234 protein-coding genes, 5 tRNA genes and 2 pseudogenes (1 of these 241 cut by a window edge) are annotated in these 223,450 nt (G+C 66.2%); 120 read left to right on the forward strand and 121 right to left on the reverse strand.

The genetic code is table 11. The features are described 5' to 3' along the window. The 7 genes and pseudogenes from MUN73_RS17990 to MUN73_RS18015 all read left to right on the forward strand — a co-directional run. Positions 1–119, forward strand: a pseudogene (locus MUN73_RS17990) (integrase core domain-containing protein); the annotation flags it as partial. 91 nt (positions 120–210) lie between these two features. Then, entirely contained in the window at positions 211–2,007 is a 1,797-nt protein-coding gene (locus MUN73_RS17995; RefSeq protein ID WP_250141895.1) for an ABC transporter substrate-binding protein, read from the forward strand. 66 nt (positions 2,008–2,073) lie between these two features. After that, the gene (locus tag MUN73_RS18000; protein WP_250141896.1) at positions 2,074–3,099 is read left to right on the forward strand and encodes an ABC transporter permease; all 1,026 of its coding nucleotides are present in this window, start codon (positions 2,074–2,076) and stop codon (positions 3,097–3,099) included. Further along, positions 3,099–4,139 carry an ABC transporter permease gene (locus MUN73_RS18005; RefSeq protein WP_250141897.1) on the forward strand — a complete coding sequence of 347 codons (1,041 nt, stop codon included), beginning with the start codon at positions 3,099–3,101 and terminating at the stop codon, positions 4,137–4,139. The genes MUN73_RS18000 and MUN73_RS18005 overlap by 1 nt, the downstream gene beginning before the upstream one ends. Then, entirely contained in the window at positions 4,136–5,194 is a 1,059-nt protein-coding gene (locus MUN73_RS22715) for an ABC transporter ATP-binding protein (protein WP_321575774.1), read from the forward strand. Before MUN73_RS18005 ends, MUN73_RS22715 begins: the two co-directional genes overlap by 4 nt. Continuing rightward, a complete protein-coding gene (locus MUN73_RS22720; RefSeq protein WP_321575775.1) occupies positions 5,191–6,276 on the forward strand; it encodes an ABC transporter ATP-binding protein in 1,086 nt (361 codons plus the stop codon). The genes MUN73_RS22715 and MUN73_RS22720 overlap by 4 nt, the downstream gene beginning before the upstream one ends. Positions 6,277–6,658: 382 nt before the next feature. Then, positions 6,659–9,028 (forward strand): glycosyl hydrolase, encoded by a 2,370-nt coding sequence (locus tag MUN73_RS18015; protein WP_250141898.1) that lies wholly within the window; start codon positions 6,659–6,661, stop codon positions 9,026–9,028. 149 nt (positions 9,029–9,177) lie between these two features. On the opposite strand, the gene MUN73_RS18020 is transcribed toward MUN73_RS18015, so the two are convergent. The 4 genes from MUN73_RS18020 to MUN73_RS18035 form a co-directional block, all read right to left on the reverse strand. Next, a complete protein-coding gene (locus MUN73_RS18020) occupies positions 9,178–9,417 on the reverse strand; it encodes a hypothetical protein (RefSeq protein WP_250141899.1) in 240 nt (79 codons plus the stop codon). A 180-nt stretch (positions 9,418–9,597) separates the two neighbouring features. Then, positions 9,598–10,740 carry a TrmB family transcriptional regulator gene (locus MUN73_RS18025; RefSeq protein WP_250141900.1) on the reverse strand — a complete coding sequence of 381 codons (1,143 nt, stop codon included), beginning with the start codon at positions 10,738–10,740 and terminating at the stop codon, positions 9,598–9,600. Positions 10,741–12,085: 1,345 nt separating this feature from the next. Continuing rightward, positions 12,086–12,159: transfer RNA gene (locus MUN73_RS18030), tRNA-Ile, on the reverse strand. Between the two features lie 68 nt (positions 12,160–12,227). Next, positions 12,228–12,839 (reverse strand): FxsA family protein, encoded by a 612-nt coding sequence (locus MUN73_RS18035; RefSeq protein WP_250141901.1) that lies wholly within the window; start codon positions 12,837–12,839, stop codon positions 12,228–12,230. 350 nt (positions 12,840–13,189) lie between these two features. Here MUN73_RS18035 and MUN73_RS18040 point away from each other — a divergent pair, with 350 nt between their 5' ends. The 3 genes from MUN73_RS18040 to MUN73_RS18050 all read left to right on the forward strand — a co-directional run bounded on the left by MUN73_RS18040 (position 13,190) and on the right by MUN73_RS18050 (position 16,852). Next, positions 13,190–14,836, forward strand: coding sequence for a DUF255 domain-containing protein (locus MUN73_RS18040; protein ID WP_250141902.1), 1,647 nt, complete (start codon positions 13,190–13,192; stop codon positions 14,834–14,836). Positions 14,837–14,918: 82 nt separating this feature from the next. Then, entirely contained in the window at positions 14,919–15,722 is an 804-nt protein-coding gene (locus MUN73_RS18045) for a TrmB family transcriptional regulator (RefSeq protein WP_250141903.1), read from the forward strand. Positions 15,723–15,988: 266 nt separating this feature from the next. Beyond that, positions 15,989–16,852: a PGF-CTERM sorting domain-containing protein gene (locus tag MUN73_RS18050; RefSeq protein WP_250141904.1), complete on the forward strand. Its 864-nt coding sequence runs from the start codon at positions 15,989–15,991 to the stop codon at positions 16,850–16,852. Between the two features lie 24 nt (positions 16,853–16,876). Here the strand turns inward: MUN73_RS18050 and mptA are convergent, their stop codons facing one another. Further along, positions 16,877–17,809, reverse strand: coding sequence for a GTP cyclohydrolase MptA (mptA, locus tag MUN73_RS18055; RefSeq protein WP_250141905.1), 933 nt, complete (start codon positions 17,807–17,809; stop codon positions 16,877–16,879). A 327-nt stretch (positions 17,810–18,136) separates the two neighbouring features. Between mptA and MUN73_RS18060 the strand changes: the two genes are divergently transcribed. From MUN73_RS18060 to MUN73_RS18075, 4 genes are all read left to right on the forward strand, one after another. Beyond that, entirely contained in the window at positions 18,137–19,057 is a 921-nt protein-coding gene (locus MUN73_RS18060) for a nucleotidyltransferase domain-containing protein (RefSeq protein WP_250141906.1), read from the forward strand. A 705-nt stretch (positions 19,058–19,762) separates the two neighbouring features. Next, positions 19,763–20,497: a DNA-directed RNA polymerase subunit epsilon gene (locus tag MUN73_RS18065; protein WP_250141907.1), complete on the forward strand. Its 735-nt coding sequence runs from the start codon at positions 19,763–19,765 to the stop codon at positions 20,495–20,497. Between the two features lie 98 nt (positions 20,498–20,595). Then, a complete protein-coding gene (locus MUN73_RS18070) occupies positions 20,596–21,147 on the forward strand; it encodes a cysteine hydrolase family protein (protein ID WP_250141908.1) in 552 nt (183 codons plus the stop codon). A 108-nt stretch (positions 21,148–21,255) separates the two neighbouring features. Then, complete coding sequence (locus MUN73_RS18075) at positions 21,256–21,891, forward strand: DsbA family oxidoreductase (RefSeq protein WP_250141909.1); 636 nt, start codon at positions 21,256–21,258, stop codon at positions 21,889–21,891. A gap of 50 nt (positions 21,892–21,941) precedes the next feature. Here MUN73_RS18075 and MUN73_RS18080 read toward each other — a convergent pair whose 3' ends face one another. Beyond that, complete coding sequence (locus MUN73_RS18080; protein ID WP_250141910.1) at positions 21,942–22,772, reverse strand: NAD(+)/NADH kinase; 831 nt, start codon at positions 22,770–22,772, stop codon at positions 21,942–21,944. A gap of 246 nt (positions 22,773–23,018) precedes the next feature. Between MUN73_RS18080 and MUN73_RS18085 the strand changes: the two genes are divergently transcribed. The 8 genes from MUN73_RS18085 to MUN73_RS18115 all read left to right on the forward strand — a co-directional run bounded on the left by MUN73_RS18085 (position 23,019) and on the right by MUN73_RS18115 (position 29,150). Beyond that, entirely contained in the window at positions 23,019–24,191 is a 1,173-nt protein-coding gene (locus tag MUN73_RS18085) for a KaiC domain-containing protein (protein ID WP_250141911.1), read from the forward strand. A gap of 207 nt (positions 24,192–24,398) precedes the next feature. Continuing rightward, on the forward strand, positions 24,399–24,638 hold the full coding sequence (locus MUN73_RS18090; protein WP_250141912.1) for an amphi-Trp domain-containing protein: 240 nt from the start codon (positions 24,399–24,401) through the stop codon (positions 24,636–24,638). Positions 24,639–24,642: 4 nt separating this feature from the next. After that, entirely contained in the window at positions 24,643–25,005 is a 363-nt protein-coding gene (locus MUN73_RS18095; RefSeq protein WP_250141913.1) for a hypothetical protein, read from the forward strand. Between the two features lie 181 nt (positions 25,006–25,186). Then, positions 25,187–25,615: a universal stress protein gene (locus tag MUN73_RS18100; protein ID WP_250141914.1), complete on the forward strand. Its 429-nt coding sequence runs from the start codon at positions 25,187–25,189 to the stop codon at positions 25,613–25,615. Positions 25,616–25,711: 96 nt separating this feature from the next. After that, the gene (locus tag MUN73_RS18105) at positions 25,712–27,178 is read left to right on the forward strand and encodes a hypothetical protein (protein WP_250141915.1); all 1,467 of its coding nucleotides are present in this window, start codon (positions 25,712–25,714) and stop codon (positions 27,176–27,178) included. A 263-nt stretch (positions 27,179–27,441) separates the two neighbouring features. Then, positions 27,442–27,512, forward strand: a tRNA-Gly gene (locus tag MUN73_RS18110). Between the two features lie 203 nt (positions 27,513–27,715). Then, complete coding sequence (locus tag MUN73_RS22815; RefSeq protein ID WP_425492736.1) at positions 27,716–27,919, forward strand: homing endonuclease associated repeat-containing protein; 204 nt, start codon at positions 27,716–27,718, stop codon at positions 27,917–27,919. A gap of 436 nt (positions 27,920–28,355) precedes the next feature. Further along, the gene (locus MUN73_RS18115) at positions 28,356–29,150 is read left to right on the forward strand and encodes an NAD+ synthase (protein WP_250141916.1); all 795 of its coding nucleotides are present in this window, start codon (positions 28,356–28,358) and stop codon (positions 29,148–29,150) included. A 15-nt stretch (positions 29,151–29,165) separates the two neighbouring features. Here the strand turns inward: MUN73_RS18115 and MUN73_RS18120 are convergent, their stop codons facing one another. Together MUN73_RS18120 and MUN73_RS18125 are read right to left on the reverse strand one after the other, a co-directional pair. Beyond that, positions 29,166–29,693, reverse strand: a complete 528-nt coding sequence (locus MUN73_RS18120) for a GNAT family N-acetyltransferase (RefSeq protein WP_250141917.1) — start codon at positions 29,691–29,693, stop codon at positions 29,166–29,168. A 691-nt stretch (positions 29,694–30,384) separates the two neighbouring features. Beyond that, a complete protein-coding gene (locus MUN73_RS18125; RefSeq protein WP_250141918.1) occupies positions 30,385–31,095 on the reverse strand; it encodes an enoyl-CoA hydratase/isomerase family protein in 711 nt (236 codons plus the stop codon). 61 nt (positions 31,096–31,156) lie between these two features. On the opposite strand from MUN73_RS18125, the gene MUN73_RS18130 reads away from it, so the two are divergent. The 4 genes from MUN73_RS18130 to MUN73_RS18145 all read left to right on the forward strand — a co-directional run bounded on the left by MUN73_RS18130 (position 31,157) and on the right by MUN73_RS18145 (position 35,307). Next, positions 31,157–31,960 (forward strand): DUF7114 family protein, encoded by an 804-nt coding sequence (locus MUN73_RS18130; protein ID WP_250141919.1) that lies wholly within the window; start codon positions 31,157–31,159, stop codon positions 31,958–31,960. A 77-nt stretch (positions 31,961–32,037) separates the two neighbouring features. Next, positions 32,038–32,109: transfer RNA gene (locus MUN73_RS18135), tRNA-Thr, on the forward strand. 486 nt (positions 32,110–32,595) lie between these two features. Next, positions 32,596–33,489 carry a serine hydrolase domain-containing protein gene (locus MUN73_RS18140; RefSeq protein WP_265339311.1) on the forward strand — a complete coding sequence of 298 codons (894 nt, stop codon included), beginning with the start codon at positions 32,596–32,598 and terminating at the stop codon, positions 33,487–33,489. Positions 33,490–33,969: 480 nt separating this feature from the next. After that, positions 33,970–35,307 carry an RNase J family beta-CASP ribonuclease gene (locus MUN73_RS18145; protein ID WP_250141921.1) on the forward strand — a complete coding sequence of 446 codons (1,338 nt, stop codon included), beginning with the start codon at positions 33,970–33,972 and terminating at the stop codon, positions 35,305–35,307. A 172-nt stretch (positions 35,308–35,479) separates the two neighbouring features. Here the strand turns inward: MUN73_RS18145 and MUN73_RS18150 are convergent. From MUN73_RS18150 to MUN73_RS18165, 4 genes and pseudogenes are all read right to left on the reverse strand, one after another. Next, a tRNA-Met gene (locus MUN73_RS18150) sits at positions 35,480–35,554 on the reverse strand. A 128-nt stretch (positions 35,555–35,682) separates the two neighbouring features. Then, the gene (locus MUN73_RS18155; RefSeq protein ID WP_250141922.1) at positions 35,683–37,578 is read right to left on the reverse strand and encodes a beta-CASP ribonuclease aCPSF1; all 1,896 of its coding nucleotides are present in this window, start codon (positions 37,576–37,578) and stop codon (positions 35,683–35,685) included. A 203-nt stretch (positions 37,579–37,781) separates the two neighbouring features. Beyond that, positions 37,782–38,374, reverse strand: a pseudogene (locus MUN73_RS18160) (nicotinate phosphoribosyltransferase); the annotation flags it as partial. A gap of 347 nt (positions 38,375–38,721) precedes the next feature. Continuing rightward, positions 38,722–39,096: an ABC transporter permease gene (locus MUN73_RS18165; protein WP_250141923.1), complete on the reverse strand. Its 375-nt coding sequence runs from the start codon at positions 39,094–39,096 to the stop codon at positions 38,722–38,724. 132 nt (positions 39,097–39,228) lie between these two features. On the opposite strand from MUN73_RS18165, the gene MUN73_RS18170 reads away from it, so the two are divergent. Continuing rightward, positions 39,229–40,095, forward strand: a complete 867-nt coding sequence (locus tag MUN73_RS18170) for a hypothetical protein (RefSeq protein WP_250141924.1) — start codon at positions 39,229–39,231, stop codon at positions 40,093–40,095. A gap of 102 nt (positions 40,096–40,197) precedes the next feature. Here the strand turns inward: MUN73_RS18170 and MUN73_RS18175 are convergent, their stop codons facing one another. Together MUN73_RS18175 and MUN73_RS18180 are read right to left on the reverse strand one after the other, a co-directional pair. Next, the gene (locus MUN73_RS18175; protein ID WP_250141925.1) at positions 40,198–40,989 is read right to left on the reverse strand and encodes a 2-oxo acid dehydrogenase subunit E2; all 792 of its coding nucleotides are present in this window, start codon (positions 40,987–40,989) and stop codon (positions 40,198–40,200) included. A 256-nt stretch (positions 40,990–41,245) separates the two neighbouring features. Beyond that, positions 41,246–42,115 (reverse strand): CPBP family intramembrane glutamic endopeptidase, encoded by an 870-nt coding sequence (locus tag MUN73_RS18180; protein WP_250141926.1) that lies wholly within the window; start codon positions 42,113–42,115, stop codon positions 41,246–41,248. An 811-nt stretch (positions 42,116–42,926) separates the two neighbouring features. Here MUN73_RS18180 and MUN73_RS18185 point away from each other — a divergent pair. The 4 genes from MUN73_RS18185 (at position 42,927) to MUN73_RS18200 (ending at position 46,957) form a co-directional block, all read left to right on the forward strand. Continuing rightward, a complete protein-coding gene (locus tag MUN73_RS18185) occupies positions 42,927–43,748 on the forward strand; it encodes a helix-turn-helix transcriptional regulator (RefSeq protein ID WP_250141927.1) in 822 nt (273 codons plus the stop codon). Between the two features lie 211 nt (positions 43,749–43,959). Beyond that, entirely contained in the window at positions 43,960–44,565 is a 606-nt protein-coding gene (locus MUN73_RS18190; protein ID WP_250141928.1) for an OsmC family protein, read from the forward strand. Positions 44,566–44,926: 361 nt separating this feature from the next. Then, positions 44,927–46,165: a trans-sulfuration enzyme family protein gene (locus MUN73_RS18195; protein WP_250141929.1), complete on the forward strand. Its 1,239-nt coding sequence runs from the start codon at positions 44,927–44,929 to the stop codon at positions 46,163–46,165. A gap of 99 nt (positions 46,166–46,264) precedes the next feature. Then, positions 46,265–46,957 carry a LiaF transmembrane domain-containing protein gene (locus MUN73_RS18200; protein ID WP_250141930.1) on the forward strand — a complete coding sequence of 231 codons (693 nt, stop codon included), beginning with the start codon at positions 46,265–46,267 and terminating at the stop codon, positions 46,955–46,957. 46 nt (positions 46,958–47,003) lie between these two features. On the opposite strand, the gene MUN73_RS18205 is transcribed toward MUN73_RS18200, so the two are convergent. Then, entirely contained in the window at positions 47,004–48,401 is a 1,398-nt protein-coding gene (locus MUN73_RS18205) for a cytochrome P450 (RefSeq protein WP_250141931.1), read from the reverse strand. A gap of 139 nt (positions 48,402–48,540) precedes the next feature. On the opposite strand from MUN73_RS18205, the gene MUN73_RS18210 reads away from it, so the two are divergent. After that, positions 48,541–49,209 carry a helix-turn-helix domain-containing protein gene (locus tag MUN73_RS18210; RefSeq protein ID WP_250141932.1) on the forward strand — a complete coding sequence of 223 codons (669 nt, stop codon included), beginning with the start codon at positions 48,541–48,543 and terminating at the stop codon, positions 49,207–49,209. Positions 49,210–49,271: 62 nt separating this feature from the next. On the opposite strand, the gene MUN73_RS18215 is transcribed toward MUN73_RS18210, so the two are convergent. Next, positions 49,272–49,778: a hypothetical protein gene (locus tag MUN73_RS18215; protein ID WP_250141933.1), complete on the reverse strand. Its 507-nt coding sequence runs from the start codon at positions 49,776–49,778 to the stop codon at positions 49,272–49,274. Between the two features lie 233 nt (positions 49,779–50,011). On the opposite strand from MUN73_RS18215, the gene MUN73_RS18220 reads away from it, so the two are divergent. Further along, positions 50,012–50,722: a class I SAM-dependent methyltransferase gene (locus MUN73_RS18220; protein WP_250141934.1), complete on the forward strand. Its 711-nt coding sequence runs from the start codon at positions 50,012–50,014 to the stop codon at positions 50,720–50,722. Between the two features lie 44 nt (positions 50,723–50,766). On the opposite strand, the gene MUN73_RS18225 is transcribed toward MUN73_RS18220, so the two are convergent. The 3 genes from MUN73_RS18225 to MUN73_RS18235 form a co-directional block, all read right to left on the reverse strand. Beyond that, positions 50,767–51,006: a PRC-barrel domain containing protein gene (locus MUN73_RS18225; protein WP_250141935.1), complete on the reverse strand. Its 240-nt coding sequence runs from the start codon at positions 51,004–51,006 to the stop codon at positions 50,767–50,769. Between the two features lie 80 nt (positions 51,007–51,086). Further along, positions 51,087–54,764, reverse strand: coding sequence for an Eco57I restriction-modification methylase domain-containing protein (locus MUN73_RS18230; protein WP_250141936.1), 3,678 nt, complete (start codon positions 54,762–54,764; stop codon positions 51,087–51,089). 101 nt (positions 54,765–54,865) lie between these two features. Continuing rightward, positions 54,866–55,159 (reverse strand): DUF7521 family protein, encoded by a 294-nt coding sequence (locus MUN73_RS18235; RefSeq protein WP_250141937.1) that lies wholly within the window; start codon positions 55,157–55,159, stop codon positions 54,866–54,868. A gap of 139 nt (positions 55,160–55,298) precedes the next feature. Here MUN73_RS18235 and MUN73_RS18240 point away from each other — a divergent pair, with 139 nt between their 5' ends. Continuing rightward, positions 55,299–55,532 carry a CDGSH iron-sulfur domain-containing protein gene (locus MUN73_RS18240; protein WP_250141938.1) on the forward strand — a complete coding sequence of 78 codons (234 nt, stop codon included), beginning with the start codon at positions 55,299–55,301 and terminating at the stop codon, positions 55,530–55,532. 34 nt (positions 55,533–55,566) lie between these two features. On the opposite strand, the gene MUN73_RS18245 is transcribed toward MUN73_RS18240, so the two are convergent. Genes MUN73_RS18245 through MUN73_RS18255 form a run of 3 tightly spaced genes read right to left on the reverse strand, consistent with a single transcriptional unit; the run spans position 55,567 to position 59,172 of the window. Next, positions 55,567–58,095: a heavy metal translocating P-type ATPase gene (locus MUN73_RS18245; protein WP_250141939.1), complete on the reverse strand. Its 2,529-nt coding sequence runs from the start codon at positions 58,093–58,095 to the stop codon at positions 55,567–55,569. 15 nt (positions 58,096–58,110) lie between these two features. Next, positions 58,111–58,959, reverse strand: a complete 849-nt coding sequence (locus MUN73_RS18250) for a sulfite exporter TauE/SafE family protein (protein WP_250141940.1) — start codon at positions 58,957–58,959, stop codon at positions 58,111–58,113. A 6-nt stretch (positions 58,960–58,965) separates the two neighbouring features. Further along, entirely contained in the window at positions 58,966–59,172 is a 207-nt protein-coding gene (locus tag MUN73_RS18255; protein WP_250141941.1) for a DUF8131 family protein, read from the reverse strand. A 99-nt stretch (positions 59,173–59,271) separates the two neighbouring features. Here MUN73_RS18255 and MUN73_RS18260 point away from each other — a divergent pair, with 99 nt between their 5' ends. Genes MUN73_RS18260 through MUN73_RS18275 form a run of 4 tightly spaced genes read left to right on the forward strand, consistent with a single transcriptional unit; the run spans position 59,272 to position 62,288 of the window. After that, positions 59,272–59,478: a signal peptidase complex subunit 2 gene (locus MUN73_RS18260; RefSeq protein WP_250141942.1), complete on the forward strand. Its 207-nt coding sequence runs from the start codon at positions 59,272–59,274 to the stop codon at positions 59,476–59,478. Beyond that, positions 59,475–60,278, forward strand: coding sequence for a cupredoxin domain-containing protein (locus MUN73_RS18265; protein ID WP_250141943.1), 804 nt, complete (start codon positions 59,475–59,477; stop codon positions 60,276–60,278). Before MUN73_RS18260 ends, MUN73_RS18265 begins: the two co-directional genes overlap by 4 nt. Next, on the forward strand, positions 60,271–62,058 hold the full coding sequence (locus tag MUN73_RS18270; protein ID WP_250141944.1) for a b(o/a)3-type cytochrome-c oxidase subunit 1: 1,788 nt from the start codon (positions 60,271–60,273) through the stop codon (positions 62,056–62,058). The genes MUN73_RS18265 and MUN73_RS18270 overlap by 8 nt, the downstream gene beginning before the upstream one ends. Then, on the forward strand, positions 62,058–62,288 hold the full coding sequence (locus tag MUN73_RS18275; protein ID WP_250141945.1) for a CbaC protein: 231 nt from the start codon (positions 62,058–62,060) through the stop codon (positions 62,286–62,288). The genes MUN73_RS18270 and MUN73_RS18275 overlap by 1 nt, the downstream gene beginning before the upstream one ends. Here MUN73_RS18275 and MUN73_RS18280 read toward each other — a convergent pair whose 3' ends face one another. The 3 genes from MUN73_RS18280 to MUN73_RS18290 all read right to left on the reverse strand — a co-directional run bounded on the left by MUN73_RS18280 (position 62,289) and on the right by MUN73_RS18290 (position 64,932). Beyond that, positions 62,289–62,711, reverse strand: coding sequence for a DUF8059 family membrane protein (locus MUN73_RS18280; RefSeq protein WP_250141946.1), 423 nt, complete (start codon positions 62,709–62,711; stop codon positions 62,289–62,291). Between the two features lie 238 nt (positions 62,712–62,949). Next, complete coding sequence (locus MUN73_RS18285) at positions 62,950–63,261, reverse strand: DUF7091 family protein (RefSeq protein WP_250141947.1); 312 nt, start codon at positions 63,259–63,261, stop codon at positions 62,950–62,952. Positions 63,262–63,333: 72 nt separating this feature from the next. Continuing rightward, on the reverse strand, positions 63,334–64,932 hold the full coding sequence (locus tag MUN73_RS18290) for an amidohydrolase (RefSeq protein ID WP_250141948.1): 1,599 nt from the start codon (positions 64,930–64,932) through the stop codon (positions 63,334–63,336). 182 nt (positions 64,933–65,114) lie between these two features. Between MUN73_RS18290 and MUN73_RS18295 the strand changes: the two genes are divergently transcribed. Beyond that, a complete protein-coding gene (locus MUN73_RS18295) occupies positions 65,115–65,309 on the forward strand; it encodes a hypothetical protein (protein WP_250141949.1) in 195 nt (64 codons plus the stop codon). A gap of 192 nt (positions 65,310–65,501) precedes the next feature. Beyond that, a complete protein-coding gene (gene hmgA, locus MUN73_RS18300) occupies positions 65,502–66,728 on the forward strand; it encodes a hydroxymethylglutaryl-CoA reductase (NADPH) (RefSeq protein WP_250141950.1) in 1,227 nt (408 codons plus the stop codon). Positions 66,729–66,739: 11 nt separating this feature from the next. Here the strand turns inward: hmgA and MUN73_RS18305 are convergent, their stop codons facing one another. Together MUN73_RS18305 and MUN73_RS18310 are read right to left on the reverse strand one after the other, a co-directional pair. Beyond that, positions 66,740–67,096: a hypothetical protein gene (locus MUN73_RS18305; RefSeq protein ID WP_250141951.1), complete on the reverse strand. Its 357-nt coding sequence runs from the start codon at positions 67,094–67,096 to the stop codon at positions 66,740–66,742. Between the two features lie 82 nt (positions 67,097–67,178). Then, positions 67,179–67,703: a DUF5817 domain-containing protein gene (locus MUN73_RS18310; RefSeq protein ID WP_250141952.1), complete on the reverse strand. Its 525-nt coding sequence runs from the start codon at positions 67,701–67,703 to the stop codon at positions 67,179–67,181. Between the two features lie 86 nt (positions 67,704–67,789). Here MUN73_RS18310 and MUN73_RS18315 point away from each other — a divergent pair, with 86 nt between their 5' ends. Both MUN73_RS18315 and MUN73_RS18320 read left to right on the forward strand, forming a co-directional pair. Next, a complete protein-coding gene (locus MUN73_RS18315; RefSeq protein WP_250141953.1) occupies positions 67,790–68,614 on the forward strand; it encodes a hypothetical protein in 825 nt (274 codons plus the stop codon). A gap of 58 nt (positions 68,615–68,672) precedes the next feature. Then, on the forward strand, positions 68,673–69,026 hold the full coding sequence (locus tag MUN73_RS18320; protein WP_250141954.1) for a cupin domain-containing protein: 354 nt from the start codon (positions 68,673–68,675) through the stop codon (positions 69,024–69,026). A 136-nt stretch (positions 69,027–69,162) separates the two neighbouring features. On the opposite strand, the gene MUN73_RS18325 is transcribed toward MUN73_RS18320, so the two are convergent. The 5 genes from MUN73_RS18325 to MUN73_RS18345 form a co-directional block, all read right to left on the reverse strand. Next, positions 69,163–69,558 (reverse strand): ArsR/SmtB family transcription factor, encoded by a 396-nt coding sequence (locus MUN73_RS18325; RefSeq protein ID WP_250141955.1) that lies wholly within the window; start codon positions 69,556–69,558, stop codon positions 69,163–69,165. 121 nt (positions 69,559–69,679) lie between these two features. Beyond that, the gene (locus MUN73_RS18330; protein ID WP_250141956.1) at positions 69,680–70,111 is read right to left on the reverse strand and encodes a GNAT family N-acetyltransferase; all 432 of its coding nucleotides are present in this window, start codon (positions 70,109–70,111) and stop codon (positions 69,680–69,682) included. Between the two features lie 36 nt (positions 70,112–70,147). Beyond that, positions 70,148–70,666 carry a hypothetical protein gene (locus MUN73_RS18335; protein ID WP_250141957.1) on the reverse strand — a complete coding sequence of 173 codons (519 nt, stop codon included), beginning with the start codon at positions 70,664–70,666 and terminating at the stop codon, positions 70,148–70,150. Between the two features lie 164 nt (positions 70,667–70,830). Further along, on the reverse strand, positions 70,831–72,108 hold the full coding sequence (icd, locus tag MUN73_RS18340) for an isocitrate dehydrogenase (NADP(+)) (protein ID WP_250141958.1): 1,278 nt from the start codon (positions 72,106–72,108) through the stop codon (positions 70,831–70,833). A 309-nt stretch (positions 72,109–72,417) separates the two neighbouring features. Then, entirely contained in the window at positions 72,418–72,696 is a 279-nt protein-coding gene (locus MUN73_RS18345) for a hypothetical protein (RefSeq protein WP_250141959.1), read from the reverse strand. Between the two features lie 116 nt (positions 72,697–72,812). Here MUN73_RS18345 and MUN73_RS18350 point away from each other — a divergent pair, with 116 nt between their 5' ends. From MUN73_RS18350 to map, 3 genes are all read left to right on the forward strand, one after another. Further along, positions 72,813–73,760, forward strand: coding sequence for an isoaspartyl peptidase/L-asparaginase (locus MUN73_RS18350; protein ID WP_250141960.1), 948 nt, complete (start codon positions 72,813–72,815; stop codon positions 73,758–73,760). Between the two features lie 295 nt (positions 73,761–74,055). Continuing rightward, entirely contained in the window at positions 74,056–74,181 is a 126-nt protein-coding gene (locus MUN73_RS22635) for a hypothetical protein (RefSeq protein ID WP_265339306.1), read from the forward strand. Positions 74,182–74,238: 57 nt separating this feature from the next. Beyond that, positions 74,239–75,135 carry a type II methionyl aminopeptidase gene (gene map / locus MUN73_RS18355; protein WP_250141961.1) on the forward strand — a complete coding sequence of 299 codons (897 nt, stop codon included), beginning with the start codon at positions 74,239–74,241 and terminating at the stop codon, positions 75,133–75,135. Positions 75,136–75,230: 95 nt separating this feature from the next. Here map and MUN73_RS18360 read toward each other — a convergent pair whose 3' ends face one another. Next, positions 75,231–75,431 carry a DUF7835 family putative zinc beta-ribbon protein gene (locus MUN73_RS18360; RefSeq protein ID WP_250141962.1) on the reverse strand — a complete coding sequence of 67 codons (201 nt, stop codon included), beginning with the start codon at positions 75,429–75,431 and terminating at the stop codon, positions 75,231–75,233. Positions 75,432–75,811: 380 nt separating this feature from the next. Here MUN73_RS18360 and MUN73_RS18365 point away from each other — a divergent pair, with 380 nt between their 5' ends. The 4 genes from MUN73_RS18365 to MUN73_RS18380 all read left to right on the forward strand — a co-directional run bounded on the left by MUN73_RS18365 (position 75,812) and on the right by MUN73_RS18380 (position 78,080). Continuing rightward, entirely contained in the window at positions 75,812–76,351 is a 540-nt protein-coding gene (locus MUN73_RS18365) for an HIT family protein (protein WP_250141963.1), read from the forward strand. A gap of 54 nt (positions 76,352–76,405) precedes the next feature. Further along, a complete protein-coding gene (locus tag MUN73_RS18370; protein WP_250141964.1) occupies positions 76,406–77,173 on the forward strand; it encodes an NAD-dependent protein deacylase in 768 nt (255 codons plus the stop codon). Between the two features lie 99 nt (positions 77,174–77,272). Beyond that, positions 77,273–77,506: an Lrp/AsnC family transcriptional regulator gene (locus tag MUN73_RS18375; protein ID WP_250141965.1), complete on the forward strand. Its 234-nt coding sequence runs from the start codon at positions 77,273–77,275 to the stop codon at positions 77,504–77,506. 166 nt (positions 77,507–77,672) lie between these two features. Further along, positions 77,673–78,080, forward strand: a complete 408-nt coding sequence (locus MUN73_RS18380) for a cupin domain-containing protein (protein ID WP_250141966.1) — start codon at positions 77,673–77,675, stop codon at positions 78,078–78,080. 35 nt (positions 78,081–78,115) lie between these two features. Here the strand turns inward: MUN73_RS18380 and MUN73_RS18385 are convergent, their stop codons facing one another. Then, a complete protein-coding gene (locus MUN73_RS18385; protein WP_250141967.1) occupies positions 78,116–78,352 on the reverse strand; it encodes a glutaredoxin family protein in 237 nt (78 codons plus the stop codon). A 148-nt stretch (positions 78,353–78,500) separates the two neighbouring features. On the opposite strand from MUN73_RS18385, the gene MUN73_RS18390 reads away from it, so the two are divergent. Beyond that, on the forward strand, positions 78,501–78,980 hold the full coding sequence (locus tag MUN73_RS18390) for a redoxin domain-containing protein (RefSeq protein WP_250141968.1): 480 nt from the start codon (positions 78,501–78,503) through the stop codon (positions 78,978–78,980). A 111-nt stretch (positions 78,981–79,091) separates the two neighbouring features. Here MUN73_RS18390 and MUN73_RS18395 read toward each other — a convergent pair whose 3' ends face one another. From MUN73_RS18395 to MUN73_RS18450, 13 genes are all read right to left on the reverse strand, one after another. After that, positions 79,092–79,460: a winged helix-turn-helix domain-containing protein gene (locus MUN73_RS18395; protein WP_250141969.1), complete on the reverse strand. Its 369-nt coding sequence runs from the start codon at positions 79,458–79,460 to the stop codon at positions 79,092–79,094. Positions 79,461–79,555: 95 nt separating this feature from the next. Continuing rightward, the gene (locus tag MUN73_RS22820; protein ID WP_425492737.1) at positions 79,556–79,921 is read right to left on the reverse strand and encodes a TrkA C-terminal domain-containing protein; all 366 of its coding nucleotides are present in this window, start codon (positions 79,919–79,921) and stop codon (positions 79,556–79,558) included. Next, a complete protein-coding gene (locus MUN73_RS18400; protein WP_250141970.1) occupies positions 79,891–80,166 on the reverse strand; it encodes a hypothetical protein in 276 nt (91 codons plus the stop codon). The genes MUN73_RS22820 and MUN73_RS18400 overlap by 31 nt, the downstream gene beginning before the upstream one ends. A gap of 200 nt (positions 80,167–80,366) precedes the next feature. Continuing rightward, positions 80,367–81,218 (reverse strand): hypothetical protein, encoded by an 852-nt coding sequence (locus tag MUN73_RS18405; protein WP_250141971.1) that lies wholly within the window; start codon positions 81,216–81,218, stop codon positions 80,367–80,369. Between the two features lie 2 nt (positions 81,219–81,220). Beyond that, complete coding sequence (locus tag MUN73_RS18410) at positions 81,221–81,796, reverse strand: hypothetical protein (RefSeq protein WP_250141972.1); 576 nt, start codon at positions 81,794–81,796, stop codon at positions 81,221–81,223. A gap of 57 nt (positions 81,797–81,853) precedes the next feature. Next, entirely contained in the window at positions 81,854–83,311 is a 1,458-nt protein-coding gene (locus MUN73_RS18415) for a hypothetical protein (RefSeq protein WP_250141973.1), read from the reverse strand. A gap of 159 nt (positions 83,312–83,470) precedes the next feature. Beyond that, positions 83,471–84,199: an ABC transporter ATP-binding protein gene (locus tag MUN73_RS18420; RefSeq protein ID WP_250141974.1), complete on the reverse strand. Its 729-nt coding sequence runs from the start codon at positions 84,197–84,199 to the stop codon at positions 83,471–83,473. A 232-nt stretch (positions 84,200–84,431) separates the two neighbouring features. Next, the gene (locus MUN73_RS18425) at positions 84,432–85,220 is read right to left on the reverse strand and encodes a hypothetical protein (RefSeq protein ID WP_250141975.1); all 789 of its coding nucleotides are present in this window, start codon (positions 85,218–85,220) and stop codon (positions 84,432–84,434) included. A 274-nt stretch (positions 85,221–85,494) separates the two neighbouring features. Next, positions 85,495–86,751 (reverse strand): tRNA (N(6)-L-threonylcarbamoyladenosine(37)-C(2))-methylthiotransferase, encoded by a 1,257-nt coding sequence (locus MUN73_RS18430; protein WP_250142141.1) that lies wholly within the window; start codon positions 86,749–86,751, stop codon positions 85,495–85,497. Positions 86,752–86,936: 185 nt separating this feature from the next. Continuing rightward, entirely contained in the window at positions 86,937–87,128 is a 192-nt protein-coding gene (locus MUN73_RS18435) for a CbaC protein (RefSeq protein WP_250141976.1), read from the reverse strand. A 15-nt stretch (positions 87,129–87,143) separates the two neighbouring features. Continuing rightward, positions 87,144–88,892, reverse strand: coding sequence for a b(o/a)3-type cytochrome-c oxidase subunit 1 (locus MUN73_RS18440; RefSeq protein ID WP_250141977.1), 1,749 nt, complete (start codon positions 88,890–88,892; stop codon positions 87,144–87,146). Then, entirely contained in the window at positions 88,885–89,772 is an 888-nt protein-coding gene (locus MUN73_RS18445; RefSeq protein ID WP_250141978.1) for a cytochrome c oxidase subunit II, read from the reverse strand. The genes MUN73_RS18440 and MUN73_RS18445 overlap by 8 nt, the downstream gene beginning before the upstream one ends. A 6-nt stretch (positions 89,773–89,778) precedes the next feature. Then, entirely contained in the window at positions 89,779–89,961 is a 183-nt protein-coding gene (locus MUN73_RS18450) for a cytochrome oxidase (protein WP_382182570.1), read from the reverse strand. A gap of 326 nt (positions 89,962–90,287) precedes the next feature. On the opposite strand from MUN73_RS18450, the gene MUN73_RS18455 reads away from it, so the two are divergent. From MUN73_RS18455 to MUN73_RS18475, 5 genes are read left to right on the forward strand one after another with little or no spacing between them, the layout of a single operon-like run. Next, complete coding sequence (locus MUN73_RS18455) at positions 90,288–91,373, forward strand: M48 family metalloprotease (RefSeq protein WP_250141980.1); 1,086 nt, start codon at positions 90,288–90,290, stop codon at positions 91,371–91,373. Next, positions 91,370–93,013, forward strand: coding sequence for a DUF4129 domain-containing protein (locus MUN73_RS18460; protein WP_250141981.1), 1,644 nt, complete (start codon positions 91,370–91,372; stop codon positions 93,011–93,013). Before MUN73_RS18455 ends, MUN73_RS18460 begins: the two co-directional genes overlap by 4 nt. Then, positions 93,010–93,702, forward strand: a complete 693-nt coding sequence (locus MUN73_RS18465; RefSeq protein WP_250141982.1) for a DUF7269 family protein — start codon at positions 93,010–93,012, stop codon at positions 93,700–93,702. Before MUN73_RS18460 ends, MUN73_RS18465 begins: the two co-directional genes overlap by 4 nt. Further along, positions 93,699–95,018: a DUF58 domain-containing protein gene (locus MUN73_RS18470; protein WP_250141983.1), complete on the forward strand. Its 1,320-nt coding sequence runs from the start codon at positions 93,699–93,701 to the stop codon at positions 95,016–95,018. Before MUN73_RS18465 ends, MUN73_RS18470 begins: the two co-directional genes overlap by 4 nt. Beyond that, on the forward strand, positions 95,015–96,394 hold the full coding sequence (locus MUN73_RS18475) for a hypothetical protein (protein WP_250141984.1): 1,380 nt from the start codon (positions 95,015–95,017) through the stop codon (positions 96,392–96,394). The genes MUN73_RS18470 and MUN73_RS18475 overlap by 4 nt, the downstream gene beginning before the upstream one ends. Here MUN73_RS18475 and MUN73_RS18480 read toward each other — a convergent pair. Then, the gene (locus MUN73_RS18480) at positions 96,380–97,348 is read right to left on the reverse strand and encodes an AAA family ATPase (RefSeq protein ID WP_250141985.1); all 969 of its coding nucleotides are present in this window, start codon (positions 97,346–97,348) and stop codon (positions 96,380–96,382) included. The genes MUN73_RS18475 and MUN73_RS18480 overlap by 15 nt on opposite strands. Positions 97,349–97,476: 128 nt before the next feature. After that, positions 97,477–98,496 carry an AI-2E family transporter gene (locus MUN73_RS18485; RefSeq protein ID WP_250141986.1) on the reverse strand — a complete coding sequence of 340 codons (1,020 nt, stop codon included), beginning with the start codon at positions 98,494–98,496 and terminating at the stop codon, positions 97,477–97,479. Between the two features lie 149 nt (positions 98,497–98,645). Here MUN73_RS18485 and MUN73_RS18490 point away from each other — a divergent pair, with 149 nt between their 5' ends. Beyond that, on the forward strand, positions 98,646–99,374 hold the full coding sequence (locus tag MUN73_RS18490) for a DUF547 domain-containing protein (protein WP_250141987.1): 729 nt from the start codon (positions 98,646–98,648) through the stop codon (positions 99,372–99,374). An 84-nt stretch (positions 99,375–99,458) separates the two neighbouring features. Here the strand turns inward: MUN73_RS18490 and MUN73_RS18495 are convergent, their stop codons facing one another. After that, positions 99,459–99,980, reverse strand: coding sequence for a YegP family protein (locus tag MUN73_RS18495; RefSeq protein WP_250141988.1), 522 nt, complete (start codon positions 99,978–99,980; stop codon positions 99,459–99,461). Positions 99,981–100,155: 175 nt separating this feature from the next. On the opposite strand from MUN73_RS18495, the gene MUN73_RS18500 reads away from it, so the two are divergent. After that, a complete protein-coding gene (locus MUN73_RS18500) occupies positions 100,156–100,992 on the forward strand; it encodes an HNH endonuclease (RefSeq protein ID WP_250141989.1) in 837 nt (278 codons plus the stop codon). Between the two features lie 28 nt (positions 100,993–101,020). Here the strand turns inward: MUN73_RS18500 and MUN73_RS18505 are convergent, their stop codons facing one another. From MUN73_RS18505 to MUN73_RS18525, 5 genes are all read right to left on the reverse strand, one after another. Then, positions 101,021–101,749 carry a guanosine phosphorylase gene (locus tag MUN73_RS18505; protein ID WP_250141990.1) on the reverse strand — a complete coding sequence of 243 codons (729 nt, stop codon included), beginning with the start codon at positions 101,747–101,749 and terminating at the stop codon, positions 101,021–101,023. A gap of 135 nt (positions 101,750–101,884) precedes the next feature. After that, positions 101,885–102,187 (reverse strand): HalOD1 output domain-containing protein, encoded by a 303-nt coding sequence (locus tag MUN73_RS18510; protein ID WP_250141991.1) that lies wholly within the window; start codon positions 102,185–102,187, stop codon positions 101,885–101,887. A gap of 136 nt (positions 102,188–102,323) precedes the next feature. Next, positions 102,324–103,226 (reverse strand): ATP-dependent ribose-1-phosphate kinase, encoded by a 903-nt coding sequence (locus MUN73_RS18515; protein WP_250141992.1) that lies wholly within the window; start codon positions 103,224–103,226, stop codon positions 102,324–102,326. 36 nt (positions 103,227–103,262) lie between these two features. Next, positions 103,263–104,084 (reverse strand): DUF63 family protein, encoded by an 822-nt coding sequence (locus tag MUN73_RS18520; protein ID WP_250141993.1) that lies wholly within the window; start codon positions 104,082–104,084, stop codon positions 103,263–103,265. Positions 104,085–104,184: 100 nt separating this feature from the next. After that, positions 104,185–105,165, reverse strand: coding sequence for a ribose 1,5-bisphosphate isomerase (locus MUN73_RS18525; RefSeq protein ID WP_250141994.1), 981 nt, complete (start codon positions 105,163–105,165; stop codon positions 104,185–104,187). Between the two features lie 142 nt (positions 105,166–105,307). Between MUN73_RS18525 and deoC the strand changes: the two genes are divergently transcribed. Next, on the forward strand, positions 105,308–105,949 hold the full coding sequence (deoC, locus tag MUN73_RS18530) for a deoxyribose-phosphate aldolase (protein ID WP_250141995.1): 642 nt from the start codon (positions 105,308–105,310) through the stop codon (positions 105,947–105,949). A gap of 160 nt (positions 105,950–106,109) precedes the next feature. Further along, positions 106,110–107,522: an HPP family protein gene (locus MUN73_RS18535; protein WP_250141996.1), complete on the forward strand. Its 1,413-nt coding sequence runs from the start codon at positions 106,110–106,112 to the stop codon at positions 107,520–107,522. Between the two features lie 39 nt (positions 107,523–107,561). Here MUN73_RS18535 and MUN73_RS18540 read toward each other — a convergent pair whose 3' ends face one another. Next, a complete protein-coding gene (locus MUN73_RS18540; protein WP_250141997.1) occupies positions 107,562–108,749 on the reverse strand; it encodes an NAD-binding protein in 1,188 nt (395 codons plus the stop codon). 188 nt (positions 108,750–108,937) lie between these two features. On the opposite strand from MUN73_RS18540, the gene MUN73_RS18545 reads away from it, so the two are divergent. Genes MUN73_RS18545 through MUN73_RS18555 form a run of 3 tightly spaced genes read left to right on the forward strand, consistent with a single transcriptional unit; the run spans position 108,938 to position 111,768 of the window. Then, complete coding sequence (locus MUN73_RS18545) at positions 108,938–110,185, forward strand: DUF8167 domain-containing protein (RefSeq protein WP_250141998.1); 1,248 nt, start codon at positions 108,938–108,940, stop codon at positions 110,183–110,185. A 46-nt stretch (positions 110,186–110,231) separates the two neighbouring features. Next, the gene (locus MUN73_RS18550; protein WP_250141999.1) at positions 110,232–111,452 is read left to right on the forward strand and encodes a TrkA C-terminal domain-containing protein; all 1,221 of its coding nucleotides are present in this window, start codon (positions 110,232–110,234) and stop codon (positions 111,450–111,452) included. A gap of 31 nt (positions 111,453–111,483) precedes the next feature. Beyond that, the gene (locus MUN73_RS18555) at positions 111,484–111,768 is read left to right on the forward strand and encodes a ubiquitin-like small modifier protein 1 (RefSeq protein WP_250142000.1); all 285 of its coding nucleotides are present in this window, start codon (positions 111,484–111,486) and stop codon (positions 111,766–111,768) included. A gap of 128 nt (positions 111,769–111,896) precedes the next feature. Here the strand turns inward: MUN73_RS18555 and MUN73_RS18560 are convergent, their stop codons facing one another. The 7 genes from MUN73_RS18560 to MUN73_RS18590 all read right to left on the reverse strand — a co-directional run bounded on the left by MUN73_RS18560 (position 111,897) and on the right by MUN73_RS18590 (position 117,046). Continuing rightward, on the reverse strand, positions 111,897–112,679 hold the full coding sequence (locus tag MUN73_RS18560) for a methyltransferase domain-containing protein (protein WP_250142001.1): 783 nt from the start codon (positions 112,677–112,679) through the stop codon (positions 111,897–111,899). A 268-nt stretch (positions 112,680–112,947) separates the two neighbouring features. Then, positions 112,948–113,121: a DUF1059 domain-containing protein gene (locus MUN73_RS18565; RefSeq protein WP_250142002.1), complete on the reverse strand. Its 174-nt coding sequence runs from the start codon at positions 113,119–113,121 to the stop codon at positions 112,948–112,950. Between the two features lie 191 nt (positions 113,122–113,312). After that, positions 113,313–114,122 carry a helix-turn-helix transcriptional regulator gene (locus MUN73_RS18570; protein ID WP_250142003.1) on the reverse strand — a complete coding sequence of 270 codons (810 nt, stop codon included), beginning with the start codon at positions 114,120–114,122 and terminating at the stop codon, positions 113,313–113,315. A 117-nt stretch (positions 114,123–114,239) separates the two neighbouring features. After that, on the reverse strand, positions 114,240–115,229 hold the full coding sequence (locus MUN73_RS18575) for a GNAT family N-acetyltransferase (protein ID WP_250142004.1): 990 nt from the start codon (positions 115,227–115,229) through the stop codon (positions 114,240–114,242). 6 nt (positions 115,230–115,235) lie between these two features. Next, a complete protein-coding gene (gene gatD / locus MUN73_RS18580; protein ID WP_250142005.1) occupies positions 115,236–116,480 on the reverse strand; it encodes a Glu-tRNA(Gln) amidotransferase subunit GatD in 1,245 nt (414 codons plus the stop codon). A 56-nt stretch (positions 116,481–116,536) separates the two neighbouring features. Next, positions 116,537–116,752 (reverse strand): hypothetical protein, encoded by a 216-nt coding sequence (locus tag MUN73_RS18585; RefSeq protein WP_265339307.1) that lies wholly within the window; start codon positions 116,750–116,752, stop codon positions 116,537–116,539. Between the two features lie 84 nt (positions 116,753–116,836). Continuing rightward, on the reverse strand, positions 116,837–117,046 hold the full coding sequence (locus MUN73_RS18590; RefSeq protein WP_250142007.1) for a hypothetical protein: 210 nt from the start codon (positions 117,044–117,046) through the stop codon (positions 116,837–116,839). Between the two features lie 80 nt (positions 117,047–117,126). Here MUN73_RS18590 and MUN73_RS18595 point away from each other — a divergent pair, with 80 nt between their 5' ends. Further along, complete coding sequence (locus MUN73_RS18595; RefSeq protein WP_250142008.1) at positions 117,127–117,753, forward strand: DUF456 domain-containing protein; 627 nt, start codon at positions 117,127–117,129, stop codon at positions 117,751–117,753. 79 nt (positions 117,754–117,832) lie between these two features. Here MUN73_RS18595 and MUN73_RS18600 read toward each other — a convergent pair whose 3' ends face one another. Then, on the reverse strand, positions 117,833–118,513 hold the full coding sequence (locus MUN73_RS18600; RefSeq protein ID WP_250142009.1) for an ArsR/SmtB family transcription factor: 681 nt from the start codon (positions 118,511–118,513) through the stop codon (positions 117,833–117,835). 113 nt (positions 118,514–118,626) lie between these two features. Then, complete coding sequence (locus MUN73_RS18605; protein WP_250142010.1) at positions 118,627–119,412, reverse strand: hypothetical protein; 786 nt, start codon at positions 119,410–119,412, stop codon at positions 118,627–118,629. A gap of 384 nt (positions 119,413–119,796) precedes the next feature. On the opposite strand from MUN73_RS18605, the gene MUN73_RS18610 reads away from it, so the two are divergent. The 5 genes from MUN73_RS18610 to MUN73_RS18630 all read left to right on the forward strand — a co-directional run bounded on the left by MUN73_RS18610 (position 119,797) and on the right by MUN73_RS18630 (position 124,377). Beyond that, positions 119,797–120,186 (forward strand): DUF5802 family protein, encoded by a 390-nt coding sequence (locus MUN73_RS18610; RefSeq protein ID WP_250142011.1) that lies wholly within the window; start codon positions 119,797–119,799, stop codon positions 120,184–120,186. A gap of 29 nt (positions 120,187–120,215) precedes the next feature. Further along, on the forward strand, positions 120,216–121,139 hold the full coding sequence (locus MUN73_RS18615; RefSeq protein WP_250142012.1) for a Vms1/Ankzf1 family peptidyl-tRNA hydrolase: 924 nt from the start codon (positions 120,216–120,218) through the stop codon (positions 121,137–121,139). A gap of 87 nt (positions 121,140–121,226) precedes the next feature. Next, on the forward strand, positions 121,227–122,246 hold the full coding sequence (locus MUN73_RS18620) for an N-acetyltransferase DgcN family protein (protein WP_250142013.1): 1,020 nt from the start codon (positions 121,227–121,229) through the stop codon (positions 122,244–122,246). Then, positions 122,243–123,283, forward strand: a complete 1,041-nt coding sequence (locus tag MUN73_RS18625) for a dipeptide epimerase (RefSeq protein ID WP_250142014.1) — start codon at positions 122,243–122,245, stop codon at positions 123,281–123,283. The genes MUN73_RS18620 and MUN73_RS18625 overlap by 4 nt, the downstream gene beginning before the upstream one ends. Positions 123,284–123,444: 161 nt before the next feature. Then, entirely contained in the window at positions 123,445–124,377 is a 933-nt protein-coding gene (locus MUN73_RS18630; protein ID WP_250142015.1) for a hypothetical protein, read from the forward strand. Positions 124,378–124,393: 16 nt separating this feature from the next. On the opposite strand, the gene MUN73_RS18635 is transcribed toward MUN73_RS18630, so the two are convergent. From MUN73_RS18635 to MUN73_RS18645, 3 genes are all read right to left on the reverse strand, one after another. Continuing rightward, positions 124,394–124,858, reverse strand: coding sequence for an ATP-binding protein (locus MUN73_RS18635; protein WP_250142016.1), 465 nt, complete (start codon positions 124,856–124,858; stop codon positions 124,394–124,396). 60 nt (positions 124,859–124,918) lie between these two features. Further along, positions 124,919–125,959: a DUF7972 family membrane protein gene (locus MUN73_RS18640; RefSeq protein WP_250142017.1), complete on the reverse strand. Its 1,041-nt coding sequence runs from the start codon at positions 125,957–125,959 to the stop codon at positions 124,919–124,921. Between the two features lie 164 nt (positions 125,960–126,123). Then, positions 126,124–127,149, reverse strand: a complete 1,026-nt coding sequence (locus MUN73_RS18645; RefSeq protein ID WP_250142018.1) for a DUF7972 family membrane protein — start codon at positions 127,147–127,149, stop codon at positions 126,124–126,126. A gap of 171 nt (positions 127,150–127,320) precedes the next feature. On the opposite strand from MUN73_RS18645, the gene MUN73_RS18650 reads away from it, so the two are divergent. Beyond that, entirely contained in the window at positions 127,321–128,373 is a 1,053-nt protein-coding gene (locus tag MUN73_RS18650; protein ID WP_250142019.1) for a DUF7972 family membrane protein, read from the forward strand. Here the strand turns inward: MUN73_RS18650 and MUN73_RS18655 are convergent, their stop codons facing one another. Further along, complete coding sequence (locus MUN73_RS18655; RefSeq protein WP_250142020.1) at positions 128,374–129,420, reverse strand: DUF7972 family membrane protein; 1,047 nt, start codon at positions 129,418–129,420, stop codon at positions 128,374–128,376. Between the two features lie 205 nt (positions 129,421–129,625). On the opposite strand from MUN73_RS18655, the gene MUN73_RS18660 reads away from it, so the two are divergent. Next, a complete protein-coding gene (locus tag MUN73_RS18660) occupies positions 129,626–130,135 on the forward strand; it encodes an FxLYD domain-containing protein (RefSeq protein ID WP_250142021.1) in 510 nt (169 codons plus the stop codon). A 63-nt stretch (positions 130,136–130,198) separates the two neighbouring features. Here the strand turns inward: MUN73_RS18660 and MUN73_RS18665 are convergent, their stop codons facing one another. Further along, on the reverse strand, positions 130,199–130,540 hold the full coding sequence (locus MUN73_RS18665; protein WP_250142022.1) for a PadR family transcriptional regulator: 342 nt from the start codon (positions 130,538–130,540) through the stop codon (positions 130,199–130,201). Between the two features lie 140 nt (positions 130,541–130,680). Beyond that, the gene (locus MUN73_RS18670; RefSeq protein ID WP_250142023.1) at positions 130,681–131,499 is read right to left on the reverse strand and encodes a PspA/IM30 family protein; all 819 of its coding nucleotides are present in this window, start codon (positions 131,497–131,499) and stop codon (positions 130,681–130,683) included. A gap of 226 nt (positions 131,500–131,725) precedes the next feature. Here MUN73_RS18670 and MUN73_RS18675 point away from each other — a divergent pair, with 226 nt between their 5' ends. Then, positions 131,726–132,334 carry an alpha/beta hydrolase gene (locus tag MUN73_RS18675; protein ID WP_250142024.1) on the forward strand — a complete coding sequence of 203 codons (609 nt, stop codon included), beginning with the start codon at positions 131,726–131,728 and terminating at the stop codon, positions 132,332–132,334. A gap of 93 nt (positions 132,335–132,427) precedes the next feature. Here MUN73_RS18675 and MUN73_RS18680 read toward each other — a convergent pair whose 3' ends face one another. Both MUN73_RS18680 and MUN73_RS18685 read right to left on the reverse strand, forming a co-directional pair. Further along, entirely contained in the window at positions 132,428–134,299 is a 1,872-nt protein-coding gene (locus MUN73_RS18680; protein WP_250142025.1) for an ATP-binding protein, read from the reverse strand. A gap of 212 nt (positions 134,300–134,511) precedes the next feature. Then, positions 134,512–135,138, reverse strand: coding sequence for a DUF7344 domain-containing protein (locus MUN73_RS18685; protein WP_250142026.1), 627 nt, complete (start codon positions 135,136–135,138; stop codon positions 134,512–134,514). 317 nt (positions 135,139–135,455) lie between these two features. Here MUN73_RS18685 and MUN73_RS18690 point away from each other — a divergent pair, with 317 nt between their 5' ends. Next, positions 135,456–135,800, forward strand: a complete 345-nt coding sequence (locus tag MUN73_RS18690; protein ID WP_250142027.1) for a DUF7113 family protein — start codon at positions 135,456–135,458, stop codon at positions 135,798–135,800. 81 nt (positions 135,801–135,881) lie between these two features. On the opposite strand, the gene MUN73_RS18695 is transcribed toward MUN73_RS18690, so the two are convergent. Next, entirely contained in the window at positions 135,882–137,159 is a 1,278-nt protein-coding gene (locus MUN73_RS18695; protein WP_250142028.1) for a DNA double-strand break repair nuclease NurA, read from the reverse strand. Between the two features lie 208 nt (positions 137,160–137,367). Between MUN73_RS18695 and MUN73_RS18700 the strand changes: the two genes are divergently transcribed. Both MUN73_RS18700 and gpmI read left to right on the forward strand, forming a co-directional pair. Then, a complete protein-coding gene (locus MUN73_RS18700) occupies positions 137,368–137,628 on the forward strand; it encodes a hypothetical protein (RefSeq protein ID WP_250142029.1) in 261 nt (86 codons plus the stop codon). A 176-nt stretch (positions 137,629–137,804) separates the two neighbouring features. Beyond that, entirely contained in the window at positions 137,805–139,328 is a 1,524-nt protein-coding gene (gene gpmI / locus MUN73_RS18705) for a 2,3-bisphosphoglycerate-independent phosphoglycerate mutase (RefSeq protein WP_250142030.1), read from the forward strand. A 63-nt stretch (positions 139,329–139,391) separates the two neighbouring features. Here the strand turns inward: gpmI and MUN73_RS18710 are convergent, their stop codons facing one another. Further along, entirely contained in the window at positions 139,392–141,035 is a 1,644-nt protein-coding gene (locus MUN73_RS18710; protein WP_250142031.1) for a fibronectin type III domain-containing protein, read from the reverse strand. Positions 141,036–141,236: 201 nt separating this feature from the next. Between MUN73_RS18710 and MUN73_RS18715 the strand changes: the two genes are divergently transcribed. After that, a complete protein-coding gene (locus MUN73_RS18715) occupies positions 141,237–143,048 on the forward strand; it encodes a sensor histidine kinase (protein ID WP_250142032.1) in 1,812 nt (603 codons plus the stop codon). A gap of 161 nt (positions 143,049–143,209) precedes the next feature. Further along, the gene (locus tag MUN73_RS18720; protein WP_250142033.1) at positions 143,210–144,496 is read left to right on the forward strand and encodes an O-acetylhomoserine aminocarboxypropyltransferase/cysteine synthase family protein; all 1,287 of its coding nucleotides are present in this window, start codon (positions 143,210–143,212) and stop codon (positions 144,494–144,496) included. Between the two features lie 126 nt (positions 144,497–144,622). On the opposite strand, the gene MUN73_RS18725 is transcribed toward MUN73_RS18720, so the two are convergent. Continuing rightward, the gene (locus tag MUN73_RS18725; protein WP_250142034.1) at positions 144,623–144,790 is read right to left on the reverse strand and encodes a hypothetical protein; all 168 of its coding nucleotides are present in this window, start codon (positions 144,788–144,790) and stop codon (positions 144,623–144,625) included. Between the two features lie 174 nt (positions 144,791–144,964). Between MUN73_RS18725 and MUN73_RS18730 the strand changes: the two genes are divergently transcribed. Continuing rightward, entirely contained in the window at positions 144,965–145,495 is a 531-nt protein-coding gene (locus tag MUN73_RS18730; RefSeq protein ID WP_250142035.1) for a DUF5813 family protein, read from the forward strand. A gap of 264 nt (positions 145,496–145,759) precedes the next feature. Here MUN73_RS18730 and MUN73_RS18735 read toward each other — a convergent pair whose 3' ends face one another. Together MUN73_RS18735 and MUN73_RS18740 are read right to left on the reverse strand one after the other, a co-directional pair. Further along, the gene (locus MUN73_RS18735; RefSeq protein WP_250142036.1) at positions 145,760–145,990 is read right to left on the reverse strand and encodes an Lrp/AsnC family transcriptional regulator; all 231 of its coding nucleotides are present in this window, start codon (positions 145,988–145,990) and stop codon (positions 145,760–145,762) included. Beyond that, the gene (locus tag MUN73_RS18740; RefSeq protein WP_250142037.1) at positions 145,990–146,691 is read right to left on the reverse strand and encodes a potassium channel family protein; all 702 of its coding nucleotides are present in this window, start codon (positions 146,689–146,691) and stop codon (positions 145,990–145,992) included. The genes MUN73_RS18735 and MUN73_RS18740 overlap by 1 nt, the downstream gene beginning before the upstream one ends. A gap of 114 nt (positions 146,692–146,805) precedes the next feature. Here MUN73_RS18740 and MUN73_RS18745 point away from each other — a divergent pair, with 114 nt between their 5' ends. Then, a complete protein-coding gene (locus tag MUN73_RS18745; protein WP_250142038.1) occupies positions 146,806–147,036 on the forward strand; it encodes an Lrp/AsnC family transcriptional regulator in 231 nt (76 codons plus the stop codon). A gap of 332 nt (positions 147,037–147,368) precedes the next feature. On the opposite strand, the gene pdhA is transcribed toward MUN73_RS18745, so the two are convergent. Further along, complete coding sequence (pdhA, locus tag MUN73_RS18750; RefSeq protein ID WP_250142039.1) at positions 147,369–148,415, reverse strand: pyruvate dehydrogenase (acetyl-transferring) E1 component subunit alpha; 1,047 nt, start codon at positions 148,413–148,415, stop codon at positions 147,369–147,371. A gap of 239 nt (positions 148,416–148,654) precedes the next feature. Continuing rightward, a complete protein-coding gene (gene tmk / locus MUN73_RS18755) occupies positions 148,655–149,278 on the reverse strand; it encodes a dTMP kinase (RefSeq protein ID WP_250142040.1) in 624 nt (207 codons plus the stop codon). A 113-nt stretch (positions 149,279–149,391) separates the two neighbouring features. Between tmk and MUN73_RS18760 the strand changes: the two genes are divergently transcribed. The 5 genes from MUN73_RS18760 (at position 149,392) to MUN73_RS18780 (ending at position 154,488) form a co-directional block, all read left to right on the forward strand. Then, on the forward strand, positions 149,392–150,309 hold the full coding sequence (locus tag MUN73_RS18760) for a complex I NDUFA9 subunit family protein (protein ID WP_250142041.1): 918 nt from the start codon (positions 149,392–149,394) through the stop codon (positions 150,307–150,309). 254 nt (positions 150,310–150,563) lie between these two features. Then, entirely contained in the window at positions 150,564–151,748 is a 1,185-nt protein-coding gene (locus tag MUN73_RS18765) for a tubulin/FtsZ family protein (RefSeq protein WP_250142042.1), read from the forward strand. A gap of 167 nt (positions 151,749–151,915) precedes the next feature. Beyond that, entirely contained in the window at positions 151,916–152,551 is a 636-nt protein-coding gene (cofC, locus tag MUN73_RS18770; protein WP_250142043.1) for a 2-phospho-L-lactate guanylyltransferase, read from the forward strand. Between the two features lie 54 nt (positions 152,552–152,605). Next, complete coding sequence (cofG, locus tag MUN73_RS18775; RefSeq protein ID WP_250142044.1) at positions 152,606–153,745, forward strand: 7,8-didemethyl-8-hydroxy-5-deazariboflavin synthase subunit CofG; 1,140 nt, start codon at positions 152,606–152,608, stop codon at positions 153,743–153,745. A 209-nt stretch (positions 153,746–153,954) separates the two neighbouring features. After that, positions 153,955–154,488 (forward strand): Hsp20/alpha crystallin family protein, encoded by a 534-nt coding sequence (locus tag MUN73_RS18780; protein ID WP_250142045.1) that lies wholly within the window; start codon positions 153,955–153,957, stop codon positions 154,486–154,488. 182 nt (positions 154,489–154,670) lie between these two features. Here MUN73_RS18780 and MUN73_RS18785 read toward each other — a convergent pair whose 3' ends face one another. Then, positions 154,671–154,952 carry a hypothetical protein gene (locus MUN73_RS18785; protein ID WP_250142046.1) on the reverse strand — a complete coding sequence of 94 codons (282 nt, stop codon included), beginning with the start codon at positions 154,950–154,952 and terminating at the stop codon, positions 154,671–154,673. Between the two features lie 124 nt (positions 154,953–155,076). Then, positions 155,077–156,450, reverse strand: coding sequence for a 7,8-didemethyl-8-hydroxy-5-deazariboflavin synthase subunit CofH (cofH, locus tag MUN73_RS18790; protein ID WP_250142047.1), 1,374 nt, complete (start codon positions 156,448–156,450; stop codon positions 155,077–155,079). Positions 156,451–156,718: 268 nt separating this feature from the next. On the opposite strand from cofH, the gene MUN73_RS18795 reads away from it, so the two are divergent. From MUN73_RS18795 to MUN73_RS18805, 3 genes are all read left to right on the forward strand, one after another. Next, the gene (locus tag MUN73_RS18795; protein WP_250142048.1) at positions 156,719–157,738 is read left to right on the forward strand and encodes a phosphoribosylaminoimidazolesuccinocarboxamide synthase; all 1,020 of its coding nucleotides are present in this window, start codon (positions 156,719–156,721) and stop codon (positions 157,736–157,738) included. Between the two features lie 165 nt (positions 157,739–157,903). Next, a complete protein-coding gene (locus MUN73_RS18800; protein ID WP_250142049.1) occupies positions 157,904–158,119 on the forward strand; it encodes a hypothetical protein in 216 nt (71 codons plus the stop codon). Between the two features lie 202 nt (positions 158,120–158,321). Further along, entirely contained in the window at positions 158,322–158,648 is a 327-nt protein-coding gene (locus tag MUN73_RS18805) for a DUF5789 family protein (protein ID WP_250142050.1), read from the forward strand. A 49-nt stretch (positions 158,649–158,697) separates the two neighbouring features. Here the strand turns inward: MUN73_RS18805 and MUN73_RS18810 are convergent, their stop codons facing one another. Beyond that, positions 158,698–160,005 carry an acetamidase/formamidase family protein gene (locus tag MUN73_RS18810; RefSeq protein WP_250142051.1) on the reverse strand — a complete coding sequence of 436 codons (1,308 nt, stop codon included), beginning with the start codon at positions 160,003–160,005 and terminating at the stop codon, positions 158,698–158,700. A gap of 258 nt (positions 160,006–160,263) precedes the next feature. Between MUN73_RS18810 and MUN73_RS18815 the strand changes: the two genes are divergently transcribed. After that, complete coding sequence (locus tag MUN73_RS18815) at positions 160,264–160,422, forward strand: DUF7576 family protein (RefSeq protein ID WP_250142052.1); 159 nt, start codon at positions 160,264–160,266, stop codon at positions 160,420–160,422. A 64-nt stretch (positions 160,423–160,486) separates the two neighbouring features. On the opposite strand, the gene MUN73_RS18820 is transcribed toward MUN73_RS18815, so the two are convergent. Further along, entirely contained in the window at positions 160,487–161,443 is a 957-nt protein-coding gene (locus MUN73_RS18820) for a formyltetrahydrofolate deformylase (protein ID WP_250142053.1), read from the reverse strand. 318 nt (positions 161,444–161,761) lie between these two features. On the opposite strand from MUN73_RS18820, the gene ddfA reads away from it, so the two are divergent. Beyond that, the gene (ddfA, locus tag MUN73_RS18825; RefSeq protein WP_250142054.1) at positions 161,762–162,076 is read left to right on the forward strand and encodes a DdfA family disk-determining factor; all 315 of its coding nucleotides are present in this window, start codon (positions 161,762–161,764) and stop codon (positions 162,074–162,076) included. A 78-nt stretch (positions 162,077–162,154) separates the two neighbouring features. Here ddfA and MUN73_RS18830 read toward each other — a convergent pair whose 3' ends face one another. Next, the gene (locus tag MUN73_RS18830) at positions 162,155–162,568 is read right to left on the reverse strand and encodes an SHOCT domain-containing protein (RefSeq protein ID WP_250142055.1); all 414 of its coding nucleotides are present in this window, start codon (positions 162,566–162,568) and stop codon (positions 162,155–162,157) included. Positions 162,569–162,744: 176 nt separating this feature from the next. Between MUN73_RS18830 and MUN73_RS18835 the strand changes: the two genes are divergently transcribed. The 7 genes from MUN73_RS18835 to MUN73_RS22825 all read left to right on the forward strand — a co-directional run bounded on the left by MUN73_RS18835 (position 162,745) and on the right by MUN73_RS22825 (position 170,719). Beyond that, on the forward strand, positions 162,745–163,116 hold the full coding sequence (locus MUN73_RS18835) for a rhodanese-like domain-containing protein (protein ID WP_250142056.1): 372 nt from the start codon (positions 162,745–162,747) through the stop codon (positions 163,114–163,116). 87 nt (positions 163,117–163,203) lie between these two features. Then, positions 163,204–163,455, forward strand: coding sequence for a phosphoribosylformylglycinamidine synthase subunit PurS (gene purS, locus MUN73_RS18840; RefSeq protein ID WP_250142057.1), 252 nt, complete (start codon positions 163,204–163,206; stop codon positions 163,453–163,455). Positions 163,456–163,514: 59 nt separating this feature from the next. Further along, entirely contained in the window at positions 163,515–164,195 is a 681-nt protein-coding gene (purQ, locus tag MUN73_RS18845; RefSeq protein ID WP_250142058.1) for a phosphoribosylformylglycinamidine synthase I, read from the forward strand. Between the two features lie 142 nt (positions 164,196–164,337). Next, positions 164,338–167,496: a PAS domain S-box protein gene (locus tag MUN73_RS18850; RefSeq protein WP_250142059.1), complete on the forward strand. Its 3,159-nt coding sequence runs from the start codon at positions 164,338–164,340 to the stop codon at positions 167,494–167,496. 115 nt (positions 167,497–167,611) lie between these two features. Beyond that, entirely contained in the window at positions 167,612–168,769 is a 1,158-nt protein-coding gene (locus MUN73_RS18855) for an MFS transporter (protein WP_250142060.1), read from the forward strand. An 809-nt stretch (positions 168,770–169,578) separates the two neighbouring features. Then, positions 169,579–170,337 carry a DUF7344 domain-containing protein gene (locus MUN73_RS18860; RefSeq protein ID WP_250142061.1) on the forward strand — a complete coding sequence of 253 codons (759 nt, stop codon included), beginning with the start codon at positions 169,579–169,581 and terminating at the stop codon, positions 170,335–170,337. Next, a complete protein-coding gene (locus MUN73_RS22825) occupies positions 170,330–170,719 on the forward strand; it encodes a DUF7521 family protein (RefSeq protein WP_425492738.1) in 390 nt (129 codons plus the stop codon). Before MUN73_RS18860 ends, MUN73_RS22825 begins: the two co-directional genes overlap by 8 nt. A 6-nt stretch (positions 170,720–170,725) precedes the next feature. On the opposite strand, the gene MUN73_RS18865 is transcribed toward MUN73_RS22825, so the two are convergent. The 3 genes from MUN73_RS18865 to MUN73_RS18875 all read right to left on the reverse strand — a co-directional run bounded on the left by MUN73_RS18865 (position 170,726) and on the right by MUN73_RS18875 (position 172,611). Next, a complete protein-coding gene (locus MUN73_RS18865; protein ID WP_321575776.1) occupies positions 170,726–170,944 on the reverse strand; it encodes a HalOD1 output domain-containing protein in 219 nt (72 codons plus the stop codon). A 252-nt stretch (positions 170,945–171,196) separates the two neighbouring features. Further along, the gene (locus tag MUN73_RS18870; protein WP_250142062.1) at positions 171,197–172,294 is read right to left on the reverse strand and encodes an archaeosine biosynthesis radical SAM protein RaSEA; all 1,098 of its coding nucleotides are present in this window, start codon (positions 172,292–172,294) and stop codon (positions 171,197–171,199) included. Positions 172,295–172,419: 125 nt separating this feature from the next. Then, entirely contained in the window at positions 172,420–172,611 is a 192-nt protein-coding gene (locus MUN73_RS18875; RefSeq protein ID WP_250142063.1) for an HVO_0649 family zinc finger protein, read from the reverse strand. A 110-nt stretch (positions 172,612–172,721) separates the two neighbouring features. On the opposite strand from MUN73_RS18875, the gene MUN73_RS18880 reads away from it, so the two are divergent. The 3 genes from MUN73_RS18880 to MUN73_RS18890 all read left to right on the forward strand — a co-directional run bounded on the left by MUN73_RS18880 (position 172,722) and on the right by MUN73_RS18890 (position 177,184). Continuing rightward, on the forward strand, positions 172,722–174,596 hold the full coding sequence (locus MUN73_RS18880) for a bacterio-opsin activator domain-containing protein (RefSeq protein ID WP_250142064.1): 1,875 nt from the start codon (positions 172,722–172,724) through the stop codon (positions 174,594–174,596). Between the two features lie 152 nt (positions 174,597–174,748). Further along, complete coding sequence (locus tag MUN73_RS18885; RefSeq protein WP_250142065.1) at positions 174,749–174,943, forward strand: DUF1328 family protein; 195 nt, start codon at positions 174,749–174,751, stop codon at positions 174,941–174,943. Between the two features lie 312 nt (positions 174,944–175,255). Further along, positions 175,256–177,184 carry an aldehyde ferredoxin oxidoreductase family protein gene (locus MUN73_RS18890; protein WP_250142066.1) on the forward strand — a complete coding sequence of 643 codons (1,929 nt, stop codon included), beginning with the start codon at positions 175,256–175,258 and terminating at the stop codon, positions 177,182–177,184. Between the two features lie 178 nt (positions 177,185–177,362). Here MUN73_RS18890 and MUN73_RS18895 read toward each other — a convergent pair whose 3' ends face one another. Next, entirely contained in the window at positions 177,363–177,920 is a 558-nt protein-coding gene (locus tag MUN73_RS18895; protein ID WP_250142067.1) for a hypothetical protein, read from the reverse strand. 173 nt (positions 177,921–178,093) lie between these two features. Between MUN73_RS18895 and fdhF the strand changes: the two genes are divergently transcribed. Both fdhF and MUN73_RS18905 read left to right on the forward strand, forming a co-directional pair. After that, the gene (gene fdhF / locus MUN73_RS18900) at positions 178,094–180,229 is read left to right on the forward strand and encodes a formate dehydrogenase subunit alpha (protein WP_250142068.1); all 2,136 of its coding nucleotides are present in this window, start codon (positions 178,094–178,096) and stop codon (positions 180,227–180,229) included. Between the two features lie 102 nt (positions 180,230–180,331). Next, a complete protein-coding gene (locus MUN73_RS18905) occupies positions 180,332–180,925 on the forward strand; it encodes a YIP1 family protein (RefSeq protein WP_250142069.1) in 594 nt (197 codons plus the stop codon). Positions 180,926–181,046: 121 nt separating this feature from the next. Here the strand turns inward: MUN73_RS18905 and MUN73_RS18910 are convergent, their stop codons facing one another. After that, complete coding sequence (locus MUN73_RS18910) at positions 181,047–181,430, reverse strand: winged helix-turn-helix domain-containing protein (RefSeq protein WP_250142070.1); 384 nt, start codon at positions 181,428–181,430, stop codon at positions 181,047–181,049. A 165-nt stretch (positions 181,431–181,595) separates the two neighbouring features. On the opposite strand from MUN73_RS18910, the gene MUN73_RS18915 reads away from it, so the two are divergent. Further along, positions 181,596–182,252, forward strand: a complete 657-nt coding sequence (locus MUN73_RS18915) for a helix-turn-helix domain-containing protein (RefSeq protein ID WP_250142071.1) — start codon at positions 181,596–181,598, stop codon at positions 182,250–182,252. 118 nt (positions 182,253–182,370) lie between these two features. Further along, positions 182,371–182,520 carry a DUF7560 family zinc ribbon protein gene (locus MUN73_RS18920; protein WP_250142072.1) on the forward strand — a complete coding sequence of 50 codons (150 nt, stop codon included), beginning with the start codon at positions 182,371–182,373 and terminating at the stop codon, positions 182,518–182,520. Positions 182,521–182,565: 45 nt separating this feature from the next. Here MUN73_RS18920 and MUN73_RS18925 read toward each other — a convergent pair whose 3' ends face one another. The 11 genes from MUN73_RS18925 to MUN73_RS18975 all read right to left on the reverse strand — a co-directional run bounded on the left by MUN73_RS18925 (position 182,566) and on the right by MUN73_RS18975 (position 189,134). Next, positions 182,566–183,018, reverse strand: coding sequence for a pyridoxamine 5'-phosphate oxidase family protein (locus tag MUN73_RS18925; RefSeq protein ID WP_250142073.1), 453 nt, complete (start codon positions 183,016–183,018; stop codon positions 182,566–182,568). A gap of 190 nt (positions 183,019–183,208) precedes the next feature. After that, positions 183,209–183,580, reverse strand: a complete 372-nt coding sequence (locus tag MUN73_RS18930; RefSeq protein ID WP_250142074.1) for a DUF8048 family protein — start codon at positions 183,578–183,580, stop codon at positions 183,209–183,211. Beyond that, a complete protein-coding gene (locus MUN73_RS18935) occupies positions 183,580–183,840 on the reverse strand; it encodes a MoaD-like domain-containing protein (RefSeq protein ID WP_250142075.1) in 261 nt (86 codons plus the stop codon). The genes MUN73_RS18930 and MUN73_RS18935 overlap by 1 nt, the downstream gene beginning before the upstream one ends. 90 nt (positions 183,841–183,930) lie before the next feature. Then, on the reverse strand, positions 183,931–184,140 hold the full coding sequence (locus MUN73_RS18940) for a hypothetical protein (RefSeq protein WP_250142076.1): 210 nt from the start codon (positions 184,138–184,140) through the stop codon (positions 183,931–183,933). Positions 184,141–184,281: 141 nt separating this feature from the next. Continuing rightward, positions 184,282–184,572, reverse strand: coding sequence for a ubiquitin-like small modifier protein 1 (locus MUN73_RS18945; protein ID WP_250142077.1), 291 nt, complete (start codon positions 184,570–184,572; stop codon positions 184,282–184,284). 175 nt (positions 184,573–184,747) lie between these two features. Further along, the gene (locus tag MUN73_RS18950) at positions 184,748–185,098 is read right to left on the reverse strand and encodes a hypothetical protein (RefSeq protein ID WP_250142078.1); all 351 of its coding nucleotides are present in this window, start codon (positions 185,096–185,098) and stop codon (positions 184,748–184,750) included. Between the two features lie 108 nt (positions 185,099–185,206). Beyond that, on the reverse strand, positions 185,207–185,908 hold the full coding sequence (locus tag MUN73_RS18955) for a YqjF family protein (RefSeq protein WP_250142079.1): 702 nt from the start codon (positions 185,906–185,908) through the stop codon (positions 185,207–185,209). Positions 185,909–186,002: 94 nt separating this feature from the next. Further along, positions 186,003–187,112, reverse strand: a complete 1,110-nt coding sequence (locus MUN73_RS18960; RefSeq protein ID WP_250142080.1) for a glycosyltransferase — start codon at positions 187,110–187,112, stop codon at positions 186,003–186,005. Positions 187,113–187,283: 171 nt separating this feature from the next. Beyond that, positions 187,284–187,769, reverse strand: a complete 486-nt coding sequence (locus MUN73_RS18965) for a hypothetical protein (RefSeq protein WP_250142081.1) — start codon at positions 187,767–187,769, stop codon at positions 187,284–187,286. Positions 187,770–187,828: 59 nt separating this feature from the next. Next, on the reverse strand, positions 187,829–188,215 hold the full coding sequence (locus MUN73_RS18970; protein ID WP_250142082.1) for a DUF7971 family protein: 387 nt from the start codon (positions 188,213–188,215) through the stop codon (positions 187,829–187,831). A gap of 61 nt (positions 188,216–188,276) precedes the next feature. After that, positions 188,277–189,134, reverse strand: a complete 858-nt coding sequence (locus MUN73_RS18975; protein WP_250142083.1) for a GNAT family N-acetyltransferase — start codon at positions 189,132–189,134, stop codon at positions 188,277–188,279. Positions 189,135–190,672: 1,538 nt separating this feature from the next. Between MUN73_RS18975 and MUN73_RS18980 the strand changes: the two genes are divergently transcribed. From MUN73_RS18980 to MUN73_RS19010, 7 genes are all read left to right on the forward strand, one after another. Further along, on the forward strand, positions 190,673–191,767 hold the full coding sequence (locus MUN73_RS18980) for a Cdc6/Cdc18 family protein (RefSeq protein WP_250142084.1): 1,095 nt from the start codon (positions 190,673–190,675) through the stop codon (positions 191,765–191,767). Positions 191,768–192,026: 259 nt separating this feature from the next. Continuing rightward, positions 192,027–192,677 carry a hypothetical protein gene (locus MUN73_RS18985; RefSeq protein ID WP_250142085.1) on the forward strand — a complete coding sequence of 217 codons (651 nt, stop codon included), beginning with the start codon at positions 192,027–192,029 and terminating at the stop codon, positions 192,675–192,677. After that, positions 192,677–192,967, forward strand: a complete 291-nt coding sequence (locus tag MUN73_RS18990; RefSeq protein ID WP_250142086.1) for a DUF8156 family protein — start codon at positions 192,677–192,679, stop codon at positions 192,965–192,967. Before MUN73_RS18985 ends, MUN73_RS18990 begins: the two co-directional genes overlap by 1 nt. Beyond that, a complete protein-coding gene (locus tag MUN73_RS18995) occupies positions 192,964–195,213 on the forward strand; it encodes a DNA polymerase domain-containing protein (protein WP_250142087.1) in 2,250 nt (749 codons plus the stop codon). The genes MUN73_RS18990 and MUN73_RS18995 overlap by 4 nt, the downstream gene beginning before the upstream one ends. Before the next feature lie 420 nt (positions 195,214–195,633). Continuing rightward, positions 195,634–196,092, forward strand: a complete 459-nt coding sequence (locus tag MUN73_RS19000) for a response regulator (RefSeq protein WP_250142088.1) — start codon at positions 195,634–195,636, stop codon at positions 196,090–196,092. Between the two features lie 2 nt (positions 196,093–196,094). Beyond that, complete coding sequence (locus tag MUN73_RS19005; protein ID WP_250142089.1) at positions 196,095–197,798, forward strand: bacterio-opsin activator domain-containing protein; 1,704 nt, start codon at positions 196,095–196,097, stop codon at positions 197,796–197,798. A 533-nt stretch (positions 197,799–198,331) separates the two neighbouring features. After that, complete coding sequence (locus MUN73_RS19010) at positions 198,332–198,484, forward strand: CBS domain-containing protein (protein WP_250142090.1); 153 nt, start codon at positions 198,332–198,334, stop codon at positions 198,482–198,484. Between the two features lie 243 nt (positions 198,485–198,727). Here the strand turns inward: MUN73_RS19010 and MUN73_RS19015 are convergent, their stop codons facing one another. From MUN73_RS19015 to MUN73_RS19025, 3 genes are all read right to left on the reverse strand, one after another. After that, positions 198,728–199,327, reverse strand: coding sequence for an HdeD family acid-resistance protein (locus MUN73_RS19015; protein WP_250142091.1), 600 nt, complete (start codon positions 199,325–199,327; stop codon positions 198,728–198,730). 207 nt (positions 199,328–199,534) lie between these two features. Further along, positions 199,535–201,292, reverse strand: coding sequence for an archaeosine synthase subunit alpha (gene arcS / locus MUN73_RS19020; RefSeq protein WP_250142092.1), 1,758 nt, complete (start codon positions 201,290–201,292; stop codon positions 199,535–199,537). A 115-nt stretch (positions 201,293–201,407) separates the two neighbouring features. After that, positions 201,408–201,641 carry a HalOD1 output domain-containing protein gene (locus MUN73_RS19025; RefSeq protein WP_250142093.1) on the reverse strand — a complete coding sequence of 78 codons (234 nt, stop codon included), beginning with the start codon at positions 201,639–201,641 and terminating at the stop codon, positions 201,408–201,410. Between the two features lie 125 nt (positions 201,642–201,766). On the opposite strand from MUN73_RS19025, the gene MUN73_RS19030 reads away from it, so the two are divergent. After that, entirely contained in the window at positions 201,767–202,051 is a 285-nt protein-coding gene (locus tag MUN73_RS19030; protein ID WP_250142094.1) for a MarR family transcriptional regulator, read from the forward strand. Between the two features lie 85 nt (positions 202,052–202,136). On the opposite strand, the gene MUN73_RS19035 is transcribed toward MUN73_RS19030, so the two are convergent. After that, entirely contained in the window at positions 202,137–202,541 is a 405-nt protein-coding gene (locus MUN73_RS19035) for a hypothetical protein (protein ID WP_250142095.1), read from the reverse strand. 72 nt (positions 202,542–202,613) lie between these two features. Continuing rightward, positions 202,614–202,973, reverse strand: a complete 360-nt coding sequence (locus tag MUN73_RS19040; protein ID WP_250142096.1) for a TRAM domain-containing protein — start codon at positions 202,971–202,973, stop codon at positions 202,614–202,616. A 124-nt stretch (positions 202,974–203,097) separates the two neighbouring features. Here MUN73_RS19040 and MUN73_RS19045 point away from each other — a divergent pair, with 124 nt between their 5' ends. After that, positions 203,098–203,694, forward strand: a complete 597-nt coding sequence (locus MUN73_RS19045; protein ID WP_250142097.1) for a nitrous oxide reductase accessory protein NosL — start codon at positions 203,098–203,100, stop codon at positions 203,692–203,694. Between the two features lie 103 nt (positions 203,695–203,797). On the opposite strand, the gene MUN73_RS19050 is transcribed toward MUN73_RS19045, so the two are convergent. The 4 genes from MUN73_RS19050 to tgtA all read right to left on the reverse strand — a co-directional run bounded on the left by MUN73_RS19050 (position 203,798) and on the right by tgtA (position 208,978). Next, positions 203,798–204,694 (reverse strand): ABC transporter permease, encoded by an 897-nt coding sequence (locus MUN73_RS19050; RefSeq protein ID WP_250142098.1) that lies wholly within the window; start codon positions 204,692–204,694, stop codon positions 203,798–203,800. After that, the gene (locus MUN73_RS19055) at positions 204,691–205,428 is read right to left on the reverse strand and encodes an ABC transporter ATP-binding protein (protein ID WP_250142099.1); all 738 of its coding nucleotides are present in this window, start codon (positions 205,426–205,428) and stop codon (positions 204,691–204,693) included. Before MUN73_RS19055 ends, MUN73_RS19050 begins: the two co-directional genes overlap by 4 nt. Next, on the reverse strand, positions 205,421–207,355 hold the full coding sequence (locus tag MUN73_RS19060; protein ID WP_250142100.1) for a NosD domain-containing protein: 1,935 nt from the start codon (positions 207,353–207,355) through the stop codon (positions 205,421–205,423). Before MUN73_RS19060 ends, MUN73_RS19055 begins: the two co-directional genes overlap by 8 nt. A gap of 141 nt (positions 207,356–207,496) precedes the next feature. After that, positions 207,497–208,978, reverse strand: a complete 1,482-nt coding sequence (tgtA, locus tag MUN73_RS19065; protein ID WP_250142101.1) for a tRNA guanosine(15) transglycosylase TgtA — start codon at positions 208,976–208,978, stop codon at positions 207,497–207,499. A gap of 304 nt (positions 208,979–209,282) precedes the next feature. On the opposite strand from tgtA, the gene MUN73_RS19070 reads away from it, so the two are divergent. After that, complete coding sequence (locus MUN73_RS19070) at positions 209,283–210,617, forward strand: midas domain-containing protein (protein WP_250142102.1); 1,335 nt, start codon at positions 209,283–209,285, stop codon at positions 210,615–210,617. 71 nt (positions 210,618–210,688) lie between these two features. Here the strand turns inward: MUN73_RS19070 and MUN73_RS19075 are convergent, their stop codons facing one another. Further along, positions 210,689–211,240 carry an NUDIX hydrolase gene (locus MUN73_RS19075; RefSeq protein ID WP_250142103.1) on the reverse strand — a complete coding sequence of 184 codons (552 nt, stop codon included), beginning with the start codon at positions 211,238–211,240 and terminating at the stop codon, positions 210,689–210,691. A 178-nt stretch (positions 211,241–211,418) separates the two neighbouring features. On the opposite strand from MUN73_RS19075, the gene MUN73_RS19080 reads away from it, so the two are divergent. Continuing rightward, complete coding sequence (locus tag MUN73_RS19080) at positions 211,419–211,694, forward strand: PadR family transcriptional regulator (protein ID WP_008162643.1); 276 nt, start codon at positions 211,419–211,421, stop codon at positions 211,692–211,694. Between the two features lie 64 nt (positions 211,695–211,758). Here the strand turns inward: MUN73_RS19080 and MUN73_RS19085 are convergent, their stop codons facing one another. Continuing rightward, positions 211,759–212,487, reverse strand: coding sequence for a profilin-fold protein (locus tag MUN73_RS19085; protein WP_250142104.1), 729 nt, complete (start codon positions 212,485–212,487; stop codon positions 211,759–211,761). 278 nt (positions 212,488–212,765) lie between these two features. Here MUN73_RS19085 and MUN73_RS19090 point away from each other — a divergent pair, with 278 nt between their 5' ends. Continuing rightward, entirely contained in the window at positions 212,766–212,921 is a 156-nt protein-coding gene (locus MUN73_RS19090) for a hypothetical protein (RefSeq protein ID WP_250142105.1), read from the forward strand. A 117-nt stretch (positions 212,922–213,038) separates the two neighbouring features. Continuing rightward, entirely contained in the window at positions 213,039–213,365 is a 327-nt protein-coding gene (locus tag MUN73_RS19095) for a hypothetical protein (RefSeq protein WP_250142106.1), read from the forward strand. A gap of 496 nt (positions 213,366–213,861) precedes the next feature. Here the strand turns inward: MUN73_RS19095 and MUN73_RS19100 are convergent. The 3 genes from MUN73_RS19100 to MUN73_RS19110 all read right to left on the reverse strand — a co-directional run bounded on the left by MUN73_RS19100 (position 213,862) and on the right by MUN73_RS19110 (position 215,275). After that, positions 213,862–213,934: transfer RNA gene (locus MUN73_RS19100), tRNA-Pro, on the reverse strand. A 77-nt stretch (positions 213,935–214,011) separates the two neighbouring features. Beyond that, entirely contained in the window at positions 214,012–214,608 is a 597-nt protein-coding gene (gene trmY, locus MUN73_RS19105; protein ID WP_250142107.1) for a tRNA (pseudouridine(54)-N(1))-methyltransferase TrmY, read from the reverse strand. A 106-nt stretch (positions 214,609–214,714) separates the two neighbouring features. After that, positions 214,715–215,275 carry a metal-dependent hydrolase gene (locus MUN73_RS19110; RefSeq protein WP_250142108.1) on the reverse strand — a complete coding sequence of 187 codons (561 nt, stop codon included), beginning with the start codon at positions 215,273–215,275 and terminating at the stop codon, positions 214,715–214,717. Positions 215,276–215,402: 127 nt separating this feature from the next. Here MUN73_RS19110 and MUN73_RS19115 point away from each other — a divergent pair, with 127 nt between their 5' ends. Next, positions 215,403–215,576 (forward strand): HVO_A0556 family zinc finger protein, encoded by a 174-nt coding sequence (locus MUN73_RS19115; RefSeq protein ID WP_250142109.1) that lies wholly within the window; start codon positions 215,403–215,405, stop codon positions 215,574–215,576. Between the two features lie 8 nt (positions 215,577–215,584). Here MUN73_RS19115 and MUN73_RS19120 read toward each other — a convergent pair whose 3' ends face one another. The 4 genes from MUN73_RS19120 to MUN73_RS19135 all read right to left on the reverse strand — a co-directional run bounded on the left by MUN73_RS19120 (position 215,585) and on the right by MUN73_RS19135 (position 217,781). Then, positions 215,585–215,743, reverse strand: a complete 159-nt coding sequence (locus tag MUN73_RS19120) for a hypothetical protein (protein WP_250142110.1) — start codon at positions 215,741–215,743, stop codon at positions 215,585–215,587. A 173-nt stretch (positions 215,744–215,916) separates the two neighbouring features. Next, complete coding sequence (locus tag MUN73_RS19125; RefSeq protein WP_250142111.1) at positions 215,917–216,105, reverse strand: DUF8028 family protein; 189 nt, start codon at positions 216,103–216,105, stop codon at positions 215,917–215,919. 4 nt (positions 216,106–216,109) lie between these two features. After that, positions 216,110–216,304: a DUF7511 domain-containing protein gene (locus tag MUN73_RS19130; protein ID WP_250142112.1), complete on the reverse strand. Its 195-nt coding sequence runs from the start codon at positions 216,302–216,304 to the stop codon at positions 216,110–216,112. A gap of 364 nt (positions 216,305–216,668) precedes the next feature. Next, entirely contained in the window at positions 216,669–217,781 is a 1,113-nt protein-coding gene (locus MUN73_RS19135) for a S1C family serine protease (RefSeq protein ID WP_250142113.1), read from the reverse strand. A gap of 191 nt (positions 217,782–217,972) precedes the next feature. Between MUN73_RS19135 and MUN73_RS19140 the strand changes: the two genes are divergently transcribed. The 4 genes from MUN73_RS19140 to MUN73_RS22830 all read left to right on the forward strand — a co-directional run bounded on the left by MUN73_RS19140 (position 217,973) and on the right by MUN73_RS22830 (position 221,415). Continuing rightward, a complete protein-coding gene (locus tag MUN73_RS19140) occupies positions 217,973–219,349 on the forward strand; it encodes a tRNA pseudouridine(54/55) synthase Pus10 (protein ID WP_250142114.1) in 1,377 nt (458 codons plus the stop codon). A 136-nt stretch (positions 219,350–219,485) separates the two neighbouring features. Then, positions 219,486–220,172: a ribonuclease HII gene (gene rnhB, locus MUN73_RS19145; protein WP_250142115.1), complete on the forward strand. Its 687-nt coding sequence runs from the start codon at positions 219,486–219,488 to the stop codon at positions 220,170–220,172. Between the two features lie 37 nt (positions 220,173–220,209). Beyond that, positions 220,210–221,214, forward strand: coding sequence for a sodium:calcium antiporter (locus MUN73_RS19150; protein ID WP_250142116.1), 1,005 nt, complete (start codon positions 220,210–220,212; stop codon positions 221,212–221,214). A 96-nt stretch (positions 221,215–221,310) separates the two neighbouring features. Next, on the forward strand, positions 221,311–221,415 hold the full coding sequence (locus tag MUN73_RS22830; protein ID WP_425492739.1) for a DUF7563 family protein: 105 nt from the start codon (positions 221,311–221,313) through the stop codon (positions 221,413–221,415). A 17-nt stretch (positions 221,416–221,432) separates the two neighbouring features. Here MUN73_RS22830 and MUN73_RS19155 read toward each other — a convergent pair whose 3' ends face one another. Next, complete coding sequence (locus MUN73_RS19155; protein ID WP_250142117.1) at positions 221,433–223,055, reverse strand: preprotein translocase subunit SecD; 1,623 nt, start codon at positions 223,053–223,055, stop codon at positions 221,433–221,435. Beyond that, positions 223,052–223,450: the 3' end of a protein translocase subunit SecF gene (gene secF, locus MUN73_RS19160; RefSeq protein ID WP_250142118.1), read on the reverse strand. Its footprint extends 477 nt past the window's final position; 399 of the gene's 876 nt are visible here — the last part of the coding sequence; its start codon lies beyond the right edge, outside the window — the gene reads right to left on this strand; it ends in the stop codon at positions 223,052–223,054. Before secF ends, MUN73_RS19155 begins: the two co-directional genes overlap by 4 nt.

Here is a 223,450-nt window from a genome sequence, read left to right on the forward strand (position 1 = left end):
GGCGGGGCAGTCCGGCCAGCGCAAAACGCTGGCTCAGACGCTTCAGACACCACTACAACTACGATCGACCGAATCAAGCACTCAATGGCCGAACGCCAGCCGAGGAGGTGCTGAACTAGACAGTGCCCACGCGCATCGAAGTATAGAATACTGAAATGTTATGATTTCCAAAAGGTATTTATGACCGGATACGAAAGGTTGGGTAGCACCATGAGCCAAGAGAGTGTGCCACATAGCACCGCAGAGACATCACGGCGGCGACTCCTGCAGTCCACCGGCGCGGCCGGTGCGGCGGCGCTCGCCGGCTGTTTCGGCGGCGGCGACAGCGACGGGCCGACCGGCGGGGAGATTACAGGCGACGAGCCGATGACCGAACGGACGTTCACCGCGCCGACGTCGGTTATCCCGGGCGACATGCAGTGGAACGACTCGAACGACAGCAATTACCCGGACCGTCCCGGATTCGTGGTCTTCGACCGGTTGCTGTACTTCCGTGCGACGACGGGCGAATTCGTCGAGGGGGCACTCTCCGACTGGGAGGTCGGCGAGGACACGGCGACGCTGACGCTCCAGGAGGGGGTGACCTGGCACAACGGTGAGGACGCCACGGCGGCGGACCTCGAGCGAAAGCTGCACATCTCTCTGTACGACAATCACCCGATGGGGAACTACACCTCGGTCGAGAACGTCGAGGCTGTCGACGACAGGTCCGTCGAGATCGGGCTCGAAGCCGACGTCTCCGAGCCCGTTTTTCTCAACTCGATTCGGGCTCTGCAACTGGACAGGCCGGCCGAGCAGTACGAGGATATCCGCCAGGAGTTGGCGGACGATCCCGACTCGACGGCACTGACGGAGTTCGCGCCCGAAGAGCCGATCGGGACCGGCCCGTTCGCGTACGAAAACGCGGGTGAACAGGAACTCGTTACCACGAAGTTCGAGGACTCCCACTGGGCCGACGACGTCAACTTCAGGGAGTACCGGTTCCAGTTCATCGACGGGAACGAGCAGGCCTGGCAGGCGATCCGCGGCGGCACGGTCGACGCGCTGCACAACATCTTCACCTCGCCGGACATCAAGGCGTCGTTCCCCGACACTGTCGTCGAGATCCAACAGCCAACTAACTGGGGGAAATCGATCGCGTTCGACCACGAACACGAGCACCTCGGGCAGCGCGAGGTCCGGCAGGCGATCGCTCACGCGATCGATCGGGAGGTCGTCGCGGAGAACTCTGCGGGCGGCGGCGACGCGAAGGCACCCGTGGAGATACCGACCGGCATCGCCGGGAACTTCGATGGGTCGGCCCAGGACTGGCTCGACGATCCGGACGACTTCGAGGATTACTCCGGGCAGAACACCGAGCGGGCCGCCGAACTGCTCGAGGAGGCCGGCTTCTCGCGGGAGAACGGCACCTGGGTCGACGAGGACGGCGAGACACTCGAGTTCGAGTACAAGGTGCCTGCCGCCTGGAACGACTGGGTCGACGCGGCGATCACGATGAACCAGCACCTCCAGGACTTCGGCATCGAGACGAATCTCGTCACCCGTGACGACGGCGTCTACTTCGGGGAGGACCTCTACGGCGACACCGGCTTCGACGCGGCCGGGTTCTGGTTCTCGGACGGGTGGACGTATCCGTACCACTCCCTCAACTGGAGTCTCAACAGCTGGGACGCCCGGAACGTCTACAACTATCCCGAGTCGGTCGACGTTCCGCCGATCGGGGAGCCGGACGGCGAGTCCGAGACGATCGAGTTCGGTCCCGAGTTCGAAGCGCTCGTCGGCATGGATCCCGACAGCGACGGAACACGCCAGAAGATCAACGAGCTGGCGTGGGCGTTCAACTACGACCTCCCGCTGCTTCCACTCATGGAGAAGGTCGACCAGTGTTTCGTCTCGACCGAGAATTTCAAAGTCGTCGACGAGTCGGATGCGGACGCGTCCGGGATCCAGTATCCGACGACGTTCCTCCCCCGAGTCGGGAAGCTCGTAGCGAGAGCCGAGGAGTAGCTCGGACGAGTCCAATGACGCTTTCAATAACGGGACGAATCCTATACGGTATCAAATAATAGATTCATGCAAAAATACTACGTTGAACGCACATTCCAGGCGATCGTCACGGTTGTGTCGGTGATGACCCTCGCGTTCTTCCTGCTTCGGTTGATGCCGGGGAACCCTGCGGACGCCTACCGCGCCGAACTCATCCAGAACAATCCCGAGATGTCACAGGCCGTGATCGACCAGCGCGTCGAGCGCAAGCTCAACGTCCTCCCGTCCGACCCACTCCACGAGCAGTACCTGACCTACGTGGGCGGGCTGCTTCGGGGCGACCTGGGCGAGTCGATCAACGAGGGCGTCCCGGTATCGGAGATCATCGCGGGTGCGCTCCCCTGGACGATCTTCACGATGTCTATCGCGCTGTTGCTCTCGTTCACCATCGGCATCTCGCTCGGCGCCGCAATGGCGTACAAGGAGGGGAGCAGATTCGACTACGGGTCCTCCGTGCTCTCGATCCTGCTCAACTCGATCCCGAACTACATCGTCGGCATCCTGCTCATCTGGTTCCTCGGCTACCGGCTCGAACTGTTCCCTACTGGCGGCCGGTACTCGAACGACATGGAACCGGCGATGTCGCCGCTGGAGCCACTGGCGACGGCCGCGTTCCTCGGCGACGCGTTCTGGCACGCGTCGCTGTTGATCGCGTCGTTCACGATCGTCGCTGCCGGGGGCTGGGCGCTGGGAATGCGAGGGAACAGCATCCAGGTGCTCGGTGAGGACTACCTGCGGGTCGCGCGTCTCCGCGGGCTGTCCGAGCGGCGGATCGCGACGCGGTACGTCGGGCGGAACGCGGTACTCCCGCTGTACACGGCGCTCCTGATCGCGATCGGGTTCGCGCTCGGCGGCAGCGTCATCCTCGAACAGGTGTTTACCTACCCCGGCGTGGGGTACTACATGATCGAGGCGCTCGAGGCCCGCGACTATCCGCTCATGATGGGCATCTTCCTGGTGATGACGATCGCGGTGGTGATCGGCGTCTACATCGCCGACCTCACCTACGGGATCATCGACCCCCGCGCCCAGGCTCGAGGAGGTGAGCACTGATGAGCGAACGAACGGAGTCGCTTGGCGCGCTCAACGACGGCGATGCGTTCGAGACCGTCGCCGACAATACGCTGAGCCGGAGAGAACGGTACCGGCGGCTGGTCGATCGCTGGGTCCTCGCCCCGGGGAGGATCGTCTGGAGCGACGTCCGCGCTCGCATCGGCGCGCTCATCCTTCTGCTGTACGTGCTCGTGGGTCTGCTCGGCCCGAGACTCTACCCGGAACCGGCGGTCAACCAGGGGCCGAGATCGGTCACGCCGCTCGCTGAGGGGCTGACCTACCCCCTGGGGACCGACAACCTCGGCCGCGACATCCTCGGCCAGATCATCTGGGCGACGCCGTCGATGCTGCAGATGATCATGGCTGGAGGGTTGTTCGTAACGGTCATGGGAGTGGCCGTTGGCACGACCGCGGGGTACGCTGGCGGGCGGACCGACCGGGTGATCTCGCTGATTACGGATATCGTGATGACGATCCCGGGGCTCCCGCTCATCGTCATCCTGGCTGCGATACTCGAACCGCAGAATCCGATCGTTATGGGACTCATCCTGACGATCAACGTCTGGGCGGGCCTCGCCCGAGAGATCCGGTCGCAGGTCCTCTCTATCAGCCGACACTCGTACGTCGAGGCGTCGAAAGCGATGGGGCTGTCGACGCCGTCGATCATGGTCAAAGACGTCCTTCCCAACATCATGCCATACGTACTGATTACGTTCGTCAACGCAGCGAGACAGGTCATCTTCGCATCGGTCGGACTGTACTTCCTCGGCGTGTTGCCTTACGACAGCGTCGTCAACTGGGGCGTCATGATCGACCAGGCGGTCAGCGGCGGTGCGATGCACGTCACGTCGATGGCCCACTGGCTGATCGCGCCGCTGGCGACGATCACGCTCCTGTCGTTCGGGCTGATCCTGTTCTCCCAGGGTACCGATCGGATGTTCAACCCGCGCGTTCGCGCCCGTCACTCCTCGACGACTAGCTCGGACGGCGAGCCGACCGACGACGGAGCGACGCCGACGACCGGAGGTGGTGTCCGATGAGCCGAGGCACCGACGCCGCAAGCGCCGTCGGGACCGGCTCGGGCTCCGACCACGTCCTCGAATGTCGCGACGTCACCGTCGAGTTTCACATGGATCGGGGCACCTCGAAGGTCCTCAACGGGATGGATATCGACATCGAGCGCAACGAGATCATCGGCATCGTCGGCGAATCCGGCTCCGGGAAGTCGATGTTCGCGTCCGCGCTGCTGGACGCCGTCGTCGAACCCGGCGTCACCTCTGGGTCGATCAGCTACCGGCCGTCGGAGGGCGACCCGGTCGACGTTCTGGACCTCTCGACGGACCGGCTTCGCCAGCTTCGCTGGGAGGAAATTTCGATGGTGTTCCAGGGCGCCCTCTCGTCGTTCAACCCGACGCTGAAGCTTCGTGGACACTTCGTGGAGACCCTCGACGCGCACGGGTACGACGTCGAGACGGGGATGGAACGCACGCGCGAACTCCTTGCGGACCTGTACCTCGATCCCGATCGGGTGCTCGATTCGTACCCGCACGAACTCTCGGGCGGGATGAAACAGCGCGCGCTTATCGCGCTCTCGCTCGTCCTCGAACCGGAAGTGCTCGTGATGGACGAACCGACGGCAGCGCTGGACCTGCTGATGCAGCGATCGATCGTCAGCCTGCTCTCGGACCTCCGGGACAAGTACGACCTGACGATGGTATTCATTACGCACGACCTCCCGCTCGTGACGAAACTCGCGGATCGGATCGGCGTCCTCTACGCGTTCGAACTCGCGGAGGTGGGCCGGACCGAGGAGATCCTTCGATCCCCGAAGCATCCGTACACGCGAGCGCTGCTGAACTCGACGCCCGACATCGAGTCGCCGCTCGAAGAGATGCGACCGATCGACGGATCGGCGCCCGATCCCGTCGACGTCCCGTCGGGCTGCCCGTACCACGAGCGCTGTCCCCTTGCGACCGACGACTGCGCGACGGTCACGCCCGAGATGGAGGCGGCCACCGAGACCCACGACATCGCCTGTCACCACTGGAACCGCGTCGACGACGAGATTGCCCTCACCACGGAGGTGGACCGATGAGCGTCGACGATCCCGTCGTCTCTCTGGAGAACGTCGAAGTCCACTTCGAGCAGGAGAGCGGGTTCAATCCGTTCGACGACCCGGAGACGGTCCGGGCCGTCGACGGCGTCGACCTCGAGATCCCCGAGAACGACGTCGTCGCGATCGTCGGCGAGTCCGGCAGCGGAAAAACGACGATCGGCAAGGCGGCTGTCGGCTTGCAGAAACCGACCGGCGGGTCCGTCAAATTCCGGGGGCAGGACATCTGGGAGGCAAAACGGCGATTCTCGAATTCGTCGATTCCGTACGACGAGATCCGTCGATCGCTCCAGATCATCCACCAGGACCCCGGCTCGTCGCTGAATCCCCACCGAACCGTCGAAGCCTCGCTCGCCGAACCGCTGAAGAAACACCAGGCCGACCTGGGGCCCGAGGACCGCGAGGCGCGGATCCTCGCGATGCTCGATCGCGTCGGCATGTCGCCGCCACACGACTACGCTAGGCGGTATCCCCACCAGCTCAGCGGCGGGGAGAAACAGCGCGTCGCGCTGGTCCGGGCGCTGCTGATGAACCCGGATCTCATCCTGGCCGACGAGGCCGTCAGCGCGCTCGACGTCTCGCTTCGGGTCGAAGTGATGGACCTGATGCTCGACCTGCAAGCGCAGTTCGACACGTCGTTCCTGTTCATCTCTCACGACCTCTCGAACGCGCGCTACCTGGCCGAACACGCCGACGGCCGACTCGGCGTGATGTACCTCGGCGAACTCGTCGAACTCGGGAAGGCCGAGGAGGTCCTCCGGAACCCACAACACCCCTACACGAAGGTGCTGAAGTGGGCGACGCCGTCGCTCGGTCTCGAGGAGGGCGCGGCCGAACCGCCGGTCCGGGAGATCGACATCCCCGATCCGATCGATCCGCCGTCTGGCTGCCGGTTCCACACGCGATGCCCGTACGCGACGGAGTACTGCCGGGAGTCGACGCCCGATCGCCGGTCGGTCGGTGAGGGAACCCATCGCGCGTCCTGCTTCCGTCTCGACGTGGGCAGCGACTACTGGCGCAGCGATCCCCTGGAGGGCGCCAGTCTGGAAGCGGACGAGCGGTAAGCGACGACCGCTTTGTGCCGACTCGTCGGTTGCCACCTTTCCGGACGAGATTCGCTTCTGTCGAGCGATAGCTGTCCGGTCCTGGGCGTCGTCGCCTCGCTCTCGGGGTCCATCCGGGCGGTCAGATCGCCGTCTGGGGCGGCCTCCACGATGGTCCGATACCCGTCGGCCTCGCGTTCGAGGTACCGGTTTCGTTGCCCGGTCTCGGCACGGGCCTGCTCGGTGTCTTCGCGAGCGTTTCGCGCCTCTCGGATCCGATCGCGCAACGCGTCGCGCATATCGCGCCGCGGCACCCTCTCACCTCGTCGGATGGTCGGACGCGGTTTCGGGAACCGTCTCATTTCGAACGACTTATCATATCGATAACCGAACCAATTTGTCGATGGTTGGAAAATGTAGCCGCCGCTCTCTCCTGGCGATCGGGACGACGGGCGTAACGGGCGTGATTGCCGGCTGTTCGGGTATCGGAACGACGGACGAACCAGCGGACGACGACTCGACCGAAGCCAATCAAGCGGAGGCCGGGACCGACGACGAGGATATCGGCGCGGTAGGCAAAGCCAGCTACCGGACGACCAAACCGGCCGTCAGACAGGAGCCGCCGACGGAGGTCTACGTCGCCGAGGAACGGCGGGACGATCCCCTGCCGACCAACAACTGGTGGGGGTCGCTCGTGTGGGAGGGCCACCTACTCGAGAGCGACGCGTCTCTCTGGAGCCACCCGCTCGTGAGTTCGACCGGCCCGCAGGGGTTCGTCATCGGCGGCCAGGGCGAGTGGGAGGTCGGGAGTGGGCCGGCCGGGCCGAACTTCGCGACGCGCCCGATCGAACTCGCGGCGACCGTCGGCTTCGACGGGGCGACGTTCGACGAGTCCGTGGTGACCGACTGGACGGACTGGTCGGTCTCGTTCGCCATGGAGAGTTCGAACGGACGCATCGACGCGACGCTGGTTCGAGGATCGCCGTACGCGTACCTACGCGTAGACGGTGACCCCGTGACCGTCGCCTTCGACCAGGCGGACGCGGACCCCTCAGTGTGGGTGGACGACGGCTCGACGATCGGTCTCAGCGTCGGCGACACCCACTACGGCCTGTACGCCCCCTCGGAGGCGGAGTGGTCGTTCGACGGGGACGGGACGTTCTCCTCGTCGCTCGGCGACGGTGAGTACCTCACGGTCGCGTTGCTTCCCGAGGCGGGCGAGGAGGTGCTCGAAACCTTCGGTGCATACGCTCACGCCCACGTCGTCGATACGCGACTCGACTGGGAGTACGACGAGTCGACGAGCGAGGTCCACACCACGTACCACTTCGAGACCGAAGCGATGGAGGGCGATGCGTCGGGGACGATTACGGGTATGTTCCCACACCAGCACGAGTACACCGACGAACAGCCACTCGGGTACACGTTCGACTCGCCGCGGGGGACGATGGAGACGATCGAGACCAGTTCCTACCGCGTCACGCACACCTATCACGGGATCCTTCCCCACCTGCCGGACGTCGGCGGCTACGACCGCGATCGCCTCGCCTCGTACCTCTCCGAGGCGACGAACGGCCAGATCATCCGGCCCGGCCAGGAAGGCGACGGGGAGGGCGCCTACTGGACCGGGAAGAACTTCAATCGTGCCAGCGACCTCGTCGGCATCGCCCAGCACCTCGGTGACGAAGAGCGGGCCCAGCAGATCCTCGATACGATGCGAGAGCGCCTCGAGGACTGGTTCCAGGCGACCGACGACGACGGGCAACTCGCTCAATCCCGCGTGTTCTACTACAACGAGCTGTGGGGGACGCTGATCGCCTATCCCGCCCTCCACGGCGCGCCCGAGTTCCTGAACGACCACCACTTCCACTACGGCTACTACCTCCGCGGAGCGGCCGAGATCGCGCGTAACGACCCCGACTGGGCCGCCGAGTCCGAGTGGGGCGGGATGGTAGAGCTGTTGATCCGCGACTTCGCGAACCCCGATCGAGACGACGACACCTTCCCGTTCCTGCGAACGTTCGATCCCTACAGCGGCCACTCGTGGGCTGGCGGGGCGTCCGGCGGCGCCTTCGGGAACAACCAGGAGTCGAGTTCCGAGGCGATAAACGCCTACGCGGCGATCATCCAGTGGGGCGAGTACACGGACGACGAGGAGCTTCGAGACCTCGGCGTCTTCCTGTACACCCGGGAGGTAAACGCCGCTCGCGAGTACTGGTTCGACGAGGACGGCGACTCTCTACCGGTGCTCGACGAGTGGCAGTTCGACCAGACGACGATGGTCTGGGATAGCGGGGTCGCGTACACGACGTGGTGGACCGACCATCCCGAACCGGTCCACGGCATCAACTGGTTGCCCCTCGGCGGCCACTCGCTGTACCTCGGTCTCGACGACGCGTACGCGGACGCCAACTACGGGACCGTCGAGGACGCCGTCGACGGCACCTTCTCCTACTGGGAGGACCTGCTGTGGAAGTACCGTGCGCTCTCCGATCCGGACGACGCGATGGGGCAGTTCGACGCCGACGGCGACGCGTACGATCCGGAGTTCGGCGACTCTCGGGCACACACCTACCACTGGCTCGCCACGTTCCGGCGGGTCGGCTCGCCCGATCCGACGATCACCGCGGACGCGCCGCTGGCCGTCGTCTTCGGTGACGACGAGAGAACGTACGCCGCGTACAACCCGGACGACGAGGAGACGATCGTCTCGTTCTCTGACGGGACGACGATCGTCGTCGGTCCGGGAGAACTGGCAACCGCACAGGGGTAGAACGCTGTCCGATCGGAAAATCACGTACGGGCCGATAGACGCCTTGGCGCGAGCTACGACGGAGTGCCGGGTCGACGCAACTAGCGTCACGTGTGCAGCTGCCAACGCGCGTCCAGTTCGCTCGACGTCGCCGCCGCGGCCACGGGCGATCAGGCAGTCCGTCGACGTTTCCGACAGCGGTACAGGACGTAGCCCGCGGCGAAGAAGCCCGCGACGACGAGGGCGAAATCGGCGACGAGGATGGTTCTCGTTTCTGTGTCTTCGGGTCGTAGCCAGAGCGCGATCAACAAAAGCACCAACAGGACGGCTTCGAGCCCTAGCAGTAGTGCGACCGCGGAGCGGTACGCGCAGATCGTCTTCCAGAACCGATCCGAGTACGTGGCGCCCATCGATAGAGACCTCCGGGCGCTACTACTTGGAGATACTGGTCGTCGCGAAGGCGATCCGGTCGCGACGGCGGTCGAACGACCGAGCGAATCCGTCGGACTCATACGGACTACTGTAGTCAATTACCGCCGATCAACAGAACGGGGTCGGTGATCGGCGGTAAATAATTACAGCGATCCGTATCAGTCGTCTTCCGACGCGCGCTCGATCGCCGGCACGTCGGCGGCGCCGGGGTCGACTTCGACCCCGCTCGTCGGGTCTTCGAGCGCGATCTCCTCGAGGGTGATCCGAACCGCCTCGATGTCCTCGTAGACGGCACCCCACCCGCCGACGCTGTACAGGTCGCCGTCCGCGGCGAGTTCCAGTTGCAAGAATCCGGCGAGTTCCTCGAACGACGGGCGCCCCTCGGAGCGGTACACGCCCGGGTACCAGATGTCGGTGACGACGCCGGTGATCTGACAGGGCTCGTTCGTCTCGACCCATGCCCCCTCGATCGTCACTGCGACGTTCGCGACGTCCTCCCACAGCGGCCCCACGTCGCGCACGAACTCCTCGAGGGTCATGTAGACGTACGGCGGCGCAGTGTCCTCGTAGACCGTCTCCCAGAGCGCCCAGACGCCCGTCTGGAAGTACCAGTGGAAGATAAACGAGAGGAGGTAGTCGTCGATCAGGACGCCGAACGGTCTGTTGGCCCAGTCGTTCGGCGTGAAGCACGTCTGCGTGCGATCCGCGATGAGCAGAAACGGCCCGGGGATCTGGCAGGCGCGGATTTCTGTTACCGTCTCGTCGAGTTCGACGTTCGCGATCCCGTCCTCCACCTCGGTTCCGTACACGGCGACGTTCGTAATGACGCCGCGATCGCGGGCATCGGCCAGGGCGCTCGTCAGGGAGCGGAACTGGTCGACGTTCGCGGACAGTTCGATGAAACTCTCGGCGTCCCGGATCAGGTCTCGTGCGCGGTCGATCACCGTCTCCTCGTGTTTGACGACGCCGACCTTGTGATCGCTGACGGCCGGTTGCTCCCACCGGTCCTCGATCGAGTCCGCGGCCTCGTTCATCCGCTCGCCCCGGGATCGCAGTTCCCGGAGGACGTCGATCGGCTCTTTGGGACGAGCGTGGAGTTTGTCCTGATCGTGCGTCTCGATGTAGTCCATCCGCTCGAGCGCGCGGAGGACGTCGTAAATCTGGGACACCGGAACGGAACACTGCTTTGCAACCTCCACGGCCGGCATCATCCCCTGTTCTAACAGCGTGATGTAGGCGTCGGCCTGGTACGAGGTCAACCCCGCGTCCTCCAGCGCGTTCCGGAGTGGATCCCTGTCCATGCTCACAGACGGAAACACCAACTAATCAGTCTTTTGCAACGTAGAGGTGGCGACCGCAGTCGTCACGTCCATCGCGCTCGTGTTTGCGTTCGTAGGCTATGTCGGCTTCGACCGCGCCAGCCACGCGTGTCCGTGGAGGCCGGATCGGCACGGGAGTGATACTCGAAAGCGAACTGATCGATCGGACGCGTCCGGCGTTGCTCACGGAGTCTGTAGCTCCCGGTTGTAGAGTACGCGCTCCCCAGGTCAGGATCGGGCCGACGATCAACCTGGAGGTCAGCGCGGCGATCGAATGGGACGCATACGGTCGCCGTAGTCGATTTACGGCAGTTGCGATCGATTCCCGTACCGCGGGGAAACGCTCACCTCTTGGAACCGCGCCGATATCGGCTCTGGGCGGAGCACTACGCCGGTGACGCGACGCCGAGTGCGCGCTCGGAGGTTGCGCATCACGTCTTCTCGGAGGATCATACCATTTTCAAGTACTATTTCTATATTAGATAGTACTGTGTCAAATAGGTAGTAGTGATTACAAGAACTGGTACGATACGGTACGTGCTCGTCAACAGAGGGTACGTCAACCGGAGCACCGTCCGATCGACAACACCCGGAAATAATCAACGCTGGCGCCTGTACGTCACGTTCGATCCAGACCCGAACGGATTTCACGCTCCGAAGGCGTTCTTCAACGCGACCGACGGGACGTATTTAACCGTCCAGTGTACGACGAGAGGAACTGACGTCGTAGGCGGCGTTTTTCCGTCGATTCAGCGTCGATATCGAGGCTGCTCTCTACAGTTACCGAGTCCAACGTCGAGTCAACAATCCTGGAAATTGGAACGCTGATAGACCTTTCAGATACAATACTATACTGTGTATCTATCAGACCAGGCACCTCTCCGGACGATCGATCTTGCAACCACGAATAGACTGTGTGTGTACCGAGACAGGGAGTCACGGCGTACGGAGACACAACGACGCTGTCGGCGGGAGTTCCCGGAACGCGTCACCAGAGGGATCGAACGATCGGCATCGTTCCGTCGCTGGCCAGGCGACGCCCCTGTTCGTGGACGTGTTCCCAGTCCCGGACGAACCTTCGAAGATAGTTCGGGTCGTTTGCTTCGCTCGTGAACGTGCGTCTTCCGTACTTCGAACCGTGTCTGATCGGATTTCTGCCGTTCGCGAATTTGCTCGCGGCGAGAACGTGGTCTCACTCGGATTTGAACCGTAAGAAGACATTCCTGCTCGCTTCGCTGCGCGGGCTGTGACTTCCAGGATTCAAATCCGAGTTCGATCAACGTTTGACGCTCACGGCTCACTCCGTTCGCGTTGTTCGCGTCAAAAGTGGGCCAACTCGGATTTGAACCGAGAGCCTCCACCTTATCAGAGTGGCGCTCAACCTGATTGAGCTATTGGCCCGCGTCGGCATCAGTCAGTTGTCCGCTGGTATGTTTAAGCGTTTCTTTCTTCGGGAGCCGTGAGAACCGCTACCGAGCGAGGGGGTCGCGATCGTCGCCCTCGTCCCCGTCCCCGTTTCGATCGTCCTCGCCGAAACCGATCGTATAGGATTCGTCGGTGCTCGAATCGACGCTGTAGGCGTCTTCGCCGAGGTCGTAGGTGCCGCCGTCGGACGATTCGGACGCGCCGACGCCGGCTTCGCGAGCCGCGCCGTCGTCCGGGAAGCCGTACGTCCAGACCCCGCCGCTCGCGAAGCCGCCGGTCTTCTTGTCCGCGTAGGGGACGATCACGAAGCGTTTGAGCGCCATCCGGATCGGGATCCGGCTGATCGGGAGCACCAGCAGGAACCCGAGCAGGTCCGTGACCAGCCCGGGCGTGAGCAGGAATGCCCCGGCGGCGATGAGCAGGCCGCCGTCGACCAGTTCGTTCGTCGGCGGCGTGCCCTGGGCAAGCTGGCGTTGCATCTTCCGGATCGTCCGCCGCCCCTCGGCGCGGACCAGCAGCATACCGACGAGTCCAGTCAGGACGACGAGCAGGATCATCCCGACCCAGCTCACGAAGCCGAACTGGGTGACGATGACGGCGAGTAGCACCGCGTCGAGAAAGGGGATGAGCAACAGCGCGAAGATCCACCGGAGCATGCCTCGACATAGCCGACGAAGGGTCAAAACCCTTTACTCTCGTCGCGTCGCTCGCGCTTCGTGCCGGGAACGGGTTGTCTCTCCGAACCCGCTACGACGTCCTCCTCGAAAGCCCCCGAACTCCTCGACTCCTGCGGCTCGCTGCGCGCTCGCTCACTGCGTTCGCGGAGTGCTTACGTCGCCGGGGTTCGCCGAGGAGTTCGGCCCCTTTCAGTCCCGCCCGCGTCGGCTGGTCGGACGGGCTACTGTGGAAAACGTTCGTGGCGATATTGTCGATCGAACAGCAATGCCGCGCCGTTTCGATCGATTCACAGCGAAGGGCTTACGCCCGCGACACCCGAGGCACCGGTATGGACGATCCGACACGCGTCGAGTGGCGCGAGTGGGGCCAGGACGCTTTCGACGAGGCCGAAGCGACGGACAGGCCCGTGTTGCTCTCGCTCACTGCGACGTGGTGTGACCACTGCCACGAGATGGACGCGGAGACGTACGCGGAGCCCCGAATCGCCGCGAACGTCAACGACAGCTTCGTCCCCGTACGCGTCGACGTCGATCGCCACCCCCGGGTGCGCGATCGGTACAACATGGGTGGGTTCCCGTCGACGGTCTTCTGTGCGCCTGACGGCGGCGTTCTCACCGGTGCGGGCTATCTCGGCCCCGACGGGATGCGACAGGTGCTCGACAGCGTCCGGACCATGTGGGAGACGAAGGGGAGCGGCGCGGCACGGATCCCGCGCCCGTTGCGCGAAGACAACCCGCCTGCCGGCGACCTGACGCCCGAGATCGAGTCGGCGATGCTCGGCCAGTTGACCGAGACCTACGACGAGGTCGCCGGCGGCTGGGGTGACGGGCCGAAGTTCCCGCTCCCGGACGCCCTCGAGTTCGCGCTCAAGCGCGATCGGGAGATGGCGCTTCGCTCCTTCGACGCCGTCGGGGCGAACCTGCTGGACGAGTACGACGGCGGCTTCTACCGCTTCGCGACCGATCGGGACTGGTCGGGGCTCCAGTACGAGAAACTGCTCGACTCCAACGGCGCGCTCGTGCGGGCGTTCGCCAACGCCTACCTCCACACCGGCGCGGACGAGTACCGCGACCCCGCCGAGCGCACGATCGAGTATCTGACGACGACGCTGTGGAACGGCAGTGCGGATGCGTTCGCGAACAGCCAGGCCCCCGGCGAGCCGGACGCGCACGGCCTCGACGCGACCGATCGGGCGACGGCCGACGAGCCGCCGGTCGACGAGGGGGTCTTCGCCGGGTCGAACGCGCTCGCGATCGAGGGCCTGCTCACGTACTACGCCTACACGGACGACGAGCGCGCCCGTCGGTACGCCGAACGGGCGCTCGCGACGCTCCGGGAAGACCTGCTCGAAGAGGGCGTCGCACGCCACGAGCGCGACGCGACACTCCAGGCCGGCGACGACCCGACGTGCCTGCTCGCGACCCAGGCGCGCGTCCTGGGCGCGCTCACGACGGCCGCCAGCACGATCGAGACGGCCCTGCTCGAGGACGCCCGTGCGGTCGCGGACGCGACGATCGACCGGCTCCACGACGAGGACTCGTTCCTCGACGGCCCGGCGACGGGCGTCGGCCTCTGTGATCGGCCGCTGCGGCCGCTGGATTCGAACGTCGCGTTCGCCGACGGATTGCTCGAACTCGCGGTGCTCTCCGGAGAGGACCGGTACCGGACGTACGCCCGCGAGACGCTCGAGGCGTTCGCGGGAGCGAGCGATCGGTTCGGCGTCCAGATCGCCCGCTACGGGACGGCCGTCGCCCGCCTGCTCGAGGGACCGCTGGTGATCCGGGTGGCCGGGGAACCGGGAACCGACCTCCACCGTGCCGCACTCCGACTCGCCGACCACGAGAAAGTCGTCGTCCCGGACGCGACGGACGACCTCGAACCGGGGAGGGCACGGGTCGAACGCGACGGCCGCCGTTCGACGCCGGCCGAAACTCCGGAGCAGTTGAGCAACCGCGTTCAGGACGTGCACGAGTAACGTCTGGCCCTGAGGCGGCCGAGATCGATCGAGCGGCAAACCACCACAGCGTTTATGTTGCTACAGTCAGTGGTGCCTGCATATGGCCAGCCTCAGGGACCTCGGGCTCTCCGAATACGAAGCCCGGGCGTATCGAGCACTGCTGAACACCGGTCCGACGACGGCGAAGGAACTCTCACGCGCGAGCGACGTCCCGATGGGTCGGATCTACGACGTGCTGAACAGCATCGAGCAGTACAACCTCGTCCGTAGCCAGACCGCGAGCCGCCCGAAGAAGTACGTCGCGGTCGAACCCTCGACCGCCCTCGATCGGCTGCTCGACGACAAGAAACGCGAACTCGAGGAGAAGGCCGACCAGTACGAGTCGATCGTCGACGACCTCGCCGACGAACTCGACGCGGCCGAACCCGTCGAGGAGCAGTTCTGGACCGCCGCCGTCGGCCCCGAGGAGACGATCGATCTCCTCCTCGAGCGGCTCGCGGCTGCGGACCGGGACATCGTGATGGTCGCCGCGGATCCGGTCCCCCAGATGGACATCCGGACGGTCGGCGACGAGGTGCTTGCCCAGCTCGAGGACGCCCTCGACCGCGGCGTCTCGGTCGACATCCTGATGACCCGGGAACTCGTCGCCTCTCTCTCCGAGAACGTCGGCGAACGGTACCGGGAGACGTTACAGGCGCGAAAGGATTTCGACGTGCGAACGAGCGAGGAGGTCACCGGCTCGTTCAACATCATCGACGGCGTCGAAGTCTGTATCCAGGTGCCGAACCCGCTCACCTCGAGCGAGGCGTTCGGCATGATCGACCTGAAAGATCCCGAGTTCGCCGCGGACGTCCACGACGAGTTCACGCCACACTGGCAGAACGCCGAACCGCTCGAGTTCTGACCGGTCGAATCGTCCGTCACGCCGCACCGATCGTCTCGTCCGTTCGTTCCGTCGTCTAGACTGCACGGTACCGGTTCGTTCGTGGTCCGACGCCCTCGCCTGCCCGGACCCGACTCCGTTGCTCCGGATCCACTCACTGCGCCCGTCTCGACGTACCGATCGATCGCTCGAGACGGTACCCGACCGACCCGGATCGGAGCGTCCGTCTTCGATCGCTGGTCGCGAGAATCCCTCGTTTTTATATCATGGATATTCAATATCGATATATGATAGGTCAGGGCCGCTATTCGAATCGATCGGCCGTCGCGGTCGCGATCGTCGTGTTGGTGCTGGGGGTCGCTTCGGGACCCGTCGCGGCACAGGAGGCCGAATCGACGAAGTTCGAGGTGACGGTGACCGAAGACGGGGCGATCGACTCCGTGGACATTCACTGGACGATCACCGACGAGACGTACGCGGATCTCAACGAGGCTACCGGGACCGAGGATGACGAATCGGTCGCGGACGGGCTAGAGGCAATCTACGAGGATACCCCGTCGATCGGGTCCGCATCGGTAACGGAACGAGAACTGAATTCGGGCTACGAACTGTCTATCGCACTCTCCGACGTCGAGCAGTCGGAGGAGGACGATCTCGACGTGACGGTCGAAGACGACACCGTCGTCTACGAGGAGATCGCGGTCGCCGACCCCGCCGACTCCAGCACGCCGGACGAGATCACGTACCGGGTCGTCATGCCCGGCGAAATCTCGGAGACGAACGCCGACGTCGTCGACGGGAACGAAGCGACGTGGCACCTCCACGAAACGTATACGAGCGACCTGTACGTCGAATCCTCACTCGACGGCACAACCGACGACGCCGACGACGCGGTCGATGAGGACGAGACGGCGGACGCGATCGACGACGAGGCGGACGACGAAACGACGACTGTCGAGGATGAGGAGTCGACCGACGACGCAGACGCAGACGAATCGACTGACGATGTCGAGGGCGACGGCGATCAGTCTGACGACAGCGGGGCCGACGTAACCGATGACGACAGCGTCCCCGGCTTCGGCGCCGCGGTCACGATCGTCGCGGTCGTCGGGTCGGGTCTCGCAGTCGGCCGACGGACAGATCGACGATAATCGATCGGTCGCCTCGCGCCGCGTTCAGTTCTCGCCGTTGACTTCGTCGCGCAGGGTCGCCATCTCGACGACGCGCTCGGCGTGGGCGTTGTGCTGGTGGATCGACTCGTCGTTTGACTGTTTCATCGTGATCACCGCGTCGTCGGGGAGGTGATCGAACTCGTCGACGACGCCCTCGGCCATCGATCGGACGCAGTCCTCGACGAACTTCGCGTCGGCGTGGGCGGCGTAGGTCATGTGGTCCTCGTCGGGTCGTTTCGCGAGGTTGTAGATCCGCGCGCTCATCGAGTCGCGGGCGACGTCGATGAGGTCGTTCAGGTCGACGTCCGGATCGCCGTTCGCCTCGACGGTCAGCGTCGCGTGGCCACGCTGGGAGTGGCCCGCCTGTGGCACTTCGTCGAGGAACTGCGTGATCGTCTCCTCCTCGACGCCCAGGTCCTCGAGCGTCTGCTTCGCGCGGGCGGCGGACATCCCCTGCGAGCACGGGCAGACGGTCATCCCGGTGACCGTCGCGCCGATCTCCTCGCGGGTCCCCTCGTCGGTCGCCGTCGCGGCGGCCACGATGTCGACCGTGTGCTGGGTCTCGCGATCGCTCGCGGGCGTTTGCTCGCGGCGCAGCAACTCGGCCTCCATGGAGACCTCGGCGCGCGTGGTGTAGTCGTGCTTCTCGAGGAGTCGTTCGGCGGCCTCGCCGCAGACTTCCTCGACGCGGTAGGCCTCTTCGCGGGTCGCGTCCTCGAGGATTTCGTCGATGACCTCCATGTTGCGGCTCATGTCCGCGCCCTTTCGCCAGGCGGGGAGGTCGACGAAGACCTCGAACTCGGCGGTGTATACGATCGGCCGCTTGTCCTCGCGCGCGATCTTGACGAGCTTTTCGACGCCGGTGACGCCGACCTGGCTCAGGCCGACGGTGACGTCGGGGGACGTAGCCTGCACGTCCGGCAGTTGGTGACTCATTGGCCGCATTCAGGGTAGCAGGCGATTATGGCTTTCGGAAGCCGTAGTATACGGACGACGGCGTGGACGGCGGCGATTTTCGGCGGTCCGGCCTATCGATAGCGCTCGATCGCTCTTTAAGTGCTTCTGGTCACAAGGTGAAGATACGACGGGAGATCGCGGCTTCTCCGGATGCTATCCTACGGAGCGACAGCGTCGTTTCCGATCGGGCCGGCCACCGATCGCTCTTTAAGTGCTTCTGGTCACAAGGTGGAGCTACGAAGGGCTTTTCGGAGCGACGATCGAACTGGACAGCCGGCGCTCCGCCGGTCGATCGATGGTCCATTCATGACGTCCGTCCCACAGCAGGTTCACGAGACCGTCGCGGCACACCTGGACGCGATCGAGCGCCGCCACGACGTCACTGTCGCCTTCGCGGCCGCTCGCGGGAGCCACGCCTGGGGTGCGGCCGCTCCGGACAGCGACTACGACGTCGGGTTCGTCTTCGTGCCGACCGATCTGCGGGTCTACGTTCACCTCGACGGTCCGGACGACGTCATCACGTCCGATCGCGGCGAGTTCGAGTATCAGGGCTGGGACGTCCGGACTGTCGCCTCCCTGCTCGCGGACTCCAACGACGGCGCGATCGACCTGCTCCGGAGTCCGATCCGGTACCGGTCCGCGTACGACCCCGACGACCTTCGCGCGTACGTCGAGCGGACGTACAACCCGATCGACCTCTATCACGCCTGGCGCGGCATCGCGATGAGCAACTACCGGAAGTATCTCTCCGACCACCTGGTTCGTACCGACGACGCGATTTTTCCGATCGTCGAGGAGCGCGACGACGAGTACGTCGTCGAGACGGACGACGGACCGACGACGATCGATCGGGACGACGACCGATACGCCCAAACGCGGACGCGGCCGACGGTGAAGCGAAACCTCACGATCTGTCGGGCGGCGATGTCGGCCCGCTACCTGAAAGCGACCGGCGAGCGCGGGGGACACGACCTGCCGGCACTCGACGTCGGTCGGTTCCTGACGGAACAGGCACCGGCCGTCTTCGACGAGGATCGAATCGCCCTCGCGACGGACCTGCTCGAACGAAAACGACGCGGCGAGGGTGCGGCGACGATCGGCGACGCCGTCGGCCGCGAGTTCGCACGCCCGCCGAGGGAGATCGACCCCGCGATCCACGCGCGCGACGGCCCCGATCACGATCGACTTGACGCGTTCGTCGACGAGATGATCGGGGCGGTCCAGTGATCGAACGGTCGAGGTCGGCCCCCTTTAAGTGCTTCTGGTAACAAGGTGGAGCTATGACGGGAGAGACGGCAGTTCTCACTGACTCGCTTTTCGACTAGCCACGGTTTTCTCACGCCAGATAGCGCCCTCGTCGTCGATTCCGGTCCGGTTCGAACACGATCGTCCTTTACGTACTTCTGGTCACAAGGTGAAGATACGACGGGAGAGTCGGTCGTTCTCGTGGTCTCACCGCTCGACCAGCGACGCCGATCGCGCTCCCGGCACGTCGGCCACTTCGTCGCCGAGGCCGGGCCAGTTCGGGGCCAGTTCGGATCGAATTCGTCCACCGAGTCCGTTCGGGTCGATCCGTCTTTAAGTGCTTCTAGTCACAAGGTAGAGCTATGACGGGAGGACGGCGATTCTGGGGGATTCTTCGATCCGTAGCGACTGGACCGTTCCACGTGGCCGAGGCCGGCCAGTTCCCGATCGGCCTTTACGTACTTCTGGTCACAAGGTGAAGCTATGAAGGGCTTTTCGGCACACTCGATTCGGAAGCGACAGCCTCGCGTCCGGACCGCGTAATCGTCTGCGCGCGGTTGCGCGATTCTCGTGATCGCGGTCCGCGCGATCGGCACGAAGACGTATCACGAGGACTGTCAGTCCCGTCTAGAGGTCCGGGAAAACGAGCGAGCCTTTTTCCGTCTCCCTGTCCGAGCGGAACACGAGATGCAATACGACGGTGCCGACCCCGGGGCGGGCGGTGAGCAAGCGGTGGCCGTCGGTGAGGACTCCGACCGCCGTCTCGAGATGCGTCCCGGCTCCGGGTCGCTCTCGCGAGCGGAGGTCCAGCGGGACTCGACAGTCCGTCGATGGGGCGTCGTCACGCCGAGCGCGACCGTCATCGGGCGCGCGGAGTCGTCCGACGCGGATCTCTCCGAGAGTATCCGGCGACTCCACGACGAGCAGCACGGCGCGACGCCGGGGTACAGCGAACGCGCTCACCACCTCGATCGACTCCGGACGACCCAGGCGCTGTGTAACGCGCTCGATCTGACGCCGTGGCAGCGGGACCTCGCGCTGGGCGTGATGGACGAAATCGACCTCACGGAGTTCGGCAGCCAGCGGGCCATTCCGAAGGTCGCGCTGGTGGTGATCCGCCACGTCGTCGACGTCGATCGCCAGCGGTACTTCGGCCTCGACGACATCGACGCGCAGGCGCTCTCGCCCGATCGGATGGACGACCTGTTCGGTCAGTACCGCGCCCACGACATCACCGAGGAGACGGCGTTCAGGCGGCTCGCGGCCGAGTACGGGCTCGACACGACGAGCCTGAACCGGCTCCGACGCGTGCTGAAGGCCCAGCTCGAGGACGACCTTCCGGCCTACGGGCGGAACCCGTACCGGGATCCGAACCTCCCTGAATCGACGGGCGGCGATGCGACCGAACCCGAAGAGACGTAACTCGCTTCAGGTGGGAGAGCCGAATCCACGCTGGGACGACAGCGTCGCCCTTCTCATGCAGGAGGGCAGTTGAGGTTCCCTGCACACCTCAGTCGGCTATGACTGACGCAGTTATCGTCCTCGACATGCTGAACGACTTCGTGACCGGCGAGATCGCCGCCGAACGGGCCGAACGGATCATCCCGACGCTCCGCGACGAACTGCTCCCCAGCGCTCGTGAACACGGGATCCCGGTCATCTACGCGAACGATGCTCACCGGCCCGAGGACACCGAACTCGACGTCTGGGGCGAGCACGCGATGGCCGGCACGGAGGGTGCCGAAGTAATTTCGGAGCTCACTCCCACCGATGCGGACGACGTCTTCGAGAAGCGCTTCTACGACGCGTTCTACGGCACCGGTCTGGACGAGCACCTTCGAAGTCTGGGTGTCGATCGGATCGTCGTGACTGGACTCCATACGAACATGTGTGCACGTCACACGTCCGCAAGCGCGTTCTTCCGGGGCTACGACGTCGTTGCGCCAGCCGACTGCCTCGAGGCGTTCAGCGAGGAGGCCCATCAGGATGGACTGACCTACCTCGAGGACGTCTACGACGCCGAACGAACCACGAGCGAGGAACTCGTCGAGGCGTGGAAAACTGACGGATAAGTGGGATGCGGATCGACACTCGGCCCGGCACGATCCGCCAGCCTGACTGGCCCCCGTTCGTTCGTTCGAGGAGTGTCACTTTTGTCGCCAGCGCCGCTACTACCCGCCATGGTTTCGACCTCTTCGGACTCCGAGTCGCTCGTACTCTACGCCGACTACGTCTGTCCGTTCTGTTACCTTGGGAAGCGATCGCTCGAACAGTATCGCGAGAGCCGCGACGAGCCGCTCGCGATCGACTGGCGGCCGTTCGACCTCCGGCGCGGGAAGCGCAGGCCGGACGGCTCGATCGACCACGACGTCGACGACGGGAAAGACGAGGACTACTTCGCGCAGGCGCGGGAGAACGTCCGTCGACTCCAGGACGAGTACGGCGTCGAGATGGCCCAGGAGATCGCGGTCGAAGTCGACTCGCTGCCGGCCCAGCAGGCCTCGTGGTACGTCGAGAACACTTACCCCAGGGAGTGGGCCGACTTCGACGCGGCGATCTACGAGGCGCTCTGGCAGGACGGCCGCGACATCGGCGACGTCGAGGTGCTGGCCGACCTGGCCGCGGACGTCGGACTGCCCGTGGACGAAATCCGGGACGCGATCGACGACGACGGACTCCGGGCGGAACTCGAGGAGCGCTTCGACGCGGCACGGGAGCAACGCATCACCGGCGTCCCGACGTTCGTCTACGAGGGGCAGGCCGCCCGCGGCGCGGTACCGCCGGCCCAGCTCGAGCGACTGATCGACGGAACGTGAGCACTGATCGACGGAACGTAGCCGACGCCGATCGGCGCGCCTGAGCCGACCTACTCCAGCTTTTCCAGGCCGTCGAAGAAGTTCACCTGCGGACCGACCAGCCGGACCGGCTCGTCCGCGATCGAGACGGAGACGGTCGCGGGCGGCGAGAGTTCTCGTCTGTTCCGCCCGTCGCTGATCGCGTAGGCAGTCTCGGCGTCGGTGACTCGCAGGGAGAGCGTGGCGTCGCGGTCCACGACGAGCGGCGGCATCGACTCCGGGGCGGCCATCTGCGTGACGACGAGGGCCTCTGCGGTGGGGTGGACTAGCGGCCCGCCCTCGCTCAGGTTGTAGGCGGTCGATCCCGTCGGCGTCGCCACGAGGACGCCGTCGGCGTGGCTCTCGGTGTACCGATCGCCATCGACGCGAATCTCGACGGTCGCGCCGCCGCCGTGGCCGCGGCGGGGGCCGTGGACGACGACCTCGTTGAGGGCGGGTTCGAGCGCCCAGTCGTCGCCGGTCGCCTGCAGGCGGGCGAGGGTCCGTCCCGGGCGATCCTCGCCCGCACGGAGGTCGGCGACGAGGTCGGTCACGACGGTCACCGCGTCGGCGGGGGCGACGGCGTTGAGGAAGCCGACTTCGCCGAGGTTGACCCCGAGAACCGGCGTTTCGCCGACCTCGCGGGCGACGAACAGCAGGGTCCCGTCGCCGCCGATACTCACGACGAGGTCGCGCTCGCTCATCGCGGCGACCGGGACGGCGGGGCGATCGATCGCCGCGCCAGTGGCCTCGTCGACGACGACGGAGGCCGTGCCGTCGTCGATCGCCTCGGCGATGGTCGCGGCCAGTTCCTGTGCGCGCTCGTTGTCCCGCTGTGCGACCAGTCCGACGTCGACGTCCATCGGTGGCGGATAGCCCTCCCGCACTCAAAAAGGTCTGCTTCGAGCCCCGACGGCAACAACATTCATCTGGATGGGCCGCTACGACGTACCTGAACTGTCCCGCGAGGACACCGCACACCCCCGTATGGAACGTTTCCCTTCGATGCCGATCGTCCCCTGCCGTCGCTTCCCACCGGCGCGTGGCGTCACGGTCGCCGAACCCGCGAGTCGTCTCGCCCGGGCCGGACCACGGCGAGGTGAGTCGCCGTGAGTGACGACGCCGACGACTGGTTCGAACGCGCGCTCGAGGGGGACGGCGAGGAGGCCGACGCGGCGGCCGCCGACGAGCCAGCCCCGGGTTCGGCGGCGATCGATCGCGACGACGATCCGGATCGGGGCCCGGACCCGGACACCGACGACGCCACGGTGGACCGGGACCGCGATCGGGCGCTCCCGATCGGCGAGGACGCCGACACCGCGGTCGGGACGCCGGGGACGGCGGATCTCGACGGGGGCCTCTCACCGGACGATCTCGACGGGGAGTCCGGGTCGGATCTGGAACCGACCACCGACGACGCGAGCGGGTCGGCCGACGCCGACGACTCGCTGTTCGACGAGGGCTTTGGCGACGCGCTGCAGGACGCACCCGCGATCGGCGGCGACGACCCCGAGGGTTTCTCGGACGTCGACTTCGGGCTGGCGGGCGGCGAGGAACCCGACTTCGACGCGGACGTGGAGTCCGATCTCCCCCGTCTCGAACTCGGTATCGACGGCCTCGATCGGATGATCCAGGGCGGCGTTCCGGAGCGATCGCTGATCGTCGCGATGGGGAGCGCCGGGACGGGCAAGACCACGTTCGGCCTCCAGTTTCTCGACTACGGCCTCGAGCAGGGCGAAAACGCGGTGTTTATCACGCTCGAGGAGAGCCGCGATCGCGTCATCGACAGCGCAATCGAGAAGGGGTACGCGTTCGACGAGTACGTGGCCGAGGGCCGACTCGCCGTCGTCGACGTCGATCCGGTCGAGATGGCCAACAGTCTCGCGTCGATACGCACCGAACTCCCGGCGCTCGTCGAGGAGTTCGGGGCCAGCCGACTCGTGCTGGACTCGGTCTCCTTGCTCGAGATGATGTACGAGGACCGGGCGAAACGGCGCAACGAGATCTACGATTTCACCCGGAGCCTGAAGGAGGCGGGAGTCACCGCCCTGCTGACCAGCGAAGCGTCCGAGGAGTCGCCCTACGCCTCCCGGTACGGGATCGTCGAATACCTCACGGACGCGGTCTTCGTCCTGCAGTACGTCCGCCCCGACGACTTCCGCGAGACGCGACTGGCCGTCGAGATCCAGAAGATCCGGGACGCGAACCACTCCCGGGAGAAGAAACCCTACGAGATCACCGGCGAGGGAATCTCCGTCTACCAGCAGGCGAACCTGTTCTGATCGCGGCACGTCGTCTCGATTCCCTCGGCGGGACGGCGGATCGCCAGGATGGCGAGCCGGCATATCGCCAGAACGCCGGGCCGGCACATCGGCATCGCGGAGCGTCGTCCGTAGTGGAGCGTTTCTGCGCACACCCGCACAGTAATCCGGTGTTGGCGTTCCGTTCGCGGCCCATACTTTTGCGGACAGCGTCGTCAAGGGGTCCGTATGGCCGAACGGACGACAGCCGACGAGACGATGACGCGATCGGAACTCGCAGCGTACCTCGCGTCCCTCGGCGACGAGTTCGAGGGCGGCGGCGACGAGATCAACGTCACGGTCGGGAACAAGACCGTCGATCTCAACCCGCCAGAGAGCGTCAGCGTCTCCGTCGACGTCGTGGAACGATCGTCGATGCTGCGGGGGAACCGCGAGACGATCACGATCGAACTGAACTGGAAGCCCTGAATTCATGTCTGTCCTGGCCGTCTCCCTCGCGTTCGTCGTCAGCCTCCTCGTCGGAACGATCGCGATCCTGGCCGGCGTGCGCCTCGTCGTCGACAGCGACGCCGGCGTCACGAACGCCGCGTTGACCGCCCTCATCGGCGCGCTCGTCTGGGCGGCCGCGAGCTACTTCGTCGGCTGGATCCCGCTTCTGGGCGTCCTCCTGATGCTCGTCGCCTGGGTCGGCGTCATCAACTGGCGGTATCCCGGCGGCTGGGGGACCGCCGCCGCGATCGGGTTCGTCGCGTGGATCGTCGCGGTGGGCCTCGTCTACGCGCTTGCCGTCGTCGGGATCTTCGCGCCCGACGCGATCGGCGTCCCGGGCGTCTGAGCCGCGGGTCCCCGGCGTCTGAGCCACGGGGGCTTGCCGGGTCGATCTCGACGCCCGTTCTCGATCGGCGTCGCGTTGCCCCAGCGCTCTCATCCGCGTCCGCACCGTCCCCGAGTTCCCGGGCCGGGGGAACGATGAGAAGGGCTTTCCCCCCGGCGGCCGGACTGCCGATCGTAACGCGATGTACGAGACGATCCTCTATCCGACCGATGGGAGCGAGCACGCGGCGACCGTTCTCGATCACGCGATCGACGTCGCCCGGACCCGGAACGCGACCCTCCACGTCCTCTCGGTGGTCGACGACCGCGCGTTCCTCGTGCTCGACGACGAGCGCGTCGAGCAGGTTCGCGCCGAACTCCAGGAGACCGCCCGCGAGGCGACCGACGCGGCCGCGACGCGTGCCGCCGACCACGACGTCGAGACGGTGACGGCGATCGATACCGGGAACCCCGCCGAGTGCATCGTCGACTACGCCGACGCGGCCGACGCCGACCTGATCGTGATGGGGACCAGCGGCGACGAATACGAGCGCAACGTCGTCGGCAGCGTCTCCCAGCGGGTCGTTCGCGAGGCTCCCGTCCCCGTTACCACCGTCGGTCCCCACGTGTAAACTCGATCGACCCGGTCCCGACGTGTCGGCGCTCGAATCAGTCGCTGGTGCCGATACACACGGTTTGATGTATCCCCCGACAGTAACGACGGAGAGATGCGTCGTTCGATCGTGATCGGGGCCGTGTTGCTCGCACTCGCGTTTCTGCTCGTCGGCGGTCCGTCGCTGTTGCTGTCGATCTCGACGGATCAGACCGCACCCGACGCGCCAACCGAGTCGCCGTCCGAGCGGGAATCGACGCCGGAACTCGTCGCGCCCGACGACTCCGAGAGCCGTTTCTGGGAGTATCTCAGTCCTCAGCAGGAGTTCCAGAAGCGGAGCCCGATCAACGTGATCGTCCGGGGCGACGTCGAGGACGTCGAGCGGATACTGGTCGACGCCGATGCCGGCGGGGACTGGTCCGAGATCGACGAGTCGGAAGAGGAAGCGCTGCCGGAAACCTACTCGCTGACCGGTGGCAACGCCTCCGAGAACGAGACGCGATCGGTGAACGGAACGCTCGACGCCGGGGCGACGAACGACTCGGCGGAGAACGCGACCAACGAGACGGAAACCGACCCGCCAGGTCCGCTCCCGGATCTGGACTGGGGCGAAGCCGACGGCGGCACCCGCTACGCCTACGTGGACCCCGGTCCGAACGAGAGCGGGTACTGGACGACCGAGACCCGCCAGCTCGAGGATGGCGACTACTACGGACACCGATACCACATCCGGCTCTACGAGAGTCCCAACGAGGAGGACAACTGGGTCATCATGCAGACCCACTCCGAACACTTCGACTGGTTCACCCTCCGGCACCGCGTTCACGGCTCGCAGGACGCCCAGACCAAGATCGAGGCCGACTTCATGGAACACCCGCGGATCGACGTTCAGGACGACGTGCGACGCGTGTATCTCGACAACAGGAACTCCGCCGACGCCGACGGCTGGGCGACCGTCGTCGAACTCGCCGGACTGCTCGTCGTGCCCGCGCTGGTCGGCATCAGAGCCAGCAGGCGCACGGGGAAGACGCCCGGCGAAACCGGGGACACGGACGAGCGCATCGCCCAGCAAACCCCGGACGTGATCGACGACCACCTCACCGACGTCGACCGCCAGCGACTCGCCGCCGCCTACGCTCGCCTGGAGGCCGGTCACATCCTCCTCGTCTTTACCATCCTGGCGCTGTACCTCGGCGTCCGAATGGGCGGACTCGTCCTCGAACGGTACGCCGGGTTCCTCACGCCCCACCAGATCGCCGCGTTGCTGTACCCGGTGGTCGGGGTCGGAATTCCGATCGCGACATACCTGATCGCGCGCGGGCTCACGCGCCGACTCGACGCCGCCGTCGTCGCCGCGGGCTCGCTCGCGGTCGCGATCTGGCTCGACTACAGCCTGCTCGGCGTCAGTGCGCTGCCCGTGGGTGTCGTCCTCCAGCGGATGCTCGTCGTCGTCGCGCTCGGGCTGATCGCCGGCGGCGCGGCCAAGCGGGCCGCTCGGAGTTCGAAGTTCAACGACATGCTGCTGGTCGGGACCGTGCTGTGGGTGCTGGTGCTCGTCGGAACGCTGTTCGGCTACCTGTGACCGATCGTCGGGAACGCTGTGGTGCGCACTCCAGTTCCGTCAATACGAGCCGTCGTATCACGTTGATACGGGCCCTGATGATTTCTTAGCCGCTGTCCAGACCTCACACTGGCACAACGAACGTCGAGATTACTACAACAGTACGATCCGGGTTCCATAGCGGATCGTCAGAACGCCCTCTACCGTATATGGGTTGGCGGACTCTCCGGGAACGGGGAGCGGAGGGCTTAAATCCGTCCAACGGAATGCTTCGCTTGCGGAGCGCGCGGTTGGTCCAGTGGTAGGACAACTGCCTCCCACGCAGTTAGCCCGGGTTCAATTCCCGGACCGCGCACTTTTCACAGATCCATCCGAGCCTAACTTCTCCGTTTTCAGCGTAACCTCTCCGCGGAGTCGGAATCGAGTTCTGTACTCTGGAACAGGCCCGATTCCCGTAGATGTCGGTCTGCATTTCGAAGTCGGCCTCTGCACCTTCCGGAACGGTCGACACAGTGAATGATCGGGTTATTTGATGGAATGGTTGCAAGTGGCCACTATATGTCAACCGAGTATACGGAGCAAGATTGTATATCGTCGCTCCGAGAAGCAGCGCTGAAGTTGGAAAAGTCCCCGACTCAAGCGGAATATAGGAACCTTGACCTTTCGCCGTGCGTAACACACATTTGTGACATAGTGGGTAGCTGGAACGAAGCCAAACGTGCCGCCGGCATTGAGACGTACGATCAGGTCGGAGAAGCGTAGACCACGTTCCGCTCTACCCAGATTCAAACGGCTATGTGCGATGGGTACATACGCATAACGGAGAGCAAACCGAGGTTAGCGTTCATCGTCTCCTTGCGGTGTCTGAATTCGGTTTCGACGCTATAGAAGACAAGCAGATACACCACAGAGTGCCGATCCCCTGGCTCAACACTCCGGATAATATCTTGGAGCTAACAAAACGTCAACACCTTGCTCTACATATCCTCATGGAAGATTTCGACGTGACTCTGGAGTAACTGGAAATAGGGCTACTTCAGTCAGTGCTGGAGATGCTGCTGGTGAGCGATTCCTGTGCGGTGCCGACAGTATTCGTGTCCGTTCGGGATCGCGTCCTCCGTCCCCGAAAACCGATTGTTCGGTCACTTTTTTCCCGTAGGGAGTGTCTATTAGTCCGATCGACCCGTACGGTCGGTCGATGCTTGACCTTCGGTTCTCGGAGGCGGAACTGGAACAGCGACGCGAACACATCACCGACTTCGTCCGCGGGCAGGTCGAGGCCGCCGGCGCGTCGGGCGTCGTCCTCGGGCTCTCGGGCGGGATCGACAGCACGCTCGTGGCCTACCTCGCGGTCGACGCGCTCGGTACCGAGAACGTCCACGGGCTCGTCCTCCCCGGCGAGGTCAGCCGCGAGGCCAACATGAGCGACGCCGAACGGGTCGCCCGCGACCTCGAGATCGGGTACGACGTCATCGAGATCGACCCGATCGTCGACGCCGTGGTTGCCGCCTACCCCGACGCGGAGGGCGATCACGAAGCGGTCGGAAACGCCCGCGCCCGCGTTCGGGCAGTCCTGAACTACCTCGTCGCCAACCACGAGAGCCGTCTCGTGCTGGGGACGGGCAACCGGAGCGAGGCCGCGGTCGGCTACTTCACCAAGTACGGCGACGGGGCCGTCGACTGCCACCCGATCGGGAACCTCTACAAGGGACAGGTCCGCCAGCTCGCCCGTCACGTGGGCGTCCCCGAGGAACTCGCGGCCAAGACCGCCACCGCGGAACTGTGGGCCGACCAGACAGACGAGGACGAACTGGGAATCAGCTACGAGACGCTGGACTCGATCCTCGTGACCCACGTCGACGGCCCGCTGTCGGTCGCCGCAACCTGCCGGCTGCTCGACGTCGACGAGGAGACGGTCGAACGCGTCCGCCGGATGTACGAGCGGAGCGAGCACAAACGACGGGTTCCGCCAGCGCCCGATCCGTTGCACTGAATGGATGCGCTGGCGTCAGCGTCTCTCCTCGCGCCACTCGTCTTCGAGGAGGCCGTACCAGTAGACGTCCTGGTACTCGCCGTCGATGAACTCCGCGTCGCGATGGACGCCTTCACGGGTGAAGCCGAGCGATTCCAGAAGTCGCCGTGACGGCTCGTTGAACTCGAACACGCGCGCGGCGATCCGGTGTAGCCGGAGCTGGTCGAATCCGTAGCCGGCGACGAGCGTCGCCGCTTCGGTGCCGTACCCCTGACCGTGGTGGTCGGGAGCGACCCAGTAGCCGATCTCCGCCGATCCGGTCTCTCGATCGAGGGCGTGGAGGCCGATCGTCCCGACCGGCTCCGCGTCGACGGCGATCAGGAGCTGTACCCCGTCGTCCTCGCAGACGACGTTCTCGTAGAACTCCCGCTCCTGCTCCGCGGTGACGGGGTTCGATCGGCCGATCGCCCGCCAGATGCGCGGGTCGTTGATCTGGGTCTGCAGGAACTCGAGGTCCTCCTCCTCGATCGTTCGGAGCGCGACGCCGTCGCCGTCGAGAAACACGGGACCGGGCGTGACCTCCTCCTCGCCGTAAACGGAGAGGGATCAAAGATCCCTCAGGCAGTCGGGCTACGCCCGGCGACGGCGAGGTCGTCCGAGAGAGCGAAGCTCTCTCGTGATCACGAAAGATCTCCGATCTTTCGAACGACTTCCCACGGAACCGCACCGCTGAGTTGGGATATTTGCTGGTTCGTAACCCGGTCGGCATGACTGGGCTACTGGCGGGGCCACACCGCCGTTACTCCTATCCCGACATGGGACTCGGAGTTATCTTGACCAAGACACCACAGCGGTTCGAGAGGGTGTCTCGAACATGCTGGTTCTCGGAGTCCCGATATTGTGCATTTGAGTGGCGGTGTGACCGCCTCGGTGTATATCATTCTACGCTCCGTTTCTACTTAAATATCCGTATTGCTGCTGGACAGTGTTTGTATCGGCGTTGTCGGATTCACGCCCGTCCTCAGAACGCTTCGCGTTCTGATGTGCGAACGAGAGCTTCGCTCTCGTCAACGCCGTGAACGGCGGGATTCTCTCCTCGAAGTAAGATAGCTTATCGATCCGAGCCGACGGAGAAGAATCGATCTGTGGTGTGCTATTTAGTCACACGATCGCCGTCCGTCCGTCCGATCGCGCGACTCCCGTTCCCGGCGATCGCTCCAGGTCGGTGGGGCGATCGGTCGACGGCGTCGAGTGGCTACTCCAGCACGGCGTCGATATCGTCCGCGTGGGCCGCCACGAGATCGCCGAACACCTGGGCCTCGTGTCGCTCCTGGGTGGCCCGCTCGCGATCGTCCCGCAAGCGCCGTTTGAGCACCGCGAGCGCGTCGTGTGCGTTGTCGGCGATCTCCTCGGCGACCGATCGCGGATCGTCCTCGATCCGGGAGATGAGCCCCATTCGCCGGGCCTCCTCGGCGTCGATCACTCGCCCCGACAGCGCGAACTCGAGCGCGTCGCCCTCGCCAATCACCCGCGGCAGGCGGACGGTGCCGCCCCACGCGCCGAACAGGCCGAAGGTGACGCCGGGTTCGCCGTACGTCGAGTCGGGCGTCCCGACGCGGACGTCACAGGCCAGCGCCAGTTCGAGCCCGCCACCGCGTGCGGGACCGTCGATTCCCGCCACGACGATCGCCGGCGAGTCCTCGATCGTCCGGGCGACGCGCTGGCCCAGCCGGGCGAACTCCGCGGCCCGGTCGCGGTCGCCGTCGAGATCGCCGACGACCTCGAGGTCGGCACCGGCACAGAACGCCGGGCCGCGTCCCTGGAGGTAGATCACCGCTTCGTCCGCGTCCGCGATCGCCGCCTCGAGCGCCTCCAGCCCCGCGACTGTCAGCGCGTTGCGCGCGTCGGGCCGGTCGAGCGTGACCGTCCGGATCGATCTCCGGTCGTCAGTATCGATCGTTATCATATCCGGACCCTCTCTGGCACTTTCCAAAGGTCTTTGCGTGCTCCGTCGTAACCCCCCGGTAATGGACCAGGCCGACAACTGTCGGCGTGCCGCCGCCGAGGCCGTCGCGGACGTCGAACCGCCCCGGTTGCACGACCGCATCGACGCGGTGCTCGACAGTGCATCGATGCTCCCCGGGGTCCTCACCCTCGAAAGCGCCGCCGCAGTCGCCCCCGAGACGACCGGTGGGCTCGATCCGGCGCTCGATCACGGACACGACGGCGCCGTCGAACCCAGCGCACAGACCGGCGGCCCCGCCAACGATCCGTCCGACGACCCGACGGAGGCAGTTCTCACCCACGCCGCGGGCGTACAGCTCATCTACGAGGGACTCCGGCTGACCCGATCGCTCTCTCACGATCCGCCGTGGGCCGACTCCGACGACGCCGCCGAGGACGGCGACCTGACGATCCTCGCCGCCGACATCCTCGTCGCCCGCGGGTTCTACCTCCTCGCCCGGACCGACGCCGCCGGCAAGGCGGTCCGGACCGTCCAGGCGTTCGGCCGCGACCAGACGCGCCGCGACGCCGCCGCTCGCGACGAGCAGGACCCCGACGCCGCGTTCGGCCACGACGACCCCACGGACCCCGCGTCGATCGACGCCAACCTCGAACGCGACGTCCTCGAACTCGCCGTCCTCGCCGGGGCCGCCGCCGTCGACGAGACGCCCTCGACGCGGTTGCTCGGGATCGCCGACCAACTCGCCGACACCGTCGGCACTTCCCTCCCGGCGGCCACCGACTGCCTGGCCCGCTTCGAGACGCCACCCGACCGATCGATCGACGATCCGACCACCGATCGGGCGACCTCGGCGACCGATCCATGATGGGGTGGAATCGCCTGACACGGCACCCGTAGATGGAAAGCAATATAACCCGTGGCGCCACTCCATCTGAATGTGGTGCCTGGGTAGCTTAGCGGTAAAGCGCGTCCTTGGTAAGGACGAGAGCCCGGGTTCAAATCCCGGCCTAGGCTCTTATATGCGGAACAGGCGCGATACCACGGTGGTTACGCCGTGGATACGCGCCGTCACTCCTGAAACTTCCTCCCGTCAGGAGCATAGTCCGAGTTTCCAATCCCAACGTTCGAGTCAAAAGACACCCCGCATAATGACAAGGTCTGGTCGGAACGGGGCGGATTCCGAACGACCTTCAGAGGCGGTCTACCCGCCAGTTCAATGAGACAGTATCCGAAACGTCGACGCGGTGAACGCGAATCCTCGAAGGGTTCGTCTCGTGCCCGTCGGTCGAGCAAGCCCGACGATACCTCCGAGTCCGTCGACGTGTCAGCGACTCCCTGCTGGCAAAAACAACAGCGGGAAGTCACCGACGCCGAGGATAGGAGTAACGGCCACCTGGCGTGGCCAGACAGCCACCGACCACCACGAATGGGTTAGACGCGAACGCCCGTGAAGTGGCGGGGTCATGGTTGCAAACCTGAAACTCCCACCGCTCGGGATTCCTGCGTCTTCAGGCGCGGGAGGATGTCAACGGAAGTGTAACGAAGTTCTTCACGGCAACGTTCGTGTTGCACCACGTACAACGCGGATCCATCTCGTTAGCGGAGACGATCGACGAGTGGTTCGATCTGGAGTACGCCGAGAACGTGAGTGTCAGGATGCTCCTGAACCATACCAGCGGCGTTCCGAGTTACACCGAGGATGCGAGGTGGCTGAGCCGGTCTTTCGGTCAACCGGTGAGACGGTGGCAGCCGGAGGAACTCGTCGACGTGATTCGGGACAAACCGCTAAAATTCGACCCCGGTTCTGACCACGAGTACTCGAACACGAACCACGTGCTGTTGGGTCTCATCCTCGAACGGGAGACAAACACCTCGTATCAGGAGCTAGTTCGGAGTCTCGTACGTGACGAGTTCGACTACGATCGAACGTATTATCTCGACTACCCCGACGATGCGCCGATTGCCAACGGGTACGACGAATCCATAATCGGATTCGGCCGTTGGAATCTCACGGGATTCCGAAGGTCGCTCGAAACGGGCGGGTATGCCGCCGGTGGAATCCTTTCGACAGCTCCGGATGTAGCCCGCTTCGTCCGATCGGTATTTACCGGTACAGTTCTGGGCGACGACGTACTCAGAGAAATGCAGACGTTCGTCGACGCACCCGACGAGGATGTTCCGGAGCAACAGGGCTACGGCCTCGGTATTCGACACTTGCAGATCGACGGTGAGGACGTCTTCGGACACACTGGGACGATTCCTGGCTACTCAGCGATCGCGATGCACCACGAGAACCCACAGTACACGATCGCCGTCTTGAGCAACGTCTCGACGATCGACCAGGCGGCTGTGTACAGTTCTCTCCAGGAAGTTCTCTTCGAGGAGGTGTACTGATTCGACGTGCGGCCTATAGTAGCCACTGAAAGTCACTGCACACCTGATCGCAGGACGGCTTAGCGATCAGTGTGTAACTCGTTTCAGTGGCTACTATCCTTCGGGAATCCCTGACTCTATTGAAAGCCGCAGAAATTTGCGAGACGCTGGCAAAATTACAAAAGCACAATCACTGTGACTACCACCTCAATCAGTTGGAAAGTGAGTGACTACGTGTCTACTCCTGTTGCCCTCTAAGAGACGTCCTTACCGCAGTAGTTCGCTTCTCTCCGACATCCGGGAGTACTTACGTGCGGAGCGCGGTTGTTCACCTAACCGAAAGAGGCGCTGTCCTCGACGCGGCAGGGACCGAACGTTTGATTTTGGGATCTAAGGGCGCGATCGACTCGCCCGCTCACATTTTCGAACGTTTGCGTTCACGAAGGCGGCCGTTCCGGCTGCGCGGCCGTGTCGTCCGGATTGCTATGATCGGGTCTACCAATGGAAATTGAAATTGCGACGATTGGCGGATACGAGGAAGTCGGCCGGCAGATGACTGCCGTCCGCGCCGGTACCGACATCGTGATCTTCGACATGGGGCTGAACCTGTCGAAGGTCCTCATTCACGATAACATCCGAACGGAAGGAATGCACAGTCTCGACCTGATCGACATGGGTGCGATTCCTGACGATCGAGTCATGAACGACCTCGAAGGTGACGTACAAGCGATCGTTCCGACGCACGGGCACCTGGATCACATCGGGGCGATCAGCAAACTCGCTCATCGATACGACGCACCAATCGTCGGGACACCGTTCACGATCGAGCTCGTGAGCGACGAGGTCGAGGAAGAGCAGAAGTTCGACTTCGACAACGATCTCGTCAAAATGGAGGCCGGCGAAACGATGACGATCGGTGACCACGGCTGTGAACTCGAATTCGTCAACGTCACCCACTCGATCATCCAGGCGATCAACCCGGTCCTGCACACGCCCGAGGGTGCGATCGTCTACGGACTGGACAAGCGGATTGACCACACCCCGGTCATTGGCGACCCGATCGATATGGATCGCTTCCGTGAGATCGGTCGGGAGGGCGTTCTCTGTTACATCGAGGACTGTACAAACGCGAACAAGAAAGGCAGGACTCCCAGCGAGAACGTCGCGCGAGAACACCTCCGAGACGTCCTCTACAGCATGGAGGACTACGACGGGGCAATCCTCGCGTCAACGTTCTCCAGCCATATTGCCCGGGTCAAATCGCTCATCGAATTTGCACGAGATATCGGACGGACGCCGATCTTGCTCGGACGATCGATGGAGACGTACTCGGGGACCGCGAAGCGGATCGGCGTCGATTTCCCATCGGACGTCGAGATGGTTGGCTACCGCCGCTCCATCGAACAGACCCTGGAACGGATCATGAACGACGGCAAAGAAAACTTCCTGCCGGTCGTCACGGGCCATCAGGGCGAACCGCGGGCACTCCTCACGCGAATGGCTCGTGGCGAAACCGCGTTCGAACTCGAACCCGGCGACAAGGTGGTCTACTCCGCACGCGTAATTCCCGAACCGACCAACGAGGGGCAACGCTATCAAGCGGAGAAATTGCTCGGCATGCAAGGGGCGCGCGTCTACTCCGACATTCACGTCTCGGGCCACCTCTGCCAGGAGGGACACTACACGATGCTCGATGCGCTTCAACCGGAGAACATCATCCCTGCACACCAGGACCTCCGCGGATTCTCGGGATACGTGGATCTCGCATCCGATCGAGGATACACACTTGGGCGGGATTTACACCCCACGTCGAACGGGAACATCATTCAAATAAACTGAATCGCCTCGCACACCGTTTTGACGAGCGGTAGTACGGGAGCCAACCGTCGAAAGTTCGCAAAAAATAGCGGGAGATAGATTTGAACCACGCCGAGACGTGCTCACTTCGTTGTGCGCGTCTCGTCTGGTTCAAACTACCGCCGTGCTATACTTGCCGCTCGCGGCAAAAGTATAGCGGGAGATAGATTTGAACTATCGATCTGCGGGTTATGAGCCCGCCGGAATCTCCTGGCTATCCCATCCCGCTACCCACACGTCTTTGACGGCCACGATTAAGGGTTGTTATTCGCTCGGTGTCCGCGGAAAACGTACTGCGCCGAAGCCAGGATGACCCACAACGTCGCACGCGTCTTCGACGAATTCGCCACGGTGATGTCAGGGGAACCGGAACGTCTCCAGATTCTTCGGCTGGTGGGTCCGAATATTGTGTTTCTGGTACAATGCCGAAGAGAGTTGGTCCGTCGCCTGCTCGTCCCCGTGGACGCAGAGAATCCGTTCCGGACGCGGGTTCATCTCCTCGACGTACTGTTCGAGTCCCTCTCGATCCGCGTGCCCGGAGAACCCACTTACAGATTCGATTCGGCAGTGCAACGTGAGATGGGTGCCCTCAAGCGTGACATCTGTGCGACCGCTTTCGATTCTACGACCGAGCGTTCCTTCAGCCTGATAGCCGACGAACAGGAGTGTGTTCTCCGAATCCGGACCGAGTAACTCTATCCAGGACATAATCGGTCCCCCAGTCACCATCCCTGAAGTCGAGAGGATGATCGAAGGCTCGCCACTCGCAATCTCCTCGCGCATCGGCTGTCCGCCGTCAACCTGCTGGAACTGGTCAGCTATGAACGGGTTTTCGTCCTCGTGGAGGATACGTTGACGCAGTCCGTCGCGGAGATACTCTGGATACGCCGTGTGGATTGCGGTCGCTTCCCGAATCATCCCGTCGAGGTAGATCGGCATCGTGGGGATCTCGTCCTCCCGCATCGCCTCTTCGAGAACCAACATCAGTTCCTGCGATCGACCCACGGCGAACGCGGGGATGACGACCGTGCCATCCCGATCGTACGTCTCTCGAATGATCTGTCGAACCCGCGCTTCGCTCTTTTCGGTATCCGTCTGATAGTCGTTTTGGCGGCCGTACGTGGATTCTAGAACCATCGCTTCGGCTCGGGGGAAATTGTTGACGGCACCGTTGAACAGCCGCGTCGGTTCGTGGTGGATGTCACCAGAGAACACGAGGTTGTAGAACCCATCTCCCACGTGGAAGTGAGCAGTTGCGCTACCCAGGATGTGGCCCGCGTTGTGCATCGTCAACTTGATATCCGGTGCGATATCGGTGACGTCGCCGTATTCGACCGGGATCGTTCGTTTGATCGCTTGGCGGACTTGTTCGCTCGAATACGGCGGCGTCCGACCCTCTTTCGACGCTACGTCGAGGTAGTCGAGTTGCAGCAGTCCCATCAGGTCTCGCGTGGGTTCCGTCGTGTAGATCGGCCCGTCGTAGCCGTACTTGAACAGCAGGGGAAGCAACGCACTGTGATCGAGGTGAGCGTGCGTGAGGACGACAGCGTCGATCTCTGTTAGCGGCATCGCTTCCGGAACGTGGAGGTACGGAACTTCTCCTTCGGCACCTGGTTTGTCCCCACAGTCGATGAGGACGCGGGTGTTCGGTGTGTGAAGGACGAAGCTCGCACGACCGACTTCTCGACAGCAGCCGAGCGTCGTTACTCGAATCCAGTCAACGTCCTTCTCCGGACTGCCATGGATTTGTTGCCCAACGTCTGCGAGGAAGTCGCGTCGCTCCGCTCGTTCCTGCGTGAGGTAATTCCGGACGTTCTCGACCGTCGAAGACTCCATCGGCGGCGTCCGGACGACTTCCGGATGCCACCCTACGTTTTTCGTGATTTCGCGGATCGTACTCCCCCGTTGGCCGATCACTAGTCCCGGTTTCTCGGCTTCGATGAGTACTTCGCCGGTCGTCGGATGGAACTCGAGGTCGCGTATGGTCGCCTCGTCAGGGACGACATCGTGAATGACCTGTTCGGCTTCTTCGATGCTCGAATGTGTTCCCGAAACTGGTCGAATAGTGACTCGTTTTCGCAGTGATCGAGCGAGCTGACCGAGAAGATCACTGTCCTCTGCGAACTTCTGAGCCGTCTCGGTATAGATAACGAGATCGGGGCCTTCGAACTGTACGTCAGTAACGTCAAGATGCGAGGGAACTTCGTCTCTCACGCGCTCGTGCAAGTCGGAATGGGTCGTGTCGTCGCTCATAGATAGGCTCGCCGTCTCCCGGTGATCGCGTACGTCCCGCCAATAGACCGACTCTCCAGAATCGTACAAGGAGAATCGGTTATCCAGATACGCGAAGCAGGCTAACGAACTGGTAGTAGTGACTTTGTCAGGGGAAATAAAAAACTTCGCACCGCATAGTGCGCCCCATGACACCAAGACACACAATAGTAACCGTTAATCCCGAACGCGACACGCTCTACGACCTCGGCTACTCGTTCGCTCGTTTCGTCGAGATCGAACTCGCGGACGATTTCGCCGTCACGGGGGAGGGGTTGCAGTAATTCCTCTCCGTCCGTCGGTCCCTCTCGATCCGCTACTCCGACGTGATGGCCGCCATCTCGTGTTCGGTAGACAGATCTCTTCCCGGAAAGTTTCCGGCGCTTTGCCGTTGGCTTCCCCTCTACCTCGACGATATCGAGTGCGAAATCGATCGGATCGGCCTTACTGATGTAGCCGCCGACGCCGAATCCCGTGGCGCACTCGCGGTGTTCACGCATTGCTTCCGGCGTGATCCCGCCACTGACGAAGATATCGACGTCGTCGTACCCGCGTGCATCGAGTTCCCAGCGGACTTCACGAACGATGTGTTCGAAACACCGCGCCGAGATTCAGTCGTGTTGAGGCGGACGCTGTCGAGACTATCAGCGGGGGTGTCGGCGACTCGAAGGACCTCATCAACTTCGTCGGAATCGGTATCACAGAGCGTCACTCGGGTCACATCCGCATCGTCGGCCTCATTGAAAGCCTGCCACACCGCTTCTTGATTTCTCTTTCCGATCTACACGAATTCTCAGTAGTTCTGAAGACCGTCGTTCAAATTCGGCCGCCGTTCACGGCCCGGGGTCTTATCGTTTTGTTGATAGCAACGGGTTGAACCGCGAGTCTCGCGGGCAAAAGACGTACCAAATCGATCGAAGGTCTGGAAAATAACTGCCGAGAACGGCGTGCTGAATATGGAGGAAGCGTAGTTCGAAACCCGTGTGGCCCTAACTATCGGAAAATTTATGAGTATGTGTGAGATACGCGCTTCGAGTTCGGCAGTCACCGAACGTGACCTGTCAGAACCAATGTGGACGTCTCAGAGGACGTATCCAGCGGCAGCATCCTGACGACGTATCCGAGTTATATGAACTGTGAATATACCACAGCGACAAGTATTCCCAGGTTGACGACGATGCCGGCGTAGGCGACTGTGTAGTCGAGGACGGTCAGGGCTAGCGAAAAGACCGCAACCGCGCCCACCAGCAACGGCCAGCGCCCCCAGTCTGTGAGCAATGCGCCGGCACCGGCGACGAACCCGAAGGCAGCAACCGCCCAAAGAACTCCGAACACACGCATACCTACGTCTCCTACGTTCACCGCACTGCCGAGGAGCGTCGTCTTGTAGGGGAATTCGGCGACGTCGGCGAGTTCGAAATACACGGCGGTGCCGAGAAGATGAACCATCCCATGTCCGAGGAGAGTGATCGATCCCACGTACGTCAGGAGACTTCTCATGCCTACACCTATACAGTCTCTCAGAATGATGGTTTCGATATATGAATTCCTGCGACGAATGCAACGTCCCGTCACCGCCCACGTCGAAGGCCGTGCTGGCGCACTGCGACACCAATCGGAGCAACTACTGAGATGGTGAGCGTGTCCCGGCCACCGGTCCCCCGCACGTACCGTCTCGCATCGCTCACGACGCTACTGCTGACGACAGTTGCCACCGTCGTCGGCCTGTTCGCTCCGAACTTCTACCGCGACGACCCGGTGTTGCTTCCCCAGATCTACGGGCAAGACCTGTTGACGCTCGTGGTTGGCGTCCCAGCCCTCGCTGTTTCGCTGTACTACGCAGACCGTGGGTCGCTACGGGGCTACGTCGTTTGGCTCGGCGTGACTGGCTACCTGTTGTACACCTATGCTTCATACGCCTTCATGACCGCGTTCAACGAACTGTACCTCGTGTATACGACGTTGCTCTGGCTGACGCTGTTCACGTTCGTCGGCGGGATGGTTCGGCTCGACGCGGCGGCGCTGAAACGGGACCTCGGTGAGGCGTCCGTCCGCCCCTACGTCGCCTTCCAGTTGTTGCTGGCGGTATTGGTCTCGCTGCTGTGGCTCTCGGAGATTCTGCCGGCGACCCTCGCGGGGACGTCACCAGCGGCCATCGCCGAGGCGGGACTCCCCACGGCAGTCATCTACTCGCTGGATCTGGGCATCATCGTCCCCGCGTTTGCCCTGACGGCCTACTGGCTCTGGAACCGTCGATCCTGGGGATACGCGTTCACCGCCGTCTTGCTCGTGAAGATCGCTACGCTCGGCGGCGCCGTCCTCGCAATGATCGTTTTCATGATCCTCGATGGCCAGGTCGTGCCGCTGCCCCAGATTCTCATCTTTGGAACGCTGACGGCCGTCAGTCTGGTGCTGATGGGTCGATTTCTGGTGGCGATCGATCCCGAGTCCGACCCAGTCCAGGCAGGAACGAGTCCCGATAGTGGGGGTGAAGCGTAGCGAGAGGCCGAGCTACACTTGCTCGACGAAGGACTTCTCCGGCGACCAGCGAGAGGTGTAATCTGCAACTTTCCCTACGAGAGACGCGACGAGAGCAGTCGGTTAGTACGACGAATCACGGTATAGCGCCTCTGGCTCTTCGACGAGTTCCTTCAGTCGTCGAACGAATCGGGTTGCGGGTGCACCGTCGACGACATCGTGATCGAACGTCGCTGTGATGGAAAGATACTCGCGGGGTTCGATGTCGCCGTTGACGACCCCCGGCTTCTGGCCGATTCCGCCAACCGTGAGTTGAAGTGTGTAGTTTGTCGGAGTAATTCCCCACCCGCCGCCGGTACCGAACATTCCGACGGAACTCACAGCGACTGTGCCTGCGACTCGTTTCCAGCGTCGAGGAAACCACTGTGGGAGTCGAAAGAATAGCCGTCGTACAGGCCCGGGGAGGCGGACGGCCAGGGAGGCGATCCCCGACTGCTGTCGTTCGTCCGGGTCCCGCTGGGCCCTCCGGATCTCGTCGTGAATCGACTGCAGTGACCGCCGATTTGCCGCTCTGATGACGTGTGGAACGCCGATTCGTTTCCCGTCGATTTCGACCTCGATGATGACCATCACGTCAACGTCATCGAACTGGACGATCCGCCCCCGCCAGTCACGATATGCGTTGATCTGGGGGTGATCGTCGAGGGCCCGGGCCAGACACAACACGAGAAAGGCGGTGAACGAGAGTTCCGTTCCCGTCCGTTCTTCTCGGTCGTCAATCCGCCGTCGGGCCTCGGTTACGTCGAACTCGACGAGTCCATGTACGACGCTTCGTCGGCCAGCCGTGCGCATCGCGTCAACGGTCCCTCGCCGCTGTATCGGAAACGGCTCGATCGTGTCACGCTGGTCGGTCATGCGTAGTACTGGCCGACGAAACGCATAGCTCTTGGTTCGACTCTCAAACGACTCATCCGCGTCGTACACCGAATCGTGCGCCCTGGCACAGGATGTGCGAGGACCGAGAGAATGTGCGAGGAGGGAGTTTTTGCGGTACGGTTCCTGCGGTTCGCCCGGGAGGCGTCACTGGTGGTTCGGTTGGCAGTCACCCGATACTGGCCACACTGGCCGAATGGCCAATACATGGGCGGTAGCGAACGCGATCACGATGGACCTACCGGCGGGCAGGCGGTGGTCGTGGCACGTCCTCTGCCTTCGTCAGGGTCTTCGCGCCCCAGATTGCGGTAATTAGCACTGCGAGCAGCGCCCACTGGAGGTAGTAGACGGCGTCTGTAACCTCGATCGTTTCGGAGACGAAATTGACCCACCCGTGCAACAGGATGATGCCGAGGGTGCTGCGCGAGGTGTGGTTGTACACCCACGTGAAGGCGACCGAGAGTGGAACGATGCCAATCGTGAACAGCCAGAATCCTGGCGTGCCGAACCCGACTGTATCGTGCTGATACGTCCCGTCGATGAAAAACAGCGGGAGGTGCCAGACCGACCAGACGACCCCGAGAATCAGGCTGGCCCCCAGCGCGGACCAGGTCAGCTGGAGTCGGTCCAGTGCATACCCTCGCCACCCCAATTCTTCGAGGAGCGGTGGGAGCGTTGCAAAGAATAGTGCCGGGAGGATCGCAAGTGGATTGGCGTCAAATTCCCGTACCCCTTCGCCCCACGTTGCGCCTGGCCCACCCAGTAACGTATCTACTACTGCAGCGACGATCGTCACGGCCAGGGGGACCAGAAGAATTACCAGACCCCATCGGACGCCGATCCGGCGGACCTGTTTGATACGATCCCAGAAATCCGTTCGTCCTCGTTCATCGTAGACGAGGTACACGAACCCGATGCCGGCAATCCCGGGGCCGACGAGTCCCGCCAGTAACAACACGAGTCCTGCGGCGCTGGTAAAACTCACCCCGAGGGCGATGGCCGAGAGCCAGAAGAACCACGTTATGGCGAACGTCACGGCAAAGAACACCCACGGATTTCCGACAGCGAGGGCTGTGTTGCCGATCGATAGCTGTGCCGTCTCGGTCATACTGTGGTATCCCCGTTCGGCAGGGTACATCGTCGGTCAGCCACCGCGTCTCTGACCGTCGATCCCTCACCTGTCAGTACGCTTCGTGATGTGCCTTTCTCCTGAAACGTCCTTCGGAGGACAGGTTCTGTCGTTCTTCTCCGGGTCATTATTCTTGACTGCCCTGCTGGTAGTACGCGTAGGCCGCGTGAGTAAATAAGCAAATTTCACGATTCACAGGACGATCTGTAATCGTCTCGGTATTCGTCGCCCGTTTCGTGTTGGCAACGGACGTTCGATACTCACCCTTCCCGACTGCTCGTGTCGATCCGATGATCCCGACACCCCTCCAAACAGGGACCCGAGATATACGCCAGCCACTACCGCACATGTCTTTGCCCTCGTGGCCTTTCGATTCGTATCCTTCACCGAATCCGTACGCTACCTTCGCGACGGGAACGATCGTTGTACAGAGCGACAGGACCGCCGATATAGCTTCGTCACCTCCGATGCTACCAGTCCTGTCGAAACCGAGAATTGGTTTGATGCGAATAGCACGGGTGCAGGATCAGGGCAGGATCAATCTTCCGTTCTCCCGAACGCGATCGCTAGTCGGCACGCGTCCCTGGCAGCGACTCGGGAGTTCGTCACAGTGGATGGCCACACCGTCGTCCGTGGTTGCGGGTGACACAGGCGACGACCTACGACGTGAACACCGTTCTCTCGTACAATACGGGGATTCTAGTGAATCCGTATTCTGGTATTAGCTCTGACACCAAGGGTCGGTTTTGAGTGAACAAACGGTTATTGCGCTGGTGTGTGTACTACTAACATGGCATACGATGGCGTGATACCACGCACCGACGAACCGATAGACGACATCGCGTACCTCGCGCGGTCCGAACATCGCGTCCCGACGCTCGTCGCGCTGACTACCCGTCCCCGGAGTCGCTCCGAACTCTGTGAACTGACCGGGGTTTCGTCGTCCACGATGCGACGGACGTTGGGCGAATTCGAAGCCCGTTCCTGGATCCGAAAGGAGGGGTACCAGTACGTTGCGACGCGGCTAGGAGAGACGATCGCGTCCGGGATGGAGGACGTGATCGAACGGGTCGAAACCGAGCGGAAGTTGCGTGACGTCTGGCACTGGCTCCCGGCCGAGGTCAGCGAATTTCCGATCGAGACGTGGGCGGATATGACCGTCACTGTCGCCGAGCCCGATTTCCCGTATCGGCCGGTGGACCGCTTCGAGTCGCTTCTCCGGGAGACGAACGAGTTTCGATCGCTTCGACCCGAGGTCGCCCTGATGGATCCCTGTCTGGACGTTCTTTCTCAGCTGATCGACGACGGAGTCGGTATCACGCTGATCGATCGGCCGAGCTGTCATACGTACTTTTTATCGACGTACCCGGACCGTAGTTCGGAGATGCTGAAGCAGGACAATTTCACGGTTCTGGAGCACGACGAACTACCCCCGTACGGAATCGGCCTTCTCGATGACCGAGTCGCCATCAGCTGTTACGAGCAAGACAGCGGGACGGTCCGGGCGGTGATCGATACCGACGCACCGGCGGTTCGCGAGTGGGCGGAATCGGTCTATACGTCCTACCGATCCGATGCCCAGCCACTCGAACCCCACCGCATCGTAGAGTGACGATTTTGGCGACGGGAGTCTGTCTTCGGGTCCCTGTTCTCATCCATTCGCTGGAGTCTAACGACCAGCGGTGGCGTCCGTCACAAGCGTCCCGGATCGCAACTGGTGGTTCCGTTGCAGCGAGTGCACGACCGGTACCGTCTGCCACAATGGCACGAATTAGCTACTCGACCCTCGACGCCGTACTGTCCTGGCGGGAGGCGACACGAAGATGACTGACCACAAGCAACTCACACACGGTATCGACCCCGAAACATTCGACGCGTTCGCCGAACACGCGGCCGACAATCCCGAAGAAGTCCAACTCGGTCTCGGGGCGACCGCGACCTACGAGGGGACGTGCGCCCACAGCCTGGCGAAAATCGATAGCTACGAACTCGGTGACGAAACGATCGCTCGCGAGACGCGCGAGTACACCCTTCCGTACGGCGGCTGGCAGGAGGTGCTGGAGGCCGGCGGCTGGGTGGGTGCGACCGATCGGATAGAGCCGATCGAAGCCGCACTCTCCGCGCTGGCCGCCTGCATCAACGTCGGTATCAGTATCAATGCCGTCGCAAACGGCGTCGATATCGAGCGACTCCAGACACGCGTTCGGACCGACTTCGATCCGGCCGTGCTCTTTAGCCTGGCGGAACTCAAGGAGGCCGATTCTGTTTTCGAGAATCTGACCGCCGACATCGAGATCGACGGCGCGGGACTCGACGACGATCTGGCCGACGAGTGGGCACGACGAGCGCCCGTCTACACGCTCGTCTCCCTCGCGCAGGACGTCCAGTTGACGATCAATACCCCCGCCCAGGTGGCGGGCGACGACTAGCCGGTCCTCCTCTCACGAATCCGACCGGTAATCCCGGTCGGATATTCTGTCCGTTTGCTGATGAGTCCTCGGCACTCTCTTCGCCTCCGGAACCGTTCACTCGCGACACCCATGGGTTCTGGCTACGGTGGCGACTCACGATTTGCCAGCCGTACAGAGAAACCGATCTGGTCGTACATCAACGCGTGGGGGCTGGAAACTCACGTATCGTGGTCGTCGACGATCGACGACACCGGATCGGGGAGCACCAGTCCGCCCCGGGTCCGGCCTGAGGTCGCAATAGTTGCAGGTTATATTAGGCGCCGGCTAATATTACTGTAATATAGAAAACATTATTCGGGTTCGTCGGCGTCGTTCTATCATGGACGCAGACGATCGGACGTTCGAGACGCTCGCCGTCACCGCCGGCGAGGAACCGTTCCGAACCGGAAGCGAGGCGGGCGACGCCGTCTCGCCGCTCCATCTCGCCTCGACCTTCGCGCTCCCGGGACTCGACACCGAGATGAGCCTCGAAGACGTCGATCCCGACGCGGGGGAGTTCGTCTACTCGCGGCTCTCGAACCCGACCCGGCACGCCCTCGAGACGCGACTGGCCGCGCTCGAGGGCGGCGAGTACGCGATGGCGTTCTCGTCGGGGACCGCGGCGATCTTTACGGCGATTCTCTCGGTCGTCGAACCCGGCGATCACCTCGTTGCCTTCGACGACCTCTACGCCGGCACGCGGCGGATGCTCGAGGACGTCTTCGCGGCGCGTCTGGACGTCGACGTGACGTTCGTGGACGCGACCGACACCGCGGCGGTCGAACGGGCGGTCACCGACGAGACGGCGTTCGTCTGGATGGAGACGCCGACGAACCCCCGACTCGACCTCTGTGACGTCGCGGCGATCGCCGAAATCGCCGATCGCGCGGACGCGACGTTCGGCGTCGACAACACGTTCGCGAGTTCGTACTTCCAGCGCCCGCTCGAACTGGGCGCGGACGTCGTCGCCCACAGCACGACGAAGTACCTCAACGGTCACTCGGACTCGGTCGGCGGGGCGGTCGTCACCAGCGACGACGCGCTCGCCGACGAGTTGCAGTTCCTCCAGCAGGTCGGCGTCGGCGATATGCTCGCGCCGTTCGACAGCTACCTCGTGCTCCGCGGGCTGAAGACACTCCACATGCGGATGCGCCAGCACGAACGCAACGCCACGGCGATCGCGGAGTTCCTCGAGGGCCACGAGAAGGTCTCGGACGTCTACTACCCCGGTCTCGAGAGCCACCCACAGCACGACCTCGCCCGCGAGCAGATGGACGGCTTCGGCGGGATTCTCTCGTTCGAACTCGAGGGGGACATCGACGACGCCGCGGCGTTCCTGGAGGCGCTCGAGGAGTTCACCCTCGCGGTGTCGGTCGGCGGCGTCGAGAGCCTGATCGAACTCCCGGCCGGGATGACCCACGAACCGCTCCCGAAGGCGGAACGCGAGGAACTGGGGATCACCGATACGCTGGTTCGCGTCTCCGCCGGCGTCGAGGGAACCGCCGATCTGCTCGCCGACCTCGAACGCGGGTTCGACGCGATCGAGCAACGTTCGGCGGCGGTCGCGGACGACGATTAAGCCCGTCGATCCGGCGCGAATTCCTGACAGCGAGAGCGAATTCTCGGTCGCGGGGAACGAGAGTGCGACTATATGCTCGTTCTCGACGTACCTGTCAGTATGGCCACGTCAACGACCGAACGCCGTCTTCCGACCAGTCAGTTCCTCCTCGGAGCGATCGTCATCCTGGTCGGCGTATTGCTCCTGCTCGAGACGACCGGCATTTCGCCGACGCGAAACGCCCTGCTGTACGTCCCGTCACTGTTCGTCCTCGTCGGCGTCTGGGCGCTCGTCCAGAGCCGGTTCCGGAACCTCGTCGGCCCGGTCGTCCTGATCGCGGTCGCCGGAGCGTGGCAGCTGGTCGCGATTGATTACGCGACCGTCGACCAGGTCGTCGTCTTCTGGCCGGTCCTCGTGATCGCGTTCGGACTCTCGATCGTCCTAGGCCAGTTCCGATCGCGCGTCCGCGCCACCGACGACGCCTTCACGTCCGCGTTCGCCGCGTTCGGCGGCGTCGAAAAGCGCAACACCTCGTCGGCGTTCACCGGGGCCGATCTCACCGCCGTGTTTGGTGGCACCGAACTCGACCTCCGCGACGCCGACCTCGCGGAGCGCCCGGCACGGGTCAACGCCGTCGCCATGTTCGGCGGGGTCGACGTCGTCGTTCCCCGGGAGTGGAACGTCCAGCTGGACGTCCTGCCCGTGCTGGGCGGTGCCTCCGACGACCGGCCGCGACGCGAGGACCACCACGATGGGATCGATCTCGTCGTGACCGGCTTCGCCGCCTTCGGCGGCGTCACCGTGACGGACTGAGACAGCCGATCTCGCTCCGCGGTGGGACCGGGGACGATCCACCGACCTATCGTTCGTGAACCCGGACGCGAACCGGCTCGGCGGGTCGTAACGTCGCCCCGGCCGCGAATTCCGGATCGGAATCGCTCAGGAGTTCGAACTCGAACCGCCGTGCGAGCGTCGCGACGACGAGTTGCAGTTCGAGCGTGGCAAAGCGCATCCCGATACAGTGGCGCGGGCCGCCGCCGAACGGGAAGTAGGCGTACTCCGGCCGATCGGCCGCGCGCTCGTCGGTCCACCGATCGGGCCTGAATGCCTCGGGGTCGTCGTAGAACCGATCGTCGGTGTGGACGTGAAATTGCGGGAACGTCAGGATGGTCCCCTCGGGAACGCGGTAGCCGTCGAAAACGGCGTCCTCAGTGGCCCGCCGGAAGAGGATGAATACGGGCGGGTACAGGCGTAGCGCCTCCCTGATCACTCGCTCCGTGCGTTCCAGTTGCGACACGTGCTCGATCCCCGGCGTCTCGCCGTCCAGCACGTCGTCCAGTTCGGCGCGCAGGTCGGCCGCGACGTCGTCGTGCGTGGCGAGGAGCATGATCGTGTAAGTGAGTCCGAGCGCCGTCGTCTCGTGGCCCGCGAACATGAACGTCAGCAGGTTGTCGCGGATCTCCGCCTCCGAGAGTTCGTACCCGTCCGGCCCCGTCGCCGTGAGCAGGAGCGACAGCAGGTCGTCGGCGTCTCGATCGCTCGATCGACGCCGTTCGATCAGTTCGCCGAGCACCGCGTCGACGTCGCGCATCGCCCGGTTGTACCGACGATTGCCGGGCGTCGGCACCCAGTCGGGGACGAACATCGTGAGGTTTCGCTCCGGCCCGGTGCGCTCGTTGATCGCCCTCGCCGCGCGGGGGATCGCTCCGTCGGCCGCCGTCGGATCGAGTTCCAGGTCGAATAGCGTCTTCGAGAGGATCGCCAGCGTGAGTTCCGAGAACGCCTCGTCGAGCGCGAGCGTCTGCCCGTCGGACCACTCGTCGGCGACCCGATCGGCGTAGCCGGCCATCGCGTCGGCGTACGATCGAATCCGGTCCGTCGTGAACATCGGCTGCATGAGTTGGCGCTGCCCCTGCCACTGCTCGCGATCGCTGGAGAGGAGTCCCTCCGGCGCGAAGTCCAGTCCGACGTCCGCGAACTCCCACCGCTCGAACCGCCACGGTTCCTCGACGAGGACGCGCTCGACGTGTTCGGGTGTGAGTAGTGCGGTGAACGATCGGCCGGCGACCTCGTAGCGGACGACGTCGCCGTACTCCGCGATCGTCTCGTAGAAGTCGAACGGATCGCGGACCACCGGAATCGTGTTCCCAACGATCGGATAGCCGTCCGGGCCCGGCGGCAGGGGTGCGTCGTCGATCGCGGGTTCGCCGTCCGCGGACTCGGCGTGGCGATCGTCGGCCGAATGGCGTGCTACCATACCGGGGAGTTGCGGCCCCGTCCGAATCGGGATTCTGTCGAAGTTCCTAGCTAGTTTTTATGAACCGCGGATCTAACGTGACAGCAGTGTGAAGTACCTCGACGCGCGCTTACGTCAACCGGACCGGATGCTACACCCGATGCAGCGGTTCGTCCGGGACGAGAACGTCGTCCGGTACGAGGAACTGCGTGCCTGGGACGTTCGCACCGGATCGAACGTAGAGTACGCGCTGTACTACGTCGAACTGGCGGGAGACCGCGATCGGTATCGGGCGGCGATCGATCGCGTCGACTCGATCGTCGAGTACGAACTCGCGCCGATCGACGACGACGCGCTCCACGTCTGGGTCTGCGAGGAGAGCCGACCCGAGATCCAGGCGTGGCGGGCCGCGTTCGAGGATCGGCACCTGATCGTCGTCCCGCCGATCCGGTACGACGCCGACGCCGCGCTGGGGCTGACGATCGTCGGCGACGGCGGTGACATCCAGGCCGTCCTCGCCGACCTCCCCGACGCGATCGACGTGACGATCAACGAGATCGGCACCTACGATCGCCGCGGGGGCACGATCGCGGGTGCCCTCACCGAGCGGCAACTCGACGCGGTCGAGACGGCGCTCGCGATCGGCTACTACGCGGTGCCGCGGGAGGCGTCGCTCGCCGACGTCGCCGACGCGCTCGACTGCGCCGAGAGCACCGCTTCGGTCCTGCTCCGGCGGGCCGAGCGGGAACTGTTCACCCGCGTGCTCGATCGGTACGGCGGCGCGATCGGCCGGGATCGGGGCACGGGTCGGTCAGCCCCGGAGCGATAGGTCGGCGGTACTGTGGCGGCCGAGCGGCGGCGGTGTGTCGCGAGTCCTCGTCTATCCCCCGGTTAGCTACGGGCCGCGGCGTCCACGATGCCGGCGGTCTGTCCGAGTCCGACGAGCGCGAATCCCGCCAGGGCGATCGGGTCGCCGACGCCGGCCAGCCACCAGGCGAGGTAACACCCGGCACCGAGCGTCGACGACAGCGCGGCCCCGGCGTAGCGCACCCGTGCGGCGGGGAGTTCGCGAGCGGTGTACGCCAGCCCGGCGGCCGGGAGGAGCATCCACCCGACGAGACTGACGGCGAGCGCCGGTTCGGCGGATTCGAGAAAGCCGACGATCCCGGTCAGCGTGACTCCGAACCCGACGACCATGACGGCCCGCCAGCCGGCCAGTGCCCCCGTGGTCATCGCCGACCAGCCGGTGACGACGAAGCCCGCGATGAAGACGGCCATCACCAGGTGAGCGACGAAGATCGCATCGTCGCCGACGAGGTCCAGGTGCGCGCCGGTGACGACGACCCAGGCGAGCGGTACGAGGAGGACCGGCCCCCGCTCGCGAATTCGACGGAGCATTACCGATCGATACAGGGGAGTGACACAAGAGCGTGGCTGTTCGATCCAGCAGGAGATGGGGACCGTCGTTCGGTGCCGGAGGAGCGAGGAGCTACCACTAAGGCGTGCTATCTGGTACTATTGGTCGTGATGTTCGGCTATCACCGTTCCGTCGACCGACGTCACAGGATCGTTCGTCGGAATCGCGTACCGTCCGCCCACGATCAGCGCTACGGGGATCGGAGGTGACGACGATGGCGACCGACTCCCGCACGGCGGCACGCGACAGCGGCCCGGCGGCGCGCCGTCCGATGTCGATCGAGGAGATCCGCGACTCGTACGCGGAGTGTGCCGACTGGGCCGCCCGGTTCGACTGGCTCGAACGGCGGCTCACCGGTCGGTACCGCCGCGAACTATTCCAGGGGGCGGAGGGACGCGTCCTCGACGTCGCCTGCGGCACGGGACCGAACTTCGAGTACCTGCCGCAGACGGTCGATCTCGTCGGGATCGACGTCAGCCCGGAGATGCTCGGGAAAGCACGGGACCGACTCGATCGACTCGCGATCGACGGGACGCTCCGGGAGATGGACGCGCAGGACCTCGCGTTCGACGACGACAGTTTCGACACCGTCATCTCGTCGCTGTCGACCTGTACGTTTCCCGACCCCGTGGCCGCACTCGAGGAGATGGACCGGGTCTGCCGGCCCGGCGGGCGAATCCTCCTGTTCGAACACGGGCGGAGCGACGTCGGCCCGATCGCGCGGTTCCAGGACTGGCGGGCCGACGCTCACTACGCGCAGGCGGGGTGTCGATGGAATCAGGACCCGCTGGAACTACTCGTGGCGGCCGATCTGCCGGTTCGAGAGGTCCGCAACCGGGCGCTCGGGATCGTCACGCTCGTCGAGGCCCGGCCGTCGCGCGACTCGCTGCTCGACGCCGTCCGGGCGCACGTCATAGAAGGGTAGGGCGCGCGTCGTCACGGTCCCGACCGATGGCCGGGCCCGGCCGTTCAGAGTCGGCCGAGTCGTATCTCGTCGTCCGTGATCCGATCGACGCTGTCGGTATCGAGTGCGTATGTCTCCTGGTCGGCCTCGCCCCAGCCGAGTTTGGACTTGATCGTGTCCGTCATCCCCGGGTCGGGTTTGACGTGGGCCGTTCCGCGTTCGACCTCGTGGACGACGCCGATTTCGTCTCCCTGTGCGTTGACGACTCGTTTCCCCTCGTCGTCGGCTGTGATGTTTGCGCTCACAGGGACGTCTTGCCGCCCCATCGAGTAATAGCCGCCGCCGGCTACTGCAGGGGCCGATCGGACACCCGATCGCCCCGCGCTCACTCGAGGACGTCCCTGACGACGGCCAGTTCGTGGCTCTCGTCGATCCGGTCGACGGCCCAGTCGTCGGTGACGGCCACGGTCTCTCCGAGCACGTCCCGGATCGCGGGCCAGCGATCGTCGAGGCGTCCCTTCCGCTTCGCGTACCGTTCGACGTAGAAGGCGTCGAACAGCGTCTCGACCATCGACGTGTCGGGTCCGCGCCGATCGAGGGCGCTCGTCCAGCGATCGCGGAGGTCCTCGCGATCGAGGTAACACGCGGCGACGAGCGCCTCCAGCGCCCGTTCGAGGTCGTCGGCCACGTCGTCGAGAGCCTGGTCCCGATCGTCTCCGTCGACGGGAACGGCCTCGAAGCGCTGTGCGGCTCCACCGGCGGTCGCGTCGATCGCGCCACGCTCCCGATCGACCGCCAGTTGCCGCGCGAGCGTCAGCGCCCAGGCGAGGCGGGCGACCGCGGCCTCGGTCTCGCGGCCGGGATCGGGGATCGGGATCGGGCACGAGTACTGGCCGTCGAGCACCCTGGCGGTCTCGGTCGTCTCCGAGAAGATCGTCTTCTGGAGGCAGAACGATGCGAGCGGGTGATTACAGGCGGCGTAGACGAACGCGATCTCGCGCCCCTCTCGATCGGTCAGCGGGACGTTCACCAGCTTTTCCGTCCCCACGAGCGCGCCGATCGGGTCGAGCCACGCCCGGAGGCGCGACCCCCGCAGTACCTTCAGCATCACCCGCGGGACGGCGTAGCGCTCGATCGCGTCCGCGTACTCGCTCAGGTCCGCGTATCGCAGCCTCTGCAGGTGGTACGGCCCGACCCACGGGACCTTCTCGACGTAGGGGTCGGAACCCGTCTCCAGGGTCGCCTTTTCGTCGTCCGGGACGTATAGCTGGCGCGTCGTTTCCTCGCTCGTCATCACCTCGCCAAGTCGTCGATCGGCGGCGAGGATTCGATCGAGCACCGCGCGCTGGTCGTCGGTGATCGGCCGGAAGACGATCGTCCCCGTCTCCGTCACGTACCGCCGCGGGACCCGGCCGAGGGAGATCGGCTCGTTCGCCGTCGGCTGACGAGGATCACGGCTCCGGTGGATCGTCGGCCCGATCGATCGCCCGCGATCGGCGCGATCGCGCTCCGCGACGTCGCCGTCGGCACGAGTCGCGACGAGCGCGATCGTCTCGAGGGTCACGCCGGCGAACCCGAGTCCGACGTCGAGGACGTGCTCGAGCGTCGTCTCCGCGAGGAGCCGTTCGCGGACGTCGCTCCAGGACCCGTAGAACGCGAGGCTCTTGGGGACGACGGCCGCGACGGTCCCGTTCTCGCCCGCGAGTTCGAGCATCCGTTCGACGAACCACTCGCACGTGTCGCTCGCCCCCTGGCACGCGTAGGCTCCGCTGTGCTTCACCAGCGGCTCGGCTTCGGGCTCGAGTTCGGCACCGTACGGCGGATTGGAGACGACGACGTCGAAACCGCTGGACTCGAAGACCGCGGGGAACTCCAGGGGCCAGTGGCAGGCGTCGAGCCCGTCCGGGGCGAAATCCACGCCCGCGTACTCGCGTTCGACGACGATCGACCACGCGTCCCGATCGCCGACCCGATCGTCCAGGAGGGCGAACAGGTCGACGATGTCGTCCGGTTCGAGTTCCGGCTCCGCGAACGGCCGTTCGAGACGCGCCCGGTACGTGTAGGTCGTGAACCCGACCGCGTTCAGGGCCGCGTCGAGGTCGCCCGGAATCCCCGCGGGGACCTCGACGCAGAGGGTCGTCGTGGCGGCCGTCCCGGTCCGGAGACTATCCCATGCCGCACGGGCGGTGTCGACGTGATCCTCGAACCGCAGCGGCGATCCCGTCTCCGGGTCGCGCCGGGACTCTGCGTACCGTTCGTCCAGTTCGGCCCGCACTGCGTCGTATCGCTCCGCCAGCGTCCGGCGACTCGGCCCCTCCCCGTCGGGCGCCGTTTCGGTGTCTCCGTCGGGCACCGGTTCAGTGACGGCCCCGGGATCGGTGATCCCGAGCAGGCTGTTCCCGGATCGAATCCCGATCTCGCGCGTCGACAGCGGCGGAGGCGTCGATCGGTCCGCGAGCGGCGTCGCGGCGAGCACCCAGCACCGGAGTCGGCGCCTGCAGCGGGCCGCGACGTCGCCGCGCAGGTCGACGCCGAAGACGGTGTCGGCGACGATCTCGCGCCGGAGCGTGGCCGCGTCAGCGGCCGGGCGACACATCGATCGCCACTCGAAGAGGACGTTCGCGGCGGCGAGGACGAACGAGCCGCTACCGACGGCCGGATCACAGACCGTCAGGTCGCGGAGCCTCGCGTCCACGTAGGCGAGGACGTCCTCGTCGTCCCCGTGGACCTCGTAGAGGGCGTCGAACCCGTCCCGCTGTGCGGCCTCGATCTCCGGCCGCCGATCGTGCGTCGGCCGGTACAGCGGCGTCGACTCGAGGGTCTCCGGTGCCGTCCCCGCCGCGAGGTCCTCGTCGATCGCCACCCGGAGCGCCCCCCAGCAGGCGCGTCGCGCCACGAAGTCGGCGATCCGATCGTCGGTGTAGTACGCGCCCAGTTCGTCGGTTCCATCGGTTTGGGTTCCCGCGCGGGCCGCGTCGGACTCGTTCGGCCGATCGGCGTCGCGACCCCGGCCGGCGAATCGCTCGCCGCAGTCGCCGAGCACCGCGGGCGTGACCGTCCCCGTTACGGGCCGATCGGGTTCGGGGAGGGACACGTGGCCGGCGGCCCAGGGGCCGTCGCTCAGTCGCCAGTCGTAGGGTTCGAGGCGATCGAGCAGGCCGTCCCAGTCGAAGCCGTCGACGCGGACGGTCGACTCGCCGGCGCCGGGTCCACGGCCCGCCGATCGGCCGTCGTCGCGGCCGAGAAACGGCACGCGGAGCCGACACGACTCGGTTACCTGCAGGTGCTCCCGATCGGGGGCGTGAAGCGTCTCGACGATCGCCCGCAGGGCCGCCGGGACGTCGTCGCGCTCGCGGACGATCGTTCGCAGGACCGGGCCCGGTCCCTCCGGGGCGGGAGCGCCGTCGTCGTCGACCGGCACGACGACGCCGCCAGCCACGAGAACGTAACAGTACAGCAGTCGATCGAGCAGGCGCTGGGCCGCGAGCCGCCGTTCCCGTTCCGTGGCGTCGTCGATCGTCAGCGCCCGCGCGAGTCGTGTTCGTTCCACGTGGAGATCGCCGGCGACTCGATCGACGACGTCGCTTCGATCGAACAGCGCGGCGACGTCCTCCGCGGCGCGGTCGAGTCGGTCCCGTCGGGACGGCGGGTCGGCCGCCGGATCGTACTCGAACTGGGCGGGACGCCCGGCGGTCCGAATCACCCGGACGCGATCGGTCGCCGGGTCGAAAAACCAGCAGTACTGGAGCCGCGTTCGGCGAGCCACGCCCCGCGCGATACGGGCGGGCGTCTCCCGCGGGAGTGCGGTCAGCGGGGCCTCGAAGTAGCCGAGACGAACTGGGCCGTCGACGCTCGCGGTGTACCTGACGCTGTGGCCCGCGGCGTACGTCGTCTCCCGTTCGCACGGCTCTGTGAGGTAGCCGGCAGCCTCGAGGAGCCCGTCCCCGTACGCGGCCCCGTCCCGGTCCGAGTCGGCGGCTGCCCTCCCTCGATCACCGCTCGCCGGCGTCGTGTCGAGCCGCGACGGCAGCGCGTCAGGGATGTCTCGCCCGTCGGAACCCATGCGACGCTCTCTCCGACGCCACGTTCCCTAATCGTTTGTCCCCGTCGGCCGAGGTCGGACGGATCGATCGGCGCGAGGGGTTCGGGACGGCGAGAACCCCGTCAACTCACGTACAGCGAGTACGCGATCACCAGGAAGCCGGCGAGCATCAGGAGACTCTCGAACAGGATCCCGAGGTACAGCGAGATGTTCAGCAGTTCGTACACCACGCCGGCGAGGACGAACCCCAGGGTGACGAGCCCGAATCCGGCAGCGAGAAACCCGAGCGCCTGCTGTCCCGTCCGGCGGTAGGCCTTGTACGCGAAGAACGTGATGGCGCCGCCGACGAGCAACACGAGCGTCTTGACGACCGCGAGGGCGACCGCCATCGTCAGTTCGCTGCCGTGCAGGCTCATCTCTTCGTACGTTCGAGATGAGAGACCGGGGTCAAGTAGTTTGCCGTTTCGACGGCTGACTCCGGAACCCGGCCCAAATCTTGCGCCAGTAGTCGCGGCCTGGCGAAGCTTTTCGGTCTCGCGGGCCCGACCACACGCCATGACCCGACTGGTCGAACTCGACGCGACCGGGCCGCGAAAACTCTCCCCCGAGGATCTCGACGACGAGAAGGGCGACGTCGCGGTCTGCCAGTGCGGACTCTCCGATTCGTTCCCGTTCTGTGACGGCAGCCACCGGCGGACGGCCGACGAGGACGCCGACGAAACGTACGTCTACGAGAACGGGGAGCGGCGGGTGGTCGATCGCGTCGTCACCGACGACGAGTCCGAATAACGACGGTCCCGGGAGCCGATCCCGATCGTCCCCGTCAGATCGATCGCGAGGAGTTCACCACGACGATCACGCTGCTGCCCGCCATCGCGACGGCGGCGAACAGCGGGTTCAGCAGGCCCGTGATCGCCAGCGGAATCGCGATCGCGTTGTAGGCGAACGCCCACGCGAGGTTCTGTCGAATCCGGCGGTGCGTGCCGGCCGCGATCGAGAACGTCTCCGCGACGGCCCCGAGGTCGTCGCCGACGATTACCGCGTCCGCGGCCTCGGTCGCGAGTTTCGTCCCGCTTCCCATCGCGATGCCGACGTCCGCCGCCGCGAGCGCGGGCGCGTCGTTGCTCCCGTCGCCGACCATCGCGACGGTTCCCCTCGAGCGGAGTCGCCGGACCGTCTCCGCCTTCGCTTCCGGTGGAACGCCGGCGAAGACCTCGTCGACCGCGTCGACGTCCCGGAACCGATCGGCCGCCGCGCCCTCGTCGCCCGTGAGGACGACGATCTCCCGGCCCGCCGAGAGCGTCTCGACGGCCTCGCGCCACGCCTCGCGGGGTGCGTCGCCGACGACGATCACGCCGCGGGCGCGCCCGTCCCAGCCGACGACGACCGGCACGTCGCCGCTCGATCGCGCGCGTTCGATCGCGGGGTCGAGCGATTCCGGGACGACGTGGCCCCGCTCCCGGAGGTAGTCGGGATGGCCGACGACGACGCGGTCTCCCTCGCTGGCCCCGGTCCCGTCTTCGACGATCGCGCTGACCCCGCGGCTGTCGCGCTCGAACGTGTCGACGGCCGCGCTCGCCGGCCGATCGGCGACGGCTTCGTTGCCGTCTACGGCTCCGTCGCCGCTCTCGTCCTCGTCGTCCCCCTCCGCCGCCGTTCCGGCCGCCTCGGCGATCGCGGCCCCGATCGGGTGCTCGGAGAGGGCCTCGACCGCCCCGGCGCGGGCGAGAAGGGTGTCGCGATCGACGCCCGCGTCGGGGTCGATGCGGACGTCCGCGACGGTCATCGACCCGGTCGTGAGCGTGCCCGTCTTGTCGAGGACGACGACGTCGACGTCGGTGGCGTCCTCGAAGATCGACTCCGCGGCGACGACGATCCGGCGCTTCGCGGCCGACTGGACGCCTGAGGCGATCGCGAGCGGGGTCGCGAGTCCGAGCGCGCACGGACAGGAGACAATGACGACGGTGAGGCCGACGAGCAGCGCGGTCGAGGGCGCCGACCCGGTGGCGAGCAAGAATACGGCCACGCCCGTCGCGATGGCGAGCACGAGCGGGACGAAGATCGTCGCGAGTTTGTCCGCGAGCCGCTGGACGCCGGGGCGGGCGCTCTGGATCGACCACAGCAGGGAGACGAGGTGATCGAGCGTGCTCTCGGCGTCCTCGCCGACTCGGACGACGACCGGGGCGTCGGTGACGACGGTTCCACCCCTGACCGCGTCGCCGGGTTCCTTCTCGACGGGCAGTGACTCGCCGGTGACGAGCGATTCGTCGATCGCCGCCGTCCCCTCGACGAGTTCGCCGTCGAGCGGGATCCGTTCGCCGGGCCGGACGAGGAGCCGATCGCCGGGGTCGATCTCCGAGCGCGGGACGGTCTCGCCGTTCGCCAGGCGCGCCTCGTCGACCTGCTGTTCGGTCAGGTCAGAGAGAAGTCCCGTCGCCTTTCGCTTGATGCGATCCTCGTAGTAGTTGCCGGCGGTGACCGCGAGGATGATCGCGACGCTGACGTCGAAGTACAGGTCCGTCCGGCCGAGGCCCATCGCGAGCGTGCTATAGGCGTAGGAGCCGACGGCGGCGACGGCGATCAGCAGGTCCATGTTCGGCATGCCGGCCCGGAGGCTCACGTACGCGCCCCGGAGGATCGGGTAGCCGGTGTAGAAGAGGACGAACGACGTCATGAGCCAGATGTTCGCCGCAACGTAGTAGCCGTCGTAGCTCCCGAAGTCGGCGATCGGCTCGTAGCCGAAGTAGGTCGGGTACAGGAAGAGCGCGTACCAGATCATCACCATCATCCCGAACATCCCGCCGCCCACGAGGAACTTCACGAGCGCGGCGTCGCGAGGCTCTTCGTCGCGGCTTTCAGTCCGATCGTGGGCGTCGTAGCCGTAGCCGGAGACGACGTCAGGGAGGTCCGCGGGGTCGATCTCGTCCGGGTCGTACGTCACCCGAACCGTGTCCGTGGCGTAACTCGCCGCCGCACCCTGGACGCCCTCGGCGTTCGTCGCCCGGGTCTCGAGAAACGCCTCGCAGGTCGCACAGTGCATGCCGTCGACGGCGAGGAAGGCGTCTTCCCCCTCGAGGTCGTCCAGGTCGGGCGACTCGTCGTCGACCCGATCGCGGACGGCGTCGGCCGAGACGTCGTCGACCGCGCCGAGCGTGCGCTGGACCTCGAGACAGCCCCGACAGCAGAACGCGCCGTCGACATCCGGCGCGGTGTAGGGGTCGGCCGGCGTCGGGAACGAACAGAGGGTACACTCGTCGGCGGCCGCCTCGGAGTCGGCGGCGGCGTCGCCACTCTGCGCATCGGTTCCGTCGGCGAGTGCGTCACCGTCGAGTCGATCGTTCGAGTAGCTCATCGGGTGGGAACGGGGTTACAGCGGCTGGTAGAACGGCACTGGCGGGTGCGGGAGGTGGATGCCGTACAGCATCAGTCCGTGCTGGAGCGGGAGGTAGCCCAGCAGGAGGAAGGCCGCGCCGAGTCCCCGGTGGAGCCGAACCCGGTTTGCCGTCCCGATCGAGGTCAGGACCGTGCCGTACAGGAACAGCGTCGGGATCGTGCCGATCCCGAGGACGGCCAGCGAGAGCGCCCCCCGGAGCGGATCGCCGAGCGCGAACGCGTAGAGGTACGCGGGGTAGATGATCGGACACGGCAACAGGCCGTGGACCGCGCCGAGGCCGACGATACCGGGCGACCCGGCGAGTCGATCGACCCGGCTCGCGAGCAGGCCCGAGAGCCACCCGAAGACGGTGCCGACGACGGGCAGACCGTGCGGGACGCCGGCCTGGCCCCGCAGGTAGTAGAGGCCGCTGGCGATGATCGCGACCCCGACGAGGATGCCCATCGTCCCCCGGACGGTGTCGCCGACGGCCGCGACGGTGTCGGCGGATGTAAACGCCAGCCCGCCGAGCAGGCCGAACAGCCCGCCCAGGGCCGCGTAACTCGCCGCCCGGCCGATGTTGAAGAGGCCGTGCTGACGGACCTCGAACAGCGTCAGCGTGTCCTCGTGCGTTCTCCCGGTCCGGCCGCCGTCGGGCTTGGCTTTGCCCATCCGATCGGCGTAGGTCGTCACGAGCGGCCCGCACATGCCCAGACAGTGCGCCCCTGCGAGGAGGCCGACGAGCAGGAACACCAGCAGGTCGGCGTGTTCGGCGGTTCCCGTCGTCGCGTGATCGTGCGTCGCAACGAGCGTCTCGAAAACGATCGCCTCGTACCCGGTCATGTGGGATTACGACGCGTCGGTCGGTTCGTGACCGTGGTGGGCGTCGGGGACGGGTCTGAACGCGACGTAGAGGGCGGTGACGATGATGAGGACGTTGATTCCGGAGACGACGCCCGCCGAGAGGGAGCTCCCGAGCCCGTACCACGTGACCGGCAAGAGCGCCAGCAAGCCGACGACGAGTGCGGTCCGCGGGGTGAGATCCTCGAGTACCATACCGGGTCGTTACCAGAGCCAGTGTATAATAATAACCCCCGTTCCTACGGGCTGGGAATTAATCCATTGATTAAGGAGTGACTTTCCCAATACGGGCATATGAGTCAGGTAACGGAAGAGAGAGACGGAGTACGAACTCCGGAAGAGACGCGGGAGATCGGCCACGACGAGTACGATCCGGTCGGGACGCTCGTTCTGATCGGGCTGTACTTCCTGATCCTGGTCGCCCTGTGGTTCTTCATGTACTTCGTCGAATTCCTCGGAAACGATCCGACGGTCGTCGGGACGGTGATGGGGGTACTATGAACATACACACGTACGAGAAAATCTGGCTGGTCGCAGCGCTGCTCCTGATCGTCGGGTTCATCGCGACGATCACCTACGGCTCGGTCGGGCTCGGCATCGCGATGATCGACGACAGCGAGGAGACGATCGAGCCGAGCGAACTCAGCGAGGACGAGCGCTTCAGCGAACCGCGCGTCGAGCAGGTCGGCGAGAACGAGTACGAGGCGTACGTCGTCGCCCGGACGTTCATCTTCCAGCCCGACCCGATCGAGATCCCGGCCGGAAGCGAGGTGACGTTCTACGTGACGAGTCCGGACGTGATCCACGGCTTCAGCGTCGTCGGGACGAACGTCAACACGATGGTCATTCCCGGCGAGGTGTCGACGATGACGGCCGAGTTCGACGAGGCCGGAGAGTACGGGATCGTCTGCAACGAGTACTGCGGCTCCGGTCACCACAACATGGAGGGCCAGATCGTCGTCGTCCCCGAGGACGAGTTCGACATGACCGAACTGTCGGTCGAGGCTCCCGACGAGGTCGAACCCGGCAACGAAACCGAGTTCGAGGTCACGGTCGAGAACGGGCAACTCGAGGACCTCGAGACGACGGTCGCGCTCGAGATCGGCAACGAGACGTTCGAGGAGGACGTGACGGTCGGCGGCGACGACAGCGAGACGGTGACGTTCACGGTCGATACTGCCGATCTCGGCGAGGGCGACCACGACTGGACGGTCACCGTCGACGACTACGAGGAGACCGGGACCCTGACCGTGGTCGACCCGGACGCCGAGAACGGTGACGGAGGTGACGGCGATGAGTAACGCGTACATCGACGACTTCCCAGCGGAAGCGAAGATAATCAGGGCGACGTTCTACAGTTCGTTCCTCGCGCTGGCACTCGGGGGGCTGTTCGGTCTCATCCAGACGCTCCATCGGACCGACGTCTTCCGGTTTATCGACTCGGCGGACTACTACACCGTCCTCACGGCCCACGGCGTCTTCCTCGTGATCTCGTTTACGATCTTCTTCCTCGTCGGGATCTTCACCTGGGCGGTGACGACCAGCCTCGATCGGGGCCTCGAAGATCTCCGATTTACCTGGGGCTGGTACTCGCTGATGGCGATCGGGATAACGCTGTCCGGGGTTGCGATCCTGGCCGGCTTCACCGACGCGATCGACATGAGCGCGTCGGTCCTGTTCACGTTCTACGCGCCGTTGCAGGGCCACCCGATCTTCTACCTCGGCCTCGTGCTGTTCGTCGTCGGGTCGTGGCTCGCAGGCGTCGACTGGTTCCGCTCGTGGTGGGCCTGGAAACAGGAGAACCCCGACGAGCGGATCCCGCTGCCGACGTTCATGGTGCTGACGACGATGATCATGTGGTATCTCGCCACGCTGGGCGTCGCCGCGGCGATCCTGCTGTTCCTGCTCCCGTGGTCGCTCGGCCTGATCGAGACCGTCAACCCGCTGCTGACGCGGACGCTGTTCTGGTTCTTCGGCCACCCGGTCGTCTACTTCTGGCTGATGCCGGCGTACATGATGTGGTACATCATGCTGCCGAAGTTCTCGGGCGGCAAGCTGTTCAGCGACCCGCTGGCCCGCGTCGTGTTCGTGCTGTTCCTGGTGCTGTCGGTACCGACGGGCATCCACCACCAGTACCTCGACCCGGGGATCGCTGAAGGGTTCAAGTTCATCGCGATGACGAACACGATGTTCCTCCTCCTGCCGAGCCTGCTGACGGCGTTCACCGTCGTCGCCAGTATGGAACACGGTGCCCGCCAGCGCGGCGGCGAGGGCTATCTCGGCTGGCTGAAAGCGCTCCCGTGGCGCGATCCCGTCTTCACCGGAATGGCGCTGGCTGGCCTCATGTTCGCCGCTGCCGGCTTCTCCGGGATGATCAACGCCGGGATGAACATCAACTACCTCATCCACAACACGTTCTGGGTCGTCGGCCACTTCCACCTCACCGTCGGCACCGCGGTCGCGCTGACGTTCATGGCCGTCACGTACTGGTTCCTCCCGCAGGTGACCGGGAAGGAACTGTGGAACCGATCGGTTGCCCTCGCACAGGTCGTGATCTGGTTCCTCGGGATGACGTTCATGTCCAACGCGATGCACCGGGCCGGCCTGCTCAGCGTGCCGCGCCGGACCGCCGAACCCCAGTACGAGGGCGTCACGTTCGACGCCGCCGTCGGGAGCATCGGCGAACTCGACGCCCAGATCGCGCTCGGCGGAACCCTGCTGTTCCTCTCGCTCGTGCTGTTCTTCGCGAACGTGATCGGCACGGCGCTCAACGGCCGGAGCGACGACCTCCCGGCGAACGAGTACGCCGGCACGCTCTCCGGCCCCGAGGACTCGCCGCAGGTGCTCGACAACCTCAAACTCTGGACCGCGATCGCGATCGTGCTCGTGATCTTCGCGTACTCGTTCCCGCTGCTGAGCATCATCGAGCGCGGTGGGCTGTTCGGTCCCGACATCAATCCGTTCCCGGCCAGCGTCGAGTCGGTGACGCTGTTCGCGGCGGCGATCGAACACGCGGCCACGGCCGCGATCGCATCGGCAGGTGATCTCGCACACTCGACCCTCGCCGGGGTGATCCGATAGTGCGCATCTCGAAGGGCGGACTCCTCGTCGTGCTCGCACTGCTCGCCCCGCTCCTGGTCGAGCTCCGGACGGTGCTCGCCTGGGTCAATATCGAACTGAGCGTGGGCCAGACGGCCCTGGTCGGCCTCGTCATCGTGACCGCGATCCTCGTCTGGGCGTTCCTGCCCGAAGACGAGAACGGTGGCGCCGAGGACGACTCGCCCGCTCGCGACCTCACGAACGGCGACTGATCAGTCGTCCGCGAGCGACGCGCCGGATCCGCCCCGCTCGCCGGTCCCTTCTGCTGGCTGGACCGCCGACTGCCACGACATAATCGCCATCGCCAGCACCAGCAGGAGTCCCCAGAGGAACGCGGTCGGGTGGAGGAACTCGAGTTCGAACCCGGCGGCGAGCCACACGGTCAGCGGGAGCGCCCACTGGCCCACGACGAACGCCCACGTCACGATCCGCTCGATCGACGCTCCCATTCCGAACGTGGGGAGCACGACCCCGAGGGCGATCGCCAGGATCGAGAGGACGCCGAGGTGTGCGTGCCCGCCGATCAGCCACTGCGGGACCGTCCCGCCGGCCGCGATGAGGTAGTTCTGGTACAGTCCGACGACCATCATAACGGTCAGTCCGAGGAATCCGGACGTCTTGAGGATCCGTGACATATAGGATCAAATGATAATTCACTTTATTTAGATTTTCGGGCCGGATGTCGGACTCAACCGATCGTTGCGGCTCTTCCGAGCGCTCGGTTCCGTCGGTGAATCCCTCGTGACGAACTTCGGGGACGTCCCCGACCGGCGCCTCGCGAGGTCTCCGAGTTCCGTGAGACCACGCAATCGGTCCCTCGCGGACAGAAAACCAGCAGGAACGCGTCGGTTTCATCGAATCGCTGGTGACGTCTCACCAGGTCTCGATCCGGCCCTCCCGGACGTCTTCCGCACACCCCTCGCAGTCGGGGTGGCCCGCCTCGTAACAGGCCGGTCGGTACTCGTCGTCCAGCATTGCCGCCCGCCGTTCGGCGTAGCGCCGGCAGACGATCTTCGTCCGCCCCTCCTCGTCCGACGGCAACTCGCGGGCGTTTCTCGCCACCCGGTAGGCCTCGCGGGCCTCGTCGAGTTGCGCGTCGGTCGACGTGCGTAGCTCCTCGTACTGCTCGCCCGCCTCCCGGAGTTTCGATCGCAGGAACCGCTCGAGTCGGCGACGATCCGCCATTGGGATCGTGTTGGGTCGCCGATCACATAGTCCCGTCGCCGACGCCGCGAGTCGAGCGACGGCTCGATCGGGTCACCGGTCGTCGTAGACGACGTCGCCGTCGACCAGCGTCAGCGCCACGTCGATCGCGTCGATCTGATCGGTCTGGTTCCACGGCGACGCCTCGAGGACGACCAGGTCGGCCCGTTTCCCGGCCTCGACCGTCCCCAGGCGGTCCTCGTCGAAGCCGGCGTAGGCCGCGCCACGCGTGTAGGCCCGGAGCGCCTCGGTAACCGACAGTCGCTGGGCGTCGACGGGCGCGTTCACCGCGTGGTGGATCCCGAGCAGGGGATCGAGCGGCATGCAGTCCGACCCGAACGCGAGCGGGACGTCGTAGTCCAGCGCGCGCCGGAACCGGTTCGTCCGTTTCCGCCGCTCGACGCCGAGGCGCTGGTCGTAGAGGCCGCCCTCCTGAGCCCAGCGGTGGAAGTTCGGCTGCATCGAGGCCACGATGCCGGTCTCGGCCATCCGCTCGAACTGGTCGTCGGTCGCCAGTTCCGCGTGCTCGATCCGGTGGCGGCTCCCGGCGGGATCGTCCGTCTCCGCGAGCGCCGACAGCGTCTCCTCGATCGCCTCGTCGCCGATCGCGTGCACGGAGAGCTGGAAGTCGTTGCCGTCGGCCCGATCGACGAGCGACGCGAGGGCCTCGGGATCGACGACCCACTGGCCGCGGTTGCCGTCCGCGTCGCCGTCGCCCGTCGCGGTCCCGTCGCTGTCGTCCTCCCCGTCGGCCCCGACGTAGGGTGCGCTCAGCTTCGCCGTCTCGCTCCCGATGCTCCCGTCGGAGAAGGACTTGATCGCGCCCGTCTGGACGCGCGCGTCCGCAGTGCCACCCTCGGCGTCGGTCGCCAGTCCGACCTCCGCGAGGGCCTCGAGATGATCGCTCCAGTAGTCGATCCGAACGCGCAGGGGTAGATCGCCCGCGGCGGCCAGTTCCCGATACACGCGCGGGGCCATCGAGCCCCGGACCTTGTCGTGGACGCCGGTGACGCCCAGGGCGACGGCGTGACCCGCCGCGGCCGCGAGCACCTCGCGCATCTCGGATCGATCGGCCGTAATCTCGCGCCGGACCACTTCGGCGGCGTCTTCGACGGCGACGCCGGTCGGTTCGCCGTCCGCGGTCCGGAGGTCGGCGGCGGGCATCTCGTCCCGGAGCCGTTCCAGTGCGATCGAGTTCAGCGAGGCGGTGTGCAGGTCGACCCGCATGGCGACGACCGGGCGCTCCTCGCTCACCCGATCGAGGTCATTGTGGGTGAGAGTTCGGGACTCGCCCCACTCGCTCTCGTCGTAGCCGAACCCGAGGACCCACTCGCGATCGGGGTCGCTCGCCGCCTGTTCGGCCAGCAGGTCGAGGCTCTCGGCGCGGCTCTCGGCGGCCGAGAGGTCCGCGTGCACGAGGTGCTGGCCCAGTTGCTCGAGGTGGGTGTGGGCGTCGATGAAGCCCGGCAGGACGACCCGCCCCTCGCAGTCGATCCGATCGGTCTCGACCCCCTCGAGGAACGCGATCTCGTACGTGTCGCCCACGCGGACGATCTCGCCGTCCCGGATCGCGACGGCCTCGTGGGTCCGATCGGGCTCCGTCAGGGTGTGTAGCTCCGCGTTCGTCAGCAGGAGATCCGCAGCCGCGGTCATGCGAGAGTGCGCGCGGGCGAGGAGCAAAACAGTTGGGTTCGATCCGCGTGCTCCACCTGACCGGACGGTCAGACTCCCGGTTCGTGCCCGTGTCGGGGACGGTTCGGACGTGATGACCGTCACGGCGGCCCCAGAACTGGTAGATTCATGATGGGTGATGACATACCATTGGCCATCCGGCAATGGCGAGCAGAGACGACGTGACCAGAGTTCTCGCGTCCTGTGACGAGTGTGGCTCCGTCTACGCCGCGCGGCAGTGGCCCGACGGATCGGTCAAACTGATCGGACAGGAGGGGTGCAGTTGTGGCTCGACCGCGTTCACCGTTCTCGACGACGCCGACGACTCCGATTCGACACCGATATCGGATGCCGAGTGATCGTTCAGGTATCGTCGCGCAAGCGGCCGGCGATCCCCACCATCGCCGGATCGCGTCTCCGGTAGCCGTCCGGTACGAGGTCTTCGCCGGCACCCGGGCGTCGCGAGCGGTCGAGGCACGCCTCGATTCCGATCGCCGCCGTCCCGGGACGGATCAGCAACTGTTAGGACCCGTGACCGTCTTGGCCAACCCATGACAGACCCGCAGGACCTCGCCGATCGCGTTCGCGAGGGCGACCTCCGGATCCACGAACTCGAGGCGCACGCCGACGCAGACGTCGCAGCCGAGGCTCGACGGCTGTTCGTCGAACAGGAGACCGGCACCGATCTCGACGCGATCGGCGACTACGGCTTCCCCGCCGAGGTCGCGGAGTCGGCCATCGAGAACATGATCGGCGCGGCCCAGGTGCCGATGGGCGTCGTCGGGCCCGTCCAGGTCGACGGCGGCGCTGCCGACGGCGAGCACTACCTGCCGCTCGCGACCACCGAGGGCGCGTTGCTCGCGTCGGTCAACCGCGGCCTCTCGGTGATCCGCTCGGCCGGGGGTGCGGACGCTCGCGTCACGAAGAACGGTATGACCCGCGCCCCGGTGTTCCGGGTCGACGGCGTGGCCGAGGCCGCCGAAACCGTCGAGTGGGTCGACGACAACACCGGAGCGCTCAGGGAGGCCGCGGAGTCCACCACGAACCATGGCGAACTGCTCGGCGTCGAACCCTACGTCGTCGGCGACTCCGTCTACCTGCGCTTCGCCTACGACACCAAGGACGCGATGGGGATGAACATGGCCACGATCGCGACCGAGGCGGCCTGCGAGGTCGTCGAGCGCGAGACCCCCGCCTCGCTCGTCGCCGTCTCGGGCAACCTCTGTTCGGACAAAAAACCCGCCGCGATCAACGCCGTCGAGGGTCGGGGCCGCTCCGTGACGGCGGACGTCGTGATCCCCGGCGAGGTCGTCGCGGACCGACTCCACACCACGCCCGAGGCGATCGTCGAGGCCAACACCCGCAAGAACCTGATCGGGAGCGCTAAGGCCGGAAGTTTAGGGTTCAACGCGCACGCGGCGAACGTCGTCGGCGCGGCCTTCCTCGCGACCGGCCAGGACGAGGCCCAGGTCGTCGAGGGCGCGAACGCGATCACGACGATGGACACCCGGGAGGGAGAAGACGGAACCGACGATCTCTACGCGAGCGTCTCGCTCGCCTCGCTCGAGGTCGGCACCGTCGGCGGCGGGACGAAACTCCCGACGCAGTCGGAGGCGCTCGAGGTGCTGGGTCTTCGCGGTGGCGGCGATCCGGCTGGATCGAACGCCGACGCACTGGCCGAGATCATCGCCGTCGGCGCGCTCGCCGGCGAACTCTCCCTGCTCGCCGCGCTGGCCTCGAACCACCTCGCGAGCGCCCACGAGGATCTCGGCCGGTAGTCGTCGTACTGCTAGCTCGGCGCATCGCGTCCCTCGCGGCGGGCACGAACCGTCACGACCGCGACGTACGACCCGCCGGCGACGAGCAGGAGCAAGCCGCCGGCGACCTGCTGGCCGCTGGCGGCGATCGTGACGAGGAGGAGTCCGGTACCTGCGAGGGCATACGCACCGGCGAGATCCCGCCGACCGTAGGCGCCGTGGAGGACGGCGATCGCGAGGGCGGTCAGCGCGACGATTCCCGTCGCCAGCGCCGTCGTCTCGACCCCGAGTAGCGTTCGGCTGACGAGCGTACCGTAGGCGAGGGCGGCGACGGCGGCGACCGTCCCGACGCCGATCGTCACTTCCTGCACGTCGACCGTTTCGTCCATGGCTGACCCTGTTCTGCGCCGAGCCAAAGCCCTGCCGTTCGATCGGTCCGGGACCGACAGGCCTTCGACCCCGAGACGGGGACTACAGGCGACGGTATCGGCCGCGGCTCTCGCTCACCTCGCCGCGTCTCACGAGTTTCTCGAGGGCCTTCCTGACGTACTCGGCCGAGACGCCGCGATCGCCCGCGTAGTCGACGATCTCGTCCTCGCTCGGCCGATCGAGGTCCGAGAGCGCCGCCTCGACGATTTCCTTCTTGCTGCCGCTTCGGGTCGGCCCGCGCGGGTCCCGCTCGCCCGCGTCCGCGACCTCGTCGACGTCGAGACCCGATTTCGCGAGGTACTCGTCGTCGTCGACGACGCCGTCCGCGACGTCGCCCTCGAGGGCCGCGAAGGAATCCAGTTCGGCGAACGTCTCGCCTTCGCCCTGCCGGTTCGCCAGCATCGAGGCACGGACCTCGCGGGCCTCGTCGGCGTCGTCGGTCTCGACGAACTTCTTGCGCTTCTCGTAGTCCTTCCGCGAACCGCAGCGGGGACACTGCGTCGTCTCTGATCGGCCCTCGATGAGCCAGAGGTGCGAGCACTCGCTACAGCCGACGACGGCGTACATGATACTACCTGGTGACGCGATCCTGTTTAAGGGCTCGGAGTGATGCGAGAGTAACGTTTCTGACCCGGCCGGCCCAGGGTGCGTGTATGGGTGAAGACGAGATCGAAACGCCGGACGACATCACCGGTGTCAATCACGCCAGGACGATGCTTGGGATCGATCGAGAGGCGAGCGACGATGCGATCGACGCCGCCTTCGAACGGATTGCCGCCGACACCGGCGGCGAGCGGTACTGGGCGGGGGTCAAGGCCCGCGAGATCGCCCGACTGGATTCCGTCCCCGACGGCACGGTCGTCTACACCGTCCTCCGGTCCGATCCAGCGCCTGCCGATCTCGAGGCGCTTACCGACGCGACGGACCTGCTTTCCTGTGCGCCACCGCCGGCCGATCGGCGGAGCCGAAACTCCTACGAGCGCGGTCTCCGTCGCACGCTCGAGACCGCTCGCGATCGGCTCGATGCACTCGCATCCACGGACGGGTACGACGTTTCGAAACCGAACGTTCGCTCACTCGAGGTCGCGTTTCACGCCTTGCGACAGGAGGATCTTGCGGCGGGAAAACGGTGGGTCCTCGGTCCCGACGACGGGTCCGGATCGCGGACGCGGGGCGACGATCGGAACCGGAATCGGGAATCGCAACGCGACGGAGACGCCAGGCCACGCCCTGAAGACGATCTCGTTCGCGGCTGGAAATACAGCGTCACGTCCGACGGCGCGACCGAGTACTACGTCTCGCCGGATGGTGAAACGTTCCTCCGCATCTCGACGTCTGACGCACCCGACGGACCGGAAACCGGATGCACGGTTGTCCGACGGGAGAGCGGCGACGTTGTTGAGACCCACACCGGCCGATACGGCGAGCTACAGCGGCTGATCAAGCGGTGGATCCTCGAAGACGGGTCCGGCCGGTGATCCGGCTACGCTCACCGCGATCGATGTCCCTTTGCCTGCGCTCGTCGAGGCCTCGGGTATGGGATTCGAACGCGTACCACTTGCCGACCTAGATCCGTCGGAAGCCGCCGACGGCGTCCACCTGGCACTGATGGCCGGCACCGACTCGATGAACGTCCAGCACTTCGAGATCGAACCCGGTGCGGCCGTCGAGGAACACAGCCACCCCCACGAGCAGACGGGGTTCATCTACGAGGGCGAACTGGTCTTCCTGTCGGACGGCGAGGAGATCGTCTGCGAGCCCGGCGACTCCTACGCGATCCCGGGCGAGCAACCCCACGCGGCCGAGAATAGGGGCGACGAGACGGTCCGCGGCGTCGACATCTTCAGCCCGCCGCGCGAGAACCCGAGCTGGCAGGAGAGTAGCCGCTGATACGGTTTACTGTACGTCATTTCCGGCGCAACCGCGATCCGGGCGGCGGTTGCGCCGGTACATCGGTACAGCAATCCGTATGAAACCGCTCACACGTCGATCGTACGGCCGTCGTGCGATCGATGTGTAACTAGGTTCAGTGGCTACTGTCGCTGTACTCCTCGAGCGCGTCCCACTCCCGGCGCATCAGTTCGCGGACGCCGTGCTCGAGAACCCCCTCACCGAGCGACGTCGCCCGATAGTACGAGTAGAGGCCGTCGGCGTCGGGTTCCTTCCGTTTTCGATTTTCGACGAGTCCGACGTCGACGAGTTCGTCGAGGTGGTAGTGGAGGACGTTCGACTCGACGCCGAGTCGGTCACGCAGTTCGCTGGCGCTTTGCGGTCCCGCTTCGACCAGCGCGTTCAGGACGCGAAACCGCGTCTCGTTCCCGATCGATCGCTGCATCGCGAGGTACTCCTCGAGTGACAGGACGCTGTGTTCGGGCGGACAGGAAGTTCCGTCTCGTCTCCTCGGGTGCTCTGGTTCACCCATGGCGGCGTATCGTGACGCCGACTGATAGCCGTTGTCCGACTCAGCGATCGCTGAAATCGTCCCGATTAATACGAGCGAGTCGCAGTTCCGCGCGGACCGCTGACGGCTTGGCGACCGAAGCTCACTCGAGGGACTTTCGCATCTCGACGTGGGGAATCCCCGCCTCCTCGAACTCCTCGCCGCGGCGTTCGTAGCCGAGTCGACGGTAGAACGCGGCGGCCCGGGTCTGGGAGTGCAGTTTGAGTTCGGTCAGGTCCCGGTCGCGCGCCGCGTCCTCGACGGCGGCCATCAGCTCCCGACCGATCCCCTCCTCCCGTCGCGACTCGAGGACGGCGACGCGTTCGACCTTGCCGAGTCCCGGGTTCGGCTCGCGGAGTCGGGCGGCCCCGATCGGCTGGCCGTCGTCGTAGGCGACGAAGTGGACGGCCTCGTCCTCGTGCTCGTCGTACTCGATCGCCTCGTCGACGCCCTGTTCCTCGACGAACACCGTCTGCCGGACGTCGAAGGCGTCCGCCCGCTGTGCGTCCGAATCGACTTCGCGTACCTCGGCCATCGGGCGGGTGTAGGCGACGGCGTGCCGAGAGCGTTACTATCGCGCCGCCGACCGATCGCGGAGCGCTCGCACGTCAGCCGCGACGCCGGCCGCTCCGTCTTCGGGAATCCGATCGGCCCAGAGGAGGCCCGCCACGTCCTCGCCGTCGAGGGTCGGTTCGTCCGCGATCGGTCGGCCGGCGACCGTGGCCCGGACGAGCACGTCGGTCGTCGTCACTGTTCGATCGTCGTCTTCGAGTTCGAACGCGACGCGGCGAAGGCGAACTGGATCGTCGAGGGTCGCGTCTACCCCGGTCAGCGCGCCGGCCACGCGACGGGCGGCCTCGGCCCAGTCAGTGTCGGTGTCGACGGGGACAGCGGGAAGCGTCCATCCGCGAGGGCCGTCGCTCACGACGAGGACATCGCCAGCGTCGTTCGTGAGCCCGACGGTCACGTGGCTCTCGAGACCGCGGGCCGTCTCGAACTCCGATCGCGTCACGGTTCGCGTTTCGGTCTGGACGGCGACGTCGTCGCGATCCTGCAGGGACTGCGGATCGAGGTCGAGTGTGGACTCCATGCGTGAGAGACTGGACTGCCCGGCCGAAACGGTGCCGGTTTCGATCGCAGTGATGCAGAGAGCGCAAAAAACGAGACAGGCGATGCGTTTGCCGCCAGTGGCTGTCTACGACAGCTTTTCGAGAGCGTCAGAACGCATCGCGTTCTGACTGCCCGAAAAACTCTCTACGAGAGTTTTTCGATATTGCTGACGACTTCCGCAGTGTACTCGCTGGTGGCGAGTTTCTCGGCGTCCTCGAGCTGGCGTTCGAGGTCGTAGGTGACGTTGCCCGAGGAGATGGTCTCCTCGACGGCGTCGCGGATGAGGTCGGCAGCGTCGTCCCAGCCGAGGTAATCGAACATGAGACGGCCCGAGAGGATCATCGCGGTCGGGTTGGCCATGTCCTGGCCGGCGCGCTTGGGCGCGGAGCCGTGGACTGGCTCGGCGAGCATGCGACCCTTGCCGAAGTTGCCGCCCGGCGCGATGCCGAGACCGCCGATCTGGGCACCGGCGGCGTCGGAGAGGTAGTCACCGTTGAGGTTGGGCATCGCGAGCACGTCGAACTCGTCGGTGCGGAGTTGCATCCACTGGAGCATCGCGTCGGCGAGGCGCTCCTCGACCATGACGGCGCCCTCGGGGATGTCGATGTCGTCCTGCTCTTCCCACAGGGAGTCGGGGGCGGCGAAGACCTCGTCGTCGGGGTACTCCTCGTCGGCGACCTCCATGCCCCACTCGGAGAACTGCCCCTCGGTGAACTTCATGATGTTCCCCTTGTGGACGAGCGTGACCTTGTCGCGATCGTGCTCGAGGGCGTAATCGATCGCCTCGCGGACGAGACGCTTCGACCCCTTCTCGGTGATCGGCTTGATGCCGATGCCGACGGGGCCCTCGTGGATGGTCGAATCGAAGCCCATGTCCTGCTCGACGAAGTCGCGAACCTGTTCGACTTCGTCGGTGCCGGCTTCCCACTCGATGCCGGCGTAGACGTCCTCGGTGTTCTCCCGGAACGTCACCATGTCCATCTCCTCGGGCGCCTTCATCGGCGACGGGACGCCGTCGAGGTAGTAGGTCGGTCGGACGTTCGCGTAGAGGTCGAGCGTCTGGCGGAGCGCGACGTTCAGCGATCGGAAGCCGGCGCCGACCGGCGTCGTCAGCGGGCCCTTGATCGCGACGCGGTGTTCCTCGATCGCCTCGACGGTCTCGTCGGGCAGGTTGACGTCCTCGCCGTAGATCTCGCGCGCGCTCTCGCCGGCGTAGACGCGCATCCAGTTGATTTCGCGGCCGGTCGCCTCCGCGGCGGCCTCGAGGACCTCCTGTGCGGCAGGACCGACGTCCTTGCCGATCCCGTCGCCGTGGATGATCGGGATGATCGGGTTGTCGGGCACCTCGATCTCGTCCTCGGCACCCTCTTTCAGCGTGATCTTTTCCCCGTCCTCGGGGACCTCGATCTTGTCGTAGCTCATCTCGTCTGTACGGTGCCCCGATGGGGGTAAAAGGTCTACCATTTCCATCGACGGCGGCAAAAGTTGTTCGCAAACGTATCGGCGATATTCGGCCGCTGAGGACGAATCGGTGCGGGTGAGTGGCTGTGTGTGCCGAACTCGTTCTGCGGATTGTATATAAACGATCGTCATATAGCGGGTCTGTTACTGGCGAAAACTGCCGCTCTCATCAGTCTAATTACCATTCTTGGACTGATCGACGTGCGGGTTCCCACCCGGCCGAAGGGACGGGCTTCGGACGCCGATCGGGACGGCCACTCCGGCGGTCGGTCAGGACGAGTACTCCGGCGACCGGTCCAGATAGCGAAACAGCAGTACCACGCCCGCGACGACGAGGACGCTGCCGACGCCTGCGAGCGCGAATCGGCCGATCGTCAGCAGCCAGGATTCCGTGAGGGCCGCCCACAGGAGTGCGAGCGACGTGCTACCGACGACGATCAGGGCGACCCCGACGTCGACGGGATCCCGTTCGTCGCGGAGGGCCAGCCGAGCGATTGCGATCGCCGCCATCGTGGCACAGAACGCGACGAGCAGGAGGGCCGTCGTCATCGTCGTCGCGGTACTCGGGCCCCCATCGTAAGTCCCGGTGGTTCGGTTGCGACGGCAGGCCCGGCACGGACCCGGGGTAGAAAGTCACAAGGCTCGCCGCGCGAGAGAGAACGCGCATGCAGGTACTCGTCCACGGTGGTGCAGGGAGCGACCCCGACGACCCCGATTCGCGGCGGGAGATCCTCGAAGCCGCGGCCGAAGACGGTGCGGCGGCCCCGTCGCCCGTCGACGCGGTCGAGACGGCCGTCAATCGGCTCGAGTCCTCGCCGCGGTTCAACGCCGGCGTCGGGAGCGCGGTCCAGAGCGACGGCCGGATCAGGACCGACGCGGGGCTCATGACCGACGACCGATCGGTCGGGGCGGCGTGTTCGATGCCGGACGTCGAGCACGCTGTCAGCGTCGCCCGAATCGTGATGGAAGAGACGCCACACGGCTTCGTCTCGGGCGGCCACGCCGTCTCGCTGGCCGAGGCGTTCGGCGTCGAGACGGGGGTCGACTGCTGGAGCGATCGGACGCGCGAGCAGTGGGCGGAACTCGACCCGCCGACCGGGAGTACCCGCGAGGAACTGGCGTGGATCCGCGACCGGTACGGCCGATCGGATCCCGACGGGCGAGACGAACGGACGGACGAGCGCGGACAGGAGGCCGACGATCGCAGAGCAGGCCCGATCGACGAGCACGACCACGACACGGTCGGGGCGGTCGCGTTCGACGGGGAGTCGCTCGCCGCGGCGACGTCGACGGGCGGGCGCTGGCTCGCGCTCGCGGGCCGGGTCGGTGACGTGCCCCAGGTCGGGGCTGGCTTCTACTGTTCGCCCGCCGCCGCGGTCAGCGCGACGGGTGCCGGCGAGGACATCGCCCGCGTCACGCTCTCGCGACGCGTCGCTCGGCACGTCGAACGGGGACGTGACGCGTCCGCGGCAGCGGAACTCGCGATCGAGGAGTTCGCGGAACTAACTGGCTCGACGGCCGGGGTGATCGTTATCGACGCGCGTGGAACCCTCGGCTCGGCGTACAACAGTGCCGCGATGCAGACCGCTCGCGCGACGTCGTTCTCGGGGTAAGGCCCTCGAGACCGGTGTCACCCGCCGGGTACAGTGCCGTCGGTCTCGAGGGATCCCCTCGCGTGGACGGCCCGGAAACGGATCGAACGAGGGCTGTGGCGTCTCTCACGCCACTCGGACCCGAGGCGTTCGACGGGGATAATCGGACACGACTGTTTCACGGAATTCGGTCCCGTTACGAGTCGTTTCCGGAAGAAACGGTCGGCGGCGGGTTTACCGGGGCGGCTCTCGTTCCAGTCAGTTCGACGATCGTCGTCACATAGTTTTATTATCGTCGTGACCATCACGAGAACTGATGCTCGAACCCCCGCATCACGCGGCACGACGGTGTCCGGACTGCGCGGCGACGCTCTCGAACGTCCAGGGCCTCGCCGCCTGTTCCGACTGCGACTGGGTCGACGATCGGCGGGCCGACCGCTGACTGCACGCGTCGGCCGGAGGCGGAACCTCTTTTTGTCGACCGATACAACCCCGTCGCATGGCCGAATCCGACGTGGACCTGGAGTCCGAGCAGTACGAGAAGCACCGTGAAGCCGGCGAGATTCTCGCGCAGGTGCGCGAGGAAGCGGCCGATCGCGTCGAGGTCGGCGCGAGCCACCTCGAGGTCGCCGAGTACGCAGAAGACCGGATCCGCGAACTCGGCGGGAAGCCGGCGTTTCCGGTGAACATCTCGATCGACGAGGAGGCGGCCCACGCCACGCCGTCGATCGACGACGAGTCGACCTTCGGCGAGGAGATGATCAACCTCGACATCGGCGTTCACGTCGACGGCTGGCTCGCCGACACGGCGATCACGGTCGACCTCTCGGGGAACCCGGAACTCGCCGAGGCCTCCGAAGAGGCCCTCGCAGCGGCGCTCGAGGTCGTCGAACCGGGCGTCGAGACCGGCGAGATTGGCGCGGAGATCGAGGACGTCATCGACGGCTACGGCTTCAACCCGGTCGTCAACCTCACCGGTCACGGGCTGGGCCACTGGGAGCAACACACCAGCCCGAACATCCCCAATCGTGCGGTCTCGCAGGGGACCACGCTGGAGGTCGGCGACGTCGTCGCCATCGAACCGTTCGCGACCGACGGCGGCGGGAAGGTCACCGAGGGCGCGAGCGAGGAAATCTTCGCCCTCGAGCGCGAGGGGAGCGTTCGGAACCGGCAGGCTCGCGACGCGCTCGACCAGATCACCGAGGAGTTCCGCACGCTTCCCTTCGCGACGCGCTGGCTCGAGACCGGTCGGGCCGAGATGGCGCTTCGCCGACTCAAGCGCAACGACATCGTCCACGGCTACCCGGTGCTCAAGGAGGACGACGGCTACCTCGTCAGCCAGAAGGAACACACGCTCATCGTCACCGAGGACGGCTGTGAAGTGACGACGAGGTAGGGAGGAGAACGGGGACCGAACGTCGGTTCGTCCGCGATCGCACCCCGGGAGGGGCCGATCGGGATCGGTTCGCTACCGGATCGACGGGTACGCGATCAGGCGTTGTTCATCCGCTGACTGGTCCGGTTCCCACACCGCTGGCACTCGGCCACGCGGTAGGGCTCGCGGGAGAATTCGGCGTTCTCGTTTTTGAGGCTCTCGGTCCGGATCTGGACGGACACCTCGTGGAGGGTTTCCAGCTCGCAGTCGTCACAGCGTTCGGTCATCCCGTTGAATGAGTTGTCTGTCGTTGCCATTACTGGATCCGTAAGAATAGTGTCCTCTTAAACCCCTGCTTCATTTCGAAACGTGAGTTTAGAAAATCGCAAGACGGTATTACCATCCGTATAAAACGATCTGAGAGCGTTCATTACTGTTTAGTGACGTCTCTTGAGGCGTATTCAACGATCGGTCGATAATGGTGACAGTATGGTTACTTTTCATTATCGGCTTCTAGCGTGTCGTCCGATCGCATGTGTCGTCTCGGCCGACCGCATGGGCCGTCTCGTCTGGACAGGGGTCCGTATCGTACGATACGCGAGGGCCTTCCTGGGCGTCCGCCACTCCAGTCGCCGGCGAGTCCGGTCCGTCGAACCAGTGGCGAAGACGACTTATCGCAGTGGGAATACCCGCGAGTATGGACCAGGTGTTCGCACCGTGGCGGATCGAGTGGATCGAACGCGAGGACAAGAACCCCGATATCGAGGCGTGCGTCTTCTGTGAACTCCCGGCGCTTGACGCCGATCTGGACAACCTGATCGTCGCGCGGAGCGACCACGCGTTCGTCATGCTGAACAACTACCCGTACAACCCGGGCCACGCGATGGTGATTCCCCACGCACACACCGGCGACTACCGGGACCTCGACGACGAGCACCTGCTCGATCACGCCCGCCTGAAACAGCGGACGTTCGACGCGCTCGAGACGGCGCTCGATCCGGACGGCTTCAACGCCGGCCTCAACCTGGGCGAGGGGGCCGGTGGCTCGATCGGGGACCACCTCCACACGCACATCGTTCCGCGCTGGCAGGGCGACACGAACTTCATGCCCGTCCTCAGCGACACGTCCGTGATCGTCGAGGCGCTCGCGGACACCTACGATCGGGTCCACGAGGCGTTCGCCGACCAGGCGGAGACGAGGGTTCCCGGCGAGGACGCCGCGGTCGTCGTCGAGTAGCGTACGTGTCGCCGAGCGGTGGGAATTTTGGTCGCTCCCGCACTACGCCTATCCGTGACAACCGACGAGGCCCTCGCGTCCGCTGCACGGACGATTCGCGACGCCGACGAGATCGTCGCCCTGACCGGTGCGGGCGTCTCCACCGCGTCGGGCATCCCCGACTTTCGGGGAGAGGACGGCCTCTGGCAGCAGTACGACCCGGCTGACTTTCACGTCGATCGGTTCCGGGCGGATCCGGCCGGCTACTGGGACCAGCACCTCGACCTGTACGACGAGTTCTTTGACGGCGACGTCGCCCCGAACGCCGCCCACGACGCGCTCTCCGACCTCGAGGCCGCGGGCCACCTCGACACGCTCGTCACGCAGAACATCGACGGCCTCCACGCCGAAGCGGGTTCGGATTCAGTCGTTCGCCTCCACGGGACCGCGGCCAACACGGTCTGCCAGTCGTGTCGGGAGCGCTACGACGTCGAACCGATCCTCGAACGGGCCCGTGACGGCGACGTGCCGCCGACCTGCGACGAGTGCGATGGAACCCTCAAACCGGACACCGTCCTCTTCGGCGAACGGCTCCCCGAACGCGCGCTCATGCGATCGCAGGCCGCCGCTCGGTCGGCCGACGTCTTCCTGGCGATCGGGTCCTCGCTGACCGTCGAACCGGCCGCGTCGCTGCCGCGGACGGCCGCCGATCGCGGCGCGACGCTCGTGATCGTGAACCTCGACGAAACGCCGCTCACCGATCGCGCGGCCCACGACTTCCGGGCGGACGTGACCGACGTCGTGCCGCGGCTCAGGGACGCGATCGTCGGCGACGCGGAGTGAGGGGCCGAACCCGCGGGATCGAACAGTTCGATCCAGCGGACGGTGGAAACCTTGATGAGTGTTATCGTGGCACGTCACAACGTAGCAAGGGTGGTACACATGACCGACGCATACGTCAACATCCTGGTCGATCCGGGTGCCGTCACAGACGCCGCGAACGAGATCGGTGATCTCGACGCGGTCAGCACCGTCCACGTCGTTACCGGGGAATACGACGTCATCGCCCAACTCGATCTCGACGATTCCGACGACCTGCCCCGCGTCGTCGCGGACGAAATCCACGGCGTCGCGGGCGTCGTGGATACGGTAACCAACGTCGCCTTCGAGCCCTGACCGACGGGCGGCGTCGCGGGGGCAATGTCCTCGTCTCGCCTCTCCAGGCCGATCCAGCGCCCGGTCCGGCCGTGGGCTCGATCGGCGGCGTCACCGATTCGTAAGCCAGCAAAACGGTCCGCCTGCCCGTACGCTTTTGAGCGAATGGGTCGTGTTCCCGATCGACATGGAGTACGAAGTCGTCCATACGGAGGACGTCCCGATGACCGACCTCTCGGAGATCGACGAGGTACCTCCGGACCTGCAGATTCGGGCGCTCGACGAGGTACTGCCGACCGAGAACGTCCAGCTCAAGCTCTGGTACTTCGACCCCGGCGAGGAGATCCAGTATCACGCCCACGCCGAACAGGAGGAACTGTACTTCGTCCTCCAGGGGGAGTTCTCGGTCAAACTCGGCCGCTCGGGCGAGGAAGAGTACGTCGAGGCCGGGCCGGGCACGGTCTGGATGGCCCGGCCGGAGATCGGCCACGGCCACCGCAACGTCGGCGACGAGGAGGGGGTCGTCCTCGCGATCGGCGCGCCGGCCGTCGAGGACGCGGGCCTCGATCCGCACAGCCTCGGCGACGGCGAGTAGCGCCCGACACCGACCGATCGTAGCCGATGTACGTCTCAGGCGTACGTCGCGTCGAGATAGTCCAGGATCCGTTCCGATTCGGCCATCGTCACGCCGTAGTCGTCGTCGACGACGACTGGGACCTGCCGCTGACCGGAGAGCCGCCTGACCTCGTTCCGTTTCGAGTGGAGTCCCTCGACCCAGACGCTCTCGTAGTCGACGCCGAGTTCCTCGAGCCGATCGACGACGACCTCGCAGTACGGACAGCCTTCGAGGCGGTACAGGGTGACCATGCCCCGTCGTTCGCACCCGACCGGCAAAAGCGTGGGTGGGCAGTTCCGGTCGGTGGAAGCGTGGGTAGGGCGGTTCCGGTCGGTGGAAGCGTGGGTAGGGCGGTTCCGGTGGCCGGACGTTTTTGGTCCCCGGGCGAGAGTCCCGCGTATGCCACCGACAGCAGGGGAGCGGCTTCCCGACTTCGAGGCACCGCTGTGCGACGGCGAGACGTTCCGATCGACGGCCCTCTCCGCGGCGCTCGGCGATCGGGGTGGCGTCGTCGTCTGCACCGGCTTCGCGTTCAGCGCGATCGCCCAGAACTGGTGGAAACGGTTCGTCCGGGCCGGCTGGGAGGAGTTCGATGGCGTTTCGGTTCTCGGCGTGAGCCGCGACGGCCCCTACGCCCAGAACGAGTTCCTGCGCTGGCTGGACCGGCCCGACTTCCGGTTCTTCGCGGACGTGAACGGCGCGGTGAGCGAGTCGCTCGACCTCCTCGCCGATCGCGATCACATGGCGACCGTCTCGACGCCGTGGCGATCGGCGTTCGTCGTCGATTCCGATCGGGAGGTGCAGTACGCGTTCGTCGCGGACGACTGGATCTCGCCGCTCCCGCGATCGGATATCGAAGCCGCTGTCGAGGCCCTCTGATCGACGGCTGCGTCTCGCGTAGGCGCTGAAGAACGGCGTACTCACGTACGAAACGGGGAGCGATCGGCGATCGGAGTCGGAGCCGCGAACGCGTTTCGTTACGAACAGCCTTTACTCGGGTTCACACCAGAGGGTCGTCCCGCTGCGGGAGCACTCGATCCGGAGGGGATCGTCGTAGGTCACCGAGACGGCGTCCATCGACTGGATGTAGTGTGCCGGCAACCCGCCCTGGGAGCGTTCGTTGAGCTGGCGGAGCAAGCCGGCCTCCTGTAACTCCTCGACTTTCCGGTAGGCGGTCGATTGTGGCAGGTCGAGTTCCTCGGCGATTTCGGGAACCGTCACCGGCTCCGTAGCCTGCAGATACACCTCGCGCGAGTCGTCGGTGGCGAGCAGTTCGATTATCGCCTGCGGGTTACACCCCATCGGACCGTCCCGCTCGGCGTACGTACACCGCGGCTGGTCGTCGACTGTCTCGCTCATATATACCCGTTGTACGTCCGCAAAGGAGTACCTCGTCCCTCCCTCCCAGTCCGTGGGAATTGATCGCGAAACCGGTCGGCCGCCGACGTCGATGGTCAGCCGCTACACCGGCTCTCCGAACGCGTACATCGTCTATCGGCAGCCAGTCCAGGGCGGTCACGCCGATGACGGCCACGACGAGCCCCACCGCGATCGGAATCTTCGAGCGATCGTAACTGGCGGGCCCGTGCTCGTTGACCACCATCGTTCGATTCTCGACGAGCCGTTCGAGCGCCCGATAGCCGGCCTAGACGAGCAACGCGTCGCCCGGCGCCCGGTTGCAGTCGCAGTTGGCCCATTCGTGTGCGGACGACGCTATCGCCGCGCCTGACCGCGACGACGGTCACGTCGAACCGCTGTCGGACGCCAGCGCTGGAGAGCGTCTCGCCCACTAACGGCGATCCGCGGAGGAGGACCACCACGTGAACATCGCGAGCACCGTCAGCGTCGCCGAACTCGCGAACTCCGAGAGGCCGTCGGCGGACGTCACGCCGGTCCAGGGTTCGAGGATCACCAGCGTCACGAGCAGCCCCAGCGCGGTCACGTCCACGGGCACAGGTTCGAGGACGAAGAGCGCGAGGACGACCGTGACGATCGCGAAGACGACGGTGATCTCGGGGGTCAGCGCCGTCTCCGCCTGCAGGAGCACCGTCGGGCCGGCTGTCACACTCTCGTCTTCTCAGGAGTCGTTTAAAAATCGTTCAACAGCGATTTGAAGCCTCCTCGATCGACCGACGTCCTCCCCCGATAGCCTGCGCGTTTTCCCGTCGTGGTCTTCCGGCACACCCGACTTGGTGACCATCTACGCGGCCCGCTGAGCGACCGTCGGGTGGAAAGACTCGAGCCTTGTCGATACTGCGATCCGACTCAGAGAAGGATCCCGTGCAGCAGCTTGTTCGTATAGATGATCGCGGGATAGGTAGCCGGAAATCCGATCAGGAAATTGTTCAACCCCATAAAAACCGCGTTGAACACGTGGAAGAGAACTCCGGCGCCGAGGACGAGGGTCAGAACGGCATCGTTTCCGAAGAGGACGACCGGGAACGCGGTCTCGAATCCGATAACCATCCACGCCCCCGCGAACTGTAGTTTCGGAAACCGAGTCAGGAGACGATAGACGGTCCCGTTACCGTACATCTCCGTGGAGAAGATACTCCCGAGCGCTGTTCCGGTCTGCCACTCCCTGGAGACGAGTTTGCTGACTCCCGCGACGAAGTACGAAAGGACGATTTGAGCCGCGATAAACGCGATCGCTGCGGTTTGCGCAACGCTTCCGTCGGGAAACCACACTGCTACAGCCAGTGCAGGAAGCGTAATCATCGAGACTTGAAACGTTCCGGTAAGGCCGCCAAGGAACCGATACGTGAGGGCGACGTTGGTCGCGAACAACAACCCGAGCAGGAGGACGGAGACGTGGCCGAGGACGGCGAGGGCTACGAGAAGGACTGCGATCGCCACCCTGGCGACTAAAATACCCTGGAAAAACGGCCGCTGCAACACCCGTTCCATGAGCGGCGGGAGCACCCTCCCAGTACGAATGTAGAGTTGCGTGATTTTCCAACTCAGCAATCCGTCGTCCCCGAATCGATCGCGGGTCGCGAAGTGTTCTAACGACGTCACTATCGCGAGCGCCCCGATCAGTACGGTTATTACCCTGATGACCAGCGCCGAGTTAGTCCCCAACTCAGAAAGATACGTTCCGGTTTCTAGTCCGACCATCGCTACAAGTTATGAAACCGTGACACGAAATGCGGTTCGTGTCGGTCCATGGCGCGCGAATGCTGCATCACCATAAACTGCGTTTCCGTGTCTATCTCGGAGTGCGGTCGTTCGGTAACGTAATTCAGTAGCGTCAAGTAGTATACCGAGAGTTCGTTCGAACCCAACTCTATCGTCTGTAGTCCACCGTCCCCGCACTCACGTTCCGTCCCTTCGAGACGGATCGCGTCGATATTCTCGTTTTTTACGTTCGTTCCGAGATTCACCACGATGTCGAATATCAGCTTCGTCCGGTAGATCTCGGGGTTCCAGATGCACTGGGTCTTTCTCCCCGATCTATCGAAGAGTTCGATCTGTTTCCAATCGGTTACGGAGTCATCGACGCGACGGTCTCGGTAGAACAAGTGGTAGTCGTACTGCCCCGGATGCGGTGAGAAAAAGTTCCACTTCGGGACGAGCGTGTTCATCGGCCCGAGAATCCGCGCGAGAACCGTACTCCCCCGGTTCGTCGAGTTGATAACCGTGAGGCCGAACCACACTCCGAAGACCGAAACTACGAGTATATCTACTACTCTCACACCAATAATATAGAAGATACTATATTAAATTTATCGGTGATACTTGGGTGTTCGATCCTACGAGGTAATTTCGAGGTCCCCGATCGCCGCGACGCCGTAGCGGAAGGAGGCCCAACCGATAGCCGAACCGAGAAGTACGGTTGCGATCGGTCCGGCTAACAGAGCGAACGATAGCTCACCGCGCGTACCCGCGTCGTACAGACCGAACGCAGCCGGAACGCCGATCACGACCAGACTGAACAGAAAGACGAGCACCGCTTCCAGACGAGGGATTTCGACGGCCGCGCTGTCGGTCGGGTCAGTCCCGCTAAACTTTGGCAACGCCGTTCCGATTCCGATCGATATGAACGGTGAAAGGAATCCGAGGACACCTCCCAATACGGTGAGAAGTGACTGGGTAAGCAAGCTCGTTCCCACCGTTACGGCAGTACCGAGCGTTGCGATGCCCACGAGGAGTCCGCCGGGAATGGCGGCCGAGAGCGCGTATCCGGTCAACAGTATCTCGCCGCCGCGACGCGTGGTAAGCGCGGCCGTCAGCGCTGGTCCCTCGTTCCCCAGTGGATTGAGGGTCGCTCCGACGCCGACCGCCACCGCTCCGTAGATCGCGACGATCAACGGCGCGCTTGCGGGGAACTCCCTCACAGCAGTGATTCCGGCCCCGCCAGTAAGGACGACTACCAATCCTCCGTATAGGAATACTCGAGGCTGACGACTGATTCGCATCCAGTTCATCAGGACGGCGGCGAAAACGGGGCACGAAATAATCCGTTCGAGACCTCTCGCCCCTCGGAATCGTCTCCGGTTCGATAGCGTCGGGTCGCTTCGCTGGACTCGGTCCGTCAGCCAGAGTCGGTTTCCGATCCGTCCGACGACGAGGAGACTCAAACCGGCGGCAACTGGACCGGAGAACAGGGCCAGAAGTGCGTTCGTGATCGATGCCTCGTCGAGATGGGCCAGCAAAGCGATATCAGCGTACCAGCCTATCGGCATCGTCGACAGCAGCGAGATCGATTGACGAAACTCGAGAAACATCACGAACATCAACAGAACCAACGGCACGGTCACGAACGACCGCTTTCTCCTCGTTTGGAGGACCGTATCCGTAAGGAGACGGGCGGCGAGTATACTGGGATACACCAGTGCAACGACCGTGAGTACGAGAATCGAACTGGCAGCGATCACCGCGATCATCGGGAAGACCGACCCCGAACCCAGTCCGAAACTAACCGCGCCGATCAGTACCGGGGCTCCGAGCAGTCGGATACTGTACGCGGTCAGTGTGAGCATATCGGAGACGGCGAGGGTCCGCGGTGTCGCTGCGGAGAGAATCGCTTCGCTCTCTCGTTCGAGGTGCTCTCCGTTAGAGATCATCTTGAACGTGACAAAATACGTCGTGATGAGGAATACCACTCCGGCCATCCCGCGCACCGTCTCGAGGACTTCTCGGTCGCTCGCCGTCGATAACCGGGTTCCGTAACTGTACGCGCCTGGTTCCGACCACAGCGTCTCGTACACGGGCGGATGACCGACGATCGCGGGAGCGACCAGGAGAATCACCCCGAGCTGAATACCGATTATTGTCGGTTGTGATTTGATCTGCCGATACTGTGCCCGCATTCGCGTTCGAAAGAGAGCGAAACTCTTGCTTATCCAATCGAGCATGAATGGGGTCAACTACGGTTCGGTGATCTCGATGAACACGTCTTCGAGCGTCTGGTCTTCGGGCGACGTCACGCGATTTTTCAACTCTTCCGGTGTGCCGGTAGTGATCAATTCGCCCTGATGTAACACGCCAACGGCGTCAGCCAGCGTATCGACGACCGGAAGGATATGCGTCGAGAGAAAAACCGTCGATCCGTCGCTCACGAACTCTCGAAACGTTTCCTGTACGGTTCGAACGGCGTTGGGGTCCAGTCCTGACGTCGGTTCGTCGAGAAATAACACCTCGGGTTCGTGAAGGATCGACTGAATGAGTCCTACTTTTTGCTGCATGCCTTTCGAGTACGAGGAAATCCGCTTGTTCGCGTGCTCGGTTAGATCGAATCGATCGAGGAACAGTTCGATTCGATCGTCTGCGTACTCCGGATCCATACCGCGAAACCCGGCCCAAAATTCCAGCTGCTCCAGTCCGGTGAGTTCCGGATACAGGGGCGGCTCTTCGGGTAAGTATCCGATCTTTTCGGTGACTGCGTCTCGATTCGCGATGGATTCTCCCGCCACCGTCGCCGATCCAGCGGTCGGTTTCAGGAGACAGGTGAGGATCCGCATCACCGTCGTTTTTCCCGCTCCGTTCGGGCCGAGAAACCCGTAGATGTCCCCGGATTCAACGACGAAAGATAGATCACGAATCACGGGAACATCGCCGTATTCTTTTCGGAGACTTGTTGTATTAATCGCAACCATGAGATATAAGATAATTCACAAGGCGTTCACTTAAGTATTTCTTCCCGACAACGCCCATCGTTTTCGCCCGATGCGGGCGGCAGAGATCGAAAGACGAATCGCGCGACTCTCCGGGCCTCACCGTCGGGTCACGCCGCACGGTCGGGGAGAACACGAGCAGTTTTTTCAGACCCCCTAGAAGTGAGACGAGAGTGAACGATGCCTCGTCTCAACGATCGTTGCTCGGTGACCGTTATCCGTGCAGTTGCTTTCGTGTGTCGACGAGCGCGTCGACCGACGCCCCCTCCTCGACAGCCGCGACACTTCTCGAATCGAGTTCGTTGACGGCGTTGTCTGCGGATCCGCTACTGTAGACGGCGGCGGCGCCCAGAACTGCGCCGGCGGCGACGAGCGTGACGGCCGACGCTTCCGATGGTTGGACTTTGAGCGACGGTTCCTGGACGGTTTCCGGTGCCAGAGCGGCGGCGTCTCGCTCGGCCTCGGACTTGGTCGGTGAGACGACAACTACCTGGTACTCGTACTCGGCGTCGTCCGTCGCGGCGTACTCGCGGACTTCGAACGCGTCGCGATCGAGGTCACCACCGGTAAACGCTGCGAAGTCGGCGGCGACTGCACTCTCCGTTTCGAGTCCGAGTTCGCTGATAACCGGTTCGCTGTGGTAGGTCAGATCAGCCACCGCACCGCTATCCTCGTTTTCGGTTCGTGCGGCAGTTTCCAGTCGTTTGTGAACGCGTCGGATCCGATCCGGATCGGCATCGCGGACGGCGCGTTCGAACTCCTTGATGAGGTCCGAGTCTTCCTCGGCGCGGAGCAGTCCGATTACCCCTTCGAAATCGTCGAGGTCGTCGGGGAGTTCCTCTCCGTCGAGTTCGAGAATCCGTGGCGAACGACGGCGCTCGGTTCGCTTGTCCCGGTCTACACCGGAGGCGGGAGTTCGGTCGTCTGGCGTCTCTCCGAAGGAGAACGCAGTTCGAGCGTGCGATACAAGTCGGGTCGAAACTTCGAGTGGATATCGAACCACGAAAATGTATTCTACCCAACTATATATAAATATATTGTAAATGAGAAATATAGTTATATATTAATCTAGGGGTATAGAATACATTATTGGCAAGATTGTATTTTAATACGCGAGCGTCATTCCTGAAGTTCCACCGGAAAATCCGATTCGGATGGGTTTGAACGTCTAGCGGTCCGGCCAGCGACGAGAGTTACCGGAAGGCAGAAGGCACGATCGGTCGGTCTCGACGCGGCGGGCCTCGACGAGCGCGAATCTCGGCTTCGGATCCGCGATCCTACGAGCGCGGCTTCCCGAACGCATACATCGTCTCGTGGGCCGTGATCTCGAGATCGACGAAGTCGCCGGGCTCGATGCCATGATCGCTCGCGTTCCGGACGATGATCTGCCGGTAGGCCGAGTCGCGACACTTCACCGAATCGGCAGTTCCATCCTCGACGACGAGACAGTCCTCGCGACGCTCGCCGACCATGTCGGCGTAGGCCTCGCCGACGATCTCGCGCTTTTCCGCGCTCATTTCCTTCGATCGCTCCTTCTTGATCGTGCCGCCCAGCCCCTTCATGTCGGCGGCGTCGGTGCCCGGCCGCTTCGAGAAGCGGGTGACGTTGAGCTTCTCCGGTCGGGTCTCCCGGAGGAGTGCCATCGACTGTTCGTGATCGTGGTCGGTCTCGGTGGGGAAGCCGACGATGAAGTCCGTCGAGAGCGTCCAGTAGTCGAGCGCCTCGTCGAAGGCGTCGACGACCTCGAGGTATTCCTGGACCTGGTGCTGGCGGCGCATGTCGCCGAGCACGTCGTCGCTGCCCGACTGGACCGGCGCGTGCAGGAAGTCGTACAGTTCCTCGTTCTCGGCGAAGACCGCGGCGAGTTCCTCGCGGATGCCGTGGACGCCCTTGGGGTTGGCCATCCCCACGCGGACCCGGAAGTCGCCCTCGATGTCGCAGATCCGATCGAGCAGCCGGTGGAGTTTGCGCTCGCCCTCGTCCCAGCCGTAGACGCCGGTGTCCTGGCCAGTGATCCGGATCTCTTTCGCGCCGGCGTGGATCAGCGCCCGGGCCTTCTCGACGTTCTCCTCGATCGACGGCGAGTCGATCTTGCCCGTCGCGTGCTTGGTGATGCAGTACGAACAGTCGGACATGCAGCCCCGCGCGATCGGCAGGATGCCGACGACGCCGTCGAGGACGGGTTCGGCGTCGGGCGTCGTCGTCGGACACTCGCCGTTGGTGACCGCTTCCGGCACCTCGTCCCAGTGGAGGATCCGCCCGTCGACGTCGGCCTTCGCGAACTCCTCGCCCTGCGCGAGGGCCATACAGCCCGTGATGAACAGATCGGCGGTCTCCTCGGCCAGTTCCTCGGCCCGGCGGAGCATGTTCCGTTCGGTCTTCTCGACGACGGTACAGGTGTTGAGGATGGCGACGTCGGCCTCCTCCGCACCGTCGACGCGGTAATGGCCCGCGTCGCGGAGCCGTCGCTCGATCTCGCGGCTCTCCCCGCGGTTGGACGTACAGCCGTACGTCTCCATGTGGTACCGGGCCATTCGTCGTTGCACAATCGTCGGGTCCGGGAGGGCAAAAGCCCGACGGATCCCGGTTGGACCGCGGGACTGTCGGCCGACGGGGACTCGTCCGCCGGTCGCACGCGAGCGGTCATCGCCGTCGGCGACGGTTCAGGGTGCGAGCGGGCGGTCTCCGACCGCCGGGGCCGGTGACCGGCAGCCACCGTTCACCCTCCCGATCGATCGTCGGTCGGAATCACAGCCCAGAGGACGACCAGGCCTGTCACGACGACGCCGGCGACGATCGTCGTCGTAAACGACACCTGCACGCCGAAGAACGCGAGCGCAGTCCGGAGTTCGACGATGAGCACGACGAGAATCGCGATCACGAGAAACAGCCGGGGGAGCGTAGTCCGCATCGATCGATCACTGGGCTAGCCGACGCTGGCGAGGCTACTCTCGACGGTCCCACGGAGGAACGATACGAAACTCGACGGGTCGATCAGGACGGGGAACGGGCCGACGTCCGGCCCGAACAGGCCGCCTCTCGCGACGATGCTGGCCAGCGGGAACCCGTACGCGAGCACCAGCAGGACGATCGCGATGCCGGCCCACAGCTTCAGGTTGTCGAGCACTCGCGGCGAGTCCTCGGGGCCCGACAGCGGTCGCGGGATCCGGTGATCGTCGATCGGCTCGCTGTCCCCGTTGAACGCCGTCAGGAGCATCAACGCGAGGAACAGCATCGCCGAGATGAACAGCAGGGTGCCCCCGATCGCGAGCTGGGCGTCGAGTTCCCCCATCGAGCCGACGACGGTCTCGTACTCGAACCCCTCGTACTGCGGTTCGGCCGTTCGGCGGGGCATCCCGGCCAGTCCGCCGCGGTACATCGAGTTCGTCATGAAGACGATGCCGATGAACCAGAGGAGGACCTGGACCAGTCCGAGCCCCCGTCCGACGAGGCGGTTCCCGGTCAGTTGCGGGACGAGCCAGTAGGAGCCGGCCATGAACGTCAGCGCGGCCGCGGTTCCCACCTGCGTGTGGATGTGGCCGGGGATCCAGAGCGTGTTGTGGACGAGGTAGTTGATGTTCATCCCGGCGTTGACGATGCCGGTGAACCCGCCGAACGCGAAGACGGCACCGGCCAGCGCCATCCCGGTGAACGCCGGCTCCCGCCACGGTAACGCCGTCAGCCAGCCGAGGTAGCCCTCGCCGCCGCGCTGGCGGGCACCGTGTTCCATGCTGGCGACGATCGTAAACGCCGTCAGAAAGCTCGGCAGGAGGAGAAACATCGTGTTCGTCATCGCGATGAACTTGAACCCCTCAGCGATTCCGGGGTCGAGATACTGGTGGTGGATCCCCACGGGGGTCCCCAGCAGGACGAACAGGATGAAGACGACGCGAGCGAGCGGGTCGCTGAACAGCCGTCCCCCGGAGAGCTTCGGTAGCAGGATGTACCACAGCAGGTACGCCGGCAGGAGCCAGAAGTAGACGACGGAGTGGCCGAAGTACCAGAACAGCGTCCGCGTCAGCAGCGGGTTGATCGACTCGACGATGCCGAGCGACCACGGCAGGATGAACGCGAGAATCGACACGGCGACGCCGATCGACGAGACGTACCACATGATCATCGTCGTCAGTACCATGAACGTCGGCAGCGGGATCCGCTGGCCGGGATGATCACCCTTCCAGGCCCACCACGAGCGGAACCAGTCGACGCCCGCGAGCCACGTCCCGACGACGAAGACGACGAGGCCGACGTAAAAGATCGGGTGGCCCTGCAGCGGCGCGTAGAACGTAAAGAGCGTGTCCGAACTCACGTCGATCGCCTCGACGAAGCCGGCCAGGATCGCGAACGCCGCCAGGAGCGTCCCGGTGACCATCAGCCCGTACCAGCCCCACGTGAGTCGCATGTCGACGGGACCGCGCCCGAGGCTGTCGGTGACCGCCCACTGATAGACGCCCACGAGGAAGAAGATCGTGAACGTAACCACGAGAAAGACGCCGTGGCCCGTCAACACGGTGTAGTAGGCCTCCGACTCGATGAACCGGTAGATATCGGTCCGGTGAAACGCCTGGATGAGACCGAAGAACGCGCCCACGCCGAACGCGACGAACGAGGAGGTAAACACCAGCCGAACGAGACGCGCCTGATCCGGGTACTCGTCGGCGAACGTCTCACGCATCGGCATCACCCTCGCCGTCGGTCCCGGTCTCGTTCCCGTCGTCGGCCTCGGTTTCGTTCCCATCGTCGGTCTCGGTCCCATCGCCGCCGTCGTCGCCCTGCTCGCCCTCGTCACCGGCTTCCGCCACCGTCAGGGTCCCGGTCTCCTCGTAGTCGTCGACGGTGACCGTCCAGTCGTGGTCGCCCTCGCCGAGATCGGCAGTATCGACCGTGAACGTCACCGTCTCGCTGTCGTCGCCGCCGACCGTCACGTCCTCCTCGAACGTCTCGTTGCCGATCTCGAGCGCGACCGTCGTCTCGAGGTCCTCGAGTTGCCCGTTCTCGACCGTGACCTCGAACTCGGTTTCGTTGCCGGGTTCGACCTCGTCGGGAGCCTCGACCGACAGTTCGGTCATGTCGAACTCGTCCTCGGGAACGACGTTGAGTTTCCCCTCCATGGTGTGGTGCTGGGAACCGCAGTACTCGTGACAGATCACCCCGTACTCCCGCGCCTCGTCGAACTCGACGGTCATCGTCGACACCTCGCCGGGAATGACCATCGTGTTGGTGTTCGTCCCGACGACGCTGAAGCCGTGGATCACGTCCGGACTCGTCACGTAGAACGTTACCTCACTGTTCGCGGGCACCTCGATCGGGTCGGGCTGGAAGATGAACGTCCGGGCGACGACGTACGCCTCGTACTCGTTCTCGCCGACCTGCTCGACGCGCGGTTCGCCGAACCGATCGTCCTCGCTGATGTCGCCCGGTGACATCACCTCCTCGCTGTCGTCGATCATCGAAATGCCGAGTCCGACCGAGCCGTAGGTGATCGTCACGATGAATCCGACGATCAACACGAGCGCCGCGGCGAGCCAGGCTTTCTCGTAGGTGTGGATGTTCATGCGAACTCACCCGATCAGCAGCGGCGTCGGGGCGTTCCCGAGAAACTCGACGAAGTACGTGAACAGCCACAGCAACACGAGCACCAGAAAGTACAGCGCGATCAGTACCAGCGTTCCCACCGGATCGTACTCCTCGTGGCTCAGCGATCGATCCGGTGCCGCTAGCTCGTGGGCGTTCGCGTCCGACATGGTGGTGTTCGCGTCTGACATACTTGCCTCCCGACCACGCCAGGGCGTATAAATCGGTAGCCCGATTTCACCGCTATCCCGACGCTACCGCCAGCGATCGTCGGCGCGTGTCCGGTTTTGGGTCGCGAGACGCGTCCGGCCGTGCCGGCGGTAATCGTGACGTTGTCGACGCGATAGTAGTCGTTGAGTCGGCTACGCCACGACTCAGTGCGACCGCGTCACCGACCAGCGGCGCGTCTCTCGGTCTCTCCGTCGCGACCGAGACGCGAGCGGTCGGTCACCGAAAATTTTTGTCCTGCCGACAAGAAGACGAATCCAATCCCTCCATGACCCTCCGGTTGCGTATCTGTGCCGTCCTCGGGGTGTTCGTCGCGGTGAACGCCCTGTTCGTCTTCGCGATCCTGTGGGCCTACGGCGTCTTGCTCCCCGGGGTTGTCGCCGGGACGCTCGTCTACGCCCGGCACGGCACCGTCGGGTTCGCCCTCCTCCAGACCCCGGTCTCGTGGCCCGCGTTCCTGGTCGTGGTCGCGGTCTTCCTCGCGGCCCAGACGTACTACGGCTATCGGCGCGTCCTCTCGGGAACCAGCGGCGAGACCGGCGACGCGGAGCACGCGGTCGCGCGGATCGTCCGCCGGCTGGCGATGACCGCCGACGTCCCCGAACCGGCCGTTCGCGTCGTCGACGACGAAAGGCCGAGCTGTTACACCGTCGGCCGCCTCACCGACGCGACGATCGTCGTCACAACGGGACTGGTCGATCGGCTCGACGCCGACGAACTCGAGGCCGTCCTCGCCCACGAGATCGCCCACGTCGCGAACCGGGACGTGACGCTGATGACGATCACGACCCTGTTCGTCGAGATCGCCGATCGGGCCGCGCACGCGGCACGGCTCGCCCGCCGGGCGCTGGCCGATCCGGACGAACTGTCGTCCCGGGGGACCGTCGCGATCCAGTGGTTCCTGCCGCTGGTCGCGCTGACGTACGTCTTCGTCGCGCCGATCCTGTGGGCGTTCCCCCCGATCGCCGACCGGGCGACCCGGTCCCTCTCGCACGCCCGAGAGTTCGCCGCGGACGCGGCCGCCGCGCGGCTGACGGGCGATCCGCTCGCGCTCGCGACCGCGCTGGTGACCCTCGCGGAGACGACGCCCACGCCGGAGACGGACCTCCGGACGCCGGGGCTCCCCGCGCTGAGTATCGTCCCCGCGGCGCCCGTCACCGGCGCTGAACCGACGGCGGTTCCCGACCCGGATCGCACCGTCGACGCGGCGCGACGGCGCGAGCGCGTGACGTCGTGGCTCGAGGGGGCGACGCCGTCGACGTCCGCCGACGCGGGAACCGACACGCACCCGCCGATCGACGCCCGCGTCCGGCGACTCCAGGACCTGGCCGCCGAACTGGAGGGGGTATCGTGACCGGGACGCGACGGGTGCTGTTCGCCCTCGGCTGTGTCCTGTGTCTGCTCGCCGTCGCCACCGCGCTCCCCGCGGCCGACCCGCGACTCGACCCACCCGGCGACGCGGGCGGAGAGCCGACCGCCGGCGACTGGGACTCGATCGACGGGACGCCGGAGTTCGACGCGGTGCCGTCGGACGATCGAACCGACGAGAACGAGGCGGACGACGGGCCGGTCTCCCCCGACATCGAGATCGAGGGCGCGATCGAACCGGGCAACGAGGTTCGGGTCGATCTCGACGCGTTCGGCCCGCGGGCCACGAAGACCATCCACGTCAACGGCGACGCGGTCGCCGAAACCGACGAGTTCGGCCGTGCCGACGTCGTCGTGCCGTACGCCGAGGAGATGACCGTCACGGTTCCCGAGGACGACGTCTCGCGCACGATCGACGTCGAGACGGACGCGACGATCGAGACGCACGACGGAGCGGTCCCGGACCGCGAGTTCGAGCTCTCGGCCGCGGTCGGTTCGACGCCGGTCACCGACGCGACGGTGTTCCTCGACGGCGAGTCCGTCGCGACCACTGACGAGGACGGGCGGGCCACCGTGACCCTCCCCGAGACGGCCGGGCCGGCGGCCCTGCGCGTCGAGCGTGGCCCGGTCGAGGGGGAGCACACCGTCGACGTCGCCGAACCGACGGTCCGGTTCGTCTCTCCACTGCTGTTCCCCGGCTCTCCGGCACCCGTGCAGGTGTCTGCCGACGGCGACAGGGTTCCGGACGCGACGGTGTCGCTCGCCGACGGGGAGCCGACCACCACCGGCGACGACGGTCGGGCGCGGGTGTGGCTCCCGATCGAGGACGAGGCGACCGTGACCGCCGAGGTCGGCGCCGAAACGGCGACGGCGACCGTCGGGAACCTCTACCGCCGGCTGGCGGCGCTGGTCGTGCTCGTCCCGGGGTTCGTCATCGGGGGCTCGGTGACGTACCTGCGGTTCGTCGCGTCTCGCGAACGCCGTCGAGGGGCGGCTCTCGCTGGGCTGTTCGTTACGCTCGCGGACCTCCTCGCCGGGCTCTCCGACGCGTTCGCGACGATCGCCGACCTGCTTCGCGGACTCGATCGACCGTCGCTATCGCTCCCCGGGTTCACGGTTCCGCAGCCGGGCTTCGGGTGGACGGTCCCGTCCGTCGGCCCGGCCCTCGCGTCGTTCGGGCGCGCCCTCGGCACGCTGCCCTCGCTCGGATCGCTCCTCCGTTCGTCGGGTCGAGACGGCAGTTCACCGCTCTCACCGCCGTCGATCGGAACCGCGTTCGGACGTGACGACGCCGAGGCCGACGACCCGTCCGATGCCGCGGCGGCCGGTCCCGAACTGGCCTCCGAACCGCTGGCACCCCGCGGGCCGCGCGCGGAGATCAGGGCGGCGTGGCACGCGGTTCTCGATCGGCTCGCGGTCGAGGACCGGGAGACGGCGACGCCCGGGGCGGTCGCCCGCCGCGCTCTCGGGGAGGGGTTCCCGGCCGAACACGTCACCGCACTCGTCACCGTCGTCCGCGAGGTCGAGTACGGCGGCCGGGAGCCGTCGCCGGAGCGGGTCGCACGAGCACGGGCGGCGGCGAGCGAGTTGCTGGACCACGACCCGGACACGGAGGGATCGACGTGAGTCGTCGCTCGTCCGGCGGACCGGGAGTGTTCGCCCGGTTCTTCGGGACCGATCCGGATCGGCTCGCGATCGCGGTGGTCCTCGGTGGGACCGCGCTGGCGATCGGCGCGGTGCTCCTCGGCGGCTTCGTTCCGGCCGGGCGAGTGCTCGTCGGGTTGCTGTATCCGCTGGCGGCGCTGTTCCCGCTTCTCGGGGTCGCGATCGCGGGCTATGCGATCTGGTGGCTCTGGCTCGCCACCCCGTCGAGCGACGCCGCGATGGTCGAGGGCGACCCGCCCGAGGCGGGCGTAACGCGTACCGACCGACGGGTCGGTCGCGAGACCGATCTGCTCCTCGACGACGCGGCGAACGACTGGTACCGGTGTCAGCCGACCGACTCGACCGCGGCGGTTCGACGCCGACTCGCCGACGGGGCGACTCGCGTTCTCACCACGAAACGCGGCTTCGCGCCGACGGCGGCCCGCGAGGCCGTCCAGTCGGGAACGTGGACCGGGGATCCGGTCGCGGCCGCGTTCCTCGCCGAGGACCTGCGCCAGCCGCCTCGCGAACGCCTGCGCGCGGCGATCGACCCCGGGGCGGCGTTCCGGCGACGCATCCGTCGGACGCTCGCGGCGATCGAGGCGATCGACGACCCGGCCGTCGAACCGGTCGATGCGGGCTCGCGGGACCGGTCGGAGGTGGCTCGATGACCGATCGCGCCGTCGACAGGCTCGATTCGGGCGAGTGGGCCGTCGCCGCGGCGCTGGCGCTCGCGGGCGTCGGGATCTCCGTCGGAAGCCAGTTCCTCGTCGTCGCCGCGACGCTGCCGCTGTGGTACGTCGCGTCGGCGGTCCTCGGCAGTCGCCAGCGGGCGATGGTCCGGGTCGGTCGAGAGGTCGGCGACGACGGGGGCCCGGAATCCGCCGTCGACGGCGACCCCGGTGACACGGTCACGGTGCGGACGACCGTTCAGAACGCCGGTTCGGACCCGATCGTCGACCTGCGCGTCGTCGACGGCGTCCCCGAGGCGTTGCCGGTCGTGTCGGGCACGCCGCGGACGTGCGTGACGCTCGATCCGCTCGAGACGGCGACCCTCGAGTACGCGGTCGAACTCCGGCGCGGCGAGCACCGCTTCGAGGACCCGACGATCCGCACGCGGGACCTGACGGGAACGGTGGCCGAAACGAGGTCGGCGACCGTGACCGGTGCGGAGACGATCCGCTGTTCGCCGGTCGTCGAGTCGGTGCCGCTCGGGGGCGGCGCCAACGACTACGCGGGCGAGGTGCCGACGGACGAGGGCGGGAGCGGCGTCGAGTTCTACTCCGTCCGGGAGTACGAACCGGGCGATCCGGTCGGCGCGATCGACTGGCGGCGCTACGCCGGAACCCGGGACCTGGCGACCGTCGAGTACCGCGCCGAACGGGCGACGCGGATCGTCTGCGTCGTCGACGCCCGACCGAGCCAGTTCAGCGCGGCGACGACCGCGGATCCCCCCGCGGTCGACCTGTCGGCCGACGCCGCCGACCGAACGATCGAGACGCTGGTCGACGCGGGCCACCCGACTGGCGTCGCCGGCATCGGTGTCGGCGGCAATGGAGACCGGCGACTGGCGACGGTTCCGCCGGGGACCGACCCCGAGACGCGACGGCGCGTGACGGACTTGCTGGAGGCGGCGCGTCGATCGGGTAGGCTCAGCGGAAAATCCGTCCGGAACTGGATATGCGACCCGTTCGACGAGCTCCCCCGAACGCTCCCCGGCGAGGCGCAGGTGTACCTCTTCTCCGCGTTCGTGGACGACAACCCGGTCAACCTCGTCGAACGGCTCCGATCCCGCGGCTACGCCGTTCGCGTCGTCTCCCCGGACGTCACCGCTACCGACGACGCCGCGACGCGACTGGCGGCGCTCGATCGCGATCGGCGACTCGCGAGGGCTCGCGCGGCCGGGGCCCGCGTCGTCGACTGGGATCTCGACCGCCCGCTCGGGCTGGTACTGAACGACGCAATCGGGGAGGTAGGCGATCGATGAGCGCCCCAGACGATCGACTGCCGGCGACGACGGCGCGGACGATCGCGCTCGCCGCCCTCGTCGGGACGCTCGCGATGGCCGCCCAGGAACCGTCGGCCGCCGCCGGGGCCCTCTTCGGGATCGCGGCCGTGGTCGTCACGCGCTGGTTCGACGGGTCCTATCGCCGCGTGACGGTCGCGGCCGCGCTCCTGCCCGTCCCCGTCCTCGGCGCGATCGCCGTCGCCGCCGTCGGAGCCGATCCGGTCGGCGGCGTCCTAACGATCCTGAGTGCGATCGTCGGCATCGGCGTCGCGGTGGTCGTCGGCCGGCCGACGCCGGTCGCGATCGAGCGCGCGGGATCGGCCGCGCTGTACGCGGGGGTCGCGGCCGGCGGCGTGGCCGTACTCGCGTTCGGCGTCTCCACGGCGGGGACCCTCCGATCGGCGCTCGCGTCGGCGCTGTGGGTCACCGGCGACGGCGTCGTCGGCTTGCTCGTCGGGAGTCTCGTCGCCGCGGTCGCCGTGGCTGGCGGCCTGTTCGCCGTCCCGCCCGCCGCGTTCGCGACGCCCGCCGATCGCGATTCGTACGCGAGGACCCGGGCCGCGATCACGTGGACGATCGGATACGCGACGCTGCTCGTATTCGTGCTGGTGGTGGCGGCGACAGTCCTGGCGTGGTTCGTCCCCCCGACCGACGGCATCGCCGCGGTGCTCGCCGACAGCGCCCTCGTTCGCGGGCTGATCGCGGCCCTGACCGGTGGCGGCGTCGTGACCGCGGCCGTCGGAACGATCGTCCGCGCGTCGTGGTTCGGGACGACCGGCCGGAGCAACGCCGTCGTTCCCCTCCTGGCCGGCGCGGTCTGTGGGGTCGTCCTGATCGCGCCGATCGCGATCGGGGCCAGCGGGGGCAGGATCGCCCTCGTGGCCGGGCTCTTCGGCGCGGCGACGATCGTTCTCGGCCTGAGCTATGCAGCGGTGCGAGTCGCTCTCGAGACGACGGTGACGGACGGCGAGTCCGATTCGGCGACCGCGATCGCCGCCGCACTCGTGGGCGGTGGCCTCGTCGGTGGTGCGACCGTCGACGCCGCGTCCGGCCTTGCGACGATTCGCGTCGGGGCAGGACCCCTCGTCGCGATCGCGACCGGGCTGTTCGTCTACGACGTCGGCCGGTACGGACGGACGCTCGCACGCGAGGTCGGCCGTGAGGGGGCCTCGCGACGGGCACAGTTCGTCCAGCTCGGCTGGCGCGGCGCGGTCGCGGCCGTCGGCGTCCCCGTGGCCGCCGTCGGCTTTCTGGGCGCGACGGTGCTCGCGCCGACGCTATCGGTTCCGGCGACGGTGGCCGTCCTCGGCGGCGTCGCCGCGATCGTCGCCGGGGCCTGGCTACTGTTCCGCTGACGGCGATTCCATCGCCGGCACCTCGACGTCGTCCAGCACGGCGTCGATGACCGCGCGCCGGGAGATCCCGTCGACGCTGGCCTCGGGCGTGAGGACGAGCCGGTGGGCGAGCGCGGGGGCGGCGATGCGCACGACGTCGTCCGGCACGACGTAGTCCCGGCCCTCGAGGACGGCTCGCGCCCGGCTCACCTCGAACAGCCGCTGGACGCCGCGGGGCGAGACGCCGACGTCGACGCGGCCGTCGGTCCGCGTGGCGCGACAGACTGCGCCGATGTAGTCGCGCACCGGTCCCTCGACCGTGACGTCCTCGGGGACGCGCTGGAGGTCCCGAACCGTCTCGCGATCGACGACCGGGTCGACGGTCGGGTCCGGTCGATCGCGATCGGCCCGGCGATCGATCAGTTCGCGCGTCCCGTCGGCGTCGGGGTACCCGAGCGAGGTCTTGATCATGAAGCGATCGCGCTGGGCCTCGGGGAGTTCGAACGTGCCCTCCTGCTCGACGGGGTTCTGCGTCGCGATGACGAGGAACGGGTCCGGGAGGTCGTGAGTCTCGCCGTCGACCGTCACCTGCCCCTCCTCCATCGCCTCGAGCAACGCGGACTGCGTCTTGGGCGGCGCACGGTTGATCTCGTCGGCGAGGACGACGTTGGCGAACACGGGTCCGGGCGTGAAGTGGAACTCGCCGGTCTCCTCCTCGAACACGTACGACCCGGTGACGTCGGAGGGCATGAGGTCCGGCGTGAACTGGATCCGGGAGAACTCCAGTCCGAGGGCGGTGGCGAGCGATCGGGCCGTCAGCGTCTTGCCCGTTCCGGGAACGTCCTCGAGAAGTATGTGACCCCGGGCGAGGATGCCGGCGGTGACCTCCTCCAGGACGGATCGATCGGCGACGACTGCGGAGAGGACTTCGTCGACGACGGCCGTCGCCGTCGACGCGGTGTCTGCGACTGACATATCGGGTACGCGGTCGCCGGAAACTTATAGTTCTCGTGAACCGACGCGTCGGATCGATCGTCGGCGGGGCCGGCGAACCTCCCGATCGACCCCCGCGATCACCGATCGGGCCCGTCACGTGAGGGCCGTCAGATCGCGTCCGACTCGTCCCCGAGCCGATCGTAGTTGTCGTCGACGACGGTGACTGTCGCGATCAGCGCCCCGGCGATGACGGGCCCGAAGAACAGGCCCATGACGCCGAACGCGTAGATCCCGCCGAGCACGCCGAGCATGATGACGGCGGGGCTGATCTGGGCGTACCGGTCGACGACGATCGGCCGCAGGTAATCGTCGGAGATCCCGACGACGATAGTGCTGTAGACCCCGAGCGCCAGTGCGAGGAGCGGTTCGCCCATCAGGAAGAGGTAGATGACGGCGGGGATCCACACCAGCGGCGCACCGACCAGCGGGATCAGCGAAAGGATCACCATGATGAACGTCCAGAACGCCGCGTTCGGAATCCCGGTGGCGAACAGCCCGAGTCCCGCGATGACGCCCTGGATGATCGCGATCAGGACGTGACCGGCGAGTACGGCCCACATGACCTCGCTCAGTTCGTCGTAGAGGTCGTTCTGGACGTCGTCGGGCAGCGGCGTCACCGACCTGATCCAGGCCATGAGGTTGTTCCCGTCTTTCAGCAGGTAGTACAGCAGAAAGAGCATGACGCCGAGGCCGACCAGGGCGTGGGTGAGTGCGCTGACCCACATCGTCGTCTGGTCGAGCAGGATCGACCCGATCTGCTCCGCCGATCCGGCCAGTTGTCCCGCCAGATCGACCTCTCGTCCGGTCTCTTCCGCGATCAGTCGCTCGAGTTCCGTCAGCTGGAGCGCTTCGGGCTCTATCCCCTGGAGGAGCCGGGCGACGTCGCCGGCGATCGCCGTCGCCACGACGACGAACGGGACGACGAAGCCGACGAGCGCGAGGACGAGGAGCGCGAACGCGGCGATCGTCGGCGACACGTGGTTCTCGAGTCGCTCCTGGACGGGAAAGAGGACGAACGCGAGGAGGAGGGCGCCGAGGACGTACTGGAGGAACGGCAGGACCAGTTGCAAGGAGAGATACGCGAAGATGCCGACGAGTGCGAGGAGGTACCCCTTGCTGAGGTTCACACGGGGAATAACGACGGTCAGCCGGATAAAATCGACCCAGACGTGTGACGGTCAGCCCGATACAACCGACCCAGACGTGTTCCCAGTCAAGACTGTCGTAGGGAGTCGCCACACGTCTTCAAGGGTTTGCCTGGCGAATTCACGACCGAATGTCGACCCAGCTCGATCCCCTCTCGCTCTCGGCCGATCTCCTGTACACGGTCAAGACGGAGGGCGACACCGACTGGTTGCGATCGCGGCTCGCGTCGCTCGATCGATCGCAGCTCGGGCGAGCCCTCTCGACGCGGGAGCGCAAACTCTCCTTCTGGCTCAACTGTTACAACGCCTACACCCATCTCCTGCTGGAGGAGGACGACGACCGGGCGTTGCTCGAGGGCGGCCTCCTCGATCGCTGGCGGTTCGTCGCCCGCGATCGGATCCCGGTCGGCGGCGCCTGGCTCAGCCTCAACGACATCGAGCACGGGATGCTCCGCAGTTCGAAGCACCCCTGGGGATTCGGCTACGCCCCCCGGCTGTTTCCCTCGGCGTTCGAACGCCGGTTCCGACTCGCGGAGTGTGACCCGCGGGTCCACTTCGCGTTACCCCGGAGCGCCGAGCACTGTCCGCCGATCACCGTCTACTCCCCCGCCGACGTCGACGAGGATCTGGACATCGCGATCGAGTGGTACCTGGAGGAGAACGTCCACTACGACTCCGACCGGCGCGTCGCGACGATCCCCCGGCTCTTTCGGCGCTACCGCGGCGATTTCGGCGGCAGACGCGGCGTAATCCGGTTCCTGCGGGAGTACAACGCGATCCCGGACGACGCGACGCCGTCGCTCGACTACGAACGCGGCGGCCGGACCTCGCCGATCGACGCCGAGGTGCTCCGACACTGATCGTCGGTTCGGCCGTCGACCGCCTCGCCTGGCGAGCGCGGGCGACGGCTCGCGGTCCGCGATCGGCCCCGCGACGCGCGGTCGCTACGACTCCGTCTCCTCAATCGTCGCGGTCGGTACTGCCCGCATGACGCCCCTGACGGCGCGTTTCGCGTTCGATCGCGAGGTGTACCCCTCGCCGCTGTCGGCGAGGATGTTGCCGTTCCAGTGGACCAGCCGCCAGCGCCACTCGTCGGCCCGGTCCTGGTACACCTCGAAGCGACTGGTTCGGTCGGTCCCGGACGACTGCCCCTCGATCGGCTCCCCGGGCTCGTCGGTCGGGTCGTCCGCCGCGACGGTCTCGACGCGGACGCTCGACCCGTCGGGATCGTCCCACTCGAGTCCGAGTTCGAGCGCGGCCGTGGCGGGGTCGGCGTCGTCGTCCCGATCGGCCCTGAGGTCGGCGACCAGCCGGTCGGGAACGTCCACGTCGAGCCGTCGCTCCGCCGTGTGCAACTGGAGCGTGTGCCCGCCCTCGAGGGCGGCCGCCATCTCGTCGACGACGACGGCCAGTTCCTCGCGATCGTACGCCTGCTCGAGTTCGAACTCCGGATCCGGCTCCGACATGGTCCCGTCTACGTGACGGGACAGGTTAGGATTGTGGTCGATCGGCCCCAGCCGCAGTCGGACGCGACCCGGGCTGGCCGACTCACGGACGTCCGAGCGCGCGTCCCGCGAGTTCGTGTCAGCGGTACCGAGTGCTGTCGGAGCGTTTTTGACGCCCCGCTGTGATCCACTGGCCGTGACTTCCCGCGAGCGGCGTGACGATCGGCGAGTCGTGTTCGAACGAGACGAGTACGCGTGTCGCAACTGCGGTGCGATCGGCGGCGACGACGAACCGACGACCGTCCGGACGTATCCGGTCGGCGACGTGTCACTCGAGGGGACGGCCCACGAGAGTTCGCTCGTGACGGTCTGCGAACGGTGTTTCACGGCACTACAGGAGTCGGACGCGCTGTCGAACCTGTCTGTCGATCGGGACGAACTGTTCCGACTCGTCCGCGAGACGACCCGTACGCAGGGGGCGACTATCTCCGACGTGGCCTCGTTCGCGTCGCTCGTGACGTCGTTGCCGACCGCCCTCGCCGAGACCGAACCGGGCGACGAATCCCGCGACTACGCCGCCGAGTACGTCGAAACCCGCCGTGACGTCCTGCTGGCGATCGACGTCGTCGATACCCGACTCGATCGGCTCGGGGCGGTCGAGACGACCGATCTGGGGCCCGAGGTGGCGACGCCGCTCGAGACGGTGACGGAGACGGCGACGACCCTCCAGTCGGACCTCCGCGAGGTCGTCGAACTCGGCGAGACGGTCGTCACAGGACTCGATCGGTGCCACGGCTGTTTCGAGCCGCTCGAAGGGGCCGCTGCGAGCGAAAGCGGGTCCGGAACCCGCGCGTGCGGGACCTGCGCCCTCGAGCCGCGATCGACCGACGACTGGCGTCGATCGGCGGGCGACGGCGTGGCGTTCGAACGGCTCTTCTCGACGATCAACGATCGGCTCCGGGGCACCTCCACGACGACCGAGGCGCTGACCGATCGGACGATGGCACTCGCGGAGACCCTCCTCGAGGAGTGAGAGAACGGGATCGTTGCGACGGGAACCGTTACAGTTCCGTCGCGGCCGCGAGCGAGATGTCGATCGCGCGCCCGACGTTGTTCTTCGCCTTCTCGGGGAGTTCGTCGTCCTCGGTGTCGGTCCCCTTCTGGGTGCCCTCGACGAGGTTTCCGTCGACGGTACAGATCGCCCCTGCCCTGAGTCCCCGCCGGCGAGCCAGCGAGAAGACGGCGGCGGCCTCCATCTCGACCGAGAGCAGTCCGGCCTCCTCCCAGTCCGCGACGTATTCGTCGGTCTCGGCGTAGTAGGCGTCGTCGGAGGCGATCGGGCCGACGTGTACGTCTTCACTATTCGCTTCCGCCGAATCGACCAGCGCCGATAGCACGTCGTAGTCCGGCACGGCGGGGTACTCGACTGCTTCGTAGCGCTTCGAGGTCCCCTCGTTCTTCGCGGCGCCGGTCGCGACGATCATGTCGCCGATCTCGATCCCCGACTGGAGGGCCCCGGTCGTCCCGACGCGGATGACCGTCTCGACGCCGACGTTCGCCAGTTCCTCGATCGCGATCGCGGCCGACGGACAGCCGATTCCCGTCGAACAGATCGTCAGCGCTCGCCCCTCGTAGGTGGCGTTGACGACCTTGTACTCGCGGTTCTGGGCGATCGTTTCGGCCTCGTCACAGTGTCCGGCGATCCGATCGACGCGTCCGGGATCCCCCGGAATGAGGGCGATGTCTGCGACGTCCCCGTCGTCGACCAGCAGGTGTGGTTGCGTTGCCATACCCCCGCGTTCCGGCGGCGACGAGAAAAAAGGTTCTACTGCCGGACACCGATCGGCGACGTCGATCCGCGACTCGCGATCGGGCCGTCACTGATCTGCGATCCATCCCGCCCCGTAGTTCCCCCGGTCCCGCCGTCAGTTCGTCGGTCGCACCTCCACCCGATCGGGTGTGATCGTCATCGTCAGGTCGTCGGCGTCGATTTCGACGGATCCGGTCGATCGGGCGCTCCCGTTGCAGGTGTCGGCGAAGAGGGCGTCGAGCGCTTCCGGATCGACGTAGTCGTAGAGTCGCGTGCTGGCGGCCGTGACGTCTTCGTCGTGATAGCGTGCCAGCGCCGTCGCGGCGGCGATACTCGGCGGTTCGTCTGGACTCGGCTCGTAGCGGATGCGGCGACCGAACGCGCACCCGTGGGACGTGCTTCTCCTTCGTTCCGTCATGTCTCTCTGTCACGTCTCCGTGACGTTCTACTCGAGTGAGCAACGGCGCAGCTGATATAAGTGTCGTCAGACAGCAACCCCTGAGAACCGCCAGGAGGCGACGGAATCTCCTATTCCGATTTCGGTACCCGTCCCTTCAAAACCGATCGGCCAGGAACGCCTCGACGTCCGATCGCGTCGGGGCGCTGCGAGCCCCCTCCTGCGCCGCGGTGAGCGCCCCGCAGGCGTTCCCGAACTCGAGCGCTCGCTCGACGTCGGCGCCGGCGAGGTCCTGCCCGCCGTCGCCCAGTACGGTTGCGATGAATCCCGCGGCGAACGCGTCACCCGCCCCGGTCGTGTCCCGGGGATCGACGTCGAACCCCGGATGGGCGTACGAGCCGTTCGGCGTGTGCACCGCCGCACCGTCGCCGCCGTACTTGACGACGACGATCCGATCGCTGAAGTCCGACTCGACGTACTCGCCCTCGAGCACCGCCTCGGCCTCGCGATCGTTCGCGAAGACGACGTCGGCCGCCGCCAGCGCCTCGCCGTAGTTGCGGTCGCCGAGTCGTCGGCCGGGATCGAAACTGACGGTGACCCTGGCCTCGCTGGCGATCCGGGCGATCGCGGCGGCGGTGTCCGGCCGCTGCCCGGTGAGGTGGACGAGGTCGACCGATCGGATGCGCTCCCGATCGAGATCCGCGGGGCCGACCGCCTCGTTGACGCCGTCGTTTCCCAGCACGGCGACCTCGCCGTCGTCGTCGACCAGCAGGTACTTGACGGCCGTCGAGGCGTCCTCGACGATCCGGACGCCGTCGAGCGAGACGCCCGCGTCCTCGAGTTCGCGTCGCGCCAGCAGGCCGTTGTCGTCGTCGCCGACGCTCCCGATCAGCCCGGCCTCGACGCCGAGTCCCGCGAGGGCGGCCGCGACGTTCGCGGCGCTACCGCCGCCGGACTGGTGCTGTGAGCGGATCGCCGATTCGCCGTCGGCGACCGGGAGTCGATCGACGCGCAGCGTCACGTCCCAGTTGACGTGACCCGCAGTGAGCACGGAGAGCATAATAATATCGGGACGTCGACCTCCGGCGGGAAAAGTCTAGCCGAGCGTAAACAGCAGGAGGTTGTGGACGCCCGGTCCGAGCCCCACCGCGGCGATCAGTCCGAGGATCGTCCGTCCCTGCCGGGGCGTTTCCTGGACGTACTCCTTGAACAGGCCGAGGATCAGGAGCGAGAGCACCACTTTCACGAGGACGAACAGCCAGCCGCTACCGATGTACGCGGCCGTCGGGAGGCTCCCGCCGGCCTCGAGAAGCAGTCGGGACAGCGGGACGGTCTCTGCGGTGCCGAGCACGTCGTAGCCGATCGCGGTCGAGACGCCGTCCAGGGTGTGGCTGAAGACGACGAGCGCCCCGGTGATGCTCGTGACGGCGGCGACCTCGGTGAACCAGAGGCTGAGCGCGAGCCACGCGATCGCCGTCACGATGCCGGTGACGACGACCGCGATGACCGGCCAGAACGGATCGAGCACCCCCTCGCCCCACCGACTGACGACGGCGAACGTCGCGAACGCGACGAAAAACGCCGTCCCGGTGACGCCGACGAACCGGGCGATCGATCGCTGGAGGCCGGCCGCGTAGAGGAACGACCCGAGCAGCCAGATCCCGCCCGCGAGGGTCGCCGTCACGAGGTAGACGCTCGGCGTAGTGAACAGGACCGCGATCCCGTCCGGGTACGCATCGATCTGGTAGAGGACGTGGAGCGTCGACCCGAACATCATCCACGGCGCGAACGCGAGCACCGTCAGGTCGGTCACCGGTGGATCGACGGTCCACAGCAGCGTGACGACACCCCCCAGTACGACGAGAAGCGGCACGAGAAAATACCACGGCGGGAGCGCGAATCCCTCGGGCAATACCATATCCCATACGACCTCAGACCAGTAACTAACACGTTTCGATTATCACCGACTCGGTGATACGACGCGGCCAATCGTCCGGAGCGATCGGTATCTGTCGGGGCTACGGCTCCCACGGCTCGCCGGTCGTCTCGCCGAACAGGTCCCGCATCAGCGTCACGATACTTTCGGGCGGGAACTGCCCCCGCTCGGTGACGATCGCGTCGACGTACCGCGGCGGCGTGACGTCGAAGGCGGGGTTCTCGACGACCAGTCCCTCGTCGTCCGATCGCTCGCCGGTGACGTCCGCGCGCTCCGCGTCCGGGAGCACCTCCGACTCGTCGCGCATCTCGATCGCGACGGTGTGGCCGGTCATCGTGTCGGGGTGGAGTTTGATCGTCTGGGCGGCGACCATCACCGGGACGCCGCGTTCGCGGGCGTTGACGGCCAGGCCGCTGGTCCCGATCTTGTTGATGACGCCGCCGTCGGCGGCGATGCTGTCGGCCCCGACGAGGACGTGATCCGCGTCGTCCAGGTACCGACGCGCCGCGTTGTCGACGATCAGCGTCACCGGCACGCCCCACTCCCGGAGCTGGCGGGCCGTGATGTGGCCCTGCTTTCGCGGTCGGGTCTCTTTGACGATCGCCTCGACGTGTTTGCCGGCGTCGAGCGCGGCCTCGATACACGAGAGCGCGTCCGTCGAGTGACAGTGGGTCATCACCACGTCGCCGTCCCGGAGCCGGTTGGCCCCGACCTTCCCCAGCTGGTCCTGGGCCTGCTCGAGTTCGGTCCTGAACTCCTCGGCACGGGCGATCGTCGAGGCCCGGAGTTCGGAGACGGTGTCACCCGCCATCCCGCGGAGGACGTACCGGAGGGCGTTCGGGAGGCTGACGGCGGTCGGGCGGGTCTCGTAGAGTACCTTCGCGGCGGCCCGCAACTCATCCCGGAAGGCCGCCGGATCGGCGGCGTCGGTCCGATCGGCCTGCGTGGCGAGCGCGTCGGCCGCCGCGTCGGCGATCGTCGCCGCGCCGCGGATCTCCATCGTCGCGATGTCCTCGGCCGTCTCGGCGACGACGGGATCGACGGCTGGCTGGTCCTCGTCCATGCGAGCCAGTAGCAGGTCGCGATCAATAAGCATCCGGGCGGCGATCCGCAGGGCTCGTCGATTCGACGGGGAACGCTCGGAATCCGACTCCGGGCGGTGAACGACCGATCGGATTTTTGAGGGCGGGACGAGTCCACCCCGTATGGACCGGAGCGAACTCGCGCCGCTGATCGATCACACCGTGCTCGGCCCCGAGACGACCCCCGGAGACGTCCGGCGGGTGCTCGACGAGGCCGCCGAGTACGGGATGAACGCCTGTATTCCGCCCTACGCCGTCGAGGAGGCCGCGGGCTACGCACCCGAGGTGACGATCGCGACCGTCGTCGGCTTTCCCCACGGCCAGCAGAGCCACGACGTGAAGCGACGCGAGGGGGTCCTCGCCTGGAAAGCGGGGGCCGACGAACTCGACGCCGTGATCAACGTCGGCCGTCTCAAGGCCGGCGAGGACGACGTCGTCCGGGCCCAGATCGCGGAACTCGTCGCCGCCGTCCCGATCCCGGTCAAGGTCATCATCGAAACCGCTCTCCTGACCGACGCGGAGAAACGTCAGGCCTGCGAGGCCGCCGTCGAGGCCGACGCCGCGATGGTCAAGACTTCGACGGGATTCGCCGACGGGGGTGCGACGATCGCGGACGTCGAACTCATGAGCGAGTTCCTCCCCGTCAAGGCAAGCGGCGGCGTCGGCAGCTACGACGAGGCGATCGCCATGCTCGAAGCCGGGGCCGAGCGGATCGGGGCCTCGAGCGGCGTCGAGATCGTCTCCGGGGCACCGACGAGGGAGTAGGGCCCGAAGCCGGATCCGGTACAGGGGCGAGACCGAACGCGGAACCGACTGTGGGATCGCGGTACTGGTCGCTCCCGGATCGATCGCGGAACCGGACGATCCCGGCAGGATCGCCCGCGGAACCCAACGGTTTTTCTCCGAACGTGGTCACTATGAGCCTATGCTCGATCCGGTTCGAGTGCGGGTTCGCGCACTCGCCGATCGTCTCCGGCGGTTCGAGCGGCGGGAACTCGACGCGTTCGTGCGGTGGATCGAACGCACGGGGAACCTGCTTCACCTCTCGGTGCTCGTGTTCGTCCCGCTATTGATCGCCGTGGTCACCTGGCTGTCGAACGTGACGGTCGCGGTCTCGTTTCTCCTGTTCCCGCCGCTGGCCTCCGGAACGTACACGCTCTTTGCCGATCCCGAGGGCCGGTACTCCACGCCCGGGAAGTTCGTCGGCGGGATGACCGTGGGGGCACTCTGTGGCTGGTTCGCCCTCGAACTGGCGGCGGTGGTGGGCCTGAACGGCGGCCCCATCAGCGCGTCCGGTGCCGCCCTGAGCGTCTTCTTCACCGGCGTCGCGACCTGGGCGCTCGACCTGGAGGAACCCACGGCGTTTTCGACCGCACTGCTCGTCCTCGTCACCGGCAACGCGAAGATCGCGTACGTCCTCGGGATCGTCGTCTCGAGTGCGTTCGTCGCGGCCACCTTCGCGCTCTGGCGCGATCGCTTCTACCAGCAGCGGGCCCGCTATCTCTACCAGACGACCAACGCCGACGATCACGTGCTCGTCCCGATCGACGACTCGGGAACTGTCGCGCGGTTCGCGGCCGAACTCGCCGGCGCACACGAGGCCGGCAAGGTCGTCCTCTTCGGCGTCGCCGGGGCGGTCCGGGCCGACGACCCCGACCCCGAATCCGACACCGGCGAAGCGGAGACGACCGCCGAACGCGAGGCCGACGACACGGTCCAGGAACTCGAGTCGCTCGCGGACGACCTCCGGGCCGAGTACGACGTCCCCTGCGAGGTCGTCGTCGCGGAGGGCGATCGACGCTCGTCGGGGCTCGTTCTCCGGACCGCCCGACAGAACAACTGTGACCTCATCGTCGCGCCGTACGAGGAGGGCGATCGAGGCGGGCTCTCGTCGTTCATCCGCGGCCTGTTCGACAGCGAGATCGACGTCATCGCGTTCCGCTCGAGCGACGATCGCCGCCGGTGGCGACGCGGGCTGGTCGCGGTCCGGGGCGCCGGCGACACCGCTCGCACGATGGTCGACTTCGCGTTGCGACTCACCGAACCCGGCTGGCCGACCAGCGTCGCGACTTGCATCGACGACGAGTCGCGCCGGCGGAGCGCGGAGAACACCCTCGCAGACCTCGTCGATGCCTTCTCGGGTCGGTTCGAGACCCACGTCGTCACCGAGTCGGTCGAGGCGTACCTCTCGCGCGTGGCACCCCGGTACGACGTGCTCTTCGTCGGCTCGAGCACCGACCGATCGGCGGCCTCGCGGTTCGTCTCACCGCCGACGTTCCGGAACCTCGGGGATCTCGACACCGACGTCGCGATCGTTCACCGGGGTCGGCGTCGGTAGCCGCTCACGGGCCGCGTGTCGCATCGGAGGGAGCTGCTTTCACTCCGTGCCCATGATCCGATCGATCAGGTCCGTCTCGTCGCTCCCGAGCGCCGATCGGACGAGCAGGTGACCGCCCAGCACCGCCGGACTGATGACCGTGTCCGCACCCGCCCGATCGAGCTTTCTGGTGTTCTCGCGATCGGTCGCGGCGGCGACGATCCGGGCGTCGGTCGACAGTTGACGAGCAGTGAGAATCGCCAGCGCATCCTGTGCGTCGTGTTTCGTCGCGACGACGACCGCCGAGGCCCGCTCGATCTTCGCGCGCTGGAGGGGTTCCTCGTCGCTCGGGTCGCCGGTGACGACCGGTAGATTCCGATCGGTGAGGTCAGTCGTCGCGTCGCGATCGTTCGTCACGACGACGAACTGCTGATCGCTGCGTGCGAGTTCGTCGACGATCGGTTCCGTCAGGTCGCCGTAGCCGAGGACGAGGATGTGATCCTCGAGGACTTCGAGTTCTGATTCGGTCATCTTTCCGAGTGTTTTCGAGATTTTGGCCTGGATCGCCGGGCCGACGAGGGCTCCGATGGCGATACCGAAGCTGGCGACGCCGAGGACGAGGACGGACATCGTGAACAGCATCGCCTCGGTCGACGTCGGGTCCGGCGTGATGTCTCCGTAGCCGACCGTACTCGACGTGATCAGGGTGAAGTAGAACGCGTCGAGGATGTTGGTGATCCCCTCGAAGTCCTCGCGGAGCGCGTAGCCGCCGATGGTGCCGTACAGCTGGACCCCGATGAGGGCCGATCCGGCGGCGATCTGGGTCGTCGAGAGGGACAGGGAGTTGTCGAACCGATCGCGAGTGAGCAACAGGACGGGGATCGAGACGATCGAGAGGACGATCAGCGGCACGGAGTACTCGCTCGTCTGGAGGAGCCCCTGCGCCGCGGTCAGCGGCAACAGCAGGAGCGACGCCCACCAGCCGACGCGGAGGCCGCGCCTGAGCGCGAGCGCGCTCCCGACCATCAGGAACCCGGTGAGCGCGCCGGTAAAGCCCGCGGCCTCCTGGACGGCGTCGGGGACGTACCCGGCCCAGGGGCCGTAGACGGTATCGATCCCGATGTTGACCACCGCAGTGGCGACCGAGAGCAGGGCGACCGTCAGGACGAGCAACACCGCCGCTCGCACCGTGAGCACTCGTGGCCAGTTGTCCGGGAGACGCGATCGACCCGGCCGCTCGTCGTCCATACACGCCGGTGGGCGATGCCGTCAGTTAACTCTTTCAAACCCGTCTCCGGTCGAACGGAACGCACGATCGACCCTCGACGGGGGACGAGGCCATCCGCCCCACGACCGGCCCGACGACTGCCGTCGAGACCGGGCCGGGACCGGGACCTGCCGGTACTGGTTTACCCGTCCCGGTCCACCTGCCCACAATGACGCTCCCAGTCGAGATTCTACTCGGCGTCTATCTCGGGCTGCTGACCGGCATCGTCCCGGCCCTGGTCGCCGGCTCGCTCGGCTTTCTCGTCCGGTACTTCAGCGGCGTCACGCTTCCCGGGTTCGGTGTGGTCGTACTCGCACTGTCGATCGCCAGCGTCCAGGGCGGGCTGCTCGGCCTCGTCGAGCCGAGCATTGCGCAATCGCCGCGACTGCTGGTCGCCGTGCTGGTCGTCCTGATGCTCGCGCTGTACGCGCACAATCAGGGCGACAAACTCGGTGCCGAACTGCCGCGACGACTCTCGCTGACCGCGCTCCGCCAGCGGACGCTCTCGGCGGACGTCGTCGAACTCGTCGGGACCGTCGGCCAGGTCACGATCCGGCCGACGGGCGAGATCCGCGACATGGAGGGGTATCCGCCGCTCCCGGCGGCTCTCCGGCAGACGCTCAAGACCGGGTCGTGGAAACTTCCCGCCGACCTCCCGCTGTCGGAACTCGAGGTCCGCCTCGCGGAACGGCTCCGCACCGACCACGACCTCGCGGACGTCGACGTCTCGATCGACGAGCAGGGTCGGGCGACGATCGTCGCCGCACCCCCATCCGGGAGCCTCTCGCGGCGCGTTCCGGCGGGAACGCGGGCGGTCTCGATCGAGACGCTCGTCCCGACCGGGCTGGCCCGCGGCGACGAGGTGGTCGTCCGGACGGTCGAGCGGTCGATACGGGGGACGGTCCTGAGCGTTCGGACGGCCGCCGACGCCGAGGACACCGCGGCCGGCGACGGTGACGACCCCGTGTCGGGCGAGACGACGCTTCCGGACAGCGGGACGGAGTCTCCGGTGGAGGTCCCCGTGCGGCGTTCCGGAGCCAGTCCCGGCGGAATCGGTCGCGTCACGATTGCCGTCGCCCGGCGCGACGTCGACCCGTTGCTCGCGGCCGACCGACCGCGACTCGTCGTCCGATCGCGAGGGACGAACCGCGAGTTCGAGGCGTTCGCCCTGGCCAAACGGGCCGGGTACGCGATCCGACGGATCACTGTGGGAGCGGACGGGGCGTCCGCGGATCCGCGATCGGCAGCGAACGTGACGGTCGTCGCGGTCCGGCGACAGGGAAGCGAGACCGGCGGTCGTCGACACGGCTGGGTGTTCGGTCCCGGGATCGAACGATCGCTCGGGGCCGGCGACGAGGCGTTCGTCGCGGGTCCCGAGACGCTCGTCGAGGAGTTCGCGGAGGCGACCGGCCGATGAGCAGTCCCGCCGTCGTCCTGGGTACGACTGCTGGGGGTGATCCCGCGTGATCGCGGTCGTCGCCCAGGCGATCTCCCCGGAGGCGCTGCTGGACGTGCTCGGTCGCCTCCTCGGCTTCGCGATCCTCGCGGGCGGCACGGCGGCCGTCGCGGCCGTCGGATTCCGGTGGTACAGCGCCGACGAACTCCCGGAGGGCGTCGGCGTCCTGCTCGGCATCTCGACGGTCGCGATCTGGCTGAACACCAAGACCGCCCTCCAGGACGCGATCATCGGCTCGACGCCGCTTCTCGACCCCGAGACGGCCATCTACACGGTCGTCACCTTCGTCGTGAGCGCGATCGCCGCGGACGGCGGCCGGCGGATCGGGGACCACCTCGCCCGCGACGTGTTCGCGCTCGCGGCGCCCCGGTCGATCGACGACGTGACCGAACTCGTTCGATCGGCCGGCCGGGTGGTGACCCTCGAACTCCCCGACGAGATCGAGGACGTGGACGGTTACGACCCCGTCGACGACGCGACGAAGGCGGATCTCGCCGGCCAGACGGTTCACTTTCCGCGCCGACTCGACGTCGACAGGCTCCGGGAGCGACTCGTCGATCGACTCGCGCGCGACCACGGCATCGGCCACGTCGACGTCGAATTCGCCGCCGACGGCTCGATCGAGTACCTCGCGCTGGGGAGTCGGCCGGCCGGGATCGGGCCGACGCTCGCGCCAGGGACCGTCGCAGTCGCACTCCGCGGCGATCCGGCAGCCGACGCGAGTCCCGGTGATGCCGTCCGCCTCTGGCGTCGCGACGGCGACGCCTACCGGCGGGTCACTCGCGGCGAACTCCGGGGCACCGCCGACGACGTCGTGACGGTCGCCGTCGACGCCGACGACGCGGTCGAACTCGACCCCGACGCCGACTATCGGCTCGTGACCCTCCCCGGAAACCCGGGCGCGGAACGCGATCTCGTCTCCCTGCTCCGGGCCGCCGACGAGACGGTGACCACGTTCGCCGTCGACGAGGGAGACCCGCTCGCGGGCGCGGCCGTCGGGTCCCTCCCGGCGCTCGTGCTCGCAATCGACCGGGACGGCGACCCGATCGCACTGCCGGCCGACGACACCGCTCTGGAAGCGGGCGACGTCGCCTACGCTCTGGCGCGGCCGGCGGCCCTGCGACGGCTCTCGACCGACTCGACCGACGGAGCGGGCGGGACGGTCTTCGGAGCCGACGGGGCGGTCGACGGGGACGCGGCGGCCGTCGATCGTCGGCCGGAGCGGTAGCTACTTGGCCTCGGCACCGATAGCGCCATCTATGCCCACGGAGTGGAACCTGTTCGCCGATCTCGCCGAACGTGCGGGCGACAAACACGTCACCGTCGACGCCGACGCCGGCGACACCGTCGGCGACGCGCTCGACGACCTGCTCGCCGCCGCGCCCGAACTGGAGGGCCGAGTGCTCGACGGCGACGGCGACCTTCGATCGCAGATCAACGTCCTCCGCAACGGGACGAACGTCCTCGTCGAGGAGGAGGGTCTCGAGACGGAACTCGAGGAGGGCGACGAACTGGCCCTGTTCCCGCCGGTGAGCGGCGGTTGAGTCCGCGGCGGCAGACCGCGATCGGCGGGCGATCGATCGCCAGCCCCGGGCGGGTCGCGACTGTCGATCGATTTTGCGACGGGCAACGGCGGGCCGGGACGATGGGTCGGCCCACAGGCCGCTGACGTTCAGTGGCTCCTGTCGGCGGTGCGAGCCGTGAGCGAGATGCTCTTCACGCCGTACTTCTGGCACGCCCCCTGTGCTTGCTCCGAGATGAAGTCGTACTGCGGGTTCTCCCTGACCTCGAGGTCGCGGAAGCCGGCCGCTTCGATCATCGCGGTGTAGTCGTTGATCTGTCTGGCGCCGCCGATACACGCCGCCCAGAGATCCGCGTTCGTCTTGATGCTGTCGGGCATCTGGGTCTCGCTGATGATGTCCGAGAGACCGAGTCGTCCGCCCGGCCTGAGTACCCGGTTTACCTCCCGGAAGACGCGCTCTTTCTCCGCGGAGAGGTTGATGACGCCGTTCGAGATCACGACGTCGAACGACTCGTCCGCGAACGGAAGGTCTTCGACGTAGCCCGGTTCGAACGAGACGGCGTCGAAGCCGCCCTCGTCGCGGAGCTGGCGTGCGTTCTCCAGTTGCTCCTCGGTCATATCGAGTCCGGTCACGCTTCCGGTCTCGCCGACGTGACGCGCCGCGACGAACGCGTCCATGCCGGAGCCACTCCCCAGATCGAGTACGTCGTCGCCCTCCTGGACGTCGACGAGTTCGAAGTGATAGCCGACGCCTGCGAAGGACTCGACCGCGGCCTCCGGAATCGCATCGAGATCCGCGTCGGGATAGCCGAGGCGCGACGCCAGCGGGCGCCCCATCTCGAAGTGGAACTCCTCGTCGGGGGACTCGGCGACGGCACGGTACACGCCCTTGACCTCCCGTTCGAGTTTGTCGACGTCGAGCGATTCACTCACGTTCGATCACCGCCTGCAGTCTGTGCCTGTCTGAACCGTGCAATCTGTCTGATGCTGTCATGGGTTCGTTTCGCCTCCGTGTGAGAGTCGCTACGCTCGTCCGGGATAGATAGGTATCCCGTGGCGGTTTCCCGGGCACTGCCCTCCTTGCAGCCGGTGACCGTCGGTCACCGGCTGCGGGCTGGCCCGGTCGCTGTACCGCAGGTCGAACCGGCTCCGAACGGGTGGCCCGTCTCGGAACCGATCGCCGAACTCCGTCGAGCGTCGCTCACACGACTTGCAGGTGTTCCTCCTGGAGTTCCTCGTCCGTGTACTCCTGTCCGTGGACCTCTTTCATGTGGTTCCTGGCCAGTTCGATCGCTTCCGTCTCGTCTTCCGATTGGATGATGAACCGGCAATCCGCCGCCGCCGATTCGCAATCGAGTTTGTGTGCGTCAGTCATGGGTCTCCCCCGCAGACATCGCTACGCCCGTCCGGATTAGATAGGTATCCCGTGAGCGCCGTGCAGGGGCTGCTGTCTGGTCACTCAGTGACCGACAGTCACCGGTTGCAAGCCGTGGTCGCTGGTGATCCCCGGCGTCCGCCCACGGTCGCCCGGCGATCGTCCCCGGAGCGGTGGTACCGCGAGCGGATTCAGGAGACGGGTGTCTCGAGGCTGAGCGTCGGAACCGTGCGCCGGTAGGACTCGTACGTCGACTCCGCCCACTCGCGTGCCGCCGGGTCGTCGGTGTCGATCACCGCCTGGACCGTCCCGCTGGCGGGATCGGTGCCGCTGATCGCGATTCGATCGTCGAAGATCCCGACCCCGTAGGACGGCAGGTCGTCGCGCAGGCGGACCGTGAGATTGCCGTTTTCCAGGGCCGCGGCGAACTGCTCGGGATCGGTCGATCGGATGTACGCGGCGACGGTGGGTGAGGTGATGATCTCCGCGGGCATCCCCGCGACGATTCGCTCACAGAGTTCGTCCCGGCACGGTTCGAGCAGGGCCACGTCGAACCCGACGACCCGGAACCGGTCCGTCTCCCGAAGCAGGGACGTAAAACGGTTCACCGGGCGGTACGGGTCGTCGGCCGCGGCGACCGTCACGACCGCGTCCGTGACCATCTCGATCGAGAACCCGTCCGCGTCGTCCGGGAGACACTCCCAGACGTCCCGAAGCGTCTGCTCGGTCTCGAATCGGTCGAGCAACTCCTGCATCCCCGCTGCGACGAAGGCACCCAGTTGCGTCGCCTCGTAGTGTCGCCCCGCTCTGGTGATCCAGCATCGCTCTTCGAACGCGCGGAGCGTGCGCCCGATCGTGGACCTCGAGACGCCGGTCATGGCCCGGAGGTCGGCCCGACTCTGGGGCCGCCTGGCCAGGGCGGCCAGCGCGGTCACCCGATGCTCCGAGCGCGCGAGGAACTCGACGTCGTCGATCGGCGAATTCGTGGCACTCGTTAGCATGGTTCTTACTACATAATCCAGCGGTATAGCTATTCGTTCACCGATCCTGGAACGATGTCGAGAAGCGAACGTCAGAACGGGGAGCAGAACCCGATCGGCCGCCCGATAGTCCGTAATTCACTCGATGCGATCGTCGAACGCCCTCGCGTCCGCGGCGAGGTCGATCCCGAGCACGAAATCCGGTTCGTCGGACACCTCGCTCCCCGCAGCGGACGCGTCGCTGACGACCGCGACCGTCTCGGGAATCAGCACGCGGGTCCGATCGGCCCCGAGGTCGGCGGCGTCGCGCGCGATCGCCGCGAACAGCGACCGGGTCGCGTCGACGTCCTCCCAGGCGGCGACGCCGTACTCGGCCCACGTCTCGGTGGCGTCGCCGTCGTCGCCGTCCGTCGATCGCTCGACCGACCGGGTCCGGTAGGCCGCACCCGCGAGTCCGTCCGCGCTCTCGACCGCGAAGACGGCCGTCTCGTCGGCGAAGCGATCGAAGTCGTCCCGCACGAGTTCTCGCACGGCCCACGTCTCCTCGGGGGCGAGGCCGAGTCCGTCGAGGTGGGTTCGCGCGTCGCTGTGGGTCCAGTATCGCCACGCGGCGGCGGGGTCGTTCGTCACCCGGTGCGTTTCGGGGGTGTCGATCGCCGCCCCGTCCGACGTCGGCTCGGGGTGTGCCCACCGGAACTCCGTCACCGGCCCGTAGCCGCCCGCGCGGGCGGCCCCGAGGCCGGCCGTGTTCCACGAGAACACCATGATCCGGCCGACGGTCGCGCCCCGGTCGCGGGCCCACGCGAAGCCGGCCTCGTTCAGCCGGGTGCTGACGCCCAGTCGCCGGTAGTCGGGGTGGACGCGCATCCCCTGGAACCACGCCTCGTCGGCCGAGACCATGACGCCCTGGACGAGTCCCACGACCGTCCCGTCGACCGCGGCGACGAACGTCTTCTTCGGCTCGTCGTTGTCCTCGAGCCACTCGTGGTAGATCCGCGGGATGTAGTCGCCGCCCCGATCGCTCCAGAGGTCGCCCGTGAACGCGAGGACGTCGTCGTAATCGTCGTGTCTCGCGCGGCGGATCTCGATTCGCCCGTCGCTCCCCGACCGCTCCCCGTCAGCGCTCACGGTCGATCACTCCCAGGGGACCGATCGGTCCTGCAGTTCGCCGGCCAGCGACGTCCGCATGGCTTCCTCGACGTCGTCGGCGTTCGCCAGCGCCCACATCAGCTTGCCCTTCGCGGTGCCGGGCAGCGTGTCGCCGGCCTCGATCACGCCCGCGTCGAGGAGATCCCGGCCGGTGTCGTAGACCCGATCGCAGACCCGTCCTTCGAGGCACTGACTCGTCATGACGACCGTCGTCCCGTTCTCGATCAGCTCCTCGATTCGCGGGACGAGATCGGTGTGGACGTGACCGAGTCCCGTTCCTTCGAGGACCAGTCCCTCGCTCCCCTCGACGACGTCGAAGAACGCGGGATCCATTCCGGGGGTGAACTTCAGGAGTTCCACGTCGCTCTCGAGGTCGGGTTCGATCGCGAGGTCGGCCGCGCCGCGTTCCCGATAGTCGCGGCGGAAGCTAACCACTTCGGTGTCGTAATCGACTTCGCCGAGCGGCTCCGCGCCGATCGTCTCGAACGCGTCCCGCCGGGAGGTGTGGTTCTTGCGAACCCGGGTGCCGCGGTGGAGCGCGCAGGCGTCGTCGCTCTCGGAGGCGTGCATACAGACCAGCACCTCCGCGCAGTCGCTCTTGGCGGCCTCGACGGCGCAGACGGCGTTCATCACGTTGTCCGAGGAGGGCCGATCGGCCGATCGCTGGCTCCCGGTGAAGACGATCGGGACCGGGGTGTCGAGCATGAACGAGAGCACCGACGCGGAGTACTGCATCGTGTCGGTCCCGTGCATGACGACGACGCCGTCGGCACCGGCCTCGATCTCCTCGTGGACCGCCTCGGCGAGGTCCTGCCAGATCGGCGGCTCCATGTTCTCCGAGAGGATGTTGGCGACGACGCGCCCGCGATAGTTCGCACGCCCCGCGAGATCCGGCACCGCACGGAGGACGTCCTCGGCGTCGAACTGCGCCGTCACGGCGCCGGTCCGGTAGTCGACGGTCGAGGCGATCGTCCCGCCGGTCGAGATGAGGGCGATCGTCGGCAGGTCGTCGTCGAACTCGACGGTCGACTCGCTCTCGTCGGCGCTCGTGCCATCGATCTCGTAGACGTCCTCCTCGAGGACGGTGACGTCGGCGTCGGCCCGATTGACGCCGACGTTGTAGCCGCCCTCGAGTTTCACCACGAGGTGGTCGTCCGTGCTGGAGGGGAGCACCACGCCGTCGTACGTGCGGTCCGCGCGATCGACGCGGACGCGGTCGCCTGGGTTCATGCGTGGCCGTTGCGCAGCAGTCGACTTGAAGGCACGCTTTCCCCCGCGGCGTCGGGTCACCCGAACAGTCCGACGAGGACCAGCCCGACGCCGGTCAGCAGGAGGACGGCGGCGATCAGCGCCGTCAGCAGTCGGATGGTCGACAGCGCGTCCTCCGCCAACTCGAGCCGCGGATAGAAGCGTCGAGCGGCGGACAGTAACCCCACCCCGAGCAGGATCGCGACGGCCCCGAACACGATCAACTCGGTACTCACTGCGTACCGGTACCACATCAGGTGTGAAAAAGACGTGCCCCGTGGCTCGCACAGTGGAACGCCGCTCTCCGGACGCGTAGCCCGTGTAGGTGGCCCTCGTGGTCAGCCCGTATAGGCGGCCCCCGCGGCGAGGAGAAACGCCGCCCCGATCGCGATCCCACAGAGCCCGATCGCCGCCCCGATCAGCCGCACCAGGTCGGTCATCAGCGTCGGATACTCGGGCTGGGGCTCGATGTTCGCGACCAGCACGAGGACGAACGCGCCGGTGCCGGCGATGAACGTCCCGACCGCAGCCGCCGTCAGCCAGCCCATGCTGGCCGTGTGCGGCCGAGTTTCCTATACCCTGTGGCCGATGGGAAAGGTCCTTGCCGCCGGCCCACGTCACCTCGATCATGAGCGATCGCTCGGACGAGGTGACCGCGTCCCGGGAGGGCGATGCCCGGTCGACCGACGACCTCCTCGAGGAGACGGAGGAGTTGCTCTCCGGTTCGGGTGCCGACGCGGGGCCGTCGTCGACGCCGGCGCGGGATCGATCGACGGGCCAGGATGCGCCCGTCGACGAGTCGACGGAATCCGGCTCGTGGTGGCGATCGAGCGACGCCGAACCGGACGCGGCCGCTGAGACGGACATCGACACCTCCCGCCTGTCCCGACTCGCGCCGTCTCACTCGCTCGGCGAGTACTTCTCCCCGAAAGCGTTCCTCGCGCTCGTGCTCGCGCTCGGCGCTGGACTGTTCGTCGGCGATACGATCCTCCCGATCGGCGGTCGGATCGCTGGCATGTTCGCCGTCGCCTTCGCGATCGGGCTCGTCGCGTCGAAACGGCGCTACCTCGAGACGACGGCCGCCGGGGTCTCCGTCGGTGCGCTGGCCGCGCTGGCAAACCACGCCGTTATCGCCGTCGCCGGGTCGAGCCGAGCGATCGTGGCCGTCGGCGCGACGGTCGGCCTGCTCTCGTGTGTCGGTGGCTACTACTTCGGCCGTGACCTTCGGGACGGACTGCGACGCGACATCGATTGATACGGTCTGTCGTGATTCTTCACCGCCGATCACCAGGGCGGGATCGACGATCGGCGGTACTTGACTACAGCAGTCCGTATCAGTCCTGTTCCGGTTCGGGGTGGGGGTTCGTCGCCAGCTCCCAGCCCCGTTCGGTTCGTCGAACGACGCCGTTGTCGGCCATCACCTCGAGCAACTCCGCGACGACCTCGCGGGGTGCGCCGACGTCCTCGCTGAGGGCGCCGACGGACTTGGGCTCCGATCGGATGCTCGCGAGCACGTCGGCGTAGATGCGGCTCTCGGGGCCGGCACCGATTTCCTCCGAAATCCGATCGAGGACCTCACAGAGCTGTCCCTGGACCCACCGCTGGGCCAGCGAGAGCTCGTTTTCCAGCTGTTCGAGGTCCTCGAGGGACGCGAGCAGGTCGTCGAGGTCGTCCGTCTCGTCCCACGAGACGTCCAGCGAGAGGTGCCGACAGGTCGTGATGTCGAAACTGCTGTTCGCAGGATAGGCGCTCTTGCTCGCGTAGCCGTAGGGCGAGACGTTCACCTCGAGCCTGACGTTCCGGGCGATGTGAAAGTACTTCCGGCGCTGGTCGTCGACCCGGCTCTCGATCAGTCCCGCCTCCTCGAGCTTCCGGAGGTGTTCGATGACCGCCTTGGGACTCACGCCGAGGTACTCCGAAATTTCGGTCACGTAACAGGGTTTTCGGGCGAGTAGCCGGAGGATTCGCCTCCGATTTTCGTTCCCGAGTAAATCGAGTAACGCGGCGGAGTCCATCGGGTGATCGTAAGCGGTCACCGCTGAAAAGCGTGTCTTCTCTCCGCAGGTCGTCGGGGCGCGACCGCAGGTCGGCTCGCGGTCGCGCCGGCAACTCGGTACAGGGGACCGCGTCAGTCGGCGTTCCCGTCGCCGTCGTTCTCCGGTTGATCGCGGTCGTCGTTCTCAGTTCCCGACTCGGCCTCCTCGCCGTCGTCCTGGTTCGAGCCGGGGGTATCGTCCGGCGGGCTACCGCCCGAGCCGTCCTTCCCGGTATCGCCCGTCTGGCCCGGTGGCTCACCGTTTCCCGGGTTCTCCTGGGAAGACTGGTCGTTCCCCGTCGGCGACCCGGCCCCACGATCGTCCGGCGGTCCCTGGCCGGGCACTCGATCGGTGCCGGGCATCCCGCGGGCCATCTCCGCGACCTCCGGGCCGACGAGGTCCGAGGCGTTCTGCTGGAGGGTCTCGAGGCGTTTCTCGTCGACGCCCGCTTCGGCGGCCCGGGGACTGGTTTGCTCGATCGATCGTTCGAGTCCGGCGATCTCGACCGTCAGTTTCGCCATCCGGGCCCGGTACTGTCCGTTCGAGAGGTCGTCGCGCTGGTCGCGGAGCGTCTGGCGTTCGTCCTCGAGGGCCGCGAGTTTGGCCTCGAGTGCGTCGGTTCGCTCCGCGACGACCGCGGCTTTTCGCTCGTCGTCGGCGGCCTCGTACCTGGCCTCGAACATCCCCTCGTCGACGGTGTTCTCGGCGTCCGCCGTACTCGCCTGCATGAACGTCGAGACCGTCGTGTTCGACGCCGTCTCGTCGGCGGTGTCGGTCTCGGTGATCGACCCCACGACGGCCCCGCTCCCGATGGGGGCGATCGTGAGGCCGACGACGGTTGCCAACACCAGGAGGGCAACTGCCCGTCTGGAACTCATTGCACCAGCGTACTGCCCAACGTCCTAAAAAGACGGACCTTCGTTCGCACCGTTCAATCGATCCTCTCGACGGCTGAGATTCGTTTGGAGTGTTTACAACGATTGCAGGTGCCGTCGATCGGGAGTTCCGGAACGGTCGATCGACAGCCCTCGATCGCCGGTTCAGGCATCCATTGATGCGCACGCCCGAACAGTTAGCTTACCCTGAACCTCTCGATAGTCGATTATTTGACGCGGTCAGATCGTCGCGTTCGGTGTCACGACGCGAGAGGCCGTGAGTCGGATCCGACTGGCGGTCGGGGCGAACGCGAGTGCGCTGATAGCACTCGGATTTAAACTTGTCTGCCAACAGTTATGTCGTTCCGCCCCGTGTCACTAGATGGCATGTTCGAGGTGTTTTCGCGGAGCTACTATCTCGGACGACTCTACGTGACGCCGACCGAGAGCGATCGCGCGCTCATGCAGCGCGACCAGCACGAGCAAATCAACGAAGAGGTGTACGCGAGCGGCGAGGGACTCGAACGGCTCGACGCACCGCTCGTGATGAAACTCGAGTCGAGTCACTTCCCGGTCCACGGCGACGACGCCGTCCCGGCGAACACGCTGGCGCTTCCCGAGTCGATGCTCGAGGGGACCGACGTCCGGAATCCCCCGTCGCTCCGGGAGGTGTTGCTCGCCCGCCGCGAGCGCGCCCAGCAGTTGCTCGAGTTCGCCGGCGGCTGGGAGGCGCCCCGTCCCGACCTCGACGACGACTTCCCCGGTGCCGGAACCTAGAAGTACTCCCGCTTCGCGTATGTCGCCAGATGCTCGACGAGTTGCTCGGCCGCGCCTCGCTGAAAGAGCGCATCGACGACTTAGAGGAGGAAAACGAGCGGTTGCGAAAGCGGTACGAGGCCGAATCCGATCGCCGGGCCGACGCCGCGACGGACAGACAGGAGGCCGAGGCGGAGGTGAACCGGCTCGAAGACCGCATCGCGCAACTCGAAGGCGAACTCGATCGGGTCGAGGCCGCCGACTCCGGCCCGACGGTCCGTCGTCGCGAACACCTGCGCGGGCCGCGCCTCGCCGAGGTTCTCGATCGGCTGGCGTCGGTCCGAACCGGTCCCGAGGGGGCGCTCACCGCCGCCATCGGGGAGGCAGGACCGAACACCGTGCGAGACGATCTCGAGGACGTCCTCGGCGATCGAGTCGCGCTCGTCGACGACGCCGCGCCCTGTCTCTGCTGCGTCGACGACGCGGGCCTCGTGTCGGCGACGCTCGACCCCCCGGTTCAGCCCGATCGCGATCCGACCTGGGACGACCGATTCGCGCTCGAGCGCGAGTGGTTCCTGCCGACCGGCCGGTACGCGTTCGCGCTCGTCCGGGCCGACCTGTTCGCCGCCGGCGTCTACCGGGGCGACGATCGCGTCGACTACCGCGGCTTCGAGAGCGACGTCAAGGGAAGCCACTCGAAAGGCGGCTTCTCGCAGGCCCGGTTCGAGCGCATCCGCGACGAGCAGATCGACGCCCACCTCGATCGGTGCCGGGAGGCGCTGACCGCGACGGTTGAGGACGCCGGCACGGACCGGCTCTACCTCGTGGGCCAGCGCGGCGTCGTCGAGACGCTCGCCGCGGAGGCCGCCCTCGACCCCGACGCGACGGCGGCCGTCGACGCGACGGGCGACCCCGAATCGGCGCTTTCTGACGCCCACCGATCGTTCTGGACGACGGAGTTGCGGGTGCTCTGATCGCGGGCCGGTCGTCGACCTTGCGGCCGAATCGCGCGATCGGCCGCGGGTCTTCAGGATTAAATACTCCCTCGACTACCATCCGGTATGCGCGTCGCAATTCTCGCACACGAGAAGTTCCCCGATCGGGCCAAGACGGCCCTCGGGGTGCTCAGATACGCCGACTACGATGCCGCCGCGGTCCTCGATCGAGAGTCCGCCGGCGATCGCGTCTCCGACTACGTCCCGGACGTCCAGGACGCCCCGATCGTCGAGGGGATGGCCGACCTCGAGGCGGACGACCTCGACGCTCTGCTGATCGGCATCGCGCCGATCGGCGGCGACTTCGACGAGAGCTGGCGCGAGGACGTCCGCACGGCGCTGGAGTACGGCTGTGACGTCATCTCCGGGCTCCACTACTTCCTCGAAGACGACGAGGAGTTCGCCGCCCTCGCCGCCGAGAACGATTGCGACCTGTGGGATGTCCGCAAGCCGTCCGACGACCTGACCGTCGCGGACGGCGTCGCCGGCGACGTCGACGCCGAAGTGATCCTCACCGTCGGCACCGACTGCTCGGTCGGCAAGATGACCGTCTCGATGGAACTCGCCCGCGACGCCCGCGAGGCGGGCTACGACGCCGCCGTGATCCCCACGGGCCAGACCGGGATCATGATCGAGGGCTGGGGGAACCCGATCGATCGGGTCGTCTCGGACTTCACCGCGGGCGCGGTCGAGGAGATGATCGTCGAGAAAGGCGACGAGTACGACTACCTCTTCGTCGAGGGACAGGGAAGCATCGTCCACCCCGCCTACTCGGCGGTCACCTGCGGCATCCTCCACGGCGCGATGCCCGACAAGCTGGTGCTCTGTCACGTCGCCGGGCGCGAGGCTATCCACGGCTACGAGTCCTTCCCGCTGCCGCCGATCGAGAGCTACGTCGACCTCTACGAGGATCTCTCGGCACCGGTCAGCGAGGCTCCGGTCGTCGCCGGCGCAATAAACACCGCCCATCTCGAGGACGAGGGGGCCCGGCAGGCGGTCGACGAGTACGCCGACGACCTCGGCGCGCCCGCGACGGACGTCATCCGGTACGACACCGACGACCTGCTGGAGGCCCTGCTCGAATGACGCTCGCCACCGACTTCGAGCGCCGCTCGCTGCCGCTCGAGTACCCGTTCACGATTGCCCGCGGGACGCAAACGGAGTCGGCGGTCGTGACCGTCCGCGTCGAAGCCGACGACGGAACGATCGGCGTCGGCGGCGCCGCGCCGTCGTCCCACTACGGCGAGACCGTCGACACCGTGACGGCCGTCCTCCCCGACCTGCTCGCGGTCGTCGAGGACGTCGGCGATCCGCACCAGCTCGAGCGGATCGAACGGCGGATGCGCGAGACCGTCCGGCGGAACCCCGCGGCCCGCTGTGCGGTCAGCATCGCGCTCCACGACTTCGTCGCGAAACGGCTCGACCTCCCGCTGTACCGGTACTGGGGGCTCGATCCGTCCGAGAGCCTCGAGACGTCGTACACGATCGGCCTCGACGACACCGAGACCATGCGCGAAAAGACCGAGACGGCCCTCGACCGCGGATTCTCCACGCTGAAGGTCAAACTCGGCACCGATCGCGACGTCGAAATCGTCGAGACGATCCGATCGGTCGCCCCCGACGTCAGCCTGTTCGTCGACGCTAACGAGGCCTGGACGCCCCGCGAGGCCGTCCGGAAGATCGATCGCCTCGCCGCGTACGACCTCGCGTTCGTCGAACAGCCCGTCCCCGCCGAGGATCCGGCGGGACTGCGCTACGTCTACGAGCGGGCGGCGCTCCCGATCGCCGCCGACGAGTCCTGCGAAACGCTGTCCGACATCCCGCAGATCGCGGACCGGTGTGACATCGCGAACCTCAAACTCATGAAGTGTGGCGGCCTGCGGGAGGCCAAACGGATGATCCACGCCGCACGCGCCCACGGCCTCGAGGTGATGTGCGGCTGTATGACCGAATCCAACGCGTCGATCGCGGCGGCCTGCCACCTCGCGCCGCTGCTCGACTACGCCGACCTCGACGGGTCGCTCCTGCTGGCCGAGGACCCCTACGACGGCGTCCCGATGTCCGGCGGGGAGATCGACCTCGCGGGGCTCGATCGGGCGGGAACCGGCGCCGTCACGGAGTAGCCGACCGGCGGCGTCGACGACCGATCGCGGTTTCCGCTCGGCGTCTGCGGTCGCTTGCCGTACGGCGTCTGCGATCGCGATGTTGTAAATAGTAGTGACCGATCCTCTAGAACTGATCCCAACTGTCGTTTACGGTCGTGGCGTCCGTGGGGAATCACGTCATGCAAGACGGGCACGAGGACGGACGCGATTCCTCGCGGCTGTCCCGGCGGATGGTTCTGCAGGCGACGAGCGGTGCGGTCGCGCTGTCGGCCGTCGGATCCGCGCGGGCCAGCGAGGGCGAGGGCGAAGCGCGCGGAGCGCGGATCGATCGGCGCTGTCCCGAGGCGACGATCGAGCCGAGTCACGGTCACTGTGCGGGGGCCAGCCTGGAGGGCTGTGCCGACGACCACCCGGTGACGATCGACCTCCAGGAGGCCGTCGCGGAGACGCTCTCGGGCCGGTACCCGGACGTCGGGTCGTTGCTCGACGACGACTACAAGCCGTACTTCGACACCCTGGCTGGAGACGGCGGCTACTCCCACTGGCTCAGCCCCGAACACATCGGCGACGGGACGCTTCTGGACCCGGATCGGCCGGAATCCGTACTCGTCGATAACGAGTCCTGGCGACCGATCGGCGTCATGTTCGTCGCGACCGTCGACGGCGACCCGGTCTCGCCGCCGCCCGTGGTCTACGACGCGACCGCCGACGTCACCTACGAGGACGGGGTTTCCCCCGCCGTTCCCGAGTCGGAGACCGGCGACGACGGCGAGTCTCCGGATCGCTGCTCCCCGTGGCACTACCACGCGGGACTCCCCTCGCGGTTCGCGTGGTGGTACTACCGGAAGGTGTACGAAGGGGACTACGAGGACGGCGCGGTGCAACTCCCCTGTCGCACGCCCTGTCTGCTCCACGTCTGGACAGTCGACCATCCCGAGAGCGTCTACGCCCACGACGCGCCACCGCCGGAGTACCGCGATCGAGACCCCGCGGACGAGGCCAGTTTCGAGACGGACGCGGACCCCGGCGAGGACGTGCTCGGCTGGGACGTGCTTCCGGACGAGGCGACTCCCGATCTGCTTCCGGGCGAGTTCTCCGTTCTCGGGCCCTGAACACACTCCTGTGGACTTACTCGGCGGCCGCGTCGAGCCAGCCCCACGCCGCCAGCGCGGCCACGACCCGGTCGACCGCTTCCGTCACGGTGCAGTCGTCGGTGTCGATCACGACGTCGGCGTCCGGGTCGTCGAACTCCCGGTAGACCACGTGGACGCCCTGCTCGTCGATCGAGTCCGGCCGCGATCGATTGCGTTCGAGGCAGGTCCCGAGGCTCGCCGTGACGTGGACGAACCGGACGTCCTCGAGGGTGCGAAACTGCGTCTGCCACTCGCGCCGGTAGAACGTGCCATCGACGAGGTGGACGGCGTTCTCGGGTCCCTCGGAGACCCGTTCGTAGAGTCGTTCGTACGTGCGACTGGAGAACTCGTCGGAGTGGTGGCTCTCGACGCGTACGCCCTGGCGGGCGAGACGGTCTCGAACCCGGTTCGTGATCGTCGTTTTGCCGGCACCGGGCGGACCGCAAACGACGAGTATCACGGTCGCTCACTCGTCGTCGAACGGTGTAATCCCTTCCGTTTCGACCTCCCTCGCCGATCGCTACTGCTCCCAGTCGATCTCCTCGCCGCGGCCCGACTCGCGGAGGATGAACGGCCCGATCGCCAGCGTTCGCTGGGCCATCGTCGCGATCCGCAGGATGAAGGCGATCAACAGGAGAAACGGGGTGACGGCGATCGTCGCCGCCAGCGCGACGATCCAGACGAGGAGATCCACGCCCAGGAACACCCCTATCACGGCGTTCGAATCGAAAAAGAGCAGCATCGACATCGTCACGATCAGGGAGGGCACGGCGACGTACATCATCGCCCGCGAGAGATTGATCAGTTCCCACTGGAAGTACAGCGTCTTGAAGTGCTCGCGGGCGAGGCCGAACAGCTTCAGCGACTCGAGCAGGTCGTCGTAGGCCTCGCGAGCCTCGTCGGTGAACGAGTCGGCGTGGGTGTTCCGGATCCGCCGGGTCCGGAAGATCTTCCAGGAGTAGTTGTAGTCGAGCGCGGCCTTGACGACCTCGTAGGTGCCGAACTGGGCGTCGTCCAGGTCGGCGCGGACCGACTCGGCGTGCGTCGTGAGGTTGTCGACGAAGTCGTCGACCCGTTCCTGAAGGTCCGCATCCTGGCTATCGGAGACGGCCTCCCGGAAGTCGAGCGCCCGCTCCTCGGAGGCGGCGACGATCGCCTGCACGAACGAGGCCGGTTCCGGCGGACTGATCGGCGCGTCGATCGATCCGCCGACGTTCTCGCGAAACTCGAGTGCCCCCTCGAGCCGCGTTCGCTGGTCTTCGACCGCACCGATCTCCTGGGAGAGCACCAGCGAGTTGATCGTGACCACGAGCGTGACCCCGGTGATCAGCGCCGTCGTCAGCGCCTGGAAGAGCGTCCCGATCGGATCCGACGTCCCGACGAGCGCCCTGAGCGAGACGGGACTGAGTCGGGCGACGACGAGCAGTCCGACGAAGACGAACGCCATGAGGCCGACCGTGACGACCCACCGGTTCGCGTTCAACAGGAGCTGGTGTTTCCACGTCGAGGCCGCGCTACGTTCGGCCATCGTATCGCTGGGCTGGGACCCGTCGCCGCTCATCGGTCGGCCCGGACGATACCACATCGCCCGGGAAATAGCTACGGCAGGAGTCCGCGCCACTGAACGCGGTGGTGTCGACGGCTCATACGGTCCGTTGTACCGAGTTACCGGTGCAACCGCAGGCCGGGCGCGGTTGCACCGGCACTGACGTACGACGGTCCGTATCACCCCAGGTCCTCGTCACGCTCGGACTCCCGAAGGATGAACGGGCCCATCGCGAGCGTTCGCTTGGCGACCGACGCGATCCGGAGGATGTAGACGATGAAGACGACGAACGGGGCGATACCGACGACGAAGCCCGCGCTCGTCACCCAGACGAGGTTGTCGACGCCCAGCGTCGTCCCGGGGAGCGCACTCCCGTCGATGTACATCAAGAACAGCGCGATCGCCGTCAGCGCGGGCACCGAGATGTAGAGCAGGGCCCGCGAGAGGTTGATCAGCTCCCACTGGAAGTACAGCGTCTTGAAGTGCTCGCGGGCCGGCCCGAAGAACTTGAGAAGTGTGATCATCTCGCTGATCTCCTCGACAGCGTCGTCAGACAGTTCGTCGTCGTGCTCGGCGCGGATCTTGCGGGCGTCGTAAATCTTCCGGGAGTAGTTGAAGTTGAGCGCGTTCCAGATCACGTCGAACGTCCCGAACTGGGCGCTCTCGAGGTCGTCCTTGACTACCTGCGCGTTCTCGACGGCGTCGTCGACGTAGTCGGCGATTTTTCCCTGCAGTTCCTCGCCGTGGTCGCCCGCCACCGCTCGCTCGAGGTCGGTCGCTTCTTCCTCGACGCCGTCGACGAGTTCGTAGAGGAACGCCGCGGGTTCGGGCGGCGTCACGTCCTCCTCGAGTTCGTCCTCGATGTCTCGGCGGAAGCCCATGGCTTCCTGCATGCGCTCGCGCTGCTCGCCGACCGCGCCGAGTTCCTGGGAGAGCACCAGCTGGTTGATCGTGACGACGATCGAGGTTCCGGTGATGATCGCCCCGATGAACGCCGAGAAGATCCAGAAGGTCCCGTTGTGCCGCTGGACGATCACGCGGAGGGGTGTGAGTCCGAGGAAGCTGGCCCCCACCAGGACGGCGAACACGGTCGCCAGTACCGCCGCCGTGAAGAGCCAGCGGTTCAACCGGAGCAACACCCACAGTCGCAGGCCGCCGACGCCGGCCCGCTGACTCAACACGTTGCTCGAGTCCGAGTTACTCATTGACCGTGACGAACGAACGACGACGGCGGGTAAAATACTACAGCGGGAGTGAGCAAATCCGACGGGTGGCCGGCGCCCGTCGACCGCCCGTCCATCCAGCGCCGGCGACTGCTGATGGCCGTGCGAACGACGAAAACACTTGTCCGGACGGTCATGGTACGGGCAGGACGTATGAGCGAGTCCGGTCGGAGCAAGAGCGCCGAGACGGCCACCACGATAGCCGATCGCGTTCCCGGCGGCCGTCCGATACTGTGGGTCCTGGTCGAGGGTAACCGCGCGCTGGTGGCGAGTGTGATGCTCGCGGTCGCCTACGCCCTCCTCGTCGGACTCGGCGAGTTCGGCCCCGGCTCGATCGCGAAGCTGTTCGAACCCGATCCCGTCTTCGCGCTGTTTACGCCGATCATCATCGGGATCATCATGGGCGTCAGCCTCGTGTTGACCTTCAACCAGCTCGTCCTCTCGGCGGAACTCGGCCCGGTCGCGGACCAGCGCGAGCGGATGGCCGGGGCGATGGCCTTCCGCACGGACGTCGAGGACGCCGTCGGACGGGACACGAGCCCCCCGGAACCGTCGGTCTTTCTCCGCGGCCTCGTCGAGGCGACCGGCGACGAGGCCCGAACCCTCCTCGAACGGGTCGAGTCCGAACCGGACGTCAACGCGGCCGCTCGCGAGGACGTTCGCGAGTACGCACGGGGGATCGTCGCCGACGCCGATCGGGTCGCCGAGACGCTCGCGGGCCAGCAGTTCGGCCGGTTCGAGGTCGTCCGTGCCGCCCTGGAGTACAACTACTCCTGGAAGATCTACACCGGCCGGCGCGTCAGGAACCGACACGCCGAGCGGCTGCCGGAGGACGTCGTCGCTGAATTCGACGATCTGCTCAGGATCCTCGAGTTCTTCGGGCCGGCCCGCGAGCACTTCAAGACGCTGTACTTCCGGTGGGAGATCATCAACATCTCGCAGGCGCTGGCCTACATCGCCTTGCCCGCGCTGTCGGTCGCGGCCTACATGATCCTGATCTTCGAGACCGGCGACGTAGCCGGGACGACGCTGGGGTTCGACCGCGGCCTGCTGGTCGTCGGCCTCGGATTCGCGATCGGCGTGACGCCGTTCGCGATCTTCCTGTCCTATATCCTCCGGATCGTCACCGTCGCGAAGTGGACGCTTGCGATCGGCCCGTTCGTCCTCCGGGAGACCGATCGCGGGGCGGACGTCGAGTGGGAGTGACTAGCGCTCCTCGCCGTAGGTCACGTCGAACGGGCCCTCGTCGGGATCCTTCTGGGGAATTATCGGGCCGACCGACGCGGTCCGGCGCGTGACGGTCGCGGTCCGGAGGATGTAGGACGCGAGGAGGGCGAGCGGCGAGAGCGCGACGACGATCAGCCCGATGGCGACGTAGGGAAGCACGGCGACGCTGACGCTCGGACCGACCACGTCAGCGTACATGAGGCCGACGAGGATCGCCGACAGGATCGAGGGCACCCCGCAGTAGATCGTCAGCTGCGAGAACCGGGTGAGTTCCCGCTGGAGGTAGGTCGTCTTGAACTGCTCGCGGGCTACGGCGAACAGTTCCAGCGACTCGATCAGGTCGTCGAAGCGTTCCGTGGCGGCCGGCGACAGCGCGTCCGCGTACTCGCCGCGCAGGTGGGTGGCGGCGTACAGGTGCCAGGCCTCGTCGTAGTTGATCGCCGCCGAGACGGCCGCAAACGACCCGAACGTCCCTCGATCGAGCACCTCGTCCACGCGTTCGGTCCGTTCCTGGACGTCGTTCGTGTACCGCGTGACCGTCTCGCGGACCTCCTCGTCGTGGCTCGCGACGGCGTCGGCGAGGTCGTCGGCGTCGTGTCGGATCGATTCGACGATCAGTTCGAGAGTTCCCGTGGGCGTCGCCGGGGTCGCCGGAACGCCTGCGTCGTCCGCCACGTCCCGCCGAAACTCCACGACCGATTCGAACCGATCGCGCGCCTTGCCGGCCGAACTGAACTCCTGGGAGAGAATGAGTTGGTTGACCGAGACGACCAGCGTGACCAGCGAGAACGTCCCCGCGATCATGCCGCTGGCGACCCGCGTGACGGAGTTCGGGTTGACGAACGAGACGATACCGAGTTCGTGCAGGACGAGCAACAGGGCGACGACGACGACCGACAGGAGCGCCGCGACGATCACGCGATTACCCTCGACCACGATCCACTCGCGAACCCCGGACAGCCCCGACCTCGCGCCGACGTCCGCCCCGTAGCTCTCGAGCGTCTCGTCGGTTTCCGAGGGCCCCATGGCGACACGTTCCACAGTCCCGACAATAAGGCCCTGCGTTGCATACACCGCTCGTCCCCGCGTGGGCCGCGGGTGCTGGGTGCGATCGGTGTCTCGCGGCGCGAGCGCGACCGCTGTCGGTTCAGGGCCTACACTGAAATACGTCCGCGGTGTCGAGTCACCGTATGCCCGGTGACGGAACTATCTCGCGGACGCACGCTCGGCGATGACCCGATCGGAGTCGACGAGTCGACGGCGACTGCTCGCCTCGATCGGTGCCGGAATCGCGGCCGCAGCAGCCGGCTGTGCGGGGAGCGGAGGTCTCGACGGCGAACCGACCTACGAGGACGGCACCGTCGACGCCGGCAACGTCACCAACGCCTCCGAGCGATCGGCGACCCAGATGGCCGCGGCGGAGGCGGTCGCCGAACGGGAACCGAACACCGCGGTGACGCCGCTCGATCCGCTCTCGCTGATCGAACACGAGTTCGTCGTCGAAGACAACTATCTCGGCTCGACCGTCCAGGGAATCGTCGCGAACACGGGGTCCGATCGGATCCAGCTCGTCGAAGTCCGGACGCGGGTCTACGACGACGCCGGCAACATGCTCGGCCAGTACCTCGCCAGTACCGGCGACCTGAACGGCGGAGCGTCCTGGTCGTTCCAGGTGGTCGTCCTCGAGTCCCCGGCGGACGTCGCGGACTACGACATCACGGTCCTGGGAACGCCGACGTGAGGTCGGTCCGTCCGTGGCGTCGACACCTCGGCGGCCGATGAGCACGAGTCCCCTTCTCGCGCCCTACGAGGACGACTCCATCGCCTCGGCGAGGTCGTCGTCGACCGCGTCGACGATCGCGTCCGGACCCTCGTTCAGCGCGTAGGCAGGCCGGCCTTTCCCCGTCGGCGACGTCTCCGATCCGGCGATCTCCTCGACGATACCCTCGTCCTCGAGGCGGTAGAGCGATCGCATCACGTCCGCCTCGGTGAGCGTTCCGACGACCGTCTCGACGCCGTCCAGTCGCGTCTTGCACACCTGCCGGAGTTCGGGCGTCTGCACCGGCGTCTCACCGTCCCGATCGAGCGCGACGACCCCGAGCAGGACGGCCTGATCGGTCAGTGACAGCGAGTCCTTCGAGACCATACGGCCATCTTCGATCCGGGAGGTCCTATGTATTTCCCCCGCGACAGGTATCGCTCGTGAGAGAACCGATCGGGAAGCGACGGCGGGAGCACTGCTCACGTGGGACCTGTCGACGATCAAAACGGTGCTGTTCGACCTGCTTACTCGTTCTCTTCGTCCTGCAATTCCGCGAGTTCGCTCTCGATCTCCTCGTCGTCGACCTCGCTCGCTACCTCCTCGATCTCTTCCTCGTCGACCGCGTCGGGATCGGCGGTCGACTCCTCGACGCCGACGTCGGACTTGAGCGTCTCGAGTTCGGCCTCCACGCCGCTGTCGGTCGAGAGCGACTCGAGTTCCCGATCGATGCTGTCCTTGTCCGAGAGGACGTCGTCGAACGCGCCGCTCTCGTGGAGTTCGTCCATGGCGGCCGCCCGGGCCTCCATGTCCTCGGTCTGCTCCTCGGCGCGTTCGATCGCGCGGCCGACGTCCTCGAACTCCTCGCCGGTGGCCGTCATCGCTTCCGAGACCGAGGAACTGGCCTTCGCGGCCTCGTGGCGGGCCTTCATCGTCTCCTTCTTGGTGCGGAACTCCTCGATGCGCGTCTGGAGTTCGTCTTTCTGCTCGATCAGCCGATCCTGCTGGTTCTGGAGCTCCGAGATCTGGCGATCGAGGTCCTCGATCTGGTTCATCTTCGTCTTCTTCTTCTCGAGGGCGCGTCGCGCCAGATCTTCCCGGCCCTGTTCGACCGCCGTGCGGGCCTGCTCGTTGTGTTTGTCGACGTTCTCCTCGAGGCGCTTTTTCTGCATCTCGAGGCGCTTTTTCTGCGTGGTGAGGTCGGCGATACCACGTTTGACGTCCTGGAGCTGGTCGCGCATTTGCTCGTAGGAGTAATCGAGCGTCTCCGTCGGATCTTCGGCCCGGTTGAGCACCGAATTGATCTTCGACCGGATGACGTACGAGGCCCGAGAGAGGATGCCCATACTCGTACGTCTCGCTCGGTACCCTTAAAAACATCACATTAACGACAGTCATGGCCGGAATGAACTCCTGTCGTCGATCGTTCGCCGATGCTGACTGTCGGCGTCACCGACCGATCGCCGCCCCGCTCGAACCCGAACGTCCCCGAAGACGACGGCCGACAAATAGCCGACTGGGAACCCGCTCCCGTTCAGTGACTACTAAGGGCGGCGGTGACAACGATCGGGCATGACCGACGTCCTCGTCCCCGGCGGGCGCGACGTCCGGGGGATCCTCGACGAACCCGCGGACGCTCCGAACGCGATCGTCGTCGCCTGTCCACCCCATCCGCAACACGGCGGTTCGCGATCGGATCGCCGACTGACGGCCGTGAGCGAGACCCTCACGGCGGCGGGAATCGCCTGCCTCCGGTTCGATTACGGGCCGTGGGAGGAGGGAGTGGGCGAGCGCGAGGACGTCCGGAACGCGATTCGATGGGCCGGCGAGCGAGCCGATCGCGTCGGCGTCTTCGGCTTCAGTTTCGGCGCTGCACAGTCACTGCTCGCCACGGCCGACGTGGAGGTGGCCGTCTCGGCCGTCTCCGTCCTCGCTCCGCCGGCACGGCTCGGTCCCGATCTCGACGCCGTCGCGGCTTACGATCGACTCGACTGTCCCGTCCAGGTCTGTTACGGCGAACGCGACACGACCGTCGACTCGGAGCCGATCGTCGATCTGGCCCGCGAGCGGGACGACGAGGTCGTGACGTTCTCGGCCGACCACTTCTTCGTCGGCCAGCACGACGCGATCGCGAGCGAGGTCGGCTCGTTCTTCGAGCGGACGGTGGCCGGTGGCGCGTAGCGATCGGCGACTCATACGGATTGCTGTACCGATGTACCGGCGCAACCGCCGCCGGATCGCGGTTGCGCCGGAACTGACGTACAGTAAACCGTATCAGTCCCGCCCGTGTCGAGTCAGGCACTTCGGGAGGCCGATCAGTTCGACGGGTTCGGAGTTGTCCGGCGAGTAGACGACCATCTGCCCTTTCTCCATGTAGGGCACCTTCGACTCGAGGTTGCTGGGGATGTTGACGCTCTTGATCGCGTCCTCGTCGCCGAGATTGAGGACTATCGTGGTGTTGATCTGCTTGAAGACGGCGTCGTCGATGTCCTGGGGATCCTGGGTGATGAGGAACAGCCCCAGCCGTTCTTTGCGGCCCTGCTTGGCGGCCTCGGTGAACTTGCGGATGACCTTGCCCGCCTGCACCGAGTCCGCGTCGGTCAGGAAGTTGTGGGCCTCGTCCATCCCGAGCACGAGGGGCGTCTCCTTGATCCGATCGTAGGTCGGATCGTTCGAGAGCTTCTGGTCGATCACGAGCGACGAAAGGGCGAGGACGACGGCTTCCGTGGCCCGGGTGTCGTTGACGTGGTAGGTCGGGACGACCGAGAGGCCACCGGGACGGACGAACTCGTGGACGAGGTCGGTGATCGGCCGCGCGTCCTGGTCGAAGACGTGGTCGAAGCCGAGCACGCGCCGGCGCACGGCGTCGAACGTCGCCTCGTGGACGCGCCCGGACTCGTCGAGTTCCTCCCGGAGGGCCGGATCGTCGAGGAAGGTCGTGAACTCGTCGTAGGTCCCGTCCCAGCCGTACTGCTCGCGGAACCGGGGCAGGAGCACGCTCGTCAGCGCGCCGTACTGGTTGTCGTTCAGCCCGCTGCCCGCGACCAGCCACGGGTTCTCGTGGACCATCGTGAACGGAATGGTGAACTCGACCTGCTCCGCGCGGTGGTGGTCCGCCGAGTACGAGGCCGACCCGACTTTCGGGACGAACACCGTCGTGTCGTCGTGACCGCCGTAGGCGATCCCCTCCCGATCGAGCCGTCGCGCGAAGTCGTCGTCCAGGTCGGGGTTGTCGTCGTGCATCTGGGCGTACTCGTCCTGCGGGTCGAACTGGACGACCGCCGGCTGGACCGATCGACCGTCTTCCATGGGATACCGGCGCTCGTCGGCGAGGTACTGGCGCAGGATATTCTTCGCGCCGTGGGTCTTCCCCGACCCCGTGCCGCCGGCGATCAGCGTGTGCCGGAAGACGAGCGGATCGCCCGCCGCGTAGTCGTCTTTCAGCCGATAGTCGATCGTCGGCGGCGTCGCCGCGGTCTGTACCTTCTCGCCGCCGACGGAGAGGTGCCCGAGGAAGACGCCGTCGTCGGGCATCTTCAGCCCCGTCTTGATCTCCTCGGTGTCGGTCGCCCGCTCGATCACCGTCTGGGGCTTCGGGACGCGATCGGTCATTCGTCGCTTCAGTTCCCCATCGTCGCCGGACTGCGTCCGGCTGCTCGCGGAGCTTTGCTCCGCGCTGTCGTCGTACAGGATCGCGACTGGCTCGAGACTCGCGACGAACTTGTAGTCGGCCTCGTCGACGCCATCGGTTCGCATCGCGCGGCGGGCGTGGATCTCCGTCGCGTCGTCGGCGTGGTACTGCTGAGCGTACTCGAGTCCCGTGATACGGCAGAACAGCGACTCCCCATCCGGATAGGACGCGATCAGGTAGCTCCCGATGCGGATCGACGATCGGTTGCCGCGGGTGACGTACGCCCGGAGGGAGGTGTCGTCGTCGTCCTCGGCGACGCGAAGGCCCGGGGAGACGCAGATCGTCCCGATGCCGACGTCGTCCCCGCGTGGCTCGACGGACGTGCGTTCGAACTCGTCCGCGGAATCCGCGCTCGGTCCGTCGTCGGCCGTCGACGCCGCGCCCGTCCCGCCGCCCGCGGTCGAATCGTCGTCGGCGTCCGCAGTAAACTCGCCAAAGTCGCCCAGATCGGTCATGGTACAGTCATCCCGCCGGTTCCACAAACACGTTTCCCTCCGACGGACTGTCTCCGATCGGCGACGATTCGCGCGGGGCGACGATCAGCCGAACTGAACCGCCGCAGGCGCGGCCACGAACGGCTGTTCGACGGGGAAACGACAGGAAGTGAGTGCGGACGGTTCGGACGTTCGGTTATCGGCGGTTCCGTCGATCGAGACGACCGCGGTTCTCAGACTAGCGTGGGGAGCGAGTAGTCGGTTTCGCTCACCAGCCGGGAGTCGGCGTCGTACTCGAGGAGACTGGCGTCCTCGAGCGCGGGGAGGTGCGAGTGGTGGAGCTCGATCCTGGCCCGGTCGGCGTCGGCGACCACGTCCTGGTCGGCGAGTTCGGCGGCGAGTTCGTCGAGCGAGAGCGGTCGATCGTTGTCGGCGAGGATCGAACAGAGCGGAAGTCGGACAGGGTGGACGACGGTCTCGAGAATCGCGGCCCCGTTTCCACGGTCGGTGTGCTCGAGCAACGTCGACAACTCGGCCGGCTCGATCGGGAACGAGTCGACGAGTTCGGCGCCAGTGTCGACGTCCCAGTCGACGACGTCGTACTCGGCCAGTCGCGGCAGGTGATTGTGGACGAGGCTTACGCGGACGTCGTGGCGCGCCTGTCCGTTCGCGAGGTCACGGGATTCCCGGGCGAGGAGTTCCGAGGTCAGTTCGGCGAGGCCGAGCCGTGCTCCGTGGCTGCCCAGAATCTCGAGGATCCGGAGCCGTCGCGGGTTCCGGAGCGCGTCGTAACACTCCGCCGGGACGGTCGTCGGTGACTCCCGCGTACTCCTACCGCCGATGGGGGCGTCCGAACTCATTACTCAGTGCAACTGGTGCAAGGGGGATAAGCCCGTTTCCAAAACGATTTGGGTTGTGAATGTGACATTACTCGGCCGGCGCGGAAGTAGTTCCCCCATACGCCCGATATCGGCACGTAGCGCGTTCGATCCGGCTTTCGTGACCGTCTGTTGATCGCGGTAGTGTCGGATCCCGAACCACCGTTATCGGCGCTTACTCGCGATCGCGGCGATCGGCGGCTGCAGTAGTGGGAGATTTCGGAACCGGGATTCCGGTTTCGGCCGTCGATCTGCCGGACTCCACGGTCTTTTTGCGTCCACGCCCCGTAGAAACCCGCATGCTCATGGTACGCGGTCGCGCGGGTGGGACCGAACTCACCGGGACGCTGTACGAACGCGGTGAACGGGCCCCCTCCTTTCGCGGCGCACCCGACGAAGACGCCGCGTACGTCTGGGTCTGTGACGAGTTCTACGAGGTCGACAGCGGCGGGACGACCCAGCTCGTCGACGGCCGGGAGGTCAACGTCGCGTTCGAATCCCCGATGCCGCGGGGGTTCGACACTCGCGACCAGGCGCTCGAACAGGCGAAAGAACACGTCCGGACGCAGTTCGCCCGGATCGGCGTCGATCCGGACGCGGTCGAGTTCGAGGTCGAGAAGGACGGTCACAGCGATACCGAATGACCGCGTTCGCGGTCGCGATCGGTGGGTGACCGCTGGACGTCCCGGATCCGCAGTCGCGATCGGCCCGGCTGCCGGACGCGACTAGCGATACTCCTCGTCCCAGCGGTGATCGTCGTAGGTCCGGTCCTGGCTCGTGTCGAACTGGGTCTCGAGCGTCTCGCGGAGCGATCGCTTCTCCGCCCGTCCGATCCGGGCGAGTTCGTCGGCCTTCTCGACGATCGTCGGCGGCCCGTGCGCGATGGCCACGTCCTGGAGGAGTTGCATCGTCAGCCGCTCGCGGGTCTCCGGGTCGCGGGTGAACGCGTAGGGAGCCTCGATTCGGTAACAGAGGTCGTCGCGCGGGTCGTAGACGACGAAGAACGTCACCTCGTACTGCTCCGGATCGAGGTCGCGCTCGACGCCGAGGGCGTCCCCGTCGATCGAGAGGGGGCGATCGACGCCGCCGCGCGATCGGAACCAGTTGGTGTAGGTCAGGCTCGACCTGTCTCGTTCCCAGCGCTGTCCCTCGACGTCGGGCACGTACTCGCCGCGCTCGAGGAGGCGGGTGAACAGTGCGGCGTCGTCGGCCCACGGGGCGCTGACGTCGGCGTCCCGCTTCGCCTTCAGCGTCCGCGTGGTGACCCGCGTCGCGGGGTTCTTGACGAAGCCGACGAGCGGCCGATCCCGATCGACGAACGTCTCGACCAGCCGGACGTAGTTCTCCAGCACCGTCTTCGGCTGCGGGTTCTCGAGCAGGAAGTCGGCGAGGTCGGGGTGCTGGTCGGCCCAGCGGAGCAGGCCGCGCGGGTAGAGTGGCCCGTCGAGCACGAGCAGGTCGTCGACGTCGTCGGCGTGGTCGCGGGCGTGGGTGCTCTCGGCGAGGTACAGCGCCAGCGCGTGGACGACGCCCTCGGCGAAGCGCGGGAGCGGCGGGATCTTGACCGCCCGACTCCGGCTGTACCCCTCGTCGAACTTCCCCCACGTCTCGTCGACCGTCATCGTCTCGTCGTTCGAGTGGACGGTCATCACGGTGGTCCGCGATCGGTGGAGGTCGAGGTCGCTCGGCGTCGCGCTCATCGCGGCCTGCGCGATGTCGATGACGAGGCCGTTCTTGAACGTCGTCGGGTTGATCGTCCCTGCGTCGAGGCCGTGTTCTGTCGGGAACGGCCGGTCGCGCAGGGCGACGTCCTCGCAGTCGACGAGTCGCCGGGCCTGCTCGTCGACCGGCTCGACGATCGTCCGGCCCTCGTGGGCGAGGGGGTCGAGGAACTCCGCCCAGACCGTCTCGGCGAAGGCACGGCGGTCGCGCTCGTCGGCACCGTGGTCGATCCGCCGTGCGAGGCGGGCGATGCCGTCGAAGTGGACCGGATCGAGTGTCATGCACGGTGGCTCCAACCCCATCCCCAAATATCCAGTGGTCGGCCGTAGTGGCGTACCAGGCCCGATCCGGTGCGGGAAACCGATGGCGTTCGTCCGGGTTCCCGCAACGGCCGACGCTTGGGAGGGTACTAGTCCGCGGTTAACTCGTGAGCGGGTAAATTATCATCAGAAAAATTATATGAGGGGGCCCCATGGCTGCGGATACCCGATGTCAAAGCGAGGTCTGGAGACGGCCGACGCGACCGACGATTCGATCAACTGGCGACAGACCAACTCCGGCGTGACGGTCTACGACGAGGCCAATCCGGACGCCTGGGTACACATGGAGTTCGAGGCCGGCGTCTCACCCGAACACCGGCTGTTCATGGTCTGTGACGAGTGTGGAGCCGTCTTCGCCCAGCGGAGCAAACCCGGCAGCGGCACCGTCTGTGGTGACTGCGGTACGACGTTCGACCACGACCACGCCTGACGGCGCGCGCGGGTGGAATCGATCCGATCGACGACGCCCGATCGATCGGCGCGACGCAACGTCACCTTTCTTATACGTTCGGCGACGCACGGCTGAAACACCCCACTTCGATTCACCCCGCTCGACCCGGAATCGACAACGACAGCTAGTTACGCCCGGGTCCGTTCCCGTCGCACATGGACGCTGCGTTGATCATCCTCGACGGCTGGGGACTCGGCGACGGCGAGGGACGGAACGCGATCGAGGCGGCCGAGACGCCGACCTTCGATCGGCTCGCCGACGCGGGCGCGTACGGAACCCTTGAGGTGGCCGGCCGGCGCGTCGGCCTCCCCGAGGGCCAGATGGGCAACAGCGAGGTCGGCCACCTGAACATCGGCGCCGGCAGAGTCGTCTACCAGGAGTACACCCGCATCTCCGACTCGATCGCGGACGGCTCGTTCCGCGAGAACGACGCGATCAACACGGCATTTACGAACGCCCGCGAGAACGACGGGACGATCCACTTCGTCGGCCTCGTCAGCGACGGCGGCGTCCACTCGGACCACGAGCACCTCCACGCGCTAATCGAACTCGCCGGCGATCGGGACGTCGAGGCGGTCACACACGCGATCACGGACGGCCGCGACACCTCGCCGACCGGCGGCCGCGACTACCTCGCGACGCTCGAGGGCGTCGTCGACGAGCACGGGACCGGCGACGTGGCGACGGTGACTGGCCGGTACTACGCGATGGACCGCGACCAGAACTGGGACCGCACGAAGCGAGCGTACGACGCGATCGTGAACCGGGCGGCCGACCACGAGGCCGACTCGGCCGTGGACGCGGTCGAGGCATCGTACGACCGGGGCGAGACGGACGAGTTCGTCGAGCCGACCGTTATCTCGGGACAGCCCGCGCTCGAGGACGGCGACTCGGTAGTCTGGTTCAACTTCCGATCCGATCGGGCCCGACAGCTCACCCGGATGCTGGCCGACATCCGATCCGAAGACTGGGCCGACGAGTTCGAGACGAGTCCGCCGGACGCCGAGGTCGTCATGCTGACCCAGTACGACAAGACGTTCGACCTCCCCGTGGCCTACCCGCCCACCCAGCCCGAACAGGTGCTCGGCGAGGTGCTCTCCGACGCGGGCAAGACGCAACTGCGGATCGCCGAATCGGAGAAGTACGCCCACGTCACCTACTTCCTGAACGGCGGCCGCGAGATCGAGTTCGACGGCGAGAGCCGGACGATCGTCGAGAGTCCCGACGTGCCGACCTACGACCGCCAGCCCGAGATGAGCGCCCCGGCGGTCACCGACACGGCGATCGACACCGTTCGATCGGACGATCCCGACGTGCTCGTCCTCAACTACGCCAACCCGGACATGGTCGGCCACACCGGCGATTACGAGGCCGCGATCGAGGCCGTCGAGGTGGTCGACGCGCAACTCGGCCGACTCGTGGATGCACTCGAGGACGCCGGCGCCGACGTGCTGATCACCGCCGATCACGGCAACGCGGACGACATGGGGACCGAAGACGATCCGCACACGGCGCACACGTACAACGACGTGCCGTTCGTCTACGTGGATTCACGCGGTACGGACGGCGGGCGAACCGTCCGCGAGGGCGGCACGCTCGCCGACATCGCGCCGACGATGCTCGACCTGATCGACGTCGACCAGCCGCCCGAGATGACCGGCGAGCCGCTGCTCGAGTGAGCGGTCCCCGAAATCCCTCGTCAAAATAGCGATTCGATCGCGGCAGCCGGACGCGGCGTCTGCTTACGCGTCGATCGTCTCCGTTTCGGTCACGACGTTGCCGGCCGCGTCCTCGACGGTGAGCGTCACCGTGTACGTCTCGCCGGCCCCTTTCTTCACCGTCTCGCCGAGCGAGCCGCCGGCACCGGGTCCGCCGATCGAGTGCGTGCTCCTGACGACAGTCGCCCCGCGCTCGTTCTCGATCGTCACGGTGGCAGCCGCGAGGTCGCCGTCCTCGTCGGCGACCTGCCAGTCGACGGCCAGTTCGGCGTGCGGGTTCGGCGGGCTGTTCTCGCTCCCGGCGAGCGTCGTCACGATCGGGTCGTGTTCGATCGCGTCCGTCCGCACCGTCGCAGTCGTCCCGCGGTCGGTGACGCCGTCGGCGCGGACGACGGCCCGGTACTCGTACGCGGTGTCGGCGTCGAGTCCGGCGAGGGTCGTCTCGATCGTCCCGGTCGCAGTCGCCGTCACGGCGTCGGTTTCGGCCCACTCGACGCCTCCTGCGGGACGGTACTCGACGCTCACGGTCGCGGCGTCGGCCCCGCCGAATGTCGTCAAGTCGGCGGCCACGGTCGCGGACGTCTCGTCGACGGCAGTTACGGCACCGGTCTCGATGGTGGGGTCGACGGGCGTCTCGAAGGTCCGGCGATCGCCCGCGTCCGTCTCGCCGTCGGCCGTCTCGCCCGCGGCGCGGAAGACGTACTCCGTTCCGGGCTGGAGCCCGTCGATCCCGGTCTCGATCACACCGGACGAGTCCGGCGCGATCGGCGCGGTCTCCTGCCACGCGTCCGCCCCGGCCGGGGCGTACTCGAGCCACGCCGTCACGTCGGCGTTCCCGCCGAAGTCGGCGATCTCGCCGGAGAGCGTCGCGGTCGTCGCCGTGACGTCCGTCGCCGTCCCGGTCTCGACGGCGAACGCCGAGGCCGTCGCGAACTGCGCGACGTCGCCGGCGTAGTGCTGTTCGTATCCCTCCGCGTTCCGGACCCGGACGACGAACTCGTACTCGGTACCGGGTTCGAGGTCGGTCACAGCCTCGGTCACGACGCCGGGCGACTCGATCGTCTGCGTCTCCGTCTCGGCCCAGTTCCACCGGGACTCGTCTGCGTCTGCCGGACTGTAGGCGAACCAGACGTCCATCGCCGGGCGATCGGCGAGATCGGTCACGTTCGCCGTCAGCGTCGCCGCGGTCTCGGTGACGTCGACTGCGTCGCCGGTGGTCACCGCTGGCGGTTCGTACGGCGTGACGAACTGCTGGCGGTCCCCGTAGTCGGTCCCGGCGTCGGTCTCGGCGACAGCGCGGAACTCGTAGGTGGTTCCCTGCTCCAGGCCCGTCAGGTCCCAGGTGAACCGATCAGGCGACTGGGCCTCTTTCGGGGCCGTCGTCGTCCACGGCTCGTCGGTCCCGTTTTCGCGGTATTCGAGCCAGACGGTCGCGGTCTCCGAATCACCCAGATCGGTGAGATTCGCGGCCGCGACGACTGCCGTCTCGTTGAGCCTGTCGGCCCACGCGGTCTCGACGTCGGGACCGTCGCCATCCGCGGCGATCGGAGCGGACCCGGCCGCCGCGGCCGTCGCCGGCCCTGCAGCGGCAGCCGCCGCCAGCAAGACGGTTACGAGAACGACGAACGTTCGCGGACTCGATGCGGTTAAATCAACGTTCGAAGTCATACGCACACCGGTTCATAGTATTAAAATAATAGTCTTTTCATCGAGAACGCTACGTTGCTTCGGGAGTCCGCCGTTCCCGGTTCGGGAGTCGGCGGCTGACGTCTTCGACGTTGCGGGACCGCTCGTCGACGCAGGCCGATCGCGGGCTACCGCCGTTGCCAGGGCCACAACAGGGAAGTGGGAGTCCTGACACAACCACGTATGCTCACGGTCCCGTGGCCGGTCGTTCCCGCACTGCTGTCCGGCGTCGGGACGGTGTTTCTGATCGCGTATCTCCGGCGCCACCGGGGGAAACCGGGGGCGAACTGGTTGCTCCTCGCGCTGGTCGGACAGGCACTGTGGTGTTTCTCGGCCGGTTTCGCTTTGCTCGTGTTCGAGCCCTCGCTCCGGTGGGGGCTCGAGGTGCTGACGTGGATCGGGATCACGTGGACCGGCGTCCCCTTCTTCGCGTTCGGCCTCGAGTACACCGGCCGCGGGAACGTGATTCGAACCCCCTCGTTCGGACTGCTCGTGCTCCTGCCGGTTCTGACGACGGTGCTGGTCGTCACGAACCCCCTCCACGAACTCGTCTGGCAGGACTTCCGTCTCGACCCGGTGTTCGGGGCGGCCACGGTCTCCTACGAGTTCAACGCGTGGGCCTACGCCGCGATCATGATCGGGACCGTCTTCGCCGCGTCGGGGACGTTTTTGCTGTTCGACACGGTCGTGAGCTACGGCCCACTCTACCGATCGGAGGCGCTCGCGGTCGGGATCAGCACGCTCCCGCCGGGGATCGGCCTCCTGGTTTGGCTCTTCGGCATCGGACCGGTTCCACAGCTCAACCTGTCGGCGGCCCTGTTCCTCCCGCACGTGCTCCTCGACGCCTACGCGTTCGTGGGGAGCGGGATGTTCACGTTCAATCCGGTGACGCGGCGGACGGCCGATCGGTCGGCGATCGAGGACCTCGAGAACCCGTTCGTGGTGGTCAACACGGACGAACGCGTCGTCGACCTGAACCCGGCGGCCGCCGCGTGGTTCGACGTTTCGGAGCCGTCGGTACTCGGAACGGCGCTCGACGTCGCGACCGGCGTCGATATCGACGTGACGGCGACCAACCAGGTCGTGACCCACGGCGCGAACGGCGAACGCCGGGAACTGGCGGTATCGACGTCCGAACTCCGCGACCCGTCGACCGAACTCGTCGGGCACACGATCGTCTTCCAGGACATCACCGAACAGCGACGCCGGAAACAGCGCCTCGAGATCCTCAACCGGGTCCTCCGGCACAACCTCCGGAACGACCTGAACGTCGTCGACGGGTACGTCGGCATCGCCGTCGAACGGGTCGACGACGAGGAGGTGGCGACGATGCTCGAACGGGCCCGGACGGACGTCGAGAGCGTGATCGGCACGGGAGAGAAAGCGTGGGCGTTCGAACGCGCCTTCGACTCGACGTCGCCGTCACCGCCGCCGATCGCACTCCGTAACGTTCTCTCGGCGGTCGCGGACGATCTGGAGGGGACGACTCGCGGCGCGGTCGACGTCTCCGTCCCGGCCGACCTCGTGCTCGCGGCGAACCGGGAGATACTCGCCCAGTTGTTCCTGCAGCTCGTCGAGAACGGACTCGAACACACCGACGCCGAGGAACCGACCGTCACCGTCACCGGGGAGGCGGGCGATTCCGGGACCGCAGTGGTGACCGTTCGCGACGACGGTCCCGGGATCCCCGAGCACGAACTCGCGGTGCTCGAACGCGGCGAGGAGACGGCCCTCGAACACGGCAGCGGCCTCGGACTCTGGATCGTCACCTGGTGCGTGGCGACGCTCGGTGGTGACGTCTCCTTCGACGCGTCCGACGGCGGCACGACCGTCACCGTTCGACTCCCCGGCGTCGTCGAGTCGAATGTCGATCGATCGCGAGAGATGGCGGCCTCCGGCGGCGAATCGGCCGTGGCCGACAGCGAAACGAGGTCTGACATCGAACCCGCGTCGGGCGTCGGGGACCGGTTCGGTTCGACGTCCCGATCGGGGTGAGTCGCCCGCGGCGCTGGAACCGTCGATCGCTGGTGGTCGCCGCACGGGACCGTGCGATCGGCGTGTCTCCGGAAATCCGAATTCGTTCGGCGAGAACCGGGATAGCGTCCGATTTTGCAGCTACTGGGAGGATTATCTTCCTCCGGTGACAGGCACCGGGTATGGGAGACCACAGCGACGATCATCGTTTCGCGACCGACAGCATCCACGCCGGGCAGGAACCGGACCCGACCACGGGGGCGCGCGCACCGCCGCTCTACCAGACCACTTCCTACGAGTTCGAGGACACCGAGCACGCGGCCGCCCTGTTCGGACTGGAAGAGTTCGGCAACATCTACTCGCGGATCATGAACCCGACGAACGCGATGCTCGAAGAGCGGATCGCGACGCTCGAGGGCGGGGTCGGTGCCCTCGCCACGGCCTCGGGGATGGCCGCGTTCGACCTCGCGACGTTCATCCTCACGGACGTCGGGGACAACATCGTCTCCTCGTCGTCGCTGTACGGCGGCACCTACACCTACCTCACTCACACCGTCGCGAAACGCGGCGTCGAGACCACGTTCGTCGACACGCTCGACTACGAGGCCTACGCGGAGGCGATCGACGAGAACACCGCCTTCGTTCACCTCGAGACGATCGGCAACCCCGCACTCGTGACGCCGGACATCGAGCGGATTGCCGACATCGCTCACGAGCACGACGTCCCGCTGTTCGTCGACAACACCTTCGCGACGCCGTACCTGTGCCGACCGCTCGAGCACGGCGCGGACCTCGTCTGGAACTCCACGACGAAGTGGATCCACGGCGCGGGCTCGACCGTCGGCGGGATCCTCGTCGACGGCGGGTCGTTCCCGTGGCCGGAGGGCGATTACCCCGAACTCACCGAACCCAATCCGGCATATCACGGCGTCAACTTCCACGAGACCTTCGGCGAGCAGGCGTTCGCGATCGCAGCACGCACTCGTGGCCTCCGGGATCTGGGGAACCAGCAGTCGCCGTTCGACGCCTGGGTCACGCTCCAGAAACTCGAGTCCCTGCCCCTGCGGATGGAGAAACACTGCGAGAACGCGATGGCCGTCGCGGAGTACCTCGAGGACCACCCCGACGTCGCGTGGGTCAACTATCCCGGTCTCGAAAGTCACGAGACCCACGAGAACGCGAACGAGTACCTCGACGGCGGCTACGGCGGCATGATCACCTTCGGCCTCGAAGGCGGGTACGACGCGGCCGAAACCGTCTGTAACGAGGTCGATCTCGCCAGCCTGCTGGCGAACGTCGGCGACGCGAAGACGCTGATCATCCACCCCGCGAGCACGACCCACCAGCAACTCACGGAGGAGGAGAAACTGGCCAGCGGCGTCACGGACGATCTCGTGCGCCTCTCGGTCGGGATCGAGGACGTCGACGACGTGATCGCCGATCTCGATCGGGCGATCGAGCAGGCCTGAGTCTCTACCGGCCGCGGCCGATCGCGATACCGTTGGTCTCGGTCGACGGGCCCGTTCTCGAGGCGTGCGAAATCGTTCCAGCCGCGCTAGACCGCGATCTCGTCCAGCGGAGACGCGAACGCCTGGCTAGTGATCGTCTACTTGCTCCGATTGCTCTTCGGAATCGGACCGCGAGGACGGTGGCTGACCCACGCTCGACTCGGAACCGATCGGGAGGCCCGACCCGAGTTCCTCGTGTGTACCGAGCAATCGTGCGAAGCGCTGGCGCTCGACGGCGTGTCTGTCGAGAGTCATGCTGACTAACATACCGGGATCCGTTGTAGTAATGCAGGGCGTTTGCCCGTGGAAACCCAGCACTACCGTCACGAAACGGTCCCCGTTCCGGCTGTCGGTTTCACGGTCAAGTGTCACTAGAAACGGAGTAGGACAGCGTAACACCCTTTTCCGCCAGGCCCGTCTACACGCTCGATGACCGACCTTCCAGCGCCCGTCGAGCGCGAACTCGACGCCCACGACGCCTTCGCGTCGGCCGACGACGGCTACGAACTCACGACGACGGTCTTCGACACGATCGTCACCGCCGACGAGGCGGAGGGGAAACGCGACGGTCGCTTCACTGCCATCGTTCGCCTGCCGACCCTCGACGCCGCGGTGGCCGGTGAGTCCGTCGCACCCGTCGTCGAGGACGGCTGGTTCGAGACGCTCGAGCGTCGCCTGCAGGACGTCTTCACCGTCGCCCACACGAGTACCCACGAGGAGCCGGCGATCGATCGGGCCGGCGACGAGGTCACCGTCTCCCTCGAGTACACCGCCTGGGACGCCGGCGAGGGCGTCGAGGACGCCAAGGCCCTGATCGAGTTCGTCGAGGGAACGTACGCGCAGGGGATCATCCCGGGCTACGAGTACCGCGGCGAGGCCGCAACCCTGCTCGAGAACGCGCAGAACCGCGGCCAGCAGGCCGCGAACGGAGACGGGCGGAGCGGCGGGATGCCGATGTGACCGCTGGTCCGATCGCTGTGGCCGAGAGCGCGGCTCGAGAAAATCGAGAGCCGCGCGATTCGGGGGAGGGCAGGTTAGACCCCAATCACTGACCGCGAGCGAAGCCGCAGGCTGAGCGAGCGGGCCGACGACTGACTCGGAGTGAGCGATAGCGCGGCGCAACGCGCCGCGAGTCGAGCGAACGGAGAGGAAGGAGGAGTGCTTTTCATCGAAGTTTTGCCGAGGGTGCGCCAGAGGCGCACCCACAGCGCAAAAGTTCGATCCTTAGTCCATCGCGATGTACGTCTGCGTGTCCTCGATGCCGTCGATACCCTGGATCCGGGTCGCGGCGATCTCCTTGACCGCGGCGGGCGTCTCGACCTGCGCTTTCGCGATGATGTCGACGTCCCCGGCGACGATGTGGGCCGATTGGACCCCTTCGATCGATTCGACGCTGTCTCTGAGTCGATCCGCCTCGCCCGTGTTCGCTTTGATCATGACGAATGCCGTAACCATCAGTTGACACCTCCGGCGCCCGCGTTGGCGGCCGCGAGATCGGGATTCTCGCCGACCAGTAGCTGTCTGACGTCGGACAGTACCTCGAAGTCCGCGAGCACGACGAGCCGATCGCCGTCCTCGAGCGAGAGGTCCTCGTTCGGGATCTCGAGCGGCTGGCCGCGTTTGCCGAACGCGAGGACGGTCGCGTCGGCCGGGAGTTGCAGTTCGCTGATCGTGTAGCCGTTGACGGGCGCGCCGTTGGTGATCGTGAGTTCGACGATCTGCAGGTTCTGGGCGATGTCCGCGATCGCACGGATCGTCCCCCCGAGGAGGGCGTTCTTGGCACCGATCGCGCCGAGTCGCTCGGGGTAGATCACCTCGTCGACCTCGTCGGCGTACTTCCGGTAGATCCCCTCGCGGTAGGCCTCGTCGATGCGCATGATCGTCCGGGCGCCGTAGTGGTCCCCGATCATGCAGGCGGTGAAGTTGACGTTCAGGTCGCCGGTTAGCGCACCGAGTGCGTCGGCCTCGCTGATCCCTGCCTCTTCGAGGAGGGCCTCCCTGGAGCCGTCACCGACGACGACGGTAAAGCCCTGGTCCCGGGCCCGATCGGCTTTCCGTTCGTCGCGCTCGATGACCGTCACCTCGTGGCCCTCCTCGCGTAAGACACGCGCTGTGCGCAGACCGACCCGTCCCGCGCCGATGATCACGAACCGCATGGACAGGGATACGCTCGCCCCCGTGAATAAGTTTGCCCCGGTGTCCCATACCACTCGGTCGCCGATCGGCCAAAGGCTTTAGTCGTGTGAGGGTGTACCACACCAGCGAGAGAGATGGTTCACGCGTTTATTATGGTGAAGACGGCCGCCGGGAAGTCCGAGGGCCTCCTCGCGTCTATCAGGGACCTCGAGACGGTCGCCGACGCCCACATCGTCGCCGGCAACTACGACATCATCACGGAGGTCGACGCCCAGGAAGTCTACGACGTTCTCAAGGTCGTCTCGTCGAATATCCAGAGTCTCGACGGCGTGACTGACACGAAGACCTACATCGCGATGGACTAGGGCCGAACTGTTGCGCTGCGTGCGGTCACAAAGCGACCGCACCCGGTAAAACGTCGATGAAACGCCTCCTCCCTCCGTTCGCTCGTTCCCGTCGCTAACTCGCTCACGTCAGACGGCGGCCCGCTCGCTCTCGCCAGTCGCTCACGGTCGATGGTCGGCGGTTGGCCTGCCCTCACTCGGGTCACGAGAGACGCCGAAACGGCGTTTCTCGTTCCCGGCCTCGCAATTCTCGAGACTCGTCTCGATCGGGTCATACGGACTGCGGTACCGAGTGACCGGCACACCCGTGGACGGGTCGCGGGTACACCGGAACTGACGGACAGCAGTCGGTATCAGTACTCCAGTTCCCGGACGTCTTCCGCCGCCGTGAAGTCCTCGAGCCACGCCCGCTGGTCGGCCAGTCTGGGCGGCACCTCGTCGTAGACTGGGTCGAACACGTCTTCGGGATCGGGCATGGGCGTCGATTCGGCGATTTCGACCGCCTCCTCGAGTTCCCGCTCGGCCTCGTCCTCGATCTCGCCGACGATATCGTCGTCGAGCACGCCCTCCTCGCGGAGGAACGACTCGTACCGATCGAGCGGGTCGGCGGTGCGCCAGTCGGGCAGGTCGTCGCGGTCGTCGCGGTACCGCGTGGGGTCGTCGCTGGTCGTGTGGGCACCCTGCCGGTAGGTCAGGCTCTCGACGAGGACGGGGTCGCCGTCGCGGGCGGCGTCGAGCGCCTCTGCGACGACTTCGCGGACCGCGAGCGGGTCGTTGCCGTCGACGCGGACGCCCTCGAAGCCGTACGCCTCGGCCTTCTGGGCGATCGTCGCGCTGGCGGTCTGGCGTTCGCGGGGGAGCGAGATGGCCCAGTGATTGTTCTCACAGAAGAAGACGACCGGGGCGTCGAAGACGCCGGCGAAGTTCAGTCCCTCGTGGAAGTCCCCTTCGGAGGTCGCGCCGTCGCCGAAGTAACAGCAAATCGCCTCTTCGGAGTCGGTGTAGTTCGCGGCCATTCCCAGTCCCGCCGCGTGGGGGATCTGGGTCGCGATCGGAACCGCCTGCGGGAACACGTTCAGGTCGTGGTCGGACGTGTACTCGGGGTAGCCCCGTCGAAAGAGGAGGATGTCGCTCATCGGCACGCCGTGGGCGATCTGCATCGCGTTCGATCGGTACGTCGGGACGAGCCAGTCGTCGGCGGCGAGGGCGTGGGCGGCCCCCACCTGCGAGGCCTCCTGGCCCTTGAACGGCGGGTAGCCGCTCATCCAGCCCCGCCGCTGGAGGGCGAGTGCCCGCTCGTCGAACCGACGCGTCCGCACCATGTCCCGGTAACACGCGAGGGCGTCCTCCGTGTTCACTCGACTCGCTGCAAGCGACGTCTCACCAATGACGCGGTGCATGGAGGGGCGTCACCGCGGGCCGTGAAAGTGATTGCGAAATGACCTCCGAAACGAACCCGTGTCCTCCGACGTCGTCGGTCGTCGCCCTGTAGTAGCCACTGAAACGGGTTACACACTGATCGCAACGCCGCCCTGCGAGCAGGTGGACACTGACGTTCATACGGATTGCTGTACCGATGTACCGGCGCAACCGCGATCCGGGCGGCGGTTGCGCCGGAACTGACTCACAGTAAACCGTATCAGTGGCTACTGTACTCGTCGGATTCGATCGCCGACGCGAGGACGTGCTCGACCCGATCGAGCACCGCCGCTGGTTCCTGGCTCGCGTCCACGCGAACGAATCGATCGGGATCGCGCTCGACCAGTCGCTCGTAGTTGTCCCGGACCGCGGCGAGGTACTCGGCGTGCTCGAACTTGTTCGTCGCCCCGGCCCGCTCGGCGGCCGTCTCCGGATCGAGATCGAGATAGATCGTCAGGTCGGGCTGGATCGAGAACCGGTCGTGCACGTCGACGACGTACTGGAGCGGGTCCGCGAGTCGATCGCCGAGTCGCTCGTCCGCTGCGAGCGTCGCACCCTGGTAGGCAAAGCGGGAGTCGGAGTAGCGGTCGGAGATCACGAGGTCGCCGCGCTCGAGGGCCGGTTCGATCACCCGCGAGAGATGGTCGGCGTGGTCCGCGGTGTACAGAAAGAGTTCCGCCAGCGGGTCGGCGTCGTCGTCCGCGATCGATCGGGAGACGGCCTCGCCGTACCACGAGTCGTCCGTGGGCTCGCGGGTAAAGACGGCGTCGGGATACGTCTCCTGCAGGGAGTCCCAGACCGTCGTCTTGCCGCTGCCGTCCAGTCCCTCGAGCGTGACCAGCATGCTCACCTCTCGTCGTGACGGGTACTACAATCTGTCGAGAGGCCACGTCCCCGAGGCGATCCCTTACAGTGTAGCCGTCCAGTTATTTACAGTCTCGAGTACATATTCCCGGTATGAAAGTCCTCGTCGCCGGCGGCACCGGTTTCATCGGAACGAACCTCTGTGCGGAACTCCACGACCGCGGCCACGACGTCACGGCGCTGTCCCGCGATCCGGACGGGAGCGATCTCCCGGCGGACGTCGACCTCGCGATGGGCGACGTGGGCGCGTACGACTCCATCGCGGAGACCGTCGCGGACCACGAGGCCGTCGTCAACCTCGTCTCGCTGTCGCCGCTGTACAAACCCCGCGGCGATCGGAGCCACGAGGACGTCCACCTCGGCGGGACCGAGAATCTCGTCCGCGCCGCCGAGGACGGTGACGTCGATCGGTTCCTCCAGATGAGCGCCCTCGGCGCCGATCCGAACGGCGACACCGACTACATTCGCGCCAAGGGGAAGGCCGAGCGGGTGGTCCGGGAGTCGGATCTCGCGTGGACGATGGTCCGTCCGTCGGTGGTGTTCGGCGACGGCGGCGAGTTCGTCGAGTTCACGAAGACGTTGACGACGCCGTTCGTCACGGCGCTCCCCGGCGGCGGCGAGACCCGGTTTCAGCCCATCTGGATCGGCGACCTCGTCCCTATGCTCGCGGACGCGCTCGAGGACGACGCGCACGTCGGCGAGATCTACGAGCTTGCCGGCCCGCAGATCGTCACGCTCGCGGACGTGACCGAACTGGCCTACGAGGCCGAGGGCAAGTCCGTCACCGTCCTGCCGATCCCGATGCCGATCGCGAAACTCGGACTCACGGCGGCGGATCCGCTCCCGTTCGTCCCGTTCGGACCCGACCAGGCGCGATCGCTGGAGTTCGACAACACGGTCGTCGACAACGACGTCACGGCGTTCGGCGTCGAGCCGGACGAGTTGCGGACGCTCCGTTCGTACCTCGACATCGAACCTCGGTCCGTCCGCGAGCCACGGCAGTCGGCGTGATCGCTCCCCGTTAGATCGACACGGAAGTCCGCGGGACGACGCGGCCGGGACCGGCAGCTATCGGCCCAAAGACTTACCATAAAGAGCTGATACTCTGACAGTAATACCTGTTTTCTCGATCGGAATGTGCCTCCGAATAGCCGTGCTGTCGACTGGTTTCGAGTAATACAAAATTGTGAGAGAAATTCACATAATCAGAAGATTTATATCCTTAATACCACTGTTACCAATCCAACGGAGCCCCCTGACAAACAATGAAGCTGGCGATGATCGGATTCGGACAGGCCGGTGGCAAGATCGTCGATCGATTCCTCGATTACGACGATCGCACCAACAGCGGGATCGTCCGAGCGGCGATCGCGGTCAACTCCGCGAAAGCGGACCTCATCGGTCTCGACAATATTCCACAGGAGAACCGCGTACTCATCGGCCAGGCCCGGGTCAAGGGCCACGGCGTGGGTGCTGACAACGAACTCGGCGCGGAAATCGCCGAGGAGGACATCGACGAGGTCCAGAACGCGATCGACGCGATTCCGACCCACGAGGTCGACGCGTTCCTGATCGTCGCCGGTATGGGTGGCGGGACGGGCTCCGGCGGCGCGCCCGTTCTCGCGAAACACCTCAAGCGAATCTACACCATCCCCGTCTACGGACTGGGCGTCCTGCCCGGGACGGACGAGGGCGGGATCTACACGCTCAACGCGGCCCGATCGTTCCAGACGTTCGTCCGCGAAGTGGACAATCTGATGGTCTTCGACAACGACTCCTGGCGACAGACCGGCGAGTCGGTCGAGGGCGGGTACGACCAGATCAACGAGGAGATCGTCCGACGCTTCGGGATCCTCTTCGGTGCCGGCGAGGTGGGCGACGGACAGGAGGTCGCCGAGAGCGTCGTCGACTCCTCGGAGATCATCAATACGCTCTCCGGCGGTGGTGTCTCCACCGTCGGCTTCGCGAGCGAGGAGGTCGAACTCAACACGGGCGGTGGCCTCCTCTCGCGCTTTACCGGCGACGGCGGCGGTGGCAGCGACGACGACCTCGACGCCGCGAACACGACCAATCGCATCACCAGCCTCGTCCGCAAGGCCGCACTCGGCCGGCTGACGCTCCCGTGTGAGATCGAAGGCACCGAGCGTGCCCTGCTCGTGCTCTCCGGTCCCTCGGAGTACCTGAACCGGAAAGGCATCGAACGCGGCCGCAAGTGGCTCGAAGAGGAAACCGGGAGCATGGAGGTCCGTGGCGGCGACTTCCCGCGGGGCGAACCCGAGGTCGCAGCCGCCATCCTGCTGTCGGGCGTGACGAACGTCCCGCGGATCAAGCGACTCCAGCAGGTCGCGATCGAGGCACAGGACAACATCGACGACATCCAGGCCGAGAGCGAGGAGAACCTCGAGGAACTCGTCGAGGACGACGAGGACGAACTGGAACCGCTGTTCTGAGTCACCGGCGGGTTTCGACGGTCGGCGCCGACGGCAGTGAGGCGCACTCGGGAAAGGGGGTGGATCGATCGTCGCCCGTCACGTCGATCCGCGAGACGCGATCGAACGGGCGTTGGCCGCCAGAGACTCCGACGTGTTTTTGAGCGCGTACCGGCTACGTCCCCCAGATGCAGGTCGTCGTCCCGTTCGCAGTCGAGAATCCGAAGACCCGGCTCGAGCCGGTGCTCGATCCCGACGAGCGATCGACGGTCGCGCGAGCCATGCTCGCGGACGTCGTCACCGCCGTCGCTGACGCGGGCCACGAGCCGACGGTCCTGGCGACGGAGCCCCTCGATCTCGCGGTCGACGCGGCCCCGGTCGCGATCGACGACCGGCCGCTGACGCCCGCGGTCAACGCGCGACTCGACGTCGCGGACGGCCCCGTCGCGATCGTCATGGCCGACCTCGCGCTGGCGACGCCGGCGGCGCTCGCACGACTGTTCTCGACGGACGGCGACGTCGTGATCGCGCCGGGGCGGGGCGGCGGGACGAACGCGCTCGTCGTTCGCCACTCCGAGTTCCGTGTCGACTACCACGGCGCGTCGTATCTCGACCACCGCGCGATCGCCCGCGAGATCGGGGCCGCCGTCGAGACGATCGACTCGTTCCGGCTCGCGACCGACATCGACGAGCCGGCGGACCTCGTCGAGGTGCTCGTCCACGCCGACGGACGGGCGGCCGACGCGCTCCGCGAGCTGGGGTTCGAACTCGACGCGTCCGACGGCCGGGTCGACGTCGCCCGCGTCCCGGCGGCGCGGGACTGAAGCGGACCGATCGAAGGTGAAGCCTTATGTGCGCCGCGACGACACACCGAGGTGATGCTTCCCGGGGCGAGCGAGTACGGTATCGACCTGTCGATCGACGACGCGGCCGTCGAGCGGCTGCTGGACGTCGGGCCGGCCGACGTCGCCGGGCCGTCGGAGCTGACGTTCGCGCGGAACGTCTTCGTCCCCCTGACGACGGCCTGCCGCTACACCTGTACCTACTGTACGTACTTCGATCCACCGGGACAGGCCTCGTTGCTCTCGCTCGAGGAGGTCCGGGAGATCTGCCGGCGCGGGGCCGACGCGGGCTGTACGGAGGCCCTCTTTACCTTCGGCGACGATCCGGACGATCGCTACACGGCGATCCACGACCAGCTGGCGGAGTGGGGCCACGACTCGATCCACACCTACCTCCGCGAGGCCTGCGAGGTCGCTCTCGAGGAGGGGCTCCTGCCACACGCCAACCCGGGCGACCAGACTCGCGAGCAGATGGCCGAAGTCGCGGACGTCAACGCCAGCATGGGCGTCATGCTCGAGTCGACCGCCGCGGTCGACGCCCACGCCGGTCCACGAAAGAAGGAGCCGGCCCAGCGCCTGCGGACGATCCGGACCGCCGGCGAACTCGACGTCGCGTTCACCACGGGCATCCTCGTCGGCATCGGGGAGACGTGGCGCGATCGGGCCGAGAGCCTGCTTGCGATCGCCGAGATGCACGACCGGTACGATCACGTCCAGGAGGTGATCGTCCAGCCGGTGGTGGAGAACGAGCGCTGGTCCGACGGGTCGCCCGACCTCGAAACCATGCGCCGCGTGACGGCGATGGCCCGCGCCGCCTTGCCGGAGGAAATCTCCGTACAGGTTCCGCCGAACCTCGCGCCCGCCCGGGACCTGATCGACTGCGGCGTCGACGACCTCGGCGGCGTCTCGCCGATCACCGACGATCACATCAATCCCGACTACGCGTGGCCCGCCCTGCGGGAACTCGAGGAGATCGCCGAGACGGCGGGGCTTCCCCTGCACGAGCGCCTACCCGTCTACGAGCGGTTCCTGCCCGCCGACCTGCGACCGGCGGACTTCGACGGGGTGCCCGCGGAAAGGGCGGACGACGGCGACCGGGAGTGGATCTCCCCGACGATCCGATCGGCCCTCGTGGCCGACGACGCGGCCGGGGACCGTTACCGGAGCGTGCTCTAGGACGGCACTCCCGGCTGACGATTGTAACAGCCGTTTTTCCGCACATCACGGCCGTTTTTTCGCACGTCACAGCCCGCTTCTCCGTTCCGTTGCGCCCGTTCTTCGCCCCGCATCCGACGACTTATTGTGGGCTGACCACTACCTCCTGGTATGGTGTGTCACAACGTGCCAATTCAGTCCGTTCCCCGGATCTGCGGGGGTGAGCCGGCGTGAGCGACGACCGACCGCCGGCGGAGGACGACTCCTCTGCGGACGGGACACCCGACGACGGCGACGATCGAACCGGCGCGGGTGGATTCCGCTTCGAGGCCGGACTCCGATCGCTCACGGACCTCCTCGATGCCCTCGTCGACGTGACGGTCACCGACGCCCTGCCGCCCCCGGCCGAACGGGCCGATCGATCGACTGACCCACGAGGGCGGTCGGGCGACGACCCCGGCCGAGCGTCCGATGGCGATCGATCGAACGGGTTTCACACGACGGGGCGGCGTCCGACACCCGCCGCCGAGCACCTCGTCGACAGCCGGCGCGCCGACGGCGAGTTCGTCGTCACCGCCGACGTTCCCGGCGCGAGCAGGGACGACCTCTCGGTTAGGATCGATCCGCGGACCAGCGAGCTGGTGATCACCGTCTCGGGGACCGTCCTCGAACGGGTCGCGACGCCGTGGCGATCGGTCGAGGCGACCAGGGTCCGGTTCAACAACGGCGTGCTCGAGGTCAGGCTTCGGTCGGCCGACTCCTGATACGGTCCATTGTGATTCGTTACCGGTGATCACTGTCCCGGTCGGACGATCTCCGATAAAACGTTACAACGATCCGCACGAGACGGATTGCTGTACCGACGCCCCGGCGCAACCGCCGACGGGTCGCTGTTGCGCCGAAACTGACGGACAGCAGTCCGTATGATCCCGACTCGATCGCCGGGCTATCGTGACGCGGTGATCCCGAACCGATCGTCGTCGGTCCGTTCGAGGGCCGCTTCCTCGCGGAGGTTTACGACCCGTCCCGTCGGATTCGACTCGACCACGGCGCTGGCGTCGGTCGACTCGAGGGTGCCGAGCAATTGCGCTTTCGGCGGCTTCTGTGCGGCGGCGCAGTCGTAGATCGTGAGCAGTCCGCGGTCGCTCGCCTCGCGCTCGTAGACGACGACCTGGGCGTGGTTCGGCAGGTGCCACCGATCGTCGTCGATCGGGACGAGATGATTCATACCGGGGGAACGGTCGGGGTCGGGAAAAAGCTGATCCGGCCTCATACGGTTTACTGTAAGTCAGTTCCGGCGCAACCGCCGCCCGGATCGCGGTTGCGCCGGTACATCGGTACAGCAATCCGTATCAGTCGTCGGCCGGCATCGGCCGCTCCTCGTCCGTCAGCAGCGGCGTCCCGTCCGCTTTCGGCCCGAGGCGCGGCCCGAACGGCGGCTCGTCGGGGTCGACGACGCGCCGTTCGTCGTAGCCGGTCGATCGCTCGACGGGCACGCGACCGATCGAGGCGATCATCTCGACGTAGTCCGCGAACGACCGGTACTCGCCGTACTCGCCGCCGGCGCGTTTGGTGATCTCCTCGGAAAGGATCGTTCCCATGAAGTCGTCCGCACCGCAGTTGAGCATCTTCAGTCCGCCCTCGTCGCCGTACTTGACCCACGACGACTGGATGTGATCGACGTTGTCGAGGAACAGCCGCGAGACGGCGATCATGAGTTCGTCCTCGGCCTGCGAGGCCCCACCCGACACCACGTCGTGTTCGAACAGCGGCGTGTTCTGGTGGACGAACGAGAGCGGGACGAACTCCGTGATCGCGCCGTCGACGCGCTCTTGCAGGTCACGGACGCGTTTCAGGTGGAGGGCGCGATGGGCCTCGTTCTCCACGTGGCCGTACATGATCGTCGCCGTCAGCCCGAGACCGACGTTCGCGGCGGCCTCCATCGCGTCCAGCCAGTCGTCGGTGCCGATCTTGCCGGGGCAGATGACGTCGCGAACTTCGTCGACGAGGATTTCGGCGGCGGTACCGGGAACGGTGTCGAGACCCGCTTCCTTGAGTCGGCCGTACACCTCCTCGTAGGACCAGTCGGTGCCGCGGCGGGCGTGGTACCCCTCTTCGGGCGTCATCGAGTGAACGTGGACGCCGTCGACGCTCATCGCCGCCATCTGGTCGACGTATGTTCCGGGACTCGTCTCGTAGACGTTCGGCGATTTGTAGTTGACTTCCTTCGGCTCCGGGTGAGCCTCCAGGATCTCCCGGTGCTCCTCGTCCAGCGCGAACGCGGGGTGGAGGCCGGAGACCGAGGTGACCTCGTAGATCCCGCGATCGACGGCGTCGGCCACGATCGCGCGGGACTCGCTCGGCGTCTTCGTGAAGCCGGCGGTCTCGACCGTCGCGTCCCGCTCGAAGGTGTGGGCGGCGTCCTTGAAGTTGCAGAACAGACAGCCCACGTTACAGGCCGTCGTGACGTTGTTGTTCAGGTTCGCGACGAAGGTGACCTCCTCGCCGACCACGTCGGCCCGGCGGCGATCGGCCGCCTCGAGCACCCGCTCTTTGCGATCGCGGCGGATGCCCTCGACGTCCGTTCCCGTGGTGAGTAACTCGATCGCGTCGTCGACCGTGAGTCGGTCGCCGGCGCGGGCTTTCGCGAGTGCGTTCTCGAACGACTGATCGGTCTCGGGAACGTAGTCGAACGTGAGGTCGGCGTCGGTCACCGGTCGCTCCATCGTCGTACCGATGCCGGTACAGTGAGAAAAACGTGGTGGTCCCGGTGGTACGGCAGTCCCTCCGACGAGCGGTTCCGGATCGCGATCGATGCGGTCGTTCTCCGCGCGTCGGCGGCGACAGTTCGCCACGACGATACTGAAACCTTCTTACCGTCCGCCCACAGCAACTGGTGTATGAACTGCGGCCCGCGTGCCCGGGGGTGTCTTGGATGACTACACTCACAGCGATGCTGTTCGAACGTCACAAAACCCACAGGGGGTGGATTTTGTGACGAGTGTCAAAGAGTTCCGGATCGAGGCGGAAGCGACGGCCGACAGCCTCGGTCGCGGCTCGTTCGTCTTCACCGACGACTACTCCGTCTTCGACTGGGGCAAGATGCCCGATCGGATCCCCCAGAAGGGGGCCAGCCTCTGTTCGATGGGCGCGTTCAACTTCGAACTGCTCGAGTCCGAGGGCGTCCCGACCCACTACCGCGGTGTTGTCGAGAACGGCGAGGTCGTCCCGCTCGCAGAGACCGAGAACCCGCCCCGGGAGATGGCGATCGACCTCACGCAGGTCCCCGACCTGCCACACGAGGGCCGGGAATACGATTACGAGGCCTACCACGCCGACGCGGGGGAGAACTATCTCGTCCCGCTCGAGATCGTCTTCCGCAACCGCGTCCCCGTCGGGTCGAGCCTGCGCCGGCGGACCGACCCCGCCGATCACGGCCTCGACCTCGCGGCGTGGCCCGACGAGGCCGTCGACCTCGACGAGCCGATCGTCGAGTTCTCCACGAAGTACGAGGAGAGCGATCGCTACCTCGATCGCGAGGAGGCAGATTACATCGCCGGCAACGCCGCTATCGGCGACCTCGAGTCGATCGCGCGGGAGGTAAACCGGATCGTCACCGAGCAGGCCGACGCGGCCGGGCTGGTCCACGAGGACGGCAAGATCGAGTGTCTCTACTACGACGGCGAGATTCGCGTCGGCGACGTCGTCGGCACGTTCGACGAGAACCGCTTCAGCTACGAGGGAACCCAGCTCTCGAAGGAAGTGATCCGCCAGTACCACAAGCGCACCCAGCCGGAGTGGGTCGAGGCGGTCTCCGAGGCGAAAGCGGAGGCGAAGCGGTCGGACGTCGCCGACTGGAAGGGACTGTGTGACATCGATCCCGAACCGCTCGACGAATCCGTGATCGAGACGGCACGAGACATGTACTGTGCCGGTGCCAACGCGTACATGGATCGCGACCTGTTCGACGCGCCGCCGCTCTCGAGCGCGATCGGGGCCGTCCGGCGTCTCTGAACCCCCGCTCGCGATCGATCGCCGTCGGTTCTCGCCCGCGCGAATCCGCTCTATCTGTGAGTCATGATACCACGTTTTCCCCGCTAACGGCGTCGGTTCCCCGCGATACCCGGCGCACAAAGTAACCCTCATATGGCGGGAGTCCCGACTGACTGGCGAGCACAAATGACGGCTCCCATCGGTGGACTCGCAGCCAGTATCGTCCCGTCCAGTCCGACCGGCGCGATCGCGATCGTCGCCAGCGTCATGCTGACCATCACCGTTGCGGTGTTCGCGTTCCTCGCGATCGCACCCCTCCTCTCGGAGACGTGGACGGAGCAACTGAACGCCACCCCGAACGGCGGCCCGTCGATCGAGCAGACGACCAACGAAGCCGACTAGAAATCGCCGCTCGACGCGACTCGGTTTTCCGTCGCTGTGAATCGAGACGTCCCGTTTCGTCCAGCGACGAGCCCGTCGACTGATCCGATCGTCGTATCGACGCGTCGGACGGCGGTTCGAGCCGTGCACGCGACGGTTCGGCCGGATCGTGCCACCCCCAGAGGTATGGCGTTCGCAGTGGTACGACGCCCGAGTTGATCCCATGACCGACAACCACCCAGAACGTACCCGCGAGCTCGGGGTCGAATTCGGCGACCTTTACTCGAAACTCCGCGAGCACGGCTATCCGATCACGACCGAGGAACTCGTCGACGTCTACGGCGAGGACGCGATTCAACTCCCGTGGGGGTCGACCCTGATCAAAGAGGTGCTCGATCCGATCGCCACCGAGACGTACGAGTCCCCCGCGGAGGCCCGCGAGGCGATCTTCAATATGGTCGATAGCAGGGCGATCGGCCGAAAGTACTACTCCGATCGGACCCCGCCGGCCCTCGGTGAACGCCGACAGGACGAGCAACTGTCGTTTTGACGAGACGACGCTCGCCTGCGTCACAGGGGGCGCCGCTCGTCGTCGTGGTCTATAGATCGTACTGCTCGCGCACCAGGTGGGCCATCCCGCGCTCCTCGAGAACGTCCATCGGGGCGAGCATGTCCAGTTGGACGACGCCAGGGAGTCGACCGATCTGGACGCCGCCGGTGAACGTACACCGCGATCGGACCTCGCCCTCGCTCATGTCAAGCAGGTTCCCGGCGCGATCGAAGGCGTTCTCGGTGGCGTCGTTGATCGTCGCGCCCGAGCCGATGACCTGGATCGGCCCCATGTCGTCTTCCACGTCCACGCCGTGCTTGTCGGCGAGTTCGCGGCCCGCCTCGAGTTCGTCCTCACTGTAGGGTCGGCTGATGAACGGCAGATCCTCCTCGTTCGGCAGGAGGATCGGGCCGTCGATCTCGAAGTCCTTGATGACCTCGACGTCCATCCGCACGGTGCCGCTGACGTCGGTCGTGTGCAAGGAGAGTTCGCCGTCGCCCTGGTTGGCGTGGAGGTCGCCGACGTAGACGCCGCCGCCGTCGACCTTGACCGGACAGATGAGCGTTGCACCAGCCCGGACCTCGGGGACGTCCATGTGGCCGTCGGTGCGCTCCTCGAGTTCCGCCTCGTTCTCCAGGCCCCAGTCGTGCTCGGCGCCGACGAGGAACTGGCCGAAGTCGCCCGCGTTGTGCGAGTCCGGGAGTTCGACCGGCGGCGTCGTCCCGACGTTCCCGATGAACGGACGCAGGCGACCGAGCGTGCCGGGCATCTCCGAGGGCTCGTACAGCAAGATCGGGTGCTGGCGGGCGTTCTCGGGGATGTCCATCACGTCCTCCGCGTCTTCCGCGAGTTCGTGGGCGCCCTCCCGATCCATCGTGAGGCCGACGGTGTGGTCGTCGTCGAACGCGACGGTGTAGCCGTACTCGAAGCCGAACGCGGAGGCGTTCGCGTCACACTCCGCACAGCGGATGGCGTCCTCGCCGGTGCCTTCGACGACGGAGTCGGGCCACTCCGTCCCGCACTCGGGACAGCGGTGGTCGACGAACGGATCGTCGCCGAACGCGCCCTCGCGCTCGCGCATCGACCCCGTGCTCGTCGCGAGACTCGTCACGTCGACCTCCCGAATCCGCAAGGCGATCGCGTCGCCGACCTCGGCGTTCTCGACCCGGATCGGCCGCGTTACCTCGTGACCGCCGCGGAACTCCGGCGTGATCATCGGCCCCCAGCAGGCCGGCGGCGTGTACGTCTCGATCGTGCCGCCGTCGGCGACGGTCCCCGCCCACTCCTGGTCGGGACCGACGAGGCCGAGCGTGTACCGGTCGACGGACAGTTCTTGCTGAATCTCTCGTTGTGCCATACCATACCAGACTACGGCGGCCCCGTCGATAAACCCTGCAGTACACACGTCACAGCCCGTCACGGTCAGGATTCGTGATGTGACACGGGGGCGATCGGCTCGCGGGACTGCAGCCGGTCGGGGGTCACGATCGAACCGCCAGGTCTCGATCGCGACTATCTGCCGACCGGGACGAGCGTCCCGAATAGTGCGGGTGTCGGCGCGGCCGAAGCCCCCACAACAGGTCCGTTGAAGTGAACGGCGTCCGTCCCGTCACCCATGATCGATTCGGTGGACGAGGACGAACCCGACTGTCAGTACTGCGGTCTGACCGTCGCATCGACGGACGAGCGACGAGTCGTGACCACGATCGAGGAGGGGACGGCGATCCACACCCACTTCTGTAGCGACGACTGTCTGGCGGCCTGGAAGTCCTGACCGATCTCGCGGTCCGGCCCCGTGTCCGAAAAGGGTGATCCGACGGGATTCTGCTTCGGTGCGGTTACTGGGACCGGTCCTCGGCGACTGCCGTCCCGATTCCGTCGACCGGCCGATCGGGCGTGACGTCCGCCAGTTCCTCGGGCAGGCCGAGCTGGTAGCGATCGCCGTTTTCGCGCACGCTCGTGCGGCCGCGGTGGACGGAGACGTCGCCGTTCAGGTGAAGCCGGACGGCCTCCAGCAGGGCGCTTGCCTCCAGTGGCTGGCCGCGGCGTTTCATGTCGTCGAGGTCGGCGTCGTCGGGGACGTCGAACGCGCGCTGCGTGATGATCGGTCCCTGGTCCAGGTCGGTCGTCACGTAGTGGGCGGTGACGCCGGCGACGCGGACGCCCTCGTCCAGGGCCTGGCGGTAGGCCTCGGCACCGGGGAACGCCGGCAGGAGCGAGGGATGGACGTTGATGATCCGGTCCTCGTACCGGAAGACGACGTTGGGCGAGAGAATGCGCATGTAGCGCGCGAGGACGATCAGGTCGACGTCGTACTCGCCGAGGAGTTCGAGCAGTTGCTCCTCGTTCTGCTGGCCGCCATCGTCGCCGATGTCGTGAAACGGCACGTCGTAGTGTTCGGCGAGCGGCTGGAGGTCGTCGTGGTTGCCGATGACGACGCCGATGTCGGCCCCGAGTTCGTCGTTGGCCCACGCCTCGAACAGCGCCTCGAGACAGTGGCTCTCCTTCGTGACGAGGACGGCGATCCGCTGGTGGTCCCGATCGGCCGGGAACCGGACCTGGACGTCGAGTCCGAGGTCGTCGCCGAGGTCGTGGAGGTCCGCGCGCAGCGTCTCCTCGGTACAGACCATCTCCGAGGTGTCCACGGCGAGGTACATCCGGAAGACGCCGTCGCGAACCGCCTGGTCCAAGTCCTCGATGTTGATCCCGCGCTCGAACAGGAGGCTCGTGACGCGAGCGATCAATCCGGTGTCGTCGTCTCCGATAACCGTGATTTCGGTCAGGTCAGTCGTCATCCTGCCACCTCCGCTCGAGCGAATGTCGATCCATCAGTACGGATCCAGTCCACGGGCGGCTAAAAGTCCTGCTTTCCGTGGGCACGTGTGAGAACGGTGGCCACCGTTCCGCGGTCGCTCCCCGATCGGCCGAACCGCGTCTGACGCGTCCACGACGATCGGTGTCTGACAAACGGGTGACCGGGACCCCTCCCACGTCCCCCGATCGAATTGCATTCGTCGTACAAATGCGTGCAAAATGTCTGACAGGGTTTTATGCCTTCGACTGTGGTGGACAGTTCTGTCACGACGCGTGACGATCTTCGCACGGTGAATACAATGACTGCAACACGATCGAACCACGGCGGAGCTGGGATCGACCCCGAGACGGAGACGGCGGTCGTCTCCCACGACTGGGAGACCGACACCTCACTATCTACTACCATCGTCTCGACCGTTGCGAGCCTCTCGGGGCGGGACCCGGCGGAACTCGACCGGCTCTACGATCGGATCGACCCGGACAGCCTCGAGACGCTCTTCGAACCCGCGAACGGGTCCACCAGCCGGAACGGCGGTCGGGTTTCGTTCCGGTTCGACGCGTATTCGATAACGGTCCACGCGAGCGGGACCGTCGTCGTCACGCGGGCGGGATGAGTGGGCCGCACGGCCGTCGACGGATCGGCCGCCCGGCGTCGACGGAGCGTCGCGCGAGGGGGAGCGGGGATCGACCGGTCACTCGGTCGATCGTTCGAGTTCGCGATCGTCCTGCGCCGACTCGTCAGGGACGGTCTCGAGGTGTCGCTCGACGTCGGCGAGCGTCTCCGTCGAGAGGAGCGTCTCGAGTTTTCGTTCGAACTCGTCGTCGGAGAGTTCGCCGTCGGCGTACCGCGTTCGCAATCGCTCGAGGGCGTCGGCCGTCCGATCGCGATCGGCAGCCGGGTCCTCGGGATCGGCCTCGAATTCGTCGTCGGTGACCCCCGAGACGAGTTCGCGAAGGACGTCGCCGCCGAAGACGAACGCGACGATCGCTACGATGACCGCGAGCCCCGAGTCGATGAGTGCGAGCGCGACGAACGCGGCGAGGAGCGCGACGATGACGACGACTGTCGGCACCGACAGGCGTCCGGACGATCGGGTGCTGGCCATGCAGTAGTGTTCGCCGACCAACACAAAAACACCTGTCATCGGCGGCGGGTACAACGGGACAGATTCCGTGCGACGGCTGCTCGGGGATCGCTCTCTCTGACAGAAGACTGCACGGACTGGTCCCACCGGCGACGCGAACCCGGCTCGTTTTGTGGACGTGGGCGATATTGGGTGCTATGAGCAAGATAAGTCCGGCCGAACTCGACAGTCGACTCGAGGGCGACGATCGGGTGTTCGTCCTCGACATTCGACCGCGGGAGACGTACCAGCGGTCACACATCGACGGGAGTCGAAACGTTCCCGTCTACCACGCGCTCCGGGGCGGAGACGACTCCGAGTTGCGCGATTCGCTCTCGCGGATTCCGGACGACGGGACCGTCGTCACGGTCTGCAAAGCGGGACTCGTCGCCCGGAAGGCGACCGCCGTCCTCGAGGAGGAGGGGTACGACGCCGCGACCCTCGCGGGCGGGATGCGCCGCTGGAAGGGCTACCGAAACGGGTCGCTCGGCTACCGACTCGGTGCCGCGGTCCGTCGGCTGCTCCCGTGATCGCGCCGCGCCGATCGACTATCCACGAACGTGCATTACACAGGAAAGTCGAAAGCGTTTTTGAGCACGGATACGGGATTCAAGGTAATGACCGCCTACACCGCGACGGTGACGGTTCGACTCAAACACGGCGTCCTGGATCCCGAGGCCGAGACCACGAAGCAGGCCCTGGAGCGTCTCGGCTTCGAACTCGAGGCGCTCCGATCGGCCGACCGGTTCGAGGTCGACCTCGACGCGGACTCCGCGGAGGCCGCCCACGAGCGCGCGAGCGAGATGGCAGAACGGCTGCTCGCGAACCCGACCATCCACGACTACGACGTGGAGGTCGACGAACGGTAGATGACGGTCGCATACACCGTGATCGAAACCGTCGGTCGACACACCAAGGGGTGTCGACTGTGACGGTTTCGATCATCAGATTCGGCGGCTCGAACTGCGATCGCGACGCCGAGCGCGCGCTCGACCACCTCGGGATCGACGCCGAAATCGTCTGGCACGAGGACGGTCTGCCCGAGGACACTACGGGGATCCTGCTTCCCGGGGGGTTCTCCTACGGTGACTACCTCCGTGCGGGTGCGATGGCCGCCCGATCGCCGATCATGGCCACGGTCCGCGAGGCCGCCGCCGACGGCGTCCCCGTCCTCGGGGTCTGCAACGGGGCCCAGATCGGCTGCGAGGCGGGGCTGACGGAGGGCGCGTTCACCACCAACGAGAGCGCTCGTTTCCAGTGTGAACACGTCTATCTCAGGGCCGAGCGCACGGATACGCCGTGGACCGAGGCCTACGAGGAGGGTGAGGTCATCGAGGTGCCGATCGCCCACGGCGAAGGCCGGTACGAGATCGGAGACGATCGGCTGGCCGAACTCGAGGACGAGGACCGGGTCCTCTTCCGGTACTGCGACGAGACCGGCGAGACCGGCCCGGACGCGAACCCGAACGGCTCGAAACACGACGTCGCGGGCGTCCTCGGCGAGACCGACTCCGTCGCGGTCCTGATGCCCCATCCCGAGCGCGCGACGCTCCCGGACGTCGGACCCACGGACGGACAGGGCGTCCTCCGTGGCTTCGAGTCGCCCTGACGGCCGGCCATCACGTTTATCCTCCCCCTCCGTCGATTCCCTCCAACGACTGCCGAACCACGACTCACCGACTGAAACGAGTCGAACAGTTAGGACCCTATAGTTCGTTGGTCCCGGTACTCGAACGACTCGACAACTTCCCATGGCCCACGGAACACGTATCGTGTACGTCGATCCCGGTGCGACGGGCGAGGTCAGCACGGCCGCGAGCACCGCCGCGTTCACGGTCGAGGTCGTCGCGTCCGTAGCCGCCTGCCTGGAGCGACTCCCGAGTGCCGACTGCGTGGTGACGTCGGATCGACTCCCCGACGCGAGTCCCGCCGACCTCTGTCGGCAGGTCCGCGACCGTCGGGCGGACCTGCCGATCGTCGTCTTCCCGGTCGACGGGAGCGAAGCGCTCGCCGGCGAGGTGATCGCCGCCGGAGCCGACGGCTACGTCCCGCGATCGCAGGGGGTCGAGACCCTCGTCTCACGGCTCGACGAACTCGTCGAGCACGACCGCCACGACGACCGGGCTGCCGCCCACGTCGGGTCGTCGGCCGATCCCTCCGATCGGCTCGCGTTGCTCGTCGAGCAGTCGCCGCTCGCGATCGTCGAGTGGACGCTCGATCGGACCGTGGGAAGCTGGAACCCGGCCGCGGCGGACCTGTTCGGATACTCGGCTTCCGAGGCCGTCGGGAAACAGGCGATGGAACTGCTCGTTCCCGAAGAGCATCACGACACGATCGACCAGTACTGGGCCGACCTCGTCGACGAGGACGTCGCGGGATCGGTCAGTCGGCGCGTCGTCCAGAACGTCCGCAAGGACGGGTCGACGATCACCTGCGAGTGGTTCAGTACGCCCCTGGTCGACGACGGCGAGGTCGTCAGCGTCCTCTCGTTCGCCCAGGACGTTACCAGGGACATCAAGCGGGCGAACGCGCTGGAGGCGCTCCAGGAGACGACGAACGAACTGATGCGCGCCGAATCGGTCGCGGAGATCGGCGAGATCGTCATGGACGCGACCGAACACGTGATCGATCAGTCACTCGCCGGCATCAGGTTCTACGACGACGAGACCGGGACGCTCAGTATCGCCGCGACGACGTCCCGGCTCGAGGTCCACAGCGGCGACCTCTCGACGGTCGGTCCGGACGATGGCCTCCTCTGGAGCGTCTACCAGGACGGGGAGCCGACCGTGATCGACGACGCGTCCGCGGACATGGTTCCGTACGACCTCGATCGCACCGTCGGGAACGCGATCCTGCATCCGCTCGGGGAACACGGCCTCCTGACGGTCGCATCCTCCGGGAGGGACGACCTCGACGTCGTCGACATCCACCTCGTTCACGTCCTCGCGGCGACCGCCGAAGCGGCGCTCGATCGGGCCGTCCGCGAACGGGAACTCGAACGGACGAAGACGGTCGTCGAGACCGTCGGCGACAGCGTCTACGCGCTGGATCGGAAGGGTCGTTTCGTCACCGTCAACGACACGCTAACCGAGTTGACGGGCTACGATCGCGAGGAACTGCTCGGGGAACACGTGTCGACGGTCCTCACCGCCGAAAGCGTCGAGCGCGGCCAGAAACGCGTCCGGGCGCTGCTCTCGGCTGCCGACCATCGGGTCGCGACCTACGAGGTGACCGCCGAAGCCGCCGACGGCGAGCGGATCGCCGGCGAGGTCAACATGACGCTCCTGTGGTCCGATGGCGAACTCGAGGGGACCGTCGGCATCTTCCGGGATATCAGCGATCGCAAGCGCATGCAGCGCGAACTCGTCGATCGCAAGGCGAAAATCGAGAGTCTCCACGAGATCGCGTCCAGGCTCGACGACTGCGAGACTCGGGAGGCGGTGTTCGAGTTGACCGTCGACGCCGCCGAGCGGGTGTTGAACTTCGACGTCTGCGTGGCCGACGAGATCGACGGGGAGTACCTCGCGAAGAAGGCGATCTCCTCGAATCTCGACGACGCCGACTACGTCGAGCGGATCCACGTCGAGGAGGGGATCGCCGGCAAGACGTATCGGAACCGGCGAACCTACCGGATCGGGGACGTGGCCGACGCCGAGGACGCGGCCGGCGAGGCCGACAAATACCAGTCCCTGCTCAGTGTGCCGATCGGCGACCACGGCGTCTTCCAGGCCGTCGCGACGGACCGGAACGCGTTCGACGCCGACGACCAGGAACTCGCGGAACTGTTGCTCTCGCACGTCAGCGATACGCTAGATCGACTGGCGTTCGAGTCCGAACTCAAGGCGGAGCGCGATCGGTTCGTCGCGCTGTTCGAGAACGTCCCGGACGCCGTCGTCAGCGTTCGCGAACTCGGCTCCGGCCCCACGGTCGAGGAGGTCAACCCGGCGTTCGAGCGCCTCTTCGGGTACGACGCGGAGACCGTCGTCGGCGAACCCCTCGATCGGTTCATCGTCCCGGCCGATCGGGCGGCCGACGCCGATCGACTCAACGCCAAAGGGGGCCGCGGCGAACCCGTCGAAGCGGAGGTCAAACGCCGGACGGCCGACGGGTTGCGGGACTTCATGCTCCGGGTCGTCCCGATGCAGATGGACGAGCGGTCCGAGCGGGCGTTCGGGCTCTACACGGACATCACCGAACAGAAGCAACGCCAGCAACGGGTCGAGATCCTGAACCGCGTACTGCGTCACGACCTGCGAAACGGGATGAACATCATCACCGGCTGTGCGCAGATGCTGGCCGAGGCAGTCGAGGGCGACGACGTCGAGTACGCCCAGACCATCCAGGAACGGGCGAGCGAACTCATCAGCCTCGCAGAGAAGACCAGGGCCGTCGAGCGGACGCTCGAACGGGGCGAGGCGGCCACGGGGCCGGTCAACATCGCCGAGGCCGTCCAGCAGGCCGCGTCGCGTCTCGAATCGACGTATCCCGAGGTCGAGGTTACCTGTTCGGTCACCGACGACATCTACGCCCGGACGGACGAGTACTTCCAGACCGCGGTCTTCCAGGTGTTAGAGAACGCGATCGAACACAACGACGAGCCGACACCGACCGTCGACGTCGAACTGCGTAACTGCCAGGAGGACGGTATGGTGACGCTCTCGATCGCCGACAACGGCCCCGGCATGCCGGCCGAGGAACGGGCCCTGCTCCAGGAAGACGAGGAGATCACCCAGTTGCGCCACGCAAGCGGACTCGGTCTCTGGCTCGTCAACTGGGTCGTCACCCGGTCGGGCGGGCAACTGCGGTTCGACGAGAACGACCCCCGCGGGACGATCGTCACGCTCGAGATCCCGCGCGCCGACGTCGAGTCCGCCCGATCGGGGGCCGACGGGACGGTGACCGGTGACTGATGGTCGATCGAGCCGATCCTGACGGCGGGATGACACCGTCGTTCGGAGTCGACGTCCGATCGACGTGGCGGACTGCTTTCGGAACGCTTGTGACCGATTGTCGGAATGTGTGACTGTGAGCCGCGCTCGACTCTTCGCGTCCCTCTGTGGTCTCGTCTTTCTCCTCAACCTCGCGAGAATCGTCTTCGCACCGCTCTTGAACGTGTTTATCGAGGAGTTCGCGATCGGTGAGGCGACGGCCGGACTCATCGTGACGCTCGCGTGGGTCGGGAGCGCCTCCCTTCGCCTCCCCACGGGATGGCTCCTCACGAAAGTCCCGCGACACCGCGTCGTGGTCGCGTCCGGAGTGATCCTCGCCGGGTCGTCCGCGCTCGCTGCGACCGCGAGGACGGTTCCCCACCTCATGATCGGCGCGTTCCTCATGGGCATCGCCTCCGGCGTCTACTTCGTCTCGGCGAACCCGCTCCTGAGCGAACTCTACCCCGAGCGCGTCGGCCGCGTCGTCGGGATCCACGGGGCCGCCAGCCAGATCGCCGCGGTGATCGCCGCCCCATTCGTCCTCCTCACGTTGCTCGTCGACTGGCGGCTCTCGCTGTGGGCGATCGCCGCCGGGGCGGCGGTGGTGACGGCCTACACGTGGCTCACCGCGAGGCGGACCGAGATGCCGACGGCGGGCCAGTCCGATCGCGACTTCGTCGCCGGCGCGCTGTCGGAGTGGCGGCTCATCGTGACGGCGCTGGCGATCGTCGGCGCGGCGTCGTTCGTCTGGCAGGGCGTGTTCAACTTCTACGAACTGTACATGCAGTCGAAGGGGCTCTCCGACAGGGCGGCGGGGACGATGCTCACGATCGTCTTCGCCGCCGGCGTGCCCGCGTTCTTCTTCGGCGGCGACCTGGCCGACAGGTTCCCGCAGGTGCCGTACCTGCTCGCGATCGTCGGGACGTTCTCCGCGTGCCTGCTCGCCCTGACGATGATCGACGGTCTGGTCGCGCTGGTCGCGATCAGCGCGGTCGTCGGCTTCGTCATTCACGCGCTGTTCCCCGCCACGGACACGTATCTCCTCGACACGCTCCCGGATTCGACCCGGGGGAGCGCCTACGCGGTGTTCAGTTCGATCTGGATGCTCACCCAGGCGATCGGCTCGTCCGTCCTCGGCCTGTTCATCGAACGCGGCTACACCTACGACGCGGTGTTCGCCAGCGCCGCGCTCCTCCTCGGCGCGACGATCGTCGTCCTCGTTGTCCTCGAACGCGCGGGACGGCTCCCGAGTTGACCCGTCGCGGACGGGCCGTCGACCCGTCGCCGTTCGGCGGCAGTGCTCGGTGTTCGAAACTCGTCGTGGTGGGGTAGCAGACAGTCCGTGGGATCTGTCGAAACCCTTGATCGGAGACATATTTCAGGAATCCTGCTGAATATAGAGCATGGATGCAGCACAGCGCCATCGTTTGTTTCGTGCCCAATTCACTGAACCAACCGGTCAGTACATCTGCGTACTGCGCGGAACTGAAATTGCTGTGGATACCACAAGATCGGAGATAATCAAACATTATAGTGTATTGGAATGATAGGTAAGTATGCCCTTTAGCGAAGACGGTTCAACGACGATTCCTACTTTCGGTGCATCTGCCCGCACTATAGTCAGCGTCCGTAATGCTGTGATGGTAATCGCTGGCCTTCTGGCCGGAGCCAGTCTTGTGTTCTTGGGGGAGGAGACTGTTGTCGTCCCCGTTATCGGGTCAACCCCGGGAATACTGGTCGGTACCATCGGACTCGTCACTGCACTGGCCATCACTCGACGGGGAAGTTGCTGTGACAACTGCAACTCCAAGGAGTGTGGTTGCTCCGGTGACTGTAGCGAGAGTTGCTCATACGACCCGCGACGGGGACGAGGGAGAGAGTAGACTTCTCTAACCCTGTTATCGGTACTCGCTGATAGAACCGAAACGGTTCACCGTGGCATCGGTGCAGTTCGAAATTAGGTAAACGCTCAGTAGGTACAGGAGAAACAACGAGCGACTCAACGTGAAGGTACGATTATCCTGTGAAAACACTATTTATCCGTCGGAATTGAGTAGTATGATAATGACGGAGAGAGACACCTATCTACGGAATCCGACCCTTGAGTATATCGCGACCAGTCCCCGGCGGGAGTGTCTTCTCGCCCTGAACAAGTGGGGACCAACGCTCTCTGTAAAACAACTTGCCGCCTACCTTGCTGCCACGGAAAAGGGAGAGTCGTCGCTCGATACAACAGAGTTCGAAGCAATGCAGATGCAACTTATCCATATGCATCTGCCAGTACTGGAAAATGCAGACTTCATTTCGTGGGATGGAGATAATAGCGACGTCCAAATCGCCGGACACCCTGCGCTCGATGACCCCCGGTTCGAACGATTACTTAGGGCCAAGGCCGACAATATGGATACGATACTCTCGGCGCTCTCCCACGAATACCGACGGATCACGCTGTCTGTTCTCGAGATCGACCAAACGAAGTCCCGAACTGAACTGGCACACGAGATTCACCACCGCTTGCCAGTGCCAGATCAGGGCGAACCACCATCAACCAAAGAGATCGAACTCTCACTACACCATATGCACCTCCCATCCCTCGACGATATCGACGTAATCAATTTTGACCCTGACACGGGTGATGTCACTTACAATGATAATCCCGTTATCGAACAAGTCTTCACGATAATCTTCGATCGTGACGACTCTGCTGTTGAGAAGCTTGACGGATTCTTAGACGGGCTTGCGGATTCCTACCCTGAGGTTAGTCAAGGAACGAACAGCCAAGTCGAATGGCCGCACTTCTGGAACGATCCGTACTATGGATAGCACGTTAGAACTATGGGCGTACGTTATCAGTAACATTGGAGCAGTCGTAGCGGGGAGTCTCCTGACCGCATTGAGCTTCATCGCGTATCGACGAAACACAAATCAGGAATCGTATCGGTTTGCCACCTTAGGGTTCGGTCTGATCGTCGTGGGAACGCTCGTTGATCCGGTCTTCTTCCTCTGGATGTCGATCGACTATCACTTATCATTCACCGAAATCTTACTCCTCCAAGTCAGTGAGGATCTCTTATTCGCGGCTGGGCTCGGACTACTCTTCTATGCAATTCTCCAGTACGACAGTTCGAATGCTTCGACAGCGGAAGGACCTATATCATCTGAGGACGAATTGCTTTGGAACCAGCAGTCACAGAACGATGACTAAGCACGTTTACTGATCAATCGTGATTGTGCCGCTATCCACAGTTATATTGTAACCGATATACTCAAACTGGATCTTACTTGATTCAGCAAGACGGTCCAGTGCATCGGGGTCAACGATATCATATAGAGGTGGCAAGTCCATCGGATCCTGTCCCTCCATTTCAGCCACTCTATTTATAATTTCAATGGATGGACTGGACCGTGAGCTCATCGTTAGATTCCCCATTAGGGACCTAATTCGATGGCCCCGCTTATGATTGAATCCCGAATTAAAGTAGGCGATTATCAACAATGATGGTTGGCAACTCCCCGCAAATGAATCTCCTGTACTGACCGATCACTACCGGCGCAAATCGAGGCGAATCCCGTGCGACATTCGCGCCTTGTATTCAGCAGGCAAATCCTATCAGATACTGAGAGTTCCAACAGAGCCAGTCCGTGGTGACCCGGGTCCGTTACCGCATCAGCGACGTCCCGTCTACCGCGTCAGCGGCTGGTTGAAACTCCGCTCGCGCTCCATCACGACCTCCCACGTCCGCTCGCAGTCACAGGAGACCTGCTCGAACACGGTCGGATCCTGCCGGAGGTCGAAGTCCTTGATCGCCTTCTGGACGAGGTCGTCGCACTCCCCGCAGTTGTGCGGGCCGCGATCGGAGCCGTGGCCGACCGGGTCCGAGACGACGATGGCGTCGACGTCCGCGGTTTCCTCGAGGACGTGCGCGACGGACCACAGCCACGGCGGTCGGTAGCCGTCGTTGAAGTAGAGTTCGTCGACCATCGTGTAGCGCTGGACGTTGCAGGGGTTCATCGAGACGGTGTGACAGCCATCGACGTCGGCACACCGCTCGATCGACGAGATCATGTCGTCGACCGCCTCGGACTCGGTGAGGAAGGGTGGCTTCATCAGGAGGTAGGCCTTGATCCCCGCCTCGGCGTCGTCGGCTTCCTCGTCGGCCGTCGCGGCTTCCGCGCAGGCCGCCTCGAAGTCCGCGAAGTCGAAGTACTTGTTCACGCAGTCGTGACGCACGCGATCGGTGGCCGTCTCCAGCCCGATCGCGACGTCGGTGTCGACGCCGTGCCGGGTGAAGTCGCCGATCTTCTCGCGATCGACGAAGTCCGGCAGGGACTCGACGACCATCCGCTCGCGGTCGGCGAAGGTCTCGGCGATCGCTCGCCGGGTCTCCGCACCGACTTCACGCTCGTCCAGGAACGAACCGGAGGTGTAGATCTTGATGAGTTCGGCGGGTTCGTCCGCGTGTTCCGCCTCGTGGTCGAGACAGACGTCGATCTGGTCCATCAGGGCCTCGTGAGAGACGGAGCCGCCGTCGACGCTTTCCGCGACGTAGCCACACATCGTACAGCCGCCGGCGCGGGCCCAGCGACAGCCGCCGGTGTTCAGGATGATCGTCAGGCTTCGCTTGACGCCGGTCGGCGTGTTGTCCTCGTCGAGCCAGACGCGGGTGGGCTCGTGGGGATCGTAGCTCGCCTCCTTGCGCGAGCGGATCTCCCGCATCACCTGGTTGTGGGCGTCCATGCCCTTGCCCTGCTCGTAGACCTCGGGCGTGGGTTTACTCATTGTACGGGGCAAGCGGTCCAGCGCGTAAAGCGCCTTCGTCTGGCCCCGATCGTCGCCACTCGCGGGGTCGAGGCCCGACAGAAGCGCCATTCGTCAGTCGGCTTGCTACGACGCCCGGGTGGTCCCTACTCGAGACGCATCACTCTGGTCTCGACGGCGTTGCAGGTGGGACAGACGAACTGGTATCGGACGCGGCTCCCGGCGGCTGTGACCCGCCAGCCGCCGTCCTCGACGACGTAGCCACACTCCCCGCAGCGGGCCTCCGACTCGTCGAACTTCGCCCGGAGGCGCTCGAACGGCGATCGGTGTACAGACATGCGTTATCATATAACGTGGTACGATATAACATTCGGGGGTGGGTCGGGTACCGGGTCCCCTGCTCTACAACGCCGGGGGTTCTTTACGAATGCCCTTCCTATGTAGGCTCATGAACACTGTCGACACGGGTGGCGGTCCGAATCCGGCGGCAGCGACTGCCCTCGAACAGGTCGTCGATCCCGTCGTTGCGATCGCCGACGAGACGGTCACGTACGCGAACCCGGCGGCCCAGGAGGCGTTCGGGTTGCCGGCGACCGACGACGGCACCGGTGACGACGCAGGCCGGCCGGATGCGGCGACCGCCCTCGCTCCGTACTGGGACGCGCTCGAGACGGCGATCACCGAGACGACGGTCGGGACCGCTCGTACCGTCGCGATCGACCACGGTCGGTACGACGCCCGCGTCCACCGGGGTGACGACGGGGCGACGATCACCTTCGAACTCACGGCGGACGCCGAGACGGCGGCGAGCGATCGCGCCGTCAAAGACCGGGCGATCAACGAGGCGCCGGTCGGGATCTCGATCTCCGACCCCGACCGACCGGACAATCCGCTGGTCTACATCAACGACGCCTACGAGGAACTGACCGGCTACGGTTTCGACGAGGTGGTCGGCCGGAACTGTCGGCTCCTGCAGGGCGAAGAGTCGGATCCCGACGCGATCGCCGAGATGCGGGCGGCGATCGACGACGAGCGGCCCGTCACCGTCGAACTGAAGAACTACCGCAAGGACGGCACCGAGTTCTGGAACGAGGTGACCATCGCGCCCGTCCGCGACGACGCGGGCGAGGTGACCAACTACGTCGGTTTCCAGAACGACGTCACGGCGCGCAAGGAGGCCGAACTCGCGCTCGAGCGCCGTACCGAGGAACTCGAGTACATCCTCGACCGGGTGGAGGGGTTGATCCAGGACGTCACGGACGTCGTCGCGGGGTCGACGTCACGATCGGAACTCGAGGCCGCGGTCTGTGACCGGATCGCCGCCGAGGCGGCCTACGACGGGGTCTGGATCGGGGAACGCAATCCCGCGATCGGGACGATCGAGGTACGATCGAGCGCCGGCGTCGAACTCGACGACGTGTCGGCCGACGCGGATCATCCGACCGCGGACGCGCTTGCGGCGAACGAGGCTACCGTCGCGACGATCGACGGGACGACCCACGCGGCGTTCCCGCTGATCTACAACGGTATCGAGTACGGCGTATTGACGGTCTGTACGGATCGCCCGATCGGCGATCGCGAGGCGGTCATCCTCTCGGCACTGGCCCGCGCCGTCGCGAGCGGGGTCAACGCGCGCGAAACGAGTCGGATGCTCGCGACGGACGCCGTCGTCGCCGTCGACCTCGAACTCACCGATCGATCGGTCGCGCCGGTCGCCGTCTCGGCCGCGACCGGAAGTCGCCTCGAGTATCGCCGCTCGGTCCACCGCACCGGCAACGAGACGGCGTCACTGTTCACGGCCACCGGGGCCAGCGGTGCGGATCTCGCCGCGGCCGCCGACGACCTGCCGGAAATCGATCTCTCCGTGCTCGTCGAACGCGACGAGGACGACACCTGCCTGGTCGAGGTGACCGGCGACGACGACCTCGTCGGGTGGCTCTCCGAACGCGGCGTCCGGACGCGAGCGATCGAGAGCGAGGACGGCCGCGCCCGGGTGACCCTCGAGATCCCCCGCTCGGCCAACGTGCGATCGATCGTCGAGGCCGTCGAGGACCGGTACGAGGGGACCGACGTCATCTCGTTCCAGCAACGCGAACGCGAGGGCGAGACGCGCCAGGAGTTCGCGGCCCGCCTGGAGAAGCGCCTCACCGATCGCCAGTTCGGCGCGTTACAGCGGGCCTATCTCGGCGGCTACTTCGAGTGGCCCCGGCCGACGACCGGCGAGGAACTGGCCCAGTCGATGGGCGTCTCCCGGCCGACCTTCCACGAACACCTGCGAACGGCGGAAGCCAAACTGTGCCGGGCGTTCTTCGGCGACGAGTGAGTCCGCCGGCCTGCGGCCGCGGTTCCGCCCGTCCCGTCGCTCGTCGTCTCTCCCCCGTACGTCGTTGAACGGCACGTTAACCCGTTGTAGTCCGTTCTTAGAGGGTCGGACGGTCGCCCCCGTTTATGTAAGCCGACGTGGCAGCCGGTTCCATGCTCGAACTCCCAACGGCGACGCCGCTCCAGGTCGGCGGCGGTGGATTCCTGTACTGGGCAGTGATCTTCTTCATCCTCGCGATCGTCGCCGCCGCCGTCGGTGCCCGCGGCGTCGCCGGCATCTCGATGGAGATCGCCCGCATCTTCGTGCTGATCTTCATCATCCTCGCGGTCGTCGCCTTGCTGTTGTAGGCGCTCGCCCGTCCCGCCAGTCGACGATCGTCGGTCGCCGACGCTACCCGCGAGTATCGGACCCCGTCCTGAACGGGGCTCACACCTGCGAGCGGCGCGTACGCGTCCCGGTCACAGACTCGGCCCGCGATCGGTTCTGGTTTCGAGTTCGCAGGTTTTGCCTGCGCCCGGAGTCGTCCCGAATCGGTGACGTTTCGCCCCTCCGGCGCGTCGATCGTCGGTCCGCTCTCACGATGACGTAACTACTAGTGGTTACACAACGTTGGGAACGCCTAACAACCTCCACAGCATAGATAAGAGATAGGGTTTACCATGACAGAACTCGGCGGTTTTCAGGACAGGGTCGCCCGCATCGACCTCTCGGATGGGGAGGTCGCGTACGAGTCGATCGACGACGAGGACGCGAAGAAGTATATCGGTGCGCGCGGCCTGGGGGTAAAGCACGTCTTCGAGCAGGGGCCGGACGTCGATCCGCTGGGGCCCGACAACCTGCTGGCGTTCATGAACGGGCCGCTGTCGGGCACGCAAGTGACGATGAGCGGTCGGATCGCCGTCGTGACGAAGTCGCCGCTCACCGGGACCGTCACCGACAGTCACCACGGCGGCTGGTCCGGTGCGCGACTGAAGTGGGCCGGCTTCGACGGCCTGCTGTTCGAGGGACAGGCAGACGACCCGGTCTACGCCTACGTGGAGGACGGCGAGGTCGAACTCCGCGACGCGTCGGGCCTCTGGGGCAAGGGCGTCCACGAGACCCGTGACGCGCTCGAGGAGGAGGTCGACGGCGCCTACGGAAAGAACCTGAGCTTCATGGGGATCGGCCCCGGCGGCGAGAACGAGGTCAAGTACGCCTGTGTCATCAACGAGGACGATCGCGCCTCGGGGCGGGGCGGCACCGGCTGCGTGATGGGCAACAAGGGGCTGAAGGCGATCGTCGTCAAGTCCTCGACGAAGATGCCCAAACCGGCGGACCAGGAGACGTTCACGGAGGGCCACCAGCAGGCGATGCAGGCCATCCAGGAGTCCGAAGTGACCGCGCCCAACGAGGGAGGCCTCTCGATGTACGGGACGAACGTCCTGATGAACATCGGCGAGGAGATGGACGGTCTCCCGACGAAAAACGGGAAGTACACCTCGACCCGCGCCATGCGCGAGGCGGAGGGCGCCGACATCGACGCCGAGGAGGTCTCCGGCGAGAACGTCCGCGAGAACATCCTCGTCGACGAGCCGACCTGTCACTCCTGTCCGGTCGCCTGCAAGAAGGAAGTCGAGGTGCAGGCGATGCACAAGGGCGAGGAGATGAACGTCCGGATGGAGTCCTACGAGTACGAATCGGCGTACGCGCTCGGACCGAACTCCGGCAACTCCGCACGCGACGAGATCGCCCTCATGATCGATCGCTGTAACGACATGGGCGTCGACACGATCGACACGGGCAACATGATGGCGATGGCCATGGAGATGACCGAGGAGGGCAAACTCGACGATATCGGTGGCCTCGAGTGGGGCGACACCGAGACGATGATCGACATGATCGAGCGGATCGCCCGCCGCGAGGACGACCTCGCGGACCTGCTGGCCGAGGGGCCGCGCCGCGTGGCCGAGGCCCGCGACGCCCACGACAACTCGCTCGCGGTCAAGGGCCAGACGATCGCCGCGTACGATCCCCGTTGCATGAAAGGGATGGGGATCGGCTACGCCACCTCGAACCGCGGGGCCTGCCACCTGCGCGGGTACACGCCCGCCGCGGAGATCCTCGGCATCCCCGAGAAGGTCGATCCCTACGAGTACGAGGGCAAGGGCGAACTCACCGCGGAGTTCCAGAACCTCCACGCGATCAGCGACTCGTTCGACATCTGCAAGTTCAACGCGTTCGCGGAGGGCATCGAGGAGTACGTCCTCCAGTACAACGGGATGACCGGACTGGACGTGAGCGAGGAGGGACTGATGGAGGCCGGCGAGCGGGTCTACAACCTCGAGCGGTACTACAACAACCTCGCGGGCTTCGACGGGAGCGACGACTCCCTGCCGGCGCGGTTCCTCGAAGACGGCATCCGCGGCCAGGGTGCCAGCGAGGGCGAGTACTGCGAACTCGAGGAGATGAAAGAAGAGTACTACGACTACCGCGGCTGGGTCGACGGCGTCGTCCCCGACGAGAAACTCGACGACCTCGGGATCGAGATCGGACCCGGCACCGGCGTCAGTGCGGACGAGGGTGGTGCGGCGGCTCCCAGCGACGACTGACCGGGTGAGCGTTCATCGCGACCCCGCAGTCGTCGCTGGGGCGAGAGGACGACTGACGCGCGGCGCTATGCGCCGCGGGATGGGGAGCGGAGCCACGCTCCGCGAGCACGGGTGAGCGTTCATCGCGACCCCACAGTCTTTGACGGCTAGCGCGCGACTGCCCGTTCTCGATCGCGCCTCACTCTTTCCATAGCCGCCAGCACGCGCGGTACAGCGTCCACATGTCGCAGTCGAGGCGATCGGCGAGCGATCGGCAGGTCTCGAGATAGGCCCGATACTCAGAGACCGACGGCGGGTCGGGATAGGAGTCGGCGAGGTGGCCGTGATCGCGAAGCACCGCCCACTCGCGCTCGCCGACGACGATGCAGGCGTCGGGGTCGCAGAACAGCAGGAAGGCGGACGCGACCGGGACGTCGACGCCCTCGAGTGCGGTCAGTCGATCGAGCCGATCGGCCGGGTCCGTCGCGGCGGTGATGTCGGCGATCGCGTCCCGGACGTCCTCGAAGTCGTTTCGGCCGAACCGGTCCTCGCGATCGCGGCGCTCGGCGTTCGAAACCGCGCCGAGGGACCGCCGATAGTACCACTGGACGACCCACTCGACGTCTCGCCAGCCGAAGTCGCCGGCCGCGAAGGCCGCCGGGAACGTCTCGATCCCCTCCCGTTCGACCGGGTACAGGGGCTCGTGCTCCCGGTATTCGTCTGCCTTCGTCGCGACGAGCGAACGAGTGAGTGCCATCTCTCGCGTCTTCGCGGCGGCGATCCGTGAGCGTTTCCCCACACTGGTCCTCGCAGACTGCTCGTGGCGATCGGGCCCGCCTCGCCGGGTCCATGCCAGAAAGACTCATGCCGGTGGACGGTAACAGTACACGTGGTACCGACTCGCGGTCCGAAATTTAAAAAATCAGAACAATGTCCAGTGACAAGCGCGATCCGGTCAAGACGATCTGCCCGTACTGCGGGGTCGGGTGTGGGATCCAGATCCAGCAGGGCGAGGAACCGGGCGACGTACAGTTCATGCCGTGGGGTGACGCGCCGGTCAACGAGGGCCGCATCTGCATCAAGGGCGGCGCGGCGACGGAGGTGGTCGATCACGAGGATCGACTCACCGACCCGTTGATCGAGGAAGACGGCGAGTTCCGCGAGGCGACCTGGGAGGAGGCCTACGACCGCATCGTCGGCGAACTCGAGCGGATCCGCGAGGAGTACGGCCCGGACGCGATGGGCTTTTTCGGCTCCTCGAAGACGATGAACGAGGAGAACTACCTCCTCCAGAAGATCGCCCGCCGCTACGGCACCAACAACGTCGACAACTGCACGCGGATGTGTCACGCCTCGACGGTCTGGGCGCTCCGGACGAGCCTGGGCGCGGGCGCGATGACCAACAGCATGCGGGACCTCCGGGAGGAAGCCGACGTGTTCTGGATCCAGGGGGCGAACCCGGGCGAACAGCACCCGATCGCCAACAGCCAGTACTTCCGCCAGGCCGTCCTCGACGGGGCGACGGTGATCCAGGTCGATCCGCACGCGAACAAGACGACGCGATCGTTCGGGATCGACGACACCGATCGCCACCAGCACCTCCAGTTGAATCCGGGGACTGACATCCCGCTCCTGAACATCGTCCTCAAGACGATCCTCGAGCACCACGAGGAACACCCCGAGGACGGCTGGGTCGACGAGGCGTTCATCGAGGAACGCACCGACGGGTTCGACCACCTGAAAGAGACGCTCGCGGACTTCGACAGGGAGGCGGCGGCCGAGGAGTGCGGTGTCCCGCTCGAAGACATCGAACTGGCCGCCAAGAAGTACGCCAGCGCCGACAACGCGGCTATCTTCACGGGGATGGGGATGAGCCAGCACGCCTGCGGCGTCGACAACGTCCAGAACGAGATCAACCTGGCGCTGATCACCGGGAACGTCGGCCGTCCCGGCACCGGGGTCAACCCGTTGCGCGGCCAGAACAACGTCCAGGGCACCTGTGACGTCGGCGCGATGCCGAACGTCCTGCCGGGCTACCAGCTCGTCGACGACGACGACTCCCGTGCGGCCGTCGAGGAGGTCTGGGGGTTCGACGTGCCCGACGAGCCCGGACTCACGAACGTCGAACTCTCCCACGAGTTCGGCGAGTCGGTCCACGGCCTGTACGTCATGGGCGAGAATCCCGTCATGTCCGAACCCGACGCCAACCGCGTCGCCGAGCGGATCCAGCAACTCGAGTTCATGGTTGTCCAGGACATCTTCATGACGGAAACCGCGAAGTACGCCGACGTTATCCTGCCGGCGACGACCTGGGCCGAACGCGATGGGACCGTCACCAACACCGATCGCCGCGTCCAGCGGATGCGGGGCGTCGATAAAGTCCACGAGAACACGAAACACGACCTCGAAATTCTCTCGACGGTGGGAAGCCGCCTGTTCGATGCCGACGACTTCGACTTCGAGGACCCCGAGGCCGTCTTCGAGGAACTCCGGCGGGTCTGTCCGATCTACCACGGGATGACCTACGACGCGCTGGGCGAGGAAGGACTGCACTGGCCCTGCTACGAACCGGGCGACGAGGGCGATCCGTACCTCTACGAGGAGGAGTTCGACACCGAGAGCGGCCTGGGACACATCGAGGGCGTCAGCCACCAGCCCCCGAAGGAGACGCCCGACGACGAGTACCCGCTGATCCTGACGACCGCGCGCCTCGAGGAACACTACAACACGGGGACGATGAGCCGCCGATCGCCGACGCTGAACCGCCAGACGCCCGAGAACTTCGTCGACGTCCATCCCAACGACGCCGAGCGGTACGGCATCGAGGACGGCGAGGACGTCGTCCTCAAATCTCGCCGGGGCGAGATCACGGTTCAGGCCCAGGTCACCGAGGACATCAAGGAGGGATCGGTGTGGACGACGCCGCACTTCGCGGCCGCCTCGGCCAACCGACTCACGAACGACGTGCTCGACGAGCGGGCGAAGATCCCCGAGTACAAGGCCGCCGCCGCGGAGATTGAGGTCGGGATCGAATCCGCCGACGCGGAATCGCCGGCAGACGACTGACTCGGCGCGGGTCTTCACTCTCTATCCTACCATTTGGACGATGGTTTTACCCGCTACTGGACACTCAATAAATATTTATACCTCCGTTTAACTTCGGGTTATATGGGATTCGCGAAACAGTGGAAGGGGGTCAACGGGTACATGATCCGTGATCCGGGAACGTTCTTCACGAAGTACGACGAATCGCGCGGGATCGGCTTTCCGATCGCGTTCATGCTGGTCTCGTTCGTCGCCGTCATGGTGCCGCTCGCGGTGCTCTCTGCCGCGCTGAACGTCACTACCCCGGGCGACGCGGCGATCGGCCTGGTGGCATTCCTGGCACTCGGCGTCGTCTTCTGGGTCCTGGGGCTCGTCGAGGCGCTGCTCGCACACGGCATCGTCTACCTGTTCGGGGCGCGCGGTCTGGCGAAGACGCTCGAGGCGTACGCGTTCCCGACCGTCGTTCGATACGGCCTGTGGTGGATCCCGATCGTCCAGCTCGTCGGCCTGTACGGGTTCTACCTCCAGATCAAGGGTATGGCCGAGTTTCACGGCATCTCGACCGGGAAAGCCGCGATCGCCGGCATCCTCGCGTCGATCCTGTACTTCCTCCCGGTCATCGTCGTCCTCGCCGCCGTGATCGCCGCGTTCGTCCTCGATCTCGGTTCGACGGCCGAACCAGCGCCGGCCGTGCTCCTCGTCGAGCACGTCGCGTAGTCGACGGGGGTCAGGCCCGGCCGGTGCGGTTCCTGACGGTCAGTTCGTGGGAAAGAGCCGAGAACGCGGCCGAGGGCTGCCGGAGTAGAAACGAGGGTGGCGTCGAACGCGGACCGATGGATCAGTCACCGGCGACGGCGGGCATCGACTCGGAGTCGGAACTGGCGTCCGGCTGCGTCAGTTCGATCTCGACGTCGCCGGCGTCGCCGACGGAGACGACGACGTCGTCGAAACAGCGGTGATACTCCGTGGCGTGTTTGCCGGACGTGTTGATCCGGATGCGCTCCTCGACGAGGTTGGCCTCGGTCAGTTTCTCGACTTTTCGGTAGGCAGTCGAGGTCGGGATGTCACACTGCTCGGCGAGTTCGGTTGCAGTCAGGCTCTCGCCGGTCGTCGCGTCGAGAATCGCACGGCAGCCGTCGTCGTCCAGTGCGGAGAGAACCGCCTGTGCGTCGACGTCGTCGTCGGTTGGCCAGCCTGGCTGCGTCGTGGGACTGCGTTTCATCGGTGACATCGGTTTCTACTCCATAGTACTGGTCCGGGCCCCTCCAATTGAGTCCCACTAAATACAGGGGTCTTTATATGGTGGTGCGGAATTCGGGCGTGTGACAACCGGCGATACCGATCGCGGGCGGTGGGTTTAGGGGGCCGGGTCTCCGATGGACGAACAATGCCGTCGGGAATTCGTGCGGAGATCCGGATCGACGACCCGGACGGGTGTGTCGTCGCGCAAGCGGCTGCGGAGACCGGCGGAGCGGCACAGTCGGTGACCAAGAGCGTCGACCCGACGGCGCCCGAGCGGATGACCGAGGAGTTCATGCTCGAGGCCGAGGAGCCGCCGGACGAGTTCGACACCGACGTCGACCTCGTGGAGATCTTCTCCTACGGGTCGCAGTCGGTCTACCGGTTCCAGCGCGACCTCGAACGCGGCTGTCCGTGCGAGGCGATCGAACAGCACGACTGTCCCGTCGTCGACGTCCGCGCACAGGGGTCGGCGCTGTACCTCACCTTTCACGCTCCGGACATGGAGGGGTTGCAGGCCGTCATCGGGACGCTCCAGGATCGTCACTCGAACCTCGACGTCCAGCGGCTCCTCCAGTCCGAGCAGGACCACGCCGAGCAACACCTCGTGTTCGTCGATCGGAGCACGCTGACTAACCGCCAGCTGGAGGTCCTCGAGACGGCCCACGAGATGGGCTACTTCGACCACCCGAAACGGGCGAACGCCGGCGAGGTCGCGTCCGAACTCGGGATCACCGGGACGACGTTTACGGAGCATCTGTCAGCCGCCCAGCGGAAGCTCCTCGACGCGATTCTCGACGACTGAACCTCCTCCCCTAAGAACGCTTCGGGAACTACTGCCCGGTAGTACCGAACCGCAATCCTATATATACTGGACCTCCAGCGTTACTGTAGGCAACCAACGGTCCGTCACCCACCCCGTCATGAGCAGGTACGAGTTTACGTGTCCCGACTGTGGACAAGAGATCGAGGTCAACGAGTCGATGCGTGAGGCGACTCTCTCTCACGGCTGTCCGGTCTGTGGTGCAAACGTTTCCCCGGCCGACTTCGTCGCAGAACAGCCAACGAACTGATTTCGGTCGGGTCGATTCCGTCGCCGTCGCCCCTTCAGACTGGCGCTACTCCTCCCGATCGACTTCCGTTCGCCGACCCTCGAGCGTCTCCGGGTCGAGTCGATAGAGTTCGATGTTCAGCGTGTCTTTTCCTTCCGCCCAGATTTCGAACAGCGGCCGCTTCGCGTCGCCGTACTGGGCGATCTGGTCCGGCGTCAGATCGTTCGGCTCGATGCGCGCTAAGGTCCCGGTCGCGATGACGCTCCGGTAGGTCGATTCGGCCTCGTCGTAGATCACGAGGCGGCTCTGGGGCGTCGACGCGAGGAACTCGCGTTTCTCGCTGTCCGGCGTCGAGACCAGTCGCATGTAGAAAACCCGGTTTTCCTCGTCGTAGCCGTACGAAATCGGGATCGCGTACGGGTCGTTGTCCCGGGCCAGCGATAGCACCCCGGTTTCGCGATGACCGAGGAACTCGTCGATTTCCGCATCGGTCATGTCGGCTTCCTTGTCGATAGCCATCGTCTCGTTGCTTTGCCAAAGGAGAAACACTATCTTTAGAGTTGCCATCGTCACCGGCCGGATCCGTCGACCGCTGGCGGCGTTCTACAGGCCCCGACGGAGTCCGGATCGGAACTCCCCTGCCGGTCGCTCCGTCCTCGCGCCCTCGCCCCTACTGGCTCCCGTCGCTCCCCACTCGCACCTTCTGTCCTTACTCGCCCCCGTCGCCGGTCCCGACGAGGACCGGTTCACGGATCTCGAGGGCCGTCTCGAACTCAGACTCCCGATCGCATCGGCGGCCGACCCGCAACAGCTGTTCCTCGTGTGCCCGGCGGACGGCCGACAGTTCGCGGCCCTCGAACCCGAGTTCGTCGCCGATCGTCTTCCAGTGGCCGGGGTCGACCAGAAACGCCTCGAACGATTCCCCGTCGTAGACCCGTTCGTACTCGCGACGGTACCGATCGCGTTCCCCTGCCAGCAACTCCTGGGTGAGGTCGACGAGGTCGGGGAGCCGGGACCCCGCGACGCTCGCCTTCGCGGCCGTGAGCAGGAGCACCTGTCCCTCGATCGGTTCGCCCGCCATCAGCCACCCGCACGCATCGCTTTCCGTGCGAAGTCCTCGACGAGCGGGTCCAGCGTCTCGGCCTCGCCCTCGAAGACGACCGTCACCTCCGTCAGCGTCAGCGAGGGGCCGATCCCGACGCTCTCGGACGAGATCGACGCCGACCAGTCCTCGCCTTCGACCGTGCCGTCGTCGACGCGCTCGCCACCCAGGTTCGTCAGGTACCGGATCGCGAGGCGCTCGGAGATGCCGCGAAAGGAGCGTTCGATGCGTGTTCCCATGCCGTCCCGTTGGTCCCCTGGCGGGTTAAAGACGCCCGTCGGCCGATCGTCTTTGGTTCTTCGAACCGGGAATCGTCCCGTTGAATCCCGCTACTGGCCGTACAGCACCAGTACGGTCCCGACGATCGCAACGACGAGTCCGGCCCAGCCCGCAACGGCGACGGTGACCCAGATCGCGACCAGGAGACAGCCGAATCCCAGGAGTAGACACGCCCACTCGACCCTCGATCGGGTCTCGCTCCGGCCGAGCAGGGTCTCGACCAGTCCGTCGAGGACGAGACGAAGCACCGTTTCGAGCATACCGACACGTATCAGCCAGGCATAACAAACGTTCCGGTGGAAAGGGGAGCGATCAACGACGCTGTGGCAATAGGCCTGGTACGGCGACGCCGTAGCGGTGGAGCCGGCACCACGACGCCGTAGGAGTAGGCCGGTGACCGACTACGCCGCGCCGCCAGCGACCGGCGGGAACACCGACACGACGTCGCCCTCGTCCAGCACCGTCGCCGGGCCCGCCATGTGGACCACGTTGCGCCCGTTCTTGAGCACGCTCAACTGTGGCCGGATCGCGTCGCCGTCCTCCGTCAACAGTCGCCCCTCGAGGCCCTCGTACTCGTCCTCGAGGGCCTCGAGAACGTCTCCGACGGTCGCGTCGTCCGCGACCGTCCGACTGTGTTCTTTGGTACCGACGGCCTCGCGAAAGGTGGCGAAAAATCGAAGTTCGATCTCCATATCGGATCCTTGCCCCGTGACGACATAAACGTAGGTCCGAAAGCGGATCGCGATCGAGGGGTGGACCAGCAGGACGACGCCTTCCCGATCGACTCGTACGGGCTACTGGACGTCATTTCCAGTGCAACCGCAGGGTGGTCGCGGTTGCACTGGTACATCGGTACGGCAGATCGTATCAGGTCGCCGACGCCGCGGGCGCGGAGGTGTACGTGACAGCGTCGACGTCCGCGTTCTCGAGCGCGTCGTCGATCGCGCTCGCGCCGACCTCGGATGCCGTGTCGGCGTCGTCGGCCTCGACAGTGACGGTCACGGTGAACGCGACCGTGATCGTGTACGGGTCGAACGGGGCGGTCGGGTGTTCGTACACCTCGGCGTTCTCGATCGTCCAGTCGGCGATCCGTCCCTCGGATTCGAGCGATTCGAGATTTGCAGTCAGTTCGGCGGTAGCGGCGTCACAGGCGGTCGTGTCGGTTCCCTCGTGGAGCGTCACGAGCGTCGTCCCGTCGCGGGCGACGGCGTATTCCATGTCCCTCTCTACCAAGTCCGGGGATTTGAACGCTTGGGCTGGGATTGCGGCCGCTTCGTGTCTCCAGCTTGGCCCCCTCCCGATCGTCCCGTTTCGGTTCGGCCGCGATCAGGCTCGCTCTCGCCACCGCTGGCTCCGTGAGGCGACCACGTCCAGCCCCGGACTGTAGTAGGTGACCGGCTCCGAATCCGGTTGCCGGAAGCCGTTGGCCGTCAACAGGGTGTTCGTCTCGACGTCGGCGGCTGCCGGGTAGAGCGTCCACGGACCGTGATCGACCTCGGAATACCGGAGGATACCGTCGGAGGCCTCCGTGTAGAACCGGTATCGCTCGACGAGGTATCGTGCGAGCGGATCCTCGGGTGCCGAGAACGGGTCGCCGGTCGGCCAGTACGTGGCGTCGTAGTGGGCGGGACGCGCCCCAGGATGGCGTCGGCGACTCGAGAACTGCACCCGGCCGTCGTGCCAGTCGAGCGAGATGCGAGCGTAGTAGTACGGCAGGTGGTGGAACAGGCGCGCGCCGGTCACGCTCGCCAGTCCCTGCGCGTCCAGACTGAAGAAGTAAACCCCGGGTTCGCCGTCACAGGTGACGTACGTTCGCAAATTGAGTTCGGGCAGTGGGATGCCCGCCCGGGCTGGAACTCCCCGCGGCCGAACGGCCACGTTCGTGAACGGAACCACCGAGAGCCAGCCGCTCCCGTCGTGTTCGTCGACGTCGAGCGCGTCGGGGAGGTGTGCGTCGATCACGCTCGCGTCGACCGGCCAGTTCTCGAACAGCAGGTGCCGCCAGCCCATCTCCAGCGGGAGGACCATAGCGACGACATGTCGGCCAGCGTAAAAAACGTGGTTCCTCTCGCTTCGCACTCGTCCCGGACGATCGACGGTGTCGGCCGATCGACTCGCCGTCTCACGGGTCCAGCGCGTCGTAGACCGTCGCCAGCTGTTTGAGGGAGTGTTCGACCGAGAGCATCGCGCGGCGCCGACGACAGAGATCCGAGAGCCGATCGTTCTCCGAGAGTGCCCGGCGGATCGCCCAGCGGAACGCCGCCAGATCGCCGGGGTCGTACCGGTAGCCGGTCTCGCCATAAATGACGCTGTCGGTGAGCGCGCCCGCGTCGACCGCGACGACCGGCGTTCCGCAGGCAGTCGCCTCGAGCGCGACCAGCCCCTGGGTCTCGACCGGACTCGGGAAGACGAAGACGTCGAGGGCCGAGTAAAACGCGGGGAGGTCCTCGCGATCGAGAAAGCCGAGGAATCGAACGTCGGCGTCGGCGTCCGCGGCGTACGCTTCGAGGTCCTCGCGAGCGGGGCCGTCCCCGGCCAGGACGAACGTGTGGTCGGTTCCGTCGACCGCGTCGATCGCTTCTTCGATGTTCTTCTCGGGACTGTGCCGGCCGCTGTACCCTAACAGCGGTCCATCGGGAAGGTCGTAACGGTCCCGAAACGCCACCGCGTCGACAGGCCGGAAGAACTCGGTGTCGATGCCGTTCGAAACGACGCTCACGTCGACGTCGGCCCCGACGTGGTTCCGGAGGTGTCGTCGAGCGAACGAGGTCGGGGTGACGACGTGGTCGACGCGTTCGAAGAACGATCGCTCGTACGCCCGGCAGACGCGCTGGAGTTCGCCGACGAGCGGGTCGGGAACGTGCTGGTCGGCCCGATCGCCGAGCAGGGTGTGGTAGGAGGCGACGACCGGAACGTCGTGTTTGCGAGCGAACCGAAGTCCGGCGATGCCGACGGTAAACGGCGTGTGGAGGTGGACCACGTCGGACGCGGGAACGTCGTCGGGAACCGCCGGGAGGCCGAGCCGGTACTGTGAATACAACGGCGCGGGAACGCTCGGCAGCGCGTACTCTCCCTCTTCGGGCTCGTAGCCGTCCATCGCCGGGAAGACGACGGCCATCGAGTCCCGGCACCGGGGCCAGCGCTCGCGCCAGAGCGCCACCGTGTAGGAGACGCCGTTGATCGTCGGCAGGTAGAGGTCCGTAAAGGCGGTGACGGTCGACGTTCTGGCCATCGATCGACGTTCCAACGGCATCCCCCAAACCGGTTCCGGAACCGACACGTCCACCGCGGAAGGGGACGTCTGCGGTGAAACCCCTGGGTCATACGGATTGCTGTACCGATGTCCCGGCGCAACCGCGATCCGGGCGGCGGTTGCGCCGGAACTGACTTCCAGTAAACCGTATCAGTCGATCCGGAACGTCACGTCGTGGGTCGACAGCAGCGATCGCATCCGCTCGACGCCGCCCGTCGTGTCCCAGCCGTCGCCCCGGTAGTGTTTGAGCGGGTGCCGGAGCCACGAGTACTCGCGGTGAGCGAACACATCGATCGCGTCGGGCCCGTTCTCGAACAGCGCGACGTGGAGTTGCCACGTCGCGAGCGGCCGTTTCCGCCGGACCCAGCTTCCGGCCGAGAGCCGGCCGTCGCGATGGACCTTCAGCGACGCGATCGGTTCCGGTTCGAACGCCATCTCATCGAGGTCCGTCCGGAACTCGCGGAGTCCGTACTGGACGGTACCGACGTACTCGTCGGGATGCTGTACACACTGTGCGAACCCGCCGAGCGGTTCCTTGATGCGGTGGAGGGTCGGGAGCACGCGACGGCGGACGCGCGTCGTCAGGTCGACCGCGTTCGGGCGGTCGTCGTCGGGTCGATCGCTTCTCGTCGCCACAGGAGAGCGTACCGCGAACGGGTGCAAAACCGTTGTGCTTCCGGTCGCGCAGGTCCGTGTCACAGATCCTGCAATCGGATTCCGTCCTCGACCAGGCGCTGGTTTCGCTCCCGCTCGAGGTGCTCGGCGAGGTCTTCGTGCTCGTAGAGCTGTGCGATCACGTCGGCGTACAGCGTCCGCCACGCGATCGCGTAGATCGGCGACTGGCCCCACGCGCGCAGTTCCGGCACGAGGTCGTCGTAGGTCTCGTGGCGGTCCTCGAACCGATCGATCGCGTCGAGGACGATCCCGGCCGCCTCGCGCTCGTCGTCGGCGTCCGCGATCGCCTCGTTCAGGCGCCGTTCCCAGCCCGCGACGGCCTCCTGCATGTCCGCGGCCGCGGCAGCGTCGTCGTCCGGCAGGCGATCGAGCAACGGCTGTGGCACGCCGAGTGAAATTTCGTCCATGGAGTGGTGTAGCGGGGCCACCCGCAAGAAACTACGGCTCTCGGGCCCCGCGTCGACCGGGCTACGGCCACGTCGCCAGCAGGACCTCGTCGACGAACTCCTCGTCGATCAGGTACTGTTCCTCGCGCCGGCCCTCGCGGTCCCACCCGTTGGCCTCGAGGAACGCGATCGCCTCCTCGTTCGTCGCGGGGATGTTCTGGTAGATCTTCCGGTACCCAGCGTCGTCGGCCCACTCGAGGCCGTCCTCGAGAAGCGTCGAGCCGATCTCGTTCCGCCGGACGTCGGGTCGCACGCCGACCGTCACCTCGGCCGTGTGTCGCAACGACGGGAGTTCGGGCGCGTTGACGTGGAGCCAGCCGACGATATCCGCCGCGTCGGTCGCGTCCGCTCCGGTTTCCGAGTCGGCGTCACCCTTCTCCTCGCCCTCCTCGTCCGGTTCGAACGCGGCGACGAAGAACATCCGCGATCGTTCGTCGTTCGCCCGGATCAGCGCCGACTCGCGCTCGAGTTGTGCCGCGACGTTCTCCGCGACGATGTACGTCCCGTCGGTCGCCACCGTCCGCATCGTCTCGACCACACCCGGGCGATCCTCCTCGCGTGCCGGACGAACCGTGACGGTTCCCTCGTCGAGTTCGAGTTCGGTCGGACTCCCCGCGACGGCGATCCGGAGTTTGCCGTTCGTCTCGACCAGGTCGCCTCGCTCTTTGAGTTCCTCGATACACGACCGGAGTTCGTCCGGCGAGAGCGGTTTCTCCTCGGTGTAGGTGGCCGATCGGGCCGGTTTGGAGTGACAGCGCCCCGTCTCGACGCGGATCGATCGGGCCAGTTCGTCGGGCGTGACCGCCCCGTGTCGCTCGACGTACTCGTAGATCGTCCGCTGGACGGGATCGTCGAACGACAGCGTGGAGTGGACGCTCATACGGCCACCGGCACCGACCGTCGTCATTATTATGCTTCCCCTATCCACCGGTGTCGATCGCGCGCGGCTTCGAATCGCCTCGTTGCCGATCGACTCGGAACCGTTTCGACTCGCCGACGTGGCCGTCACGTCCCGCCAATCCCTCGTTAGGCCGATCGCTTCTCGGCTCGATCCGATTTCGTTCCGATTCGTCTCCGATCGACGGCATTTGATATCGCAGTATATGATTTATTGGGCGATTCGGGCGGCTCGATCCGGGGGCGAACACCGATCGTCCCCCGTTGCGGTCGACTCACAGCGTCACGTTCGCTTCACTCCCAGCGAATCGCTCGGTCGGCGACCGATCGTCCGGTCCACGCGGACCCGACGGTCGGTGCCGGAGACCGCGGCGGTTCGCGCTGGTCGAGACGACTCGATCGTCTCTGGGTACTCGATTCGGTGCCGATCCGGCATCGGGGCCCATAGATCGCTCCGGCAGGCGTCGGGCCTCACCCGAACCTAAGGGCTGGCCGTGGTCAGTCAGTGCTCGTCGCGGCTCGCTTTCCCCCGCTTCCTCGTCGCCGGGCCCGTCGGTTGGCGGACCGCCACCACGGTCAGCGGCACGATCGCCGACGGTGGGGCGGATTCGATCGCGCTCTCTTCGGACCCGACGAATCCCGTTCGATCGGGCCCGCCACTGTCCCGGACCGAACGGGCCTGAATTCGACCCCTGGTGTGGAGCAGGGTTTCGACGGCCGGAACCAGGGGTTCGTGGCCGCCGTTCACCCATCGTCGATCCGTTTTCTCGCACCCATCGACTGGACCGCGGGCCGATTCGCGGCGGACGTCGTTGTACCCGGAAACGAGGAACCGATCGGGGCGAGTGGGAGAATTTCGGATGCCGGACGACGGCTGTCGTTCGAACGGGCCGTCGACTGTGGTGATCGCTCGCGGTGCGGACGTCGCCACCCGAGGCTGGTGCTGGGCGGCGAGACTCCTGCGCGCGGACGTACCTGACTCCCGTCGATCGCAGGGATCGAGTCGCTTGGGATCTGGTCGGGGATCGAATCGACGTCGATCGCCCAGCGTCTCGCCGGACGACCGGGGCGACACCCGGGTGCCCGCGTTGACGCACGGCCCGTCGATCGCGGGACTATCGCGGATCGAACGTGGTCGCGATCGAATCGATCCCCCGGATGTGTCGCCTCCGGGCCATTGGGGAAACAGGGAGTCGCCGATAAACCGCCGAACTGCGTGACCGAGTACGACATCGGTGGGGTCCAGGACGGTCACTCACAAGTAGTAAACCACATACTGCGATATCGAATTGACGTCGTTTCCCCAGGCATGGGCGTCGCCGTTCCGGCGCGAGACGATCGCTCGCCTTCGATTCGAGCGTCGTCGGCTCGCGTGGCGTCGTCGGCTGTGCGACTCACCGATCGGCGGCCCGGGCGAGACCGCTCCGTCCCCGCCCCGTCGAGCCCGGATCGAGTCCGACTTTCGGAAGTTTCGGAAACGGCCCGCCGTGGCTTAAGGGGATCCAGCCGAAACAGACAGTCGTGATCGTCGACGGCCGCGTCCTGCGAGAGGACTTCGTTCCCAGCGAGGTGGTCCACCGACACGACGAGGTGAACCTCCTCTCGGAGAGCCTGGAGCCGCTGCTGTACGATCGGCGCCCGGATCCGGCGTTCCTGTTCGGACCGACCGGCGTCGGCAAGACCTGTATCGCCCGGTACACGCTCTCGCAACTGCGCGAACAGGAGCCGTCAGTCGCGGTCGCCTACGTCAACTGCTGGCAGGAGTACACCCGGTTTCGGGTGCTCTACAGTCTGCTCGAGTCGATCGATCGGACGGTCGGCGTCCACCGATCGACGCCGAAGGACGAACTGTTCGGACGGCTGGCCGACGCCGACGACCGCCCGATCGTCGCGATCTTGGACGAGGTCGACCAGCTAGAGGAGACGGCCGCGCTCTACGACCTCCACCGGCTGGGCCACGTCTCGCTCGTGTTGATCGCCAACCGCGAGGAGGAACTGTTCGCGAGCTTCGACGATCGGGTCCGGTCGCGGCTGCGGGCCGGGACCCGGGTGCAGTTCGACCGCTACGGCACCGACGAACTCGTCGCGATCCTCGCGGAGCGGGCGAGCCAGGGGCTCGAACCGGGATCGATCACCGAAGATCAGTTGCGGACGATCGCCGACGCGGCCTCCGGCGACGCGCGGGTCGGCATCGGTATCCTCCGATCGGCGGCCCGGCGGGCGGATCGTAACGGGGACGAGTCGATTACGGACGAGGTGGTCGCGGCAGCGATTCCGGACGCCCAGTCTGCGATCCGTCGCAAGACGGTGGAGGGGCTGATCGAACACCAGCGCGTCCTCTACGACGTGATCGCCGAGGCGGGCGAGATCGAACCCGGCGACCTCTACGCCGAGTACGAGCGACGGGTCGCGGACCCGAAGACGAAACGGACCCTGCGCAACTACCTGACGAAGATGGTCCACTACGACCTGATCGAGGCCGAGGGAAAGCGCCGCGGTCGGACCTACCAGCCGGTCGGAGACGATGACGATGACGATGACGAAGACGGGGAAGAGGGAGGAGAGAAGGCAGGTGATCCGGGCGCAGATGGGGCTGACGGGATCGATCGCGACTGATACGGTTTACTGTAAGTCAGTTCCGGCGCGACTGCGATCCGGGCGGCGGTTGCGCCGGTACATCGGTACAGCAATCCGTATGAGCCCCGATCGCCGGTCCACGCGCGGTCGCGGTCGGACGGCTAACGGCTATTTTCGGAAGAGGTTCCAGACGACGGACTCGAGGACTCTGACGACCATTTACGCGCCTCTCTGGTGACTATCGGAAATCGGAAACGGCCGTCCGACGCTTATGGGGCGGCCTCGCGATCGATCGCGTATGCACGAGTTCGACCTCGATCCGGGGCTGACGCTCCTGCGGACGGAGTCGCCCCGATCGACGATCGTCCACCGACTGGCCTGTGATCGACTGGCTGACGCCGACGGGCCGGCGTACTGGATCGACGCGCGAAACGCCGCGGCGACGCACGTCCTGTACGACTGCGTCCCCCGGCCGCGAATGCTGGACGACCTGCGGGTTGCGCGGGCGTTTACCGCCTACCAGCACCACTCGCTGGTTCGGGCCGTCACGCGGCGGGCGAGACCCGACACCGACCTGCTCGTCGCACCGAACGTCGCCGCCCTCTACCGGGACGACGACGTGGCCGAGTGGGAGCGCGACCTGCTCGCCGCGAGCCTGGAGACGCTGTCCGAACTGGGACGGGTGCTCGAGTGTCCCGTCCTCGTCACGAGCGCGAGCGACGCCGACGCGAAGCGGATCACCGATCGCGCCACGACGACGATCGACTGCGTCCGCACGCGCGAAGGGATCCGCCTCGAGTCCGCGGACGGCGATCGGCTGACCGAGGGCTACTGGCACGGGGAGTACTGGCAGACGACGATCCCCTACTGGGTCGATCTCTGCGGCGCCGTCGACGCGCTCGATCCCGTCGCCGCCCACGATCGGGGGCTGCTGGAGGTGACGGCCTGATGGGGCGAACGAACCCAACCTACCGCGACGCCGTCCGCCGACTCGAAGCCGACTGGGAGCCGATGCGGCGGGCGCTTCGCCGGGAGTACCAGTCGGACTTCGATCGGCTCTTCGACCGGGCGCGATCGGTCGCCGACGCGGCGGGCCACGCGAACCCGCGGGACCCCGAGCGGGCCCTGTTGCTGTCGATCCTGCTCGCCCACGAGACCGAACTGCGCCGCCTCCGGGCGGAACTGGAGTCCGATGCGGGAACGGGCGAGCGCGATCCCGCTCCGTTGACGGACGAATGAGCCCGTACACCTTCGAGTTCGAGGACGGCGTCGTCCGCGAGTGGCGACTGACCGAGTCCGGAGCCGAACCCACGACGGACGCGGACTACGCGCCGTCGCTGTTCGTCGACGGGCCGGCGGACGCGCTCGCGGACCTGCAGGACCGACTCGCGTCGGACCCGAAAGTCGCCGCGACGGAGCGCGAGCGGTGGGCGACCGACCTCCACGAGGCCCACGTCGATGATCGCTCTCGGGTCCTGCGCGTCGACCTCGATCGGGTCGGCGAGGTGCGGACGCTCGCCCGCGAGATCCGGGGCGTCCACGAGCGCGAGACGCACGCGCCCGGCACGTTTCGCCTCTACGATGTCGACCTCGCGCCCGGCTTTCGCTACTGTCTCGATCGAGAGATCGATCCGACGCCAGCCCGCGATCTGCGGACGATGCGACTCGACCTGCCGGAACCCGCGCTGGCCGACGGCGACGTCTCGGGGCTGGAGATCGACGGCGAACCGATCGGCGCTGGCGGTGACGCCGACGACGCCAGCGACGACCCCGCGAGGGTGCTCGGCGCGCTCGGGGACGCCCTCGATCGGCGGGATCCGGACGTGCTCGTCTTGAGTCACGCCGACCTGGTCCCGCTGCTCGCGGAGCGGGCGTCGGACCTGGGGATCGAGGGGTTTCGGCTGGGTCGACGCCCGGGCTGGACCCGCCTCGCGAGCGAGAACACGTACGAGAGCTACGGCCGGGTGGGCCACTCGCCGGCCCGGTATCGGGTCCCGGGTCGGGCGATCGTCGATACCTCGAACAGCTTCCTCTGGCACCAGTCGGGACTCGATGGGATCCGCTATATGGTCGGCCGAACGGGGCGACCCCTACAGGAGGCTGCGTGGGGGAGCATCGGCACCCTGCTGACCTCGCGGCAGATCCGGCTGGCGCACACCGAACGAGGTGTGCTCGCCCCCTGGAACAAGTGGGAGCCCGAGCGATTCGCGGACGTCGCGACGCTCCACGCGGCCGATCGGGGTGGGTTCACGTTCGCACCCGAGGTCGGCTTCCACGAGACGGTCCACGAGATCGACTTCGCGTCGCTGTACCCGCGGATCATCCGCGAGCACAACGTGAGCCCGGAGACGGTCGACTGTCGCTGTGAGTGCGACTCCCGATCGGTGCCGGAACTGGGCTACGAGATCTGCGAGCGCGACGGCTTTCTCCCGGCGGTTCTCGACCCCTTACTCGACGATCGGGCGGCGATCAAACGGGCGTTGCGCGAGGACCCGCCGGAGGCGACGGCCGATCGGCTCCGGGCGGAGTCGGGGGCGATCAAGTGGGTGCTCGTCTCCTGCTTCGGCTATCAGGGGTATCGCAACGCCAAGTACGGCCGGATCGAGTGTCACGAGGCGATCAACGCCTACGCTCGCGAGATCGCCCTCACGGCGAAGGCGCGACTCGAGGACGCCGGCTGGCGGATCGTCCACGGCATCGTCGACAGCCTCTGGGTGACGCCGCGGATCGACGATCCGGAGCCGATCGAGTCCGTCACCGCCGACGTCTCCGACGCGGTGGGGATCCCGCTCGAGCACGACGGCCGCTACGAGTGGGTCTGTTTCGTCCCGTTGCGCGACTCGATCGCCGGCGACGCGAGCGCGACTCGGCCGGGTGCCGGGTCGACGAGCGGGGCGAACCCGGGCCCCCGGTCCCGGGGCGGCGTCGCGTCCGGTCCCGCGGGCGCGCTCACGAAGTACTTCGGCAAGCGCGAGGGCGGCGAGTACCGGTTTCGCGGCATTGAGGTCCGCCAGCGGAGCACCCCGGAGTTCGTCGCGGCGAGCCAGCGGGCGTTCGTCGAGACGCTCGATCGCGAGCGCGATCCCGAGGCGGTCTGCGACGTACTCGGGCGCCGACTGGGCGAACTCCGGCGCGGTGCGGTCGACCCCGCCGCCCTCGAGATCACGAACCGCGTCTCGAAGTCGCTCGAGGCGTACCGCCAGCGGACCCGGGCCGTCGCGGCGCTAGAGCGGTACGATCGCCACGGGATCGATCGCCGGCCCGACCAGTCAGTTCGCTACGTCGTCGTCGACGACGACGCCCGCGGCCCCGAGCGGGTTCGCCTGCCGTTCGAGGGGCCCTCGACGTACGATTCCGACTACTACGCCGCGCTCCTGGGTCGGGCCTGCGAGAGCGTCGTCTCGCCGCTGGGCTGGGATCGGGCCCGGATCCGGGACTACCTGCGCGACGGTGAGCCGGTCCGGCTGTCGAGCTTCGTGGAGTGATCGCGACCCCGAACGGTCCCGACGCCCAAACCGTCCGTTCCGGCGAACAGTCGGCTGTCTCGGCTGGTTTGAGCACTACATTTATACTCATCAACCGGCTTTTGCATACCAACTGCTTATGACAGGGGCCAATCGGCCTGCGAGTCGTCTTCGCTTACGGGTCCGCCAGCGGATCGCATCGAACGCGGCCGGTACCCCCTCGAGTGGGCCGTCGCAGCCGATCGGAACGCGAGTACGGACACTGAGGGGGAGGCCGCACGTATATCCGTATTCGCAGCGAAGGATGGGACAACGCAGGGGGGCCACCATTCGCGAGCAGGCACTCGACATCGAGCCCGATCGGACGGACGATCGCTTCCAGGCATCTGTCTGTCGCCGCGGGTCGACGTTCTCCGTGAGCGTCCCGACACCTATTGACATATGACTGACCCAGATTCGTTTCGGCCGGAGCCAGCACAGATACTGTTAGTCGAAGACAACCCGGGTGACGTCCGACTGACGAAGGAAGCGTTCAAGCGGGGCCGGATCGAGAACGACCTCCACACCGTCTCGGACGGCACAGAGGCGCTCGCCTTCCTCGAACAGCGCGGCGAGTACGCGGACGCACCGCGACCGGATCTCGTCCTCCTCGACCTCAACCTTCCCCGGACGGACGGGGAAGAGGTTCTCGAGGAACTCAAGGGGGATCCGGAGCTTCGATCGATCCCCGTGATCGTCCTGACGAGTTCGCGGGCCGAGGAGGACGTCGTCAGGTCCTACGAACTGCACGCGAACGCCTACCTCACGAAACCCGTCGACCCCGACGAGTTCATCGAGACCGTCCGTGCGTTCGAGAAGTTCTGGTTTTCGGTGGTCAGGCTGCCACCGGAGGGGAACTAATCATGAGCGAGACCGACGCACAGACGGAGTGGGACTGGGAGCGAGAAGGCCCCCTCGAGGAAGCCGGCACGCTCCAGCTCCTGTTGATCGAGGACAACCCGGGCGACGCACGGCTCATCCAGGAGATGCTCCGGGACTCCGACGAACTCTCGCGGCGCGTCAACCCGGACGAGTCGGAGAGCCAGACCCCCGACGTCGTCAGGGAGAACCGCCTCGAGGACGGTCTCGACGCCCTCGCGTCGGAACCCACGGACCTCGTCTTGCTGGACCTGAACCTCCCCGACAGCACCGGACTCGAGACCCTCGAGACGGTCAGCGAGGCGAGCGACGAGACGCCGGTCGTCGTGTTGACCGGCCTGCGGGACCAGGAGGTCGGCGTTCAGGCGATTCAGCGGGGGGCCCAGGACTTCCTCGTCAAGGACGAGGTGACGAGCGAACTGCTCGTCCGGACGATCCACCACGCGATCGAACGGGCCAGACAGGACCGCGAGCGCCGCCGCCAGCGCGAGCAACTCGAGGCGCTGAACCGCCTCAACCGGATCGGTCACGACATCACGCACGCAGTGATCACGACCGAGACGCGGGCGGAACTCGAAGAGGAGGTCTGCGATCGGCTGGTCGAGTCCGACGGCTACCGGTTCGCCTGGATCGGGAGCGTCGATCCGGGGAACAGCGACGTCGTTCCGAAGGCGGCGGCGGGCGTCGAAGAGGGGTATCTCGACGAGATCGAGGTCACCACCGACGAGGACGAACCGACCGGACAGGGGCCGGCGGGAACGGCGACCCGGACCGGATCGGTCCAGGTCGTGAACGATGCGAAGACCGATGCCGAATTCGAGCCGTGGCGCGAACCGGCGCGCGAACGCGGCTACCGCTCCTCGGCGGCGATCCCGATAGTCCACGAGGACCTCGTCTACGGCGTGCTCGGCGTCTACTCGTCGTCGCCGCGCGCCTTTACGGGCCCGGAGACGACGATCCTCGCGCGGATCGGCGACGTGATCGCTCACGCGATCACCGCCATCGAGCGCCGCGACGCGCTGGTCAGCGACGCCGTCATCGAACTCGAGTTCCGGGTCGGGGAGATGGCGGAGGAACTGGTCGAACTCTCGGCGACCGAGGAGTGCACGATCGAGTTCGAACAGCTGGTCCAGGGCGACGAGACGTTGCTGGCGTACGGTTCGGCGCGGGACGTCTCGGAGGAGGCGTTTCGCGACACGGTCGACGAGACGGACGGGATCAGCGACCTCCGGGTGCTCGCGTCCCGGCGGGACGCCTTCGAGTTCGAACTCGTCGCGCCGGCCGCCGTCTCGCTGTTCGAGACGATCGCGACCCACGGCGGCCGCGTCGCCTCGGCGACGATCGCCGACGGCGAGTTCCGGTTCGTCGTCGAACTCCCGCGGGGTCGTGACACCAGGCAGATGATCGAACTGATCAGGGACCAGCACGCCGACATCACCTACCTCGCACAGCGGACCACCGAACGGAGCGATCGCGGCGAGACCGGGTCCGCGTCGGTCCTCGAGGAGAAACTCACCGAGAAACAGCGGGCGGCGATCGAGACGGCCTACTTCGCGGGCTACTTCGACTGGCCCCGCGAGAGTACGGGCGAGGAGATCGCCGAACGGCTCGGGATCTCCCCCGCGACCTTCAACCAGCATCTCCGGACGGCCGAGCGGAAGTTCTTCGACTCCGTCTTCGGGGAGTGACCGCGATCGTTGATAATGGCTGTGTTCGGGAGATTCTCTGCGTCCACCGAGATTGATGCGACCACCACGAAAGCCCCTGCCACCATCTGGTCGAGGGCCTCGCTGCGCGTCTCACTTCGTTCGGTGCTTGCGTCGGCCGTCTCCCCGGATGGTGGCAGTCCCTTTCATTCCTACCCGCAGTGCTACCCTGATCAACCGGTTCGGGTGGGAATGAAAGGGGCTGACGCGGTCGATCCCTCCCGGGCGACGTAAGGACCGGAGCGAAGCGAGGACCGCAACGAGCCCCGGAGGGTCGAGCGTGTCAGGGGCTTTCGTGGTGACCGTACTCCCGTCCACCGTATTCCTGTCTAATCCGATCCCGATCGGAGTAGTCGTTCGAAAGCACCAGGTTGGAGCGTTCGCCCGTGGAAGGTGGTGATGTCCACGTCTGTCGGTGAACTCGGTCCGAAGAACGTCGGCACGGCCAGTCGACACACCGACCTGCCCGGACTGACGGTGACCTTCGAGAACGAGGGGCCGGCGCGATCGTCATCGTGGAGGACGACGAACCCGTCGGAATGGTGACGGACCGCGACGCAGCCCTCGCGATCCACCGGCACGACGACGTGACTGCCGTCACCGCCGTCGACGTCATGACCGAGGATCCGGCGACGATCGAGGCGCAGTCATCGGAGTACAGCCCCTGACGGCGGTGGGTATCCGGTTCGATCGGGTACAATTTTCGACGGATCCGATGGCCGAAATACCGACGTGGCTCGATCGCGTTCGATCGCAACGTGAGCGACGGCGACGAATCGGCTGACGAGCGATCCCGACGCGAGTGTGAACTCTGCGGTGCGTCGGTTCCGGCGGCGAGCTATCACGAGCACTTGCTCAAGGAGTGTTCAGGTCGGTAACGTCGCGAAAGAATCGTGGGGTAGGGTCCGCGCTCAGGCTCCGCGCGGTTCGGTCGCGGGCTGGTCCGCCTCGTCGACTGGCCGACCGGCGTAGGCGACGACCGCCATCGAGATGCCGGTCATGAAGAGGCTGATGCCGACGAGCAGTCCGATCGCCCAGGCCGCACTGGCCGGGAAGCCGGCCCAGAGGAGGCCCGCGAGGACGATCGAGATGACGCCGCTGACGGCGACTGCCGCGCGTCCGGGCTGGTCGGCCATCCGTGCCGCCATCACCAGTTCCGCGACGCCGTCGACCAGCAGGTACGCGACGAGCAGGAGCGTCAGCGTTACCAGCGCGACGACCGGGTTGACGAGCAGAGCGAGACCGGCGATCACCGAGACGACGGCGAGGGTCACCTGCCAGAGCGATCCCTTCCAGCCGCGTGCGGTGAACGCGTGCGCGCCGTGGACGAGACCGCTCAGGACGAGCAGGCCGCCGAGAACGAGCGCGATCGAGATTCCCGCGACGAACGGGAGGGCGATCGCGAGGAGGCCGATCAATCCGACGACGCCGCCGGCGATCGCGAGCGTGCGCCACCCTTTCTCTACGGTGTATTCCGCGGCCGAGTCGCTGTCCGTTGTTACTGAGTTCATTGTAGTCACCGTCACTAACTACGTCGTGTGTGAAGATAAACACGTATTCACGGTTTGCCGGTCTATCCCGAGTCCGGACCGGTCCGCGATCGGGACGAAGACCGAAGCGGTCCGCGATCGGGACGGCGGCAGGCACGCGCGATCGCCGTTCGTCCCGATCGCGGTTGCGACGCTTCTGTGGGGCGTCAGCGTGTGCGGTCCGGCGGACTACTTCTCCTCGACGTGGCGAATCTCGCAGGCGATCCCGCGCGTGCTCTCTCGCATCTCGCGGCCGAACATCTCGGCGCGGCCGACGCCGAACGCCTTCGGCCCCTCGACGACGACCTCGTCGCCCACGCGGATGTCCTCGTCGGCGTCGACGACGCCGGGCGCGAGGACGCTCCCGTGGGGAACGAAGCCGTCGATCTCGACGCGCTTCGTGGGAGCGTCGCTGTCGACCCACCGCTTCGCACCCTCGAGCGTAAAGGAGAGGGTGCCGTACTGGGGCACCATCGTCGCGAGCTGGGTGTCCTCGCGATCGCGAACCTGGATCTTCGGGTAGCGGCTGGTGGTCTGGATGTCCTCGAAGAGGTCGTCGCCCGCGCCGTCACCGAGCAGGTAGTCCGCGATCGCGCGGACGGTGTTGTGTTCGCGGTCGCGCTTGGAGTACTTCAGTTCGCCCGCGAGCGCCTCGGAGAGGTTCGAGATCGACTCGTCGTCGGTGGGGTGGCCGCCCTCGGGAACGGTGTAGGTGATCTCGAGATCCAGGTCGTCTTCGACCCGTTCGACGATGTCGCGGTAGCCCTCGTCGGGGACGTGGGCGACGATCGACGGGTACTCGTTGCGCTGGAGGTACCGCTGGAGGACCTCGCTCACGAACCGCTTCTCGTCTTCGGACCAGCGCCCCGTGACCACGGTGTCGTAGTGCTGAGCGGGGTAGGTCGTCTCGAGTTCTTGCGGGACGACGCCGATCGGGCTGGTCATCGAGACGAGGTGGCCGCGCCACTGGATCGCGTCGTGGAACTGGCGGTGGCTCTGGGACTCGCTGTAGGGTTTCGTCGCCGAACACGGGACCAGCACGAGCGGGTTGTCGAACCGGTTGTGATAGCGGGTGGTGACGCGATCGGCGAACCGCTGGATCTCGACCCGTCGGAGGGTATCCCCGGTCGCGGCGTCGATCTGCGCGTCGCGCAGGATCGGCGTCCGCTCTTCGAGGTAGCCCCACTGGGCGTCCAGTTCCCGCATCGCGGCGGTGAGCCACTGGTCGTGGCGGGCCTGGCCCTCCACGTAGTCGCGAAGCCGGCCGTCACGGATGCGGCGGCGGACGATCCCCAGTTCCGCCCGGAGGGTGTTGACGTTGTGCTCGACGCAGTCCTCGCGAGTGAACTCCTCGCGGGGCGTCTGGCAGGCCGGGCAGGAACAGGGCAACTCCTCAAGATCCTCGAGGAAGTACGCCTCGTCGGTCGTGAGGTACCGGCCCTCGGTGCCCTTCACGGCGGCCGCAGTCTCGTCGAACAGGTCGACGCCGGCGTAGGCGAGCAGGGCGACGTTCCGCGGCGTCGCGACGCCCGAGAAGTAGAGGGCGGTGTCGGTGGGGATTGCCTCGCGGACGGTCACGACGGCCTCGACGAGCGCCGCGCCGTGGCCCGTCACGGACTGGACGTCCGAGAGCGCGTAGGCGTCGGTGCCGCAGTCGTCGGCGCCCTCGCTCGAGACGACGGCGACGCTCGGGTAGTCGACGTCCGGATAGTCGACGGCGAAGGATTCCTGTACCTCCGCGGCGGTGCCGCCGGGGAACGCCCGGTGGGGCAGGACGGTCAGCGCCGACTCGTCGCCCTCGGGAAGCTCGCGATCGGCCGCCCAGAGCGACCCCGCGTCCTCGAGAACGTCGTCGACGAGCGCGGGCGTCGGCCGGGACGACTCGAGGCGAAGTTCGCCCACGCGCGCGGCCCCGTCGCGTGCGTGTACTTCGAAGTACTCGGTCATACCCGATATGACCGCGGCGCGCGAAAGAGGTTGTCGATAGCGAGCGATCGACCGGGAAGTGCCGGCGTCCGTCGTCCGAGTCGACACCGCACCGACGGCGTCCCGGCGGCGGGCGCTACTCGCCGGTCACGGCGATCCCGTCGCCGGTCACGACGACGCGAAGGCCCTCGTACCGGAATCGAACGACGCAGTCGCCCGCGTGGGACACCAGCGCGTCGAGCGCGTCGACGTCGATGACGTCGTGTAACGGCTTCAGGTCGATCGGCGGTCGGTTCGTGTACGCGGCGACGACGCGAATTACGGCGTGGCTGGCCGGTTCGTCCGTCTCGAGTGTTGCGTCTTCCCCCACTGCTACACACCCACAAGTGGCTTTGAGTAACTTATAGATGGTCTTCAGTCAACCAGAAAGCACTATACACAACCGATACATTACTATCGGGGCATACAACGTGTACAGGCAACGCACGTATAGGCGTGACAGACCAGAAGTCCTGTATGCGCTGTCACGCCCAGTGGATGTCGATCGTCGACGAGCGCATTCTGGAGTTCCTGGCCGAGAACGGGGCACGACAGCCGAGCCAGATCGCAGACGAACTCGCGGAGCAGGGGATGGTGTACAACCCGAAATACGTCGGTCGACGGTGTCGCGAACTCGCGGATCGCGGACTGATCGACAACTTCGGCAACGGCATCTACGCCTCGAGCGAGAAAGGGGAACGGTATCTCGAGGGAGAGATTCGTCTCGCGGATGGCGCGTAGCGATCGACCACCCACCCCGTCCGGGATGAGCGGTTGCGGCGGACGAATGCGGACCGGCCGCGCCCGATCGAGTCGTCGACGTCGATCAGCCGCCCCGTTCCGATCGCCGTATCGCCGGCCAGATCGCGACGAGCACGTAACAGAGCCCGAGCAGTCGGGTTGCGGGGCGGACCCACGGTTTCGGCCGGATCTCGTCGGCGTTCTGGTAGGCCGTTCGGATCGCGGCGTCGAGGACTGGATCCGGGAGCACGAGCGCCGGGAGTCCGACCGTCCCGAACAGCGGTCGCAGACCGGGCCACGCCTGGTCCCACTTCCAGGCGAGCCACAGCGCGATGAGCCCCTCTATCCGGGCCATCGGGAGCGTCCACGCCCGTAGTCGGGCCGACTCTGGGTTTTCGAACGCGAGCCGTTCGGCGCGGGAGACGATCCGGTCGGGAACGGCGATCTCGATGACGGCGAAGACTGCGAGTGCGAGGAGCGATCGTCGCATACGCACCCGACACCGCCCGTGGTGAAAATACTGACCGCCTACCCGGGTCGTCGGGGACGACCGCCCGAGTCGTCAGGCCCGATCGACGAACGTCGCCGTCGCGGAGGTGTGGCCGCGGTTAAACGAGAGGATCTTGGCCCGGATCACGTCTGTCTCGGCGAGTCCGCCGGGCAGGTCCTCGACGAAGACGACGAACCCCTCGACCTTGCAGACGGCCTGGCGTTCGCCGGAGTGGTGGGTGGTGAACTCCTCGATCGCGACCGTCCGGACGTCGCCGATCTCGACCGGCGGATCGCGTTCCTGGGCCTCCCGGTGGCGCTCCCAGGACTCCCGCTGCTCGCTGGAGCGGCCGCCGCGGAACCGTCTGATCAGCCACGACGCGAACAGCACCGTCGCGAGCACGCCGAGCGCGATCGCCGTTGCCCAGATCATACGGGGAGTGTTCGGGGCCTCGTCTTTGTCTTTCTGGTGTCGGCGCGTCGTTCGACCGCCGAACCGACCGCCCGTTCGGGAATTGGACCAGATCAGGTATACTCCGCTAGTTCCAAGATCCGATATGGACGAACGAACCGCATCGTTCGGTACCGATCGAAGACCGACCCGACGAACCGTGCTGGGCGGACTCGGGGCCGGCGCGCTCGGAGCGGTCGCCGGCTGCCTCGGCGGGGACGAGACGGACGACGCGCCCGACCCGATCAGCATCGACGATGAACAGGGGTGTGACAACTGCACGATGGTCATCGGGAACTATCCCGGCCCGGCCGGGCAGGCACACTACGAGGACCCGACGGAAGTGCTCGACGACGACGAGGACCGCCCGGCCCAGTTCTGTAGTTCGCTGTGTACGTACGCGTTCACCCTCGACCAGGACGTCGATCCCACGGTCAGCTACCTGACGGACTACTCGACGGTCGAGTACGGCATCGAGGAGGGCGACGAGGGCCCCGTGATCTCCCGTCACCTCGAGGCCGACGGGTTCGGGGACCGGTCGGACCTGACGCTGATCGCCGACAGCGACGTGGGCGGTGCCATGGGGGCCTCGCTCGTGCCGTTCAGCGACGAGGACGACGCCGCGGCGTTCCAGGAGGAACACGGCGGCGACAGCTACGCGGATGACGAGGTCACGCAGGAACTCATCATGTCGCTGATGTAAGCGGCCCACAGTAGGCATCGCGATCGAACAGCGGCGATCGACGGTGGTATCGCCGACCGGGATCGAAGTCAGAACACGAGACGATCGCTCTTTTGTCGGGCCCTCACCGGTTCAGCGCCCACGCCGCGAATCCGAGCGAACCGATCGTCCAGGCGGCGAGGCTCGCCAGGCTCGCGATCGGCGAGGCGACCGCCGGCCCGGTCCCTGCCGCGACGACGATCGCGCTCTCGAAGACCAGTCCACGATAGGCGCTGAGCGGGCTGAGCGCCAGCGAGTAGACGAGTTCCGCGTCGCCGATCGCGCCGGCCGACACCCCGAACGCGATCGCCAGGTCGAAGCCGACCAGCAGGACGACGAGCGCGACGACCGCCAGCGCGAGCGCGCTGCGGGTGCCGCTGACCGCCGCCGAGATCGCGATCGCGACGGCGAGCACCGCCAGCGCGAACAGGACCGTCAGGACGACGAACCGGGCGAACAGGATCGGGGAGTCGGCCCCCGAGTGGGACGCGTAGACCGACAGCGCGTCGTCCTCGAACCGAACCACCGCGGCGGCGACGACCGCCAGCGGGAGGACGATCGTCGCGAGGAGGCCGATCGCCCGCCCGGCGTAGACGCCGAGGACGATCTCGCGGTGGGAGACGGGGTAGGTCTCCAGCACGTCGAGTTCGCCGCGTTGCTCGTCGCCGAGGATGGCGCGATAGCCGTAGGCGACGGCGACCACCGGCACGAGCAACTCCAGGGGCGTGAGCAGGTCGACCAGCGTCGGGACGTAGCCGGCCCGGACGCTCCCGCCGACCCAGGCGATCCCCAGCAGGACGGCGGCGAACGCCAGTCCGAGCACGAAGAACGTCCGGGTCCGGAGGACCGTCCGGAGTTCCCGACCGACGATCGTCGCGAGACGGCGTTTCGGGTCGGGTGCGGCCGGCCGTGAGCGATCCGTCTCGCTCGCGTCCTCCCGGCCGGCCGTCCGGGGTTCGGTGGCCTGTAGCTCGCCGCTCATGCGTGTCCCCCCTGTACCCGGACGGTATCGAGATCGCCGCCGATCGCGGTCTCGTAGACCGCCCACAGCGAGTCGGCGTCGAGTTCGTCTCGCAGTTGCGCGGTCGAGCCCCGCCGTACGATCCGGCCGTCGGAGAGGATCAGCACGCGATCGGCGACCCGTTCGACGAGTTCCAGGTCGTGAGAACTCAGCAGGACCGCGATCCCGTCGTCGGCGAGTTCCGCCGCGACGTCGAACACGTGCATGCTCATCCCCGGATCCAGCCCGCTGCCGGGTTCGTCGAGGACGACGACGGGCGGGTCGCCGATCGTCGCCTGTGCGATGCCGAGGAGACGGGTCATCCCGCCAGAGAGGGCCTCGACCGGTCGATCGGCCGCGTCGGCGAGTCCGACCCGATCGAGGTGCGTCATCGCGGCGGTTTCGTCGCCCCCCACGAGCGACGCGTAGAATTCGAGCGTCTCGAGGCACGTGAACCCGGGCCGGAAGGCGGGGTGCTGGGGCAGGTAGCCGATCCGTCGGGCCGTCTCGGGGCCGTGGTACGCGATCTTGCCCGCCGTCGGCTCGTGGAGGCCGGCGAGCGATCGGATCAGCGTCGTCTTGCCGGAGCCGTTCGGGCCGATCAGGGCCGTCACGGCCCCGCGGCGGAGAGTCGCGGAGACGTTCTCCAGGACGGAGATCGTCCCGTAGTCGTGGTCGATGTCGGTCGCCTCGAGTATCGGTAGCGTGTCAGTCATGGATCGTCCGTGTCGTCTCGTAGCACGTCCAGGCGTGCTCGGCCCACTCGGTGCGCTCGAGCAGGTCCGGGTTGTTCGGTTCGCAGGTCGGTGCCTGGTCGACGATACTGCCGGTTCGCATCCCGGGAACCGAGCCCTCGAGTCCGGCGAGGGCCCTGAGCGCGGGTGCCCGGACGAGCGTCGGCGTCCCGTCAGTCCGGTGCAAGCGCCGATCGATGGCGTCGGTGGGGGAGTACGACATGTCGGCCCGGTCCCCGTCGGCGACGGTGGCACTGCCCTGCCAGTAGTTTCCGGCGTCGCCGTCGCTCCAGACCCGGAGCGGCCCCGACCTCGCGTCGGCGTGTGCGTCGTTCCCGACGAAGTCGTTCCCGACGACGCGGTTCGTCGGGAGCATGGCGGAGACCTCCGCGCCCACGTCGTTGCCGGCGATCACGTTGTTCTCGTAGATCGACGCGGTCGAGCCGACGAGAAGGCCGAGTTCGGAGTCGGCGACGAGGTTCGATGCGACGTAGGTATCGCTCCCGCCGACACTGAGGGCGATCGCCGCGTCCCGGACCGTGTTCCCGACGACCGCGTTTCCAACGGGTCCGGTCATGATGTACAGCCCGGCGTTCTCCTGGCCGCGAAGCTCGTTGTCCGCGATCAGGGCGTCGTTCGTGTGCATCAGGTGGACGCCGATCTGGTTCCCCTCGACCGCGTTCGAGCGAACGACGGCGGTCGGGGAGCGAAACAGGTAGATACCGTTCCGAGCGCCCATGACCGTCGAGTCCTCGACGACGACCGGCGAGTGGTACAGCAACATGCCGGCGAGCCCGTCGGACGGGTCCTCGGGCCCGACTACCGTGACGTTCCGGATGACGGCGTCCGTGCTCTCGTACGTGATGATCCCGCTCGCCGGGGTGTCGATGCGGACGTCCTCGATCAGGAGTTCCTCGGCGGTGTAGGCCCCGATCCCGGCGTCGGTGCCGGCGTAGTACTTCGTGAAGGTGGCGTCCCAGGCCTCGTCGTCCATCTCGACGGGGAGTTCCTCGCCGCCTTTCGTCCGGTTTCCGACGCCTTCGATATCGAGCCCCTGGATCGCGGCCCGATCGGTCGTGACGGTGATCACCGTGCCGTTGCCGTCGCCGCGGATCGTCGCGTTCCTCTCGCCGGCGAGCGTGATCGGGCGATCGATCTCGATCGTCTCCGCGTAGACCCCCTCGGGGACGACGACGGTGGTGTTCGCCGGCGCCTCGTCGATCGCCCCCTGGACGGTGGCCGCGTCCTCGCCGACGACGACGGACGTGGGTCGCTCCGCGAGCCGTTCGGCCGCGTCGACCCGCTCGTCCGCCAGGTCGCGCCGATCGTCGACGCGGTCGCGGGCGACGGTCGCGTCGTCGCTCTCGAAGGGGACCTCGAGCAGCGAGTCCCACGCGTGGAGCGTGCCGCCGTGGGTCTCGGCGAACGCCGCCGCCTCCTCGCGATCGGCGAACGAGACGACGGTGTCCCCGGCGGGCGTTCGTGCATCGCTGTCGACGACGTACCACGCCTCCTCGGCCGCGATCCAGCCGGGGGATCGATCGGTGACCGGGTACCCCTCGTCGGTCAGTTCGATCCCGGTTCCGCCGTAGTCGGAGACGTACACCGCCAGCGGGTGGCCGAACCGCTGTTCGTGGTCCGGCCCGCGCTGGTTCTCGACGAACGTTTCGACGCCGTAGTAGCCGACGACGTACTGGTACTGCGAGTAGAACACCTGTGCGCGGGGGAGTGCGACGTCGTCGCCGAGCGCGTACTCGGCCTCGAGCGTGAGGCCGACCGGCACCGTGTCGTCGAACGCGACGGGATCGGGCGTCGTCGACCCGACGTCGACGGCGAACAGCCCGGCACCGGCCAGCACGAGGACGACGAGAAGCCCCAGAAATATCGTAGTACGAGAGCGGACGGGCACGTCCGACGGTTGGTCCCTTCGAAAAATATACCATCTGGTTCACACCTCGAACGAACCTGTGCCTGCCGCCACACGTCTCGGCGACCTGTATCTGTCCCACACGTCGCGGGTCTGCGGGATGTGTACAGTTGCCGCGCCGATTCAGGCGCGGTCGTCCGCCAGGTCGATCAGCGCGACGCCGTCCGGGACGCGATCGAGCACGTCCGCGGGCCACCCCCGGTGAGCGAGCGCGAACTCGCTTTCCGGGTTCGCGTCGACGAGTCGTGCGACCCCATCCGCCGCGGCCGCGAGGGCCGATCGATCGGTTCGGTCCGGGACCTCGGCGGTGAGCGGGTAGCTCTTCGAGAGCGCCCGCGGGAAGGGGCCGAACGGTGGCTCGACGCGCCACGAGTCGTCGAACCCGCTCCCGTCGGCCGATCGTCCTTCCGTGAGCAACAGCGAGTCGGGGACGGCCAGTCGATCGAGGCGCTGGTGGTGCCGGAGCACTTCGGGCCGGCGAGCGCTCTCGTGGGAGGTGTAGAAGAACGAGCCTTTCGAGACGGGGTCGGTGCGCTCTAGCTGGGCCGCGTGATCGAGCAGGGCGCGGTAGCCGTCGAGCATGGCGGGATGAGCGCGAGCGCGCTGTTCGACGAGTTCGAGGAGGTTCCCCGCGCGGATGGCCTCCTTGATCCGGCGGATCTCCGCGAAGGTGGCGTGGAGGTTGTGTGCGGCCAGTTCCTCCTCGCGCTCCCGGTCGGGCAGCGCCCGGAGGTCGTCGGGAGAGTGTTCGAGACAGACCGGACAGGAGCACGGGAGGTACTCCAGGTCGTCGAGATGGCGAGTGCCGCGCACGGTGAGGTAGCGATCGTCGCGGGCGTACAGGGCGTATGCGGCGGAATCGAAGAGGTCACAGCCCATCGCGACGGCGAGTGCGAACATCATCGGGTGGCCGGCACCGAAGAGGTGGACCGGCGCATCTGCGCCCAGTCCCCGTTTTGCGCCGGCGACGACGTCGACCATGTCGTCGTACCGGTAGTCGTTCATCAGCGGCACGACGGCACCGACGGGGAAGACGTCGAGATCGGTTGCGTCGGCCTCCCGGCCGGCCCGCTCCCGGAGGTCCGGGTAGGTCGATCCCTGGACGGGAGCGTTGACGAGCATCTCGCCCGTGTCGACGTCTTCCGCGATCTCGAGGCGCTCCTGGGTGGTATCGAGTTCCCGTTCGGCCTGCTCGCGGGAGACGTCCGGCGGCGTCGGGATGTCGACCGGCGTTCCGATGTCCGAGCCGATCGCGTGCTGGAACTCGAGGATCTCCTCGGTGGTGACGTCGATCTCGCCGTATTCGGAAAGCTGGAACGAGCCAGAGTCGGTCATGATCGCGCCGGGGAAATCGAGCAGATCGTGCAGGCCGTCCTCGAGGGCCCGTTCGCGAACGTCGTCGGTGCCGTAGATGATGTAGGAGTTCGTGATGAGGATCTCGGCACCGAACTCCTCGGCGAGTCGGCGGGGGCTGATCGTGTCCAGATTCGGATTGATCACCGGCAGGAGGGCGGGGGTCTCGACGGTGACGTCGGCACGCGGCACCGTGAGGTCGCCGATTCGGCCGCCTGCGTCCGTCTCCCGGAGTTCGAAGCACTCGCGCATCGCTCGTCCGTTGGGCCGTCTGACGTAAGTCATGACGGTTTTCGTCCCGGCGATCGGTCGCCCCGGACGTGGTGCCGGTAACGTCTCGTTCCCCCGCGGCGGGGATAGTCGGGTAGCGGGTGCAAGCACAACGCCCATCGATCGCAACTCGGGGCGGCCGTCGGGGCTCTCCGGTGCCGTCACGCGATCGACCGCGAGGCCCGGCGATCGGAGACCGTTACACGTGCCAAACCGATCGTTTCGCCGAGACGAGGGTGTAACAGTCACCCCGTTTTAGCCGGGACACCACCGTAGGCCGGAGCGCATGGTTTCACGAGCGCAGACGATCGGCGTCGTTTTCGTGGCCCTGATGGTCGCACTCTCGGGGGGTCCCGCCCTCGCCGGTGCGACGACATCGACCGCGACCGACGACGCCGGAGACGTGAGCGTAACACTCGAGAACGTCCAGGTCGGCACACTGGAACTCGATACCGTCACCGTCGAGAACGCGACGATCGAAGAATTGGACGTCGAGACTCTCCAGATCGGGAACGAAGCGGAACTCCAGGAGGCACTCAACGAAACGGACGACGAGCCGGCGGAGAACGGGGCTGACGACGAGAACACGACCGACGACGCGGGCAACGCGACCGGCGAAGACGTGACGATCTCCGACATCGAGATCGAATCGCTCGAACTCGAGGACGTCTCGATCGAGGACCTCGAACTCGACGGCGAGGAGACGGACGGTACGACCGAAGCGGACGAGGACGACGCTACCGCCGAAGAAAACGGTAACGTCAGTGACGACAACGCCACCGCCCAAGAAGACGAGAACGCCACTGCCGAAGCGGACGACAACGCCACCACCCAAGAAGACAACGCCACCGCTGAAGCGGACGAGAACGCCACCCAAGAGAACGGGGAAGCAGATGGCCAGGACCTGATCGACGAGGACGCCGACGAACTCACCGTCCAGAACCTCACCATCGAGACGATGGACGCCGAGGAACTGTCCATCGCCGAGTTGACCGTCGAGGAAGACAGTGGCATCCTCGATCGGATCGGCGACTTCTTCGAGGGGATCCTCGGTGGTGACGACGAGGACGGCGAGCAGGAGGACAACGAGTCCGCCGAAGAAGACGGAAACGAAACGCAGGAACAACAACTCGACGAACTCACGATCGAGCAGTTCGACGTCGACCAGATCGCGATCGACACGATGACGATCCAGACGCTCGAAGAGGCGGATACCGAAACGGGACAGCAGGACGAGACCGCAAACGCGGACGAGGACGAGAACGTGACAGCCGAGCAGGAGGGAGCCGACAACGCGACCACGGAGACGGTCTCACAGGCATCCGTCTCGTCGTTCACGATCGGGAACGCGGACGCCGAGACGGTGACGCTCGGCGACGCGTCCGAACTGGAAGACCAACTCGCCGATGACGGTGGCGAGACCGCGGACAACGAGACGGACGAAGCCGCGGACAACGAAACGGACGAGGCCGCGGACAACGAAACGGACGAGCCAGCGGAGGACGGGGCTGACAACGAGACGGACGAGGAGGCCGCGGATAACAAGACGGACGAGACTGCAGACAACGAAACTGACGACGAGAGCGGGGACAACGAGTCGAACGAGAGCGCTGGCGGCTAACCGGAGGAGAGGACGACGCCAGGACGATCGATCGGCCCGCGGGACGATCGGCAACCGCTCCCGGCGGAGGCTCACCCGTCGCCGAACAGGTGATAGTAGGAGACGCCGAGAACCGCCCGGCCGTCGCGAATCGTCCCCTTGCGCACCGCCTCGAGCAACTCCTCGAACGGCATCGTCGAGACTCGGATGCTTTCGTTGTGATCCAGTCGCTGCTCGGCGGTCGGGCGACAGCCGTGCGCGACGAAGAAGTGCAGAACGACGTCGGCGATGCCGTTCGCCGGTTCGACCGTGGTCAGCGGTTCGAGCCGATCGGCTTCGTAACCGGTTTCCTCGGCGAGTTCGCGGCGGGCGGCGGCCTCGAGGTCGTCGTCGTCGGGTTCGGTGCCGCCGACGGGGAGGCCGTGGCTGACGCGGTCGACGGCCTGTCGCCACTCCTCGATACAGACGACGTCGCCGTCGGGGGTAAACGGGAGGACGCAGACGCTGGCCGGTTCCGAGAGGTAGTCGAAGTCGGTTTCAGTTCCATCGGGCAGGCGAACGGACTCGTTAACCACGTCGAACCCCGGACAGGTGTAGGCTACCCGTCGATCGAGCGTCTCCCAGGCGAGCGGATCTCTCGACATACCGGCCGGTACGGCGGTCGCGGTCAAAAACGCCGCGTCACGCTCGCCGGCGTCGCAGGTCGTGGCCGGCAGCCGTCGTTCGCGCTCCGCCGTGGTGCGTTTGGGTGAGGGTGCAGGACCGTACCATCTCTATAACAAAACCACGGATCGGTGAAGGTTCGTTTTCAGAGGGTGATCCATGGATCAGCTAACCGGATTCCAGCGTGACTTGCTGTACGTCATCGCGGGCAAGGACCGACCGTCAGGCCAGGAGATTCTCGACGACATCAACCACTACATCGACCAGCCGGTCACCCACGGCCGGCTGTATCCGAATCTCGACACCCTCGTCGAGAAGGAACTCGTCGAGAAAGGCCAACTCGATCGGCGGACGAACTACTACGCACTGACCCCGAAAGGGCGACGTGAACTGCAACGACGCCAGGAGTGGGTCGACCAGTACGTCGACGTCTAGACTCCGGCGATCTTTTCTCTCGCGGCTCCGGGGGATCGAATACCGGGGCGGTGGCCCGCCCGACTCACTGCTCGTCGAACGAGACCCGCGAGAGATCGGCTTCGAGGTCGTCGACGTGGTCGTTGAAGGCGTCGACGAACGCCGGGACGTCGTCCGCGAGTCGCCGCACGTCCGGTGCCGAGGCCGGTCCGTACTGGGAGAGCAAATAGGTGCCGTCGCTGCCGCCGACCCGCAGGTACGAGGCGACGTCGCCCTCCCACTTTAGCTCCCAGCGCCGGCCCGACACCGTCGTCGCGTAGGTTCCGTACTCCCCGTCGTAGCGGTGGAGTTCGCACGCCATCGCGTTCGCCACGTCTCGGATCCGTTCGACGATCCGATCGCGCTCGGCCACCAGTTCCGCCGTCGACGCGATCGGTGGGAACTCGTCGGGCGTCTCCGCGAGCAGGCCGTCGAACGAGTCGATGTGATCGTTGAACGCGTCGACGAACGCCTCGTAGTCGGCCATCGCGGTCTCCAGTGGGCCGGGTTCCGGCGGCTGTTTGCTCGAGACGACGTAGGTCTCGGCCCCCGAGTTCGGCTCGAAGCGGAGGTACTGGACGTCGCCCGCCTCGTACTTGAGCGTCCAGGTGCCGCCGTCGGTGTCGAACGTCTCCTGCCCGTAATCGCCGCCCTGCAGGACGGCCAGTTCGCGCGCCATCTGTCCCGCGTGGGTCCGGACGCGGGCCGCCAGTTCGTCCCGCCGCGTTGCGACGGCGGCCGCGTCTTCGATCTCCGCGTCGAGTCCGTCGGTCATCGGTGGAGGGACGTCCCCGTGACCAGTAACAGTTGTGCCTCGACCGCGCTGACGTGGGGCGATCGGCCGACCCCCGAACTGACGCGGTCCGGCCACCGTCGATCGCGGCAGTGGCACCCCCGTTCGGTGTGCGATGCCTGTCGTACGGTCGTCTGACTGACTTTCAAGCCTCGCCGCGTTGGCATCGATCGTATGGCACAGCACGAACGACTTCGGGGATGCCGGCCGGCACGTCTCGGTACGCGGTCGCGGGCGACGGGACGGGGCCCGGTCGACAGATGACCGATCCACACCGATTCGGGCGCTTGGTCCACCCCCACGCTCGAACGATCGTCCCGTTCCTCGTCGCGCTGGCGATCACGATCGTCGGAGTGGTCGTCTACCTGGGACTCGTGGGCGTCTTCCTCGAAATCCTCCCGGAACTGGTGGGGTAGCCGAGGCGGGCCGACCGGGAGCCGAACCCGACACGGCGTTCAGCGACCGGTCACACCCACGGCGGCGTGAGTACCACAAAAATTACTACGATCTGGTCCAGACCCGGTTCCCAGTCAATGACCGATCGACCCCCGTCGCCGTCGACACCGCCCTCCACCCCATCGATCGCCGCCGAGACCGCCGCCGACGCCGAAACCGACCGCCGAATCGTCGCGACGACCCCGCAACTCGTCGACGTGATCGAGTCCGCACTCGACTGTCGCCTCGACGAGCGCGTCGTCGCCGACCTCCTCGTTGAACTCGACCGCCACGACTACGTCGAGTGGGTGACCGTCACCCAGTCCGGGGCCGTCGCCTGGGATCTCACCGAGACGCCCGAGCGACTCGCCGACGCGATCGCCGCGGCGGTCGCCGATCGGGTCACGGCGTGGCTCGAGGAGTGAGGACGCCGCGGGGGATCGCGATCGACGTGCCGATCGGGTCCCTCGCGCGGCCCCGCCGGTTTCGATTCGCTCGCTCGTTGCGGACCCGGGACTGACGGGTACCGCAGTCCGGTTCGGTACGACCGTGTCTGTTCGATAACTTCTTTCGATCGGTTTCGCCCGTGATGCACGTCAACCAATAGCGTGGGATTGAAGAGTAGGGTCAGCGAATCGAAACGTGGGCTGGAGGAACCACCATCACCACCTACCGCTCCGGCCCGACTGCGAACTTGTACAGATACATGTATAATGGTTCTGCCTGATTACACGTTACCCGGAAGACCCGGCCCCTACTCAGGGACGTCGTTCGATCGCATGGGCCGGCGCAGATTCGAACTCGCCGAGACGTGCTCACTGCGTTGCGCGCGCCTCGTCTGCTCGAATCTTTGCGGCTACATTTCTGCCCGCTCACGAACACGACTCGCTTCGCTCGTCGGTTAAAGTTCGCGGGCAGAAATGGGCCGGCGCAGATTCGAACTGCGGTTACGGCCACCCGAAGGCCGAAGGATACCAAGCTACCCCACCGGCCCGCATTCGAACTGTGAGCGTCGGATCGTTTAACGCTTCCGAAAGCTGCTGTCGGACCGCCCGATCGCGATTCCGGTCCTCAAAACTCCGCGTACCCGGCGGTATCCAGGTAGTGGTGGGCCACGGTAATCGCCTGGTCGGCGTGCAACAGTTCGGGACCCAGTCGGAGCCGTCGATCGACCCGCTCCTCCAGCGTGGCCGCCTCCGCGTCGGTGAAATCCCGGTGGTCGGACAGCACGAAGATCGGATCGGACAACTCGTCGACGTCGGCGATCGCCTCGCCGTCCTCGTGGAGCTGGACGATCGGCCCCTCGCTCGCGAGGTCGTCGAGCGTAGCCTCGAAGCCGCGGCGATAGACCTCGATGCCGGGGCTGGGTTCGGCCGGGAGCGCGCCGATCGCCTCGTCGCGGTGCTCCAGTGCCGTGCGCACCAGCGCCGCGGTGGAGCGCTCGTCGGGGTTCAGCCGCCGCAGTTCGCTCCCGTCGAAACTGATCGTGAGTTCGTCCTGCACGACGAGATGGGTGCGGACGTCCTCGCGGATCCCGTGGGAGGTGACGAACGAGGCGGTGATCGATCGGCAGAGGGCGTCGAGCCGTCCGGCGCCGCCGGCGAGGTCGTCGAGCGAGAAGTCGGGCTCCGTGGGGACGTCGTGGGCGATGAGTACGAACTGGCGCATAGCGAGGGAAGGTCGACCGCGGGCAAAGGGGCCACGGTTTTCCGCGGGGCGATGGCCGTGCGGGAGCGAGTCGACGACCCGTCCGTCCCGGGGCTGGCCGATCGGCTCAGGACCGGACCCGGGTTTCGAGTCGCTCGATCGACGACCACAGGCGTTCGAGACCGGGCCGGCCGTCGCGATACCAGACCAGCGCGGCGACGACGAACAGGCCCAGCTGGAACACCTCGTACGGCCCCATCGCGTAGTAGTGGAGGATGGCGTCGAGGAGGCCGCCGACGGGGTCCTCCGGGGGCTGGTCGACGAGGGGCCACGCGAGGTACGCGACCCCGGCGAGATCCCCGGCGAACACCGATGGCGGAACGTCCGTAAAGAGGTGCGTGACGTATCCCAGGGCGAACGCGACGCCGACCTCACGCCGATCGAGGTGGATCGCGACCGCTGTTATCGCGGGAACGAACAACGCGGCGACCAGCAGCGAGTGGGTGAACGTCCGGCCGCCGGGCAGGATGCCGACCGACCACGCGAGGGGTTTGTCGACCAGGTCGGGAAACTGGGTGCCGACGGCGAGGGCGAGGAGGGGCCACGCACGCGGCGGTCGATCGAACCGGAACCTCGTGCTGGCGGTATACAGGAGGTACGCGACGGCGAGGTGTCCCCAGGGCCACATCCTGCGGGGCTTCACCCGTCGGGAAAATAGCCCTGTCGACTCGCACCGGTCGTCGCGGGCGACTGTCCGACTCGCATTGCATAGGCAGGGCCAACGGTTTCGCCGCTCTTGGGTATGGAATGGCTACATGGCGAAATCACAGTCCTCGCAGTCCGGCGGGCAGGAAGCGCAGTTGCTGTCGATGCTCGCGAGCCGGTCGTGCCCCCACTGTCCGGACGGCGAACTCGAGCAGGGAGTCTACAAGGACAACCGGGCGATCGTCTGTGACACGTGCGAGACGCCCCGCGTACAGCTCTGGTAGCGCCCGCGCTACAGTTCGAGTGCCCCGATCCAGGCGTCCTCGCCGTGGACGGCACACCACGATCGATGGTTCTCCGAGCACCGTGCGTCCATCGTGTACCCGCACTCACACCAGTGCTGGGCGTCTCCCGGGACCGGTCGACGGCAGAGTGGGCAGCGAGCGTTCATGTGTGACCACACCACGTGGGTGTACGTAGCCCTTTTCTCGGATGTGAAACACTGTCTAGGGAGTCGATACCCGATCGGGGTCGAGAGGACTCGGTTGGGGCCCACGGGCGTCAGCAGTGGACCGGCGATCGGACGTCAGGGAGGGGCCGGCAATCGAGCGCGCAGGCCCGCGATCACCGCGTTCGGGAGCCGTCGTACTCGTGACCGATGACGAGTGCGAGGGCGTGGAGGGCGAGCAGGCCGACGAACAGCGAGAGCCGACTCATGGAGTCGATCCCGGCGAGGATCACGGGGACGTAGGCGACGGGCAGGAGAGTCCCGATCCAGAAGCCGGCGGCCGTGACGGGGTGTTCCACTGCCATGGGCCTAGCGCATCGTGGTGAGATCGACGAACGAGTCGTCGTGGGCCACGATCCAGTTGGTCATCTGGTCGAGGTCGCTCGACTCGTGGGGAAAGATGGCACACTCGTCGGGGGCGTCCTCGTTCTCGATCGTGACGTGATCGAGGTCGGTCGTCGGTTCGGTCGGCCGTCGGGGCTCGATGTCGGAGTCGGTCGTCATGTGAGGCCAGGCGGCGATGGGGTTGCGCCGACTGGTCCTATCCGGTACCAACCTATTGTTATCGACTCGCTAAACCCCGCGAGCGATCCGGAACGACTGATTTCCGCCCGTTCCGGGACGGCAACGTCGCGATACGTGACCGTCACGAATTCCGACGGGTACGAGGCCGTTACGGGTGGACGAGTGCCGAGACCGGTGGTGTCAATCAGGGTACTGACTCCATTCAACGGACTGTTTACCGGGCGTTCTCGGTCGCCTGTGCGTCCGGTCCCGATCGGTCGCCGCTGTCCCGTCTCATCCGGTCGATCGGGGACTCCGCTGGTGCGACATCCGGTCGATCGGGGACGTCGCCGGAACAGCGGCCCTACACCTCGGGCCGCGCCCCGAGCGTCAACTCCGTCGATCGATCGGCGCCGTCGCGCCAGTAGTCGACGGTAATCGTGTCGCCGGGACTGGTCTCGAGTGCGAGGAACGTCGACAGCGCGTGCCGATCCGGGATCGGTTCGCCGTCTAGCGCGCGGACGACGTCGCCGCCGACCGGGATGAGTTCGCCGCGGTGCTCGACGGCCCCGTCGCTTCCCCGGAGGCCGGCCGCCGCGGCGGCTTCGCCCGCGAAGACGTCGGTGAGGATGACGCCGGTCGCCTCCGAGAGGTCGTTCTCTTCGGCGACGAGTCGATCGACCGTCCGGAGCCCGATTCCCATGTAGGGGTGGTCGTACGATCCGTCCTCGATGAGCGACGGCACGACGCGACTCGTCAGGGATGCCGAGATGGCGAAGCCGATGTTCTCCCCGCTGGTCGCGTTGACGACGCCGATCACGTCGCCGTCCAGATCGACGAGCGGGCCGCCGCTGTTGCCGGGATTGACGGCCGCGTCGGTCTGGACCACGTCGGAGAAGGAGAACTGTCGGCCGGGCGGACTCAGCGTCCGTTCGACGCCGCTGACGATCCCCGTCGACATCGACCCCTCGAGTCCGTAGGGGTTGCCGATCGCGGCGACCTGCTGGCCGACGACGGGGCGATCGTCGGCGAGCGAGAGCGGCGTCGCGGCGTCGGGGACGTGGTCGGCCTCGAGAACCGCGAGGTCGCTGTAGTAGTCGGTCCCGACGAGTCGCGTGCTCGTCCAGTCGCCGTTGATGTACTGGAGGTCGGCGTCCTCGGCCCCGGCGACGACGTGCTGGTTGGTGACGACGTGACTGTCGTCGACGACGAAGCCGGACCCCTGTCCACGCCCCTCTTCCCCGGTGACCGGATCGTTGACGCCGAAGGCCCGAACCTGGGTGACCGAGTCGATCAGCGTCTCGTAGACCTCGGTGTAAACGGAGCCGTCGGCGAGGTTCCCCCGATCGATCTCGTGCGACGAGGTGCCCTCGATCGAGTTGTCCGCCCGGGGCTCGGTACAGCCGGCGACGGCACCGGCAAGCCCAGCACCCGCCGCGGAGAGCAGTCTGCGCCGACTCAATCGCGTCTCGTCCATGTCCGCCGGCTAGGACCCCACCTATATGAACCTCGTGGGGACTGTCCGGTCGATCGAGCACTCGACGATCGTGGTTGTCGGACGGCCGTCGACTGCCGCGCTGGCCGACTGCCGCGTTGGTCGGCCGGCTGTCGACCCCCGCGCTGATCCGAAGGGAAAACGTGTTACCCGCGGCCGCCCGAGTCACGGCCATGCTTACCGACGACGCCCGTGCGCTGCTGGCGACGGGGCCGGTCTGTGACTCCTGTCTGGGCCGCCCCTTCGCCGAGCGGAGTTTCGGGCTGACAAACGTCGAGCGCGGCCGGGCGCTGCGAACGACGGTCGCGATGGAAGACGACGCGGACTTCGACCCCGTCGTCCCCGAGGAGTGCTGGGTCTGCGAGGGCTACTGTGGCACCTTCGACGCGATCGCCGAGACGATCGTCGACACGCTCGACGGCATCGAGTTCGACACCTACCAGGTGGGGTCACAGGTGCCGCCATTGATCGAGGAGAACGAGCGCCTCCTCCGGGAGGACGCCGACCTCGATCCGGAGGCCGGCGAGTCGATCAAGCGCGAGGTGAACCGCGAGGTCGGCCGTCGCGTCGGCGCGGCGACGGGTGCCGAGGTCGGGTTCGAACGCCCGGACGTGCTCGCGGTCGTCGACCTCGAGGGGTTCGATCCGTTCGCCGTCCTCGACGGGGACGACGTGACGAGCCACGCGATCGATCTGCAGGTCAACCCGGCGTTCGTCTACGGCCGGTATCGGAAACTCGAGCGGGACATCCCGCAGACGGAGTGGCCCTGCCGGGAGTGTGGCGGCAGCGGCGTCCAGCTGGGCGACGACGGCGAAGTGGACTGCGAGTACTGCGGCGGCTCTGGGTACATGTACGATACCAGCGTCGAGCAGGTCGTCCGGCCGCACGTCGTCGACGCGATGGACGGCGACGAGGGCACCTTCCACGGCGCGGGCCGCGAGGACGTCGACGCCCGGATGCTCGGCGAGGGCCGGCCGTTCGTCCTCGAGGTCAAACGCCCGCGCAAACGCGATCCCGATCCGGCCGAACTCGAACGTGAAATCAACGAGGCCACCGAGGGGAGCGTCGAGGTCGAGGGGCTCCGACTGGCGACCTACGAGATGGTCGAGCGCGTCAAGGAACACGACGCGAGCAAGCGCTACCGCGCGGACGTCGAATTCGCCGACCCGATCGACGAGGAGGCGTTCGACGGCGCACTCGAGACGCTCGACGGGGCCACGGTCGAGCAGTACACGCCCCAGCGGGTCGATCACCGACGGGCGAACCTGACCCGCGAACGGATCGTCCACGCGATCGAGGGCGACCTCCGCGCGCCGACCGAAGCCGAGGTGCGGGTCCACGGCGAGGGCGGCCTCTACATCAAGGAACTGATCAGCAGCGACGACGGCCGGACCGAGCCGAGTCTGGCCGGCCTCCTCGACACGGACGCCGAGGTGACGGCGCTCGACGTCACCGGCGTCGAGGGCGAGGACGAACCGTTCGAACTCGAGGCGTACTTCCGAGACGAGCCGCGTGCCGAAACCGAGGACGCCGTCGAAGCGACCGACTGATACGGATTGCTGTAACTATGTACCGCCGATCACCAGGACGGGATCGACGATCGGCGGTACCTGACTACAGCAATCCGTATGAGTCCCCGACGGCGAGTCACAACGACTTTTGTGCCGTCCAACGAGGGATCGACACATGCCATTCAGCGTCGACGAAGCGGGGAAGGGGCCGGCGATCGGGTCGATGTTCGCGGCCGCGATCTGGCTCGAGAACCCCGACGCGCTCCCGGACGGGATCGCCGACTCGAAGCGACTCGCGCCCGATCGACGAGAGGAACTGGCCGCCACGCTCCGCGCGGACGATCGGGTCCGCGTCGGCGTCGCCGAGATCACGACCGATCGGATCGACGACCCAGCGACGGACATGAACTCCCTGACGGTGCGAGCCCACGCCGACGCGATCGAGACGGCCGTCCCCGACGATCACGGCTCCAGCGCCGACGTCCCGTCCGGTCTCTGTGACGCCTGCGACACCGACGCCGATCGGTTCGCGGGCCGTGTGACCGACGCCTGTGCGGTCCCGGTCGACGTCGACGCGAGACACGGCGCGGACGACGACTCTCGACTCGTCGGCGCGGCCAGCATCGTCGCCAAGGTCGAACGCGACGCCCACGTCGCCCGACTGGCCGAGCAGTACGGCCCGATCGGGAGCGGCTACCCGAGCGATCCGACCACCCGCGAGTTCCTCGAGCGCTACGTCGCCGACCACGGCGAGTTGCCGCCCGTCGCCCGCGCGTCGTGGTCGACCTGCGAGGACGTCCTCGCCGACGCGGAACAGACGGGTCTCGGGCAGTTCTCGAGCGCGTCGTCGATCGATCCGTAGGGACGGATTTAAGCGCGCGTTTCTCAGAGTGTCTGTCATGATCGACGTCCTCGTCCTCCTCGGGCTGGCGACGGGTGCCACGCTCGTCGTCTGGAAGGGAAGCACGTGGCTCGAGGAGGCGGCGAACACGCTCGCGGCCGGGTACGGGGCTCCGCGGGTCGTCCAGGGTGCGGTCATCGCGGCCGTCGGATCGAGCATGCCCGAACTGGTGAGCGTACTCGTCGCGACGCTGTTGCACAATGAGTTCGAACTCGGCGTCGGCGCGATCGTCGGCTCGGCGGTGTTCAACCTGCTGGTGATCCCTGGCGTGGCCGCGCTGGTCGGGGGGACGATGGACACGAACCGCGACCTGGTGTACAAGGAGGCGCTGTTCTACATGCTCGCGGTCGCGGGCCTCCTGCTGACGTTCTCGCTTGCGGTGATCTACTACCCGCTCTCGGGCGGTGGGCTCGAAGGGACGGTGACGCGCCCGCTGGCGCTGTTCCCGCTCGGGTTGTACGTGCTCTACCTGTTCACGCAGTACCTCGATCTCACCGAGAGCGGCCAGGAACCGGCTGACGTGGCCCTGCTCCGGACGTGGGGCTGGTTCGTCCTCGGCCTGGCGTTCATCGTCGTCGGCGTCGAGGGCCTCGTCCGGGCCGCGATCGGCCTCGGCGAGGCGTTCGGCACCCCCGCGTTCCTCTGGGGGATGGTCGTCGTCGCCGCCGGGTCGAGCATCCCCGACGCGTTCGTCAGTGTGGCCGCCGCCCGCGGCGGTCGGGCGACCGTCAGCCTCGCGAACGTCCTCGGGAGCAACATCTTCGACCTGCTGGTCGCGGTCCCGCTCGGGGTCCTCGTGGCCGGCTCCCTGACGATCACGTTCCCCCACATCGTGCCGATGATGGCGTTCCTGATCCTCGCGACGATCGTCTTCTTCACCGTCATGCGAACGAACATGCTCCTCTCCGAGCGCGAGGCCTGGACGTTGCTCGTGCTGTACGGCCTGTTCGTCGGCTGGATCATCCTCGAGAGCGTCGGGATAACGTCGGTCGTTCCGAACTGAGTCGCGTCTGGGCCCGGAATCGAATCCGGACGGCGTCCCGGGCGGTAGCAATCGCAGGCTGAGTCCTCTTGCTGGTCGCGGCGATCGGTTGGGACGATGCCGATCTGTACGCAGTGTAAAACCCCGGTCTCGATCGATTTCGCGCGCGTCTACGGTGACGACGGGACCGTCGACTGGTGTCCGCGGTGTCGAACCGAGTGAGCGGCGAAAATGGGCGGTCAGCGATCGGTCAGGAGGTGTTCCAGGATGTCACCGTAGGCCGGTCGAGTGACGAGCACCCCGACGAGGACGCCGAGGATCGTGACGATCGCAAAGCCCTGGAGGTCGCCGAGGCTGAGCACGGCCAGGGGCGACATGGCGATGATCGTCGTCGCCGCGGCGGCGCCGATGACCCAGAACGCCTTGCGGAAGCGCGACTCGAACACCCGCCGCGAACTGACGTCGCCCTCGTCCATCACCTCGTCGGCGATGATGACGAGGTCGTCCACCCCCGTCCCGACGACGGCGATGAACCCCGCGATGTGGGAGAGATCCAGCGGCATGCGTATCAGCGCGACGAACCCGAGCAGGATCACCACCTCCGACAGGGCGGTGAGGATCATCGGCGCGGCGACCCGGGCGTTCGTGTACCGCAGGTAGACCACGCCGCTGACCGTCAGCACCGAGAGCAGGCCGATGAACAGCGAGTAGATCTTGTAGTCGTCGGCCAGCGCGGGGGTGATCGAGAACACCTCTCCCTTCTCGAAGTCCAGCGGCGCGGGCAGACTGCCCGCGCGGAGGTTGACTGACAGCGAGTAGGCGTCTTCCTGGGACGGGACGATCATCCGGAACGATGGATCGTTCTCGAACGTGCCGTCCTGCATTCCCCGTGCGAGGTCGCCCCCCATACTGTGGGCGTCGACGGGTTCGCCGTCGACCTCGGTGACCAGGCACCACCGATCGCCCTCGTGGTCGAAGTCGAACTCGCCGGCCTGTCGGTCGTGAATCTGACACTGGCCGACGCCTTCGCCGGTGAAGCCGTACTCATTCATCTTCGACTGGTACTCCGAGGCGGCCTCGTCGGTGAGCGTGACGGAGACGTAGTGCTGGTCCCGCTGCTCGTCGTACGACGCGAAACCGATCGACTCGAAGTCGTCCCGTTCGAGGACGGTCTCGTTGACCTGCGTCCCGTTCTCGGGGTAGTACGCGACGACCGTCACGACGCCCCGCTCGGTGAGCAGTTCCCGCAGTTCCTGTTCGTTCATGTCGTCGCCCCGATCGGGGACCTCGACGACGATCTGTGGTGTGGTGCCGGAACGTTCCGAGACGTCGCCGCCCGACAGTCCGGCCTCGTTGATCTTCGAATCGATCGCCTGAACCGTGTCGTCGCGCGTCGACTGCGTGACGCCGTCCCGGACCTCGCCGTGGTCGGCCGCGCTGTCAGCGCTGTCGAGCGCGCCAGCAAGATCGTCGGTGGAGACGTTCTTCACGAACACCTCGGCGGTGTAGCTGCCGTCGTCGGCGCGTTCGACGCGGACGTCCGTCGCCTCGACGTCGAGTTCCGCGGCCACGTCGCTCTCGAGCGTGCCCGGATCGGCAGAGTCGGTCAGTTCGACGTTTTCGGCGGTCACGCCGACGACGGGCGCGCTGATCCGGGTCCCGCCGTCGAGTCCCAGTCCGTAGACGAGGTTCGTCAAGCCGCCGTCGTCGGCCTGTACGCTCTCGTTCGCCGCCTGCTCGTCCGCGGTACTCTGTTCGGCGAAGACGCCGCCGGGGACGAACAGCGCGAACAGTGCGAACGCCACGAAGACGAGCAACAGCAGGACGCGCCAGTTCGAGACGATCGTGTCCTTGACGTTCATCGTCGCACCCCCTCGAACTTGTACCAGCGAAGGAGACTCAGGTTGAGCATGTAGGTGTTCATCAGGTCGGCCGCGAGTCCGACGAAGAGGATGATCCCGATCGACGCGAGCAGCCCGATCCCGAGCGCGTACGAGACGACCGCCATGACGAGCATCGCCGCCATCGACGTCACCGTCATCACGACGCCGGTCCGCATCGCCCGGTGGGTGCTCTCGTAGAAGTCACCGCTCCGTCGGAGGATGTGGTTGTTCAGCAGGATGTCCGAGTCGACGGAGTACCCGATCAGCAACAGGAGTCCGGCGACGGTACCGAGCGTGAGTTCGATCCCGACGAGATTCATGAACGCCAGCGGGATCACGAGATCCGAGAACGCCGAGAGGACGATCGCGATCGA

It is taken from the genome of Halosolutus amylolyticus (assembly GCF_023566055.1).
In the GTDB taxonomy this organism is placed as follows: Archaea; Halobacteriota; Halobacteria; order Halobacteriales; family Natrialbaceae; genus Halosolutus; species Halosolutus amylolyticus.

Coding starts and splice junctions, on each gene's coding strand:
- MUN73_RS18390 (WP_250141968.1), top strand. CDS start 78,501: ATGCCACCGACAGCAGGGGAGCGGCTTCCCGACTTCGAGGCACCGCTG.
- MUN73_RS18405 (WP_250141971.1), bottom strand. CDS start 81,218: ATGGTCGGACTAGAAACCGGAACGTATCTTTCTGAGTTGGGGACTAAC.
- MUN73_RS18945 (WP_250142077.1), bottom strand. CDS start 184,572: ATGGAGATCGAACTTCGATTTTTCGCCACCTTTCGCGAGGCCGTCGGT.
- MUN73_RS18020 (WP_250141899.1), bottom strand. CDS start 9,417: ATGGGCGCCACGTACTCGGATCGGTTCTGGAAGACGATCTGCGCGTAC.
- MUN73_RS19035 (WP_250142095.1), bottom strand. CDS start 202,541: ATGCGACGATCGCTCCTCGCACTCGCAGTCTTCGCCGTCATCGAGATC.
- MUN73_RS18090 (WP_250141912.1), top strand. CDS start 24,399: ATGGCCGAACGGACGACAGCCGACGAGACGATGACGCGATCGGAACTC.
- MUN73_RS18690 (WP_250142027.1), top strand. CDS start 135,456: ATGCTCATGGTACGCGGTCGCGCGGGTGGGACCGAACTCACCGGGACG.
- MUN73_RS22635 (WP_265339306.1), top strand. CDS start 74,056: ATGCTCGAACCCCCGCATCACGCGGCACGACGGTGTCCGGACTGCGCG.
- MUN73_RS18080 (WP_250141910.1), bottom strand. CDS start 22,772: ATGGACGTCGACGTCGGACTGGTCGCACAGCGGGACAACGAGCGCGCA.
- MUN73_RS18100 (WP_250141914.1), top strand. CDS start 25,187: ATGTACGAGACGATCCTCTATCCGACCGATGGGAGCGAGCACGCGGCG.
- MUN73_RS18950 (WP_250142078.1), bottom strand. CDS start 185,098: ATGGAATACGCCGTCGCCCGCGACGGGACGACGCTCGTGACGCTCCAC.
- MUN73_RS18025 (WP_250141900.1), bottom strand. CDS start 10,740: ATGGACAGGGATCCACTCCGGAACGCGCTGGAGGACGCGGGGTTGACC.
- arcS (WP_250142092.1), bottom strand. CDS start 201,292: ATGACCGAGTACTTCGAAGTACACGCACGCGACGGGGCCGCGCGCGTG.
- MUN73_RS18985 (WP_250142085.1), top strand. CDS start 192,027: ATGCACGAGTTCGACCTCGATCCGGGGCTGACGCTCCTGCGGACGGAG.
- MUN73_RS19130 (WP_250142112.1), bottom strand. CDS start 216,304: ATGACGACCGACTCCGACATCGAGCCCCGACGGCCGACCGAACCGACG.
- MUN73_RS18720 (WP_250142033.1), top strand. CDS start 143,210: ATGGGAGACCACAGCGACGATCATCGTTTCGCGACCGACAGCATCCAC.
- MUN73_RS19120 (WP_250142110.1), bottom strand. CDS start 215,743: ATGAACGCTCGCTGCCCACTCTGCCGTCGACCGGTCCCGGGAGACGCC.
- MUN73_RS18810 (WP_250142051.1), bottom strand. CDS start 160,005: ATGGCACAACGAGAGATTCAGCAAGAACTGTCCGTCGACCGGTACACG.
- MUN73_RS19045 (WP_250142097.1), top strand. CDS start 203,098: ATGGACGAACGAACCGCATCGTTCGGTACCGATCGAAGACCGACCCGA.
- MUN73_RS18975 (WP_250142083.1), bottom strand. CDS start 189,134: ATGAGCGTCCACTCCACGCTGTCGTTCGACGATCCCGTCCAGCGGACG.
- MUN73_RS18885 (WP_250142065.1), top strand. CDS start 174,749: ATGCTCGAACTCCCAACGGCGACGCCGCTCCAGGTCGGCGGCGGTGGA.
- MUN73_RS19080 (WP_008162643.1), top strand. CDS start 211,419: ATGGATCAGCTAACCGGATTCCAGCGTGACTTGCTGTACGTCATCGCG.
- MUN73_RS22830 (WP_425492739.1), top strand. CDS start 221,311: ATGCCGATCTGTACGCAGTGTAAAACCCCGGTCTCGATCGATTTCGCG.
- MUN73_RS18585 (WP_265339307.1), bottom strand. CDS start 116,752: ATGTGGTACCGGTACGCAGTGAGTACCGAGTTGATCGTGTTCGGGGCC.
- MUN73_RS18565 (WP_250142002.1), bottom strand. CDS start 113,121: ATGACTGACGCACACAAACTCGATTGCGAATCGGCGGCGGCGGATTGC.
- MUN73_RS18865 (WP_321575776.1), bottom strand. CDS start 170,944: ATGGGGAATCTAACGATGAGCTCACGGTCCAGTCCATCCATTGAAATT.
- MUN73_RS18505 (WP_250141990.1), bottom strand. CDS start 101,749: ATGGCAACGCAACCACACCTGCTGGTCGACGACGGGGACGTCGCAGAC.
- MUN73_RS18105 (WP_250141915.1), top strand. CDS start 25,712: ATGCGTCGTTCGATCGTGATCGGGGCCGTGTTGCTCGCACTCGCGTTT.
- MUN73_RS17995 (WP_250141895.1), top strand. CDS start 211: ATGAGCCAAGAGAGTGTGCCACATAGCACCGCAGAGACATCACGGCGG.
- MUN73_RS18940 (WP_250142076.1), bottom strand. CDS start 184,140: ATGCTCGAAACGGTGCTTCGTCTCGTCCTCGACGGACTGGTCGAGACC.
- MUN73_RS18325 (WP_250141955.1), bottom strand. CDS start 69,558: ATGGGTGAACCAGAGCACCCGAGGAGACGAGACGGAACTTCCTGTCCG.
- MUN73_RS18165 (WP_250141923.1), bottom strand. CDS start 39,096: ATGAGAAGTCTCCTGACGTACGTGGGATCGATCACTCTCCTCGGACAT.
- purS (WP_250142057.1), top strand. CDS start 163,204: ATGACCGCCTACACCGCGACGGTGACGGTTCGACTCAAACACGGCGTC.
- MUN73_RS18305 (WP_250141951.1), bottom strand. CDS start 67,096: ATGGACGAAACGGTCGACGTGCAGGAAGTGACGATCGGCGTCGGGACG.
- MUN73_RS18095 (WP_250141913.1), top strand. CDS start 24,643: ATGTCTGTCCTGGCCGTCTCCCTCGCGTTCGTCGTCAGCCTCCTCGTC.
- MUN73_RS18760 (WP_250142041.1), top strand. CDS start 149,392: ATGAAAGTCCTCGTCGCCGGCGGCACCGGTTTCATCGGAACGAACCTC.
- MUN73_RS18395 (WP_250141969.1), bottom strand. CDS start 79,460: ATGAGCGAGACAGTCGACGACCAGCCGCGGTGTACGTACGCCGAGCGG.
- MUN73_RS18785 (WP_250142046.1), bottom strand. CDS start 154,952: ATGAATCATCTCGTCCCGATCGACGACGATCGGTGGCACCTGCCGAAC.
- MUN73_RS18895 (WP_250142067.1), bottom strand. CDS start 177,920: ATGGCACTCACTCGTTCGCTCGTCGCGACGAAGGCAGACGAATACCGG.
- MUN73_RS18640 (WP_250142017.1), bottom strand. CDS start 125,959: ATGAGCGGCGACGGGTCCCAGCCCAGCGATACGATGGCCGAACGTAGC.
- MUN73_RS19115 (WP_250142109.1), top strand. CDS start 215,403: ATGGCGAAATCACAGTCCTCGCAGTCCGGCGGGCAGGAAGCGCAGTTG.
- tmk (WP_250142040.1), bottom strand. CDS start 149,278: ATGCTGGTCACGCTCGAGGGACTGGACGGCAGCGGCAAGACGACGGTC.
- MUN73_RS19095 (WP_250142106.1), top strand. CDS start 213,039: ATGACCGATCGACCCCCGTCGCCGTCGACACCGCCCTCCACCCCATCG.
- MUN73_RS18715 (WP_250142032.1), top strand. CDS start 141,237: ATGCTCACGGTCCCGTGGCCGGTCGTTCCCGCACTGCTGTCCGGCGTC.
- MUN73_RS18610 (WP_250142011.1), top strand. CDS start 119,797: ATGTTCGAGGTGTTTTCGCGGAGCTACTATCTCGGACGACTCTACGTG.
- MUN73_RS19075 (WP_250142103.1), bottom strand. CDS start 211,240: ATGTCGAGAGATCCGCTCGCCTGGGAGACGCTCGATCGACGGGTAGCC.
- MUN73_RS18995 (WP_250142087.1), top strand. CDS start 192,964: ATGAGCCCGTACACCTTCGAGTTCGAGGACGGCGTCGTCCGCGAGTGG.
- MUN73_RS18215 (WP_250141933.1), bottom strand. CDS start 49,778: ATGCTCCGTCGAATTCGCGAGCGGGGGCCGGTCCTCCTCGTACCGCTC.
- MUN73_RS18445 (WP_250141978.1), bottom strand. CDS start 89,772: ATGAACATCCACACCTACGAGAAAGCCTGGCTCGCCGCGGCGCTCGTG.
- MUN73_RS18380 (WP_250141966.1), top strand. CDS start 77,673: ATGGAGTACGAAGTCGTCCATACGGAGGACGTCCCGATGACCGACCTC.
- MUN73_RS18620 (WP_250142013.1), top strand. CDS start 121,227: ATGCGCGTCGCAATTCTCGCACACGAGAAGTTCCCCGATCGGGCCAAG.
- MUN73_RS18265 (WP_250141943.1), top strand. CDS start 59,475: ATGAACATACACACGTACGAGAAAATCTGGCTGGTCGCAGCGCTGCTC.
- MUN73_RS18115 (WP_250141916.1), top strand. CDS start 28,356: ATGCTTGACCTTCGGTTCTCGGAGGCGGAACTGGAACAGCGACGCGAA.
- MUN73_RS18350 (WP_250141960.1), top strand. CDS start 72,813: ATGCAGGTACTCGTCCACGGTGGTGCAGGGAGCGACCCCGACGACCCC.
- MUN73_RS18280 (WP_250141946.1), bottom strand. CDS start 62,711: ATGTCACGGATCCTCAAGACGTCCGGATTCCTCGGACTGACCGTTATG.
- MUN73_RS19110 (WP_250142108.1), bottom strand. CDS start 215,275: ATGTGGCCCTGGGGACACCTCGCCGTCGCGTACCTCCTGTATACCGCC.
- MUN73_RS18930 (WP_250142074.1), bottom strand. CDS start 183,580: ATGGCGGGCGAACCGATCGAGGGACAGGTGCTCCTGCTCACGGCCGCG.
- MUN73_RS18065 (WP_250141907.1), top strand. CDS start 19,763: ATGCAATACGACGGTGCCGACCCCGGGGCGGGCGGTGAGCAAGCGGTG.
- MUN73_RS18490 (WP_250141987.1), top strand. CDS start 98,646: ATGTCGACCCAGCTCGATCCCCTCTCGCTCTCGGCCGATCTCCTGTAC.
- MUN73_RS18905 (WP_250142069.1), top strand. CDS start 180,332: ATGGGATTCGCGAAACAGTGGAAGGGGGTCAACGGGTACATGATCCGT.
- MUN73_RS18125 (WP_250141918.1), bottom strand. CDS start 31,095: ATGATAACGATCGATACTGACGACCGGAGATCGATCCGGACGGTCACG.
- MUN73_RS18455 (WP_250141980.1), top strand. CDS start 90,288: ATGACCCTCCGGTTGCGTATCTGTGCCGTCCTCGGGGTGTTCGTCGCG.
- MUN73_RS18385 (WP_250141967.1), bottom strand. CDS start 78,352: ATGGTCACCCTGTACCGCCTCGAAGGCTGTCCGTACTGCGAGGTCGTC.
- MUN73_RS19150 (WP_250142116.1), top strand. CDS start 220,210: ATGATCGACGTCCTCGTCCTCCTCGGGCTGGCGACGGGTGCCACGCTC.
- MUN73_RS18660 (WP_250142021.1), top strand. CDS start 129,626: ATGACCCGATCGGAGTCGACGAGTCGACGGCGACTGCTCGCCTCGATC.
- MUN73_RS18910 (WP_250142070.1), bottom strand. CDS start 181,430: ATGAAACGCAGTCCCACGACGCAGCCAGGCTGGCCAACCGACGACGAC.
- MUN73_RS18675 (WP_250142024.1), top strand. CDS start 131,726: ATGACCGACGTCCTCGTCCCCGGCGGGCGCGACGTCCGGGGGATCCTC.
- MUN73_RS18555 (WP_250142000.1), top strand. CDS start 111,484: ATGCCCACGGAGTGGAACCTGTTCGCCGATCTCGCCGAACGTGCGGGC.
- MUN73_RS18860 (WP_250142061.1), top strand. CDS start 169,579: ATGACGGAGAGAGACACCTATCTACGGAATCCGACCCTTGAGTATATC.
- MUN73_RS18185 (WP_250141927.1), top strand. CDS start 42,927: ATGGCATACGATGGCGTGATACCACGCACCGACGAACCGATAGACGAC.
- MUN73_RS18605 (WP_250142010.1), bottom strand. CDS start 119,412: ATGAGTTCCAGACGGGCAGTTGCCCTCCTGGTGTTGGCAACCGTCGTC.
- MUN73_RS18970 (WP_250142082.1), bottom strand. CDS start 188,215: ATGGACGAAATTTCACTCGGCGTGCCACAGCCGTTGCTCGATCGCCTG.
- MUN73_RS18255 (WP_250141941.1), bottom strand. CDS start 59,172: ATGGTACTCGAGGATCTCACCCCGCGGACCGCACTCGTCGTCGGCTTG.
- MUN73_RS18480 (WP_250141985.1), bottom strand. CDS start 97,348: ATGTCAGTCGCAGACACCGCGTCGACGGCGACGGCCGTCGTCGACGAA.
- MUN73_RS18220 (WP_250141934.1), top strand. CDS start 50,012: ATGGCGACCGACTCCCGCACGGCGGCACGCGACAGCGGCCCGGCGGCG.
- MUN73_RS18515 (WP_250141992.1), bottom strand. CDS start 103,226: ATGCTCTCCGTGCTCACTGCGGGTCACGTCAACTGGGACGTGACGCTG.
- MUN73_RS18625 (WP_250142014.1), top strand. CDS start 122,243: ATGACGCTCGCCACCGACTTCGAGCGCCGCTCGCTGCCGCTCGAGTAC.
- gpmI (WP_250142030.1), top strand. CDS start 137,805: ATGGACGCTGCGTTGATCATCCTCGACGGCTGGGGACTCGGCGACGGC.
- rnhB (WP_250142115.1), top strand. CDS start 219,486: ATGCCATTCAGCGTCGACGAAGCGGGGAAGGGGCCGGCGATCGGGTCG.
- MUN73_RS18430 (WP_250142141.1), bottom strand. CDS start 86,751: ATGGCCCGGTACCACATGGAGACGTACGGCTGTACGTCCAACCGCGGG.
- MUN73_RS19015 (WP_250142091.1), bottom strand. CDS start 199,327: ATGAACTCAGTAACAACGGACAGCGACTCGGCCGCGGAATACACCGTA.
- MUN73_RS18955 (WP_250142079.1), bottom strand. CDS start 185,908: ATGGTCCTCCCGCTGGAGATGGGCTGGCGGCACCTGCTGTTCGAGAAC.
- MUN73_RS18880 (WP_250142064.1), top strand. CDS start 172,722: ATGAACACTGTCGACACGGGTGGCGGTCCGAATCCGGCGGCAGCGACT.
- gatD (WP_250142005.1), bottom strand. CDS start 116,480: ATGAACCCAGGCGACCGCGTCCGCGTCGATCGCGCGGACCGCACGTAC.
- MUN73_RS19040 (WP_250142096.1), bottom strand. CDS start 202,973: ATGATCTGGGCAACGGCGATCGCGCTCGGCGTGCTCGCGACGGTGCTG.
- deoC (WP_250141995.1), top strand. CDS start 105,308: ATGGACCGGAGCGAACTCGCGCCGCTGATCGATCACACCGTGCTCGGC.
- MUN73_RS18285 (WP_250141947.1), bottom strand. CDS start 63,261: ATGGCGGATCGTCGCCGACTCGAGCGGTTCCTGCGATCGAAACTCCGG.
- MUN73_RS18765 (WP_250142042.1), top strand. CDS start 150,564: ATGAAGCTGGCGATGATCGGATTCGGACAGGCCGGTGGCAAGATCGTC.
- MUN73_RS18600 (WP_250142009.1), bottom strand. CDS start 118,513: ATGGACTCCGCCGCGTTACTCGATTTACTCGGGAACGAAAATCGGAGG.
- MUN73_RS19090 (WP_250142105.1), top strand. CDS start 212,766: ATGACCGATCCACACCGATTCGGGCGCTTGGTCCACCCCCACGCTCGA.
- MUN73_RS18435 (WP_250141976.1), bottom strand. CDS start 87,128: ATGCGGACTACGCTCCCCCGGCTGTTTCTCGTGATCGCGATTCTCGTC.
- MUN73_RS18935 (WP_250142075.1), bottom strand. CDS start 183,840: ATGGGAACACGCATCGAACGCTCCTTTCGCGGCATCTCCGAGCGCCTC.
- MUN73_RS19000 (WP_250142088.1), top strand. CDS start 195,634: ATGACTGACCCAGATTCGTTTCGGCCGGAGCCAGCACAGATACTGTTA.
- MUN73_RS18920 (WP_250142072.1), top strand. CDS start 182,371: ATGAGCAGGTACGAGTTTACGTGTCCCGACTGTGGACAAGAGATCGAG.
- MUN73_RS18545 (WP_250141998.1), top strand. CDS start 108,938: ATGACGCTCCCAGTCGAGATTCTACTCGGCGTCTATCTCGGGCTGCTG.
- MUN73_RS18745 (WP_250142038.1), top strand. CDS start 146,806: ATGGTTCACGCGTTTATTATGGTGAAGACGGCCGCCGGGAAGTCCGAG.
- MUN73_RS18630 (WP_250142015.1), top strand. CDS start 123,445: ATGCAAGACGGGCACGAGGACGGACGCGATTCCTCGCGGCTGTCCCGG.
- MUN73_RS18175 (WP_250141925.1), bottom strand. CDS start 40,989: ATGACCGACCAGCGTGACACGATCGAGCCGTTTCCGATACAGCGGCGA.
- MUN73_RS22815 (WP_425492736.1), top strand. CDS start 27,716: ATGTCAACCGAGTATACGGAGCAAGATTGTATATCGTCGCTCCGAGAA.
- MUN73_RS18815 (WP_250142052.1), top strand. CDS start 160,264: ATGATCGATTCGGTGGACGAGGACGAACCCGACTGTCAGTACTGCGGT.
- MUN73_RS18740 (WP_250142037.1), bottom strand. CDS start 146,691: ATGCGGTTCGTGATCATCGGCGCGGGACGGGTCGGTCTGCGCACAGCG.
- MUN73_RS18005 (WP_250141897.1), top strand. CDS start 3,099: ATGAGCGAACGAACGGAGTCGCTTGGCGCGCTCAACGACGGCGATGCG.
- MUN73_RS18230 (WP_250141936.1), bottom strand. CDS start 54,764: ATGGGTTCCGACGGGCGAGACATCCCTGACGCGCTGCCGTCGCGGCTC.
- MUN73_RS19155 (WP_250142117.1), bottom strand. CDS start 223,055: ATGAACGTCAAGGACACGATCGTCTCGAACTGGCGCGTCCTGCTGTTG.
- icd (WP_250141958.1), bottom strand. CDS start 72,108: ATGAGCTACGACAAGATCGAGGTCCCCGAGGACGGGGAAAAGATCACG.
- MUN73_RS18870 (WP_250142062.1), bottom strand. CDS start 172,294: ATGAGTAAACCCACGCCCGAGGTCTACGAGCAGGGCAAGGGCATGGAC.
- MUN73_RS18960 (WP_250142080.1), bottom strand. CDS start 187,112: ATGGCCAGAACGTCGACCGTCACCGCCTTTACGGACCTCTACCTGCCG.
- MUN73_RS18200 (WP_250141930.1), top strand. CDS start 46,265: ATGGCCACGTCAACGACCGAACGCCGTCTTCCGACCAGTCAGTTCCTC.
- MUN73_RS18155 (WP_250141922.1), bottom strand. CDS start 37,578: ATGAGCGACGACACGACCCATTCCGACTTGCACGAGCGCGTGAGAGAC.
- MUN73_RS18360 (WP_250141962.1), bottom strand. CDS start 75,431: ATGGCAACGACAGACAACTCATTCAACGGGATGACCGAACGCTGTGAC.
- MUN73_RS18450 (WP_382182570.1), bottom strand. CDS start 89,961: ATGTCGGACGCGAACGCCCACGAGCTAGCGGCACCGGATCGATCGCTG.
- MUN73_RS18520 (WP_250141993.1), bottom strand. CDS start 104,084: ATGGTATTGCCCGAGGGATTCGCGCTCCCGCCGTGGTATTTTCTCGTG.
- MUN73_RS18650 (WP_250142019.1), top strand. CDS start 127,321: ATGAGCGAGTCCGGTCGGAGCAAGAGCGCCGAGACGGCCACCACGATA.
- MUN73_RS22715 (WP_321575774.1), top strand. CDS start 4,136: ATGAGCCGAGGCACCGACGCCGCAAGCGCCGTCGGGACCGGCTCGGGC.
- MUN73_RS19135 (WP_250142113.1), bottom strand. CDS start 217,781: ATGGACGAGACGCGATTGAGTCGGCGCAGACTGCTCTCCGCGGCGGGT.
- MUN73_RS18570 (WP_250142003.1), bottom strand. CDS start 114,122: ATGCTAACGAGTGCCACGAATTCGCCGATCGACGACGTCGAGTTCCTC.
- pdhA (WP_250142039.1), bottom strand. CDS start 148,415: ATGCACCGCGTCATTGGTGAGACGTCGCTTGCAGCGAGTCGAGTGAAC.
- MUN73_RS18645 (WP_250142018.1), bottom strand. CDS start 127,149: ATGAGTAACTCGGACTCGAGCAACGTGTTGAGTCAGCGGGCCGGCGTC.
- MUN73_RS18310 (WP_250141952.1), bottom strand. CDS start 67,703: ATGTACGCCGTCGTCGGCTGTAGCGAGTGCTCGCACCTCTGGCTCATC.
- MUN73_RS18270 (WP_250141944.1), top strand. CDS start 60,271: ATGAGTAACGCGTACATCGACGACTTCCCAGCGGAAGCGAAGATAATC.
- MUN73_RS18680 (WP_250142025.1), bottom strand. CDS start 134,299: ATGACCGATCTGGGCGACTTTGGCGAGTTTACTGCGGACGCCGACGAC.
- map (WP_250141961.1), top strand. CDS start 74,239: ATGGCCGAATCCGACGTGGACCTGGAGTCCGAGCAGTACGAGAAGCAC.
- MUN73_RS18145 (WP_250141921.1), top strand. CDS start 33,970: ATGGAAATTGAAATTGCGACGATTGGCGGATACGAGGAAGTCGGCCGG.
- MUN73_RS18335 (WP_250141957.1), bottom strand. CDS start 70,666: ATGGAGTCCACACTCGACCTCGATCCGCAGTCCCTGCAGGATCGCGAC.
- MUN73_RS18590 (WP_250142007.1), bottom strand. CDS start 117,046: ATGGGCTGGCTGACGGCGGCTGCGGTCGGGACGTTCATCGCCGGCACC.
- MUN73_RS18315 (WP_250141953.1), top strand. CDS start 67,790: ATGGGTGAAGACGAGATCGAAACGCCGGACGACATCACCGGTGTCAAT.
- cofH (WP_250142047.1), bottom strand. CDS start 156,450: ATGGAGCGACCGGTGACCGACGCCGACCTCACGTTCGACTACGTTCCC.
- fdhF (WP_250142068.1), top strand. CDS start 178,094: ATGTCCAGTGACAAGCGCGATCCGGTCAAGACGATCTGCCCGTACTGC.
- MUN73_RS18820 (WP_250142053.1), bottom strand. CDS start 161,443: ATGACGACTGACCTGACCGAAATCACGGTTATCGGAGACGACGACACC.
- MUN73_RS18475 (WP_250141984.1), top strand. CDS start 95,015: ATGAGCGCCCCAGACGATCGACTGCCGGCGACGACGGCGCGGACGATC.
- mptA (WP_250141905.1), bottom strand. CDS start 17,809: ATGAGTCACCAACTGCCGGACGTGCAGGCTACGTCCCCCGACGTCACC.
- MUN73_RS18615 (WP_250142012.1), top strand. CDS start 120,216: ATGCTCGACGAGTTGCTCGGCCGCGCCTCGCTGAAAGAGCGCATCGAC.
- MUN73_RS18695 (WP_250142028.1), bottom strand. CDS start 137,159: ATGACACTCGATCCGGTCCACTTCGACGGCATCGCCCGCCTCGCACGG.
- MUN73_RS18365 (WP_250141963.1), top strand. CDS start 75,812: ATGGACCAGGTGTTCGCACCGTGGCGGATCGAGTGGATCGAACGCGAG.
- MUN73_RS18295 (WP_250141949.1), top strand. CDS start 65,115: ATGGCGAGCAGAGACGACGTGACCAGAGTTCTCGCGTCCTGTGACGAG.
- MUN73_RS19125 (WP_250142111.1), bottom strand. CDS start 216,105: ATGGCAGTGGAACACCCCGTCACGGCCGCCGGCTTCTGGATCGGGACT.
- MUN73_RS19070 (WP_250142102.1), top strand. CDS start 209,283: ATGGTTTCACGAGCGCAGACGATCGGCGTCGTTTTCGTGGCCCTGATG.
- MUN73_RS18130 (WP_250141919.1), top strand. CDS start 31,157: ATGGACCAGGCCGACAACTGTCGGCGTGCCGCCGCCGAGGCCGTCGCG.
- MUN73_RS18245 (WP_250141939.1), bottom strand. CDS start 58,095: ATGAGCTACTCGAACGATCGACTCGACGGTGACGCACTCGCCGACGGA.
- MUN73_RS18725 (WP_250142034.1), bottom strand. CDS start 144,790: ATGACTCTCGACAGACACGCCGTCGAGCGCCAGCGCTTCGCACGATTG.
- MUN73_RS18290 (WP_250141948.1), bottom strand. CDS start 64,932: ATGACCGCGGCTGCGGATCTCCTGCTGACGAACGCGGAGCTACACACC.
- MUN73_RS18735 (WP_250142036.1), bottom strand. CDS start 145,990: ATGGTTACGGCATTCGTCATGATCAAAGCGAACACGGGCGAGGCGGAT.
- MUN73_RS19050 (WP_250142098.1), bottom strand. CDS start 204,694: ATGAGCGGCGAGCTACAGGCCACCGAACCCCGGACGGCCGGCCGGGAG.
- MUN73_RS18525 (WP_250141994.1), bottom strand. CDS start 105,165: ATGGACGAGGACCAGCCAGCCGTCGATCCCGTCGTCGCCGAGACGGCC.
- MUN73_RS18260 (WP_250141942.1), top strand. CDS start 59,272: ATGAGTCAGGTAACGGAAGAGAGAGACGGAGTACGAACTCCGGAAGAG.
- MUN73_RS18595 (WP_250142008.1), top strand. CDS start 117,127: ATGAGCGATCGCTCGGACGAGGTGACCGCGTCCCGGGAGGGCGATGCC.
- MUN73_RS18800 (WP_250142049.1), top strand. CDS start 157,904: ATGACGGCTCCCATCGGTGGACTCGCAGCCAGTATCGTCCCGTCCAGT.
- MUN73_RS18170 (WP_250141924.1), top strand. CDS start 39,229: ATGGTGAGCGTGTCCCGGCCACCGGTCCCCCGCACGTACCGTCTCGCA.
- MUN73_RS18495 (WP_250141988.1), bottom strand. CDS start 99,980: ATGTCGGAGCCGGATCCGGAGTTCGAACTCGAGCAGGCGTACGATCGC.
- MUN73_RS18915 (WP_250142071.1), top strand. CDS start 181,596: ATGCCGTCGGGAATTCGTGCGGAGATCCGGATCGACGACCCGGACGGG.
- MUN73_RS18060 (WP_250141906.1), top strand. CDS start 18,137: ATGACGTCCGTCCCACAGCAGGTTCACGAGACCGTCGCGGCACACCTG.
- MUN73_RS18925 (WP_250142073.1), bottom strand. CDS start 183,018: ATGGCTATCGACAAGGAAGCCGACATGACCGATGCGGAAATCGACGAG.
- MUN73_RS18320 (WP_250141954.1), top strand. CDS start 68,673: ATGGGATTCGAACGCGTACCACTTGCCGACCTAGATCCGTCGGAAGCC.
- MUN73_RS18835 (WP_250142056.1), top strand. CDS start 162,745: ATGAGCAAGATAAGTCCGGCCGAACTCGACAGTCGACTCGAGGGCGAC.
- MUN73_RS18190 (WP_250141928.1), top strand. CDS start 43,960: ATGACTGACCACAAGCAACTCACACACGGTATCGACCCCGAAACATTC.
- MUN73_RS18015 (WP_250141898.1), top strand. CDS start 6,659: ATGGTTGGAAAATGTAGCCGCCGCTCTCTCCTGGCGATCGGGACGACG.
- MUN73_RS18710 (WP_250142031.1), bottom strand. CDS start 141,035: ATGACTTCGAACGTTGATTTAACCGCATCGAGTCCGCGAACGTTCGTC.
- MUN73_RS18700 (WP_250142029.1), top strand. CDS start 137,368: ATGTCAAAGCGAGGTCTGGAGACGGCCGACGCGACCGACGATTCGATC.
- MUN73_RS19005 (WP_250142089.1), top strand. CDS start 196,095: ATGAGCGAGACCGACGCACAGACGGAGTGGGACTGGGAGCGAGAAGGC.
- MUN73_RS22720 (WP_321575775.1), top strand. CDS start 5,191: ATGAGCGTCGACGATCCCGTCGTCTCTCTGGAGAACGTCGAAGTCCAC.
- MUN73_RS18420 (WP_250141974.1), bottom strand. CDS start 84,199: ATGGTTGCGATTAATACAACAAGTCTCCGAAAAGAATACGGCGATGTT.
- hmgA (WP_250141950.1), top strand. CDS start 65,502: ATGACAGACCCGCAGGACCTCGCCGATCGCGTTCGCGAGGGCGACCTC.
- MUN73_RS19140 (WP_250142114.1), top strand. CDS start 217,973: ATGCTTACCGACGACGCCCGTGCGCTGCTGGCGACGGGGCCGGTCTGT.
- tgtA (WP_250142101.1), bottom strand. CDS start 208,978: ATGCGCGAGTGCTTCGAACTCCGGGAGACGGACGCAGGCGGCCGAATC.
- MUN73_RS18665 (WP_250142022.1), bottom strand. CDS start 130,540: ATGGTCTCGAAGGACTCGCTGTCACTGACCGATCAGGCCGTCCTGCTC.
- MUN73_RS18250 (WP_250141940.1), bottom strand. CDS start 58,959: ATGACCGGGTACGAGGCGATCGTTTTCGAGACGCTCGTTGCGACGCAC.
- trmY (WP_250142107.1), bottom strand. CDS start 214,608: ATGCGCCAGTTCGTACTCATCGCCCACGACGTCCCCACGGAGCCCGAC.
- MUN73_RS18235 (WP_250141937.1), bottom strand. CDS start 55,159: ATGAGCCTGCACGGCAGCGAACTGACGATGGCGGTCGCCCTCGCGGTC.
- MUN73_RS18070 (WP_250141908.1), top strand. CDS start 20,596: ATGACTGACGCAGTTATCGTCCTCGACATGCTGAACGACTTCGTGACC.
- MUN73_RS18685 (WP_250142026.1), bottom strand. CDS start 135,138: ATGAGTTCGGACGCCCCCATCGGCGGTAGGAGTACGCGGGAGTCACCG.
- MUN73_RS18240 (WP_250141938.1), top strand. CDS start 55,299: ATGACCCGACTGGTCGAACTCGACGCGACCGGGCCGCGAAAACTCTCC.
- ddfA (WP_250142054.1), top strand. CDS start 161,762: ATGACTGCAACACGATCGAACCACGGCGGAGCTGGGATCGACCCCGAG.
- MUN73_RS22825 (WP_425492738.1), top strand. CDS start 170,330: ATGGATAGCACGTTAGAACTATGGGCGTACGTTATCAGTAACATTGGA.
- MUN73_RS18830 (WP_250142055.1), bottom strand. CDS start 162,568: ATGGCCAGCACCCGATCGTCCGGACGCCTGTCGGTGCCGACAGTCGTC.
- MUN73_RS18990 (WP_250142086.1), top strand. CDS start 192,677: ATGGGGCGAACGAACCCAACCTACCGCGACGCCGTCCGCCGACTCGAA.
- MUN73_RS18195 (WP_250141929.1), top strand. CDS start 44,927: ATGGACGCAGACGATCGGACGTTCGAGACGCTCGCCGTCACCGCCGGC.
- MUN73_RS18210 (WP_250141932.1), top strand. CDS start 48,541: ATGCAGCGGTTCGTCCGGGACGAGAACGTCGTCCGGTACGAGGAACTG.
- MUN73_RS18670 (WP_250142023.1), bottom strand. CDS start 131,499: ATGGGCATCCTCTCTCGGGCCTCGTACGTCATCCGGTCGAAGATCAAT.
- MUN73_RS18535 (WP_250141996.1), top strand. CDS start 106,110: ATGCTCGATCCGGTTCGAGTGCGGGTTCGCGCACTCGCCGATCGTCTC.
- MUN73_RS18050 (WP_250141904.1), top strand. CDS start 15,989: ATGATAGGTCAGGGCCGCTATTCGAATCGATCGGCCGTCGCGGTCGCG.
- MUN73_RS18875 (WP_250142063.1), bottom strand. CDS start 172,611: ATGTCTGTACACCGATCGCCGTTCGAGCGCCTCCGGGCGAAGTTCGAC.
- MUN73_RS18850 (WP_250142059.1), top strand. CDS start 164,338: ATGGCCCACGGAACACGTATCGTGTACGTCGATCCCGGTGCGACGGGC.
- MUN73_RS18540 (WP_250141997.1), bottom strand. CDS start 108,749: ATGGACGACGAGCGGCCGGGTCGATCGCGTCTCCCGGACAACTGGCCA.
- MUN73_RS18035 (WP_250141901.1), bottom strand. CDS start 12,839: ATGCTCCGGTGGATCTTCGCGCTGTTGCTCATCCCCTTTCTCGACGCG.
- MUN73_RS18470 (WP_250141983.1), top strand. CDS start 93,699: ATGACCGATCGCGCCGTCGACAGGCTCGATTCGGGCGAGTGGGCCGTC.
- MUN73_RS18655 (WP_250142020.1), bottom strand. CDS start 129,420: ATGGGGCCCTCGGAAACCGACGAGACGCTCGAGAGCTACGGGGCGGAC.
- MUN73_RS18045 (WP_250141903.1), top strand. CDS start 14,919: ATGGCCAGCCTCAGGGACCTCGGGCTCTCCGAATACGAAGCCCGGGCG.
- MUN73_RS18040 (WP_250141902.1), top strand. CDS start 13,190: ATGGACGATCCGACACGCGTCGAGTGGCGCGAGTGGGGCCAGGACGCT.
- MUN73_RS18330 (WP_250141956.1), bottom strand. CDS start 70,111: ATGGCCGAGGTACGCGAAGTCGATTCGGACGCACAGCGGGCGGACGCC.
- MUN73_RS18440 (WP_250141977.1), bottom strand. CDS start 88,892: ATGCGTGAGACGTTCGCCGACGAGTACCCGGATCAGGCGCGTCTCGTT.
- MUN73_RS18075 (WP_250141909.1), top strand. CDS start 21,256: ATGGTTTCGACCTCTTCGGACTCCGAGTCGCTCGTACTCTACGCCGAC.
- MUN73_RS19085 (WP_250142104.1), bottom strand. CDS start 212,487: ATGACCGACGGACTCGACGCGGAGATCGAAGACGCGGCCGCCGTCGCA.
- MUN73_RS18180 (WP_250141926.1), bottom strand. CDS start 42,115: ATGACCGAGACGGCACAGCTATCGATCGGCAACACAGCCCTCGCTGTC.
- MUN73_RS18205 (WP_250141931.1), bottom strand. CDS start 48,401: ATGGTAGCACGCCATTCGGCCGACGATCGCCACGCCGAGTCCGCGGAC.
- cofC (WP_250142043.1), top strand. CDS start 151,916: ATGCAGGTCGTCGTCCCGTTCGCAGTCGAGAATCCGAAGACCCGGCTC.
- MUN73_RS18375 (WP_250141965.1), top strand. CDS start 77,273: ATGACCGACGCATACGTCAACATCCTGGTCGATCCGGGTGCCGTCACA.
- MUN73_RS18805 (WP_250142050.1), top strand. CDS start 158,322: ATGACCGACAACCACCCAGAACGTACCCGCGAGCTCGGGGTCGAATTC.
- MUN73_RS18890 (WP_250142066.1), top strand. CDS start 175,256: ATGACAGAACTCGGCGGTTTTCAGGACAGGGTCGCCCGCATCGACCTC.
- MUN73_RS19055 (WP_250142099.1), bottom strand. CDS start 205,428: ATGACTGACACGCTACCGATACTCGAGGCGACCGACATCGACCACGAC.
- MUN73_RS18345 (WP_250141959.1), bottom strand. CDS start 72,696: ATGACGACGGCCCTCCTGCTCGTCGCGTTCTGTGCCACGATGGCGGCG.
- MUN73_RS18510 (WP_250141991.1), bottom strand. CDS start 102,187: ATGACGGAACGAAGGAGAAGCACGTCCCACGGGTGCGCGTTCGGTCGC.
- MUN73_RS18000 (WP_250141896.1), top strand. CDS start 2,074: ATGCAAAAATACTACGTTGAACGCACATTCCAGGCGATCGTCACGGTT.
- cofG (WP_250142044.1), top strand. CDS start 152,606: ATGCTTCCCGGGGCGAGCGAGTACGGTATCGACCTGTCGATCGACGAC.
- MUN73_RS18730 (WP_250142035.1), top strand. CDS start 144,965: ATGACCGACCTTCCAGCGCCCGTCGAGCGCGAACTCGACGCCCACGAC.